Source organism: Amycolatopsis granulosa (assembly GCF_011758745.1).
Classification (GTDB): domain Bacteria; phylum Actinomycetota; class Actinomycetes; order Mycobacteriales; family Pseudonocardiaceae; genus Amycolatopsis_E; species Amycolatopsis_E granulosa.
Genome location: NZ_JAANOV010000001.1, coordinates 1,739,617 through 1,968,069 on the forward strand (window position 1 = coordinate 1,739,617; position 228,453 = coordinate 1,968,069).

Consider the following 228,453-nt stretch of genomic DNA (forward strand, 5'->3'; position numbering starts at 1 on the left):
CGAAGTAGAAGTCCACGCGCGTGCGCTCTGTCATCGATGTTCTCCCTGTGGGAAGTGGGGCGGGCTCTCCATCGGCGCAACACCGCGCGCACGGCGCTTGTTCCCCTGCCCGGGCATGATTGGATAGCGGGATCACCGAGAATGACAACCGCGAGCGTTTCCGAGGTGCCTGTGCCCGCCCCTAATCTGACCCGTGACCAAGCCAAAGAGCGTGCCGAACTGCTCGAGGTCGAGTCCTACGACATCGCCCTCGATCTCACGGACGGTAACGGCGGCCCGGGCGAGAGAAGCTTCGAGTCGAAGACCACGATCCGGTTCGCCGCCACGAGACCGGGCGCGAGCACGTTCGTCGACATCGTGGCCGGTTCCGTCCGCTCGGCCACGCTGAACGGCCAGGCGCTCGACGTCTCCGGCTACGTCGAGGACGACGGGATCACACTGCCCGGCCTCGCCGAAACCAACGAGCTGGTCGTCGAGGCGGACTGCCGCTACATGAACACCGGCGAGGGCCTGCACCGGTTCGTCGACCCGGTCGACGACGCGGTCTACCTGTACACGCAGTTCGAAACGGCCGACGCCAAGCGCATGTTCGCCTGCTTCGACCAGCCCGACCTCAAGGCCACCTACCGGCTGACGGTCACCGCGCCGAGCGACTGGAAGGTGGTGTCCAACGCGCCGGTGGAAAGCACCGAGAAGACCGCCGAGGGCGCCACGCGGACGGTGTTCGCGGTGTCCGAGCGCATCTCCACCTACCTGGTCGCGCTGATCGCCGGACCGTACGCGGAATGGCACGACCAGTACACCGACGAGCACGGCACCATCCCGCTGGGCATCTACTGCCGCGCCTCGCTCGCCGAGCACATGGACGCCGAGCGGCTGTTCACCGAGACCAAGCAGGGTTTCGGTTTCTACCACGAGGCGTTCGCCACGCCCTACCCGTTCCGCAAGTACGACCAGTTGTTCGTGCCGGAGTTCAACGCCGGCGCGATGGAGAACGCGGGCGCGGTGACGTTCCTGGAGGACTACGTCTTCCGCAGCCGCGTCACCCGCTACGCCTACGAGCGGCGCGCCGAGACGCTGCTGCACGAGATGGCGCACATGTGGTTCGGGGACCTGGTCACCATGCGCTGGTGGGACGACCTGTGGCTGAACGAGTCGTTCGCGACGTTCGCGAGCGTGCTGGCGCAGGCCGAGGCCACCGAGTACGAGCACGCCTGGACCAGCTTCGCCAACATCGAGAAGTCCTGGGCCTACCGGCAGGACCAGCTGCCCTCGACGCACCCGATCGCGGCCGACATCGTGGACCTGCAGGCGGTCGAGGTGAACTTCGACGGCATCACCTACGCCAAGGGCGCCAGCGTGCTCAAGCAGCTGGTCGCCTACGTCGGGCTGGAGCACTTCCTGGCCGGGCTGCGGGTGTACTTCGGCAAGCACGCGTGGGGCAACGCGACACTGGCCGACCTGCTCAGCGCGCTGGAGGAGGCCTCCGGCCGCGACCTGTCCGGCTGGAGCGCGCAGTGGCTGGAGACCACCGGCCTGAACTCGCTGCGACCGGTGTTCGAGACCGATGACGAGGGCCGGTTCACCTCCTTCGCCGTGCTGCAGACCGGGGCCAAACCGGGTGCCGGTGAGCTGCGCACACACCGCATCGCGGTCGGCGTGTACGACGACGAGGGCGGCAAGCTGGTCCGCAAGCAGCGGGTGGAGCTGGACGTCGAGGGCGAGCGCACCGAGGTGCCGGAGCTAACCGGGCAGCCGGCAGGCACACTGGTGCTGGTCAACGACGACGACCTGACCTACTGCACGATGCGCCTGGACACCGGTTCGCTCACCACGCTGGTCGACCGGATCGCCGACATCACCGAGCCGCTGCCGCGCACCCTGTGCTGGTCGGCGGCGTGGGAGATGACCCGCGAGGCCGAACTGAAGGCGCGGGACTTCCTGCAGATCGTGCTGCACGGCATCCACGCGGAGACCGAGGTCGGTGTCGTGCAGCGGCTGCTGCTGCAGGCGCAGACCGCCTTGAACTCCTACGCGCAGCCGTCGTGGGCGGCGGCGCAGGGCTGGCCGCGGTACACCAGCACGCTGCTGGAGCTGGCCCGGGGCGCCGAGCCGGGCTCGGACCACCAGCTGGCGTTCGTCAACTCGCTCACCGGTTCGGTCCTCGACGAGGCGACGCTCGACGTGCTGGCCGGCTGGCTCGACGGGTCGAACCCGCTGGAGGGCCTGGTCGTGGACGCGGACCTGCGGTGGCGGTTGCTGAACGCGCTGGTGGCGCACGGCCGGGCAGCCGACGCGGAGATCGACGCGGAGCTGGCGCGTGACGACACGGCGACGGGCCGTCGCCACGCCGAGCACGCCCGCGCCCTGCGGCCCACCGCCGAGGCGAAGGCGGAAGCCTGGCAGCGCGCGGTCTACGACGACGACCTGCCGAACGCGATGAGCAACGCCATCATCGGCGGCTTCTCCCACCCGGGGCAGAAGGACCTGCTCACCGACTACGTGAGCACCTACTTCGCGGCGATCGACGAGGTCTGGTCCCGCCGGTCGAGCGAGCGGGCGCAGCCCACGGTGGTCGGCTTGTTCCCGGCCTGGGCGGTCGAGCACGCGACCGTCGAGGCCGCCGACGAGTGGCTGGCCGGCGAGCATCCCGCAGCCCTCCGGCGGCTCGTGTCCGAGGGCCGGGCCGGCATCGTGCGCGCCCTGGCCGCCCGGGAGTTCGACGAGGCCCAGTAGGAAAAGGGCCAGTAGGAAAAGGCCGGTAGGACAGAGCCCAGCGGGAAGACGGGGCGCCGGCAACCCGGCCGGCGCCCCGGCGCAGAAAAAGGCGCAGAAAAGAGGGGCGGCCGCTCACGCGACCGCCCCTCTTTTCGTGCTTCTAGCGCCGGGAACCAGCCTGGTCGGCCAGCATGCGCAGGCCGGAGACCAGTCCGCCGATGAGGTCGCCCTCCTTGAAGGAGGCGACCATGCTCATCACGGCCAGCTTCGCGCCGCGGTCCGGGAGGCGCCGCACCGCCTCCGAACCGGTCACGATCTCCACGACCCGCTCGCCCGGCGACACCGCGATCAGCACCGCGTCCGCGGAGCTGGGCTTGATCGTCGAGTGCAGCTCCTCGGCGCGGGCGCGGCTCTCGGAGCCGAGTTCGCCGAGGTAGACGCTGAAGTCGATGCCCGTCTCGCGGCTCGCGAGCGTCAGGGCCTCGTCGAGACGGGCCAGCTGGATGGTGGTGAATGGGCTGGATGGAGCAGCGGGCTCGTACATCCGCGCCACGGAGCGGCGGCCGGTCGCGGTAATGGCGACCCCGACCTCCTGCTCCTCGTCCGAACCTCGCTGTCGGGTCAGCTCACCAGCTGCCACGGGCTCCTCCTGCCGCCGTCACGCTCGCGTTCCCGCTCGCGTCCCTGTCCTCCACCGGTTCGCCGGAGTGCGTGTCGTGCACCGTCCCGATACCGTCCGGGTTGCCGCTCCACCACATCGGCGGGTACTCCCAGGCCTGCCCGGGCCGGTAGCGCGGCGTGCCGGTCAGCTTCGACCGCAGGGTGAGCAGGGCGATCACCCCGTAGATCGCGGCCGGGATCAGCGCGAAGATCAGGATCGTCTCTCCGATGTTCACGTCAGCAGGGTAGCCCGGCCGGCCCGGACGCGCCGCAGCCGGTCACGACCGCTCCTCGCCGCCGGGCGGCCGTCCGCCGAGCGTCGTGCCGGCGTTGGCGCGATGGGCTGAACAGCGGTCCAACGAAAGGTTGCAACTCAACGTACAGCCGGCCGTACCCGGCGCTGTCGCCTTGTTCACCACGGCAGTTCCTCGTAGCTTTTTCACCTGTACGGGCCTTGCGCCCCGCTCCCCTTCCCCATGAGTAATCGCACAGGTCCCGGGAGGACTCATCATGAATCTGCTTCGTACCCTCGCTCAGACCAACGACGGGCACGCTCAGTCACTGATCGACACGTCCAGCGCCTGCACCACCCGGGGCACGCGTGTGACCCGCGGCACTCGCGTCACCGCCGGTACGCGCGTCACCCGGGGGACGAGGGTCACGCGCGGCACCCGGGTGACCGCCGGCACCCGCGTCACGCGAGGGACCAGAGTCACCCGTGGCACCCGGGTCACCGCGGGTACCCGGGTGACCCGCGGCACCCGCGTTACCCGGGGTACGCGGGTCACCAGCGGTACTCGCGTCACCGCCGCCTGACGGCCCGGACCACCACCGAGACCCACCAGGTCGGAAAGCCCCGGCTCACCAGGACAGCCGGGGCACCGGGGTCCCGGCTCAGGCCGCCACACCCAGGTAGGGCTGCCACAACGGATCCGCGTCGCCCGAGTGCACCAGCAGCCGCCAGTGCGGGCCGCGCGGCGCGGTCGGCACGACCCGGAGCCGCCAGCCCAGCTCCTCGAGGAGCCGGTCGGCCTTGCGGTGATTGCACTTCGCGCAGCACGCGACGCAGTTCTGCCAGCTGTGCGGGCCGCCCCGGCTTCGGGGCAGCACGTGGTCGATCGTCTCGGCCCGGCCGCCGCAGTAGGCGCACCGGTAGCGGTCCCGGTGCATGAGCCCCGCCCGCGTCAGCGGCACCTGCGCCCGGTAGGGCACCCGCACGAAGGTGGACAACCGGATCACCGACGGCACGGGCAGCGACAACGTCGCCGCGTGCAGCGTCAGCCCGGCCGGATCGCCGTGCACGACCTCCGCCTTCCCGCACATGACCAGCACCACGGCCCGCCGCAGCGGAAGCGCGGTCAGCGGTTCGAACGTGGCGTTGAGCAGCAGCACACGCCGCCTGCCCATGGCGAACGCCCCGGGGGTGCCGGAACCAGCCGGATCCCGCCCTCTACGCTGACCCGAGGGTCGGCTCACGCGGCCACCTCGGGGGGGTGGCCCACTGGGCTGCGGACCGCCGCCGGGCGGCCCCTGACCCTGGTGAGCGCACAGGGCTACCTCCGGCGCCTGCCCGCCCACCGTCTGGTCGGGGGCGCCGAGGGGGATCGGTTGTCGGTCTGGCACTCGACCACCTCCACCGGTGCAGCCATAGTCGACCACAGATCACACCCGATGCGCACCTGTGTTAGAAGACGTGTCCTGTGAAATTCGTTCGACGTCCGCGTGACGACGGGCGAAAACGGCCAGAAAGGGATCCCCGAACCCCGTGACGCCGCTGCTCGACCAAGCACCCGAGTGCATCAACCAGACCGGTACCTGGTGCTATCAAGTGTTCCAGATCACCCACAACGAGTGGCTGGCGGCCTCCGCCAACTGGCTGATCGCCAAGCCACTGACGATCATCCTGATTCTCCTGGTCGCCCTCCTCATCCGGTTCGCGCTGCACAAGCTGATCGACCGGATCACCACGATGCCGCGGAGCAACGGCGGCAAGCTGCCCACGATCCTGCGCCCCCTGCGCGAACGCGCCCCCGACATCCTCGGCCCGGTCGTGGCCGAACGGCGCCGCCAGCGCGCCAAGACGATCGGGTCGGTGCTGAAATCGCTGACCTCGTTCGTCGTGCTCGGTCTCGCGGCCATCTACATCCTCGGCGAGCTGGGCATCAACCTCGGCCCGCTGCTCGCCTCGGCCGGTGTGGTCGGAATCGCACTGGCCTTCGGCGCGCAGAACCTGGTCAAGGACTTCCTCTCCGGCATGTTCATGATGCTGGAGGACCAGTACGGCGTCGGCGACGTCGTGGACATCGGGCCGGCCACCGGCACGGTGGAGTCCGTGGGCCTGCGCATCACCACGATCCGGGACGTCAAGGGCACCGTGTGGTACGTCCGCAACGGCGAGGTCACCCGGGTCGGCAACTCCAGCCAGGGCTACGCGATCGCCCTGGTCGACGTGCCGCTGAGCTACAGCGCCGATGTGGAACGCGCCACAGCCGTGCTGACCGAGGCCGCGCACGCGGCCGCCGCCACCGAGTCCCTGGCGGTCGACCTGCTCGAGGAGCCGGAGGTGCTCGGCGTGGAAAAGGTCACGCCGGAGACCATCGAGCTGCGGCTGACGGTCAAGGTGCGGCCGGGCCGCCAGTGGGCCGTGCAGCGCCAGTTGCGCGCGGCATGCCTCACGGCGCTGGAGGAATCCGGCGTCCTGTCCGCCACGGCCACGGCACAATGAGGGGGTGACCGGTATGAGTGAGCCCCAGTCCTTCTACGACGCCGTCGGTGGCGAACCGACGTTCCGCAAGATCGTCGCCCGGTTCTACGCCGAGGTGGCGCAGGACGAGGTGCTCCGGCCGCTGTACCCGGAGGAGGACCTCGGGCCGGCCGAGGACCGGTTGCGGCTGTTCCTGATGCAGTACTGGGGCGGCCCGCACACCTACTCCGACCAGCGCGGACACCCGCGCCTGCGGATGCGGCACGCGCCGTTCAAGATCGGGCCGATCGAGCGGGACGCGTGGCTGCGCGCGATGCGCGTCGCCGTCGACGAGGCCGGGCTGCCGGAGCCGCTGGAGACCCAGCTGTGGAACTACCTCGAGATGGCCGCGCACAGCATGATGAACTCCTGGGTCTGACCGGGTTCCCGTGCCCGTCCGGGACGGGCACGGGCTCCGGCGTCAGCCCAGCTTCGCCAGCTCGTTCGCCAGCGGCTCCAGCACCTCGGGGGTGTGCGGCGGCGGCAGGTAGACGATCGCCAGGTCCAGGCCCTGCTCGCCGAGCGCGGCGGCCTCGTCCGCGACCTTGGCGTAGTCGCGGTCGGCGCCCAGCCGCACGTGGCTGGACAGCGTGATCTCCTTCGGGTCACGGCCGATGTCCGCGCAGTGGGCGTGCAGCACGTCGCGCTTGCGGGCGAACTCCGCCGCGGTACCGCCGACGAAGTTCCAGTGCTGCGCGAACCGGGCGGCGGTGCGCAGGGTCCGCTTCTCGCCACTGCCGCCGATGCAGATCGGCGGGTGCGGGCGCTGGATGCCCTTCGGCTCGTTGCGCGCCTCGGTGAGCTGGTAGTACTCGCCCTGGAAGGTGGTCGTCTCCTGCGTCAGCAGGCCGACGAGCACCTCGCACGCCTCCTCGAACCGGTCGCTGCGCTGCTTGACGGTGCCCAGCTCCATGCCGTAGGCGCCGGACTCCTCCTCGTTCCAGCCCGCGCCGATGCCGATCTCCAGCCGCCCGCCGGAGACGATGTCGAGCGTGGCGGCCATGTTGGCCAGCAGCGCCGGGTGCCGGTAGTGAATACCGCTCACCAGGGTGCCGAGCCGCAGCCGCCGCGTGGCCTGCGCGAGCGCGGTCAGCGTCACCCACCCCTCCAGGCACGGCCCGGTCGGATCGGAGAAGATCGGGTAGAAGTGGTCGAAGGTCCAGCCGGACTCGAAGGTCTCGATGTCGTCGGCCGCCCGCCACACGGCGAGCATGTCCGGCCACTCGGTGTTCTGCGGTGAGGTCTTGAACGCGAAGCGCATGAACCGACCCTAATGACCTGGAGCAGCTCCAGCGCAAGTCAGAACAGCAGCGGCAGCAACGCGTGCCGCCGCCGCACCACGGCGCCGTAGCGGGCGTCCAGGCGCATCCACGAGTTCGTCGCCGTCACGCGGATGACGTCGTCCGGGATGGCCGAGTCGAAGAACCCCATCCCGGACAGCGCGAACAGGCAGCGCATCTGGACCTTGACCTCGAGATCACCGGCGCTGACCGTCAGCACGGCCTGATCCATCAGCGACGCCGGCGGCGTGCCGTGCGGACCGGCGTTCTCCCTGGCGAGCGCCACCCCGCGTTCGGTGAGGTCGCTGATCACCGTCATGGGCAGCTCGTCGACCAGCTGCCACCCGGCACCGGCCGGCAGTTCCCCGTGCCACAACAGGTCCCGCGGCGGCCCCGGGTCCATCCGCTCGCCGCCGGCGACGGTCAGGGCCGCCAGCAGCTCGTTGCCCGACACCGTTAAATCGCCCGGCTCGACCTCGCCGTGCACGGCCCGCGTCGCCAGGCAGTCGAACGGAGTGGACACCCAGGCCTCGACGATGCCGACGACACCGGTGCCGCGGTTGCGCAACCGCACCGCGGCCTGGCCGTCCAGCCGCACCGCCCGGGCCACGAAGGCCCCGAGCGTCTCGCGGTCGCCCCGGTCGGGGATGTGCAGCTCGGTCACGCGCCCGCCTCCGTCAGCCGGGTCCGCAGGAACGCGCGTTCCTCCGGGGTCAGGCGGCGCGGCCGGCCGGTGGTGACGTCGTAGGGCGCGAGGACGGTCTCGGCGGTGACCGCGACCGGCGACCCGGCATCCGGACCGTCGTGCACCCGGTAGTCCAGGGTCAGCGACGCGAACTTCAGGTCCTTCAGCGAGATCTCCACCCGGATCTCCTGCCCGCCCACCACGATCGGGGCCCGGTAGTGCACGGCCAGCCGGACGACGACCATGCCCTTCGCGAACTCCGCGAGCCCGGCGCGGCCCGCTTCGTCGAACAACAACGGCACGCGTGCTTCTTCGAGCAACGTCACCATGTTCGCGTGGTTGACGTGCCCGAACACGTCCATGTCCGACCAGCGGGGCCGCACCGTCGCTACGTACACCCCGTTATTCCTACCGCACCGTGCTCCGCAGCTGGCGGGCGGCGACGGACAGCGTCGCGAGGTCGAGACGGCCCGACTGGTTGATCTCGTCGAGCGCGACCCGCGCCCGGGCCAGCCGGGACGCGTTCGTCTTCTCCCACTGCGCGATCTTGCTGTCGGTGTCGTCCTCCGGATCGCTGTGCCGCAACGCGTCCAGCGTGATCGCCCGCAACGAGGAGTACACGTCGTCCCGCAGCGACAGCCGCGCCAGCGCGTGCCAGCGGTTGCCCCGCTCCAGCGCACTGATCGACGTGAGCAGCCGGTCGACGTCCAGGTGCGCGGACAGCGCGTAGTACAGCCGCGCCGCGTCCTCGGGGCTGCTCTCCGCGTCCACCCCGGCCTCCCGGACGGCCAGCTCGGCCACCTCGACGACGTCGAGCAGGCCGTAGGCGTCGAGCAGCACGCCCACCCGCAACGCCAGCTCACGCGGCACCCCGGCCTCGGCGTACCGGTCGGCCTGCGCGCGGACCGCGTCGGCCTCGCGGCCACGCAGCAGCGTGTCCGCCTTCGGCGCCAGCGCGGCGACGACCGGCCCGAACCGCGAGATCTCCGCGCCCACGGCCAGCGGTTGCGGGCGGTTGGCGAGGAACCAGCGCGCGGCGCGGTCCAGCAGCCGCCGCGACTCCAGCATCATCTCGTCCTGGACCTCGGTGGGCACCGTGTTGTCCAGGGCGTGGATGTCGTTCCACAGCTCGTTGAGGTTGAACACGCGCGTGACGATCGTGTACGCGCGCACCGCGTCGGTGGCGGTCGCGTTCATCTCCTCGGCCAGCCGGTACGCGTAGGACACGCCCGCGCCGTCGACCACCTCGTTGACCAGCAGCGTGGTGATGATCTGGCGGCGCAGCGGGTGCTCGCCGATGCGGTCGCCGAACCGTTCCCGCAGCGGCTGCGGGAAGTACTCGGGCAGGCGCCGCGCGAACACCTCGGCGTCCGGCAGGTCGCTGGCCAGCAGCTCGTCCTTCAGCTCCAGCTTCACATGCGCCAGCAGCGTCGCCAGCTCCGGCGAGGTGAGGCCCTGACCGGCCTTCTCCAGCGCCTGGAACTGCTGCTTGCTGGGCAGTGCCTCCAGCTTGCGGTCCAGCGCCCCGGCCTTCTCCAGGTTCGCCACCAGCCGGGCGTGCACCGGAAGCATCGGCACCGCGTGCGCCCGGCTGACGCCGAGCACCGCGTTCTGGTGGTAGTTGTCCGCCAGCACCAGACGGCCGACCTCGTCGGTCATCTCGTGCAACAGGGCGTTGCGCTGCTCGCGGTCCAGCGCACCGCTGCTCACCAGGTGGTCGAGCAGGATCTTGATGTTGACCTCGTGGTCGGAGCAGTCCACCCCTGCCGAGTTGTCCAGCGCGTCGGTGTTGATCTTGCCGCCGGTACGGGCGAACTCGATGCGGCCCCGCTGGGTCAGACCCAGGTTGCCGCCCTCGCCGACCACCTTGACCCGCAGCTCGTTGCCGTTCACGCGCACCGCATCGTTGGCCTTGTCGCCGGCGTCGGCGTGGCTTTCCGTTTCGGCCTTGACATAGGTGCCGATGCCGCCGTTCCACAGCAGATCCACCGGCGCGAGCAGGATCGCGCGGATCAGGTCGGCCGGCGCGAGCTGCGTGACGTCGTCGGCCAGGCCGAGTGCCTGACGCACCTGCGGGGACACCGGGATCGTCTTGGCACTGCGGGAGAACACCCCGCCGCCCTCGCTGATGAGGGAACGGTCGTAGTCCTCCCACGACGAGCGCGGCAGCTCGAACAGCCGCTTGCGCTCCCGGAACGACGACGCCGCATCCGGGTTCGGGTCGAGGAAGATGTGCAGGTGGTTGAAGGCGGCCACCAGCCGGATGTGCTCGGACAGCAGCATGCCGTTGCCGAACACGTCACCCGCCATGTCACCGATGCCGACGACCGTGAAGTCCTGGCTCTGGGTGTCCACACCCAGCTCGCGGAAGTGCCGCTTCACGCTCTCCCACGCACCACGCGCGGTGATGCCCATCGCCTTGTGGTCGTAGCCGATCGAACCGCCCGAGGCGAATGCGTCGCCCAGCCAGAAGCCGTAGTTCGCGGACACCTCGTTGGCGATGTCGGAGAACGTCGCGGTGCCCTTGTCCGCGGCGACCACCAGGTAGTTGTCGTCACCGTCGTACCGGACCACATCCTGCGCCGGCACCGTACGGCCCTCGACGAGGTTGTCGGTGAGGTCGAGGAGCCCGGAGATGAACATGCGGTAGCAGGCGATGCCCTCGGCCAGGTGCGCGTCCCGGTCCACCCCCGGGTCGCCGGTGGGCACCGGCGGCCGCTTCACCACGAACCCGCCCTTCGCGCCGACCGGCACGATGACCGCGTTCTTCACCGCCTGCGCCTTGACCAGGCCCAGGATCTCGGTGCGGAAGTCCTCCCGGCGGTCCGACCAGCGCAGCCCACCACGGGCGACCGAACCGAAGCGCAGGTGCACGCCCTCCACGCGCGGCGAGTACACGAAGATCTCGAACCGCGGCCGCGGCTCGGGCAGGTCCGGCACGCGCTGCGGGTCCAGCTTGAGCGCGAGGTACGGGCGGGGACGACCGTCGGCGTCGGTGACCCGGTAGTTGGTGCGCAGCGTCGCGCAGATGACCGACAGCAGGCGCCGCAGGATGCGGTCCTCGTCCAGGCTGGTGACGCCGTCGATCATCGTCGAGATCTCGTCGACGAGCGCGTCGGTCTGCGAGTCCGCGGCCGGGTCGGTGGCCAGGTCGAACCGGTGCTCGAACAGCCGCACCAGCTCGGTGGCGATATCGGTGTGGGCGAGGACGGCGCGCTGGATGTACTCCTGCGAGTACGGCGTGCCGGCCTGGCGCAGGTACCGCGAGTAGGCCCGCAGCACCGCCGCCTGACGCCAGGTCAGCCCGGCGCGCAGCACGAGCGCGTTGAAGTCGTCGACCTCGCAGTCACCCCGCCAGGCGGCGGCGAACGCGTCCTGGAACCGTTCCCGCAGGTCGTGCTCGGCGTCACCGAGGTCGGTCAGGCCGATCCGCAAGCCGAAGTCGTACACCCAGGATCGGGTGCCGTCCCAGCGGCGCAGCTCGTAGGGCCGCTCGTCGACGACCTCCAGGCCCATCCGCTGCAACACGGGCAGCACGGCCGACAGCGTGACGCCCTCACCGAGCAGGTAGAGCTTGAACCGCCGCTCCCCCGGCTCGGCGCCCTCCGGTGTGTAGAACGACATCGCCAGGTCGTCCGGGCCGGACAGGCTCTCCAGCTTGCGCAGGTCCGCCAGCGCCTCGACCGCGGTGAAGTCCTCCTTGTACGCCTCCGGGAAGATGCCGGAGTAGCGCTGGCCCAGCTCGGTGGCCGACTCCTCGCCCAGGGTGGCGGTGGTGCGGCCGGCCTCGCCGGCCCGCTCACGCCGTTCCGCGAGGATCGCCTCGACCATCAGGTCGTCCCAGTTGCGCACCGCGGCGTTGAGACGCTCCTGGATGCGCAGCACGTCCGGCTCGACGCGGCTGGACGGGTCGGTGTGCACGATGAAGTGCACCTGCGCGAGCGCCGTCTCGCCGACCCGCGTCCCGTACTCGAGATGGGTGCCCTCGAGCTCGGCGAGCAGGACCTCCTGCATCGCCAGGCGGGAGCGGGTGGTGTAGCGGTCGCGCGGGAGGAACACCAGGCACGAGTAGAAGCGGCCGAAGGTGTCCCGGCGCAGGAACAGCCGCAGCCGACGGCGGTCGGACAGCGTGATCGCGCCGACCGCGGTCGAGTAGAGCGAGTCGAGGTCGGCGGAGAACAGGTCCGCACGCGGCCAGTTCTGCAGAACCTCCAGCATGCGCTGGCCGGAGTAGGACTCCATCGGGAAGCCGGCGCGGTGGATGACCTCACGCACCTTGCGGGCCACCACGGGCACGTCCAGGACGTCCTCGTGCAGCGCGGAAGTGGTGAACATGCCGAGGAACCGGTGCTCGCCGCTGACGTTGCCGCGGTCGTCGAAGGTCTTCACACCCACGTAGTACGGGTAGACCGGACGGTTCACCGTGGAGGGCGCGCTGGCCTGGGTGAGGACGAGCAGGTGCGGCGCGAGGGCGGTGGCGGCGCTGTCCGGGCCGGCGGTCAGGCTGCGCGCGGCGAGGCTGTCCTGCCGGAGGACGCCGAGGCCGGAGGCGAGGACGGCACGCAGGGCGGGCTCGTCGGTGCCCGGGTCGGGGTCCTCGACCAGTTCGTAGCGGCGGTAGCCGAGGAACATGAAGTGGCCGCGGGCGAGCCACCGCAGCAGGGCGGCACCCTCGCCCACCTCATCGGCGGGCAAGGGCGGCGGCGTGGCGTCGAGCTCGGCGGCGAGGCCCTCCGCGGCCTGGATCATCTTGTCGGTGTCCTCGACGACCTCGCGGACGTCGCCGAGCACGGACGCGAGGTGGGTGTCCAGCTCGCGAGCGCGGTTGAGGTCGGTGATCAGGTCGATCTCGACGTACATCCAGGACTCGAGCATCGCCCCGTCCGGCGGGTCCGCCACGTCGGCCGCCGGGTGGACCTTGATCAGCTCCCCGGTGATGTCCCGCGTGACGGCGACGATGGGGTGCACGAGACGCTGCACCTGGACGCCGTCGCGGGCGAGCTTGGCGGTGATCGAGTCGACCAGGTAGGGCATGTCGTCGGTGACGATCTGCACCACGGTGGCGTCGCGGGTCCAGCCGTCCTCGGCGGTCGTGGGGTTGAGCAGGCGCACCGCGGGCCGTCCCGGCATGCGGTTGCGGGCGAACTCCTGGTGCGAACGCACCGCGCCGACGAGGTCGACCGGGTCGTCGCCCAGGATCTCGTCGGCGGGGATGTGGCGGTAGTAGAGGTGGATGAGGTCTGCGATGTCCGGCGCGTGCCGGGCCGCGGCTTCGATCAGCTCGTCCCGGATCTGCTCCGGGCTGGCGGGTCGCTGGCGGTTGTCGGGGGCTGTTCCGGACGTGGTTCCGGGGCGGACGGACACTCTTGACGAGCTCATCTCAGGCAACTCTCCACCGAGTCTGATCGCGCGCGTGACGCTGAACGAACACCACCATAACCAGCTCGTAAATCGTGCTCACGTCGGACCATCGGATCGTTGAATCGATGCACAATCGGGGCGCGGGTGGCGCGTGCTCGTGCGGTGCCCGTACCGGGTCGGCTGCCGCTCGGCTCCCGCAGCGCGCCGCCGGCTGCTCAGCGCCCAGCGGCTCGCGACCGCGCCACCTGTGGCACTTGGCCCCGCACGACCACTCATGGGCATGCCCACCGGGCCGCGCGCGTCCACGGCGCGGCCGAGATGTGGCCAGAGCCACAACGGGCCGTCCCGACGGTTTCGCGCTCCAGCAGCGCGGCCGACGCGAACACGTCCGGACCCTCGGCTCCCGCTTGGCAGAGCCCACGGCCACGCCGATTCCGCGTCGCGCGCAGCCCACCGGTGCGGTGGTACGCCCCGCGGCAACCGGGCAGAACCAAGCGCGGCGTCCACCAGCCCAGGCGCGTGCCCCGGCCCGGGATCGCGTCGCCGTGCCGGTGTGGCTTCGCGGTCCGCCCGCGGCAGCGCGAGCGGATGGCGGCGTGCGTCAGCGGTCGCCGCGGTGGCGGCCGTTCCCGGGCTCCGCTCCGTTCCGCCCGTGCCCGTTGACGGGCCGCGGCTCGGACACCGATTGGTTGCCGAGTCGCTTCACGAGTGCCGCGGCACTGGCCGTGCCGGCCTGGTGTTCGGCGAGGGCGCGGGCCAGCAGGTCGGCGAGGCCGGCGTCCTCGGGCAGGTCGTCGTCGGGCACCCCGGACAGTTCGCGGCCGAACGGCTCGCCGAGATCGTCGTCCCGGAGCACGGGTGCGCTCGTGAACGGAGTTCCGGACGTGCCGGTGGTCGTGCCTGTCTCCGAATCCCCGGACTCGTCCCAGGGCGCCAGCGACGGTGGCAGTCGCAGGCGTGGCAACCAGTTGTCGATGGCGGGCATGCTCGGCGGGGGCTCGGTCGTGCCGCGGGTCTTCCCCTCGGGCTCGTCCTTGCGCAGCGGAGACACCTCGGCCCGGCTGACCGGCTCGGCGTCCGCGCTCAGCCAGGACTCGACACCCGGGCGGCTGCCCCGCCCGTGCGAGGCACGCGTACCACCGGACTCGGCGTCAGCGGAGTCCCGCGCTGTCTGTCCGCGCCCGAGGAAGTCCAGAATGGATTCGACGCGTCCCGCCGGTTCCCGGTTCGCCTCCGCGGCGGCGAGGTGCCGGCGCGGCTCCGCGCGGTCCTCGGCGGCCGTCGCGGCACGCCCCTCGGAACCCGGATGCGCCTCGGCACCGAGCCGGCTCGACTCGCCACCGACTGCTTGCCGTGGGGCAGAGACGGAGTCGGCCTCATCGTGCCCGGCAGGCCCGGACGACGCCTCCTCGCGCACCGCGAACGCCGCGCGCGGCCCGTCCCGCCGGGTGGTCTCGTCGCTCGCCGAGGCGGTCAGACCACGGCCCGGCGCATCGTGGCCAGTGGACCGGCCGCTTTCGGTGGGCGCCACGGTTTCCTGGCCGTCGTCCTCGGCCCGGCGGCGTCCACCGGATTCCGGCCGCTCCGGATCCCCGGAACCGGCTGCCCGGCGGCGGCCCCCGCCCGCGCCGGCGCCGGCGCTCACACCGAGCCGATCCAGCACACTCCGCGCCGCGACGGACCCGTGCTCCGCATCGTGCCGGGTCTTCCGGGGCACCCGTGTGTCGGACCCGGGATCCGCGTCGGCCGAAGCAGCGGCAACCGATTCCGCGGATCGCTCCCGCTCGTCCGCTCGACGGCGACCGCCCGGCATCGAAGCCACGGCTTCCGCGGCTCGGCCGGCTGCCTCGCTCGCGTCCTCAGCCCGCGCGGCCGGTATCCCGGGCCGGAGGACCTCGGCGGCGACGTCGGACCGGTGACGCCGCGCCTCGCCCGCGCGCGGTGCCCCGGGTACGTCCATCCGCCGGGTCTGCTCGAGCACCGCGCTCTCGGCCGGGCGCGCCGGGCGAACGGCCCCCGTCGATGGCTCCGCGCGCTCGGCAGCGGGTTCGGGTGCGAGGGCCCACCGGGACCGTCCGCCCGTCGCGGCCTCCACCGTCTCCCGTGGCCCGGACGCCGCTGCTTCCTCGGCACCCGGTTCCCGGCCCGCCACAACCTTCGGCTCGGGCACGGAGAGCGGCGCGACCGAGACCGAAGCCGTCGCACTCGCGGACGCCGAACCCAGCACGTGGTCCAGGTCGACCTCGGCGTGCCCGCCGCCACCGAACTCGCCCGCCAGCAGCCCCACCGCTTGACGCCGGGCCCGCGCGTGCACGTGCTCGGCGGCCCGTGACAGCTGGAGGCACTCGATCGCCTCGGCGTAGCGGCCCAGCCGCTCCTCCACGTGCGCCAGCTCCGTCCACAGCCGCGCCGTCAGCGCATACAGCTCGTGCCGCTCGGTGGCGTGCACGGCGTCGCGCAGCATCCGGGCGGCTGCCTCCACACTCCCCGCGGGCAGCAGCACGCGGGTGGCGACCGCCATCCGCAGCCACCCCGCCGGAGCGACGGACGCCGCCCGCGCCGGCTCGTCGAGCAACGGCTGCGCGATCTCCAGCGCGTTCGCCCCGTCACCGCGATCCAGCAGCGCGCACACGAGCTGCAACACCAACCGGATCCGCACCACGCCACCGTCGTGCTGCGCATCCTCGAGCTGATCGAGGAAACCGAGCCCGGTCCGCGCCGCGTCGGCGGCACCGATGACGTCCCCGTGCCGACGGCGGTGCGCCGCCACGGCAACCCGCAGCAGCGAGCGCGCCAGCAGGCGGCCGTCGCCGTCCAGGTCTTCGTCGACGCCACACAACCGGTCGGCCTCCGCCAGCGTCCGGTCCAGTTCGGGTTTGCGCCCGAACTGCGACAGGCACCCGACCAGCTGGCTCAACGCCGCAGCCTTGCGGACACCGCCGAAACCTGGCGCGTCCAGCACCGGTCGCAACGCGGCGAGACCCGTCAACGGCGCGCCGACGCTGCGGGCACAGATCGCGAGATCGGTCCGCAGCTGCGCGGCCAGGGTGGTCTGCCCCGTCTCCTCCGCGGCACGCAGAGCGGCCACGGCCCGGCCCACCGTCGGCGCCCGGAGACCGAGCCGCACCCGGGCGGACACCGCGAGCCCCTCACCCCGGACCCACAGCTCCTCCGTCCCGGCCGTCTCGGCCAGAGCCGCGGCGCGCTCACCGAGCACGAGCGCCAGTTCGGGCGCACGCACCTCGAAGTCGGCGGCCTGGTCGAGCAGGTGCTCGACCGCCGCGATCTCCGTGCTCCGGCCACCGCCCTGGAGGCGCGGCCGGCTGTGGTGGGTGGCTGCCAAGAGGACTCCGCTTCCGTGTCGGCTCGAGCGTGCTAGCACGGGGCTCACCCGCTCAGTCGCGGGTCAGCTTGCGGTGCGTCACCCGGTGCGGCCGGGCCGCGTCCGGGCCCAGGCGCTCCACCTTGTTCTTCTCGTAGCCTTCGAAGTTGCCCTCGAACCAGAACCACTTCGCCGGGTTCTCGTCGGTGCCCTCCCACGCGAGGATGTGCGTCGCGACGCGGTCGAGGAACCACCGGTCGTGCGAGATGACCACGGCACAGCCGGGGAACTGCTCCAGCGCGTTCTCCAGCGAGCCCAGGGTCTCCACGTCCAGGTCGTTCGTCGGCTCGTCCAGCAGGATCAGGTTCCCGCCCTGCTTGAGGGTCAGGGCCAGGTTCAGCCGGTTGCGCTCGCCACCGGAGAGCACACCCGAGGGCTTCTGCTGGTCCGGGCCCTTGAACCCGAATGCGCTGACGTACGCCCGCGACGGCATTTCGGTCTGCCCGACGTTGATGTAGTCGAGCCCGTCGGACACCACCTCCCACACCGTCTTGGCCGGGTCGATCCCCGCACGGTTCTGGTCCACATAGGACAGCTTGACCGTCTCGCCGATCTTGACCTCGCCGTCGTCCGGCTTCTCCAGCCCGACGATCGTCTTGAACAGGGTCGTCTTGCCGACACCGTTCGGCCCGATCACACCGACGATGCCGTTGCGCGGCAGCGTGAAGGACAGGTCGTCGATCAGGACGCGATCCTCGAAGCCCTTCTTCAGGTGCGAGACCTCGACGACCACACTGCCCAGCCGGGGCCCCGGCGGGATCTGGATCTCCTCGAAGTCCAGCTTGCGGGTGCGCTCGGCCTCCGCGGCCATCTCCTCGTAGCGGTCGAGACGGGCCCGCGACTTGGTCTGGCGCGCCTTGGCGTTCGACCGCACCCAGTCCAGCTCGTTCTTCAGCCGCTTGGCGAGCTTGGCGTCCTTCTTGCCCTGGACCTCGAGGCGTTCCCGCTTCTTCTCCAGGTACGTGGAGTAGTTGCCCTCGTAGCCGACGACCCGGCCGCGGTCGAGCTCCATGATCCACTGCGCGACGTTGTCCAGGAAGTACCGGTCGTGGGTGACCGCGAGGACGGCGCCGGGGTAGGTGGCCAGGAACTGCTCCAGCCACAGCACGCTCTCCGCGTCCAGGTGGTTGGTGGGCTCGTCGAGCAGCAGCAGATCCGGCTTGGACAGCAGCAGCTTGCACAGCGCCACCCGGCGGCGCTCACCACCGGACAGGTGCGTCACCGGCTCGTCCGGCGGCGGGCACCGCAACGCGTCCATCGCTTGCTCGAGCTGGGAGTCCAGCTCCCACGCGTCGGCGTGGTCGAGATCCTCCTGGAGCCGGCCCATCTCCTCCATCAGCTCGTCGCTGTAGTCGGTGGCCAGCAGCTCGGCGATCTCGTTGAAGCGGTCGAGCTTCACCTTGATCTCGCCGAGCCCCTCCTCGACATTGCCGCGCACCGTCTTGTCCTCGTTGAGCGGCGGCTCCTGCTGGAGGATCCCGACGGTCGCGCCGGGCTGGAGGAATGCCTCCCCGTTGCTCGGCTGATCGAGTCCCGCCATGATCTTCAGCACGGTGGACTTGCCGGCACCGTTCGGACCCACGACGCCGATCTTGGCGCCCGGGTAGAACGCGGTGCTGACATCGTCGAGGATGACCTTGTCCCCGACGGTCTTGCGCACCTTTTTCATGGTGTAGATGAACTCGGCCATACCCACGATCGTAGAGCCGGGTCAGCCGCGGCCGAACGCCGGTCACCGTCCCGCGACGCAGAGTCAACCCCCCGTCACCGTCAAGCACAGGAGTCGGTCACGGACCCTGGCCTCCGCCCGGCGCGGCGAGAGACGGCCGGGGCGCACGTACCGACCCGTTCTGCAGGGCTTCGACGGTGGCGCCGGAAGGGTCCCACGACGGGATCCCCGACGACACGGCGGGTTCGGGCCGCGGCGGCCGCCGCGGTGAGACATCGCAGTGGGCGAGATTGGGCCCGATCGCGAAAGCCTCGAGTTCGAGTTGAGCACCAGGCCCGCCGGTCTCCGGATCGCCGCCGTGCAGCCGGCCGTGGACCACCACCGGATCGCCGCGGCGCAACGCGCTCGCCACGGAAGACGCCAGGCCCCGCCGGCAGACGACCCGCACCGAGAACCGCCTGCCCGGCACCCATTCCTGTTTGTGCCGGTCGAACCGGCGCTCGTCGCTGCGCGCCCGGAAGATCGCCAGGTCGTGCCCGTCCTGTCCCACCCGCTTGACCGTGACGTCGCTGGTCATCGTGCCCACCAGGGTCACCATCATCTCCCCGATCGCCATCGCCGTGCTCCCTTCCTCGTCGTTCCCGGCCCGTCACCAGGGTGCCCGGGAAACACGCGATCGGAAGGGGGTGCGCGAAATCGGCGGAAATCTGTGGATGATTTCGAGCGGTGTGGACAACTCGCCGGGAAAACCGGCGATGTCGGCGAAACTGTCGCAGCGTCGTGCTAGGGGCGCGGCTTGCCCTGGTCCGCCATCTGCTTGAGCATCGCGTTGTAGGCCGCCAGCTCCTGCTCCCCGCTGGCCTCCTCCCGGCGGTCCTTCCGCTTCGCCTCCCGCGCGTCGGCCCGTGCCCACTGCAGGAGCAGCGCGATCAGCACCAGCAGCGCCGGCACCTCGCCCGACGCCCACGCGATCCCGCCGCCCAGCCGCTGGTCGGCCAGCAGATCGGACACCCACGGCAGGTGCAGCGCCCGGTAGAAGTTGTCGCCGATGACGGTCTGCTTCGACATCAGGATCACGCCGAAGAAGGCGTGGAACGGCATGGCTGCGAACATCATGCCGAGCCGTCCGAGGTGCGGCAGCCGCCGCGGCGCCTGGTCCACCCCGATCACCGGCCAGTAGAAGACGTACCCGGTGAGGAGGAAGTGGGCGTTCATCAACAGGTGCGCCCAGTGGAAATTCAGTGCCGCGCCGAACAGGCCGGAGAAGTACAGAACGTAGAACGAGCCGACGAACAGGACCAGCGCGACGACCGGATGGGTGAGCACGCGCGAAATCGGCGAATGCACTGCGGCGAGCAGCCATTCGCGCGGACCCGGCGGGGCGTCCCGGCCGGCCACGGGCAGCGCCCGCAGCGCGAGGGTCACCGGCCCGCCCAGCACGAACAGCACCGGCGCGACCATCGACAGGAGCATGTGACTGCCCATGTGCACGCTGAACATCGCCGGCGAGTAGCGCCCGATGCCGGACGACGTGGCGATCAGCAACACGAAGCACCCGCCGAGCCACGCCGCCGTCCGGCCCGCGGGCCATGCGATCCCCTTGCGCCGCAGCCGCCGCACACCTGCCAGGTAGGACACCGCCAGCACGATCGCCGCGGTGCCGAAGACCAGGTCGAACCGCCAGTCGAACAGCAGCCGCAGCACGGTGGGCGGGCCGGGCAGGTTGTAGCCGATGAGCAGTTCCGTCGTCGAGGGCTGCACGGCTTCCTGCGGCGGCGGGGTGCGGCCCAGCGCGGTGGCGATGCCGATGGTGACGAACATGATCAGCACCTCGACCGCGGCCAGGCGCAGCAGCTGCCCGCCGCCCTGGCCCTCGACCACCGCGCGCACACCGCGGGAACGTTGTTGCTGGCCGAACACCCCGAGCACGAGCAAGGCTACGATCTTGGCCACGACGAGCAGGCCGTACCCGGTGGTGAACAGGTCGGTCAGCGGCAGCCGGACCAGCGCGTTGATCACGCCGGACACCGCCATCACGATCCAGCACACCAGGGCGAGCCAGGAAAACCGGCGCGCGGCGAGCGCCAGGTGGTCGCCGCGCCGCCAGCCGAGGGCGAGCAGCGCGACCAGGCCGCCGACCCACAGCGACGCGGCCACCAGGTGGTAGAGCAGGCTGTTCGTGGCGAGGTCGTGGGAGCCACCGCTCGCGGAGTGCCCGGTCACCGCGACCGGGACGAGCCCGGCGAGGGACACCCCGAAGAGCACCGCGGTCCATCCCCAGGACAGTGCGAGGCGGCAGCCGAGCACCAGCAGCAGCGCGATGCCCGCGGTCCACAGCCAGGCCTTGGGCTGTTCGATCGCGTCGACGAGGTCGAGCAGGACCTGCGGCGAGAACAGCTCGGTGACCGGCTTGCCCGCCGCGTCCGCCGCGGTGAACAGGACCGAGGCGAGCGCCGCGAAGAACCACACCCACGCCGCGGTCCCCGCGGTGCGCAGGGCGGCGTACCCGTCCCGGTCCAGGACTCCGGACTTCTGCGGCGGCACCAGGAACGTCGCCAGCAGCAGCGAACCCACGCACACCACCGAGGCGGCGTCGGCGAGCACCCGCACCACACCGACGCCGTACTGCGTCACGAGGCCGGGGTCGGGCAGGCCCACGATCTGATAGGTGGCGCCGCCCGACAACGCGAGCAACGCGACGGCCACCACCGCCGCCAGCAACCCGCACACCAGCAGCAGCGGGAGAACACTCGCCCGGCGGGGGGTCGCGGGCTCGGAAACTTCGGAGGGCACGTGTCGAGGGTAGGCCCGCCTCAGACGGGCAGCTCGGCAGCCGCCCGTTCACGGTGACGTGCGCGACTCGCCCCCACCGCGGCCGGGGCGATCAACGCCGCCAGAACCGCGACCAGCACAAACGAAGCGGACAACGAGGTCACCTGAGCGATTCCGCCGATCAGCGGCGGGCCGGCCACGAAGCCGGTGTAGGCGACGGTGGTGACGAACGCGATCTCGCGTTCCCCGCCACTGCCGTCGGCCCGCTCACCGGCCGAACCGGCGAGGCTCAGCGCGACCGGGAACGCCGCGGCGAGTCCCGTGCCGGCCAGGACGAATCCGGCGAAGGCCGGACCCGCGGCCGGCACGACCGCCGAGGTCAGCAACCCCGCTCCGGCCACGACGGCGCCGGCCACGAGGGTGCGGGTGGCGCCGAAGCGGCGCTGCATCCAGGCGCTGCCCAGACGGGTCACCGCCATGGCGAGGGAGAACGCGGTGAAGGCCAGCGCGGCCGCACCCTGCCCCGCGCCGTGCTCGGTCACCAGCAGCAGCGCCGACCAGTCCGAGCTGGCCCCCTCCGCGACGGCGGAACACAGCGGCACCGCGGCCAGCAACCACAGCACCGGGCGGCGGGCCGGGGCCCTGCGGGCCCGGCGCACCGGCCGCTCCGCGCGGGGCGCCGATCGCGGCAGACCGCGGTGGACGAGGACCAGCACGAGCGCGGCCACGGCCGCGGCCAGGAGGAAGTGCCGGTCGGTTGGCCAGTGGCGGGCCGCGGCGAGCCCCGCGGCGGCCGACGCGACCAGGCCGCCGAAGCTGAATCCCGCGTGGAACACCGGCATGATCACCGTGCCGCGGCGCCGCTCCACGCTGACCCCGCCGACGTTCATCGCCACGTCCAGCGCGCCGCTCGCGAAGCCGAGCCCGAACAGGGCGATCGCGAGCGACGCGACCGACCCGACGAGCCCGGTCACCGCCAGCACGGCGCAGCTCAGCAGCGTCGAGACGACCATCACGCGGCGTGCCCCGAACCGCTCCGTCCAGCGCCCCGACAACGGAGCCGCCAGCAGCAGCCCGGCGGTGCCGCCCAGCAGCGCCAGCCCCAGCGTGCCGGGACCGGCCCCGGCCTGGTCCGCGAGCGCGGGCACCCGCGGCGCCCACGATCCGTAGACCGCGCCGTTGAGCGCGAACACCACGAACACCGACGCCCGGTCACTGATCCCGATCACCTCTCCCACAATGACTTAAGCGCTTCAGAACGTCAACCGGGTTTCTGGTCCGTCTACACTCCCGCGCATGACCGGTACCCGTCGGCGGCGCCCGACGCTGGACGACGTCGCCACCGCCGCGGGTGTCTCGCGGGCGACCGTGTCCAACGCGTACAACCGTCCCGACCAACTCTCCGCCGACCTGCGCAACGAGGTGCTGCGGGTCGCGAAACGGCTCGGCTACGCGGGCCCCGACCCGATCGCGCGGAGCCTGGCGACCCAGCGCACCGGGGCGATCGCGTTCATGCTCGACACCGGGTTGTCGGCGGCCTTCTCCGATCCGGCGCTGTCGATCACCCTCGACGCGCTGGCGAGCCGGGTGGACCCGGAAGGGCACGCGCTCCTCCTCCTGCCCGGCGGGCACGACGGCGGGCCTCGGGCCGACCGGGTGCTCGCGGCCCAGGCGGATCTCGCGGTGGCCTACTCCCTGGCGGACAACGCACCGGCGCTGCGAGCGGTCAAGCAACGCGGACTGCCGCTGGTGGTGATCGACCAGCCGATCGTGCCCGGCGCGGCGCGGGTGTCGACCGACGATCGCGGCGGCGCGGCGGTCGCGGCCCGGCACCTGCTGGAACTGGGACACCGGCGGTTCGCGATCCTGTCCGCGCAGTGCCTGTCCGAACCCCGGGGCGGGCCCCTGACGGCCGCCGAGGCCGCGCGGAGCCGGTTCCGGGACAACCGGGAGCGGCTCGCCGGCTACCTGGAGGCACTGGAGGCGGCCGGCATCGCCCCGGACGCGGTGCCGATCTGGGAGGTGTCCGGGGTGTCCCGCGACGCGGCGATGCCCGGCGCGGCCCGTCTGCTCGACGACGAGCCGACCGCGATGCTGTGCATGTCCGACGAACTGGCGCTCGCCGCGCTCGCCGTCGCGCGGCAACGCGGCCTGCGGGTGCCCCGGGACCTGTCCGTCGTCGGGTTCGACGACACCCCGCCGGCCGCGTGGTCGGATCCGCCGCTGACGACCGTGCGGCAGGACCTGGTGCGCAAGGGGCAACTGGCCGGGGAGCTGGCCCTGCGCCTGCTCGCCGGTCATCGGCCGCCGGGGGCGACCACATTGGACGTCGAGCTGGTGGTGCGCGGTTCCACCGGGCCCGCCAAATAGCAGAGAAATCCTCCCTTCGGCAAGAACCGGTTTCCGGACCTGTGGACAAGTGCGTCCCCGGGTCCCCGATCGAGTTAACGGGAACTACTTATCCACAGAAGTAGAAATGCCCGCTGACAAGATCGCCGGGACACGCCACTGTGGAACCCGGAACAGCCAAGTGCGGCCACCACACGCCACTCACAGGGGAGATGACAAATGTTCGGGATAGTTCGCGCGTACCTGCCGAAGGCGCTCGTTCTGGCCGCGATCGGATTGCTGACCACCGGAGGAATCGCCGAAGCGGAAACTGCTCCGGCCGTTCCCAACGGCTGCGAGCAGGGCGAATTCTGCGCGTGGTCCGGCGGGCTCTACGGCGGTACGGTGCAGTTCCTCGACCTCCGCACGGCCAATCCCGGCGAGTGCATCCCGCTCGGCGGGGCCACGCGGTCCTTCGTCAACCGGCTGGACCGCGAAGTGACCGTGTACCAAGGCCAGGACTGCTCCACCGAGGGCGACTTCAGCACGTACCCGGGCCACGGGACGTTCGTTCCGCAGGCGCCGTTCGTGGTGCGCGCCATCCAGATCTGGGACCACTAGCCCGGATTGCCGCAGACGGGACCAGTTGTCCGCTCGCTCCTGGGGACGTGAGTCCGAGCGGCGACCGGTCCGGGATCCGCATCCGCGGTTCCCGTCCGCGGGCGCGGCGCGGGCACACGTCGCGCCCGCGGATCCTCACCCGTGTTGGAGCAGCTCGTTGTCGATTCTCGCCGGCTGGTCGGCGGTGGTCGTCCTGACGTCGCTGCCTGCGAAGGTGCAGGCGTGCAGGGCACTTTCGAGGAACTGGCCGCGGAAGCGTGGGTCGGCACCGACGGGAAAGCGGGTCCCTTCCGGTTGCGAGGGACAGGCGACCACTGCCCCGAAGCCGCAGCACGCAACCTCGGACAACGCCCTCACCGGCGCCTACTCCGTGTCGACTGTCGATCTGGCGGCCCGGACACGGCGTGCTGTGAACCGGTGACGGCGGCTGGGAGATGACCGGCCCCGCGTCAACCGCTGACGTGGTCGCCTCGCTGGTCAGGTGCGCTCGCGGAAGGGGTTGAGCTCCTCGGGTGGGACGGCCGCCGCGGGGCGGGTGAGGATCGCACGGATACGGGCCGGGTCGACCTTCGGCGTTCGGTCCGCGGTGAGCAGGCCGTTGCGTTCCTGCTCGGTGTCGGTCAGCTGGGTGTAGCAGAAGCCGGCGATCGCGGGTGAGGCGAGAACGGTGGTGACGAGCTGCTCCAGGCGGGCGACCAGGTCTTCGTCATCCGTCACGGTGGAGTAGCCGAACCACTTCTCATCCTCGGCGGGAACGAAGGACAGGCCGCCGAACTCGGTCAGCATGACCGGGCGGCCGGGTGCGGCGGCGTCGAGCAGGAGGCGACGACCACCGGGACGTCCGTTGGTCACGGTGTCGTGCACGGCGTCGGGATCACCGTAGCGAGTGGACAGTGAGGTGCCGGCGGGGGCGTAGTCGTGCACGCCGACGATGTCGGCCTCCGGGGTCTCCCAGCCGTCGTTGCCGATCACCGGCCGGCTCGGATCGACGCTCTTGGTGAGGTGGTAGAGGGAACGCGCGAAGTGGGCCTGGGCCCGGTCCACGGCGATGTCCGGGACGCCCCAGCTCTCGTTGACCGGTACCCAGGTGACGATGCAGGGATGGCTGCGGTCCCGGCGCAGGATCTCCAGCCATTCCCGGGTCAGCCGCTCAACGGCTTCCGGAGCGAACTCGTAGGCGTTCGCGGTCTCACCCCAGACCAGCAAACCGAGGCGGTCGCACCAGTAGAGGAACCGGGGGTCCTCGGCCTTCTGGTGCACCCGGACACCGGTGAAGCCGAGCTCCTTGACGAGCTCGACCTCCCGGCGCACCGCGACCGCGTCCGGCGCGGCGAGGTGCGACTGTGGCCAGTAACCCTGTTCCAGAACCATCCGCGGGAAGTACGGGAGGTGATTGAGGAGGAAACGGCCATCGGCAACACCGACATCACGCAGGCCGAGATAGCTCGACACCGTATCGGTGGGCGCTTCGGCGCCGTGCAGTTCGACCGCGGCGTCCACCAGCACGGGATTCTCCGGAGACCACAGCAGCCGGTGCCGGTCCTGTCCGTGCCGCAGCGCGGGTACGGCGACGTCGAACCGGAACCGCCGCCGGTCGACCCGCACGGACTGTTCGGCCAGGATTTCGTCGCCGAGCCGCAACGCCACGCGGATCGTGACGGCCTCCGCGGGTGCCACGGAGAGCTCGCCCTCGCAGACGACGGATGCCCGGCTGATGTCCGGCGTCCAGTGCAGATCACGCACATGCAGATCGGGCACGACTTCCGCCCACACCGGCTGCCAGATTCCGGTGGTGCGGTGGTACCAGATGTCGTGCGGTTCGGGATGCCAGTCCTGCTTGCCCCTGGGCTGAGTGCCTTCGTCCGGCCGGTCCTCCGCCCGCAGGACGACGACCTGCGGACCGTCCGCCCGCAACGCCTGAGTGATGTCGAAGGAGAACGGTGTTTGCCCACCTTGGTGGCCGCCGACGGGATTTCCGTTGATCCACACCGATGCCGCGTAGTCGACCGCGGCGAAGTGCAGGATCAGGCGGTGCCCGTGCGGGATCGGCGGGGCATCGAACTCACGCCGGTACCAGACGACGGCGTGCGGTTCGGTCACGTGCACGCGGGAGAGCTCCGATTCCGGCGGGTACGGCACGGTGATCGTCCGGTCGAACGGTTCCGCCTCGGCGAACCACCGGTCGGCGAGGCCGCGGTCGCCGTCGTCGAACGCGAAGCCCCAGGTGCCGTCCAGTTCGAACCACTCGGGCCGGACGAGTTGCGGTCGCGGGCACAGGCGGTCCGGGTCGGCGACGATCATGGCGAGAACCCTACGACAGGAAGGAGGGTCGAGCATGGCGCCATGAGCTGGTGAACACCGTGCTCCGGTCGGCGGGCCGCCTGCGAAAGGATTCCGCGATCGAATGACGGGCTTCCTCGCCCAGCACGATGATGTCGGGTCTGTCGCCGGGCGGGGGCCGGTGGTGCGGTGGTGAGCGGCGTCCGGGGCGAGAGGCGACGTGCGGAGCAGCGGGGTGATGGTGCTGGCCCGGTGCGGCATCGCGGGACGGGCTGGGGCTGGTGAGGCCGATGGCCGGCAGAGCCACGGGACGTGCGCTGACGGCGTGCCCACCCCGGGTCACGCCTCAGGTCCCCCCGGCGAACGACCCGTCGGCTGCTGGGCGTGCCTCGGCGGGACGTCCGTAGGCGCGGCCGTCGTTGCTGCGCTGGAGCAAACCTTCGTCGACGAGGAAGCGGCGGAGCGCGGCGTGGTCGTCGTGGATGGGCGCGAGCTTCTCGCGAACCTCGCGCTCGGTGTAGATCCGGCCGGGCTCGAACTTCCCGGCGAGTTCCGTGAGCAGGGCTTGACGCAGCTTGCCCGGCCGTGGGATCGCCGTGAGCCGTCCGCGGCGGAACAGCGCATCGACCGGATCGGCCGGGCGCCTCGCCAGCGCATCGCGGAAGGCTCCGGGAACGGCCCGGTAGCGCCCCTCCGCAAGGGTGACCAAGCCGGCTGAGACGAGCCGGTTCGCGAGCTTCGCCGTACGCCGGTCGTCGGCGGGCAGGCCGTCGGGCTCCGTGCAGATCCTGGCGAAGAGCATCAGACGTTCGGGGTCCGCCAGCGCGGAAACCAGCGCTTCCGGTGATGCCATGGCCCCGACCGTACCGCCGGTCGCGCCGCCGGTGAACCCGTTTTCCTGATCACTCCCGGGGCACCGGCAGCCCCGCCGAGGAGGCGCACGCGCTGCCCGCCGGGCAGGGCCCGCCCAACGCGGCCGGACAACGGGCGCACACCTCGGCCGCCGGCCGACCGGGCGGGGTGCCTGCGTCGACCGCACTCGCTCGCCCGGCGACTCGTCACTCCCGCGCTCAGCTGGACCGGTCCGCACTACGGTCACCCGCAGATCTCCGGGCCGGCACTCCAGCGGCGGCAGTGTCCGCGCCGAGCGCCGACCGCCAGGCCCACCGGGCCGGTACGCCGCCGGGCAGGGACATCCGCCGGGCAGGGACATCCGCCGGGCAGGGACATCCGCCGCCACCCGCGACGCGCCCGCCGGCCGTGTGGTGTCAGTCCCGGACGTCGGCGACGACGCAGCTGATGTTGTCCGGTCCGCCGCCCGCGTTGGCGAGCTCCACCAGCCGCCGCACCGCTTCGTCCGGCTCGGGCACCGTGCCCAGGACCTCGCTGAGCTGGGCCGGTGACACGACGTCCGACAGGCCGTCCGAACAGATCAGGTACCGGTCGCCGGCCCGGGCATCCAGCACGAACAGATCCGGCTCCGGCTCCCCGGCGCCCTGCAGGGCCCGCGTCAGCACCGACCGCTGCGGGTGGCTCACCGCCAGTTCCGGGGAGATCCGCCCCTGGTCCACCAGCTCCTGCACCACCGTGTGGTCCCGCGTCACCTGCACCAGCTCGCCCTCGCGCAGCCGGTACGCGCGGGAATCGCCCACGTGCGCCACGGCGAACGAATCCCCGTTCCACGCCAGGACCGTCAGTGTGGTCCCCATGCCCTGCAGCCGGCTGTCCTCCTCGACGAGCGCCCGCAACCGGCGCCCCGCATCGGACACCGCACCCGCCAGCGCCTCGACATCGACCTTCGCCGACTCGGCCGCCGCGCGCTCGTCCAGGGCGGCGATCGCGGCGACCGCGCCCGAACTGGCGACCTCACCGGCGACGTGGCCGCCCATCCCGTCGGCGACCGCGAGCAGACGCGGACTGGTGTAGACCGAGTCCTCGTTCGCTTCGCGTCGCTGCCCGACGTCGGAAGCCACGGCGTAGGAAATCGTCAGCGGCCCAGGTTCCATACGTGAAGTAAAGCAGCGGCCCGCGAAGACCGGCACAGCCTCACCCCGTCCGAGGCGCCATGCGCCACAATCGCGGGGTGTGGTTCGCCGTCCTGGGTCCGGTCGAGGTGCGCTCCGCGGCCGGGAACCCGGTGCCCCTCGGCGGGCCACGGCCGCGCTCCCTCCTCGCACTCCTGCTGCTCGACGCGGGTCGCGTCGTCGGCACCGGCCGGCTCATCGACGGCCTCTACGGCGACGACCCGCCGGGCGACGCGGCCAATGCGCTACAGGCACAGGTGTCCCGGCTGCGCCGCAAGCTCGGCGACGAAGCACGCATCGAGTCGCACCCGGCGGGCTACCGGCTCGCTGTCGACCCGGACCACGTCGACGTCCACCGCTTCACCCAGCTCGCCGTGGCGGGCCGGCAAGCCCTCGCCGCCGGCGACCACACCCGTGCCGCGCGGCTCCTGCATGAGGCCCTCGCCCTGTGGCGCGGCCCGGCGCTGGCCGATGTCCGCGACGCGCCCTTCGCCGGAGCGCAGGCCGTCCGGCTGGACGAGCTGCGCACCGCGGCGATCGAGGACCGTGCGGAAGCCGACCTGGCCCTCGGCGAGTCCCGGGACGTGGTCGACGAGCTGACCGCGCTGTGCGCCGCCCACCCCCTCCGCGAGCGGCCGCGTGTCCTGCTCATCCGCGCGCTCGCGGCCGGCGGGCGCCAGGCCGAGGCACTCACCGTCTTCGCGGACGCTCGCCGCGCGCTCGCCGACGAGCTGGGCGCCGACCCGTCGCCGGAACTCGCCGCCGCCCACCTCGCGGTGCTGCGCGCCGATCCGGCGCCGGAACCACCGAAACTCCCCGCCCAGCTCACCAGCTTCGTCGGCCGGGAACCGGAACTGGCTCGCATCGCCGCTCTGCTGGCGGACAACCGCCTGGTCACGCTCACCGGTCCCGGTGGCGCGGGCAAGACCCGGCTGGCCGTCGAGGCCGGCAGCCACGCCGACGGCGACGTGTGCTTCGTGGACCTGGCGCCCGTCGCGAGCGGCACCGAGGTCGCCCAGGCCGTCCTCACCGCGCTCGGCCTGCGGGAGACCGGGCTGTTCCCCGCCGCGGCCGCGCCGGATCCGGTCGACCGCGCGGAGGTGGCCCTGACCGACCGCCGCGTACTGCTGATCTTCGACAACTGCGAGCACGTCATCACCGGCGCCGCCAAGCTCGTCCACCGGCTGCTCGCGGCCAGCCCCGGGCTGCGGGTGCTCGCCACCAGCCGGGAACCGCTGGGCATCACCGGTGAGGCGTTGTGCCCGGTGCCGCCGCTGGCGTCGCCGCCGCCGGGTACGGCCGCCGACGAGGCTCTCGGCTACGAGTCGGTGCGGCTGTTCGCCGAGCGCGCAGCGGCGGTGCGGCCCGGGTTCCGGCTCGACGACCGGACCGCACCACAGGTGCTGCGGATCTGCGCGGCGCTCGACGGGTTGCCGCTGGCGATCGAGCTGGCCGCGGCCCGCCTGCGGACCCTGCCGCTGGACCAGCTCGAGTCCCGGCTCGGCGACCGGTTCCGCCTGCTGTCGAAGGGCAGCCGCACCGCCGCGCCCCGGCACCAGACGTTGCGCGCGGTGGTCGGCTGGAGCTGGGACCTCCTCGAACCGGACGAACGGGACCTGGCGCGGCGGTTCGCTGTCTTCGCGGGCGGCGCGACCGCGGATGCCGTCGCCGGCGTGTGTGGACTGTCCGAAGCGGACGCCGAGGACCTCCTTGACAGCCTTGTCGACAAGTCTCTCGTGGAGTTCTCCGGGGACCGGTACCGGATGTTGGAGACGATCCGGGCGTTCAGCGCGGAGCGACTGGACCAATCGGGCGAACGCGAAAGACTCGCCCGCGCGCACGCCGAGCACTTCCTCGCGCTCGCCCGCACCGCCGACCCCCACCTGCGCCGCAGCGAGCAGATCGAGTGGCTCGCGCGGCTGACCGCGGAGCGGGCGAACCTGAACGCCGCTCTGCGCTGGGCGGTCGATGCGGACACCGCGCTGGCACTGCGGCTGGTCGGGGCGCTGTCGTCGTACTGGCGGCTGCAGGGTGTGCGGACGGAGATCGCGCCGCTGGCGGTGCGCCTGCTCGCCAACCTCGGCCCCGAACCGCTCACCGAGGTCGGGGAGCTCATGGAGGAATACACGCTCGCCGTGCTCAACGCGGCACCCGCGGAGCCGCCCGGGCTGGACGAGCACCTGCGCCGGGTGGAGTCGATCATGAGCTCGCTGCGCTGGCCGGTGCGGCAGCCGTACCTGCTGGTCTACTGGGCGTTGTTCGCCGGACCACCGGCCCCTGGGCGCCGGCCGACCGAGCTGGAGCTGGCGATGTCGGGCGATGCCGATCCCTGGTTCGGCGCGCTGCGGGACTTCTCCCTCAGCTACCTCCAGCTGTTCAACGGGGACATCGCGGGCGCCGAGCAGACCTTCCACCGGGCGCTGGAGTCGTTCCGCACCGTTGGCGACCGGTGGGGCGCGGCGCAAGTGCTCGACGGGCTTGCCGAGCTCGCGGACCTGCGCGGGGACCGGGACCGGGCGCTGGCGCTGGTGGACGAGGCGATCGGCCTGCTCGGCGAACTCAATGCGACGGAGGAACTGGCCGAGCTGACGCTGCGGCGAGCGGACCGGCTGCTGCGCGACGGCGACCTGAGCGACGCGGAAGCCGGCTACCAGCGCGGCGCGGACCTGGCGCGGCGGGCCGGCGCCTCGACGCTGCTCGCGCTGGCCGAGCGCGGGTTCGGCGATCTGGCGCGCCGTCGTGGGGACTTCGCGCCTGCGCGGGCCCGGTACGAACGCGCGCTGCGCGGGCTGGGCGCGGACTGGCAGAGCGGCGCGGCCAGCGCCCAGACGCTGACCGCGCTCGGCCGGCTCGCCGAGGCCACGGGCGACCTGGACGAGGCCCGGGCGCGGCACCGGCGGGCGCTCGGGATCACCCTGGCACAGCACTTCCGGTCGAACATCGCCGACGCCCTGGAGGGGCTGGCGGGGACCACCTTGCTCGACGGCGATCCGGACACCGCCGCCGAGCAGCTGGGGATGGCGGTCGCGCTGCGTGGCGTGGCCCGGCGGGGCGACCAGGACGTGGCAGCGGTCGCGGCGCGGTGCCGGCACCTGCTCGGCGCGGACGCCTACGCCGCCGCCTACGACCGCGGCGCGGCGATGCCGTACGACGAAGTCCTCGCCCGGCTGGAACCCCTCGCGGATCCACCGAGCCCCGAAGCTCGGTGAGCTCAGAGACCGTAGTCCTTCAGCCGGAGGGTGTTGGCCGCCTTCAGGGTGAGCTTGTCGAAGACCCCGGAGAACAACCGGGTGGTCAGCAGCCGGTGCGACTGGTTCCGCAGCCACAGCCCGCGCGCCGTCCGGGGCGCGAGGAACGGACCGGTGCCCTTGGCCTGCTTGGCGCCCGCCTCGGCGGCCGGGCGCACCTCCGACTCGTACCGCGGGAACGCGACGGTGTGGTCCCCGCCCGCCGCCGCCAGCTCCCCGGCGAGCACGTGCGCGGCCATCATCGCCAGGCCGGTCCCGCCGCCGCCCGGTCCGACGCCCCAGCCCGCGTCGCCCACCAGAGCCACCCGGCCGCTCGTGTAGGCGGGCAGACAGATGTGCGCGAGCTCGTCGAAGTACAGGTCGTCCACGTCGCGGAGGGCGGCCAGCAGCCGCGGCACCTCCCAGCCGACCCCGGCGTAGACCTCGGTGATGAGCCGCTTCAGCTGGGCCTCGTCCTTGCGGTCGTAGTTCAGCCCGTTCGCGGCGAACACGAAACCGACGCTCGCGGGGCCGTCCGGGTCCTGCGCCGCGTACGTCACGCCCCGGCCGGGCACGTTGTAGATCAGCCCGGCGTGGTCGAGGAGCAGGTGGTTCGGCACGCTGCACCCGGCGCAGACGTAACCCATGTCCGTCCGGAACCGCGACTCCGGCCCGAACGTCAGTGCCCGCACCGCCGAATGCAGGCCGTCGGCACCGACGACCAGGTCCACGGTGCGTGGCGCGCCGTGCGCGAAAGTGACCTCGACCGCGGATCCGGTGTCGGTCAGCGCCGTGATCCAGTCGCCGAAGACGTACTCGGTGTCGGCACGGGTCGCCTCGTACAGCACGCGGCTCAGGTCGCCGCGCTGGATCTCGACCTCACCGCTGATCATCGATGCCGGCAGGCTCGCGACGCGGTTCCCGGACGCGTCCAGGATGTGCTGCTCCCCCATCGACGTCCGCCGCGCCCGGACCTCCTCCAGCAACCCCATGCGGCGCAGGACCTCCATCTGCTCACCGCGGAAGTCCACGGCCTGCCCGCCCTCGCGCAGCGCGGGTGCCCGCTCCACCACCGTCGTCGAGTAGCCCAGGCGGTTCAGCCAGAAGGCCACGGACGGCCCGGCGATGCCGGCACCGGAGATCAGCACGGTCTTGCTCATGGTCGCTCTCCTCGTCGTCTCGGATGAGGTGAGCTTCGCCGGGCGCGCTGACCGTCGGCTGACGGTCCGCTGACCGGGTGACCCGCCGCGGTCAGCGGACGCGCGTTACCCTGCTGCCGTGCTGGTGCTGCTGCCTCCTTCGGAGACCAAGGCCGCCGGTGGGGACGGGCCGCCGCTGGATCTCGGCGCGCTGTCGTTTCCCGACCTGAACCCGCTGCGCCGCAAGCTGGCCGACGCGCTGACGGACCTGGCGGGCAACGTTCCGGAAAGCCGGAAGGTCCTCGGTTTGTCAGCGAGGCAGGTGGACGAGGTGGCGCGCAACGCCGCGCTGTGGACCGCGCCCACCCTGCCCGCGCTCGAGCGGTACACCGGGGTGCTCTACGACGCACTCGGGTACGCCTCGCTGCGTTCCGCGGCCCGGGCCAGGGCGGATCGCCGGCTCGCGGTCGCCTCGGCGTTGTTCGGTGTCGCCCGCGGCACCGACCGCATCCCGGCCTACCGGCTCTCCGGCGGCACCACACTGCCCGCGCTGGGCAGCCTGCGCTCGCTGTGGCGCCCGGTGCTCGAACCCGCACTGGCCGAAGTGGACGGTCTGGTCGTGGATCTGCGTTCCGGCGCGTACGCCGCGCTGGCTCGCGTCCCGCACGCGATCACCGTCCGCGTGGTCTCGGCGAGCGGTCAGACCGTCAGTCACTTCAACAAGGCGTACAAGGGAAAGCTCGCCGCCGCGCTGGCGACCGCCGGGCGCGAACCCTCCACAGTGGAGGGGCTGATCGGCACCGCCGAGCGCGCCGGGATCACCCTGGACCGGGTTGGCGAGCAGGAGCTGGAGCTGGTCACCGACCGGTGAACCGGTCCGGCCGGTAGGGCGCCAGGTCCACCGGCACCTCCTCGCCGAGCGCGAGGGCGGCGACGAGCCGTCCGGCGAACGGTCCCACGGTGAGCCCGCCGGGACCGAAGCCGGTGGCGAGCAGCACGTCCGGGCGGTCCTCGAGCGGCCCGAGCAGCGGCAGGCCGTCCGGCGAGGCCGGCCGGAACCCGATCCGCGTTTCCAGCAGGGTCGCCTCCGCCAGCCCGGGCGCGACGGTCAGCGCGTGGTCGAGCACCTCCCGCTGGCCGCCCGCGGTGATCCGGTGGTCGAAGCCGGAACCGGTCTCGCGGGTGGCGCCCGCCACGACCCGCGAACCGGGGAAGGCCAGCAGGTAGTGGCTGGACACCGGCAGCACCACCGGCCAGTGCGCGGTGTCCACCCCGGGCAGCTCGAAGTGGCTGATCTGGCCGCGCTGCGGCGCCACCGGCACCGACGGCAGCAGCTCACCGGTCCACGCGCCCGCCGCGACGACGACCCGGTCGGCGCCCAGCTCCTCACCGGCGACCCGGACACCGCCGGGCGTCAGCTCCGCCGCTCCCGCGACGATCCGCGCGCCCCGCGTCACCGCCGCGCCGAGCAGCGCCTGCCGGAGGCGTCGTCCGTCCACCCGGCCGCCGCCGGAGACGTGCACGGCGGCCAGCTCGGGCGCCAGGGCCGGGAACAGCTCGCGGGCCTGCGCGGGATCGAGCCGGGTGACCTCGCCCGCGGCCGGCTGGCCGGCGGCACGCTCACCGACCCGGCGGTACGCCTCGTCCAGTTCGGCCTCGTCGGCCGAGACCACCATGCCGCCGACGACCTCGAACGAGGTGTCCCCCGCACCGTCCTCGGCGAGCTGGGCCAGCAGTTCGGGGTAGTAGGCCGCCGCGGACGCGGCGAACCGGTACTCGTCGTCGCCCCGGCGGCTGGTCCACGGGCACACGATCCCCGCACCGGCGGACGTCGCCACTCCCTCGCGGGCGGCGTCGACCACGACCACCTCGGCGCCGCGACGAGCGAGCTGGTGTGCGGTACTCGCCCCGGCAATCCCGGACCCGATCACGATGACGCGCATGCCCGTCAGTCTGCCCGAGAAAACCGGTTGCGGCCGCGGTTGCGCCGCGGGCAGGATCATGCGCACGCCGGTGCGCTGGGCCCGGTGGTGAGCGAAGGAGGTGTGTCGTGTCGGTCGTTGTCCCGGGCTGTGCCGTCACCGTCTTCACCGTCTTCACCACCCGTCCCGCCCCACCCGCCTGATCCCGGCGCCGGTGGGGCAACCGCATCCAGGAGACCCACCAGTGCGCCAGCACGATTTCGAAGACTTCACGCCCCGTCGCCGACGTTCGCGGTTCGACGACGAGATCAACCCGGTCCGCCGTGGCCGCCTCACCGAGGGCGAGCGGGAGCGGCTCGCCCGCCTGCGTGAGGACGCCTACGCCGAGCCCGAGATCCCGGGCGGCGCCGACCGCTACTCCACCTGGGACAGCGCCGAGCACGGACCGCGCCCGCACCCGGTGTGGGTGGTCACCGACCTGGCCGCCGTCGACACCGAGCTCGGTGTCCTCAAGACCGGCAAGGAAGCCGACGTGCACCTGCTGCGCCGGGGCCTGCCCGGCGGTGGCCCGGAATGCCTGCTCGCCGCGAAGCGTTACCGCTCCAGCGAGCACCGCCAGTTCCACCGCGACTCCGGCTACCTGGAAGGCCGGCGCATGCGGCGGTCGCGGGAGAACCGGGCCATCGCACAGCGGACGTCGTTCGGCCGCAACCTCATCGCCGAGCAGTGGGCGGCCGCCGAGTTCGCCGCGCTCAGTCGGTTGTGGACCATGGGCGCGCCGGTGCCGTACCCGGTGCAGCGGGACGGCACGGAACTGCTGCTGGAGTTCGTCGGTGACGCCGACGGCACCGCGGCGCCGCGCCTGGCCCAGCTGCGGCCCGAGCCGGACGAACTGCGCGACCTGTGGTTCCAGACACTCGGAGCGCTCGACGCCCTGGCGTCGGAAGGGCTCGCGCACGGCGACCTCTCCGCCTACAACATCCTCGTCCGCGACGGCCGGATCGTGCTGATCGACCTGCCGCAAGTGGTCGATGTGGTGGCGAATCCGGGCGGAGCCGAGTTCCTCACCCGTGACGTCCGCAACATCGCCGCGTGGTTCGCGGCACGAGGACTGCAGGTGGAGACCGATGAGACGGCCGCAGACCTGCGGGAGCGGGCGGGGCTGACGTGAAGGCCGCTCCGGTCTTCAGGTAGTGTGATCACAGTCCGCAATCGGGCGACGTGAATTCGGGTCGCCCCCTTCCTGGGACGCGGACATACCACCGATGGCGCAGCCGCGCCGGGTTCGTCCATGTGAAAGCCCGCCGAACTTGTTCTTCCGCCTGCCTGCGCGCAGGCACACCGGGCCTCCCTTGCGACGTACCACCACGTCCGAGAGGCAGTGCGTGAGCATCACCCTTGAGTCCACTTCCACCGTGCAGTCGTTTGCCGACCTGAACCTGCCCGAGCCACTGCTCGGCGCGTTGCGCAAGGCCGGCATCGACGCACCCTTCCCGATCCAGTCGGCGACCCTGCCGGACGCGCTCGCCGGGCGCGACGTGCTCGGCCGGGCGCAGACCGGGTCCGGGAAGACCCTCGCCTTCGGGCTGGCCCTGCTGGCCCGCCTCGACGGCGGCAAGGCCCGGTCGCGGAAGCCCCGCGGCCTGGTCCTCGTGCCCACCCGCGAGCTGGCCCTCCAGGTCAGCGACGCGCTCACCCCGCTGGCCCGCGCGCTGGGCCTGTGGTGCCGGACCGCCGTCGGCGGGATGGCCTTCCCCCGGCAGGCCGACGCGCTGCACCGCGGCGTGGACCTGCTGATCGCCACACCGGGCCGTCTGTCGGACCACGTCCGGCAGGGCACCGCGGACCTCGGCGAGGTCCAGTTCGTCGCCATCGACGAGGCCGACCAGATGGCCGACATGGGCTTCCTGCCCCAGGTCCGGGAGATCCTGGACCTGACCCCGGCGGACGGGCAGCGGCTGCTGTTCTCCGCGACGCTGGACGGTGACGTCGGGCAGCTGGTCAACCGCTACCTGCACGACCCGGTGGAGCACTCGGTCGCGCCGGCCACGGCCAGCGTCGACACGATGGACCACTACGTGTTCCAGGTCTCCCGCCAGGAGAAGCAGTCCGTCATCACCGAGATCGGTGCCCGCGAAGGCCGCACGATCATGTTCGTGCGCACCAAGCACCACGTCGACCGGTTGACCGACCGGCTGCGTGAGCGCGGGGTGCGGGCCGGTGCGCTGCACGGCGGCAAGTCGCAGGGCCAGCGCAACCGGGTCCTGCAGGACTTCCGCGACGGCCACACCACGGTGCTGGTCGCCACGGACGTCGCCGCTCGCGGCATCCACGTCGACGACGTCAGCCTGGTGCTGCACGTCGACCCGGCGGCCGACCACAAGGACTACCTGCACCGCGCCGGCCGCACCGCGCGTGCCGGGGCGTCCGGCACGGTCGTCACGCTGATCACCCCGGACCAGCGGCGCACCGTGCGCCGGATGACCGACCAGGCCGGCGTCCGCGCCGACCAGCTGGTGGTCCGTCCCGGTGACGCGAAGCTGGCCGACATCACCGGCGCCCGCGAGCCGAGCGGTGTTCCGGTGGTCGAACGTCCGCGTGACACCGCGCCGCGGCGAAGTGGCGCGCGTGGTTTCGGTGGGCCGCAGCGCCCGCGCCGTAGTGGCTATGGCGACCGCGACCGTGGGCACAGCGGCGGATACCGGCAGGGGCGTCCGAGCCGCGGCCCGCGCCGCAGCACGCCGTCCGCCGGCTGACCCGGTGCACTGAGAACCGCCGCGACCCGATCCGGGCCGCGGCGGTTTTCGTTGCGGGTTGTGCCGGGCTGGGGTTCGACCCACCCTCAGGCGGGCTGTTCGGCGAGTGCGGCGGCGTAGGCGGCACGCAGCTCGGCGAACACCGACTCGCGGCCCGCCGGGCGCGGGATCCCCAGGTGCTGCTCGCGCAGTTCGTCCATGAACTCGTCCCACAGCGCCGGGCCGCCGCGCTCCAGCAGCTCGGCCCGGACGGCCAGCTCCCGGGTGACCGGCAGGTGCCGGCGGCCCCACGCGCCGAGGTGGGCCATGATCGGCACGAGCTGGATCGCCGGCTCGGTCAGGCTGTAGATCACCTTCTGCTTGTGCGCCGGGTCCGGGGCACGCGTCACCAGGCCCAGCCGCGTGAGCCGCTGCAACCGAGACGCGAGGATGTTCGACGCGATCCGCTCCTCCGAGTTGTGCAGCAGCTCGCGGAAGTGGCGCCGGTTACCGAACATCATGTCCCGGATGACCACCAGGGACCACTTGTCCCCCAGCACCTCGACCGAGAGGTTGATCGGGCAGCCCGACCGGCGTTCGTCCGTCACATCCCACCCCCTTCCGCTTGCAGTTTACAACCGGTTCTCCGTGCCTTACAGTTCCCAAAACCGGTTGCAACTCGCAATCAGTGCAGGAGGCGATGATGAGCACGGTGTACAGCAATCTGAGCGTGTCGGCGGACGGGTTCCTGGCGGGGCCGCGGCAGAGCCGGGAGAACCCGCTCGGCGAAGGTGGTCTGGCCCTGCACGAGTGGCACCTGGAGCGGGCGGCGGACAACCGGGCCGAGGCCGACACGATCGTGGACGCCGGCGCGTTCGTCATGGGACGCAACATGTTCGGCCCGGTTCGCGGCGAGTGGGACGAGGACTGGCGCGGCTGGTGGGGCGAGGAGCCGCCGTACCACGGGCCGGTGTTCGTGCTGACCCACTTCCCGCGTGAGCCGGTGGTCATGGCGGGCGGCACGACGTTCCACTTCGTCACCGACGGCATCGAGTCCGCGCTGACGCAGGCCCGCGCCGCGGCCGGGGACCGGAACGTCTCGATCGCCGGAGGCGCGTCCACCGTGAACCAGTTCCTGGCCGCGGGGTTGCTCGATGAGCTGCGCCTGCACATCGCCCCGATCGTGCTCGGCGAGGGCGAACGGCTCTTCGCGGGCGTGCGCGGTCTGGACCTGGAGGCCACCTCGTCACGCACCGGGGCGCGCGCCATCCACGTGACCTACCGCATCCGGCGCTAGACCTCGAACAGTTCGAAGGTGCAGGCGAGCGGCACCCCGATCGACTCACCCGCGGCGGCCGCGAACCGCCGCAGGAACGGCTCGGGTTCGGCCATGTCGCCGCCCAGTGCGGCCAGGTACGCCCTGTGCTCGCGCAGCGAAGCGACGGCCAGGTCGAACGTGCCGGTGATGTCCACGGCGTGCGTCGGTGCGGGCGAACCGCTCACCGCGATCCACCGCACGCCGCCCCACGGGTCGAGCCCCAGATCGCGGAACAGCCAGCGGTTGGCCGCGTCCCGGACCGCGTCCAGCGTCGCCGCGCCGACGTGGCGGTGGTCGGCCATGTTGAACCCGCCACCGTCGAACGTGTCGCGGTGGTTGATCGTCACGACCAGCTCCGGACGGTGCCGTCGGATGGCCGCGGCGATGTCGCGCCGCAGCGGGATCCCGTTCTCGATGAGGCCGTCCGGGTGGTCCAGGAACTCGACCTCCTCGACGCCGACGACCCGGGCCGCGGCCAGTTGCTCGCGCGTGCGCAGCGGCCCGGCCTCCTCGGGCGGCATGCTGTCGATCCCGGCCTCGCCGCGCGAGGCGAGCAGGTAGACCACGGACTTCCCCTGACGCGTCCACCGCGCGATCGCCCCGGCGGTGCCGTACTCGAGATCGTCGGGATGGGCGACCACCGCGAGTGCCCGGTTCCAGTTCTCGGGCATCGCGGCCGGTCTCGTCTCGGTCATGGCCCCTCCACTGTCCGGCCCGGGTGCGGTGCGACACTGCGTCACGTGAACGTACCGGCACCCTCCCCAGGGCAGGTTTTCGACTGGCTCGACGTCGCGGCGGAGAAGCGCGCTGCTGCCGGACTGACCCGCCGGCTGCGGCCGCGCGGAGCCACCTCCAGGGAGCTGGATCTCGCCGGGAACGACTACCTGGGCCTGGCCCGCGACAAGCGGGTGGCCGGTGCGGCCGCCGCGGCCGCGCTGCGCTGGGGAGCGGGCGCGACGGGTTCCCGGCTGACCACCGGGTCGACGGAGCTGCACACGGAACTCGAGTACGAGCTGGCCCGGTTCTGCGGCGCGCAGGCCGCGCTGGTGTTCTCCTCCGGGTTCACGGCCAACCTGGGCGCCGTGACCGCGCTGTCCGGCACCGAATCGGCGATCGTCAGCGACAAGCACGTCCACGCCTCGCTGATCGAGGGCTGCCGGCTGTCCCGCACGGATGTCGCCGCGGTCAACCACGGAGATCCGGCTGCGGTCGAGCACGCCCTCGCGACGCGCCGCAAGCCTCGCGCGCTGGTGGTGACCGATTCGGTGTTCTCGGTCGACGGCGATCTCGCCCCGCTGCGCGAGCTGTCCCGGGCGTGCCGCGAGCACGGCGCGGCACTGCTGGTCGACGACGCGCACGGGTTCGGGGTGCTCGGCGACGGCGGCCGGGGCGGGGTGCACGCGGCCGGGCTGGCCGGTGAGCCGGACGTGGTCACCACGATCAGCTTGTCCCACTCCCTCGGCGCGCAGGGCGGCGCCGTCCTCGGGCCGCGCCGGGTGATCCGCCACCTCGCCGAAACGGCCCGCAGCTTCGTCTTCGGCACCGGCCTCGCCCCGGCCGGCGCGGCGGCGGCGCTGGCCGCGCTCGGGGTGCTCAAGTCCGAGCCCGGCCTGCCGGAGAAAGCCCGCACCCACGCGGTGACGCTGGCGAACGGGCTCCGCACGGCCGGGTTGCGGGTGAGCAGCCCGGAGGCCGCGGTCGTGTCGGTGCAGGCGCCCTCGGCCGAGGCGGCCGCCGAGTGGGCGGGCCACTGCGCCGAGCAGGGCGTGCTGGTCGGCTGCTTCCAGCCGCCGTCGGTCCCCGACGGTGTGTCCCGTCTGCGCCTGACCGCCAGGGCCGACCTCGCGGAGTCCGATGTGGACACCGCGGTGAAGGTGATCAGCGAGTCGGCACCAGCCGGCGTCGCATCCTGATGTGCGGAATGCCGTCCTCGTCGAACTCGTCACCCTCGGCGACGTAGCCGAACTTCTCGTAGAAGCCGCGGGCGTAGGTCTGGGCGTCGAGCACGCTGTCGGCGTCGCCGACCGAAATCAGCGCCGCTGTCATGAGCCGGGCGGCGAGCCCCCGACCCCGCGCCCGCTGCGCGGTGACGACCCGGCCGATGCGCTGGACCCCGTCGCCTTCGTCGAGAACGCGGAGGTAGGACTCGACGCCGTCCGGCCCCTCGATCCAGAAGTGCCGGGTCGTCGGGAGCAGATCCCGGCCGTCCAGCTCCGGATACGGGCAGTTCTGCTCCACGACGAACACATCCACCCGGAGCCGGAGGATGTCGTACAGCTGCTGCGTGGTGAGGTCCGTTCCGCGGACACCGCTGTCGGGGTTCACGAACTCCTGACTACCAGAACACGAGCCGCGACGACCCGGCTTCGCTGCGAATCTCGCCGGCGTAGGTCAGCACCCGCGTGTACACGCCCGGCTTGCCCGGCCGCGCGCAGCCGTCGCCCCACGACACCAGCCCGATCAGCGTGTCGCCGACGACCAGCGGGCCGCCCGAGTCGCCCTGGCACGCGTCCACCTGGCCCTGCGGGTAACCGGCGCACACCATCGAGCGGGAGTCGTAGTTGGAGTAGCTGGCCGCGCAGCCGGCGTCGCCGATCACCGGCACCTCGGCCTTGCGCAGGTAGTCCGAACGCGCGCCGCCGTCGGCGGTGCGGCCCCAGCCCAGCACGGTCGCCTGCGTGCCCTCGGCGTAGAGCGAGTCGTCCGCGGGCAGGTTCACGGGCCGGTAGGGCAGGCTCTGGGCCAGTTTCAGGACCGCGACGTCGTCGCCCTTGCCGGGATCGGAGAAGGAGTCCGGCACCCACACCTCACGCACCGGCACGACCTTGCCGTCGTTCGTGCGCTTGTCCTGGCGGCCGGCCACGACCCGCAGGTCCGACCGCTGCACGGCCTTGGCGCAGTGGGCCGCCGTCGCGACCGCCGTCGAGCTGACGAGGACACCGCCGCAGAACTGGTTGCCGCTCTTGTCGGTCAGGTACACCGCGTACGGGTAACTGCCGATGGACGCCTCGCTGCCACCCACGATGTTCGGGCGGGCGCCGCTGCTCGGCATGGCCACCGCGGCCACCGGCAGGAAGGCGGCGGCTGCGATCGCCGCGGTCAGCGCCAGGCGGAACTTGCGGTCGCGTCGACGGTGCTTCGCCATGCGCGCTCCCTTCGAGAAGGCTGGTGGTCCCCCGGTGGCACATCTCGTCGCCGGCCGACTCCGGACCGTGAGATTGCCGCACATACAGTAATGGACAAGCGCCCGGACCCGTGTCACCGGATCGGGTGATACTTCGTCTGGGAAGCTGGACGGGTGCGTGGAATCGTGGCGCTGCTGCTGGCGCTCGGGCTCGTGGCGTGCGGCGCCCCGCCCGGGCCGCCGCCCCCGCCCGTGCCCTCGCCCCAGCTCCCGGCGACCACGACCACCACGCCGCCGCCGGCCCCCGGCACCACCACTTCCACCGCTCCCCCGTCCTGGCAGGTGGGCGCCACGCCGCTGCCCCGGAGGCCGGACGGCTTCGGCGAGATCCGCCCGACCCCGGCCGCGCTGCGCGACCGCCGCCTGCCGACCGAGGACTTCCTCCCGCCGCCCGCCGACGGCCGCTACGCCGCCACGATCCGCCCGGTCCCGCCGGACGTGCTGGCCCGCAGCACCTGGCAGTCCGCGTGCCCGGTTCCCGCGTCCGGGCTGCGGTACCTGACGATGTCCTTCTGGGGCTTCGACGGCCGGGCGCACACCGGTGAGATGCTGGTCAACGCCTCGGTGGCGGAACCCGTGACGCGGGTGTTCGGGCAGCTGTTCCAGGCGCGGTTCGCCATCGAGGAGATGCGGGTCACCTCCCCGGCCGAGCTGGACGCGCCCCCGACCGGGGACGGCAACAACACCAGCGCCTTCGTGTGCCGCCCGGTCCGGGGCCAGACGAACTGGTCCGCGCACGCCTACGGCCTGGCCATCGACCTGGACCCGTTCTGCAACCCCTACACCAAGGGTGATCTGGTGCTGCCGGAACTGTCCTCGGCCTACCTGGACCGGTCGTGGGTACGGCCGGGCATGGTCGAAGCGGGCGACGCGACCGTGCGGGCCTTCGCCGCGATCGGGTGGAGCTGGGGCGGGGCCTGGCGGGAGCCGACGGACCGGATGCACTTCACGGCCACCGGCGGGTAGCAACGGGAACAGATTCCGGGTCCGAACCGGTTGTACCCGATCGGACCGCTTTGGGAGGTTGGACACGTGCCGCATTACGACCTGGTGATCATCGGGACCGGCTCGGGGAACTCGATCCTCGATTCCCGGTTCGCCGGCTGGCGGACGGCGATCGTCGAGAAGGGCGTGTTCGGGGGCACGTGCCTGAACGTCGGGTGCATCCCGACCAAGATGTTCGTGCACACCGCGGACCTGGCCGCGACGCCGGCGGTGTCGAGCCGCTTCGGTGTGGACGAAACGCTGGACAAGGTGCGCTGGACCGACGTCCGCGACCGGATCTTCGGCCGCATCGACCCGATCGCCGCGGGCGGGCGCGAGTACCGGCGCAACCACGAGGACAACGCCAACGTCACCGTGTACGAGGGTCAGGGGCGGTTCACCGGCCGCAAGGAGCTGACCGTGTCGTTCGCGGACGGGCGGCCGGACGAGGTGGTGACCGCGGACCGGTTCGTGCTCGCCGCGGGCGGGCGGGCGGTGGTGCCGGACCTGCCCGGGCTGGAGGACGTCCGCTACCACACCTCCGACACGGTGATGCGGCTCGACACCCTGCCCGCGCGGATGGTCATCCTCGGCAGCGGGTTCGTCGCCGCCGAGTTCGCGCACGTGTTCCGCTCGTTCGGCGTCGAGGTGACGGTGATCGCCCGGTCCGGCGCCTTGCTGCGCAGCGAGGACTCCGACATCAGCAAGCGCTTCACCGAGCTGGCCGCGCAGCGGTACGACGTCCGGCTGGACCGCAAGACGGTGCGGGTCCGCCCCTCCGGCACCGGGGTGGCGCTGGACCTGGAGGGCCCGGACGGCGCGGAAACCGTGACGGCGGACGAACTGCTGATCGCGATCGGGCGCCGGCCGAACACCGACCTGCTGGACGTGGCCGCGACCGGGGTCACCACGACCGAGGACGGGCACGTGGTGGTCGACGACCACCAGCAGACGGTCGTGGAGGGGATCTACGCGCTCGGTGACATCTCCTCGCCCTACGAGCTCAAGCACGTCGCCAACCACGAGGCGCGGGTGGTGCAGCACAACCTGCTGCACCCGGACGAGCCGATGACCGCCGACCACCGGTTCGTGCCGCACGCGGTGTTCACCTCGCCGCAGATCGCGTCGGTCGGCCTGACCGAGCAGCAGGCGCAAGCACGGGGCGTGCGGTACGTGACGTCCACTCAGGACTACGCGGGGATCGCCTACGGGTGGGCGATGGAGGATCTGAGCGGGTTCGCGAAGCTGCTCGCCGACCCGGACACCGGGCAGCTGATCGGCGCGCACATCATCGGCCCGCAGGCGCCGACGGTGATCCAGCCGCTGATCCAGGCGATGAGCTTCGGCCTCGACGCCAGGTCCATGGCACGCGGCCAGTACTGGATCCACCCGGCGATGCCCGAGCTGATCGAGAACGCGCTGCTGAACCTGCCGCTCTAGTCAGGCAGGCGGGGCCGCCGGTGCTCAGACGTAGCGCGGGCGGCCCGCGAAGAAGCCGAACACCATCTGGAGCGCCACGACGGCCAGCAGCATCGCGAACGACACGGTCCACCCGTGCGTCACGTCGTGCAGGAGGCCGAACAGGAACGGTCCCACGGCGGCCAGCAGGTAGCCGATCCCCTGCGCCATCGCGGACAGCTTGGCCGTCTCGGCACCCGTGCGGGCTCGCAGCGCGATCGTGGTCAGCGCCAGCGAGAACACCGCCATGCCGATCCCGAGGAAGATCGACCACACCAGCGGTGCGGCGGCCGGAGCGATCATCAGGCCGGCCACGCCCACGACGCCGAACACCCCGAGCAGCACGATCCACCCGCTCTGGCTGCCCCGCCTGGCGGCCAGCGGCGGCACGACCAGGCTGATCGGCAGGCCGAGGAGCGACACCAGGCCCAGCATCAGCCCGGCGTCCCCGCGGCTGACCCCGGCATCCATCAGCACCTGCGGCAGCCAGCCCATCACGATGTAGGCCAGGCACGACTGCATGCCGAAGAAGATCGTCACGATCCACGCGAGCGGGCTGCGGAACAGCGAACGGGCGTTCGCGGTGTGCTCGCCGGACGCCGGTCCGCCCGGGCGGGTGCGCGCGGCCGCCAGCCACAGCACGAGCGCCGCGGCCGCGAGTGCCGCCCAGCTGCCGAGCCCGGGCCGCCAGCCGCCGAACGCGCTGTCCATCGGCGGGGTCAGCGCCGAGCCGAGTGCCCCGCCGGCCTGCAGCGCACCGGTGTAGAGGCCGGTCATCAGGCCGATCCGGGTGGCGAAGGACTCCTTCACCACGACCGGGATCAGCACGTTCGCCAGCGCGATCCCGGCGGTGCCGATCAGCGTGCCGCCCAGGACGACCAGCGGCCCGTCGAGCACCCGCAGCACCAGGCCGCCCGCCAGCAACGTGAGCGCGAGCGCCACTGCCGCCGCGATACCCAGGCGCCGCGCGACCACGGGCGCGGTCAGCCCGGCGAACGCGAAGCACAGTCCGGGCACCGTCGTCAGCGCACCTGCCCACGTCGAGGAAGCGCCCAGCGTGTCGCGCATCTCGTCGAGCACCGAGCCGACACTGGTCACCGCGGGGCGCAGGTTCAGCGCCGCCAGCAGGACGGCCACCGCCAGCAGGCCGGTGCCGATGAGCACCCGGTGCGCGGCGACGGGCTTGTGCTCCTGCACCGAGGCTTCATCGTGGACCGTCATGGCGCTAGTATGACAAACATAGGATGATCGGGTGAAGGGACTACCCAGTGCCACTCGCCACTACCCGCCGGACCGGCCTGGTAGACCAGGTGATCGGGCAGCTCAGGGATGCCATCGCGCAGGGCGAATGGCCGGTCGGGCAGCGGATCCCCACCGAACCGGCGCTCGCCGAAAGCCTCGGGGTCGGCCGCAACACGGTGCGCGAAGCCGTCCGCGCGCTCGCGCACAGCGGGCTGCTGGAGGTGCGTCAGGGCGACGGCACCTACGTGCGGGCGACGAGTGAGGTGTCCGGCGCGATCCGCCGGTTGTGCGGCTCGGAGCTGCGGGAGGTGCTGGGCGTGCGGCGGGCGCTGGAGGTCGAGGCCGCGCGGCTCGCCGCGACCGTCCGCACCGACGACGAGCTGGCGATCATCGGCGGGCTGCTCGACCAGCGCGACGAGGCCTACCACGCGGAGGACATCGAAACCTACGTGCGCGCCGACACCGAGTTCCACCTCGCGGTGGTGCGCGCCGGCCACAACCAGCTGCTCACCGAGCTGTACCGCGGAATCCTGGAGGCGGTCACGGCGAGCGTCGCGGCCACCACCAGGCCACATCTGCCGGAGACCGAGGCGATCGGCCATCGCGGCCTGCTGGCGGCCATCGCGGCCGGCGACGCCGATCGCGCGATGGCCGAGGCCGCCGGCTTCCTGGACGAGCTGATCAGGGAAGCGTGAGGATCTCCGCGCCGTCCGCGGTCACCACAAGGGTGTGCTCGAACTGGGCGGTCCAGCTCTTGTCCTTCGTCGTGACCGTCCAGTCGTCGTCCCAGATGTCGTAGTCGATCGCGCCGAGGGTGATCATCGGCTCGATCGTGAACGTCATGCCCTCCTCGATGACCGTGCTCACCGACGGGTCCTCGTAGTGCAGCACGGTGGGCGCGGTGTGGAACGCCGGGCCGACGCCGTGGCCGGTGAAGTCGCGCACCACGCCGTAGCCGAACCGCTTCGCGTAGGACTCGATCACGCGTCCGATCACGTTGAGCTGACGGCCCGGGCGCACGGCCTTGATCGCCCGCATCGTCGCCTCGTGGGTGCGCTCGACCAGGAGGCGCACCTCCTCGGACACGTCGCCGGCGCAGAACGTCGCGTTCGTGTCGCCGTGCACGCCACCGATGTAGGCGGTGACGTCGATGTTGCAGATGTCCCCGTCCTCGATCACGGTCGAGTCCGGGATGCCGTGGCAGATGACCTCGTTCAGCGACGTGCAGCAGGACTTCGGGAAGCCGCGGTAGCCCAGGGTCGACGGGTAGGCGTGGTGATCGAGCAGGAACTCGTGCACCACCTTGTCGACGTCGTCGGTGGTGTTGCCCGGCTTGACGGCCTTGCCGCCCTCCTCCAGCGCCTGGGCGGCGATCCTGCTCGCCACGCGCATCGCCTCGATGACCTCGGGCGTGCGCACGCCGTTGCCGGTGTCCCGCTTCGGCGCCGGCTTGTCCACGTACTCGGGACGCGGAATGCTGGCGGGCACGGGGCGGCGCGGCGTCTGGACGCCGGGGGTCAACGGAGCACGCTGGAACATGGCTCCACCCTACGACCAACGCGCCGGAGGCAGCCGTGAGCCCGGTCAGAACAGGACGGTCGCGTACCGGCCGACCTGGCTGAACCCGATCCGCCGGTACGCGGCCAGCGCGGGGCTGTTGAAGCTGTTCACGTAGAGGCTCGCGGTGCGGCCGAGGCCGTTCACGAGGCGGCTCACCACGGCCGCCGTGCCCGCGGCGCCGAGTCCGTGGCCGCGCCGGTCCGGGCGCACCCACACGCCCTGGATCTGGCCGACGCTGCGGGACAACGCGCCGATCTCGGCCTTGAACACCACCTCGCCGTTCTCGAACCGGGCGAACGCGCGCCCGCTCGCGATCAGCTCGGCGACGCGGGCGCGGTAGCTCACCCCGCCGTCGCCGTCGCGCGGGTCGACGCCGACCTCCTCGATGAACATGGCGATCGCCGCCGGCAGGTACCGTTCGAGCTCGTTCGGCCGCACCGGCCGCACCATCGGATCGGGTTCCACCACGGGCTGGGTGTCCATCGCCATCAGCGGCTGGTCCTCGCGGACCTCACGAGCCGGGCCCCACTCCGCCGCCAGCTCGTCCCACAGCCCGAGCACCTGCTCGGCCGGGCCGACCAGCGACGAACACAGGCGCTGCTTGCGCAGCGCGCGGTCGGCGAAGGACCGCAGGGCCGCGGCGTTCCCGCGCAGGGGAATCAGGTTGGGACCGGAGAAGCACAACCCGGGCAGGCGGCCGCCGCGCGTGCCGCGGTAGTCGGCGGCCCACAGCTCACCGCCGAGCCGCCACGGGTCCAGGCCCGCCACCTCGACGCGGGCGCTGACCATGCAGCTGGCCACCGGGTCCGCCGCGAGCACAGCGCGCACGACGGCCTGATCCCGTTCACTGAGCAGCCGTGCACCGGCGAGCCGCAACACATCCACCAGATTGCCAGACGGAGTGGTGGAACGGGAAATCGTGGCGATCACGGTGCGCAGCGGCAGGTGCCGAAGGTCCACAGCTCGCCCTCCGGGTCCCGGGCGGTGAGCGTGTGCGAGCCGTAGCCGGTGTCGTGCGGGGGCGCGACGATCTTCGCGCCCGCGCTCCTCGGTGAGGAACGTCAGCGCCACGCGGGTGTCGTCGTACCGGAACGCGGGCCGGACGGTGGGTGGTTTTCGGTCATGCTCCCGAGTCCGCGTCCACCGTGGCGCCGGCGCCTTGGAGGAACGGGAGCTCCTCGGCGATCCAGGTGCGGGGCGAGCAGCCGGCGAGAGCGCGCCACTCGTTGGACAGGTGGGCCTGGTCGTAGAACCCGCACTCGGCGGCGAGCGTGGCGAGGTCGGCGGGTCCGCGCCGGAGTCTCGCCGCGGCGCGGTCGAAGCGGAGCACGCGGGCCGCCTGTTTGGGCGGCAGGCCCAGCTCGCGGCGGAAGCGTTCGGTGAAGTGGCGGCGGCTCCAGCCGATCTCCGCGGCGAGGTCCTCGACGCGGATCAGGCCGCCGGCCGCGGCCAGGCGGCGCCAGGCCCAGGTGATCCCCGTGGCCGGTCCGGCCGGTCCGCGGTCCGCCCGGGCCCGGCGGAACACGTCGTCGAGAACCCGGAAGCGGTGCTCCCAGTCCGGTGCCGCCGCGAGTCGTTCGGGCAGGTGTGCCGGCCCCAGCCCGGCGAGGTCGACGACCTGGTTGCCGAGCTCGGCGGCCGGAACCCCGAACAGGGCGGGCACGGCGAGCGGATCGATCTCGACCTGCACGCCGGACTGGAACCCCTGCTGCGCGATCAGCGCGGGCGCGGTGTGCAGGCCCCCGAGCGCGGCGCTGACCCGGATGGGCCGCTGCCCGGGCAGGGGCAGTCCGGTGAAGTGCAACGGCTCGGTGAGGCTGACGACGAGCGTGACGTGCCGCGAGGGCAACCCGCGGTGCGTCGGGAGTGTCCCGCCGGCCTGGGTGTAACCGATGTAGCGGGTGATCAGCGGCCGCAACTCGGGATGCGGCCGGCGGACGGCCCACTCCGCGCCGGTCATGGCCTCAGAACCCGGCGGTCTCCACGCGGATTCCGAACGGCTCACCGATCTCGGCGGGCTGCCCGAACGGGACCCGCACGGTGCGGCTGTAGACACCCTGGACCGGCTCGGTGAACAGCGAGACGGCCGGACCGTCCTCGTCGAAGGCGTCGATCAACAGGTACTGCGGGATGCCACCGTGGGCGTAGGCCCACTTCTTTTTCTTCCGGTCGTGGTCGCCGTTGCTGGGTGAGGTGATCTCGACGGCCAGAAGCACGTGCTCGGCCAGGACGGGATCGGAGTCGTCCGGGACGGCATCCCGCGGAACGACGCAGAGGTCCGGCACGTAGATGCTTCCAGTCGCGTGGATACCGACACCCAGCGTCTGGAAGATCCCACACCCCGCAGGGCGAACCCGGCGTAGTGCATCGTCCACCAGATCCGCGATCAGGTTGTGCTTTCCCCCAGGTGGCGGCGTCATCTGAATCCCCTCGGCAGTGAGCTCCGGGCGCCAGCCCTCCGGCACCCGGAGTTCCCGCCAGGTGTCCAGCAGCCGTTCCCAGGCCATCGCCGAACCCGCGAAAGCGGTGCTCATCGACCCACCCCGTTCCTGCCGTCCACGCGCGCGTCCCCCAAGGATAGCGGCCGGAGGGCCCGGACTGTGCCCTCTGCGACGGAGGCTAGCTGACCGTCACGACCGGCTGACCGCTTCCTTCCGCGTCACCCGACTCCTCGGCGATGCGCATCGCCTCTTCGATCAGCGTCTCGACGATCTGGTGCTCCGGCACGGTCTTGATGACCTGGCCCTTGACGAAGATCTGGCCCTTGCCGTTGCCGCTCGCGACGCCCAGGTCGGCCTCGCGCGCCTCACCGGGGCCGTTCACCACGCAGCCCATCACCGCGACGCGCAGCGGGACCTCCATGCCCTCCAGGCCCGCGGTCACCTCGTCGGCCAGCTTGTAGACGTCCACCTGCGCCCGGCCGCACGACGGGCACGACACGATCTCCAGCTTCCGCGGCCGCAGGTTCAGCGACTGCAGGATCTGGATGCCGACCTTGACCTCCTCGACCGGCGGCGCGGACAGCGAGACGCGGATCGTGTCGCCGATGCCCTGCCGCAGCAGCGCGCCGAACGCCACCGCCGACTTGATCGTGCCCTGGAACGCCGGGCCGGCCTCGGTGACACCGAGGTGCAGCGGGTAGTCGCACTGCTCGGCGAGGATCTCGTAGGCCCGGATCATCACCACCGGGTCGTTGTGCTTGACGGAGATCTTGATGTCGTGGAAGTCGTGCTCGGCGAACAGCGACGCCTCCCACAGCGCCGACTCGGCCAGCGCCTCCGGCGTCGCCTTGCCGTACTTCTTCATCAGCCGCGGGTCGAGCGATCCGGCGTTGACCCCGATCCGGATCGGCGTGCCGTGGTCCTTCGCCGCCTGGGCGATCTCCTTGACCTTGTCGTCGAACTTCTTGATGTTGCCCGGGTTGACCCGCACCGCGGCGCAACCGGCCTCGATCGCGGCGAACACGTACTTCGGCTGGAAGTGGATGTCGGCGATCACCGGGATCTGCGACTTCTTCGCGATCGCCGGCAACGCCTCCGCGTCGTCCGCGGACGGGCAGGCCACCCGCACGATGTCGCATCCGGCGGCGGTGAGCTGCGCGATCTGCTGCAGCGTCGCGTTCACGTCCGCGGTGAGCGTCGTGGTCATGGACTGGACCGAGATGGGGTGATCACTGCCGACGCCGACGGAGCCCACCATGAGCTGGCGCGTCTGGCGGCGCTCGGCGAGCACGGGAGGCGGGAGGGCGGGCATACCAAGCTCGACGCTCATCGAATCCTCTGCGGCGGGAGACGGGCTGCGGACGATGTCCAGCTTACTCACAGGCCGCCCCCGGCCCGGCGCCGACCGGCTGGGACGGACGGTTGCGCACCGGGGCCTGACCTGGGCAAACGGGGCGCTACTGCAACCGGATGGGATTGACGATGTCCGCGGTGACGGTGAGCAGGGTTACCGCACCGCCGATCAGCACCAGGACCACGGTGACCGCGGACAGCTTCGAGTAGTCGACGGGACCACCGGCGGCCTTGCCGCGCAGCTTGCGGACCCAGTCACGCACGCGTTCGTACCAGACGATCGCGATGTGCCCGCCGTCCAGCGGCAGCAGCGGCAGCAGGTTGAACACGCCGACGAAGAAGTTCAGGCTCGCCAGCAGCAGCAGGAACAGCGACCACAGCCCGGCCTCGACCGCCTCGCCACCGATGCGGCTCGCCCCGACCACGCTGACCGGCGTGTTCGGGTCGCGCTCACCGCCGAAGATCGCGGACACCACGGCCGGGATGCGCTGGGGGAACTCGATCAGCCGCTGCCAGGTCTGCACGAACATGTCACCGGTGAACGTGGCGGCACCACCGAGGGCAGTGACCGCGTTGTAGTGCAGCGTGCTGGGGAAGGTGACGCCGATCGAGCCGACGGAGACGACCTTCCCCGGCCCGTTCGGGTTGGCCGCGTCCGGAACCGGGCGGTCGACCCGCACCACGTCGACCGTCAGCGGCACGATCTGCCCGTCCCGCTCGACCTCGAAGCGGGCCGGGCCGGACAGCTGCTGGATCAGCGCGGTGACCTCGGCGTAGTTCTTGGTGGGCGTGCCGTTGACGGACACGATCTCGTCGCCCGGCTGGATACCGCCGGTCTTGGCGGGGGCCGCGTCGCCCGGCCGGCACACCGGGTGGGCGAACTCCTGGTCGGTGGTCGCGCTGCGCACGCACTCGGAGACCGTGGCGATCTGCGGCTTGCCCACGACGGCGTTGGGCAGGCCCATCGTCGCGGCCATCAGGTACAGCACGACGAAGCCCAGGATGAAGTGGGTGACCGACCCGGCCGACATCACCACCGTGCGCTTCCACGTCTTGAACCGCCACATCGCGCGCGGCGCCTCGTCGGGCGTCACCTCGTCCAGGGCGGTCATGCCCGCGATGTCGCAGAACCCGCCGAGCGGGATCCACTTCAGGCCGTACTCCGTCTCGCCCCGCCGGAAGGAGAACACCTTCGGGCCGAACCCGACGAAGTAGCGGCGGACCTTCATGCCGAACGCCTTGGCGGTCACCATGTGCCCCGCCTCGTGCAGCGCGACGGACAGGCAGATGCCCAGCGCGAACAGCACGACCCCGAAAATGTAGGCGAGCACTCCGCTACTTCCCTCCGGTCAGGATCTCCGCGGCCCGGGCTCGCGCCCACTCCTCGGCCGCCAGTACCTCCGCGACGTCGCTCGGCGCACGACGCCACTCGTCGGCGGCCTCCACCACCTGGGTAACAGTGTCCACAATCGCCGTGAAGCCGGCGTTCTGCGCCAGGAAGGCGGCCACCACCTGCTCGTTCGCCGCGTTGTACACCGCGGGCAGGCAGCCGCCCACGGTGCCGGCGTGCCGGGCCAGCTCCACCGCCGGGAACGCCTCGTTGTCCAGCGGTTCGAAGGTCCACTGCGCGGCGTGGTCCCATCGGCAGGCCGGGGCGGCGCCGGGCACCCGGTCCGGCCAGTTCAGCGCCAGCGCGATGGGCAGGCGCATGTCCGGTGGACTGGCCTGGGCCAGCGTCGAGCCGTCGGTGAAGGTGATCATCGAGTGCACGACCGACTGCGGGTGCACGACCACGTCGATCCGGTCGCACGGCACGCCGAAGAGCAGGCTGGCCTCGATCAGCTCCAGGCCCTTGTTGACCAGCGTGGCCGAGTTGATGGTGACGAGAGGTCCCATCGACCAGGTGGGGTGCGCCAGCGCGTCCGCCACCGTGACGTCGATCAGGTCGGCGCGCTTGCGGCCGCGGAAGGGGCCGCCCGAGGCGGTGAGCACGAACCGGTCGACCTCCTCGGCGCGGCCGCCGCGCAGCGCCTGCGCCATCGCGGAGTGCTCGGAGTCGACCGGGACCAGCTGGCCGGGCTGGGCCTTCTCGAGCACCAGCGGCCCGCCGGCGATGAGCGACTCCTTGTTCGCCAGGGCCAGGGTCGCACCGGTCTCCAGTGCCTTGAGCGTCGGTTCCAGGCCCTGTGAACCGGGCATGCCGTTGAGGACGACGTCGACCCGCACCGCGCCGATCAGCTCTCCGACGGCGTCGCGGCCGGCGAAGATGCGCGGCAGCTTGAACTCGCCCCGCGAGTAGCCGCGCTTCTGCGCCTCGGCGTACAGCGCGAGCTGCAGGTCCTCGACCACCGTGGGCTTTGTCACTGCCACGGCGTCGACCCGGTGCGCCAGCGCCTGCGCCGCGAGCAGCGCAGGGTCGGACCCGCCCGCGGCGATACCCGCGATGCGGAAGAGGTGCTGGTTGCGGGCGGCAACGTCCAGAGCCTGGGTGCCGATCGAGCCGGTCGAGCCGAGCACGAGCACGGTGCGGGGTGCGTTCATCGGGGCCATTGTCGCGAACGCGTCCGAGCGGGTCATCGGCGCGTGGTGGGTCGGGGTGTGGAATCATCCAGTTGGACGTTCGTGCAGGGCCTGGAGGAGTGATCGTGGCGAGCAAGGCGGTCGAGAAGCGGCAGCAGGCCGCTCCGGCGAAGGTGGACCCGCGGGACGAGCCGTCGGCCGAGTGGGGCTGGCACGGCGGGTTCCCGAAGGGCGGACGCATCGCGGGCTGGCTCTCCGTCGTCGTGCTGCTGGCGATGATCTACAACAACCACGAGAACAACACCGAGAACGTGTGGCTGGTCGGCATCGCGATCGCCATCGTGATCGGACTGCTGCTGGACCTCCGGAAGAGGCGCACGGCCTGGCGCCGCTGAGCCGTCATCGAGATCGCCGAGGCGCCCCGGTCCACCCGGGGCGCTTTTTTCGTGCCCGTTGTGGCGAGCTGTCCACTGCGCCCGGTTGGCCGGTTTATCGCGTCACCCAGATGGGTAGTACCGGACCCACGATGGATCACGCTGGGGAGGTTCGGATGTATCGAGTTCGCCCGTCCAGGCCGATGGCGGTGTTCGGCGCGGTCTTCGGGGTCGCGATGATCATTTTCGTCCTGGTGAGGTTCGACCTGAGCGAGCCCTTCACCTGGTTGTGGGGTGCCGGCGCGCTCGCCATCGTCGTGTTCAACCTGTGGGCCGCCTTCTCCCCCCGGGGCGCCACCTACAAGATCGGCGAGGACCACGACACCCGCGACGAAGCCCGCAGCCGCTAACGCCCGGGCCGTGTCCGCCGTGTCTGCGGTGTCTGCGCTGTCTGGCTCGTCAGCCTTCGGCGGCGAGCTGGCCGCAGGCGGCGGCGATCTCCTGCCCGCGCGTGTCCCGCACGGTACAGGCCACGCCGCCCTCGTTGACGCGTCGCACGAACTCGCGTTCCACCGGCTTCGGCGAAGCGTCCCACTCCGAGCCCGGCGTCGGGTTCAGCGGGATCAGGTTGACGTGCACCAGCCGGCCCAGGTGCCGGCGCAACCGCTTCGCGAGCAGGTCGGCGCGCCACGGCTGGTCGTTGACGTCGCGGATGAGCGCGTACTCGATCGACACGCGACGGCCCGTGGTGTCGGCGTAGTACCGTGCCGCCTCCAGGACCTCGTCGACCGGCCAGCGGTTGTTCACCGGCACCAGGGTGTCGCGCAGCTCGTCGTCCGGGGTGTGCAGCGACACCGCGAGCCGGACCTGCATCTTCTCGTCGGCGAGCCGGCGGATCGCCGGCGCCAGGCCGACCGTCGACACGGTCACCGAGCGTTGTGAGATGCCCAGGCCGTTCGGGGCCGGATCGGTGATGCGGCGGACCGCCGCGATCACCCGCTTGTAGTTCGCGAGCGGCTCGCCCATGCCCATGAACACGATGTTCGACAGCCGTCCCGGGCCGCCGGGCATCAGCCCGTCCCGCATGACCGCGGCGGCCGAGCGGACCTGGTCGACGATCTCGGCCGTGGACAGGTTGCGGGTCAGCCCGGCCTGACCGGTCGCGCAGAACGGGCACGCCATGCCGCAGCCGGCCTGGCTGGAGATGCACAGCGTGGCCCGGTCCGGGTAGCGCATCAGGACGCTTTCGAGCAGCGTGCCGTCGTGCGCGCGCCACAGCATCTTGCGGGTGGCGCCGTCGTCGCAGGCCACTGCGCGCACCTCGGTGAGCAGCGGTGGCATCAGCTCGGACACCAGCCGCTCGCGCGCGGCGGCGGGAATGTCGGTCATCGCGGCCGGGTCGGCGGTCAGCCGGGCGAAGTAGTGGTTCGACAGCTGCTTGGCGCGGAAGGGCTTCTCACCGAGGTCGCTGACGGCCGCCGCGCGTTCGGCGGCGGTCAGGTCGGCGAGGTGGCGAGGCGGCATCCCACGCCGGGGAGCCTCGAAGAGCAGCGGCAATGTCGACACAACCACACATTCTCCCACGCCGACCCACGGCCCGGCCCCGCGCCCCGGCCGGGCACCGCCCTACCGCGGCCGGGCGGCCCGCAACGAGTACAGCAGCGGAACCCGGGGGCGCCCGGCCGGGAGCCGGTAGGCGACACCGTGCCGTTCCAGGACGGCGAACCGCTGCCAGAGCGTGAAGTCGTGCTCGTGCAGGAAGTCCAGGCGCAGGCCGGCGTCGAGCAGCGCCGTGACCACCTCGCCCAGCCCGTGGGCGAACTCCACCGACCGGGCGTGCTGGACACGCGCCTCGCGGTCGGCGTAGGTGCTGTCGTTGTCGTCCCAGACCTGTGGCCCCTCGGCGAAGTAGTCGTAGGTGACCGTGCGGCCTTCGTCCTCGTCGAGGACGTCGGCGAAGGGGTGGAACTCCGCCAGGTAGAGGAACCCGCCCGGGCGCAGCAGTTCGGCGACCGTGCGGGCCCAGCGGCCCACATCGGGCAGCCAGCACAGCGAACCCAGTCCCGTGTAGACGATGTCGTAGGTCTCACCCAGCACGGACACCGCGTCGTACACGTCGGCCGTGACGAACCGGGCCGGCAGTCCGGCCTCCTCGGCGACCGCTTGGGCGGCGTCGATCGCCTTGCCGGAGAAGTCCAGACCGGTCACGCGGGCGCCGCGACGAGCCCAGGACAGGGTGTCCAGCCCGAAGTGGCACTGGAGGTGCACGAGGCTGCGGCCGTCGACCTCGCCGACCTCGGCCGTCTCGAACTCCCGCAGCGTCTGGCCGCCGGCCCGGAAGCCCGCCAGATCGTAGAAGTCGCTGTCCAGGTGGACCGGGACCCGATCGTCCCAGAGCGCCCGGTTGGTCATGAGGTAGTCCGCGTCCGTCACGCCACCCACGGTAACGATCAAGGTGGGAGGTGGCGAACCGGTTTCGTACGCTTGCAGTCCGACAGGTTCCGATATATCGTGAACATGTCGGAACAGTACGGAAGGAGAACCGACATGAGACACCAACCATTCCCCCCGCACCGTGAGCGCCCGGCCTTCGGCCCCTTCGCCCGCGGCGGTTTCGGAGATTTCCCCCCGGGCTGGGGCCCGGGCGGACCGCGCGGCGAGTTCCGGGGACGCGGCGGCCCACATGGCCCGCATCGCGGGCGGCGAGGACGCCGGGGCGACGTGCGCACCGCGATCCTCGCCCTGCTCGCCGAGCAGCCCCGGCACGGCTACGAGATCATCAGTGAGATCGCCGAACGCAGCGGTGGCTTCTGGCGGCCGAGCCCGGGCTCGGTCTACCCGACGCTCCAGCTGCTGGCCGACGAAGGTCTGGTCGTGGCTCGCGAAGAGGGCGGCAAGCGCCTGTTCGAGCTGACCGACGCGGGCCGCACGGCCGCCGAAGGCCAGGACGGGAAGCCGCCGTGGGAACAGATCGCCCACGACGTCGACCCCACCGAGGTCGATCTGCGCAAGGCCGGCGGGATGCTGGCCGCCGCGGCGGTCCAGGTCTCCCAGGCCGGGACCTCCGGTCAGAAGCGGCGTGCGGCGGAGATCCTCAACGAGGCCCGCCGCTCGATCTACGCCGTGCTCGGCGAGATCGACACCGACGACTCGGATGACACCGACGACACCGACGACTCGGACGTCACCGAGTGACCGGGCAGCACGAGGCCGGTGGGCTTGATGCGGACGAGCACGCGATAGCCCACCGGCACCGTGAAACCGGCCGCCGGGGAGTGCCGGCCGCGCGATCCGTTGTCCCGTAGGACTTCCTCGATGGCGCGGTCGGCCACCCCGGGGCTGAACTCGATGCGCAACACCGCCGACAGGCTCTCCGCGTCGGGGAACCACCACCGGGCCGTCACCCGCCGGCACCGGAAACCCTGGGCCGCGAAGAAGTCGTCCACCGCGGCCGGGTCGTAGTCGGGCAGGTCGGCCCGCATCCACCTCCCGTACGGCTCGCTGGAGCCGTCCAGATCCACGATCGCGAGCGCTCCCCCGGGCCGCAGCACGCGGTCCGCCTCCCGCAGACCCGGTTCGCAGCCGGGCCCGAAGAAGTACGCGGTGCGGGCGTGGAGCACGTCGGCACTGGCGTCCGGCACCGGGAGCAGCTGCGCGGAACCCCGCAGCACCCGCACCCCGGACAGCTCCGCGACACGGCGTTCGGCCCGGCGTACCAACGGTTCGTGTGGTTCGACGCCGGTCACCGACCGTGCCGTCGCGGCGAAGTGCGGCAGGTGGAACCCGTCCCCGCAGCCGACGTCGAGCACGTCCTTGCCGGCCCAGTCGCATTCCGCGGCCAGCACCCGCCAGATGTCGCCGCCCACGTCCTGGGCGCGGTTCTCCAGCTCGTAGGTGTCCGGGTAGTACCAGATGTTGGGGCTGGGCAGGACGTCCGCCCGGGACGTGGTCCGCTGCCCACGCCGGGCGATCTTCCACACACCGCAAGGATAATCGAGCGGTTTCCCGGGACGCGGTGCGTCTTCCGCTTAGACTGCTGCCTTCCCCACCGATCGGAGGCGGTATGTCCGTCGGATCCTCGGCCCCGTCGCCACTCCCGTCCGGTGTGCCCTGCTGGGTCGAACTCGCCAGCGTGGACGAGGCGGCGTCGCACCGGTTCTACGAAGGGCTGTTCGGCTGGACGTTCCTGCTGAGCCGCGATCCCGCGACGCGTACCGGCCGCTACCTGATCGGCACGCTCGGCGGCGTGCCCGTCGGCGGCCTGTACCAGGCCGCGCCGGGCCAGGCGAGCGCGTGGATGGTCAACATCTCGGTGCACAACGCGCACACGGCGGCGAACTGGGTGCGGCGCCTCGGCGGGACCGTCACGCTGGAACCGACGGTGCTGCCGCAGCGCGGCTGCATCGTGCACGGGATCGAACCCTCCGGGGCACCGTTCGTGCTGTGGCAGCCACCGCCGGACTGGGTGTTCGCGACCGGCTATCCGAACACCTTCGACGGCGCCGACCTCAACACCCGCGACGGCGCCGCCGCGGACCACTTCTTCTGCCGGCTGTTCCAGTACACGAGCCTGCAGGTGGGCGACAGCCGCGGCATCGACTACGCGGAATGGCGGCTGGAACAGGAACCGGTGCTCTACCGGTACGTGATGGGCCCGGAGTACCCGCCGCAGACGCCACCGCACTGGATGGTGTACTTCGCGGTCGATCCGGCGCGCGGCGCGGACGCCACCGCCGGGCACGCACTGATGCTCGGCGGCACCGTGCTGGTCGAGCCCTACGACACGCCGTGGGGCCGCATGGCGATCCTGGCCGACCCGGCCGGCGCGGTGTTCTCGATCATCGATCACACGCAGGTCGGTGAGGGCTGGGGCCGTGCCGAGGTGGACGACCCGTACGACGACTAGCGCTGTACCTACCAGTAGGTACAATCGGGAGATGTGGAACTCCGGGTCCTCCCCGCTGCACCGGGTGGTGGTGCTGGACCAGCTGCTGCCGGAATCGTTGCCGGTGCGTCGGGTGGAGATCCGGCGGATCACCATCGCACCCGGCTACGCGGCGGGGCTGCACATCCACAACGGCCCGGTGTTCGGCAGCATCGAGACGGGCTCGGCGATCTACCAGATCGAGGGCGGACCGGAGACCATTCTCCGGCCGGGCGACGTGTTCTACGAGCCGGAAGGCGTACGGATCGCCCGGTTCGACGCGCAGGAGGACGGCGTCACGTTCCTCGGGTACTTCCTGCTGCCCGAGGGCGCCGACGCCGAACTCGTCTTCCCCGACCCCCAACCGGGCTAGGGCAGGAACGCCGACAACAGCAGGAACGACACCACCGCGGACGGCAGCAGCGAGTCCAGCCGGTCCATCAGGCCACCGTGCCCGGGCAGCAGCGTGCCCATGTCCTTGATCCCCAGGTCCCGCTTCATCAGCGACTCCACCAGGTCGCCCAGGGTGGCGGTGAGCACGATCGCGACGCCGAACACCACGCCCTGCCACACGTGCCCGTCGAGCAGCAGCGTCAGGGTCAGCGAACCGGCGACGACACCGGCGACCAGCGAACCGGTGAACCCCTCCCACGTCTTCTTCGGGCTGATCGACGGGGCCATCGGGTGCTTGCCCTTGAGCACACCGGCGACGTACCCGCCGGTGTCCGACGCGACGACCCCGATCAGGAACGCCAGCACCCGGCCCACCCCGTCGGCGGGCGGGATGAGCATCGCCGCGAACGCGCCGAACAAGGGCAGGTACGCGGCGGTGAACACGGACGCGCAGATGTCCCGCAGGTAGCCGTCGGCACCGCCGGGCAGCCGCCACAGCAGGCACGCCAGGACGGTGACCGCGAACGCGATCAGCGCCCCCCGGTAGCCGAACGGCCAGGCGAGCCAGATCATCGCCTGGCCACCCACCAGCAGCGGGACCAGCGCGAGGCGGATCTTCGCGGCCCGGCCGAGCGCCTGCGCGAACTCGTACGTGCCGACGGCGATCGCCGCCGCGATGATTCCGATGAACAGGTACCGCACGGTGAGCAGCGACACGAGGATCGCCGCGCCCAGCAGCAGCCCGACGCCGATCGCCGCGGGCAGGTTCCGGCCGGCCCGGGACGTTTTCTTGGCCGGTTCAGCCGGCTCCGGAGAAGCCACGGGGGCCTTCTCGCGTTCTTCGCTCACCTGGGGCATCAGACCTCGAGCAGCTCGGCTTCCTTGTGTTTGACGAGCTCCTCGACCTTCGCCACGTAGTTGTCGGTGAGGTGCTGCAGTTCCTTCTCCGCGCGCGCGACCTCGTCCTCACCCGCCTCGCCGTCCTTGGCGATGCGGTCGAGCTCCTCCTTGGACTTGCGGCGCACCCCGCGGATGGTGACCTTCGCGTCCTCACCCTTGGCCTTGACCATCTTCACCATCTCGCGACGGCGCTCCTCGGTCAGCTGCGGGATGGTGATGCGGATGATCTGACCGTCGTTGCTCGGGTTGACCCCCAGGTCGGACTCGCGGATGGCCTTCTCGATCGCGCCGAGCTGCCCCTGGTCGTAGGGCTTGACGATCACCATGCGGGCCTCGGGGATGTTGACGCCGGCCACCTGGTTCAGCGGCATCATCGAACCGTAGGCCTCGACCATGATGCGGGCGAACATGCCCGCATTGGCCCGGCCGGTCCGCACCGACGACAGATCCTCCTTGGCGAAGGACACCGCTTTTTCCATCTTTTCCTCGGCATCGAGGAGGGTCTCGTCGATCACGGCTACTCCCGTTGTCTGTGCTGTTGTTCCCGGTCCCCGGCTGTCAGGCGCTCGGCCCGGCCATGGGGCTGCTCACCAACGTGCCGATCCTCTCACCACGCACCGCCCTGGCGATGTTCCCCTCGGTGAGAAGGTTGAACACGATGATGGGCATGTTGTTGTCCATGCAGAGGCTGAAAGCGGTGGCGTCGGCGACCTTGAGCCCGCGCTCGAGCACCTCGCGGTGGCTGATCTCGGCGAACATCTTCGCGCTCGGGTCGCTCTTCGGGTCGGCGGTGAAGACGCCGTCCACGGCTTTCGCCATGAGCACCGCGTCGCAGCCGATCTCCAGCGAGCGCTGGGCGGCCGCGGTATCGGTGGAGAAGTAGGGCATCCCGGTGCCGGCGCCGAAGATCACGACACGGCCCTTCTCGAGGTGCCGCTCGGCGCGCCGCGGGATGTAGGGCTCGGCGACCTGGCCCATGGTGATGGCGGTCTGCACGCGCGTGGGCACGCCTTCCTTCTCCAGGAAGTCCTGCAGCGCCAGGGAGTTCATCACGGTGCCGAGCATGGCCATGTAGTCGGCCCGGTCGCGGTCCATGCCGCGCTGGGACAACTCGGCGCCGCGGAAGTAGTTCCCACCACCGATCACCACGGCCATCTGAACGCCGGTGCGGACGACGTCCGCGATCTGCACGGCCACGGAGTGCACGACATCGGGGTCGAGGCCGAGCGCTCCCCCGCCGAACATCTCGCCACCCAGTTTCAGCAGCACCCGCCGGTAACCGCCGTCGGCTCGTTTCGCCTCACCCATGTCCGTCTCCGCCCGATCGGTGCCGCCCTGTGGTGCCTGCCGTCGCGAGTGTGCCCCGTCCCCGTGTTCACGGAGACGGGGCACCTCACGTCACTGCCGTCGCGTTACGGCTGGCCGACCTCGAACCGGGCGAACCGGGTGACGGTCACGCCGGCCGCGTCGAGCAGCGCCTTGACGGTCTTCTTGTTGTCGATCACCGACGGCTGCTCGAGCAGCACGGTGTCCTTGTAGAACGCGTTGACCTTGCCCTCGATGATCTTGGGCAGCGCCTGCTCGGGCTTGCCCTCGGCGCGGGCGGTCTCCTCGGCGATGCGACGCTCGTTGTCGACCAGGTCGGCCGGCACGTCCTCGCGGGTCAGGTACTTCGGCTTGAGGGCCGCGATCTGCAGCGCCGCGCTGCGGGCCGCCTCGGCCGCGCCGTCGCCACCGCCGGTGTACTCCACCAGCACGCCGACCGCCGGGGGCAGGTCGGTGCCACGGCGGTGCAGGTAGGTCGCGACCTGACCGTCGAAGGCCACCACTCGGCGCAGCACGAGCTTCTCGCCGATCTTGGCGGCCAGCTCCTGCACGGCGTCGCCGACCGACTTGCCGCCCTCGAGCTCGGCAGCGGCCAGCTTCTCGACGTCGTCGGTCTGCAACGTCTGCGCGACCTTGACGATCTTGTTGGCGAGCTCCTGGAACTGCTCGTTCTTGGCGACGAAGTCGGTCTCGGAGTTGATCTCGACCAGCACGCCGCCGTCGCCGGCGACGAGACCCTCGGCGGTGGCGCGCTCGGCGCGCTTGCCGACGTCCTTGGCACCCTTGATGCGCAGGAACTCAACGGCCTTGTCGAAGTCGCCGCCGCTCTCCTCGAGCGCCTTCTTGCAGTCCATCATGCCGGAGCCGGTGAGCTCGCGGAGACGCTTGACGTCCGCCGCGGTGTAGTTCGCCATCGTGCGGTGTCCGTTCCTCTCGGAAAGTGTGGGGGCCGCGCCTGCGCGGCGCGGCCGTGCCGGAAAGATTCAGGAGGCGGTGGTCTGCTCGGCCGGGGCCTCGCTGCCCTTGAGCAGGTCCTGCTCCCACTCGGCCAGCGGCTCGTCGGACACGCCCGGCTCGGGCTTGTCCTGGCCCTCGGCGGCCGGGGCGGAACCGTTGCGGCTGGAACGGGCCATCAGGCCCGCGGCGGCGGCCTCCGCGACCACCTTGGTGAGCAGCGCGGCGGAGCGGATCGCGTCGTCGTTGCCCGGGATCGGGTAGTCGACCTCGTCCGGGTCGCAGTTGGTGTCCAGGACCGCGACGACCGGGATGTTCAGCTTGCGCGCCTCGCCGACGGCGATGTGCTCCTTCTTGGTGTCCACGATCCAGACGGCGCTCGGCACCTTCTGCATGTCGCGGATACCGCCGAGGGTGCGCTCCAGCTTCTCCTTCTCGCGGGTCAGCGTCAGGATCTCGCGCTTGGTCAGTCCCTGGAAGCCACCGGTCTGCTCCTGGGCCTCGAGCTCCTTCAGGCGCAGCAGCCGCTTGTGGACCGTCTGGAAGTTGGTCAGCATGCCGCCGAGCCAGCGCTGGTTGACGAAGGGCATGCCCACGCGCTGCGCCTCGCGGGCGATCGCCTCCTGGGCCTGCTTCTTCGTGCCGACGAACATGATCGTGCCGCCGTGCGCGACGGTCTCCTTGATGAACTCGTACGCACGGTCGATGTAGCTCAGCGTCTGCTGCAGGTCGATGATGTAGATGCCGTTGCGCTCGGTGAGGATGTAGCGCTTCATCTTCGGGTTCCAGCGGCGGGTCTGGTGCCCGAAGTGCACGCCGGAATCGAGCAGCTGCTTCATGGTGACGACGGCCATGGCCGGATTCGCACCTCTTCTGTGTAGCGCGCGCCCGTGGGCACGCTGGCCGGTTTTGCGTCGCCGTCGGCCGGGTGGCCGGCGACCCTGGTGCCGTGCCGATACCCGGACCCCGTGGATCACTCCTCGGGGACCGCCGGGCGTCGTGGGTTCCGTGGACGGAACCTGCACGTACACGCGAAGTCGACCTGTCGTGACAGGCCGCGCGAACAGTGTACGCCCTGGCGGCGCGCCGTTCACCAGGGGCAAGGATGCCAACCCCGGTCGGGTGGTCCGGGCGGTCCCGGGTCCGTGGCGGGGCAGATGAGCGGCGGGGGGCGCACTTCCGCCGCACCACGTGTCCGGGCCGCGAGGTGGGCCCCAGTTGTCCACAAGCGGCCGAGTTGTCCACAGATTTCGGTGGTGCCCGTTGCCGGACCCGATCGTGCGCCAGGCTGGGTTGATGATCGTGGTGATTCGCCGACTGCTGGGGGCGCTGCTGGTCAGCGCCGGTGCGCTGACCGGGGTGGCTGCTGCCGTGGGCCCGCCGCCCGGGCCGGTGGCCGCCCCGCCGGACAGCGGGGCGACGTTCGCGACCGACGCGAGTGGGCGGTCGTACCGGGGCGAGGTCGTCGCGGACGGGCGGGTGTCGCCGTCCGCGTACGCCCGCCCGCTGGTGCCGACGGCTGCCGACCGGCGGGTGCCGCCTGCCGAGGTGATGCCCGATCGGCCGGAGCCGCGCTTCGGGTGGCCGCTGGCGCCGCCACCGGCCGTGGTGCGGCCGTTCCAGGCACCCGCCGATCCCTACGGGCCGGGCCACCGCGGTGTGGACCTCGCCGCCGTGCCTGGCCAGCAGGTGCTCGCCGCCGGGCCGGGCGTGGTGGTGTTCGCGGGGATGGTCGCCGGGCGCCCCGTGGTCTCCGTGGACCACGACGGCGGGCTCCGCACGACCTACGAGCCGGTCACGCCCACGGTTCCGGTCGGGACGCAGGTGTGGCAGGGGCAGCCGATCGGTGTCGTCGAAGCGGGACATCCGGGCTGCCCGGTCGAGGCGTGCCTGCACTGGGGCGTGCGCCGCGGCGAGGAGTACCTGAACCCGCTGACCCTGGTCCAGAACAACGCGCGGATCCGCTTGAAGCCATGGGGTGGCTAGACGCCGCCCGCAAGGCCCGGCTCAGACGCCGGCCTGCTCGGTCAGCCGCGCACGCAGCCGGAGGACCGCGCGCGTGTGCAGCTGGCTCACCCGGGACTCCGTAACCCCGAGGACACGGCCGATCTCGGCGAGCGTCAGCCGTTCGAAGTAGTACAGGCTGACCACGATCCGGTCGCGTTCGGTCAGCTGGGCGATGGCCTCGGCGAGCTGGCGCCGGTTGTCCCGGTCGACGAGGACGGCCACCGGGTCGATGGCGTCGTCGTCGGGAAGGGTGTCGACCAGTGAACCGCTCTCCCGGCCGGCCGCCACCAGATCCTCGAGCGCTACGACGCTGGTCAGCTGGAGCTGGCTGTAGAGGTCGCGGAGCTCGTCCAGGGTGATGCCGAGTTCCTCGGCGACCTCGTTGTCGGTCGGGGTGCGGCGCAGCCGTCCACCGAGCCGCTCCAGCGCCCGCTCCACCTCGCGGGCGCGGCTGCGCACCACCCGGGGCACCCAGTCCTGGGACCGGAGGTCGTCCAGGATCGCGCCGCGGATCCGCTGCATCGCGTAGGTCTCGAACCGCAGGCCGCGCTCCGGCTCGAACTTCTCGATGGCATCGATGAGGCCGAAAATGCCGGACTGGATGAGATCGCCGACGTCGACGTGCGTCGGCAACCCCGTCCCGACCCGGCCGGCGACGTACTTCACCAGCGGCGCGTAGTGCAGCACCAGCCGCTCCCGCAGCCGCTGCTCGGGGCATGCGCGGAATTCGCGCCACAACGCCTGGATCGCGGAGTCGCCGTCACCCGGGCCGCGGGCGGGAGGAGCACTCGCCTGCGCACCATCGCCCGTAACCGCCGCCGTGGTCGTCGCCTCACCAGCCGCCGCCGCTGCGCCGCCGTCCGGCGCTCCAGCCGGGCGGGCGCCCCGATCCGCGGCGGGCTCCTTCGACTCGGCGGGGACGTTGTCGTCCGTGCGCGACGTCGGCAGCGTCGGGCGCCCCGCCTGGTCGCAGGCAGGGCGGGCTGAGGTCGCTCGCAACTCGGCCGTCACGCGGAAACCGTTCTCGGCAGCGGGCTCAGGTCGTTCTCCGGGCTCGTACGGGGTGAGCGGCGCCGACGATCCTGCCTGCCGTCCTCCGAGGTCATCGGGATCGGGGGTGGGCTTGGTCATGGATCGCCTTCAACCGCTCGACGGTCACGTGGGTGTAGAGCTGTGTCGTGGCAAGCGTAGCGTGACCGAGCAGCTCCTGAACGCTGCGAAGGTCCGCACCGCCCTCGAGCAGGTGCGTTGCCGCGGTGTGCCGTAGCCCGTGCGGGCCCATGTCCGCCGCCGCGGGCACCGCCTCGAGGGCTTCGTGCACCACCCGCCGGACCGTCCGCGGATCCAGGCGGCCACCACGCACGCCGAGGAACAGCGCGGACGGATTCGGCTTCGCCACCGCACCGGCGACCACCGGACGGCCGTGCTCGAGCCAGGTGCGCAGGGCACGGTCCGCGGGCGCGCCGAAGGGCACCATCCGCTCCTTGCCGCCCTTGCCGAGCACGCGGACCAGCCGGCGCCCGAAGTCCACGTCGTCCACGTCGAGCCCGCACAGCTCCGAGACCCGGACGCCGGTCGCGTACAGCAGTTCGAGGACGGCGTGGTTTCGCAGGGTGACCGGCTCCTGCTCGGCGGCGCCACTTCCGGCGGCGGTGAGGACGCTCTCCGCCTCGTCCGGCCGGAGCACCGACGGCAGGGTCCGGTGCACCCGCGGCGCCACCAGCTTCGCCCCTGGGTCCTGATGCAGCACGCCCTGCCGGCGCGCCCAGGCGGTGAAGGTCCGGGCCGAGGCGGCTCGCCGGGCGAGCGTGGTCCGCCCCGCACCCGTGTTGCGCTGGTCGGCGAGCCATGACCGGAGTGCGCCGATGTCCAGCCCGTGGAGGGCCGGGACGTCCGGTTGCGGCTCCTCCCCGTGCAGGAACGCCAGCAGGGACACCACATCCCCGACGTAGGCACGCACCGTGTGCGGCGACAGCCCCCGCTCGAGCCGGAGGTGCCGCTCGTAGTCGTCGACCAGGCCCGCGGCGGAGCGCGGCAGGGTGTCCCGGAGGGCGTGCACATCCACCTTCCGGCTCCGAGATTCCCTTGCGGACATGGTTGCTCACGCTGCGCGAAGGGGCGCGTCCGGTCAAGCATCGCCACACCGGCGGCCGATGACGATCGCATCACCTCCTCGTCCTGCCCCGCCACCCGCTGTCGCAACGCTCGGCGAGCTCGTCGAGCTCGAGAGCGGGCAGCAGCGCCCGGACCCGGGCGACCGGCACCCCGGATTCCGCGGCGATCTGCTCGGGAGATTTACCCTCGCGTCTGTGCAGCGCCTCGTGGACACGCAGGGCATCGGGGCCGAGACCGTCCGTCGGCCGCTTCGCACGCACCTTCTCCGGCGGGGGCGTCCCGAGCCGTCCCACGGTCTCGATGACGTCCTCGACCGAGGCCACCAGCGTCGCGCCGGCATCACGGATCAGCTCGTGGCACCCGACCGACATCGCGGAGGCGATGGACCCCGGGACCGCCATCACGACCTTGCCGAGCGTCCGGGCCGTGGTCGCGGTGTTGCGGGCCCCGCTGCGCCGGCCGGCCTCGACGACCACGGTGCCCTCGCTCAGCGCCGCGATCAAGCGGTTGCGGACCAGGAAGCGGTGACGGGCCGGTGGCGTGCCCGGCGGGTACTCGCTGACCACCAGGCCGCCGTGCTCCGCGATCTTGTCGAGCAGGACGAGATGGCCGGCCGGATAGCCCGCGTCGAGGCCGCAGCCCAGCAACGCGACCGTGGTGCCGCGCGCGGCCAGCGCTCCGCGGTGCGCGGCGCCGTCCACGCCGTACGCCGCCCCGGAGATGATCGGCACTCCCCGGCCCGCCAGCGAGTAGGCCAGTTCTCCGGCCACGTGGTCGCCGTAGTCGGAGGCCGCACGGGAACCGACTATCGCCACGGCCTGTTCGGTGGCCTCGTCCAGCCGGGTACGGCCGCGCACCCACAACGCGAGTGGCGGGGCGACGCCCGGCACACCGCGCGCTGCGGCGAGTTCGAGGGACAGCAAGGGCCAGCCCGGCCACGCGTCGTCCTCCGGCGTCAGCAGCCGCATACCGAGACGTTCGCCCTCGTCGAGGTCGCGCTGCGCCCGGTCGTGCTTCCGCCGGGCTTCGGTCTCGTCACGCACCCGGCTCGGGCACTCGCCCGTCCGGATCGCTTCGGCCGCTGCGACCGGCCCGTGCTGGGCGACGAACTCGACGACAGCCGGCGCCGGCGGTTCGGCGACCCGCAGGAGATAGGCACGGGCGAGGCGCACGGCGGCGGAGCCGGAGGGGCCGGCGGTGCCGGGTGGTTCGGGGGCCGGAGCCCGCGTGGTGCTCATGCCGCCCTCCGGTCCCGGAACTCCAGGGCGGCGGCCACGTGGTCGGCGTCCGGCTCGCCGGCTTCGGCGAGGTCGGCCAGCGTCCACGCGATGCGCAGGCACCGGTCCGCGCCGCGGGCGGTGAGCGCCCCGCGTTCGAGGCTCCGGTCCAGCAGGGCGGTGGCCCCGGGCGGCAGGGCGAACTCCCGGTGGAGGGCGGGACCCGGCGCCTCCGCGTTGGTCTTCCACCCGTGCGCGCTCCAACGGGCGGCGGCACGGTCTCGAGCCGCCAGGACCCGTTTGCGGACCACCTCCGTCGGCTCCGGTTCGCGGCCCTCGTGGCGGCTCATCGCGGTCAGCGGGCGCAGCCGGACCCGCAGGTCGACGCGGTCGAGCAGCGGCCCGGACAGCCTGCTCAGGTAGCGGCGGCGTTGGGTCGGGGAACACGAGCAGTCGGTCTCCCGGGGCGGGGCGCACGGGCACGGGTTGGTGGCCATGATCAGCTGGAACCGCGCCGGATAGCGGACCGAGCCGCGTGCCCGGGCGATGCGGACCTCGCCCTCCTCCAGGGCGGTGCGCAGTGAGTCCAGGCGTTGCGCCCCGAACTCCGCCGCTTCGTCCAGGAACAGCACCCCGCGATGGGCCTGGCTGACCAGCCCCGGCGTGGCGATCCCGGCACCACCACCGATCAGCGCGGCTTCGGACACCGAGTGGTGCGGGGCGATGAACGGCGGAACCTTGATCAACGGCGTGATCGGCGACAACTGTCCGTACACCGAGTGCACGGCCGTGACCTCCAGCGACTCCTCCGCCGTGAGCATCGGCAGAAGCCCCGGCAGGCGCCTGGCCAGCATCGTCTTCCCCACGCCGGGCGGGCCGGTGAGCAGGAGGTGGTGCCCGCCCGCGGCCGCCACTTCCAGCGCCCAGCGCGCTTCGGGCTGTCCGATGACGTCGGCCAGGTCGGGCACTCCGGGTGGCGCGGCCTCGGCCGGGGGGTCCGGCCGGGCGAGCGCGTTCTCGCCCTCCAGCCAGGCCACGACGTCGCGGAGCCGGGCCGCGCCGTAGACCTCCACTCCGTCCACGAGTGCCGCTTCGAACAGCGAGTGCGACGGGACGATCGCCCGCTTGACGCCCGCCTTGCGCGCGGCGAGCAGGCCGGGCAGGACACCGCGGATCTCCCGGACACGCCCGTCGAGCGCCAGCTCCCCCAGCAGAACGGTGCCGAGCAGGCGGGTGGCCGGGACCTTCCCCGCGGAGGCCAGGACGGCCACCGCGATCGCGAGGTCGTAGCCCGATCCGAGCTTGGGCAGGTTCGCCGGGAACAGGCCGAGGGTGAGCTTGTCCTCGGGCCAGTGCTGGCCGGAGTTGCGGATGGCCGAGCGGACCCGGTCCTTGGCTTCGCGCAGACCCGCGTCGGGCAGGCCGACCAGTTTGATGCCGGGCAGGCCGCCGCCCAGATCGGCCTCGACCTCGACCAGGCGGCCGTCCAGACCGACGAGCGCCACCGACCAGGCGCGTCCGATGGGCATCAGAACGCCCCGGGGATGTGCCGGACGCGGGGCTCGCCGCCCGGCTCGGCGTAGACGGCGATGACGTCGAACCGGACCCGGCACCAGCCGACGCGGTGGATGCTGAGCCACTGCCCGGTCAGGCGCCGGATACGGGCGATCTTGTCCGCCGTGACGGCCTCGGCGGGGTCGCCGAAGCTCTCCCGGGTGCGGGTCTTGACCTCGCAGATGACCAGGGTGCGGCCGTCGGTGGCGACGAGGTCGAGCTCGCCCTGGCGACAGCGCCAGTTCCGGGACAGCACGACGAACCCGAGCTTCTGCAGGTGGCGGACGGCGATGTCCTCGCCCCTGCGGCCGAGTGCGAGATGGCGAGCGGGTCTGGCCGCGGTGGTCATGGCAGGTCCCCCAGGGTCGGTGGTCGTTCACTGCCTCCGACGGTGCCAGGACCAGGGGTTTCGCCGACAGATGCCGTTGCCGGACCTGTGGACAAGTGGGGTGTTGTGGACAACCGCGGTGGGCCGCGGCCGGAGACGGCGGAATTGTCGGACCCGTCTGGTATCCGCGCGCGGCGGGCCCGGAGCTCGCGACAGCGCGCAGAAAGCAGCGGGGACGCCCCCACCTGGAGGACGTCCCCGTGCACGGCCGAACCGGCTCAGCCGGAGAAGGGCCCCTCCTCCGGGAGCCGCAGCTCGGGCTTTTCCAGCTCCTCCACGTTCACGTCCTTGAACGTGATCACGCGAACGTTCTTCACGAACCTGGCCGGACGGTACATGTCCCAGACCCACGCGTCGGACATCCGCACCTCGAAGTAGACGTCTCCCCCGCTGTCCCTGACCTGCACGTCCACCGCGTTGGCCAGGTAGAACCGCCGCTCGGTCTCCACCACGTACGAGAACTGGCTGACGATGTCGCGGTACTCGCGGTACAGCGACAGCTCCATCTCGGTCTCGTACTTCTCGAGATCCTCTGCGCTCATGAAATCCGCGCCCCTCCTCGCGAGTTCAACCGGCCTTCGGCGGCGGAACTCCCATTCTGAACCACGGCGCCCTCCAGAGCACGTACCGGAGCATCGGACTGCCCCAAGGCGGCGGCGGTGAGCATCACCTTCCGCGGCGGACGCATGCCGTGCGCGGCCGCCGCGGCCGCCACATTGGTGTACGACCACCGGTGTACCTCACACGGCCCGTGTTCGACGAGCGCCGCGCCGTGGTCCAGGGTGGTGTACCCCTTGTGCACGTCGAATCCGTACACCGGGTACAGCCCGTGCGTCTCGGCCATGATCCGGTCCCGGGTCACCTTGGCGAGCACCGACGCCGCCGCCACGCAGGCGACCGCCCGGTCCCCCTTGATCACCGGCACGCTCGGAGCCGGCAACCCGGGCACCTTGAACCCGTCCGTCAGCACGTACCCGGGGCACTCCCGCAACCCGGCCACCGCCCGGCGCATGCCCTCGATGTTGGTGACGTGGATACCGAGCTGGTCCACCTCTTCGGGTGAGATGACGACGATGCAGTAGTCCAGGGCGCGGGCCACGATCCGCTCATACACCCGCTCGCGGGCCGGTGCGGTGAGCAGCTTCGAGTCGTTCAGCTCCGCCAGCCGGGCCGCGTCCCCCGGCCGGAGCACGCACGACGCCACGACCAGCGGACCGGCACACGCCCCGCGGCCCGCCTCGTCGACCCCCGCCACCGGGCCGAGACCCCGCCGGTCCAGCGCCGATTGCAGACCCCACGCGGTTTCGCCCCGCACGATCGCCCTCGGCGGACGGAACGAGGCCGAGACCAGCGTGGCCGAAGACCTACCCAACCTGGTTACCGCTTTCGCTCGACCGCCTCGCGCACCTTGGCGCCCAGTCGCCGGCCGCCCCACAGCACAGGCCACGCGGCGACGGCCCCGAGCCCGAGCGGGACGCCTTCCTGCCACGCCGGCGCGCTCATCCCGAGCGCCACCGGCTGCGCGGCCGCCTGCGGGTCGTGGTCACTGACCCCACCCCACCGGCTGGGCGGCAACACGATGACCCGGGCCTTGCCGATGATGTCGTCCACCGGCACGGCCCCGCGGACCCCGCCACCACCCTGGCAGCGCGAGTCACACGAGTTGTTGCGGTTGTCGCCCATCACCCACACATAACCCTGCGGCACCGTCACCGGATCGAAGGACTCCTGGCGCTGGTGGTCCGGATCCTCCCAGTGGATGTACGGCTCGTCCAGTGCCTTGCCGTTGACCACGACCCGGTTCTGCGCGTCGCAGCACTGCACGGTCTGGCCGCCGGTCGCGATGATCCGCTTGACGAAATCCCGCTCGTCCGGGGGCGCCAGGCCGAACACCGATCCGATGTTCTGGAAGAAGCGCACCACCGGGTTGGACGACCGCTCGCTCTCGGTTTCGTTCTCCACCCACGGTTCGGGGCCCTTGAACACCACGACGTCACCCGGTTCCGGGTCGGTGAAGTCGTAGGTGATCTTGTCGACCAGAACCTTGTCGCCGTAACACCCGGTGCACCCGTGCAGCGTGGTTTCCATCGATCCCGAGGGAATCGTGTACACCCGCGCCAGGAATTGCTGGAACACGAATGCGAGCACCAGCGCCACAACCACCAGGATCGGCAGCTCTACCCAGAACGAGCGTTGCTTCTTGGGTTTCCGGCGACGCCTTTTCCGATTTGCACCGGCATCGCCGTGCTCGTCCGGATCGGGGCGTTCGGGCTCGTCCTCAGCGGCGCTGGAGGGCACAGGTTCGACCACTTCGCCAGGCTATCGGAGAGCGTCCGAGCCCTCAGGACGCGGTCGGAGCCTCGCGGCGCTCCTTGATCTTGGCGGCCTTGCCGCGCAGCTCACGCAGGTAGTAGAGCTTGGCGCGCCGCACGTCACCGCGCTTGTGCACCTCGATCTTCGAGATGTTCGGGCTGTGCACCGGGAAAGTGCGCTCCACGCCCACACCGAACGAAACCTTGCGAACGGTGAAGGTCTCGCGAATACCGCCACCCTGGCGGCGGATCACGACGCCCTGGAAAACCTGGACACGCTCACGGTTTCCCTCGATGACGCGAACGTGCACCTTCAGCGTGTCACCCGGGCGGAAGTTCGGGATGTCGGAACGCAACGACTGAGCGTCCAGGGCGTCCAGGGTGTTCATCGGGAGTCCGTCCTCGTCCTTCGTCTGTCTGGCAGTCATCCGAGCACGCGCACGCTCACCAAGGGGCAGGCGACCCGGGGGCTTGTGGCAGGCGCGCACCACCGGTACGGCCAACCTGTCAAGTATGGCAGACGCGTCCCCGGCCGGATCACCCGGCCTGCTGCCGCTGCGACCGGACACGGTCCAGCACGGCGAGATCGCGCTGGTCCAGCGTACCGTCCGGCAACCGGTCGAGGAGATCGGGGCGGCGCAGCAGGGTCCGCTCCAGCGCCTGGTCGCGCCGCCACCGGTCGATCAGCGCGTGGTTCCCCGAGCGCAGCACCTCCGGCACGGCCAGGTCGCGCCACACCTCCGGGCGCGTGTAGCTGGGGCCTTCGAGCAGGCCGTCGGAGAACGAGTCCTGCTCGGCGGACACCGGGTTGCCCAGCACGCCGGGCAGCAGGCGGACGGTGGCCTCGACCATCACCAGCACCGCGGCCTCGCCGCCGACCAGCACGTAGTCACCGATGGACACCTCGTCGACCGGCATCCGGCGCGCGGCGTCCTCGATGACCCGCTGGTCGATGCCCTCGTACCGGCCGCACGCGAACACCAGGTGCTTCTCACGGGCGTAAGCGCGCGCCGTCTCCTGGGTGAACGGCCGGCCCGCCGGCGTGGGCACCACCAGCCGGGTGTCCGGCCCGCAGACCGCGTCCAGCGCGTCGCCCCAGACCTGGGGCTTCATGACCATGCCGGGGCCGCCACCGTAGGGCGCGTCATCGACCGCGCGGTGCACGTCGTGGGTCCAGTCCCGCAGGTCGTGCACCCCGACCTCGACCACGCCGCGCTCGATGGCGCGGCCCAGCAACGCGGCCCGCAACGGGTCCAGGTATTCGGGGAAGATGGTGACGACGTCGATCCGCACGGCGCGAGCGTAACCAGCCGCTCAGCCGGCGTCGTCGAGCAGGCCCTCGGGCGGCTCGATGACGACGCGTCCGCCCGCGACGTCCACCACGGGCACGATGGCCTGCACGAACGGCACGAGAACGGTGCGCCCCTCGCGGTCGAGCGCGAGCAGCTCGCCGTGCGGCGCGTGCACGACTTCGGTGACGGTGCCGACGACCTGGCCGTCGCTCAGCTCGGCACGCAAACCCTCGAGTTCGTGGTCGTAGAACTCGTCCGGGTCGTCCGTGGGGGGCAGATCGGCGGTGTCGGCGAGGAGCAGGGCGCCACGCAGGGCCTCCGCGGCCTCACGCGTGACGACCTGCTCGAAGGTGACCAGCAGCCGCCCGCTGTGCGGGCGGGCGGCTGCGATGGTCAGCGGGCGCGTGGTGCCGTCGCGGAAACGCGCGGTCACCGGAGCGCCCTCGCGGAAACGTTCCTCGGGCGAGTCGGTCCGGATGTCCACGGCGAGTTCGCCGCGCACACCGTGGGCCTTGGCGACCCGCCCGACGACGACCTCCACGGACGGGTCAGCGGTCGGTGTCGACGACGTCCACCCGGACGCCGCGGCCACCGATGCCGCCCATGACGGTGCGCAGCGCGGTCGCGGTCCGCCCGCCACGGCCGATGACCTTGCCGAGGTCGTCCGGGTGGACGTGGACCTCGAGGGTGCGGCCGCGGCGGGTGGTGATCAGATCGACCCGGACGTCGTCCGGGTTGTCCACGATCCCGCGCACCAGGTGTTCGAGGGAGTCCGCGAGGAAGCTCACGCCTCGTCCTTCGCCGCCTCGTCGTCGGCCTTGCGGGCCGGCTTCTTCTTCGGCGTGGTGGCCTCGTTCGCGGGCTCGTCACCGGCGGCCGCGAGGGCCTGGTTGAACAGCTCTTCCTTGGTCGCCTTCGGCGCGGCGACCTTCAGCGTGCCCTCGGCGCCCGGCAGGCCCTTGAACTTCTGCCAGTCACCGGTGATCTCCAGGATGCGCTGCACCGGCTCGGTCGGCAGCGCACCGACACCCAGCCAGTACTGGGCGCGCTCGGAGTCGACCTCGATGAAGCTCGGCTCCGACTTGGGGTGGTACTTGCCGATCGTCTCGATGGCCTTGCCGTCCCGGCGGGTGCGCGCGTCGGCGACGATGATGCGGTAGTACGGCGCACGGATCTTGCCGAGGCGCTGGAGCTTGATCTTGACGGCCACGGTGTGTGGGTACTCCTTGGTTCTCTGCGTGCTCGCGGGTGTCGGGTCACGATCCGTGTGGGGACACCGGACGAGTACCCGAAGCTTTCGGTCGCCACGGCACGGTGAGAGGGCCCGGCCGCAGCAGGCAAGCGACAATTGTGCCAGACGCGGTGGCGGGCCCCGCACCGGGCGTCTAGATGGCCATCACGCCGAGTGCGGTGAGCAGCATCGCCACGGCGGGCAGGAAGTTGTTCATCTGGTGGGCGACGATGCTGCCGAGCAGGCGGCCGGTGAACAACCGGGCCAGCCCGATCGGGATGGCGATCACCAGCAGCAACGTGGTGCGCAGCGGTTCCAGGTGGCTGGCCGCGAAGACCGCCGTGGACAGCAGGAACGCCGCCAGCCGCGCCCACTTCTCCTGCCCCCAGTGCAGCCGCTCGACCGCGCCCCACAGCAGGCCCCGGTAGATGATCTCCTCGCAGATCGGCCCGAGCAGCCACAGGTAGGCGAACATCACGATCGCCGCGCTCACCGACATGGGTTGCTCCTCGACCAGCGCGCTGATCGCCGACCCGGCGTTGGCCTCGCCGACCGCCTGGGTCCAGATGAACGCGCTCACCGTGGTCAGGACCAGCCCGAAGGCGCCGAGCTTGAGCCCGAGCTTCACGTCGGCCCAGTGCCAGGACAACCGCAGGTCGATCGCCGGCCCGTTGCCACGCAGCCGGGTGATCAGGACCGCGGCCAGCGCGGCGAGGACCGTCGGGGCCATCGTCCCGATCAGCACGTCCCGCGCCGGCAGCGGCTCACCCGGCGGGGCCGGGCCGAACAGGACGCTGACGAACGCGGCGGAGGCCAGCAGCACGGCCTCGACCACCAGGAAGGCGCCGAAGCCCCAGCGGTGCGCCGGCGCGGACTCGGCGGCGGGCAGATCGGGCCGCTCGAGCTCGCCCGGATGTGCCGTCACGGCCTGCCTCCCTCTGATCCTCGCCCAGCACCTCCCGAGCCTAGTAGCCATGGCCGGCGCACTCAGGACCCGGTGAACAGCAGCAACGCGGGGGCCAGGTTGTTCGCCGCGTGCGCGACGAAACTCGCCCCCACCCGGCCGGTCCGCCACCGCGCCGCGCCGATCGCCACCCCCTGGACGAGCAGCGCCAGCGTCCGGGTCGGCTCGCCGTGCAGGTAGGCGAAGACGACCGCGGTGAGCACCACGATCACCCACTGCGGGAGGCGGTGGTGCTCGAGCGCCCCCCACAGCGATCCCCGCACCAGCAGCTCCTCGGCCATCGGCGTGGCAACCACCACCACGACGGCGGCCAGGGCCAGCCACACCAGTTCGTCGCTGCCGCCGCTCTCGGCGAGGTCGGTGAGCGGGCTGTCGGAGACCCGGTCGGTCCCGTAGACGCCGAGCAGCACCAGGTTCACCAGGTAACCGGCCAGCAGCGCGAGCACACCGCAGGCCAGGCCCACCTTCACGTCGCGCAGGGTCGGCAGCCACCCGAAGTCGGCGTGCGGCCCGCTGCCCCACCGTTTCGAGGCGACCAGCGGCGCGAGACCGAGCAGCAGGCTGGGCACGAACGCCAGCAGCAGGACCGGCCCGACGTCGAGCAGTTCCAGCGGGTCCACGCTGGCGTGCCCGGACCGCAGCACGGTCATCACCACCGTGACGAGGTGGTACGCACCGAGACCGGCGAAGAACGCGAGAAATCCCCAGTGCGCGCCCAGAACCAGCCGGCTGCGCACTTCCTCCCCGACGTCCTGGCTCAGCCTCGACCCGCTCATGGAGTTCAGGCTAGGTGGCTGGGCGCGATCGTTCGACCCCGGGCCGTGAGCGCTCAGCGAACGAGTGCGCCACGCAGGACGATGTGCCGCGGCGCGCGCAGCGCGGACAGGTCCTCGCGGGGATCGCGGTCCAGGACCAGGAAATCGGCGGGCGCGCCCTGGGCGATGCCCGGGTGGCCCAGCCAGTCCCGTGCCGCCCAGGAGCCCGCCGCCAGCGCCTGCTCCGCGGTCATCCCGGCACGCCGCAGCGCCGCCAGCTCGTCCACCAGGCGGCCGTGCGCGATCATGCCGCCGGCGTCGCTGCCCGCGTACACCGCGACGCCGGCGTCGAGCGCGTTGCCGACCAGCTCGCCGGCCCGGGCGTGCAGCGCGCGCATGTGCGCGGCGTACCGCGGGTACTTGCCGGCCTGGTCGGCGATACCCGGGAAGTTCTCGATGTTGATCAGTGTCGGCACCAGCGCCGTGCCGCGGCGCGCCATCTCGGCCAGCAGCGCGGGGTCCAGGCCGGTGCCGTGCTCCAGGCAGTCGATCCCGGCGCCGATCAGCCCGGGCAGCGCGTCCTCGCCGAACACGTGCGCCGTGACGCGGGCACCGGCCTCGTGGGCGACCTTGATCGCCTCGGTGAGGACGTCGTCCGGCCACAGCGGAGCGAGATCGCCCACCGAGCGGTCGATCCAGTCGCCGACCAGCTTGACCCAGCCGTCGCCGTCGGCCGCCTGCTCGGCGACGGCGGCGGGCAGCTCGTCCGGGTGCGCGAGGTCGAGACCCAGACCCGGGATGTAGCGCTTGGGCAGCGCGAGGTGCCGCCCGGACCGGATGATCCGCGGCAGGTCGTCGCGTGCCTGCAACGGACGGGTGTCAATCGGCTGGCCGCAGTCGCGGATCAGCAGCGTGCCGGCGTCCCGGTCGGCGAGCGCGTTGGCCGCCGCCCCGTCGAGGCCGGTCGGCCCGTCCGGCCCGATCGCCGGGTGGCAATGCGCGTCGACCAGGCCCGGCACCAGGAACCCGTCCTGGACGAGCGTCGCCGCGCCCTCGACGGGCGTGAACGTGATCGTGCCGTCGCTGACCCAGACATCGCGCCGCACGCCGTCCGGCAGCACCACCGCGCGCAGGTGCATCTACTTGTTCTTCGGCAGCTTGAACTTGGCCGGGTCGAAGCCCGGGACGTCGTTCATGCCGCCGCCCAGCTGGGACAGGTCGGGCATGCCACCGCCGGCGGGCGGGAGCATCGGCATGCCGCCGGGGAACCCGCCACGCACCTTCGGCTGCGTCGGGCCCTTGCCCTTCTTCCCCTTCTTGCCCTTCTTGCGCTTGGTGGCGCTGCCGCCGCCGAAGCCGAAGCGGCCGGCCATCTGCTGCATCATCTTGCGGGCTTCGAAGAACCGGTTGACCAGGTCGTTGACCTCGCGCACGGTGACGCCGGAGCCGACCGCGATGCGCTGGCGCCGCGAGCCGTTGATGATCTTCGGATCGGCCCGCTCCGCCGGGGTCATGCCGCGGATGATCGCCTGCAGGCGGTCCAGGTGCTTGTCGTCGACCTGGGCGAGCTGCTCCTTCATCTGCCCCGCGCCGGGCAGCATGCCCAGCAGGTTGCCGATCGGGCCCATCTTGCGGACCGCGAGCATCTGCTCCAGGAAGTCCTCCAGCGTGAGCTGACCGGTGCCCAGCTTCGCCGCGGCCTTCTCGGCCTGCTCCTGGTCGAACGCCTGCTCGGCCTGTTCGATCAGGGTGAGCAGGTCGCCCATGCCGAGGATCCGGCTCGCCATCCGGTCCGGGTGGAAGGTGTCGAAGTCCTCGAGCTTCTCACCGTTGGAGGCGAACAGGATCGGCTGGCCGGTGACCTGGCGCACGGACAACGCCGCACCGCCCCGGGCGTCACCGTCGAGCTTGGTGAGGACCACCCCGGTGAAGCCGACGCCGTCGCGGAACGCCTCGGCCGTGGTGACCGCGTCCTGACCGATCATCGCGTCGACGACGAACAGGACCTCGTCGGGTTCGACCGCGTCCCGGATGTCGGCGGCCTGCTTCATCAGCTCCTCGTCGACACCCAGCCGTCCGGCGGTGTCGACGATGACGATGTCGTGCTGCGCGTGCCTGGCCTCCTCGACGCCGCGGCGGGCCACGTCGACCGGGTCGCCGACGCCGTTGCCGGGCTCGGGCGCGAAAGTCGGCACGCCCGCTCGCTCACCGACCACCTGCAGCTGGGTGACGGCGTTGGGGCGCTGGAGGTCACAGGCGACCAGCAGCGGCGCGTGCCCCTGCTTCTTGAGGAACAGCGCGAGCTTGCCGGCCAGGGTCGTCTTACCGGAACCCTGCAGACCGGCGAGCATGATCACGGTCGGCGGGTTCTTCGCCAGGCTCAGGCGGCGGGTCTCGCCACCGAGGATGCCGATGAGCTCCTCGTTGACGATCTTGATGACCTGCTGCGCCGGGTTGAGGGCCTCGGAGACCTCGGCGCCCTTCGCGCGCTCCTTGACGTGCGCGATGAACTCCCGGACGACGGGCAGCGCGACGTCGGCCTCCAGCAGCGCGATGCGGATCTCGCGCGCGGTGGCGTCGATGTCGGCGTCGGTCAGCTTCCCCTTGCCCCGCAGGTTCTGCAGGACCGAGGTGAGCCGGTCGGAGAGGGTGTCGAACACGGGTGTGCACGCTCCAGCTGGTCGTGGTTGTCCGCCTGCGGCGTCTCTCCAGGGTAGCCGCTGGGTGCGGGTGCCCTGTCAGGCCCGCCGCGCACGGCCACGGCCGGGTGGGCACGCCCGAACGTGGCGCGGGACGCAACCCGTGGCGGGGAACGAAGTGCGGGTGGCCCGCCCCCTCGACGGGCCACCCGCACTCCCCCTGCCCCCTGCCCCCCGGTGGCCCGCCCCCTCGACGGGCCACCGGCAGACGCCGCACCGCCGGTCTCCGGTGCTCGCCCACCCCCAGTACCGGCGAGAACCATCGGGCGGCCGCGGTGCGACGTCCTCAGACTGCCGGTTCCGGGAGCGGCGGGGCAGCGTGAGAACCCCCAAGTGGCGCTAGGTAGATCTACTCAGGGGTCCGGCCGGCCGCGCTCGCCGCGCGGTGGTGTGACCCATCTCCGCCAACGGCATGACGCGGTTCCCGCAAAAAATTCCGCGCCCCGCTCCCCGACCGTTCGCATCCAGCCACGCTAGCGCGAGTAGAACACTGTTCAACAGCGACGAACGGGTGATCACGACGCCGCGGCGAGCACCGCCCGTTCGACCCGCTGCCGCCATCCCGGGTCCAGCCGGCCACTGCGCGGCGAGATCGCGAAGGAGTCCACGACCGCGGCGCCGAGCGTGGCGACCTTGGCCCACTTCACCTCGGCGTCGCAGGACCGCAGGGCCCCGGCGACCCGGTAGAGCAGCCCGATCCGGTCCGTGGCCCGCAGTTCGAGCACGACCGTGCTGGATCCGCCGGTCTCCTCGTCGAACCACAGCACCTTCGGCGCAGCCGCCACGCGGGTGGGCTGGTAGTCACGTTCCTTCGCGGCGATCTTCGCCTCCAGCGGGAGCACGCCGGAAACAGCCCGCGCGAGCTGCTCACGCAGCAACGCCGGGTCGGGCGGCGATCCGAACTTCGGCGACGCGGTGAAGATGCCGGCCCGTCCGCCGTCGTGGCCGCGCAGTACCGCGGTGTGCACTTCCAGCGAGTGCAGCGCGAGGACTCCGGCCGTGGGCGCCAGCAGGTCCGTGTGTGCCGGCGCGGCGACCACGACGGTCGCCACCTTGCCGTCGGAGGTGATGAGCACCTCACCGCGACCGGACGCGACGGCCGCGGCGACCAGCTCGCGCCGCCGGGCGTCCAGCGGCTCCGGCGGCCGGAACCCGTGGCCCTGCACGACCTGACGGCACCGGTGGACCAGGCCGGCGACCAGACCGGCCTTCCAATCGGTCCACATGCCCGGGCCGGTGGCGAGCGAGTCGGCCTGCGTCAGCGCCTGCAGCAGCTCCAGCAGGACCACGTCGTCGCCGACGGTCGCGGCCACCCGCGCGATCGTGCCCGGCTCCTCGATGTCGCGCCGGGTCGCGGTGTGCGCCAGCAGCAGGTGGTGCCGCACCGCACCCGAGACGAGCGCGGCGTCCGGACCGGACAGGCCGATCCGGCGGGCGACCTCGGCGGAGATCGCGGCGCCCAGCTCGGAGTGGTCGGCGTCGCGGCCCTTGCCGATGTCGTGCAGCAACGCGGCCAGCAGCAGCAGGTCCGGCCGGGACACCGTGGTGGTGAGCTTCGCGGCCTCGACCGCGGTCCGCACCAGGTGCCGGTCCACCGTCCACGAGTGCACCGGCTCGCGCGGGGGCAGGTCCCGCACGGCACCCCATTCCGGGAACAACCGGGCCCACAGGCCGGTGCGGTCCAGCGCTTCCACCGCGTCGACCAGGCCCTCCCCCGCACCGAGCAGCTCGGTGAGCGAGTCGCGCGCCTCCGCCGGCCACGGCGTGCGCAGTTCCGGGGCCGACTCGGCGAGAGCGCGGAGGGTGCCGTGCGAGATCGGCGCGCGGGTGCGGGCGGCAGCGGCGGCGACCCGCAGCAGCAGCGCGGGGTCCTTGGCCGGCACCGCATCCCTGGCCAGGGCCACCTCGTTGCCGTGCAGCACGACGCCGTCGGCCAGTGGGGTCCGGCTCGGCCGCCGCCCGAAACGGCCGCGCGGCGGTTCAGCGGTGGCGCGCAACGCCACGTCGACGGCATAGCCGACCGCCCGGCCGGCACCGGACAGCTTGCGCGCGAGCGCGAAACGGTCGCCGAACCCGAGCTCGGCGGCCACCAGCCCGGCGTCCACACCGGACAGCACGTCCCGGTCCCGCCGCAGTTCACGGCGCAACTCGGTGCGCACGTCCAGCAACAGTTCCCGGGCCTGGCGCAGTTCCTCCCCCGGTCGGTCGGTGAGCTGGGCGGCGGCCAGCGCCCCCAGCACACCGAGGTCACGCAGGCCGCCCCGGCCGTACTTGAGGTCGGGTTCGGCGGACTGGGCGATCTCCCCGCTGCGCTGCCAGCGCAGCCGGGTCGACTCCGCCAGTTCCGGCAGACGGGTGCGTGCGGTGCGCCGCCACTGGTCCCGCGCGGCCGCGGCGAGCCGGCCGGTCAGCTCGGCGTCCCCGGCGAGGTGCCGGGCGTCGAGCAGTCCCATCGCGGTGCGCAGGTCCGCGGAAGCGACCTGGAGCGCCTCCCCCGGCGTGCGGACCGAGTGGTCGAGGCCGATGCGCGCGTCCCACAGCGGGTACCACAGCGCGTCCGCGATGGTGGCGATGTCCGGGTGCTGGTCGTGCAGCAACACCAGGTCCAGGTCCGAGAACGGCACGAGCTCGCGCCGGCCGAGGCCGCCCACGGCGACCAGCGCGACACCCGGTCCGGTGCCCACGCCCGCCGCCGCGGCGGCCTTGCCGAGCCGGAACTCGTACAGGTCGACCAGCGCGGCGCGCAGCGCGGGCGCGCCGAGCCTGCCGGGCCGGCCTGCCAGCAACCGGTCCACCGCCTCGGCGAGCTCGCCCCCGGCCATCCGGTTCGCCCCTAGATCGCGTCCGTACCGCGTTCCCCGGTACGGACCCGGATCACGGTCTCCACCGGGGTCACCCAGACCTTGCCGTCACCGATCTTGCCGGTGTGCGCGGCGTTGACGATCGCGTCGATCACCTTCTCCACGTTGCTGTCGTCGGTGAGCACCTCGACCCGCAGCTTGGCGACGAAATCAACGGCGTATTCGGCACCGCGGTAGACCTCGGTGTGCCCCTTCTGGCGGCCGTAGCCCTGGACCTCGCTGACGGTCATGCCGAGCGAACCGAGCTGCTCCAGCGCGGCGCGGATGTCGTCCAGGGTGAACGGCTTGACGATCGCGGTGATCAGCTTCATGCCTTGCTTCCTTCCAGGGCCGCCCTGTCCTTCGACGCGAGCGCAGCGGGGGTCGATCCACTGTGGCCGCCGATGCCGCCACCGGCCAAGTCGTACGCGCTCTCCGCGTGCTGCGCCTCGTCGATGCCGCTGACCTCGTCCTCCTTGCTCACCCGGAAACCGCCGGCCACCTTGATGATCCCGCCGATGATCAGCGTCAGGACGAACGAGTAACCGAGGACCGCGAACGCCGCCGCGGCCTGCTTGCCGAGCTGGCTCCAGCCGCCGCCGTAGAGCAGTCCGTCCGCACCGAGCGAGTTCACGCTGGTCGTGGCGAACAAGCCGATCAGCAAGGTGCCGACGAGACCACCGACGAGGTGCACACCGACCACGTCCAGCGAATCGTCGAACCCGAACCGGTACTTGAGGCCCACCGCCAGTGCGCAGACCGCACCGGCGACGGCACCGATCGCGATGGCGCCGAGCGGGGTCACGAAACCGCAGGCCGGGGTGATCGCGACGAGACCGGCGACCGCGCCGGAGGCAGCACCGAGGGTGGTCGGCTTGCCGAACCGCAGCTGCTCGACCAGCAGCCAGCCGAGCAGGGCGGACGCGGTGGCGACGGTGGTGTTGGTGAACGCGACACCGGCGAGGTCACCGGCGCTCAGCGCGGACCCGGCGTTGAAGCCGTACCAGCCGAACCACAGCAGCCCGGCGCCGAGCAGGACGAACGGCACGTTGTGCGGGCGGCCGGTGTCGCGCGGCCAGCCACGGCGCTTGCCGAGCACGATCGCGAGCGCCAGGCCGGCGGCACCGGCATTGATGTGCACCGCGGTGCCACCGGCGAAGTCGAGCGCCTTGAGCTTGTTGGCGATCCACCCGCCGGCCGCGTCCGGGCCGAGGAAGCCGTCGAACGAGAACACCCAGTGGGCGACCGGGAAGTACACGATCGTCACCCAGACGACGACGAACAGCGCCCAGCCCCAGAACTTCGCACGGTCGGCGATCGCACCGGAGATCAGCGCCGGGGTGATGACGGCGAACATCAGCTGGAACATGACGAACACGAGCATCGGGATCGCGTCGCCGCCCGGCCAGGCTACCGCGGGTGAGGTGTCCGTCGCCGCGGTGGCCAAGCCGACCAGCTTGCCCCACGTACCAGCCAGTCCCACGTGGTCGAAGCTGCCCAGCAGGCCGCCGAACGAGTCGTTGCCGAACGCCATCGTGAACCCGTAGAGGGTCCACAGCACGGCGACGATCGCCAGGCAGATGAAGTTCATCATCAGCATGTTCAGCACGCTCTTCACGCGGACCATGCCGCCGTAGAAGAACGCCAGACCTGGTGTCATGAGCATGACCAGCGCGGCGCTGGCCAGCACCCATGCGGTGTCTCCCGCGTTCAGCACATCGTCCTCCCGTACCCGAGGTGATGACGGCGAGTTTTGGAGCTGCGTGTTTCACCGGGCCGCACCCGGCGTTTCCCGCTCGTGAACTGTGGGGCCGCTCGTGTTACGAGCACGTTTCGCGCCGTCGGGACGCCGGGCAGCCGCCCGTCGCGGATGTGATGAGATGAGGGTATGACGAGGCCAGCACCGCTGCCGGACGCCGTTGTCGCGGCGTTGCGGTGCCCGCTGTGCGGCCGGTCCTGCACGCTCGACGGCCGCACGCTCCGCTGTCCGTCGCGGCACTCGTTCGACCTCGCGAAGCAGGGTTACGTCAACCTCCTGCACGCCGGCATCCCGGCGGGCACGGCGGACACCGCGGACATGGTCGCCGCGCGGGTGGCGTTCCTGGGTGCCGGGCACTACGCCCGGCTGCGCGACCTGATCGCCGGGGTCACCGCGGAGGCGGCTGGTGACGGCCTGGTCGTGGACGCCGGTGCCGGTACCGGGTACTACCTCGCCAGGGTGCTCGACCGGGCGCCTGCGGCGACCGGGCTGGCGCTCGACGTGTCGGCGCTCGCGGTGCGCCGCGCGGCGAAGGCGCACCCACGGCTGGGCGCCGCGGTGTGGAACCTGTGGGAGCCGTGGCCGGTGGCGTCCGGGGCGGCCGCGGTGGTGCTGAACGTGTTCGCGCCGCGCAACGGCCCGGAGTTCCACCGGGTGCTGCGGCCGGACGGGACGCTGCTCGTGGTCTCGCCGGAACCGGGGCACCTGGCCGAACTCGCGTCGCTGGCGCCGGTGCTGGAGGTGGACGCGCGGAAGGAACAACGCCTCGACGCGGCGTTGTCGGCTCACTTCGCACTGGCCTCCCGGGAGGGACTGCGCCAGCGGGTGACGCTGAAACCGCAGGAGATCCGGGACGCGGTGCGGATGGGCCCGACCGGGCACCACCCGGAGCGGCTCGCGGCGCTCGCGGACGTGACCGAACCGGCCGAGGTGACCCTCGCGTTCACGCTGTCGGTGTACCGGAGGACCACATGACGGCCGTGCCCGCGACGGCGATCACCGACCCGGACTGGCTGGCCGGGCAGCTGCGCCGCACCGCGGCGCTCTACGGCGACGGCGGGCCGGTGGTGACCGGCACCGTCTGGTGGTACTCGGTGTCGGCGATGCTGGTGACGCCCGCGCTGGACCCGCTGGTCGCGACCGGCCGGGCGATGGACCCGGCGCTGGACGCGGTGACGCTGGAGGTGGTGCCGGACGGCCGGGTGCTCGACGCCCGCTCGTCGCGGCCGCTCGGGTCCGATGTGGACGAAATCGGCAAGGCACTGGCCGGCACGCTGGACGCCGGGATCGCCGCGGTGGCGGCGGTCAGCGGCGCCGGAACCCGCGCGCTGTGCGCGATCGCGACCGATGCGATCGCGAACGTCCTGGTGTGGGCCGCGAAGACCTCAGGTGATGCCGCACGTGGAGTGGTCCTGGCCGGTCAGGTGGTCGCCGCGGTGGGCGGTCACCTGCCGCGGCCGCGGTTCGTGGACGTCGGCGGCACACCGGTGGTGCGGCGGGCGTCGTGCTGCCTGATCTACCGCACCGGCAGGGCGGCCAAGTGCGTCAGCTGCCCGCGGCAGACCCCCGCGGAACGGGCGCAGCGGTTGCGGATGACGTTCGGTTAACGGGTCAGGAAGCCGTCGAGCAGCTTGTTGACCACGTCCGGCACTTCGAGGGCCGCGAGGTGGGCCGCGTCCTCGAGGAAGACCAGTTCGGCACCGGGGATGGCGGCGGCCATCTCCTCGAGTTCCCGCGGCGGGAAGGTCGCGTCCTCGCGGCCACCGATGACCAGCACCGGGGTGCGGATCGAGGCGAGCAGCGCCCGCTGGTCGGGCCGCCGGGAGACCACGCTGGTGACCGCGAACGTCAGGGACCGCACGTCGTTGCGCCGCGCCAGCTCGATGACGCGGGCCACCACCTCCGGGCGCGTGCGCAGTGAAGTGGGCCCGAGGAACGCCTTGCCGACCGACCGGGTGAGCGGCGGGCGGATGCCGCGCAGGAGCTTCGCCATCGCGAGGAGCGCGGCGAACTCGGCCTTCTGCCGCCGTGGGGCCGCCGACGCGGTGCCGTTCATCAGGGTGCTGGTGAGCACACGATCGGGATGACGCGCGGCGAACGTGGCGCCGACCATCGCGCCCCACGAGTTGCCGAGGAAGTGCGTCCGGCCGAACCCGAGCGCGTCGAGCAGTTCGATGACCACACCGGCGCATTCGTCGAGCGTGAAGGTCCCGCGCAGGGCGCTGCTCGCGCCGTGGCCCGGCGGGTCCACCGCCACCGTGGTGAACCGTCCGGACAGGTGCTCGGCCTGCGCCTGCCACAACGTGTGGTCCATGAGCAGGCTGGGCCACATCACGATCGGGTCCCCGGAACCCCGCAGGTGCACCCGGAGGGTGCCGAGCGAGGTCGGCACGTCGCGATCTTCGTCGATCATGCGGCTACGGTACGCGGCGCCCGCCGGTTCCGCTGGCATCCGGATGCGCTCACCACGCTTGAGCCTGGCAACCGCGGAGAACACCGTGCCCGCCGGAGCCGTCCGGTCGGAGGTCGCCGCTGTCCTGGACGGCCCGCGAGCGGAAATCCGCCCGCCGGACGGGGTTTTTCCGCCGCACATGGTCCGCCGGGGACGGCCGCGCGTGTCAGACTCGGTGGTGTGACGGGAAGTTCGCCGGGCGAAGGTGGGTTGTGCTGGTCATGGCAGACGGTGTGAAGGTGACGTTCGTCGGCGGTCCGACGGTGCTGCTGGAGCTGGGCGGCAAGCGGTTCCTGGTCGATCCGACGTTCAGCCCCGCGGGCGTGCACGAGTCGGCGCCGGGGCGGCCGCTGACCAAGACCGAGGACCCGGCGCTGACCGCGGCGCAGATCGGACCGGTCGACACGGTGCTGCTGTCCCACGACCAGCACGCCGACAACCTCGACCCCGCCGGGCGGCAGTACGTCGCGGATTCCCTGCTCACGCTCACCACCCCCGGCGGTGCGCGGCGGCTGGGCGGGACCGCGCAGGGGCTGGCGCCGTGGCACCAGCTGCACATCGGGCCGGTCACGGTGACCGCCGTGCCCGCTCTGCACGGGCCGAAGGGCAGCGAGGAGGTCACCGGTGAGGTCACCGGGTTCGTGCTGACCGGCCAGGGCCTGCCGACGGTGTACGTGAGCGGCGACAACGCCTCGCTCGACGTGGTGCGTGACATCTCCCGGCGGCTGCGCAAGCTGGACCTCGCGGTGCTGTTCGCGGGCGCGGCCCGGACGTCCCTCTTCGACGGCGCTCCCCTCACCCTGACCAGCGAGGACGCCGCGGAGGCCGCGCACATCCTGCGGGCGCGCGCCATCGTGCCCGTGCACACGCGCGGGTGGGCGCACTTCAGCGAGGGTCCCGACGAGGTGCGCAAGGCGTTCGCGGGCGCCGGGTTGAGCGACCGGCTGCACGTGCTGGAGCCGGGTGAGAGCGTGGTGATCGCCTGACCCGGGGCACGTCCGCCTGCTTCCGGTTTCCGCGGACGGGCGGCTACGGTGCCGACGTGCAACTGGAAGCCGATTTCACCACCGAGCCGTTCCGCGGCGAGGGCGAACCACCCGAGCACGCCGTCCGCGCCCGCGAGGCCGCCGAGGCGGCCGGCCTGGCCGTGGACTTCGGCCCGCTCGGCACCACCGTCCGCGGCGAGGCGGACACCCTGATCGAGGCGCTCCCGGCGATCGCCAGGGCCGCGCTGACCGGCGGCGCGGACCGCCTGACCCTGCAGCTGTCCACCCCGGCCGCCGGACGCGAACCGGCCGGCGGCGCGCCCACCTCGCTGGACCGGCTCATCGTCGAGGTCGAACGGGAGCTCGGGGCGCGCCTGGCCGATCTGGACCGGCCCGGCAAGCAACGCGCCGTGCGCCTGCTGGAAGAACGGGGCGCCTTCGCGCTTCGACGCGCCGCGCCCACGGTGGCCGAGGCGCTCGGCGTCACCCGCTTCACGGTCTACAACTACCTCAACCGCGAGCCCTGATCCGCCGGCAAGCCGGGGGGTTCGTGCCTTTCCGGGTACGACGCGCGCCGCCTGGCGATCGCGGTGATCAGCGGCCTGGAGGGCGCGTTCGTGCTCAGCCGTTCCCTCCGGAGCGTGGGGCCCCTGGCGGTCGCGGGTGGGGCCGTGGTCGCGTTCGCACGAAAATTGTTGAGCGGCCGATCCAGATAGTGTTTACTGATCACATGGCCCGCACGCGTGAGTTCGACACCGACGCCGCGCTCGAACGCGCGATGGAGGTGTTCCGCGAGAAGGGCTACGAAGGAGCGTCCACCCGGGATCTGACCGGCGCCATCGGCATCGGGCCAGGCTCGCTCTACGCGGCGTTCCACAGCAAGGAGGGGCTGTACCTGGCCGCGTTGCGGCGCCACTGCGAGCACCTCGCCCATACGACGCAGCAGGCGCTCACTTCGAAGCGGTCCGCGCGGACGGTGGTGCGAGGGCTGCTGCAGCTGGCGTTCACCGGCAGCGATCCGGCGCACTGGGGGCCGGGCTGCCTCCTCCTGCGCGCCGCGACGGAGCGCGCGGGAGCCAACCCCGAACTCGACCGCATGCTCCGCGACGCGTCCCGGGCGGTGGAGGCCGCCTTCGCCGAGATCCTCGCGGATGGCCGGCGTCGCGGCGAACTCCCGCAGGACCTGGATTCGGCCGCGGCCGCGCACTTCCTCGTCACCACGCTGCAGGGACTCCGCGTGATGGCGCTGCTGGGCTCGGATCGGGCGAGCCTGTCCGCGACCGTGGAGACCGCCCTGCGGTGCCTCGGCTGATTTCTCCCGCCCAGATTATGGATCGATTGCTCAAGAAAGGTTGCCTGATGGTGCGTGGACGCGAAGTCCGGCTGGTCACCCCGCTGGACGGCCTGCCGAAGCCGGCGAACTTCGAGGTCGCCGAGGTGACCGTGCCGGAACCGGGTCCCGGTGAGGTCGTCGTGCGGAACCGGTTCTTCGTGCTCGAACCCGGGGCCCGCCTCGCGATGGAAGCCCTGAGCGCGGGCGTACCCGGGTTCGACGTGGACGGATTGCGGGCGCACACGATCGGCGAGGTGGTCGCCTCGGGCTCACCGGATTTCCGACCCGGGGACACGGTCACCCACGTGCTGGGCTGGCGCGAGTACTCGCTGACCGGGACCGGCGGGCTCACCCGGGTCGATCCGGATGCCCTGCCCTCGCTCACCGCCCACCTCGCGGGCGGGCTCACCAGCTACGTCGGGCTCACCGAGATCGGCCGGATGCGGCCCGGCGACACGGTGTTCGTCTCCAGCGCGGCGGGCACGGTGGGCAGCCTCGCCGGTCAGATGGCCCGGCTGCTCGGCGCCAGGCGCGTCATCGGAAGCGCGGGCAGCGCGGCGAAGGTGCGGTACCTCGTCGACGAACTCGGGTTCGACGCGGCGTTCGACTACCACGACGGTCGGCTCGTCGAGCAGCTCCGCGCCGCCGCGCCGGGCGGTGTCGACGTGTATTTCGACAACGTGGGCGGTCCGCACCTCGAGGCCGCGCTCGAGGTGATGAACCCGCACGGCCGGGTCGTCCTGTGCGGTGCGATGTCCCGGCAGGGCAGCGACGAGGTGCCGCCGGGGCCGTCGAACCTGCTGCAAGCCATCGCGAACCGGCTCACCCTGCGCGGGTTCACCGTCAACGAGCACCTGGACCGTGCCGCCGAGTTCACCCCGTCTTCGGGGAGTGGCTGCGCGCGGGGAAGATCCGCTATCGGGAAACGGTCGTCGACGGCCTCGACCGGGCACCGCGGGCGTTCGCCGATCTCCTGGCCGGTCGGTACACCGGCCGGGTCCTCGTGCGCGTCAGCTGACGATGTGCTCCGGACGCACCGGCACCCGCGGCAGTTCCTTGCCGGTCGCGGCGCGGATGGCCGCCACGATCGCCGGGGTGGACGAGATGGTCGGCGGCTCGCCGACGCCGCGGAGGCCGTAGGGCGCGTTCGGGTCGGCCAGCTCCAGCACGTCGATGTCCATCGGCGGCATGTCGAGCACGGTGGGGATCAGGTAGTCGGTGAACGACGGGTTGCGGATCTTCCCCTCGAGCGTCTGGATCTCCTCCATCACCGCCAGCCCGAGCCCCTGCGCCGAGCCGCCCTGGATCTGGCCCAGCACGGCCTGCGGGTTCAGCGCGCGGCCGACGTCCTGGGCGCAGTCGAGCGCGACGACCTTGACCAGGCCCAGTTCGGTGTCCACGTCCACGACCGCCCGGTGCGCGGCGAACCCGTACTGCACGTGCGCGTTCCCCGCACCGGTCTCCGGGTCGAGCACGTCGGTCGGCCGGTGCCGCCACTCCACGGTCTCGTCGATCACGTCGTCGCCGAGAACCTCCACCAGGTCGGCGACCACACCGTCCCGGGTGGACACCACCTTCCCGCCGACCAGGTCCACCTCCCCGCCCACCCCGAGCCGCCCGGCCAGCGCCGCGCGCACGGCCAGGCACGCCGCCCGCACCGCTCCCCCGGTGACGTAGGTCTGCCGGGACGCCGACGTGGAGCCCGCGTTGCCGATCGAGGTGTCGGCGGGGAGGATCGCCACCTGCTCCACGCCGAGCTCGGTGCGCACGATCTGCTGCAGCACCGTCACCAGGCCCTGGCCGACCTCGCACGCCGCGGTCTGGACCGTCGCCGCCGCCTCGCCACCCACCACGCGCAGCTGCACGCGGGCGGTCGAGTAGTCGTCGAAGCCCTCGGAGAAGCAGATGTTCTTGATGCCGACCGCGTAGCCGACGCCACGCACGACACCCTCGCCGTGCGTGGTGTTCGAGACACCGCCGGGCAGCGTCCGCAGGTCCCGTTCGCCGGACGGCTCCGGTGGCAGTGGTTTCGCGGCCACCCGCCGCACCAGCTCGGCGACCGGTGCGGGTGAGTCCACGATCTGCCCGGTCGGCATCCGGGAGCCCTCGCTCATCGCGTTGCGGACACGGACCTCGACCGGATCCAGCCCGCACGCCGCCGCCAGCTTGTCCATTTGGGACTCGTACGCGAACGCCGCCTGCACGGCCCCGAAACCGCGCATGGCGCCGCACGGCGGGTTGTTCGTGTACGCGCCCCAGCAGTCCACCACGACGTTGTCCGCGTCGTAGGGCCCCACCCCGAGCGTGGCGGCGTTGGCGACGACCGCGCTCGTGGACGAGGCGTACGCGCCGCCGTCGAGGAAGATCCGCGCCCTGACGTAGACCAGCTTCCCGTCGCGGCCGGCGCCGTGCTCGTAGTACAGCTTCGCCGGATGCCGGTGCACGTGGCCGTAGAACGACTCCTCGCGGTTGTAGACCATCTTCACCGGCTTGCCGGTGCGCAGCGCGAGCAGGCACGCGTGGATCTGGATGGACAGGTCCTCGCGGCCGCCGAACGCGCCGCCGACGCCGCCGAGCGTGAGCCGCACCTTGTCCCCGGGCAGCCCGAGCGCGGCCACGATCTGCCGCTGGTCGACGTGCAGCCACTGCGTCGCGACGTAGAGGTCGACACCGCCGTCCTCGGCGGGGACGGCCAGACCGGACTCCGGCCCGAGGAACGCCTGGTCCTGCATGCCCACCTCGTACACGCCCGACACGACCACCTCGGCGGTCGCCGAGGGGTCGCCGCGGCGGATCGGCACGTGCCGCACGACGTTGCCGTTGGGATGGACCTTCGGGCCGTCGCCGCGCACCGCCTGCTCCGCGTCGGTGACCGGGTCCAGCACCTCGTAGTCGACGCGGATGCGCCCGGCCGCCCGCCGGGCGGTCTCCGGGTGGTCGGCGGCCACGAGCGCCACCGGTTCACCCTGGTAGCGCACCACGTCGACGGCCAGCACCGGCTGGTCCGGGTGTTCCAGACCGTACCGGTTCACGCCCGGCACGTCCTCGTGCGTCAGCACCGCCTGCACGCCCGGGACCCTGAGCGCGTCGGTGATGTCGATGCCGCGGATGCGCGCGGAGGGGTGCGGGCTGCGCAGGGTCACGCCCCACACCATGTCCTCGTGCCACAGGTCCGAGGAGTAGGCGAACTCGCCGCGCACCTTGACGACCCCGTCCGGGCGGCGCGGGCTGCTGCCGATCCCCTGCGCCGTCGTCGTCCGCTCCGCCGTCGTCCGCTCCGCCGTGGTCATCGCAGCCTCCTGCTCGCCGCGGCCAGCTCACGGGCGATCGCGGCTTCGTCGCCGGTGCGGAGTTCGCCGTCGGCGACCACCGTCCGGCCACCGACGAGCAGCAGCTTCAGCGGCGGGGTGGCACCGAGCACGAGCCCGGCCACCGGGTCGTCGATTCCGGCGTGGCGCAGGCCGGTCAGGTCCCACACCGCGAGGTCGGCGAGCTTGCCGGGCTCGATCGAGCCGAGTTCGCCGTGCCGGCCCAGGCACCGCGCGCCGCCCATGGTGCCCATCCACAGCGCCTCGCGCACCGACAACGCCGTGGGGCCACCCCGTTGCCGCGCCTGCAGCAACGCCTGGTGCAGCTCCTCGCCGAGCCCGCCGGACTCGTTGGAGGCCGCGCCGTCGGCGCCGAGCCCGACCGGGGCACCGGCGTCGAGCAGGTCGCGCACCGGGGCGATGCCGGTGCCCAGCCGTCCGTTGGACGTCGGGCAGTGCGCCGACCCGGTGCGAGTCGCCCCGAGGCGGCCGACCGCGGCGCGGTCGAGGTGCACGGTGTGCGCGAGCCACACGTCATCGCCGAGCCAGCCGAGCTTGTCGGCGTATTCCGCAGGCGTGCAGCCGTTCTCGGCGACGCACTGCTCCTCCTCGTCGAGGGTTTCGGCGAGGTGCGTGTGCAGCCGCACTCCCGTGCGCCGCGCGAGTTCGGCGGCCTCGCGCATCAGCGTCTCGCTGACGGTGAACGGCGAGCACGGGCCGGCCGCGATCCGGATACGCGCGTCCGGCGCCGGATCGTGGTGGGCCGCGATGGCCGCTTCCGTGCCGAGCAACGCGGCGTCGGTGGTCTCGACCAGGGTGTCCGGTGGCAGGCCGCCGTCGGATTCGCCGCGGTCCATCGAGCCGCGCACCAGGTGCGCCCGCACCCCGATCCGGTCCGTCGCGGCGACGAGCGCCTCGATCTGGTCCAGGGCGTCCCGGGGGAAGACGTAGTGGTGGTCGGCGACGGTGGTGCAGCCGGTCAGCGCGAGGCGCGCCATCCCGGCGGCCGCGGCCGCGTGCGTGACGTCCGCGTCGAGCCGCCTCCAGATCGGGTACAGCTGGACCAGCCACTCGAACAGCGTGGCGTCGGCGGCGAGGCCGCGGGTGGCCCACTGGTACAGGTGGTGGTGGGTGTTGACCAGACCGGGCGTGATCAGGCAGCCGGAGACGTCGATCCGCGGCCCCTCCGCCGCGGCCCGTCCGGGGCCGACGGCGGTGATGGTGGCGCCGTCGAGCACCACGTGCCCATCGCGGTACTCGGTGCCACCGGCGTCGACGGTCGCGATGGCGGCGTTCTCCAGGATCAGCCTCATCGCGCCACCGCCCGCACGGCCTCCAGGATCTTCTCGTACCCCGTGCAGCGGCACAGGTTCCCGGCCAGCGCCTCGCGGATCTCCTCGTCGCCCGGGTTCGGCACCCGGTTCAGCAGGTCGTGCGCGGCGATCACCAGGCCCGGCGTGCAGAAGCCGCACTGCACCGCGCCGGCGTCCACAAAGGACTGCTGCACCGGGTCGAGCCGGTCACCCTCGGCGAGTCCCTCCACGGTGCGGACCTCGCGGCCCTCGGCCTGTCCCGCCGCGACCAGGCACGCGCACACCGGAGTGCCGTCCAGGTAGACCGTGCAGGAGCCGCATTCGCCCTGTTCACAGGCGTTCTTCGAGCCGGGCAGGCCGAGCCGCTCGCGGAGCACGAACAGCAGGCTCTCGCCCTCCCACACGTCGTCGGCCTGCCGCGCCTCGCCGTTGACCGTCACGTTCACGCGCATGTCCGTCGCCCTCCCAGGTAGTCCTGCCAGGCCCAGCCGAGCGTGCGGCGGGCGAGCACGGCCAGCGCGTGCCTGCGGTACTCCGCGGTGCCGCGCACGTCGTCGATCGGTGCGGCCGCTTCGGCGACGAGCTCGCCGAAGCGGCGCCGGACCGCATCCCCGAGCGGAGCCGGCGCGTCCCACGGCAGCTCGCCGGCGAGGAACTCCTCGGCGTCGCTCGCCCGGCGCGGCGTCGGCCCCGCCGAGCCGATCGCGGCACCGGCCCGGCGCCGCCGGGGGTCCAGCGCGACGGCGAACGAGCAGACGGCGATCACCATCGCATTGCGCGTGCCGACCTTGGCGAACTGCTGCGGCCCCGCCGCGACCGGCAGGTGCACGGCGACGATCAGCTCATCGGGCGCCAGCGCGTGCTTCTTCACGCCCACGTAGAACTCGTCGGCCGGGATCATGCGGGTGCCGCGCACGGACGCGACCTCGACCCGCGCGCCGGTGGCCAGCAGCACGGGATGCGTGTCGCCCGCGGGTGAGGCCGCCCCCAGGTTGCCGCCGACCGTGCCGCGGTTGCGGATCTGCGGCGAGCCGACCGTCCGCGCGGCCATCGCCAGCCCGGGCAGCTCATCACCCAGTTCAGTGATGACGCGGGTGTACGGAACTCCGGCGCCCAGCCGGACCGTGTCGTCGTGCGTGGCCCACCCGGCCAGCTCCGCGATCCGGGTCAGGTCGAGCAACGCCGCCGGGCGGCGGTGGTCGAAGTTGAGCTCGACCATGACGTCCGTGCCGCCCGCGAGGGGCACGGCCTCCGGGCGCTCGGCCTTGGCGGCGAGCGCCTCGGCGAGCGTCGCCGGTCGCAGGAAGTCCATGCCCAGCAGTAGACGCCCGGGACACGCGCACCGGCAACGGCGCCTCGGCACGAACCGACAGCGGCGGGACGCCGCCCGGTTGTGCTTTCCTACAAACCTGATGACGACCGTGCGGACACTGCTGGAGATCCCGGAACTGCGGCTGCGGCTGCGCACCGGCGCCGGGCGGCTCGGCTGCGCGGTCAGCCGGATCTACGTGACCGAGCTGCCCGACCCCAGCCGGTACGTCTCGGCGGGCGAGGTCGTCCTGACCGGCTTGCTGTGGTGGCGCGAACCGGGCGATGCGGAACCGTTCGTCGCCGCGCTCGCCCGGGCCGGGGTCGCCGCGCTGGCCGCCTCCGGTGCCGACACCGGCGGCATCCCCCCGGACGTCGTGCAGGCGTGCACGCGGCATCGCATCCCGCTGCTGGAGGTGCCGGCCGACCTGTCGTTCGCGGTGATCACCGAGCGGGTGGTGCTGGAGCTGGCCGCGGCGCGGGGCGGGGAGCCGAGCGCCGCGCGCAAGCGCTTGCTGGCCGCCGCGACCGAGGACATCTCGCTGCCGGCGCTGGTGCGGCAGGGCGCGGTCGAACTGGGCGCGCCGTGCTGGGTCCTGTCGGCCACGGGGCGAGTCGTCGCGGGACCGGCGGATCCCCCCGACGACCTCGCCGGCCTTCCGGACCTCGCTGAGCACGTCGTGCCCGGCCGCGACCTGACGGTCCACGACGGGTACTCGCTGATTCCCATCGGCGGCAGCTTCGCGGTGCCGTGGCTGCTGGTGGTCGGGCACCCGGAACCGGGTGAGCTGGCCGGGGAGCTCGCCGATCTGGTGCGGCTGGCCCGGGCGCGGACGGACCAGGTGCGGCGCACGGCCGCCCGCCCTGCCGAACCGTTGCTGCACGCACTGGCCGGCGGTGGGCCGGTCGCCGACGCCGTCGCCGCCGCCGGCTTGCCGGAGGACAGCGAGATCCGGGTACTGATCGCGCGAGCCCCCGACGACGGCCCGGACCTCGCGGCGGAGGTGCTGGCCGAACTGCTCGCGGAGGCGCGGCCGGTGGTCGGCGTTCTCGGCGGGGACGCCTGCGCCCTGGTCGCGGGCCAGGGCAACTGGATGCGGGTGGCGGCCGAGGGCCTGGCCCGGGCGGACCGGCTGATGTCGTGGTCACGCTTCCGGCTGGGTTCCGGCGGCCCCGCGGGGGTGGACGGTCTGCACGGCGCGACGCAGGAGGCGCGGCACGCGGTCGAGCTGGCGGCCCGCCGCGGCGGGCGGATCGAGCTGGTCGCGGGCGAGGACCTCGCGGTGCACCAGCTGCTGGCCGCCGGTGCGCCGGACGAGCTGCGCCGCTCGGTGCGCGAGCGGGTGCTCGGGCCGCTGCTCGCCTACGACGCGGCGCAGGGCACGGACCTGGTGCACACCGTGCGGGTCTACCTGGAGTGCTCTTCGTCGCCGACGGCGGCGGCGCGGGCGCTGCACGTCCACGTCAACACCCTGCGGTACCGCATCACCCGGGCATCGGAGCTGCTCGGGGTGGACCTCAACGACTTCGTCACGCAGGTGGACGTCTACCTCGCGCTTCAAGTTACCGTCTAAACGCGCTAACTGGTAACGTCCGCGCCATGGAGCGATTCGAGACGCCGGGCGGCACAGTGCGCTGGACGCGGTCCGGTGCGGGCTCGCCCGTGGTATTGATGCACGGCACGCCCTTCTCGTCGTACGTCTGGCGCGATGTCGCGGCGGCACTGGCAGACCGGCACGAAGTGTTCGCGTGGGACATGCTGGGATACGGGCAGTCCGAGAAACGGGCCGGTCAGGACGTGTCGCTGGGCACGCAGGCGAAGATTTTCACGTCGCTGCTGGAGCACTGGGGCCTGGACGAACCGGCGGTGGTGGCGCACGACTTCGGCGGCGTGGTGTCGCTGCGCGCCCACCTGCTGCACGGCGCGCGGTACCGCCGGCTCGCGCTGGTGGACGCGGTGGCGATCGCACCCTGGGGCACGTCGTTCTTCCGGCTGGTGCGCGAGAACGCGGCTGTCTTCGAGCGCCTGCCGGCCCACCTGCACGAAGCGATCGTGCGCACCCAGACGGCGACGGCGTCCCGGCCGGGCCTGCGTGCTGAGGTGCTGGACCGGCTGGCGCAGCCGTGGCTCGGCGACGACGGCCAGGCCGCGTTCTACCGGCAGATGGCGCAGGCGGACCAGCGCTTCACCGACGAGATCGAGCCCCTGCTGGGTTCGCTGAACCTGCCGGTGCTGGTGTGCTGGGGCGAGGCGGACGAGTGGCTGCCCGTCGAGCGGGGCAAGGACCTCGCGTCCCGCATCCCGGGCGCACGGCTACGGCTGTTGCCCGGCGCGGGTCACCTGGTGCAGGAGGACGCGCCGGCCGCACTCACCGCCACCCTGCTGGACTTCCTCGCCACCTGACCGCACGGGAGCGCGGGACTCGCGATCGCCGCGGGTCCCACGCTCCCGGCCGGGGCTACTTGATCCGCTCGTAGGCGGGCAGGGTCAGGAAGTCGACGAACTCGTCGGCGAGCGCGACCTCCTCGAACACCTCGATCGCCGGGGCGAGCAGGTCGGCCGGGATCTGCCCGTCGAGCTCCTTGCGGACGTCGTCGAGCACCGACCTGACCAGCTCGCGGGTGACCTTCTGGCCGTTGTCGAGCTCCGTGCCGTTCTGCACCCACTGCCAGATCTGCGACCGCGAGATCTCCGCGGTGGCGGCGTCCTCCATCAGGTTGTGGATGCCCGCCGCGCCGTTGCCGCCCAGCCACGAGGCGATGTAGCGGACGCCGACGTCGACCGCGCCGCGCAGGCCGGCCTCGGTGGCGCTGCCCTCGGTGCTCGCCACGTCGAGCAGCTGGTCCGCGGTGACCGAGACGTCCTCACGCAGCCTGTCGAGCTGGTTCGGCTTGTCGCCGAGGACCTTGTCGAACTCCTCCTTGCACAGCTCGACCATGCCCGGGTGCGCGACCCACGAGCCGTCGAACCCGTCGTTCGCCTCGCGCGCCTTGTCGGCGTGCACCTTCTTGGAGGCGTTCTCGTTGACCTCGGGGTCCTTGCTCGGGATGAACGCCGCCATGCCGCCGATCGCGAACGCGCCGCGCTTGTGGCAGGTGCGCACCAGCAGCTCGGTGTAGGCACGCATGAACGGCGCCGTCATGGTGACGCTGTTGCGGTCGGGCAGCACGAACTTCTCGCCCGCGTCGCGGAAGTACTTGATGACGCTGAACAGGTAGTCCCAGCGGCCTGCGTTGAGGCCCGAGGCGTGCTCGCGCAGCTCGTAGAGGATCTCCTCCATCTCGAACGCGGCCGGGATGGTCTCGATCAGCACCGTGGCGCGGATGGTGCCGTGCTCGATGCCCAGCTCCTTCTCGGCCCAGGAGAACACGTCGTTCCACAGGCGGGCCTCGAGGTGGCTTTCCATCTTCGGCAGGTAGAAGTACGGGCCCTTGTCACTGGCCAGCAGGGCGCGGACGTTGTGGAAGAAGTACAGGCCGAAGTCGACGAGCGCGCCGACGCCCTTGCGGCCGTCGAAGGTCAGGTTGTGCTCGTCGAGGTGCCAGCCGCGCGGGCGGACCACGATCGTCGCCAGCGGGGCGTCCTTGCGCAGCTCGTAGTGCTTGCCGTTCGAGTCGAGCTCGATCGTGCCGCGGATGGCGTCGGACAGGTTGACCTGCCCGCCGACGACGTTGTGCCAGTGCGGGGTGTTGGCGTCCTCGAAGTCGGCCAGCCACACCTTGGCGCCCGAGTTGAGCGCGTTGATCGTCATCTTGCGCTCGGTCGGACCGGTGATCTCCACGCGCCGGTCGCGCAGGGCGGGCGGCGCCTCGGCGACCTTCCAGTCGCCCTCGCGGATCTCCTTGGTCTCGGGGAGGAAGTCCAGGCGCCCGGTGCGCTTGGCCTCCTCGCGTCGCTTCGCGCGCGCGGCGAGCAGCTCGTCGCGGCGGGCCGCGAAGTTCGTGTGCAGCCCGGCCAGGAAGTCCAGCGCTTCCCGGGTCAGGATCTCGTCGCCTCGCTCGACGGCGCCGCCGAGCACCTGGACGTCAGCCATGCGGAACACTCCCAGAAGGACTTGCGGTTTGGTTTTTACATCCCGGACTATAGTTTCTGCATAGCGGAAGCTCAATGTGAGGAGACGCGGTGGCCGAAGAGAAGGTGGGACGGGACGGCGGGGTCGGCGGGGTCGGCGGGGTCGGCGGGGTCCAGTCGCTGCGCCGCGCGTTCGAACTGCTCGAGCGGCTGGCGGACACCGGCGGTGAGGCCAGCCTGTCCGAGCTCGCGGCCAGCTCGGGTTTGCCGATGCCGACGATCCACCGCCTGATCCGCACGCTCGTGCAGCTCGGCTATGTGCGGCAGAACACCAACCGGAGGTACGCGCTCGGCGCCCGGCTCATCCGCCTGGGTGAGAACGCGAGCATGCAGTTCGGCGCCTGGGCGCGCCCGCTGCTGGCCGAACTGGTCGAAGCGACCGGCGAGACGGCCAACCTGGCGGTCCTGGAGCGCGACGAGGTGGTGTACGTGTCGCAGGTGCCGTCGAAGCACTCGATGCGGATGTTCACCGAGGTCGGGCGGCGCGTGCTGCCGCACGGCACCGGGGTCGGGAAGGCGATCCTGTCGCAGCTGCCCACCGAGGAGGTGCGGGCGCTGCTGAGCCGCACCGGGATGCCCGCCTACACCGACCACACCTTCACCGATCCGGATGCGCTGCTGGCCCACCTGGCGCAGGTGGCGGCGCAGGGTTACGCGGTGGACGAGAGCGAGCAGGAGCTGGGGGTGCGGTGTGTCGCCGTTGCCTTGACCGGCACCCCGGCCCCGGCGGCGGTCTCGGTGTCCGGCCCGTCCGGCCGGTTGACGCTGGACGCGGTCTCGCGGATCGCCCCGCTGGTGCAGGCCACCGCGGCGACGTTGTCGACCTACCTGGAGGAGAGCGCCTGAGTCGGCCCGCCGACCGGGGAACGGCCAACACGGCGCCACCAGCGGCCAACACGCCGGCGCCCGGCGTGTTGGCCGGTCTGGGTGGTGACAAAAAGAGGAGCGCGCCGCCCTCCCCTGCGGCGCGCCCGTTCCTACCCTGACGTGGCTCGGCCTCGCTTGTACAGCGTTACCCGACACCCCCACCCGAACGAGTGACGGCGCTCATCCCAGCAAGGCGTCGACGAAGGCGGCCGGCTCGAAGGGCGCCAGGTCGTCCGGCCCTTCGCCCAGTCCCACGAGCTTGACGGGCACGCCGAGCTCCCGCTGGACCTGGAACACGATGCCGCCCTTGGCGGTCCCGTCGAGCTTGGTCAGCACGATCCCGCTGACGTCCACGACCTCGCGGAACACCCGGGCCTGCATCAGGCCGTTCTGGCCGGTCGTCGCGTCCAGGACGAGGAGCACCTCGTCCACCTTGGCCTGCTTCTCCACCACCCGCTTGACCTTGCCGAGCTCGTCCATCAAGCCGGTCTTGGTGTGCAGCCGCCCCGCCGTGTCGATCAGCACCGCGTCGACACCGGCGGTCACGCCGCGCTTGACCGCGTCGAACGCCACCGACGCCGGGTCGGCACCCTCCTTGCCGCGCACCACCTCGGCCCCGACCCGCTCCGACCAGGTCTGCAACTGGTCGGCGGCCGCGGCGCGGAAGGTGTCCGCCGCGCCGAGCAGGACCTCACTGCCCTGCGCGACCAGCACTCGCGCGAGCTTGCCGGTGGTGGTGGTCTTGCCGGTGCCGTTCACCCCGGCGACCAGGACGACCGCCGGCTGCTTGGCGCCGTCCACGGTGTGCGCCAGCGCGCGCACCGAGCGGTCCCAGTTCGGGTGCAGCGCATCGGTCAGCACCGTCTTGAGCACGGTGCGCGCCTCCGCCGAGGTCCGCACGGCACGCGCGGTCAGCTCGGTGCGCAGCTTCTCCACGATCTCGGTGGTGGTGGCCGCTCCGAGGTCCGCCATCAGCAGCGTGTCCTCGACGTCCTGCCACGAGTCCTCGTCGAGGTCACCGGCGCCGAGCAGGCCGAGCAGGCTCTGCCCGAACATCGACCGCGACTTCGACAAGCGGCCGCGCAGCCGCTCGATCCGCCCGCCGACCGGCTCCGGCTCCTCGACCGCGACGGCCGACGGCTCCGGTTCCCGGGCGGCCGGGACCTGCGGCGCCTCGGTGACCGGCGGCGCAGCCGGGGTCTCGGGTGCGGGCGGCACCGACGGGACTTCGGTGTCCGGCGGTGCGGCTCCGGCCTCCGGCAGGCCCACGTCGACGATGCCGCGGCGGGGCGCGTCACGGGGCACGGACGCGTCGTCGCCGACGCCGGGCTGCCCGTCGACCTCGGTGCGCTCGCCCGCGGGGTGCTCGGGCGGTTCGACCGTCTCCGTCTTCTGCCCACCAGGCGCCAGGGCGATACCGCCACCGGCCTGGTAGCCCCCGCCTCTCGGCGGCTTCGTCTCCCGCTCGGCCTCGGCCTCGGTCAGGCTGATCTTGCGCCGGCGGGCGACGACCAGACCGCTGATGAGGAGGATCGCCAGCAGGACGACGACCACCAGGATGATCCAGAACCAGAGGTTTTCCGCCACGTCGTCATCCTCGCATCCGTTGACCGGCCGGGCAGGGCACCCCTCACGGACTCGGCTGGGACAAGAAATCACCGGATGTCTTGCGTTCCGGTCAAAAGTGGACTAGACCACTCGGTCATGCGCGTCGTCGGGCTGATCTCCGGCACGTCGGTCGACGGGATCGACGTGGCGGTCGCCGAACTGGACGTGACCGGCGACGAGGTCGTGCTCGCCCCGCTCGGGCACAACTCACTTCCCTACCCGGAGGACCTGCGGCGCGAGCTGCTCGCCGCGCTGCCGCCGGCCGCGGCCACGCTGGAGCAGGTGACCCGGCTCGACACCCTTGTCGGGCAGGCGTTCGGCGAGGCCGCCGCCACGATGTCCGCCGGAGCCGACCTGGTCGCCTCGCTCGGCCAGACCGTGTTCCACTGGGTCGAAGGCGGTCGCGCTCGCGGCTCCCTGCAACTGGGCCGGCCGGCCTGGATCGCCGAGCGCACCGGACTGCCGGTGGTCGCCGACCTGCGTGTCCGCGACATCGCCGCGGGCGGGCACGGCGCTCCCCTGGCGAGCACCCTGGACGCGCTGTGGCTGCACGACCTGGCGCCGGCGGTCGCGCTGAACCTCGGCGGCATCGCCAACGTCACGGTCGTGCGAGCGGACGGGGTGCTGGCCTTCGACACCGGCCCGGGCAACGCGCTGCTGGACCTGGCGGCGCACGACGTCACCGGCGGCGCCCAGAGCAGCGACCTCGACGGTGCGATCGCCGCCCGTGGCCGGGTCCACCCCGAGCTGCTGGAGCGCCTGCTCGCCGAGCCCTACTACTCGGCGCCGCCACCGAAGTCGACCGGCAAGGAGCTGTTCCACGCCGGTTACCTGCGCGCCGCGGCCGCCGGCCTCGACGTGGCGGACGAGGACCTGCTCGCCACCCTCACCGAGCTGACCGCCGTCACCGTGGCGCGCGCCTGCGCCGAGGCCACCACGGTGATCGCCTCCGGCGGCGGCGCGGACAACCCGTCGCTGATGCGCGCACTCGCCCGCCACCTGCCCGGCACCCGGCTGGCGACCAGCGACGAGTTCGGCCTGCCGCGCTCGGCGAAGGAGGCGTATCTGACCGCGCTGCTCGGCTGGCTCACCTGGCACGGCATCCCCGCGAACCTGCCGGCCGCGACCGGTGCCCGCGGGCCGCGCCTGCTCGGCAGCATCACCCCCGGCACGCACCCGCTCGCGATGCCCGCTCCCCATCCGGCGACCGTCACCCGTCTGCAGGTAGCGGCTGCCCCGGCCCAACCGATAGGAGTGCCAGATGCACCCAGTTGACCTGGCGATCATCGTGGTCTACCTGGCCGCGATGCCCGCGATCGGCGTGCTCGTGGGGCGCCGCCAGCGCTCGGCCCAGGACTACTTCATCGGCGAACGCAGCCTGCCGTGGTGGGCGGTGTGCTTCTCGATCGTCGCGACCGAGACCTCGACGCTCACGGTGATCAGCACGCCCGGCCTGATCTGGGCGGCGTCCGGCAGCTACAACGGGCTGACCTACCTGCAGCTGCCGTTCGGTTACATCATCGGGCGCACGCTGGTGTCGTTCGTGCTGCTGCCCCGGTACTTCAAGGGCCAGCAGACCACCGCGTACGCCTTCCTCGGGCAGCGGTTCGGCTCCACGATGCAGGGCGTGGCGTCGGTGGCGTTCATCGTGACGCGCCTGCTGGCCGAAGGCGTGCGGCTGTTCGCCGGCGCGATCCCCATCCAGGTCATCCTCAAGCACTTCGGGCTGCACACGTCCTACTGGCAGATCGTGGTCGTCCTGACGGCGCTGACCGTGATCTACGCGCTGGTCGGCGGCATCAAGGCGGTCGTGTGGGTGGACGTGATCCAGCTGTCGGTCTACATCGGCGGCGCGATCATCGCGATGATCGTCCTGGCCGGCAAGCTGCCGTCGGGCTGGACCTCCCGCGCCGCCGACGCCGGGATCTTCCGGCTGTTCGACTTCAACTTCGACATCCTGCACCTGCTGACCAGCCAGTACGCGTTCCTGACCGCCGTCGTCGGTGGCGCGATCTTCACGATGGCCTCGCACGGCACCGACCAGCTGATCGTGCAGCGGTTCCTCGCCTGCCGCAGCATCGCCGACGGGCGCAAGGCGCTGATCGGCAGCGGGATCGCGGTGACCATCCAGTTCGCGCTGTTCCTGCTGGTCGGCGCGATGCTGTGGGCGCACAACGGGTTCCGCACGCTGCCCCAGCTGGGCATCAAGGGCGACGACGTGTTCACCAACTTCATCACCAGCGAACTGCCGGTCGGCGTCGCCGGGCTGCTGATCGCGGCGATCCTGGCGTCCACGATGGGTGCGCTGGCCTCGGCGCTGAACGCGCTGTCCAACTCCACGGTGGCCGACCTCTACCAGCGGTTCACCAAGCGCCCGCCGGAGGATTCGAAGCTGCTGCGGCACGGCCGGATCTGGACGCTGGTGTGGGCGGTGGTGTTCGCGGTGTTCGGGTCGCTGTTCAGCAGCCGGAACAACCCGGTGATCGAGCAGGGCCTGTCGATCACCGGCTACACCTACGGCGCGATGCTCGGCGCGTTCTTCCTCGGCATGTGGGTCAAGCGGGCCCGCCAGCTGGACGCGATCATCGCGTTCGTGGTGACGGTCGCGGTGATGGCGGTCGTGGTGCTCGCGGTGAAGATCCCGCCCGCTCCCGGCGCGAAGCCGGTGGTGCTCGCGTTCCCGTGGTATACCCTGCTCGGCGTACTGATCACGCTCGTCGTGGGCGGCGCGCTGTCCCTGCGGCACCGCACCGCGGAGACCACGGCCCGGAAGGAACCGGAGCCGGTTTAGATGGACGCCAACGTCCTGCTCTCCACCGCGCAGACCTGTACGGAGTTCCTGTCCGGGCACCTCGAACGGGACTGGTCCGTCCCGGTTCCGGAGATGGACCTGACCGTCGCCGGGGTGGTCGCGCACATCAGCGACTCCCTGCACTGGTACGCCTACGACCTGACCGCGGGGCCGGTCGAGCTGTCGACGATGGAGTCCCATGTGCGGGCGGGCTCGCCGCCGGCGGAGCTGCTGGTGACGCTCGGCACGACGGCGAAGGTGCTGGCCGCGGTGGTCGCGACCAGCTCGCCGGAGGCACGCGGTTTCCACCCGTGGGGCATCGCCGACCCGTCCGGTTTCGCCGCGATGGCGGCCGACGAGCTGCTGGTGCACACCTTCGACGCCGCACGCGGTCTCGGCGTGAACTTCGAGCCGCCGGCCCGGCTGGCGGCCGCCGCGTTGTACCGGCTGTTCCCGTGGACGCCGATGGACACCGACCCGTGGCCCACCCTGTTGTGGGCCAACGGGCGGGCCGCGCTGCCGGGCCACCCGAGGCTGCACAAGTGGCGCTGGCACTGCGCGCCGCTGTCCGAATGGGACGGCAGCGCCCCGATCAGCTAGTCCTGCGCCGGGGACGGGGCCGCCTGCGAGAAGACCGTGTAGCGCGACGCCGACCAGGCGGGGGCGCCGGACACCGGTTCCAGCCGCACCTGCACCGAGGTCTGACCCGCCGTGGCCGGGGCCGGGATGTCGAAACTGTCCTCCAGCCACCGCGAGTACGTGTTGCCCAGCGCCTGGTACCACTCCCCGACGAGCCGGTCGTTCACGAACACCCGCGCGTCCTGGAACGCCTGCGCCTGGTCGGACACGCGATGCAACCGCAGGCCGCCGTTCTCCTGGTCCACGCGCGCGGTGAACGTCACCGGCTGGGTGGTCGACGTCGTGGTGCGGGTGACCGGGGTGGTGTCGCCCTTGCCCTCGAAGGTCGAGGTCAGCGAGGCCCGGGTCTCACCCGGGGCGGAGTACCCGTGCGCCGACCGGCTCGCGTCGTCGCCGGTCTCCACCACGTCGGTCCGGCTCAGTGACGGCGTGTCCTGCCCGTACCAGTAGGCCGTCGAGCTGTACTCGGCCGGCGTGGACGAGCGGTCGCCGTGCTCGATGTCGAACTCGATGCCGTTGCCGAACGCGGCCCCGTCGCCGAGCATCAGCCGGTAGGCGTTGACGCACACGTACCGGCAGCCGTCGCCGGCGTCCTCGCGGCTGACCAGCCCGGCCTGCGGCATGGCGTACGGCACGCCCTCCACGTCGCCGTCGCGGCCGTCCAGGAAGTACCACCCGGACTCGTAGAAGTCCTCCGACCCGGTGCCGTACATCGCGGGGCTCGCCGAGCCGTCCGGGTACATCCGCTCGTCGCCCTCGAGGAAGCTCAGCTGGTTCTGCCCCGGTGGGATGTCGCCGCGCATGGTGGTCGTGACCCCGTAGAACACGCCCCGGCCCTGGCTGGTGAGGAAGTTCCAGTCCTGGCCGGGCACGGTGTGCGCGCGGTGCTGGGTGGCGTGGAAGTAGCCGACCGAGCCGTTCCGCAGGCCGGCGGCCACCCCGGCGTCCGGCGCGGTGGTCACCTCGAGGCTGCCGCCGGTGACCGGCACGCCCGAGGTGTTGACCAGCTCCACCACCGCGCTGCGCGCGTACGGCATCGGCCACCACGCCGTGTACGCGCCGTTGTCCGTGGTGTCGATGCTGTGCAGCAGGGTCCGTGACGCGTACTTGCCCAGACCGGAACCGAAGAACTCACCGACCGGAGCGTCGACCGTGGTCCGCCCGTCGAAGGTCAGCCGCAACCGCAGGCCCTCCAGCACCGCATCGGCGGCCGCGACCTGACCGGGATCGGCCGCGTACCGGAAGTGCCGCAGGCCGGCCCACTGCTGTCCGTCCACTGTGTACCCGTGCGCGGCCTCTTCGTCGGGGTGGTTGGGGCCGACGTCGAGCACGTCGGTGCGCACCCACTGGCCGCCCACCAGGCTGTGCACCTCGTAGCGGAACTCGTTGACGTCCTGGCTGGAGGAGACGAACCGGGTCGCGACCGGCAGCTGGGACCGGCCGCGGGTGAGGCCGGCCGGCACCTCGATGGTCTCGTCCAGCCAGCCGCCGCCCACCCGGGCGGGTCCGCTGGAGAACTGCCCGGCGGTCCGGCCACCGATGACGAGGTCGGCCCGTTGCTCGCCGATCCCGGCGTCGATGCGGCGGGTGATGCGCACACCGTCGTTGTCCGGCGCGACGCTCGCGGTGAACGCACTTCCGCCAGGGCCGTACGCACGACCGTCGTCGGACAGCCCGGGCGCGGCGATGACCTGCGGCAACCGGAGGCGGAGCTGGGTGATGCGCTGCGCGCCGGACGGCAGCGGGATCGAGGCGGCGGTGCCCGCCGGGACGTCGAACGAGGTGCCCTGGGTGCGCGCGCCCGGCGCGGCCGGTTTCGGGTCGCGCACCCCGAAGGCGCGCAGCCGCTGGATGACGTCGGTGGCCCGGTCGGCCGGGTCGAACGTGCGCACACCGGCCGCATCGGCGAACTGGCGGTAGGTGACGTGGTAGAAGTGCGGGTTGTGCTCGGTGGTGATCCGCATCGAGCTGGTGTAGGGCATCGGCACCTTGATCACCGAACCGCCCATGGTGTCGGCGGAGTTGCCGACCAGCGGCCACACGAACGGCGCGCCCTGCGCGCCGTTCACGACGTCCTGCAGCGAACGCTGGAGCACCACCCTGCCGTCCAGCTCGATGGTGATCCGGCCGATGTCCGCGACCGAGGTGGCCGCGTAGGTGAACCAGATCGACGAGATCTCACCGGCGCCGCGGGCGTCGGCCAGCAGGCAGTCGCCGTTGGCTTCGTGGCGCAGGCACGAGTACGTGCCGTCGAAGCCGTCGTCGTTGTGGCCGGTGCGGTCGAAACTGGAGAACTGCTTCACCTGCTCGCCGGGCCGCAACCGGGCCAGCCCGTCGAGCGACCGGTAGACGTCCCACCCGACCGGTCCCTTCCCCGGGGCGGCCGGGGCCGGCGCGGCCTGGGCGGGAACTCCCGCGGCGAGCGCGAGCACGAGCCCGGCGACCACCAGCAGAGACCGTTTTTTGCGCATCACGAGGGAACGTCCGGGCACAGTGAAGACCCCCCAGTGTGGACTGGACCACCCGCGCCACGCCGCGCGAGAAATCGATTACCCGAACATAGTGGAGACCGCCACCGGTGTGCCCCGCGGCGCTCGGACACTTTCGAGGGAAGGGGATGACCGGCACCACCGGGCTGCCGATTTGATCAACGACGTGGCCGGACCCCGATCTCCCGCTCGCACACCGCGGAGATGGCGAGCAACCCGCCCTCGTCGAAGCGCCGGCCGGTCAGCATCACCGCGACCGGCAGTCCCCCCGACTGCGCGAGTGGCATCGACAACGCCGGGAGACCGGTGACGTTCGCGGGCGCGGTGTTGGCGAGCACGGCCCAGCCCCGCCGCACGCGCGCCGCGTCGGACGGTGCCGAGACGGAGTGCGGCAACCCGGGCGTGGTCGGCGACAGGAGCGCGTCGACCCCGGTGAGCGCGCGGACGTAACCCTGCTCGAGCCGTGCCCGTGCGTTCTGCGCCCTCGCGTACCACTCGCCGCGGTACGCCTCCTGCAGGTGGGCCCCGGCGAGCAGCACCGCCTTGGCTGCTGTTCCGAGCTGCCCGGCACTGTCCCGCCAGCCCTGCGCGAGCCCCTGCGCCAGCTCCGGCCAGTAACGTCCGCGCCACTGGTAGCCGTTGCCACCCGCGGCCAGCAGCGCCGCCGTGCCTTCCACGGTGGTGCCGAAGCAGAGCGCGCCCGCGTCGGCGAGTTCGGGCAGGTCCACCACGACGACCGTCGCCCCGAGTTTCGTCAGCTCGTCCAGCACGTCCTCGAAGGCAGCCCGCACGTCCGGCTCGGCACCGGCCACGCACTCCCGCACCACGCCGAGCCGCACCCCCGCCAACCCGGGGGGCGCGTCCGCCACGGCGCGCGCGTAACCCGCCGGCGGTGACAGGTCCCGCTGCCGGGGATCCGCTCCGTCGGGCCCGGCGAGCACGTCCAGGACCCGGGCCAGGTCCGCCGTGGTGCGCGCCATCGGTCCGAGGTGGTCGAGGGTGTGGTCGATGCCCAGCGAACCCGTCGCGGGCACCAGCCCGTGGGTGGGTTTCAGGCCGAACACCCCGCACCACGCGGCCGGCACCCGGACCGAACCACCCTGATCGGCGCCGACGGCGACGTCGACGGTGTCGTAGTGGAGCGCGGCCGCGCACCCGGAGGACGAGCCGCCCGCCGTGCGGGTGGGGTCGAACGGGTTGCGCACCGGACCGCCACGCCCGGAATCGCCGCCCGCGGCCAGCCCGAGCTCGTCCATCCGCGTGGTGGCCACGATGCGCCCGCCCGCCGCCCGCAACCGGGCGACGACGGTGCTGTCCGCATCCGGCCGGAACCCGGCGAGCAGCGCCGAACCCGCCGTCATGGGCACGCCGGACACCGCGATGCAGTCCTTCACCGCCACGCGGACCCCGTCCAGCGGACCGGACCCGGTCGGTCCGGCGTCCGTCCACCGGGTGACCGCGTTCAGCGGGTCATCGGCGGTCGTCGGCGAGCGGGTGGGACGACCACTCGCCGGGCTGGGTTCCGGCGCCGGCAGCGCGCCGATGGTGTCCAGGATTTCGGTGACCAGCTCCCGCACCGCGGGCAGTTCGGCCGCGCCGACCGGCAGGCCGAGGCGGTCGGCCTGCCGGAGGGCGTCGGCGCCGGACAACGGCGAGCTCATCGCAGCGCCCGCCCGGCGGCCACCGCCATCGGGTCACCGCCGCGGTGGGGCTCGCGCACCCAGCCCTTGTCCCAGGCCGACATCTGCTGCATGTCGATGTTGATGGCACTGAAGTACCAGCGGCCGTCGATCTTGCGGAACTCGTCGGCGTACCAGCCCGTCATGAGGACGGGTTCGAACTCGCCCGAGCCGTCCGCGCGGGCCATCGTCGCGAATTCGAGCAGATCCCAGCGCCCCGTCGCGGTGTCGCCGGAGGCCGCGACCTCGATCACCGGGTTGACCATGAAGTGCGCGGCCCACGGCATCATCCCGGCTACCCCGGAGAACCACTGGTGGATGGCGTCGTGCCCGTGGTGCTCACCGAAGACGTTGCTGCGCCACGCGACGTCGCCGTCCGGCGCGAAGAGCGCCATCAGCGCGTCCGGGTCGGCGCCGAGGTCGCAGGTCCGGGCGTAGTCGCTCTTGAGCTGCCGGATCGCTTCCAGGTCTTCCAGCCGCTGCAGGCGGGCGAGCAGGTCGGTCATGCGGGTGTCCTTTCGAGTTGGGCGGTGGTGTTCTTGCACAGGGAGCGACAGGAGCGTTCGGCGGCGCAGCAGACCGAGCAGATCGCGCCGCGGTGGAACGGGCAGGAAACGAAGTCGGCGGGCGCGTGCCGTTCGGAACACACGACGCAGCGCACGAGATCGTCACCGGGAACGACCTCCTCCGCGGTGGAGGCGACGGTGTAGTACCGGCCCTTCGTCGCCAGGGCGATCGCCGGCACGAGGACGAACGCCGCGGCTGCCGCCACGAACGGAGCCAATGTCATGCCCAGCGGCCCGAACAGTCCGAACGCCGGGGGAACCGACACGACGAGCGCGCCCGCGATGGCGCCCAGACCAACCGGGTTGAGCGCGGGCAGCCGCGACCGGCGGTACTCGAACTGCGGCGGGGAAAGACGCAGCAGCCGCTTGTTGATCGTCATGTCCGCGACCACGCACGCGATCCACGCCAGCATGAAGACGCCACCGAACGTGAGAACCGCGTTGAGCCTGCTGTAGAGGTCACCGAACATCAGCGCGCCACCGAGGACCACGGTCAGCACGACGAACCAGTGCCGGCCGGGCGTCACCCCGAACACGCGGCAGAAGAACCCGGCGAACTGCAGCGACCCGGAGTAGGCGTTGCTGAGGTTGATCCGCAGCTGGGTGGTGACGACGAACAGCACACCCCACACCCCGAACACGCCGGGCAGGTACTTGCCGGGGTCGGTCTCACCGAACCGCAGCGACAGCCACGCACCGAGCAGCGTCGGGCCGAGGAACGTCACCGCGGCGAAGACCGGGCCAACCACGAACGACCCCAGCCGCCGGCGCCGCGCCGGGATGAACCGGCCGAAGTCCGCCGCGACGGGGATGGTCCCGGCGACACCGAAGGCCGCGGCGAGCAGCTGCAGCACCGGTGGCCCGGCATCCGGACCGGCACCGGCGGCCGGCCGGTAGGACCAGAAGCCGGCCTCGACGGGCGTGTGCGCGGCATGCCAGATGGTCAGGGCCATGAACACCGCGAACACGGGAAGCGTCACCCACATCAGGATGTTCACCAGGCGCAGGCCGTACCAGGTCAGCGGGATGAACACGGCACCCGCACCGGCGTAGACCAGCCACCGCGGCACTGACGGCCACTGCGCCATCACCGCGTTCGCCATGATCGAGCCCTCGAACGCGAAGAACAGCAGCGAGTTCACGGCGAAGATCAGCGACGTCACCGTCGATCCGAGGAAACCGAACCCGGCGCCGCGGGTCAGCAGGTCGGAGCCGAGACCGCTGCGGGAGGCCGCGCTGGTCCACAGGTAGGCCAGCGCGCCGACGATCACGGTCGCGACGAGCAGCCCGACGACGAGGTTGACGGTGCCGTAGGCGTGCACGAGCGTGCCGCCCCAGGAGAAGAAGAACATCGCAGTGGTGATGCCGAACATGACGCCGAACAGGGACGGCACGCTCCACCGCTGGTAGCTCGAGGGCACCGGGCGCAGCGCGTAGTCCTCGCGGTTTTCGGCCCAGTTTTCGGAAACTTCGGTTGTGGTCATCGAGTCCTCCCGGACGGGAGCTGGGCCAGGTCTCCGGCGCGCGAAACGCCGTGACCAGGCTCTTCGGTCACCCGCGGCGACTCGCCGCGCAGGTACTTCCCGGTCGCCCCGAGGTTCGCGGTGGCGACCGAGGCACGGCGCCGCCGGAGGCGACGATGCCGGTGGTGCAGGCCGAGCCCGGCCCCGCGGTAGCGGCGGGCGGCGGCCCCGCAAACTCTGCGACACCGGCCACGTCCGGTGCATCCCGGTGAACTCGCTTTTGGCCTATGTGAAAATCCGCGGGTACGCCGACGGTGAGCGGCAGGGGTTTCCTACGCCTCCTGGCGCAGGCGCTGGCTGATCACCTTCGTGATGCCGTCGCCCTGCATGCTCACGCCGTAGAGCGCGTCCGCGATCTCCATCGTCGGCTTCTGGTGCGTGATGATGATCAGCTGCGAGGACTCGCGCAGCTGCTCCAGCAAGCCGATGAGCCGTCGCATGTTGGTGTCGTCCAGCGCGGCCTCGACCTCGTCCATCACGTAGAACGGCGACGGACGGGCGCGGAAGATCGCGACCAGCATCGCCACCGCCACCAGGGACTTCTCGCCACCGGAGAGCAGCGACAGGCGCTTGACCTTCTTGCCCGGCGGCCGCGCCTCGACGTCGACACCGGTGGCCAGCATGTCGTCCGGCTCGGTCAGCACCATGCGGCCCTCGCCGCCGGGGAACAGCACCGAGAACACCGTCTCGAACTCGCGCGCCACATCGTGGTAGGCGGACGCGAAGACCTCCAGGATCTTGTCGTCCACCTCCTTGATGACCGTCAGGAGGTCCTTGCGCGTCGCCTTCAGGTCCTCCAGCTGGGTGGACAGGAACTTGTACCGTTCCTCCAGCGCGGCGAACTCCTCCAGTGCCAGCGGGTTCACCTTGCCCAGCAGGGACAGGTCCCGCTCGGCCCGCTTCGCGCGCCGCTCCTGGGTGCTCCGGTCGTAGGGGATCGACGGCGGCGCGCTGACCTGCTCGCCGAGCGCCTTGGCCTCCTCGTACTCGGCCATCTCCTGCGCGCTCGGCGGCACCGGCACGTCCGGGCCGTACTCGGCGACCAGGTCGTCCAGGCCGATGCCGAAGTCGTCGGCGATCTTCGTCTCCAGCTGCTCCAGGCGCAGCCGCTGCTCGGCGCGCAGCACCTCGTCCCGGTGCACCGCGTCGGTCAGCTTCTCCAGCTCGTGGGTCAGCTCGCGAACCCGGTTGCGCACCTGGGTGAGCGCCGCCTCGCGCTGCTGCCGCACCACCTGGGCCTCGTCGCGCTCGGCCGCGGCCCGCTGCACGGACAGCTCGATCCGCTCCAGGGCCAGCTCACCGGCGTCGACCACGGCGGCCGCGATCGCCGCACCGCGTGCCCGGGCTGCGCGGGCCTTCTCCGCCCGCTCCCGTGCCGCCCGCTCGGCGTGCGCGGCCCGGCGCAGCGATTCGGCCCGGCCGGCGATGCCGCGCGCCCGCTCTTCCGACGTCCGCAGCGCCAGCCGCGACTCGACCTCCTCCTGCCGCACCGCGGCGAGCCGTTCGGCGGCCTCGTCGCGCGCGCTGGTGTCCGGGTCCTCGTCCACCGGCTGTTCGGCCACCGCCGCCAGCCGCTCCTCCAGCTCGGCCAGGCTGGCCAGCGCCTGCTCGCGGCTGGCCTCGACCTTCGCGCGCTGGTCCCGCAACCGGGTCACCTCGGCCTCGGCCGACCGCGCCGCCTGCTGCAGCCGGTTCAGCCGTTCCGACGACCGGGCCTTCCGGACCTTCGCCTCGGACAGCGCTTCCTTGGCCTGGCCCACCTCGTCGCGGCGGGCCTGCTGCTCGGCGCGGGCGCCCTCCAGCTCCGCGGCGGTCTGTTCCAGGCGCCGTTCCGCGGCCGCCAGCCGTTCCCGCGCCTCGTCGACCGCGGCTTGCACCTCGATGACGCTTTCGCTGCGGCCCGAACCACCGACGGCCCAGTGCGAGCCGAACACGTCACCCTCGGCGGTCACCGCGCTCACCTCGGGGTGCGCCGTGACCAGCCGCCGCGCGGTGTCGAGCGTGTCCACCACGGCGATCCGGTCCAGCGCGCGCGCCACGGCCGGGCGCAGCACCTCCGGCGCGATGACGACGTCGCGCGCCCAGCGCGCGCCGTCCGGCAGCGACGGCCAGGACGCGGTGTCCGCCGGGTACGGGGCGCCGCCGAGCAGCACGCCCGCGCGGCCGGAGTCGTTGTCCTTCAAGAACTTCAGCGCGGCGATAGCCTCCTCGCCGCCCTGGACGGCGACCGCGTCGGCGACCGGTCCGAGCGCCGCGGCGAGCGCCACCTCGTAGCCCGGCTCGACGGACAGCAGCGCCGCGACCGACCCGAGCAGCCCCGGCAGCCGGTCGCCCGCGCCGAGCAGCTCGCCCGCGCCGTCCTTGCGCCGCAGGCCCATCGACAGCGCGTCCACCCGCGCCCTTTCCGACGCGATCTCGCGCTCGGCCTGCCGCTCCGCCTTGACGAGCTCTTCCACCCGGGCCTTCGCGGCCTGGTTGGCCTGCACCACGCGGTCGTGGCGGTCCTGCAGGCCGGCGTCGTCGGACTCCTCGGCCCCGCCCTCGGCGCGGGCCTCCTCCAGCTCCTCGACGGCGATCTCGGCGCGCGCGGCGGCCTCGTCGATGGCCGCGGTCAGCCGGTCGATCTCGTCGGAGGTGGCACTGTTCTTGCTGCGCAACGCCTCGACCTGGCCGGTCAGCTTCGCCAGGCCCTCCCGCCGGTCGGCGATCGCGCGGACCGCGGCCATGTGGGCCTTCTCCGCGGCCTGGACCTCGTGCTCCAGCTCCTCGCGGCGTAGCACGGCCTCGGCGAGGGTCTCCCTGGCCATCATGACGGCCTCGTTGAGCTCCGCCTCGCGTTCGGCGACCTGCTCGGCCTCGGCCAGCAGTTCTTCGGGATCGCGGCCGCCGGTGGAGGACTCGACATCGGCGGACAGGTGCCGCTGCCGCTCGACGGCCAGCCGCACGGTGCCGCGCAACCGCTCCGCCAGCGCGGACAGCTTGAACCAGGTGTCCTGGGCGGCGTTCAGGCGCGGCGCGTCCTCGGCGAGCATGGCCTCGAGCTGGGCCTCCTCGGCGCCGGCGAGCTCCAGCGCCTGCTCGACCTCGGCGCGCCGGGCGCGGGCGGCGTTCTCGTCCGCTTCCTCCCGCGCGATCGCCGCGCGCTGGGTGACCAGGTCGTCGGCCAGCAGGCGCAGCCGCGCGTCCCGCAGCTCGGCCTGCACGGTCTGCGCCTTGCGGGCGATCTCGGCCTGCTTGCCCAGCGGCTTGAGCTGACGGCGCAGTTCGGCGGTCAGATCGTTGAGCCGGTCCAGGTTCGCCTGCATCGCGGTGAGCTTGCGCAGCGCCTTTTCCTTGCGCTTGCGGTGCTTGAGCACACCCGCGGCCTCCTCGATGAAGGCGCGGCGCTCCTCCGGCTTCGACTCGAGGATCTGCGACAGCTGGCCCTGCCCGACGATGACGTGCATCTCGCGGCCGATGCCGGAGTCCGACAGCAGCTCCTGGATGTCCAGCAGCCGGCACGAGCTGCCGTTGATCTCGTACTCGCTGGCGCCGTCGCGGAACATCCGGCGGGTGATCGAGACCTCGCTGTACTCGATCGGCAGGGCACCGTCGGCGTTGTCGATGGTCAGCGTGACCTCGGCGCGGCCCAGCGGGGCGCGGCCGGAGGTGCCGGCGAAGATGACGTCCTCCATCTTGCCGCCGCGCAGGTCCTTCGCACCCTGCGTGCCCATCACCCAGCGCAGCGCGTCGAGCACGTTCGACTTCCCCGACCCGTTCGGGCCGACGACACAGGTGATGCCCGGCTCGAACCGCAGGGTGGTAGCCGAGGCGAAGGACTTGAAGCCCTTCAGCGTCAAGCTCTTGAGATGCACGTGGCGGGACCCTTCAACGCCTGGGTGATCCGCCGAGTCTATCGGTGGCCGGCCCGCGTCCCGGTCTTGACCGCGGGCGTGTTGTCCCCAGCAGTCCCACCTGTCACTCGGGGTTCAGCAATCACTCCTCCACGAAACCGTCCAACCCGCCCGCCGCGGGTGACCAATGTTCGACGACCTGATCCACACGACCGGGTGACGCCTCGGACCGGAGGAGGCCGAGCAGCTGCTCACAGTGGCTTCGAGCACCCTCCGCCACGACCCGGACACGGCCGTCGCCGAGGTTGCGGGCACTGCCGACCAGACCGAGCTCGAGCGCCCGGCACCGGGTCCACCAGCGGAAACCCACTCCCTGCACCCGGCCGGCGACCCACGCCGTGAGCCGGACCGCGTCGTTTTCACCCGTCACGTGCCCTATCCTGCCGCACGCTCCCCGACTGCGGACGGTGACCGTCGTGGCGCCACACGGGGGGTCGGTCCGCACTCCTGGTGCTAATCTCGGGTGCAGGCGCCACCATTCGGGCTCACTCGCCCGGGTGTGCTCAAGCCGCTTTCCCCGCCCAGTCAAGGAGCGACAATGGCCCATGTGGGGTCACGATCGGGTCGCCGGACCGAGATCTCGCAGGTCTCGCCGCCACGCGACTCCGCCGCGCGCAGCCAGCGCAGCGGGTACGTGCTGCTCGCGGTGAGTGGTGTCGTGCTGGCCACCGCGTTCGGCGGACTGGCCACGATCATCGCGCCGGACACGGCACCGAAGCTCGCGGGGCCGGGTGGCGTCAACTCGAGCTCGGGTGCGCAGCTGGTCCCCGGCGTCGCGGCCCCCGGCCAGACACCGGTGACGGTGGACGGTGTGGCGCTGCCCGCGGGCAGCCGCACGGCCGTCGTGAGCACCAACCCGGACGGCACCCAGGTCGTCACATTGCTGCCGCCGGCCGGGTCGGACGAGGCCCCGATCGTGTTGCCGCCGGGCACGCCGCTGCCGCCCGGCACGGTCATCCCGCCGGGGACCACCCTGCCGCCGGGCACCCCGCCGCCCCCGCGCAGCGACGAGCCCGGCGGATCGTCCTCGACCAAGCCGAGCAGCCCGCCGTCGAGCGCGAGCACGCCGCCGTCGTCGACCCCGAGCAGCAGCAGCAGCTCTGCGCCGCCGTCGTCGTCGACGAGCAGCAGCCCGAGCGAGACCCCGTCGAGCAGCGCTCCGCCGGCCTCGTCCAGCGAAGGCGGCAGCAAGCCGTCCGCCGGCTGATGCGCTGACCGCTGCGGGCGGTCAGGCTTCGAAGCGGTAACCCATGCCCGGTTCCGTGATCAGGTGCCGCGGCCGCGACGGTTCGCGCTCGAGTTTGCGCCGCAGCTGCGCCAGGTACACGCGCAGGTAGTGCGATTCGTTCTCGTACCCGGGACCCCACACCTCGCGCAGCAGCTGCTTCTGGGCCACCAGCCGGCCGCGGTTGCGTACCAGCAGCTCCAGCACGCCCCACTCCGTCTTCGTCAGGTGCACCTCGACACCGTCCCGGTGCACCTTCTTCGCCAGCAGGTCGAGCGTGAACGACCCGGTCTCGACCACCGCCTCGCCCTCGGACGCCGGAGCCGCCGACCGTCGCAACGCGGCCCGCAGCCGGGCCAGCAGCTCGTCCATCCCGAACGGTTTCGTCACATAGTCGTCCGCGCCGAGGTCCAGCGCCTTCACCTTGTCCGGCGACTCGCCGCGCGCGGACAGCACGATGATCGGCACCGTGGTCCAGCCACGCAGGCCGCTGATCACGTCGGTGCCGTCGATGTCCGGCAACCCCAGGTCCAGCACCACGACATCCGGCTTCGTCTCGGCCACCGCCCGCAGCGCGGCCGCGCCGTCGTGCGCCGTCACCACCTGGTACCCGCGCGCGGTCAGGTTGATCCGCAGCGCGCGCACGATCTGCGGCTCGTCGTCGACGACCAGGACCGTGCCGGTCTGCTCGGTCACGGAGCCACCTCCTTCAGCGTCACCGGCACCACGTCCGGAGCCTGGCACGCCTTGAGCGCCACGACCACCGTCAGTCCACCACCCGGGGTGTCCTCCGCGCGGATGGCGCCGCCCATCGCCTCGGTGAATCCTTTCGCGACGGACAACCCGAGCCCGACCCCCGGCGTGGCGTCCCGGTCGCCCAACCGCTGGAACGGCGCGAACGCCGCGTCCGCCGCGCCCTTGCCCAGGCCCCGCCCGTGGTCGACGATCCGCAGCTCGACCCACTCCCCGTAGGCCGAGCCGCGCACCGCCACCGGCCCGGCGCCGTGCCGCAACGCGTTGTCCAGCACGTTCGCGATCACCCGCTCCAGCAGACCGGGATCGGCCAGTACCGCGGGCAGCCGCTCGTCCACCTCGACGACCACTGCCGCCGAACCGTCCACATTCGACAGCGCGTGCGCCACCACCTCGTCGTAGCCCACGGGCCGCAGGTGGGTGCGCACCGCACCGGCCGCCAGCCGGGACGAGTCGAGCAGGTTGTTCACCAGCCGCGTCAGCCGGTCGGTGGACTCCTCCGCGGCCTCCAGCAGCTCCTCGGTGTCCTCCGGCGACAGGTCGATGTCGCGCGCCCGCAGGCTTCCGACCGCCGCCTTGATCGACGTCAGCGGAGTGCGCAGGTCGTGCCCGAGCGCGGACAGCAACGCCGTGCGCAATTGCGTCGCCTCGGCCTGCCGCTCCGCCTCGGCCTGCGCCGCGGCCATCCGCTGCTGCCGCAACGCGAGCAGCGCCTGCCCGGCCGCCGCCTCCAGCGCCCGCCGGTCCGCCGCCGGCAACGCCCGCCCCCGCAGCGTCAGGTGCACGTCCGCGGTCACCGGGATGTCCACATCGGCCTCGTCCGGCTTGCCGCACGGGTTGACCCCGGCGTGCTCGACCACCTGCCACCGGCCGTCCCGCTTCTCCAGCAGCACCACGCACTCCATGCCGAAGTTCTCGCGCACCTTCGCGAGCAACCGCCGCAGCGGCTCGGCGTGGGTCAGCACCGTGCGCGCGTACGACGCCAGCAGCGACGCCTCGGTCCGTGCCTGCGCCGCCTGGGTGGCACGCCGTGCGGCCCGGTCCACGACCAGCGCGACCAGCACCCCGACCAGCACCATCGCGACCAGCGTGATCACGTTGCTCTGCCCGTGCACCGTCAGGGTGTAGAGCGGCTCGGTGAAGAAGAAGTTGAGCAACCCGGCCGCCAGCAGCGCCGCGACCAGAGCCGGTCCCAGCCCGCCGACCAGCGCGACCACGACCGCGGCGAGGAAGTAGTCGACCACGTCGGTGGAGAAGTCCAGGTCGCGTCGCAGCGCCATCCCGGTCACCGTGGCCAGGGCCGGTGCGAGGAACGCGAGCACCCAGCCGATCAGCAGCCGCGACGGCGCCAGCGGGCTGCGCCGCCCCAGCCACGAGCGGAGCCGCCCGCCGGCCTCGGCGTGGGTGACCATGTGCACGTCGATCTGCCCGGACCGCTGCACGACCGTGGCGCCGATGCCCTCGTCGAACAGCCGCGCGACCCGCGAGCGCCGGGACGTGCCCAGCACGAGCTGGGTCGCGTTGACGCCGCGGGCGAATTCCAGCAGGGCGGTCGGGACGTCCTCCCCGACGACCGTGTGGAACGTGCCGCCCAGCTGCTCGGCGAGCTTGCGGTACCGGCCGGTCTCGACGTGCCCGACCGGGGACAGCCCGTCGCCGCGCAGGACGTGCAGCACCAGCAGGTCCGCCCCGGCGCGGGTGGCGATGCGGCTGCCGCGCCGGACGAGCGTCTCGCTCTCCGGCCCGCCGGTGATGGCGACGACCACCCGCTCACGGGTCTCCCAGGTGTCGGTGATCCGCTGCTCGGCCCGGTACCGCTGGAGCGCCACGTCGACCTGGTCGGCCACCCACAGCAACGCCAGCTCGCGCAGTGCGGTGAGGTTGCCGGTGCGGAAGTAGTTGCCGAGCGCGGCGTCGATCCGCTCGGCCGGGTAGACGTTGCCGTGCGCGAGCCGCCGCCGCAGTGCCTCGGGCGTGATGTCGATCAGCTCGACCTGCTCGGCCCGGCGCACCACCTCGTCGGGCACGGTCTCCTGCTGCGCGACGCCGGTGATGCGCTCGACCACGTCGCCGAGGCTCTCCAGGTGCTGCACGTTGACCGTGGACAGCACGTCGATGCCGGCCGCCAGCAGCTCCTCGACGTCCTGCCAGCGCTTCTCGTTGCGCGACCCGGGCACGTTGGTGTGCGCGAGCTCGTCGACGACGGCCACCTCGGGGGCGCGGGCGAGCACCGCGTCCACGTCGAGCTCGCCGAAGTCGCGGCCGCGGTGGGTGATCCGCCGCCGCGGCACCGTCTCGATGCCGTCGAGCAGCGCCGCGGTCCTGGCCCGGCCGTGCGTCTCGACCAGGCCGGCGACCACGTCGGTGCCACGTTCCAGGCGGCGCCGCGCCTCGCCCAGCATGGCGTAGGTCTTGCCCACCCCGGGCGCCGCGCCGAGGTAGATGCGCAGCTCCCCCCGGCGCGGCGGCTCCTTCTCGACGTCCACGCGTTCAGTGTGCTCCTGCCCGCTGGACCGCGAGGTTGAGTTCGAGCACGTTCACCCCGGGGATGCCGATGCCGTGACCAGTGGTGTTGTCCTCGACCAGCCGCCGCACCCGCTCCTCGCTCAGCCCGGTGTTGCGTGCGACACGCGGCACCTGCAGCTGCGCGTAGGCGGTGCTGATCGCCGGGTCCAGGCCGGAGCCCGAGGCGGTGACCGCGTCGGCCGGTACCGCGTCCGGCGCGACGCCCTCGCGCTGCGCGACGGCCGCCCTGCGCTGATCGATCGCGGCGACCAGCGCGGGGTCGAACCCACCCTTGTTCGACCCGCCGGACACCGCCGGACCACCGGCCGCGGACGGCCGGGTGTGGAAGTACGGGTCGTGCGCCGGGTCGGCGGGCACCGGATCGATCCCGATCAGCGCGGATCCCGCGACCCGGCCGTCCACCGTCACCAGCGACCCTTCGGCGTGGTCGTGCAGGCCGGGGAGGCGGGACACCGCCCACACGCCGAGGGGATAACCCACCCCCAGCAGGACCGTGAACACCAGCAGGACGCGCAGGCCCGTGCCGGCCTGCTTCACCAGATTCGTGATCATCACTACCCGATTCCAGGGATGACGCGGACCACGAGGTCCACGAGCCAGATGCCGAGGAACGGCGTGACGATCCCGCCGGCCCCGTAGATCAGCAGGTTGCGCCGTAGCAGCGCGGACGCGCTCGACGGCCGGTACCGCACGCCCCGCAACGCGAGCGGGATCAACGCGACGATGACCAGCGCGTTGAAGATCACCGCGGACAGGATCGCCGAGCGCGGCGTGGCCAGGTGCAGGATGTTCAGCGCGGCCAGCTGCGGGAAGATCGCCACGAACATGGCCGGCAGGATCGCGAAGTACTTCGCGAGGTCGTTGGCGATGCTGAAGGTGGTGAGCGCGCCGCGGGTGATCAGCAGCTGCTTGCCGATCTCCACGATCTCGATCAGCTTCGTCGGGTCGGAGTCCAGGTCGACCATGTTGCCGGCCTCCTTGGCGGCCGACGTGCCGGTGTTCATCGCGACGCCGACGTCGGAGGCCGCCAGCGCGGGGGCGTCGTTCGTGCCGTCGCCGGTCATCGCCACCAGGCGGCCGCCCTCCTGCTCCCGGTGGATCAGCGCCATCTTGTCCTCGGGCCTGGCCTCGGCGAGGTAGTCGTCCACACCGGCGTCGGCCGCGATGGCCTTCGCCGTCAACGGGTTGTCCCCGGTGATCATCACCGTCCGGATGCCCATCCGGCGCAGCTCGGCGAAGCGCTCCCGCATGCCGGGCTTGACCACGTCGGACAGCCGGATCACGCCCCGTACCACCGCCCTGCTCCCGGTCAGCTCGGCGACCACCAGCGGGGTGCCCCCCTGCCGGCTGATCTCGCCGACGACGCGCTCGGTCTCGGCCGGGAACTCGCCGCCGTGCCCGGTGATCCAGGCGCGCACGGCGCTCACCGCGCCCTTGCGGACCTGGCGGCCGGGCAGGTCGGCACCGCTCATCCGGGTCTGCGCGGTGAACGGGACGAACTCGCCGCCGTCGGGGACCGGCGTGCCCTCGGTCAGTTCGACGACGCTGCGGCCCTCCGGTGTGCCGTCGGCCAGGCTGGACAGCCGGGCGGCCCCGGCCAGCTGCTCCGGGGTCGTCGAGCCGACCGGGATCAGCTCGGTCGCGCGCCGGTTGCCGAAGGTGATGGTGCCGGTCTTGTCCAGCAGCAGCGTCGACACGTCCCCGGCGGCCTCCACCGCGCGCCCGGACGTGGCGAGCACGTTGCGCTGCACCAGCCGGTCCATGCCGGCGATGCCGATCGCCGACAGCAGCGCCCCGATCGTGGTGGGGATCAGGCACACCAGCAGCGCGGTCAGCACGATCACCGGCTGCTCGCGGCCGGAGTAGGCGGCCATCGGCTGCACCGCGACGACCGCGAGCAGGAAGATGATCGTCAGCGTGGACAGCAGGATCGTCAGGGCGATCTCGTTCGGCGTCTTCTGCCGCGAGGCGCCTTCGACCAGGGCGATCATCCGGTCCACGAACGACTCCCCCGGCTTGCTGGTGATCCGCACGACGATCCGGTCGCTCAGCACGGTGGTGCCGCCGGTGACGGCCGACCGGTCACCGCCGGACTCGCGGATCACCGGCGCGGACTCACCGGTGATGACGGACTCGTCGACCGTGGCGATGCCCTCGACCACGTCGCCGTCACCCGGGACGACCTCCCCGGCCTCGACGACCACCAGATCACCTGGCCGCAGGCCCGCGCCGGGCACGCGTTCCACACCGTCCGGGGTGATGCGCCGCGCGATCGTCTCCTTCTTGGTGCGGCGCAACGACTCCGCCTGCGCCTTGCCCCGGCCCTCGGCGACCGCCTCCGCCAGGTTGGCGAACACGACCGTGAACCACAGCCAGACCGCGATCAGGATGGTGAACACGTTCGGCTCGGCCACCGCGAACACCGTGGTCAGCACCGATCCGGCCCACACCACGAACATGACCGGGTTGCGAACCTGGTGCCGCGGGCCGAGCTTGCGCAGCGCCTCCGGCAGCGCGGTCAGCATCTGCCGCCCGCTGAACACCCCCGCCCCCGCGCGTTCCGGTTCCGCCGGCGTCGCGACGGGTTTCTCTTCGGTGCGGGTCATGCCAGGGCCTCCGCGACGGGACCGAGCGCGAGCGCGGGGACGAACGTCAGCGCCGCGACGAGGACGATGGTGCCGGTGAGCACCGAGCCGAACAGCGGCCCGGTCGTGGGCAGCGTGCCCGCGGTCCGCGGCACCTTCTGCTGGGCCGCGAGCGACCCGGCCAGGCACAGCACCGCGATGATCGGCACGAACCGGCCGACCAGCATCGCCACCGACAGCGAAGACTGGAACCACCCGCTGGTGGCGGTGAGGCCGCCGAACGCGCTGCCGTTGTTGTTGCCGGTCGAGGTGTAGGCGTAGAGCACTTCGGACAGTCCGTGCGGCCCGCTGTTGCCCATCGCCGCCGCGGTGCCCGGCACGAGCAGGGCGGCGCCGGTCCCGAGCAGGACGACCGCCGGCATCGCCAGCATCGCGATCGCCGAAGCGGTGACCTCGCGCCTGCCGAGCTTCTTGCCCAGGTACTCCGGGGTGCGCCCGACCATCAGGCCGGCCAGGAACATCGCGATGATCGCCATCACCAGGATGCTGTACAGGCCGGTGCCGACCCCGCCGGGCGAGAGCTCGCCGAACAGCATGTGCAGCAGCGGCATCCCGCCGCCCAGCCCGCTGAAACTGTCGTGCATCGCGTTGACCGCGCCGGTCGAGGTGCCGGTGGTGCTGGTGGCGAACAACGCGGACGAGCCGATGCCGAACCGCTGTTCCTTGCCCTCCAGGCCCGCCCCGGCCAGCAGGGCGGCGGGACCGTTCGGATGCGCCTCGGCCCACCAGGTCACGGCCAGCACGAACGTCCACAGCAGACCCATCACCGACAGCAGCACGTACCCCTGCCGCGGATTGCCCACCAGCCGGCCGAACGTGCGGGTCAGCGACACCGGGATCACCAGGATCAGGAAGATCTCGACGAGGTCGGTCCAGGTGTTCGGGTTCTCGAACGGGTGCGCCGAGTTGGCGTTGAAGATGCCGCCGCCGTTGGTGCCCAGTTCCTTGACGACCTCCTGGCTCGCCGTCGGCGCCAGCGCGATGGTGTTGCGCGCGCCGTCCGGTCCGGTGACGGTCACGCCGGCGCGCAGGCTCTGCGTGACACCCAGCGCGACCAGCACGACCGCGAAGACGGCCGCGATCGGCAGCAGGATCCGCACGGTGCCGCGGGTCAGGTCGACCCAGAAGTTGCCCAGCCGGTCGGTCTTCGCCCGCGTGATCCCGCGGACCAGAGCCATCGCGACCGACAGGCCGACCGCCGCGGACAGGAAGTTCTGCACGGTCAGCCCGGCCATACCGACGAGGTGTCCCATGGTGGTCTCGGGCACGTAGGACTGCCAGTTCGTGTTGGTGACGAAACTGACCGCGGTGTTGAACGCGGTGCCCGGGCCGACCGGGCCGCGGCCGAGGCTCAGTGGCAGCGACGACTGGAGGCGCTGCAACAGGTACAGGACCACGACGGACACCAGCGAGAACCCCAGCACGCCGAGCGCGTAGGTCGGCCAGCGCTGCTCGGCGGACGGGTCCACCCGGCAGACGCGGTACAGGCCGCGCTCGAACCGCAGGTGCCTGTCGCTGGTGAACACGCGCGCCATGTAGTCGCCCAGCGGACGGTGGACGAGCGCGAGCGCCGCGAGCAGGATGCCGGCCGTGACCAGGCCGGAGGCGAGGTCGGACATCAGAACCTCTCCGGCCGCAGCAGCGCCACGAACAGGTAGCCGATCAGGCCCAGCGCCAGCACCCCGCCGACCACGTTGGCCACGACCCCCGCGCCGTTCACAGCCGCTCCAGTCCGCGCAAGGTCAGCACCAGGATCGCGAACACCGCGATCAGCAGCACCGCGTACAGCAGATCCGCCACTTCACACCCTCCGACAGGGTCACTCGATCGGTGACCGTTCCGGCGACAGCCTGCACTCGGACGGGGTCGTTTCCGGCCCACCTGACGGCCCCTTGACGCTGGTCCGGCACGCCTTTACGGGTCTTTGAGGTGCGTGTTCGAGCGACCACACTCCGTGCAAGGCATCCGGTCAGACCGGACCAATCGCGCAGACAGCTCCCAGCGAGTTGTGTTACGACGGTGTTACACATAGTTGTAGTTGCTCAGTATCTGGAGGGGAGCGCGTATGTGCGGCATCACGGGGTGGGTGTCCTTCGAGACCGACCTCACCCAGCGGCGCGAGGTGCTCGACGCCATGACGGAGACGATGGCCTGCCGTGGTCCGGACGACTCCGGGACGTGGCTCGCCCCGCACGCCGCCCTCGGGCACCGGCGGCTGGCCATCATCGACCTGCCCGGGGGACGCCAGCCGATGTCGGTGGTGACACCGGCCGGCGAGGTCGCCATGGTCTACAGCGGTGAGGCGTACAACTTCGCCGAGCTGCGCCGCCGGCTCGAGAGCAAGGGCCACACCTTCCGCACCGACAGCGACACCGAGGTCGTGCTGCACGGCTACCTCGAGTGGGGCGAGGCCGTCGCCGAGCACCTCAACGGCATGTACGCCTTCGCGATCTGGGACGCACGCAACGACGAGCTCGTCATGATCCGCGACCGGATGGGCATCAAGCCGTTCTACTACTACCCCACCCGCGACGGGGTGCTCTTCGGGTCCGAGCCGAAGGCGATCCTGGCCAACCCCGCGGCGAAGCGGATGGTCGACGCCGACGGGCTGCGTGAGCTGTTCTCGTTCACCAAACAGCCCGGCTGGGCACTGTGGCACGGGATGTCCGAAGTGGAGCCGGGCACGATCGTCCGGGTCGGCCGCGACGGCCTGCGCACCCGCACCTACTGGAAACTCGAGGCGCGCGAGCACACCGACGACCGGGAAACGACCGTCGCGCGGGTGCGTGAGCTGATGACCGACATCGTGCACCGGCAGCTGGTCGCGGACGTACCGCGCTGCGTGCTCCTGTCCGGCGGCCTGGACTCCAGCGCGATCACCGGTCTGGCCGCCGCGCGGTTGCGCGAGGAGGGCGAGCAGTTGCGCACCTTCTCCGTCGACTTCGTGGGGCAGGAGGAGAACTTCACACCCGACGAGATGCGCGACACCCCGGACGCCCCGTTCATCCGGGACGTGGCGAAGCTGGTCGGCTCGGCGCACCAGGACGTCGTCCTCGACCCCGCCGCGCTGACCGATCCGGCGGTGCGGCGCGCGGTCCTCACCGCACGGGACATCCCGTCCGGCCTCGGTGACCTGGACACCTCGCTGTACCTGCTGTTCAAGGCGATCCGCGCGGAGTCGACGGTGGCGCTGTCCGGCGAGTCGGCCGACGAGGTGTTCGGGGGGTACCGGTGGTTCCACGACGGCACCGCCCGCACCGCCGACACCTTCCCGTGGCTGGCGTTCCGCACCGGCGCCCACGACCGCGGCGGTCTGCTGCGCGCGGACGTGCGGTCCGGGCTCGACCTGGAGGGCTACATCGCCGACCAGTACCGCACGGCGCTGGCTCAGGTCGAGCACCTCGACGGGGCGAGCGCGCTGGAGCGGCGGATGCGCGAGGTGTGCCACCTGCACCTGACCCGGATGGTGCGGGCACTGCTGGACCGCAAGGACCGCGCCTCGATGGCGGTGGGACTGGAGGTGCGGGTGCCGTTCTGCGACCACCGGCTCGTCGAGTACGTCTACAACACGCCGTGGTCGCTCAAGACGTTCGACGGCCGCGAGAAGAGCCTGCTGCGGCACGCAACCGCGCACGTGCTGCCGCAGTCCGTTGTGGACCGCGTGAAGAGCCCGTATCCGTCCACACAGGACCCGGGGTACGCCGCGGCGTTGCAGCAGCAGGCGAAGGAGGTGCTGGCCTCGGCGGACGACGCGGTGTTCGAGCTGGTGGACCGGGCGTGGGTGACCGGCGCGGTGGAACGGGACCCGGCGACGATGCCGTCGCTGACGCGCCACGGCCTGGACCGGCTGCTGGACCTGCACCACTGGCTCGACCTCTACCGGCCCGAGCTGCGAATCTGAAAATTCGCTGTGAATTCCGGACATCGGGCACAAGTGGGTGTACGGCAGCGTTGGACAGGTCAGGAGAGGTGAGACAGATGACCCAAGCATTCACGCAGACCGCGTTCACCAACGCGCGCACGAGCCCGCGGCTCCCGACCCTGCCCACCGGCTGGCCGATCGGGTCCTACGAGTCCTACGAAGAGGCCCAGCGGGCGGTCGACCACCTCGCCGACAACGACTTCCCGGTGGCCGACGTCACGATCGTCGGGGTGGAGCCGATGCTGGTCGAGCGCGTCGCCGGCAAGCTCAGCTGGGGCCGGGTCCTCAGCAGCGCGGCGATGTCGGGTGCCTGGTTCGGTATCTTCGTCGGCCTGCTGCTGACGATGTTCACCCCGGGCGCCGGGCTGCTGCCGATCCTGTTCGGGCTCGTCGCGGGTGTCGCGTTCAGCATGGTGTTCGCCGCCATCAGCTACGGCGCGACCCGCGGCCGCCGCGACTTCGTGTCGCAGACCCAGCTGGTGGCGCGCCGCTACGACGTGCTGAGCCAGCCGCGCAACGCCGAGAAGGGCCGCGAGCTGCTGGCGAACCTCGCCGCGCGGGCGCACGTGTTCAACTGACCGGTGAGTTGAGGCGAGCCCCGGGCCGGTTTCCGGCCCGGGGCTCTTCCGTGCCTGCGGCTTACCGGGGTGCGGCACCTGCCGCGAGGGCTTCGGCCAGCCGCGGCACCTGCAGCTGCGCCCACGGGCTGAACACGAACGGGGTGCGGCTCATGCTCTCCACCAGATCGCCCCACTCGGCCCAGTGCCACTCGCACACCTCGTCGGGCGCCGGGAGCGGGTCGGACGCGGCCTCGGCGATCCACACCGGGCAGAACTCGTTCTCCACCACCCCACCGGCGTCGGTCGCGGTGTAGCGGAAGTCCGGCAGCACCGTGCGCAGCCCGCCGACCTCCAGCCCGAGCTCCTGCTGCGCGCGGCGGACGATGGCCTCCGCCATGTCCTCGCCCGGCCCGGGGTGCCCGCAGAACGAGTTGGTCCACACCCCCGGCCACGTCTTCTTGCCGATCGCGCGCCGGGTCATCAGCACCCGGCCGGACCGGTCGAAGACGTAGCAGGAGAACGCCAGGTGCAGCGGCGTGTGCGCGTCGTGCACCGTGCTCTTGGGCGCGGTGCCGACGGGGGCGAAGCGCTCGTCGAGCAACACCACGAGTTCTTCCTGGGGCACGTGTCCTGCCTTCCGTAAGGTCAGTGGGTACGCCGCGGCCGGGGCTGGCAACGCGGGCAAAAGTAGGACGACCGGTTCATGAACGGCTCCCGCCGGATCGCGGTGCCACAGCGGCGGCACGGGCGATCACCCTGGCCGTAGACGTTGAGCGAACGGTCGAAGTAGCCGGACTGGCCGTTGACGTTGACGTACAAGGCGTCGAACGACGTGCCGCCGGCCCGCAGCGCCTCGTTCATCACCTCGGCGGCCGCTTCCAGCACGGCCGCGGCCTGCGCGCGGGTCAGCTTCTCCGTGGGGCGGGCCCAGTGCAGCCGCGCCCGCCACAACGACTCGTCGGCGTAGATGTTGCCCACCCCGGACACCAGCGTCTGATCGAGCAGCGCGCGCTTGATCTCGGTGCGCCGGGAACGCAGCGCCGTGACCGCCGCGGCCGGATCGAACTCCGGGTCCATCGGATCGCGCGCGATGTGCGCGATCGGCGCGGGCAGCAGCGTGCCGTCCGCGGTCACCAGATCCGCCAGCGCGAGCCCCCCGAACGTGCGCTGGTCGACGAACCGCAGCTCCGGGCCGCCGTCGTCGAACCGGATGCGCACCCGCAGGTGCTTCTCGTCGGGCGCACCCTCGGGCTGGACGAGCATCTGGCCGCTCATGCCCAGGTGCGCGAGGATCGCCTCCTTGTCGGAGAGTTCCAGCCACAGGTACTTGCCGCGACGGCGCGCCGCCTCCACGCGAGCCCCGGCGAGGCGGCCGGTGAAGTCCTCCGGCCCCAGCTCGTGACGGCGGATCGCCCGCGGGTGCAGCACCTCGACGCGCGCGATGCCGCGGCCCGCCACGTGGGCCTGCAGCCCGCGGCGCACCACCTCGACTTCGGGAAGCTCAGGCACCTCATCACCCTAACCGCGACCAACGACAGTTCCCGAGAGCCGACCGGGTCGCCTCGTCGCTACACACTGTGACGACCCTCCCGCACCAGCCAACCCGCTACCCCCACGGGCGAACACGCTGCCCGCACCGGCAAACACGACGCCACCACGGGCAAACACGACGCCGGACGGCGTGTTCGCCGCTTGGGGCGGCGTGTTCGCCCCCCGGGCGGGGTGTTGGGCGTTCCGGGACGTGCGTGGCCGGGAACGGCGAAGCCGGGCGGCCGCGCGGGGCGGCGGCCCGGCTTCGCGGGAACGAAAACTACTCCGAGCCCTCGGGCTTGAGCTCCTCGGAGAGCGCGCGCCAGGCCGTCTCGGCGGCCTTCTGCTCGGCCTCTTTCTTCGTGGTGCCGGAGCCGTTGCCGAAATCGCGCCCGGCCACCAGAACCGTGGCGCTGAACTCCTTGCGGTGGTCGGGCCCGGTGTCCTCGACCTTGTACTCCGGCACGCCCAGGCCGGCCGACGCGGTCAGCTCCTGCAGGCTCGTCTTCCAGTCCAGCCCGGCGCCGCGCAGCGGGGCCTCGGCCAGCAGCTCGTCGAAGAGCCGGTGCACGAGCGCGCGGGCCGCGTCGATGCCGTGCGCCAGGTACGCCGCGCCGATGACGGCCTCGAGCCCGTCGGCCAGGATGCTCGCCTTGTCGCGCCCGCCGGTGAGCTCCTCGCCCTTGCCCAGCAGCAGGTGCGCACCGAGCCCGCCCGGGCCGAGCCCGCGCGCGACCCCGGCCAGCGCGTGCATGTTGACCACGCTGGCGCGCAGCTTCGCGAGCTGGCCTTCCGGCAGCTCGGGGTGCGTGCGGTACAGGTGGTCGGTGACGACCAGCCCGAGCACGGCGTCACCGAGGAACTCGAGCCGCTCGTTCGGCGGCAACCCACCGTTCTCGTACGCGTACGAGCGGTGGGTGAGCGCCAGCGTGAGCAGCTCGGCGTCGAGTTCGACGCCGAGCGCTTCGAGCAACGGTTTCGGGTCGGCGGCCGGCCCTCCCGATCTCGACCTGCCCCCCATCCTGGTCAGCGACCTCAGGCGGGCTCGACGACCTGACGACCGTCGTACTGGCCGCAGGTCGGGCAGGCCACGTGCTGCGGCTTCGGCTGCCGGCAGGCCCGGTTCGAGCAGGGCACCAGCTGCACGGGCGTCGCCTTCCACTGCGCACGACGGTGGCGCGTGTTGGAGCGCGACATCTTCCGCTTCGGGACGGCCACGACTGAATCTCCTCATCCACGGTTCGCTCACGCGGGCGCGAGCGTGCTTACTCACTGCTTACGAGCTGCTGCCCGTTCAGGCTTGCCGGCCGGGCCCACCCGCGGACGAGTCACCGAAGCGCTCGACCAGCGCGGCCCACCGAGGGTCTATCGTCTCATGCCCGTGTCCGGGGCCGAGATCGGCCCACTTCCCACCGCATTCGGGGCACAGCCCGGGGCAGTCCTCGCGGCACAGCGGGACCTGCGGCAGGGCGAGCACGACCGCGTCGCGGACCAGCGGCTGGAGGTCGATCCGGTCGTCCACCAGGCGCATGACCTCGTCCTCGTCGGTCGTTTCGTCCGTGGTGGAGTCCGGGTAGGCGAACAGCTCGGTCAGCTCGACCTCGACCTCGTCGTCGATCGGGTCGAGGCAGCGCGAGCAGACCCCGGTGGTCCGCACCGCGGCGGTGCCGGTGACCAGCACGCCCTCCACGACCGACTCGAGCAGCAGGTCCAACTCGACCTCGGCGCCCTGCGGCACCACGATCACGTCGGGCACGCCCAGCTCGACGCTGGTCGGCGCGGTGCGCTGGATGGTGCGGCTCAGGCCGGCGCGCCGGCCCAGCTCACGGGTGTCGACGACCCACGGGTCGCGGGCGTCGGGGGAGACATTCTGCTGAGACATCGGTCCGTTGGGTAGAGGGTGTGCGGAGGGGCGGCAGGCAACCTCACCACTCTACGCCCTCCCCCGGTCAGGGCTGGAAGTCGTACAGGGGCGTGGGCCGCTGGCCGCCGAGGCCGGACGGGGCGCGCAGGTGGTTGCGACCGGAGTCGACCGTGCGCAGGGTGGTGGACAGCAGTTCGGAGAACTCGGCGAGCTTGCCGTCGACGTAGGCGTCGCAGTCGGCGCGCTGGCGGTCGGCCTCGGTGTGGGCCTCGTCCACGATCCGGGCGGACTCGGCGTGCGCGGCCTGCACGACCTCGGTCTGGGACACCAGCCGGGCCTGCTCGTGACGGCCGTCCTCGACGGCTCGCTCATAGGCGTCGCGACCGGCCTGCATCATGCGCTCGGCCTCGGCGCGGGCCCGCTCGGTCAGGTTGTGGTACTCGGCCTGGCCCGCGGCGATCATCCGCTCGGCTTCGGCGCGGGCGTCGGCCATGATCTGCTCGGCGCGCGCCTGCGCGTCGGCCACCATGCGCTCGGCCTCGGCCGCCGCCTCCGAGGTGACGCGGTCGGCCTCGGCGTTGGCGTCGGTCACCGTGGTCTCGGCCTGCGTGCGTGCCTTTTCGAGCAGGTCGTCCCGCTGGTCGAGGACGTCCTGGGCGTCGTCCACCTCGCGGGGCAGCGCGTCCCGCACGTCGTCGAGCAGTTCGAGCACGTCCCCGCGCGGGACCACGCAGCTGGAGGTCATGGGCACACCGCGTGCCTCTTCCACGATCGTGACGAGCTCGTCCAGCGCCTCGAACACCCGGTACACAGCAACTCCCTAGGTGGCCTGTCCCCATCCGGCTTGCCCCAAGTCTGCCCGGTTCTCGGCGCAAAGGGCGGGAGGTGCGATACCGGGCGTGTCCGGGTGGTGCCGCCGCGGTGGCCGGAACGGGACCGACGTCCAGCGGGAGCCGTCGCCCGGTCAGGCGCGGCCGGTCAGGCGCGTCCGGCCAGCTTCGCCGTCAGCTTCGCGAACACGACGTCCGGGACCAGGTTCTTCACGTCCCCGCCGTAGGTGGCGACCTCCTTGACCAGCGAGCTGGACACGAAGCCGTAGGCGGGGTTGTTCGACATCAGCAGTGTCTCGACGCCGGAGAGCTCGCGGTTCATCTGCGCCATCTGCAGCTCGTAGTCGAAGTCACTGACCGAGCGCAGACCCTTCGCGATGGCCACGATCTCGTTGCGCCGGCAGTACTCGACGAGCAGGCCGTGCCAGGAGTCCACGCGCACGTTCGGCAGGTGCGCGGTGATCTCCCGCAGCATCTCCATCCGCTCGTCGATGGAGAACAGGCCCTGCTTGGATTTGTTGATCATGACCGCGACCACGACCTCGTCGAAGAGCTTGGCCGCCCGCTCGATGATGTCGAGGTGGCCGTTGGTCACCGGGTCGTAGGAGCCTGGACACACCGCACGCCGCATGGCGCGGACGCTATCAAGCTCTACCCGCCCTGGCGCGGTGAAGTGACGTACTCCGCCCAGTACAACGCCGTGTCGCCGTAGCGCGAGGTGCGCATCGGGTGGAATCCGGCCGGCCAGTCCGGTTCGCCGTCGCGCAGCGCGCGTTCGACGATCACCAGACCGTCCTCGGCGACCCAGCCATTACCGGCGACCGTGGCCAGCACGGCCCCGATCTTCCCCGCGTCGACCGAGTAGGGCGGATCGGCCAGCACCAGCTGGAAGGGTTCGTCCGCCGGCTGCGCCAGCACGGTCTCCACCGGACCGGAACGCACCGAGCCGCCCAGCCCCAGCGCGATCACGTTGGCCTTGAGCACCTGCGTGGCCCGCCGGTCGGACTCGACGAACACCGCCTCCGCCGCGCCGCGGGACAACGCCTCGAGGCCGAGCGCACCGGAACCGGCGTAGAGGTCCAGCACCCGCGCGCCGGTCAGCTCCCCCGCCGCCTCCAGCGCGTTGAACAACGCCTCCCGCACGCGTTCGGACGTCGGCCGGGTGCCCTGCGCCGGCACCTTGAGCCGCCGTCCGCTCGCCGCCCCGGCCACGATCCTCGTCACACCCCCATCATCGCGCTGTGTTCTGCGCGGTGTTTTGCCCAGGACCCGGTGAACGGCGCGCGCGGCACGCGTAGAGTCAATCTTCCTGTTGCCGGCGAGTGAGCTGTAGGAGCGCTGCGTGTCGGAACCTCGGGTCAGACGGGCCGAGATCGCCATCGAACAACACCACGTGGACCGCGTCTACACCCGGCTCGCCGAACTCCGGGTGCAGGCGGAGGCCATGCGGGCCAAGGGCTACGAGATCGGCCACGGCGCCCAGCGCGAAGCCGTTTTCGAGCAGGCGTCGATGCTGTTCGAGCGGGACATGATGGTCCACCACGCGACCCAGACGCTGCAGACCCTCGACGCCGAGTACGAGGGCCTGGTGTTCGGCCGCCTCGACCACACCACCGGTGAAAAGATCTACGTCGGCCGCCTGGGCATCCGCGACGCCGAGTTCGACAACCTCGTGACCGACTGGCGCGCCCCCGCGGCCGCCGCCTTTTACCAGGCCACCGCCGAGGAACCGATGGATGTGGTGCGCCGCCGGGTCATCCGCTGTTCCGGGCAGACGGTGCTCGACGTGGACGACGACGTGCTGATCCCGGACGCGGTCGGCGACGACATGCAGGTGGTCGGCGAGGGTGCGCTGATGGCCGCGCTGGGCCGGTCGCGCGGCGACCGGATGCGCGACATCGTCGCCACCATCCAGAAGGAGCAGGACGAGGTCATCCGCGCGCCCTGGCGCGGGGTCACCGAGATCACCGGCGGGCCGGGCACCGGCAAGACCGCGGTCGCGCTGCACCGCGCGGCGTACCTGCTGTACCGGCACCGGCGGCAGCTCGGCGGTGCCGGCGTGCTGGTCGTGGGGCCGTCCGGGGTGTTCACGAACTACATCTCGCGGGTGCTGCCGTCGATGGGCGAGACGAACGTGGAGCTGCGTGCGCTCGGCGCCGTGCTCGACGGCATCGAGACCGACCGGCAGGACCCGGCACCGCTGGCCGCGATCAAGGGGTCGCTGCGCATGCGCAAGGTTCTGCTCAAGGCGATGCGGGACACCCCGCCGGACGTGCCGGGCGAGATGCGGATCCTGTACAAGGGCGACGTCCTCAAGCTGGGCCGCAAGGAGCTGGAGAAGGTCCGCCGCAAGGTGCACGGGCACGGCGGGCCGCCGAACCGCTCGCGGGTGCGCGCGGCCGAGGCACTGCTGGCTGCGCTGGCCGACCGTGCCGAGGAGAACGCGCGCACCGACGGCCGCACGGTCGACCGCGACGAGCTGATCCGCGATCTCGGCGAGCGGATCGACTTCCACCGCTTCCTCGTGGTGTGGTGGCCGGTGCTGTACCCGGGCGAGATCCTGCGGTGGCTGGGCGATCCGAAGCGGCTGGCCAAGGCCGCGCGCGGTGTGCTGACCCCGGACGAGGTCGACCTGCTGGCCGCCTCGTTCGCCGACCCCGAGCGTGAGTGGACGGTCGCCGACGTGGCGCTGCTCGACGAGTTGCGCGTGCTGGCCGGGCCGCCGCCCAAGCGGCGCCGCCGGGCGCAGCAGGTCGAGCTGGACGCGGCGCCGCCGGAGCGCGGGTTCCAGGGCAAGCCGCACCGGCCGGAGCACTACGACGAGTACTCGCACATCGTGGTCGACGAGTCGCAGGACCTCTCCCCGATGCAGTGGCGGATGGTCGGCCGGCGCGGCAAGTACGCGAGCTGGACGGTCGTCGGCGACCCGGTGCAGAGCTCGTGGCCGGATCCGGAGGAGGCCGCGCTGGCGCGCACGCAGGTGTTCGGCGCGCGGACCCCGGTCCGCCGCTACACCCTGCGCACCAACTACCGGAACTCGGCGGAGATCTTCGACCTAGCGGCGAAGGTGGTCGCCGGGCACGCCGCGGAGGGCGAGCTGCCGCGCGCGGTCCGGACCACCGGGATCGAGCCCGACGTGCGCGTGGTCGAGCCCGGCGGCGTGGAGAGCGCGGTACCGGCCGCGGCGAAGGAGCTGCTGGACGCGGTCGAGGGCACGGTGGGCGTGATCTGCGCCATGGACCGGGTCGCCGAGGTCGCCGCGTGGGTGCGCGGCCAGGCGGACGAACGGCTCAAGGTCGTCGGCAGCCTCGATGCCAAGGGCCTGGAGTACGACGCGGTCGTGCTGGTGGAGCCGACCGAACTGATCACCGAGTCGCTGACCGGCCGCCGCGTGCTCTACGTCGCGCTGACCCGCGCCACGCAGCAGCTGACCGTGGTCGCCTCCGACGACGACTGGCTGCCCGCGGAAAGATAGGGCGGACTCCCGGTCACCGCGCCCCGTTGCCGCTCGGCTCGGGACACTTCCGCGCGGAGTTCTCGTGCGGCGGGGAAGAGGCGCGGGCCGGCGGGCGTTGGAGGTTGCCGTGAGTTCCCTGGCCGAGGTCGCGCTGTCCGTACTGGACCTGTCCCCCATCCCCAGCGGGGCAGATGCACGCACCGCGCTCCGCAACACCGTCGAGCTGGCCCGGCACACCGAGCGGCTCGGTTACCGCCGGTTCTGGGTCGCCGAGCACCACAACATGCCGGGCATCGCGAGCTCGGCCACGACCGTGCTGATGAGCCACGTCGCCACCGCGACGGAGACCATCCGCGTCGGGTCCGGCGGCATCATGCTGCCCAACCACGCGCCGCTGGTGGTGGCCGAGCAGTTCGGGATGCTGGAGGCGTTCCACCCGGGCCGCATCGACCTCGGCATCGGCCGGGCCCCCGGTACCGACCAGCGCACGGCGATCGCGCTGCGCCGTTCCGCGCAGGCGCTGGGCGCGGACGACTTCCCACAACAGCTGACCGAGCTGATGGGCTACTTCGACGGCGAGGGCGCGGTGCGCGCGGTGCCGAGGTACCAGCCGCCGATCTGGCTGCTCGGGTCCAGCGGGTTCAGCGCCCGCCTGGCCGGGGAGCTGGGGCTGCCGTTCGCGTTCGCGCACCACTTCAGCGCCCGCAACACGATCCCGGCCGTCGAGCTGTACCGCGAGTCGTTCCGGCCCTCGGCGGCGCTGTCCGAGCCGTACGTGATGCTCGGTGCGGCGGTGATCTGCGCCGAGACCGACGAGCGGGCACGGTGGCTGGCCGGCCCGAGCGGACTGCAGTTCCTCAGCCTGCGCCGCGGCAATCCCATCCCGCTGCCCACGCCCGAGGAGGCCGCCGGGTACGCGTACTCGGACCTCGACCGGCTCCTGGTGGACGAACGCCTGGGCACCACGATCCACGGCTCGCCGTCGACGGTCCGCAAGGGCCTGGAGACGCTCGCCGGCGACACCGGCGCGGACGAGATCATGATCACCACGATGGTGCACGGCGCGGCCGACCGCCTGCGCTCCTACGAGCTGGTGGCCGGCCTCGCCCGCGACTAGGACAGCCAGGCGGTACGCACCGGCGGCATCCCGCTGCCACCGCGCGCGGACGGCTTCACCGCCAGGATCTGGTTCACCCCGATGGCCCCGCGTTCGAAGCTCAGCGCGGAGGCGGCCATGTACAGCCGCCACACGCGGGCGCGGCCGGGGCTGCTGAGGCGCACCGCCTCGTCCCAGTTCGCCTCCAGGTTCGCCACCCACGCGCGCAACGTGCGCCCGTAGTGCTCGCGCAGCGCCTCGACGTCCCGCACCTCGAAGCCGGCGTCCTCGAGCGCCCCGGCCATCACGCTGACCGGTTCCAGCTCGCCGTCCGGGAACACGTACCGGTCGATGAACGACGTCCGCTGGTCCCGTGCCGGCGCGGACGGGTGCCGCGAAATGGCGTGGTTGAGCAGCCGCCCCTCCGGGCGCAGCAGCCCGAACAGCGACTTCGCGTACACCGGCAGCATCGACGCGCCCACGTGCTCGGCCATCCCGATGCTGGAGATCGCGTCGAACGGCCCGTCGGACACCTCCCGGTAGTCCTGCACCCGGATCTCCACGAGATCCGACAGGCCCTCCTCCGCGACCCGCTTGCGCGCGAAGTCCGCCTGCGCCTGCGACAGCGTGACACCGACCGCGTGCACGCCGTACTCCTTGGCCGCGTGGAGCACGAACGTGCCCCAGCCACAGCCGACGTCGAGCACCCGCATGCCCTCACGCAGCCCGAGTTTGCGCGCCACCAGGTCGACCTTAGCGATCTGCGCCTGCTCCAGCGTCGTCTCCGGCTCGGCCCACACCGCGCACGAGTAGGTCATCGTCGGCCCGAGCACGAGCGAGTAGAAGTCGTTGCCCACGTCGTAGTGGTGCGAGATCGCCGCCGCGTCCCGCTTGCGGGAGTGCATCCGCCCGCCGAGCCGGATCTCCTCCGGCGGCGGCTTCGGCGGGAAGCCCACCACGCCCAGCTTCAGCGCCGTGCGGGCGAGCTCCCGCCGCACGGGCCAATTCAGGTCGAGGTCGAAACTGCCCTGGTGCTCCAGGTCGTCGAGCCGTTCCAGCCCTTCGACGAACGGGCCCTCGAGATCGATCTCCCCCGCGACGTACGCCCGCGACACGCCCAGCTCGTTGGGCTCCCACAGCAGGCGCCGCAGCGCGCGCCGGTGTTTGACGTGCAGCAGCGGAGCGTCCGGCGGACCGGTCTCCGTGCCGTCCCAGCAACGAATCCGGATCGGGACATTCTGGCCCAGCGCCGTGTGCAAAAGCTTTCCTACGGCGCCGGCGACTCCGCCTGCGCTACCCACGAAGCTCATTCAAGCACGCGTCGCGGGATATAGCTTGTATCAGCGAAGTAGTTCACCAATGCAGTGCACCACAGGAGCCAGGATCGCCAGTTCATCCGGTTTGCCGGAAACGCATTCGGTGATCGCCGCGCCCACGACCTCGAACTCCGCGAGCGCGGACAGCCCCGCGACGAGCTGGCCAATTCGCATCCCGCCGGGTTCCGGATAATCCATGCCGGCGAACCCGGTGGGGTCCAGCACGTCGAGATCGAGGTGCACGTACAGCCGTTCGATTCCGGCGTCCCGCAGCTCGGCGACGAGCCGCGACGGTTCCCCGTCCACCAACCGCACCAGGCCCGCCTCGATCGCGGCTCGCTCGGCGGGGTCGACCGCGCGCGTGCCGACGAGCACCGCGCGGCCCGGCGCGATCGGCGGCGCGGCCGCGAAGGCGGGGTCGCCGTCTCCCAGCAGCGACCGCAGGACCATCCCGTGGAAGGCACCCGACGGCGAGCTGCCCGGCGTGTTGAGATCGGCGTGCGCGTCGAACCACACCACACCGAAGCGGTCACCGCAGCTCGCGCGAGCCGCCGCGACCGGCACCAGATCGGCCGCGCAGTCGCCACCGATGGTGAGCACCGGACCGTCGGCGAGCGCCTCGGTGTGCCGCTCGCGGTTGTCCAGCAACGCCTCGCGGTTCGCGATCCCGTCCACCACCGGCGATCCGCCGGCCGCCAGCGGCACCTCCCGCACCGGCACGCCCAGGACGTCACCCGCCCACGTGGAAAGGGCCCGGCACCCCGCGGGCAGATCACCCGCCCGGGGTGTCCGGGCCCCTTGCCACTGCGGTACCGCCTGGATCAGCACGGCGCCGACCCTAACCGCGGCACACCGGCGGCGCCAAGCGACTCGCGGCCGGGTTACTCCAGCACGATCAACAGGTCGCCGCCCTCAACCTGCTGGACCGAGGTGATCGCCAGACGCGCCACCCTGCCCGATTCGGCCGCGGTGATCGCGGCCTCCATCTTCATCGCCTCGATGGTCGCGACCGTGGCGCCTGCGGCAACCTCGTCGCCCTCGGCGACCTGCAGCGTGACCACCCCGGCGAACGGCGCGGCGACGTGCTTGGGGTTGGCCTTGTCGGCCTTCTCCGCCGCGGGCAGGTTCGCGGCCACCGACCGGTCGCGGACCTGGATCGGGCGCAGCTGGCCGTTCAGCGTGGCCATCACCGTCCGCATGCCCCGCTCGTCGGCCTCACCGACGGCCTCCAGCTCGAACAGCAGCCGCACACCCGGCTCCAGGTCGACCGCGTACTCCTCACCCGGGCGCAGACCGTAGAAGAAGTCCTTGCTGGGCAGCACGCTGGTGTCACCGTAGGCGCGGCGGTGCTCCTCGAACTCCTTGGTGGGCCCGGGGAACAGCAGCCGGTTCAGCGTCGCGCGGCGATCCTTCGCCAGGCCCTCGCGGTCCGCGGCGGACAGCTCGGTCTCCCGCTTCGGCTCGGCGCGGCCCTCCAGCGCCTTGGTGCGGAACGGCTCCGGCCACCCGCCGGGCGGGTCCCCCAGCTCGCCGCGCAGGAACCCGATCACCGAGTCCGGGATGTCGTAGCGGTTCGGCTCGGCCTCGAACTTCTCCGGCTCCACCCCGGCGCCGACGAGGTGCAGCGCGAGGTCGCCGACCACCTTGGACGAGGGCGTGACCTTGACCAGGTGACCGAGGATGCGATCGGCGGCGGCGTACATCGCCTCGATCTCCTCGAAACGGTCGCCCAGGCCGAGCGCCTTCGCCTGCGTGCGCAGGTTCGACAGCTGCCCGCCGGGGATCTCGTGGTCGTACACGCGCCCGGTCGGCGCGGCGAGGCCGGCCTCGAACGGCGCGTAGATCTTGCGCACGATCTCCCAGTACGGCTCCAGGTCGCCGACCGCCCGCAGGCTCAGCCCGGAGGGCCGCGGCGAGTGGTCGGTCGCCGCGACGATCGCCGACAGCGACGGCTGGGACGTCGTGCCCGCCATCGACGCGACCGCGCCGTCCACCGCGTCCGCACCGGCGTTGATCGCCGCCAGGTAGGTGCCCAGCTGACCACCCGCGGTGTCGTGGGTGTGGATGTGCACCGGGAGGTCGAACTCCTTGCGCAACGCGGAGACCAGCTTCTCCGCGGCGGGCGCGCGCAGCAGTCCGGCCATGTCCTTGATCGCCAGGACGTGCGCCCCGGCACCGACGATCTGCTCGGCCAGCTTGAGGTAGTAGTCCAGCGTGTACAGCTTCTCGCCCGGGTCGGACAGGTCCGAGGTGTAGCACAGCGCCACCTCGGCGACGGCCTTGCCGGTCTCGCGGACCGCGTCGATCGCCGGGCGCATCTGCTCGACGTCGTTGAGGGCGTCGAAGATGCGGAAGATGTCGATACCGGTGCTGGTGGCCTCCTCGACGAAGGCGCTGGTCACCTCGGCCGGGTACGGCGTGTAGCCGACGGTGTTCCGCCCGCGCAGCAGCATCTGCAGGCAGATGTTCGGCACGGCCTCGCGCAGCTGCGCCAGCCGCTCCCACGGGTCCTCGGCGAGGAACCGCAGCGCCACGTCGTAGGTCGCGCCGCCCCAGCACTCCAGGGACAGCAGCTGCGGCAGCGTGTGCGCCACGACCGGGGCGACGGCCAGCAGGTCCTTGGTGCGCACCCGGGTCGCGAGCAGCGACTGGTGCGCGTCCCGGAAGGTCGTGTCGGTCACGCCGAGCGTCGGCGATTCGCGCAGCCACCGCGCGAAGCCCTCCGGGCCCAGCTCGGTCAGCTTCTGCTTCGACCCCGCCGCCGGCTCGCCCGCGGGCAGCGACGGCAGCTTCGTGGCCGGGTCGATCAGCCGCGGCCGTTCGCCGTGCGGCTTGTTGACCGTGACGTCGGCGAGGTAGGTCAGCAGCCGGGTGCCGCGGTCGGCCGAGTGCCGCGCGGTCAGCAGGTGCGGGCGCTCCTCGATGAACGAGGTGGTGACGCGGCCGGCGGCGAAGTCCGGGTCGTCGAGCACGGCCTGCAGGAACGGGATGTTCGTGGACACGCCGCGGATGCGGAACTCGGCCAGGGCGCGCCGGGCGCGGCCCACCGCGGTCTTGAAGTCACGGCCGCGGCAGGTGAGCTTCACCAGCATCGAGTCGAAGTGCGCGCTGATCTCGGTGCCGGCGAACGCGGTGCCGCCGTCGAGGCGGATGCCGGACCCGCCGGGCGAGCGGTAGGCGCTGATCATGCCGGTGTCCGGGCGGAACCCGTTGGCCGGGTCCTCGGTGGTGATGCGGCACTGCATCGCGGCGCCGCGCAGGTAGACCTTGTCCTGCGACAGGCCGAGGTCCGCGAGCGTCTCACCGGCGGCGATGCGCAGCTGCGACTGCACCAGATCGACGTCGGTAACCTCCTCGGTCACCGTGTGCTCGACCTGGATGCGCGGGTTCATCTCGATGAAGACGTGGTTGCCGTCCTTGTCGAGCAGGAACTCGACGGTGCCGGCGTTGCGGTAGCCGATCCGGCGGGCGAAGGCGACGGCGTCGTTGCAGATGCGCTCACGCAGCTCGGGGTCGAGGTTCGGTGCCGGCGCCAGCTCGATCACCTTCTGGTGCCGCCGCTGCACCGAGCAGTCCCGCTCGAAGAGGTGGATGACGTTGCCCTCGCCATCGGCGAGGATCTGCACCTCGATGTGCCGCGGGTCGACGACGGCCTTCTCCAGGAACACGGTCGGATCGCCGAAAGCGGATTCCGCTTCGCGCATCGCGGCCTCGATCGACTCGCGCAGGTTCGCGGGGTCGTTGACGCGGCGCATCCCGCGGCCGCCACCGCCGGCGACGGCCTTGACGAACACCGGGAACCCGATCTCCTCGGCGGCCGCGGTCAGCGCGTCGAGGTCGGTCGACGGCTGCGACGAGCCGAGGACCGGCACGCCGGCCTCCCGGGCGGCGGCGACGGCGCGTGCCTTGTTCCCGGTCAGTTCCAGGATTTCCGCGCTCGGCCCGACGAACGTGATGCCGGCTTCCTCGCACGCGCGCGCGAGGTCGGGGTTTTCGGACAGGAAGCCGTAACCGGGGTAGACAGCGTCCGCGCCCGCCTTGCGCGCGGCGCGGACGATTTCGTCGACGTCGAGATAGGCGCGGACCGGGTGTCCCGGCTCGCCGATCTCGTAGGCTTCGTCGGCCTTCAGGCGGTGCAGCGAGTTGCGGTCCTCGTAGGGGAACACCGCCACTGTGCCCGCGCCCAGCTCGTAGCCCGCGCGGAACGCCCGGATGGCGATCTCCCCGCGGTTGGCGACCAGCACCTTGCGAAACATGCCCGGTCCTTCCCTGTTCACGGATCGGTGGTGCTGTGACGTTACCCTGCCGATCCCGCTTTTCGGGAGTTCAGTCCCGGGTGATGGACATCATCCGCGCGCATGCGTATACCGCACACCCGTGCGGGGAAATCAGCCGGCCGCCGCCGGTGCGCCGGACCGGGTGTAGAGCAGCCGGTTCGGGGTGCCCTGCGGGACGCCGGTCAGCACGTCCGGGGTCGCGTTGCGGATCAGGGCGTCGGTGACCTGCTGGGGCGTCGCCTCGGGGTGCTGGGCGCGGTAGAGCGCCGCGGCGCCCGCGACGAGCGCCGCCGACATCGAGGTTCCCGAGAACGGCGACGCCGAGGTGCTGCCGGGCGCGGTGGACGGCACGTCCACACCCGGCGCCAGCAGGTCGACCCCCTGCCCGGAGTTGGACTTCGGGGCGAAGGCGTCCGCCTGGTCCACCGCGCCGACGGTCAGGATCTCCGGGATCCGCGCCGGGGAGGAGAACGACGAGTCCACGCCCGACCAGCCAGCGGCGGCGACCACCGGCATCGTCCCGGCGAGCCGGCGCACCGCGTTGTCCAGGGCGTCGCTGGCCGGGCCACCGAACCCGATGACCGCGACCGCGGGCTGCTGCGCGTTCTGCGACACCCAGTCGACCCCGGAGACGATGTTGTTGAGCCGCCCGTTGCCCGCGTTGTCGAGCACCTTGACCGGCACGATCCGCGCGGCCTTGGCGACGCCGTACCGGGTGCCTGCGACGAGCCCGGCCATCCGGGTGCCGTCGCCGTTGCCGTCGGCCGCGTTGTCCGTGCCGTCCACCAGGTTGCGGCCCGGGCCGACCCGCCCGGACAGGTCCGCCAGCGCCGCGTCGACCCCGGTGTCGATCACGTACACCGTGACGCCCTCGCCGGTGCTGTCGTAGTGGTAGACGTGGTCGGCGGCCTTGTCCCGCTGGTCGATCCGGTCCAGCGCCCAGCTGGGCGGGTCCTGCTGCGCACCCGTGGCCGCGGCGGCCGGTGCCGCCGCGGCGAGGACGAGGAGTACCGAACCGGCGACCGCGCGCAATCCTGAAAACAGCACGCCCCAGCGTTGCGCCGCTGTCGATCATGCACAACTCGGACCGTCGCCCGATCGTGCGTCAGGACTTCTCGAGGTACTCCGCCCGATCGGCGTCGACCAGGTCCGCGACCATCAGCGCCAGGCCGGGATGCCGCTCCAGGGCCGGGTCGGCGCTCACGATCTCCTGTGCCCGTTCCCGCGCCCGCGCGATGACCTCCTCGTCGCGCAGCAGCGACAGCAGCTTGAGCCCGGACCGCTTGCCGGACTGGGCCGCACCCAGGATGTCGCCCTCCCGCCGCAGTTCCAGGTCCAACCGGGACAGTTCGAAACCGTCCGTTGTGGACTCCACCGCCGCCAGCCGCTCCCGCGTCGCGGTGCCGTCCAGCGTTTCGGTGACCAGCAGGCACAACCCCGGCACACTGCCCCGGCCCACCCGGCCACGCAGCTGGTGCAGCTGGCTGACGCCGAACCGGTCGGCGTCCATGATCACCATCATGGTCGCGTTCGGCACGTTCACGCCGACCTCGATCACGGTGGTCGCGACCAGCACGTCCAGGTTCCCCCCGGCGAACGCGCGCATGACCGCGTCCTTCTCGTCGGGCGGCATGCGGCCGTGCAGGATGCCGATGCGCAGCTGCGACAGCGGCCCGTGCGCCAGTTCCGCGGCGACGTCGAGCACCGCCAGCGGCGGCCGCCGGTCACCGCCGTTCGCGTTCGACGCCGGTTCGTCGCCGATCCGCGGGCACACCACGTACGCCTGGTGTCCCTTGCGGACCTCCTCGATCACCCGCTGCCACGCGCGGTCCAGCCACGCCGGCTTCTCCGCCACCGGCACCACGCTGGTCTTGATCGGCGAGCGCCCGGCCGGCATGTGCCGCAGCGCCGAGGTCTCGAGGTCGCCGTACACCGTCATGGCGACCGTCCGCGGGATCGGCGTCGCCGTCATCACCAGCACGTGCGGGCTGCCGCCGTTCGCCGCGCGCGAGCGCAGCGCGTCCCGCTGCTCGACGCCGAAGCGGTGCTGTTCGTCCACCACCACGAGCCCGAGATCGGCGAAGGACACGGTGTCCTGGATGAGCGCGTGCGTGCCGACGACGATCCCGGCCGCACCGCTCGCGGTGTCCAGCAGCGCCTGCTTGCGTTCCTTCGCCGGCATGGACCCGGTCAGCAGCGTCACCTTCGTCGCGTTCTCCGCGGCGCCCAGCTCCCCCGCCTGGCCCAGGTCGCCGAGCATTTCCCGCAGCGACCGGGCGTGCTGCGCGGCGAGCACCTCGGTGGGCGCGAGCATCGCGCACTGCCGTCCGGAGTCGACCACCTGGAGCATCGCCCGCAGCGCCACCACCGTCTTGCCGCTGCCCACCTCGCCCTGCAGCAACCGGTTCATCGGGTGCTCACCGGACAGATCCGCCGCGATGTCCTCGCCCACCGCGCGCTGGCCCTCGGTCAGTTCGAACGGCAGCCGCCGGTCGAACGCGTCGAGCAGACCGCCGGCGGTGCGCCCGCAGGCCGGGGCCGGCCGCGACACCGTGGAGAACCGGCGCTGCGCGAAGATCAGCTGCACCGCCATCGCCTCGTCCCACTTGAGCCGCTTCTCCGCGGCTTCGCGCGCGGCATGGTCCTTCGGGCGGTGGATGTTGTGCAGCGCGTCGAACAGGTCCATCAGGCGGTACCGCTCGCGGAATTCGCGCGGCAGCGGGTCCTCTTCCCGCTCCAGGGTGTCGAGCACCTGCCGCACGCAGCGGGCGATGGACCACGACGGCATCCCGGCGGCCGCCGGGTAGACCGGGATGATCGCGCCGACGAAGTCGTCGAGCGCGGTGTCGTCGTCGCCGTCGACCATCTGGTACTCGGGATTGGCCAGCTGCAACGTGTTGCGGAACGCGGTCACCTTGCCCGCGAACAACCCGGTGCGGCCCAGCCGCAGCTGCCGCTCGTGCTGGTGGGGGCGGCCGAAGAACGCGCAGGACAACCGGCGCTGGCCGTCGGTGATGACCAGCTCCAGGATGTGGCCCGGCTTGTTGCGCATCCGGCGCATGGTGACCTTTTCCACGCGGGCCATCACGGTGGCGTGCTCGCCGATCTCCAGCCCCGCGATGTCGGTCAGCTCGCCGCGCTCGGCGTACCGGCGCGGGTAGTGCCGCAGCAGGTCGGCGACGGTGTGGATGTCCAGCGATCCGGCGAGCGCCTTCGCGGTCCTGGCGCCCAGCAGCGGGGTCAGCTTGTCACGCAGTCCGGTCACGCGCGTTCACTCCACACCGATCAGCAGCACGGCGTCCGCCTGCCCGCCGGGGTAATCCACGAACTCCACCTCCGGTCGCCGCGCGCGCAGCCGCTCCCGCAGCTCGCCGGTCAGGCCCGGGGGCGCCTCGGTGCCGGTCAGCACCGTGACCAGCTCGCCACCGACGGCCAGCATCCGCTCCAGCACACCCATCGCGGCGTCCGCCGGGAAGGCCCCTTCCGGTTCGACGAGCACGACCTCTCCGTCGACGAACCCGATCAGGTCACCCGCGTGGGCCCGCCCCACCCAGGTTATCGACTCCTCCGCGGCCACCACGAGCTCGCCACGCCGGGTCGCCGCGGCCGCCTCCGCCATGGCCACCACGTCGTCGTTCGCCCGGCGCTGCACGTCGTGCACCGCCAGCGCGGCGAGCACCTGGACCGGGGACGCGCACGGGATGACGACGACGTCCCGGTCGCCGATCATCGGGTGCCCCGCGGCGTCATCGGCGGCCCTGGTCAGCCCGGCGCCGCCGGCCAGCACGGTGACGTGCCCGGCCACCCGTTCGGTGATCAGGCCGAGCATCTCCTCGACGCTCGGCGTGGCGTGGTCCGGTACCGCGAGCACCGCGAAACCCTCGTCACGCAGCAGCGCGGCCAGCTCCTCGCCGTGCACCACGGCCACCACCGCGCGGTCCGGGCCGGACGGCGGCTCGATCGGTGTCGGGGTGATGAGCGGTTCGACCCGGATCCCGCTCGGACGGCCGGCCCGCAACCCGGCCTCGATGGCGGCGCCGATGTCCGCGCAGTGCACGTGGACGGCGTGGCCCCCGGCGCCGTCGCCGGCCACGGTGACGCTGTCACCGAGTTCGGACAACGCGCGGCGCAGCACCGGGACCTCCGCATCCGCGACGCCGTCCAGCAGGTACATGACCTCCCACGCGTAGGGGGCCGGGCCGGTGTCCGGTTCGCCGCCGGTGTGCGCCTCGCACGAGTGCGGGACCTCGGTCTCGCCGCTGGTGACCACGCCGGCGAGCGCGTCGAAGACGGCGACCAGCCCGCGCGCACCGGCGTCGACCACCCCGGCCGAGGCGAGGACGGGCAGCTGGTGCGGGGTCTGTTCGAGCGCTTCGGAGGCGGCCTTCGCGGCGACGGCCACGACGTCCGGCAGCTCCCCGGGCTGCGCGGCGACCGCCTGGGCGACGGCCTGGAGGACGCTGAGCATCGTGCCCTGGACCGGCCGGGCGACGGCGTCGGTGGCCGCGCGGTGCGCGCTGGCCAGCGCCTTCGCCAGGGCCGGGCCGTCCAGTTCGGCGGCCGGGCCGGTGCTGCCGGTGCTGCCGGTGCTGCCGGCGCTGTCGGCGAGACCGCGCAGGACCTGCGAGAGGATGACGCCCGAGTTGCCGCGCGCGGCGGCGACGGCCCCACGGGCGAGGACGGACAACGCGTGCGCGGCGCTCGTGCCCGGCTCGGCGGCCAGGCGGGCGTGCGCACCGGACATGGTGTGCAGCAGGTTGGAGCCGGTGTCGGAATCGGCGACCGGGTAGACGTTGATGCCGTTGATCGCCGGGCACAGCACCTCCAGGCTGTGCACGCAGGCCGCCGCCCACGCTGTGATGGCATGCTCGTCCAGAGCCCGCACCGTCGCCCTCCTCCCTGGTCAGGCCAGGGTAGCGACCCGGGCGCGGGGCGGCGCAGCACCGTCGTTTACTATGGTCACCAGTGTCCGGCCCGCGCCGGGCGTGTTTTGTCTTCCCTGATCGTCAAAGGAGTTCGACGTGGCTGCCGTGTGCGACGTCTGTGGCAAGGGACCGGGCTTCGGCAAGTCCGTCTCGCACTCCCACCGGCGTACCAACCGCCGCTGGAACCCGAACATCCAGACCGTGCACGCCAAGATCGGCGTGTCGCAGCGCAAGCGGCTGAACGTCTGCACCTCGTGCCTGAAGGCCGGCAAGGTCGTTCGCGGCTAGTTTCTGCAGACTTCACGAAAACGGCGGGTGCCCTGAGGCATCCGCCGTTTTCGCGTGCCCGGGGTGGCGCTAGAGTACGCCGCCGTGGCTGCGAAACCGTTGCACGAAATCGTTGAGGCCGGCTGGGCGAAAGCGCTGGATCCGGTGGCTGACCGCATCGCCGCGATGGGCGAGTTCCTGCGGGCGGAGATCGCCGCGGGGCGCACGTACCTCCCGGCCGGCGAGCACGTACTGCGGGCGTTCCAGCAGCCGTTCGACGACGTCAAGGTGCTGATCGTCGGACAGGACCCGTACCCGACGCCCGGGCACCCGATCGGGCTGTCCTTCGCGGTGGCGCCGGACGTGCGGCCACTGCCGAAGAGCCTGATCAACATCTACCGGGAGTACTGCGACGACCTGGGCCACCCGGCGCCGTCCAACGGTGACCTGACGCCGTGGGCGGAGCAGGGGGTGCTGCTGCTCAACAGGTCGCTGACGGTGCGGCCGGGCTCGCCCAACTCGCACAAGGGCAAGGGCTGGGAAGAGGTCACCGAGCAGGCGATCCGCGCGCTGGCCGCCCGCGGGAAGCCGATGGTGGCGATCCTGTGGGGCAGCAACGCGCGCAGCCTCAAGCCCCTCCTCGGTGGCGTGCCGTGCCTCGAGTCGGTGCACCCGAGCCCGCTGTCCGCGCGCAACGGCTTCTTCGGCTCCCGCCCGTTCAGCCGCGCGAACGAGCTGCTGCAGCGGCAGGGCGCGGAGCCGGTGGACTGGAAACTCCCCTAATCCAGCCGCCGCAGGGCACCGCGGAACCACTGCGCCCGCTCGACGTAGCCGTCCACCACCTGCTGGATCTTGTCCGCCCCGAAGGACTTGTTCTCCCGCACCTTCGCCGGCACACCGAGCGCGATGTGCCCGCCCGGCACGTGTGAGCCGTACGACAGCACCGCCCCGGCGCCGACCATCGCGCCGTCGTCGAGCACGCTGCCGTTGAGCACCACCGAACCGGACGCGATCAGGCATCCGCTGCCGATCCGCGCGCCCTCGACGTGCACCGCGTGCCCGATCGCCGACGACGGGCCGAGGATCGTCGGGTCCTTGGCCGTGCAGTGCAGCACGGATCCGTCCTGCACGTTGGACCGCGCGCCGATCTCGATGAACCCGTGGTCGCCGCGCAGCACGGCCTGCGGCCACACCGACGCGTCCGGGCCGATCCGCACGTCGCCGATCACCGTCGCGTCCGGATGCACGAACGCGGACGGGTGGATCGACGGGGTCAGCTCACCGAGTGCGTAGATCGCCACGATCGTCCTCCAGGTCCTTGCCCAGGCACACCGAGAGCGGATCGTCCCGGTAGATGCCGAACTTCGGGATGCCGGTGTAGCCGGCGGACCGGTACAGCGCGATGGCCTCCGGCTGCTTGCGGCCGGTTTCCAGCACCAGCCGCCTGCGCCCGGCCACGCGCGCCGTCCGCTCCAGTTCGGCGAGCAGCGCCCGGGCGAAACCCCTGCCGCGCGCGGAATCCACCACGTACATCCGTTTCAGCTCGGCCTCGTCCGCGCCGCGGACCCGCCAGCCACCGCAGGCCACCGGTTCCCCGTCCACGTAACCGACCAGGAACAACCCGTGCGGTGGCGCGAACTCGGCCGGATCAACCGGGGTGGCGTCGGTGTCGCCGTACCGCACCACGTACTCCTGCTGCACGGCGTCGATCAGCTTGGCCGCGTCCGGCTCGTCGTACGCCACCACCCGAAGTTCCACGACGGCCAATCTAGAGAGCTAACGCCAATGCTCCCAGCCGGTTTCGCCGTGGTACTGCTCACCGTCCACGGTCACGCCGGAATCCGGCATGGTCACCGAGCCGATGCGGCGCCACCCGCCCGGCAGGTCGGCGAACGACGGGAACGTCGCCACCAGCGCGTGGTCCTCACCGCCGGTCAGCACCCACGTCATCGGGTCGGCACCCAGCGCGGTGCCCACGTCCACGAGCTTCTGGTCGACCTGCAGGTGCTTGGTGAGCACGTCGATGCCCACACCGGACGCCTCGGCGAGGTGGCCGAGGTCGGCCAGCAGCCCGTCGGAGACGTCGATCATCGCCGTCGCCCCGGCCATCGCGGCCGCGGGGCCGGCCGCGTAGTCGGGTTCGGGCGCGCGCTGCGCGTTGACCACCGCCACCGGCGAGCGGAACCCGCGGCCGAGCGTGGCGAGGCCGGCCGCCGCCCAGCCGAGCCGTCCGGACACCGCGACGATGTCACCGGGCCGCGCGCCGGACCGGGTCACCGGCTCGCGGCCCTCCAGGTCGCCGAGCGCGGTGATGCTGACCACCAGCTGGTCGGCGCGCACCATGTCGCCGCCCACCACACCGGCGCCGGCGCGCTGGGCTTCCGCCCACAGGCCGTCGCTGAGCTCCTGGACGACGTTCGCCGGGGTGTCCGGCGGGCAGGCGAGCCCGACGAGGACGGCGGTGGGCACCGCCCCCATCGCGGCCACGTCGGCGAAGTTCTCCGCGACCGCCTTGCGCCCGATCTGCTCCGGCGAGGACCAGTCCAGCCGGAAGTGCACGCCCTGCACGAGGACGTCCGTGGTGGCGACGACCCGCCCGTCCACCGCGGCCACGACCGCGGCGTCGTCCCCCGGGCCGAGCAGGGTGGAACCGGGCTGCCTCCGGTTCCCGGTCACCGCCCGGATCAAGCCGAACTCACCCATCCCGGCGACGGTTCCGGGGCCGGATGCCTGGTTGCCTGACATGCGTCACCTCGGTCGCTCGATGTCGGATGATTCGTGGTCACTGCGGCAGGCTCTCGCCCGTACCCGCAGGTTAATCGGCCCACCGCGCACGCCGGGCAGGACGCGCCGGACACCTGCCGTGAACCGCGCGGGCCGAAGCCGCGGAGAACGAGGGAAACGGGATACTGCGCCTTTCGACGTTGCGCTGGGCGCAAGAGGCACCCGCGAATGGTGATACGGGCCACATCTACTGCCTGCTAAGGTGTCGAGCGCGCAGCTGAGCGCCATGGGGAGGGAGCGCCACGGCATGGCCGAATGGACGGACATGGGCTTGACGGAGGCATTCGGCGACCGGGAACAGCTCAGGGAAATGGGCGACCAAGCGCGGCACTTGCTGGCCGAAGCCAAGTCCGGCGGCTGGGCCGTGGACGAAGAAACCGGCACCCATCTCCGCAACGCGATCGCGCGAGCCGAGGACCGGTTCTCGCGGATCGCCATCAACATCGACAGGTTGCGCAACAAGCCGAAGTTTGGTGACGACGAGTACGCGCAACGGGCAGCGGCGCATTTCCAAGCCGCTATGGACTCTGACCAGCGGTCACTCATTCCGGTGTACGAAGCCGTGCTGGACAATCTGAGAACGATCCGCGAAGCACTGGATATTGCGATCAGCAAATACGACGCCTCGAATGAGGCGGCCACGCAGTACCTCGGAAAACTCAAGGGTGCGGAACAGTGACCGGTAAGCTGGCCACAGTCGCTGTCACCTGCGTGGCGGCCATCATGGCCGGGTGCACCGCCACGGTGCCTGGCACCGCCTCCCCGGCGGCGAGCAGCACACCCGCTTCAGCGAACAACGGCGATCCGTTTTCCGGCATGGTCGCCTGCCAGGTACTGGATCAACTCAATGCCGGTCAAGGCTACAACCCCGGCGACAACATCAGCCATCGCAACGAGTGCACCGCGACAAAACCCGGCCTCGGCAGCAACGGTATCGCTCTTGATCCCCTCCAAGGTCTGGCCGAATTCAAAGAGGTGAATCCCGAGGCCACCGCCACCACGGTCAACAGCCGACGAGCGTTGGAGGTTTTCCACAAGGTCGGCGGGTGCGCGATTGCGTTCGAGGTTGGCGAACACGCGCGAGTGCTGATCAACGTCGCGATGGCCATGCCCGAGCGCAATGCGGAGGCGTGCCCGCTGGCACACGACTTGGCCTCGCGGGCAGAGCCGCTACTACCGAAGCGCTGAGAGCGCCTGCCATAGGTCAACGGCCGTGCTTCGAGGAACCGTACGAAACGCGGAACGAGGCGGCCATGCAGTATCTCGGCAGATTCAAGGATGCGGAGTAGTGACCAAGAAGCTAGCGGCAGTCGTTCTTGTCTGCGCGGCGATTACCACGGCCGCGTGTACTTCCACCGTGTCTGGCACTCCGTTCCGGGCCACCACCGGAGTTCCTACACCGGGGGACCCAGGCGATCCGTTCGCCGGAATGGTCGCCTGTCAGGTATTGGACCAGCTCAATGCCAGTCAGGGCTTCGGGCCCGGCGACAACATCAGCCATCGCAACGAGTGCACCGCCACGAAACCCGGCCTTGGCAGTAATGGCCTCGCACTTGATCCAGTCCAGGGATTGGCGGCCTTCAAGAGGGTCAACCCGGATTCCGTCGGCACCGACGTGAGCGGCCGGAAGGCGCTGCAGGAACAGAGCCCTCTCGGATGCACCATCGCGTTCGAGGTGAGCGAGCACGCCCGTGTTCTCGCCCAGATGGCCATGTCGATGCCGGAACGCAACGCGGAGGCGTGCCCGCTGGCGCACGACCTGGCCGTGCGTGTCGAGGCGCTGCTGCCCAAGCGCTGAGGGCGCCCGGGACAACATCAGCGGGTTCGACCGGGCCGGGCGCGTGACCGCCGTGCCGGCCTATCCTGTCCGCTGCTCCAGAGGGGTTACCGCCGGGGTCTCCGGTTGGTTGACCTGCATCACGTCGGTCCCTCGATAGTCGGATGACCTAGATTCGTGCTCGGTGCGGTAGGTTCTGACCACGTTCCTACCTTGAGTTCAACGCCGGAGACGAAGGGGCGCGCCGTGGTCCACGCATACATCCTCATCCAGACCGAAGTCGGCAAGGCGGCCGCGGTCGCGGCGGAGATCGCCGGCATCCCCGGTGTCACCAGCTCCGAGGATGTGACCGGCCCCTACGACGTCGTCGTGCGCGCCGAGGCCGACAACGTCGACCAGCTCGGGCAGCTGGTCGTCGCGAAGGTGCAGGGCGTCGAGGGCATCACCCGCACGCTGACCTGTCCCGTGGTGCATCTGTAAGCGATGCCGGAAACCGAGACCGGGGCACCGCCGCGGATCCTGCTCGTGCTCGCGGCCGTGCTGGTCATCGTCCTCGCGGCCGGAGTCGCGGTCGCCGGGCTGGTGATGCGCTCCGGCCGCGACGAGAACGGTCCCCTGGCGCTCGTGCCGGTGGACGCGCCGCAGGCGGGAGCGCCCGAGTGCGCACAGCTGATCCCGGCGCTGCCCGCCCAGCTGGACTCGAAGGGCACCGCGCTGACCCGCCGGACCATCGCGGAACCGGCCCCGCCGGCCACGGTGGCGTGGGGTGCACCGGATGCGATCGTCCTGCGCTGCGGTCTGGGCAAACCGCCGGAGCTGACCCAGACTAGCCAGTTGCGACTGGTCAGCGGCGTGCAGTGGCTGCCGGTCGAGGGCCCCGGGTCGTCGACCTGGTACGTGGTCGACCGCGCGGTGTACATCGCGCTGACCGTGCCGGACTCCGCGGGCACCGGACCGCTGCAAGAAATCTCCGACACCATCGCGGCGACGCTGCCGCCGGTGCCGCTGCGGTTCTAGCGCAGCCCGGTGCCGCGCGCCAGCGCCGTGTCGATCAGGGTGGTCAGCAGCGTGCGGTAGTCCACACCGGTGACCTGCCACATCTTCGGGTAGGCCGAGGTCGCGGTGAAACCGGGCATCGTGTTGACCTCGTTGACCGTCAGTTCACCGCCCGCGCCCACGAAGAAGTCCACCCGGGCCAGACCCTGGCAGTCCAGCGCCTGGAACGCCTTCACCGCCTGCGCGCGCAGCCTTTCGGTGACCGAGTCGTCCAGCTTGGCGGGGATGTCCAGCTCGGCGTCCTCGCCGAGGTACTTCGTCTCGAAGTCGTACCAGGCGGACTCGTCGTCGGAGAGCACACGCACCTCGGCCGGCAGTGACGCCTCGACCCGGCCGTCCGGGAACTCCAGCACGCCGCACTCGACCTCGCGCCCCGGCACCGCTGCCTCGATCAGCACCTTCGGGTCGGTTTCCCGCGCCAGCGCGATCGCGGCGTCCAGGCCGGCCCAGTCGGTCACCTTGCTGATACCGATCGAGGACCCGGCCCGCGACGGCTTGACGAACACCGGCAGGCCCAGCCGTTCCCGGTCCGCGTCGTCCAGAGTGGACTGGTCGCGGCGCAGCTCGACGTACCGGCCGACCGGCAGCCCTTCGGCGGCGAGCAGCTTCTTCGCGTAGCCCTTGTCCATCGCCACCGCGCTGGCCAGCACGCCCGGCCCCACGTACGGGATCCCGGCCAGCTCCAGCAGGCCCTGCAGCGTGCCGTCCTCGCCGAACGCGCCGTGCAGCACGGGGAACACGACGTCGACCCCGCCGAGCGCGTCGGCTCCCGGCTCGGTCACGACCAGCTCGTGCAGCGTCGGGTCCCCCGCCAGGACGAGCGACCGGCCGCCGTCCACCGAGGGCAGCCGGCGGTCCTGGATGGTCAGGGTCTCCGGGTCGGTGGTGCCCAGCACCCAGCGGCCCTCGCGGGTGATGCCGATGGGCACGGCCTCGAACCGGTCGCGGTCCAGGTGCGCCAGCACGCTGCCGGCCGACAGGCACGAGATCGTGTGCTCGGTGCTCCGGCCGCCGAACACCACGGCCACCCGCGTCTTCCTCATGGCCGGTCACCCTACCGGGCTCTTGCCCCGTCCGATCGCCGCAGTAAACCCATGAGCGTGTCCAGCGCACCGCCGAGCGCGGCGCGGGAACACCCGGCGTACCCGATCGCCAGCCCGAAGGCCGTGGGCGGGCCCGCGAAGTGCCGGGCCAGCCCGTCCAGGCGGATCCCCCGCGCCCGCCCGGCCGCCAGGCACTCCCGCTCCAGCCGGGCCGAGGCGAACGGCACAACCAGGTGCGCGCCCGCGTCGTCTCCCAGCACCGGGACGCCGCCCTGTCGCAGCGCCGAGACCAGCATCACCCGCCGCTCGGACAGCTCGCGCCGCAGTTTCCGCAGGTGGCGCCCCAGATCGCCGTGGCGCGCCAGCTCGACCAGCACCCGCTGACCGGCCGGGGAGGGCCGCGTCCCGGTGCGGTCGCGGTGTCCCAGCACCGACGAGGCAACGGCTCCGGGCGCAACCATCCAGCCCGCGCCGAGGGTGGGGGTGAGGATCTTGCTCGTGGTGCCCAGGTGCACCACGACGTCCGGGGCGAGGGCGGCGAGCAGCGGCAGCGGGGCGACGTCGAAGCGCAGCTCGCCGTCGTAATCGTCCTCGATGATGAGCATGTTCTCGGCCCGGGCGCGCTCGACGAGCTCGACCCGGCGGGCCGCGTTGAGCCGCGAGCCCATCGGGTACTGGTGCGCGGGCGAGCAGTAGACCCCGCGCACGCCGGCCGGGATCGCGTCGGTGCGCAGGCCCTCGCCGTCGACCGGGACGCCGACGACCTTCAGTCCCGCGCTCAGGAACGCCTCCACCGCGCGCTGGTAGCCCGGTTCCTCGACCGCGACCGTGTCGCCCGCCCGGAACACCGCCCCGGCCAGCTCGAACACCGCCGCCGTGGTGCCGCCGGTGGCCAGCACCGAGTCGGTGCCGACGGCCAGCCCGCGGTGCCGCAGCAGGTGCTCGGCGATCGCCGCCCGGTACTCCGGCAGACCGGCGCGGTGCGCGCGGATCAGCGGCGGACTGTCCGCGGCCGCCCGCCACGCGCGGCGCCAGGCGGCGCGGTCGATGCCCGCCGCCCACGGCGTGCCCGGGGTGAGGTCGAGCAGCTCGTCCGGCTCCGCGGCCTCACCCGGCACCACCGGGTGGACGGGGCGGTCGCCGGGTGGTGAGGTGGTGACGTAGGTGCCGGATCCGTGCCGGCCGGTGATCCAGCCTTCGGCGTGCAGCTGCTCGTACGCCGCCGAGGTCACCGTGCGGCTGACGCCCAGCCGCGCGGCCAGCGCCCGGGTGGACGGCAGCCGGTCGCCGCCGCGCAGGTGACCGGCCGCAGCGGCGTCGCGCAGGGCGTCCGCGAGCTGCACGGCCAGCGGGGTCGTGGCCTCGCGGTCAAGGGTGACGGGCAGTGCCGCGGGCTGGGACACAGCAGAAGTGGCCTTTCGGTTTGCTTTCCTGGTGGATCTTTTGAAAGTCCACTATACGCGTCAGGCTGACCGGCATGACCCTTCTCTCGCCGACCCCGCGCAGCACCCTGACCCGGAAGAAGGACCGGGCAGCCACCGATCGCGAGCGCCTGTACGAGGTGCTCGACGAGGGACTGATCTGCCACCTCGGGCTCGTGCTCGACGGCTCCCCCGTCGTGCTGCCGACCGGGTACGGCCGCGACGGCGACACGCTGTACTTCCACGGTTCGACCGGCTCCGGGAACGTCCGCGCCGCGGCGACCGGCATCGACGTGTGCGTCACGGTCACGCTCCTCGACGGTCTCGTCTACGCGCGCTCGCTCAACAACCACTCGATGAACTACCGCAGCGCGGTGGTGCACGGCAGGGCGCGCCCGGTGACCGGCGAGGAGAAGGTGCACGGGTTGCGGGCGCTGACCGAACACCTGACCCCGGGTTCGTGGGACCACGCGCGCGCGGTCAACGCGAAGGAACTCGCGTCGGTGGCCGTGCTGGCGCTGGATCTGGAGGAAGCGTCGGTGAAGATCCGCGCGGGCGAGCCGGTCGACGACCCGGAAGACATGGACAGCCACCACATCTGGGCCGGCGTGGTTCCGGTCCGGACCACCTTCGGCGAGCCGATCCCGGCGGACTACCTGCCCGCCGGGGCGCCGGTGCCGCCGCACGTGCGGTCACGCCACCGGTAGCTGTGCACCGGCGCCACCGGCGGGCGCGCACGGAAGTCAGTCGAGGACCGGGCCGCTGATCGGGTCCAGGTGGTAGGGCCGCATGACCCGCCCGCCGGTGCGGTAGACGTGCACGCTGATCGCCGGGTCCGGGCCGTCGTTGCGCACCTGGTGCACGTAGCCGGGCCCGAACACGCGGGACTGCCCGGCCGACAACCGGTGCACCTCGGTGACCCCGCGCCGTGCGACGGTCTCGGACAACCGGCCGGTGACGACGGTGAACGCGCCCGTCGATACGCCGTGGTCGTGCAGGTCGGTCTGCTGGCCGGGTAGCCAGCCCAGCAGCCAGATCTCGTCATCGTCACGCGCCTCGACGAGCGCGGAGAACCGCTTGTCCGGGTCGTAGCGCAGCAGCCGGCGCCAGCGGTCGCGGTCGGCGGCGAATTCGAGCGCGACGCGCACCGGGTGGCGCAGGACGGGCTTCTCGGCCAGGGCAACGGTGTTGTCCGGAACGGCGAACATGAAAAAGGTGTCCTCTGAGGGAAAAGGTGGTTGTCGGACTGGCTGGGCTGGGTCAGCGACAACAACAAGGACACAGCGCGGCGCCACGGCGGAGTTCCCGCCGGGTCATCGGGCCACGCGTCGTCATGGCGCCCACCCAACCAGCGGGCCGGGTGGGCGTCAACCTCGTTCCACCTGCTAGGACCACTCGTGTTTCTGACGGCGGCCGAGCAGCTCGGCGCCGACCCGGCGCGGGTCCGCGCCCTCGTGGCACACGCGGTGCATCGCATCCGTGATCGGCATGTCGACACCGTGCTTGCGGGCCAGTTCCCGGATCGAGGTGCACGACATCACGCCCTCGGCGACCTGACCGCCGGTGGCCCGCTGCGCCTGTTCCAGCGTCTCGCCCCGGCCGAGCCGTTCGCCGAAGGTGCGGTTGCGCGACAACGGCGACGAACAGGTCGCCACCAGATCGCCGACACCGGCGAGCCCGGCGAACGTGAGCGGATCGGCACCCAGCTTCGTGCCCAGCCGCGCCATCTCCGCCAGCCCGCGCGTGATGAGGGTGGCCGTCGTGTTGGCGCCCAGCCCCATGCCGACAGCCATGCCACAGCTCAGCGCGATGACGTTCTTGGCGGCGCCGCCGACCTCGCAGCCCACGACGTCGGTGTTGGTGTAGGGCCGGAAGTAGGAGTTGAAGCTCGCCTGCTGGATCGCCACCGCGCGGTCGTGGTCACTGCACGCGAGCACCGCCGCAGCGGGCTGCCCCTGCGCGATCTCGCGCGCCAGGTTCGGCCCGGACACCACGACGATCTCGTCCCCGGACACCGCGGTGATCTCGGCGATCACCTCGCTCATCCGCTTCAGCGTGCCGAGTTCGACGCCCTTGGCGAGGCTGACCAGGATCGCGCCGCGCGGCAACAGCTCCCGCCAGCCCGACAGGTTCCCGCGCAGGCTCTGGCTCGGCACGGCCAGCACGACCGCCTCCGCGCCGGCCAGCGCCTCCGCCGGATCGGGTGTCGCGGTGAGACTGCCGGGCAGCGTGATGTCCGGCAGGTAGCCGCTGTTGGTGTGCTTGTCGCGGATCTCCCCGGCGACCTCTGCGCGCCGGGCCCACATGGTCACGTCCCGGCCGGCGTCGGCGAGCACCTTCGCGAACGCGGTGCCCCAGGACCCCGCACCGAGCACGGTGATGCGCTGCACCATCGTCAGTCCGCCACCTCGGGCTTGCGCGCCGGGGGCTGTTCGCCCCGGATGTCGGTCAGCAGCCCGGTGACCCGTTCCATGAGCAGTTCCGTCACCTCCCGCAGCAGCGGTCCGGTCTGCGGCTTGCCGCGGTAGGCGGACAGCTCGACCGGCTCGCCGACCTTGTGGGTCACGGTCGTGCGCGGCAGCAACCGCACCTTCTTGTGGTAGAAGTCCAGGATCTGCTGGGTGCCCCAGCGCGCCACCGGGATCACCGGCACGTCGTTGTCCAGCGCCAGCCGCGCCACCCCGGTGTGCGACCGCTTCGGCCAGCCCGCCGGGTCCTTGGTGATGGTGCCCTCGGGGTAGATGACGACGAGCTTGCCCTCGGACAGGGCCTGGTGCGCGGCGCGGAGGCTGTCGCCCGCCTGGGCGGAACCGCGGTAGACGGGGATGCTGCCGGCCCCGACCAGGATCTTGCCGAAGATCGGGGCGCGGGCGAGGCTGTCCTTGGCCAGGAACCGCGGCACGCGCTTCTGGCGGTGGATGAACACGGCGTCGACGGCGGGGTCCATGTGCGAGACGTGGTTCATCACCACCAGCGCGGGCCCCTCCCGCGGGATCCGTTCGGCGCCGAGGTAGACGCGCCTGCCGATCCAGCTCACCGGGTAGAACAGCACGGCGGCGGCTCCGACCCAGAACCCGCCCTTCTCGCGACCGGCCAAAACTCCTCCTGCTGTGGTGTGTGCAGCTGCGAGCTGATCCTAGGTGCATGATTGCGGAAAGATGGGGGTGTGCCCGAACCCGTCGAAATCTCCGGCCTGATCGTGCCCATGAAGCAGCCCACCGTGGGCAAGTCCCGCCTGCGCGGCGCCGTCGACGAGCGCGACCACGCGGCGCTGGTGCTGGCCCTGGCCTGGGACACCCTGGCCGCGGCGACGGCGGCGGGAGTGCGGCGGGTGCTCGTGGTGGCCGCCGACCCGGCCGCGGTGGCCGGGCTGCGCCGTCCCGGCGTGGAGATCGTCGGCGAGGACGGACCCGGCGATCTGAACTCGGCACTGCGGCAGGGCGAGGCGCTGCTGCGCGAGCGGGACCCGGCAGCCGTCGTCGGGGCGGTGCAGGCCGATCTGCCCGCACTTCGCCCCGCGGAGCTGGCCGCCGCGTTCGCCGAAGCGGCCGGGCGCCGCGCGTTCACCGCGGACGCCGAGGGCACCGGCACGACCCTGTTGCTCTCCGCCGCCGGCGGTCCGCTGGATCCGCGCTTCGGTCCCGGCTCGGCCGCGGCGCACGCGGCGTCCGGTGCGGTGGCGCTGGGGCTGGCGGCGCCGAGCCTGCGCCGCGACGTGGACACCCCGGCCGACCTGGCGCGGGCGGGTGAGCTCGGTGTGGGCGAGCGCACCCGGGCGGTGCTGCGTGCCCGGGAGGTGGCGTGAACATCACCCGGCCGCTGGGCGAACTGCTCCGGGTGGTGCTGCGGAGCACGGGTGAACTGCTTGATCTCTCACTCGGTGTGTCGGCGGGCAGGCCCGAAGTGAGGAACAATGCCAGAGTGAGCAGCGACGAGAACACCACCCCGCCAACGACCCCACCGGCGTCCGGCGAGACCGCCGCGCCCACGAGGTTCCGCGCGATCCCCTCCGCACCGCCTGCGGTGACCCCCTCCGCCGACGTCCCGCCCGCCTCCCTGCCCGACGACCGGTACTTCAACCGGGAGCTGTCGTGGCAGGACTTCAACGCCCGGGTGCTCGCCCTGGCCGAGGACGCCTCCCAGCCGCTGCTGGAGCGGGCCAAGTTCCTCGCCATCTTCGCGTCCAATTTGGACGAGTTCTACATGGTCCGGGTGGCGGGCCTCAAGCGCCGCGACGAGACGGGCCTGCCGGTGCGCAGCGCCGACGGGCTGACCCCGCGCGAGCAGCTGGCCTACATCGCCAAGCGCAACCAGGACCTGGTCGAGCGGCACACGGCCGCGTTCGAGGAGCACGTGCGCCCGGAACTGGCCAAGCACGACATCCAGATCGTGTCCTGGGCCGACCTCGAGCCATCGGACCAGGCACGGTTGTCGGACTACTTCACCGAGCAGATCTTCCCGGTGCTCACCCCGCTGGCGGTCGACCCGGCGCACCCCTTCCCCTACATCTCGGGCCTGTCGCTGAACCTGGCGGTCACGGTGCGCGACCCGGAGCTGGGCACCGAACGGTTCGCCCGCGTGAAGGTGCCCAACAACGTGCCGCGCCTGATCCGCGTCGAGCAGCACCGGGAGAGTCGGCTGGCGACCTTCCTGCCGCTGGAGGAACTGATCGCCGCCCACCTCGGCGAGCTGTTCACCGGCATGGAGGTGACCGAGCACCACGTGTTCCGGGTGACCCGCAACGCCGACGTGGACGTCGACGAGGACCGCGACGAGGACCTGCTGCAGGCCCTGGAGCGGGAGCTGGCACAGCGCCGGTTCGGCCCGCCGGTGCGGCTCGAGGTCGCCAGCGACATGAGCGAGCACGTGCTCGACCTGCTGCTGCGCGAGCTGGAGGTGGACCCGCACGACGTGGTCGAGGTGCCCGGTCTGCTGGACCTGACCTGCCTGCAGCAGCTCTCCAGTTTGGACCGCAAGGAACTGAAGGACCGCCCTTTCGTCCCGGCCACGCACCCGGCGTTCGGTGAGCACGAGACGCCGAAGAGCGTCTTCGCCACCCTGCGCGAGGGCGACGTGCTGGTGCACCACCCCTACGACTCGTTCTCCACGAGCGTGCAGCGGTTCATCGAGCAGGCCGCCGGGGACAGCAAGGTGCTGGCCATCAAGCAGACCCTGTACCGCACCTCCGGTGACTCCCCCATCGTGAACGCGCTCATCGACGCCGCCGAGGCCGGCAAGCAGGTGGTGGCGCTGGTGGAGATCAAGGCCCGGTTCGACGAGGAGGCCAACATCACCTGGGCCCGCACGCTGGAGCGGGCCGGGGTGCACGTGGTCTACGGGCTGGTCGGGCTGAAGACCCACTGCAAGGTCGCGATGGTGGTGCGCCAGGAGGGATCCACGATCCGGCGCTACTGCCACCTCGGCACCGGCAACTACAACCCGAAGACGGCCCGGCTCTACGAGGACGTCGGCCTGCTGACCGCCGACCCGGACATCGGTGCGGACATCACCGACCTGTTCAACGTGCTGACCGGGTACTCGCGGCAGGACACCTACCGCAACATCCTCACCTCCCCGGCCGGGATCCGGCGGGGCATCCTGCGGCTCATCGACGAGGAGATCGAGCACAAGCACGCCGGTGCGGAGACCGGTATCCGGATCAAGTGCAACTCGCTCGTCGACGAGCAGATCATCGACGCGCTGTACCGGGCGTCCCGGGAAGGTGTTCCGGTGGAAATCGTCGTGCGGGGCATCTGCGCCCTGAAACCCGGCGTGCCGGGACTGTCCGAAAACATTTCCGTCCGGTCCATTCTCGGCCGGTTCCTGGAGCATTCCCGCATCTTCCACTTCCTCGGCGGCGGCACCTACTGGATCGGCAGCGCCGACATGATGCACCGCAACCTCGACCGCCGGATCGAGGCCATGGTCCAGGTCAAGGACGTGCGGCTGACCAGGCAATTGGACGACATCATGGACTCCGCGCTGGACCCGGTCACCCGCTGCTGGGTGCTGACCGGGAACGGCGAATGGGATCCCTCGCCCGCGGACACCTCGCAGGTCCGCGACCACCAGACCGAGTTGTTGAGGAAGCACGGGGCCAACGGGTGAGTTCTGTTCGTGTCCGCGCCGCGGGTGCGGTGCTGTGGCGGAGGGGTCCGCACGGCGCCGAGGTGGCGGTGGCGCACCGGCCGCGCTACGACGACTGGTCGCTGCCGAAGGGGAAGCTCGACGAGGGCGAGACCGTGCCCGCCGCGGCGGTGCGGGAGATCGCGGAGGAGACCGGGTTCCGCGCGAAGCTGGGGCGGCACCTGATGACGGTGCGGTACTCCGTGGAATCGGGGCCGAAGAGCGTCGACTACTTCAGCGCGGCGGTCGTCTCGGGGGTGTTCGAGCCCAACGAGGAGGTCGACGAGCTGCGCTGGCTGGCACCGGCCGACGCCGCCGCGCTGCTGTCGTACGACAGCGACCGGTCGGTGCTGGCGGAGTTCACGGCGCTGCCCGCCGGTCTGACGACGTTGTTGCTCGTGCGGCACGCCAAAGCGGGCAAGCGGGACGACTGGAGCGGCGACGACGACCTGCGGCCGTTGTCGCCGAGCGGAGTCCGGCAGGCGGGGGCACTGCGGGGGCTGCTGCCGCTGTTCGGTCCGGACCGGGTGCTGGCGGCGCCGCGGTTGCGCTGCGAGCAGACCGTGCGTGGCCTGGCGGACGACCTCGGGCTGCCCGTGGAGCACGAGGACCTGATGACCGAGGAGCGATATTGGGAGGACCGGCAGGCGGGGCTGGCCCGGCTGCTGGCGATCGTGTCGGCGGGCGGCACACCGGTCTTGTGCAGTCAGGGCGGGGTCATCCCGGACCTGGTGGCACACCTCGCCGAGCGCGGTGGCGTCCGCTTGCCCGTCGAGGACGGGGAGAAGGTGCCGAGCAAGAAGGGCTCGGTGTGGGTCCTGTCCTTCCGTGCCGCTCCCGGCAACGGCGGCCCGCAACTCGTCGCGGCCGACTACCTGCCCACGGCACTCCCGGTGCCCGTGACGAGCCACGCCTGAGTCCGTCCGCGACGGTGCCCGATCGGCACGAGGGTTCCGTTCCCCCGGCCGGCACCCCCTCGGATCGGCTCACGTGGTTCGGCGGCGGACGCTTCGCGCCGCTGACGGCATCGCTGTCTCCGGGCCGATACCGCGGGCCTGACGAGCGGGAACGGGCTTGTGCCGTCGCGCCGGCTTTTCCGGATGTAGCCGGGTCCGCCCGGAACGCGGCAGGGCCCCCGCGAGACGGATCGCGGGGGCCCTGCCGAGAAGCAATGCGCTGACGGCCTACTTCTTCTTCCGGGTCGTGGTGGTCTTCTTCGCCGCCGTGGTCTTCGACGCCGTCGCCTTCGGGGCGGCCTTCGTAGCCGTGGTCTTCTTCGCCGCGGCCGACTTCGACGCGGTGCTCTTCGCGGCCGTCGCCTTCGGGGCAGCCGTCTTGGTGGCGGCAGCCGACTTGGTGGCGGCCGCGGCACGGGTGCGCGTGCTGGTGCTGCGGGTCGCGGTGGGACGGGTCGCCGTCGCCTTCGCGGTGGTGGACCGCGAGGAGGTGGCGCGCGAGGCGGTGGTACCGGTGCTGCGGGTCGAAGCCGCGGAGCTACGCGTCGAAGTCGTCGTGCGCTTCGCCGCCGTGGCCTTCGGCAGCTTCTTGGCACCGCTGATGACGTCCTTGAAGGTCGTGCCGGCGCGGAAGGCCGGAACGTTGGTCTTCTTCACCTTGACCGTCTCACCGGTACGCGGGTTGCGGGCGGTGCGGGCCGCGCGGGCGCGCTTCTCGAACACCCCGAAACCGGTGATGTTGACCTTCTCGCCCTTCTGCACGGTGCGAATGATGATGTCCACCAGGTTGTCGACTGCCTGGGAAGCAACCTTCTTGTCGCCCAGACGCTCGGAGAGCGCCTCGATCAGCTGGGCCTTGTTGGCCATTCCAGTCCTCCATGAAGAACTACGTGTCACACGGCCACATCGGCCGACTTCACGCACACGGTATTACCAACTCGCCCAAAATTCCAAACGGCGCGCGGAATTTTTCTGCAGGCGGGGCGTGGTTTCCGCCTCCTGAGCGACCCGGTACGGGCCTTCCGCGCGCCGTTCGGCGTGGTGTGCCCGGCCGATGGCCGGGTGCGAATCCCTTGCTGATCAGGGAATTCGTGTTATCCGGCGGCCGCCGGGGTGGTCACCGGCTTCCAGCTGGGACGCTGCTCCTCGAACCGGTCGATGTCCTCGGCGTGTCGCAGGGTGAGGGCGATGTCGTCGAGCCCCTCCAGCAGCCGCCAGCGGGTGTAGTCGTCGATCGAGAAGGTCGTCTGGAAGTCCTTGGCCCGCACGGTCTTCGACTCGAGGTCGACCGTGACCTCCGCGCCGGGGTCGTTCTCCAGGATCTTCCACAGCTGCTCGACGTCCGACTGCGCGCACTCGGCCGCCACGAGCCCCTGCTTGCCGGAGTTGCCGCGGAAGATGTCGGCGAAGCGGGAGGAGATGACGACCCGGAAGCCGTAGTTCATCAATGCCCAGACAGCGTGTTCGCGCGAGGACCCGGTACCGAAGTCGGGCCCGGCGACCAGGACGCTTCCCGAGGAGAACGGCTCCTGGTTAAGGATGAAGTTCTCGTCGGCCCGCCAGGCGGCGAACAGGCCGTCCTCGAAACCGGTGCGGCTGACCCGCTTGAGGTAGACGGCCGGGATGATCTGGTCAGTGTCCACGTTGGACCTGCGCAGGGGCACTCCGATACCGGTGTGCGTCTTGAACGGCTCCATGGTGGCTGGCTCCTTCAGTTCAGGTCTTCGGGCGAGGACAGCGTGCCGCGGACGGCAGTGGCGGCCGCGACGAGCGGCGAGACGAGGTGGGTGCGGCCCCCCTTGCCCTGCCGGCCCTCGAAGTTGCGGTTGGAGGTGGAGGCGCTGCGCTCACCGGGGGCGAGCTGGTCCGGGTTCATCCCCAGGCACATCGAGCAGCCGGCCTGGCGCCACTCGGCACCGGCGTCGAGGAAGACCTTGTCCAGTCCCTCGGCCTCGGCGGCCTGGCGCACCCGCATCGAGCCGGGCACCACGAGCATCCGCACCCCCTGCGCCACCCTGCGCCCCTGCAGCACCTCCGCGGCGGCCCGCAGGTCCTCGATCCGGCCGTTGGTGCACGAGCCGAGGAAGACGGTGTCGACCTTGATCTCCCGCAGCGGGGTGCCCGGTTCGAGGTCCATATAGGACAGGGCCTTCTCGGCGGCGATGCGCGCCGTCTCGTCGGCGATCGCGGCCGGGTCCGGCACCGACTCCGCCAGCGGCAGGCCCTGGCCGGGGTTGGTGCCCCAGGTCACGAACGGGGTCAGGGTGTCGGCGTCGAGGTCGACCTCGGCGTCGAACCGCGCGCCCTCGTCGGTGCGCAGCGACTTCCAGTACTCGACCGCGGCGTCCCAGTCGGCGCCCTTCGGGGCGTGCGGGCGGCCCTCCAGGTAGGCGAAGGTGGTCTCGTCCGGGGCGATCATGCCGGCACGGGCGCCCGCCTCGATCGACATGTTGCAGATCGTCATCCGGGCCTCCATGGACAGCGCCTCGATGGCGCTGCCCCGGTACTCCAGGACGTAGCCCTGCCCGCCGCCGGTGCCGATCTTGGCGATGAAGGCGAGGATGATGTCCTTCGCCGTGACGCCGGGCCGGAGCTTGCCGGTCACGTTGATCGCCATCGTCTTGAACGGCTTCAGCGGCAGGGTCTGGGTGGCCAGCACGTGCTCCACCTCGGAGGTGCCGATACCGAAGGCCATCGCGCCGAAGGCGCCGTGGGTGGAGGTGTGGCTGTCGCCGCAGACGACCGTCATCCCCGGCTGGGTCAGGCCCAGCTGCGGGCCGATGACGTGCACGATGCCCTGCTCGGCGTCGCCCATCGGGTGCAGGCGGACACCGAACTCCTTGCAGTTCTTCCGAAGCGTCTCGACCTGGGTGCGCGACACCGGGTCGGCGATCGGGAGTTCGATGTCGACGGTCGGGACGTTGTGGTCCTCGGTCGCGATGGTCAGGTCGGGACGCCGGACCTGGCGGCCGGCCATGCGGAGACCGTCGAACGCCTGCGGGCTGGTGACTTCGTGCACGAGGTGCAGGTCGATGTAGAGCAGGTCGGGCTCCGCTCCTTCACCGCGGCGCACCGTGTGCGCCTCCCACACCTTCTCGGCCAGAGTGCGCGGCCGCGTGGTGGTCATCTGTCGCTCCTCCCACGAGGTTGATTGGGAGCAAAGGAACCTGAGCGGCGCCGCCGGGCGGCGTCCGGGTCTCCGGTTCGATTTTCCCAGATTCTGGACTTCCCAAATCCCGGGAAGCTAGTATCGCGTCGTGGGACAGCATAGCTCGACTGACCAGCAGAGCGGTATCGGTGTGCTGGACAAGGCCGTCGCCGTGCTCCAGGCCGTCGCGGAAGATCCGTGCGGGCTGGCGGAACTGTGCAGCCGGACGGGCCTGCCGCGCGCGACCGCGCACCGGCTCGCCGTCGGGCTGGAGGTGCACCGCCTGCTGCGCCGCGGCCCGGACGGACGCTGGCGCCCCGGCTCGGCGCTCGCCGAACTGGCCGGCGGCACGGCGGATCCACTGCTGGACGCGGCGAGCTCGGTCCTGCCGAAGTTGCGGGACCTCACCGGCGAGAGCGTGCAGCTGTACCGGCGCGACGGGGTCCAGCGGGTGTGCGTGGCGAGCGCGGAACCGATGAGCGGTCTGCGCGACACGGTGCCCATCGGCACGCGGCTGCCCATGACGGCCGGTTCCGGCGCGAAGGTCCTCGCCGCGTGGTCGGATCCGCACACGCAACGGACGATCCTGGCGGACGCGGTGTTCGGGGAACGGACCCTGCTGGAGGTCCGGCGCCGCGGCTGGGCGCAGAGCGTGGCCGAGCGCGAGCCGGGCGTGGCGAGCGTTTCCGCGCCGGTACGGGATTCCGCGGGCAACGTCATCGCGGCCGTATCGGTTTCCGGTCCGGTGGAACGGATCGGGCGCAAGCCGGGGGCGCGCTGGGCCGCGGATCTGCTCGCGGCGGCGGAGGCGTTGCAGGAGCGGCTGTAGCGCCGAACTGTTCGCACATCCGTTCGATTCGGTGTAGCGTCCTGGTATGACCGCAGGGCTGCAAGGGTCGCTGTTCGGTCAGGCCGAGGAATGCTCGCTCGGGTCCCTGACCACGACGCGGCGCACGGAACTGGGCGACGGCGCGTGGATCGATCTGCGGCCGGGGTGGCTGACGGGTGCGGACGTCTTGTTCGAGCGCCTGGCGGCGGAGGTGCCCTGGCACGGGGAGCGGCGCCGGATGTACGAGCGGGTGGTCGACGTGCCCCGGCTGCTGTGCTTCTACGGCGAGGAGGACCGGCTGCCGGACCCGGTGCTGGACGCGGCACGGGAGGCGCTGAGCCGGCACTACGCAGAGGAGCTCGGCGAGCCGTTCCGCACCGCCGGGCTGTGCTTCTACCGCGACGGCCGGGACAGCGTGGCCTGGCACGGCGACACGATCGGCCGCGGTTCGCGGGAGGACACGATGGTGGCCATCGTGTCGGTGGGCGCGCCGCGGAGCATGCTGCTGCGCCCGCGCGGCGGCGGGCCGGCCGTGCGGCAGCTGCTCGGCCCCGGCGACCTGATCGTGATGGGGGGCTCGTGCCAGCGGACGTGGGAGCACGCGATCCCGAAGACCAGCAAACCGGTGGGCCCGCGGATCAGCATCCAGTTCCGGCCCCGTGGGGTGCGCTGACCGACGGGGCGCCGGCGAGGTCAGCCGAGGAGGAGGACGACCGGGAACAGGTCCCCGGAAGACAGTTGCTTCTCTCCCGGTGCGGCCCGCGCGTGGCGAACCGGTGCTCCGGCGGGGGCATCCGGTGCCGGATGCCCTCAGCGACGTATCGGGATCCCGCTAGGTCAGTACCGCGCCCAGCGGTCGCCGAGCGTGGCCCATTCGTTTTCCCACCGCGCGGCGCGACGGCGGTCCAGCACCAGGCGCGTGATCCAGTACGCGGCGCTCAGCGCGAGAGCGGCGACGAGCCAGGCGAACAGTCCGGCCAGCACACCGGTCGTGGTCGCGTCCGTCGCGGTGATCGGCGCCGGCGTCGGGTTGCCGGCGTCGTTGATCCACACCGGGATCCGCGTCCCCGCGGTCGCGCCCGGGTCGGCCGGCACGATGCCCGTCTTCGGCTCCCCGCCGTTGTAGGTCCACGCCGCGCGCACCCCGGCCGAGCCGCTCGTCGAAAACGCGCCCTCGGTGGCCGGCACCGGCGCCGGCGCGTCCTCGACGACCGTCGCGGTCACCAGGTGCCGGGAAGCGTGCTGCTGCTCGGACACCGCCAGCTGGCCCCCGTACGTCCGGGAACCGGTGAACACCGCCAGCGGAATCGCGACCAGGAGCCCCAGCACCACGACCAACAGCAACGCGGATTCGACCCGGTCGGACGTTCTGGCCAACGGGTTGCGACCGATGTGCAGGCGCCGCCAGAAACGCCTGAGTGGTCCGGTCACGGTCAGATCCCCCTTCCTCAGCTACCTCGGCAAGCAAAAACGCAATACCCACTGTGCCGCGCCCGTACCCGAATTGGCACTGAAACGAGACCAAGACCGCTGTGAGTCGCCGCTCACAGCGGGACGAGATCGGGATGTATCCATGCTGGCACCGGACAACGGTTCGCGGCATCGACCGAAAGTGCTTTCCACCCACCACCGGTGCCACGCTGCGTGACCGCATCCGCCGGGCGATCGACGCCTCCGGCGATCAAGCGGAAGCCTGTGCACCGGCGGCCCCTGGCCACCCCGCCGCTGCTCCTGTTATCGTCCCGTTGATGTGATGCGCTGATTCACGATCGGCAGAATGCGCGCCCGCGTTACACAATTGCGCGACAATTCTCGTCACATGTTTTTCGTTTCTCCGGGTGATCGAAATCGGGCAGGATCACGCGTAAGCCTCCACCGAACGAGTGATGACGCGCGTGCCGGGGGCAGTCGGGGTCACCGCGCGTCTCGAGAACAACACTGGAGTCACTTTGCGTCAGCCCTTGGGCCGCCTCGCGGCGGCCGTGATCAGCGGTGCGCTGATCACCCTCACCGTGGCCCCGGCCGCGCTCGCCGAAGAGAGCACGACCCCGGTGACGACCACCACCACCACGACCACGGTCACCGTGCCGGAGACCACCACGACGACCAGCTCCGCCGCCACGACCACGACGTCGTCGGCCACCACCACGACGACGACCCAGCCGACGCGGACCAGCAGCCCGGGCACCTCGTCGAGCTCGACGACCCCGGGCACGACGCAGTCGCACGGATCGACCTCGTCCGGCAGCAAGCCCGCGGAGCCGCCCTACGTCGACGACGTCGCCTACGGCATCGACCTCGGCGACGGCACCGGTGTGCTGATCATCGCGTGCACCGCCGGCGAGCCGGGCGACGTGCGGTCCCCGGACTTCGACGTCGTCGACGGCCCCTACCAGGAGGAGCAGGACGGCCGGTACTGGGACTACCTGGTCCGGCTGCACGAGGGCAAGACCTTCGCCGCCGGCGACGTCCATGCGGCCTGGACGTGCGCGGGCGCTCCGCAGGGCGGCGGCGCCTCGGGCGGCGGCGTGGCCTCCGTCCCGGGCTCCGGCGGCGCCGGCGACTGGCAGCAGAGCAACGGCGGCCACGCGCAGGTTTCGTTCGCACCCAAGGACGGGGTCGAGACCGGCTTCGGCGGCACGGCGCGGTTCTGACGCCATGCGCAACCCGTTCGCCGGCCGGGGCGGCCGCGTTCTCGCGGCCGCCCCGGCGGTCCTGCTCGCCCTCGTCCTCACCGGATGCGGTTCCGATCCCGCACCGCCGCAGGCGGCACCGCCCGCGACGTCGGTCCCGGTGACCAAGCCCTACGACAAGCTGCGGCCCACCCAGGTCCGGATCCCGAAGATCGGCGCCGGATCGTCGCTCATCTCGGTCGCGGTCAACAAGGACGGCCAGATCGCGGTGCCCTCGGTGGACAAGCCGATGCAGGCCGCCTGGTACCGCCTCTCCCCCGTGCCCGGGGACGTCGGCCCGGCGATCATCCTCGGCCACGTCGACGGCAACCACCAGCCCGGTGTCTTCGCCAAGCTCAAGGACGTCCGGCCGGGCGACGAGATCTTCGTCGACCGCAGCGACGGACGGCAGCTGAAGTTCGTGGTCGACCACACCACGCAGGTGCCCAAGGACCGGTTCCCGCAGGACGCGGTCTACGGCAACACCGACAAGGCGCAGCTGCGGCTCATCACGTGCGGCGGCGTGTTCGACCACGCCGAGCACAGCTACGTCGACAACATCGTCGTCTACGCGAACCTGGCGTGACCCCGGTGGTGCCGCCGCCCGCGCGGCACCACCGGCTCACCAGACGTCGCCGTCGCGCCAGTCGCACGTCAGCTCGCCGTCGAGGTCGAGCGGCGCGGAGACCGGGAGCACGAAAACGCCGCCCGCCTCCCCGGGTGTCGGCGTGATCCCGGACGGCGTGAGCGCGGACAGCGGCCCGCGCCAGCACGACCAGCCGCGCCCGCGGTAGAACGGGACCGCCTCGTCCGCCGCACTGAGCGCACCCATCTCGTAAGCCTCGCGGATCACCCGCTCCAGTGGCGCCAGCACCGCACCGCCGTGACCGCGCCGCCTGCGGTCCGCCCGCACACCGACCGCCTCCACGTACCCGGCGCGCCACGCGCGCCCCTGGTGCACCAGCCTGCGCTGCACGAGGGACGCGTGGGCCACCAGCTCACCGTCCTCCCACCGCATCGCGTGCACACCACCCAGGGCGTGCTCCCAGTCGTGCTCGGACAGCTCGCCCTCGAAGACATCGGACAGCAGCGCCCGGACCTGGCGGAGGACCGCGGCGCCGAGATCGGCGGTGTGGGCGAGGAGGAGCCCGGACATCTTCCCGACACTAATGCGGACAGTGCCGTCCGTCACCCCGGTCGTCCATCGTGGACGAGCGAACTTCCTTGCGGCACAACGGAAGAAGGTCCGCCAGCCGGATGGCTGGCGGACCTTCTCGATGTACCCCCGATGGGATTCGAACCCACGCTACCGGCGTGAGAGGCCGGCGTCCTAGGCCGCTAGACGACGGGGGCTAGGTCTTTCCGTGTTGCGAGAGGGATCTTACCAGGGCGGTTTTTCCCTCTTGCAGCTGGGGTACCAGGACTCGAACCTAGACTAACAGAGCCAGAATCTGTCGTGCTGCCAATTACACCATACCCCAACGATCGCCCCTCCGATTCGCGACTCGGAGCAGCTCCGCTGGGAAGAAATATAGCCCAGGCCGTCAGCGGTGCGTAACCGGGGGGTGGGCTTCAGCGCTGCGCGGGCACCCCGATCATGGCGAACTCGCTGACCAGCAGCTGCGGGAGCTCGTCGAGGCCGCCGATGACGTGCACGCCGTCCGGCGCCTCCGGCTCACCGCCACTGCGGTCGAGCCAGATGCCCTCCAGCCCGGCGTCACGGGCACCGACGGCGTCGGTGTGCAGCTTGTCACCGACGTGGGCGGCCTCACTCGGGTCGCAGTCGAGCACCGCGCAGACCGAGTGGAACATCACCGGATCCGGCTTGGCGGCGCCGACCTCCCCCGCGATCGCCACGTGGTCGAAGAACCGGGTCAGCCCGAGATCGGCCAGCTTCGCCCGCTGGTGCGCGCCCGAGGCGTTGGTCACCGCGGCGATGAGGACGTCCGCAGCGCGCAGCCACTCCAGGCACGGCAGGACGTCGTCGAACAGCCGCCACGACCGGCGCAGCACCTCCTTGCGGCGGCACTCGAACCGGGTCACGTCCTCCGGATCCACCACGATGCCGATCTCGGCGAGGAAGTACTGGGTGCGCCGGTGGTGCATGGAGGCGTAGTCGATCTCACCCGCGACGACCCGGGCGACGTGCCAGTCGGTGATGCGCTCCCACAGCGGCCACATGTCGTCGCGGCCGAGGAGCAACGACAGCGCCCGCGCGCCGGCGGACGTGAAATCGATCAGCGTGTCGTCGATGTCCAGGCACACCAGCCGCAGCCGGGACGGTCTCCACGGATCCGCCGGATCCCCCAGACCAGGCTCGGGGACACGGACGCGGGTAGGTGTGCCGGGACGCGCGAAATCCACCCAGCGAGGCTAGGCGAGAACTACGCTGAGCGGTTCGGCCGACAAGGTGATTCAGTACGTCGATTCCACGGCCACTGCTTCTACTCTGCGTTGACGGGCAGAGCGTTACGCAGTCGTCCGAGTGAAACTTCCCGCCCGAGCAGCTCCATCGATTCATACAGCGGCGGCGACACGGTGCGACCGGTGATCGCGACGCGAACCGGGGCGAAAGCCTTGCGCGGCTTGAGTCCGAGACCCTCCACCAGCGCGTCCTTGAGCGCCTGCTCGATCGCCGCGGTCTCCCACGACGGCAGTGCCTCCAGCGCCGCGATCGACGCGCGCAGCACCGGCTCGGCGTCCGGCTTGAGGTTCTTGGCCGCCGCGTCCTCCTCGGGCGCGAACTCCTCCTCCGGCACGAACAGGAACCGCACCAGCGGCGCGGCGTCGCCCAGCACCGTCACCCGCTCCTGCACCAGCGGCGCGATGGTGCGCCACGTGGTCATCTGCTCCGCGGACGGCTGCGCGGGCAGCACACCGGCGGCCTGGAGGTAGGGCACCACGCGCTGCACGAAGTCCTCGGCGTCCAGCGCGCGGACGTGCACGCCGTTGATCGCCTCCGCCTTCTTCACGTCGAACCGGGCCGGGTTGGCGCTCACCTTGGCGATCTCGAACGCCTGCACCAGCTCGTCGACGGTGAACGTGTCGCGGTCGTCGGCGATCGACCAGCCGAGCAGCGCCAGGTAGTTCAGCAGACCCTCAGGGATGAAGCCGCGGTCGCGGTAGTTGAACAGATTGGACTGGGGGTCCCGTTTGGACAGTTTGCGGTTGCCCTCGCCCATCACGTACGGCAGGTGACCGAACTGCGGGGTGAACTCGGCGACGCCGATCCGCTCCAGCGCCCGGTACAACGCGATCTGCCGGGGCGTGGACGGAAGCAGGTCCTCCCCGCGCAGCACGTGCGTGATGCGCATCAGGGCGTCGTCGACCGGGTTGGTCAGCGTGTACAGCGGATCACCGTTCGCACGCACCAGGACCGGGTCCGGAATCGATCCGGCCGGGAAGCTGATGTCCCCGCGCACCAGGTCGTGCCAGCCCAGGTCCTCCTCCGGCATGCGCAGGCGCAGTACCGGCGCGCGACCCTCGGCGCGGTACGCCGCGCGCTGCTCGCCGGTGAGGTCGCGGTCGAAGTTGTCGTAGCCCAGTTTCGGGTCCTGACCCGCGGCCTTGCGGCGCTCCTCGACCTCCTCGTTGGTCGAGAACGCCTCGTACAGCTCACCGGCCTCGAGCAGCCGGCGCGCGACGTCGGCGTAGATGTCACGGCGCTCGCTCTGCCGGTACGGCCCGTACTCGCCGCCGGCGTCGGGGCCCTCGTCCCAGTCCAGACCGAGCCAGCGCAGCGCCTCGAGCAGCTGCTGGTACGACTCCTCGCTGTCCCGGGCGGCGTCGGTGTCCTCGATGCGGAACACCAGGCTGCCACCGTGGTGCCGGGCGAAGGCCCAGTTGAACAGCGCCGTGCGGATGAGCCCCACGTGCGGGGTTCCGGTGGGCGACGGGCAGAAGCGGGCGCGGACTGTCTCAGTCATAACCCGTTCAGCCTATCCCGCTTGACCAGCCACCCGGAGAGCGCCATGCTGGTCTTATTCAACGTGTGATGAATTAAGGAGTTGGTCGCGATGAGCGAGCGCACGACCTGTCTCGTCGCCGGTGGCGGTCCGGCCGGAATGGTGCTCGGGCTGCTGCTCGCGCGGGCCGGGATCGAGGTGACGGTGCTGGAGAAGCACGCCGACTTCCTGCGCGACTTCCGCGGCGACACCGTGCACCCGTCGACGCTGCAGCTGCTGGACGAGCTGGGCCTCGGCGAGGAGTTCGGCAAGCTGCCGCAGAGCAGGCTGGACGCCGTGTCGCTGCCCGGGCCGCCGGCGTTGACGATCGCCGATTTCCGCACGCTGAAGGTGGCGCACCCGTACGTGGCGATGGTGCCGCAATGGGACCTGCTGGACCTGCTGGCCGACGCGGGACAGGCCGAGCCGGCGTTCCACCTGCGGATGAACACCGAGGTGGTGTCGCTGATCCGGGAGGCCGGCCGGGTGGCCGGGGTGCGGTACCGGACGGCGGACGGGACGACCGGCGAGATCCGCGCGGAGGTCACCATCGGCTGCGACGGACGCTGGTCGGTGGTGCGGCGGGAAGCCGGACTACGGCCGCGCGAGTTCCCGGTGCCGGTGGACACGTGGTGGTTCCGGCTGCCACGGTACGACCACGACGAGGCTCAGCTGACACCCTCGATGCACCACGGTCATTTCGCGGTGGTCATCCCGCGGGAGAGCTACTTCCAGGTCGCCTACCTGGCGGCGAAGGGGCTGGACGCGCGGTTGCGGGCGGACGGGGTGGCGGCGTTCCGCGACCGGATCCGCACGGTGCTGCCCCAGCTGGCGGACCGGGTCGGCGCGATCACCTCCATGGACGAGGTGAAACACCTGGACGTGCGGCTGAACCTGGTGCCCCGCTGGCACCGCGAGGGCGTGCTGTGCATCGGCGACGCGGCACACGCGATGTCGCCCGTGGGCGGGTTCGGGATCAACCTGGCGGTACAGGACGCCGTGGCCACGGCCCGGTTGCTGGCCGGCCCACTGCGGCGCGGACGGGTGAGCGGGCGGGACCTCGCCCGCGTCCGGCGCCGCCGGGTGGCGCCGACGGTGCTGGTGCAGGCCATCCAGCGCGCCATGCACCGGGTGGTGATCCGCCCGGTGATCGAGGGCCGCCGGAACGGTCCGCCGCGCGCACTGGTGGCGATGATGAACGCGGTCCCGGCCGCGCGGTTGATTCCCGCCTACCTGGCCGGGGTCGGTCTGCTGCCGGAGCACGCACCGGACTGGGCGCGGCGCTGAACCACCGCGGAAGCGACGGGTCAGCTCACCGGGATGTGGTCGCTAGGCGTTCTGGACCGGGTTGGTCAGGGTGCCGATGCCCTCGATCGTGATCGAGACGGCCTGGCCGTCGGTGATCTGGCCGACGCCGGCCGGCGTGCCGGTCAGGATGACGTCCCCGGGCAGCAGCGTCATCACGCCGGACACGAACTCGACCAGCTCCGGGATCTTGTGGACCAGCAGCGAGGTGCGTGAGTCCTGCTTGACCTCACCGTCGACCTCGGTGCGGATCGCCAGGTCGGACGGGTCCACCGCGGTCTCGATCCACGGGCCGAGCGGGCAGAACGTGTCGAATCCCTTCGCGCGGCCCCACTGGCCGTCGCTCTTCTGCAGGTCCCGCGCGCTGACGTCGTTGGCGATCGTGTAGCCCAGGATCACCGCCGGAGCCTGCGCGGCCTTCACGTTGCGCACCGGCTGGCCGATCACCACCGCCAGCTCACCCTCGAAGTCGACGCGCTGGGACGCGGCCGGCAGCTTGATGGCGGCGTTCGGGCCGATGACGCTCGTCGACGGCTTGAGGAACATCATCGGCGACTCGGGCACCTCGTTGCCGAACTCCCCCGCGTGCTCGGCGTAGTTCCGCCCGATCGCGATGACCTTCGAGGGCAGGATCGGGGCGAGGAGCCGCACGTCGGCCAGCGTGAACCGCTTACCCGTGTAGTTCGGCTGTCCGAACGGGTGGTCGGCGATTTCCAGGAGCTCGTCGCCGTCGACGGACACGAAGGCGACCCCACCGGCATGAGCAACTCGAGCTAGACGCACACAACCAGCCTAACCAGCACCGCTCCCCCGCCGCCGGGGTGGTGGCCACCCCGGACCGGCGAGTGCCAGGATCGGCGGATGGATCACCTCGTCGTCGCCGCCGAACCGGACCTCACCACCGACGAGCTGCTGCCGCTGTACGAGTCGGTCGGCTGGTCGGCCTACACCCGCCGCCCCGAACAGCTGCGCACCGCGATCGCGGGCTCGTCCTATGTGGTCACGGCGCGGCGGGCCGGGCGCCTGGCCGGCCTCGCCCGCGCGCTCTCCGACGACGCGACGATCTGCTACCTGCAGGACGTGCTGGTGCACCCGGACGAACAGCGGCGCGGGATCGGCCGGACGCTCGTGCGGGCGGTGCTGGACCGCTACTCCGCGGTGCGGCAGAAGGTGCTGCTCACCGATGACGAACCCGCGCAGCGCGCCTTCTACGAAAGCCTCGGCTACGCCGAGATCCGCGACTTCGGCGAGGGCACGCTGCGCGCGTTCGTCCGGTTCGACTGAGGACCGCGCCCCTCAGACCCGCAGGCTCTTGTGCACCAGCGCGTCGCACATCGCGAGCCAGCTCGCCTCCACGATGCTGCCGTGCACGCCGACCGTCGTCCAGTCCTGGTCGCCGTCGCCGGACTTCAGCAGCACCCGGGTGACCGCGTCGGTGCCCGGGTCGCTGAGCAGGATCCGCACCTTGTAGTCGGCCAGCTCCACGCTGTCCAGCCAGGGCAGCGACGGTGACAGCGCCTTGCGCAGCGCGACGTCCAGCGCGTGCACCGGGCCGTTGCCCTCAGCCGTGGCGATCACCCGCTCACCACCGACGTGCACCTTCACCGTCGCCTCGGAGACGACCTCGCCGTCACCGCGGTGGTCGAGCACGACGCGGTAGGACTCCAGGATGAACGGGGGCTCGACCGGGCCGTCGACCTCGTTGCGCAGCAACAGTTCCAGCGACGCGTCGGCGGCTTCGAACGACCAGCCCTCCGCCTCCATCCGCTTCACCTTCGTCACCACGCTGGTGACCGCGTCCGGCCGGCCGGCAAGGTCCACCCCGAGCTCACGTCCCTTGAGCTCCAGGCTGGCCCTGCCGGCCATCTCGGTGACCAGGACCCGCATGTCGTTGCCGACAGAAGCTGGATCGATGTGGTTGTACAACAACGGATCCACCTTGATCGCGCTCGCGTGCAGCCCCGCCTTGTGGGCGAAGGCCGACGCCCCGACGTAGGCCTGGTGGGTGTCGGGGGCGATGTTCGCGATTTCGGCAAGGGCATGGGAGACGCGGGTCAGCTCGGCCTCGGCTCCGGTCGGGAGCACGGGCATGCCGAGCTTGGCCACGAGGTTCCCCGTCACGGCGAACAGGTCGGCGTTGCCGGCCCGTTCCCCGTAGCCATTGGCGGTGCACTGCACGTGCGTCGCGCCGGCCTGGACCGCCGCGATGCTGTTGGCCACCGCGCAGGACGTGTCGTCCTGGCAGTGGATGCCGAGCCGGAAGCCGGTGCGCGCGGCCACCTCCCGCACGGTGTCGGCGACGCCCAGCGGCAGCTGTCCGCCGTTGGTGTCGCACAGCACGACGACGTCCGCGCCGGCGGTGTACCCGGCGTCGAGGACGCGCAGCGCGGTGTCCGGGTCGAACGCGTACCCATCGAAGAAGTGCTCGGCGTCGAGGAAAACGCGGCGTCCTTCCCCGACGAGGAAGGACACGGTGTCGGCCACCATCGCGCACGCCTCGTCGACGTCGACGCGCAGCGCGCGCTCGATGTGGCGGCGGTCGGCCTTCGCGACCAGCGTCACCACCGGGGCCCGGGAGTCGAGCAACGCCCGCACCTGGCCGTCCCGCGCCGCGGTCGTGCCGGCCTTGCGCGTCGATCCGAACGCGACGAGCACCGCGTGCTTGAGCACCAGCTCGCCGTCCGCGGCACGCGCGAAGAACTCGGTGTCCTTGGGCAGCGCGCCGGGCCAGCCACCCTCGATGAACCCGACACCGAGCTCGTCGAGCAACCCCGCGACCGCCAGCTTGTCCGCCACCGAGTAGGAGATGCCCTCACGCTGGGCACCGTCCCGCAACGTCGTGTCGTACAGGTGGAAGTCGTCACCGAGCGGCAGTCCGGCAGGCTCCGTGCGGGTCACGGTCATCTCCTTGCGGTAGTGGTCGGCTTCTCGGGCAACAAAAAAACCTCCCGCGGATGCGAGAGGTCTGCGCGCCAGGTGTCCGATGCGGACACTACCCGGCGCGCCTGCCGATAATGATCACGGCGGAAGAAGCCATAGCGGCATCATGCCACATTCACGCGGGCAGAGGCAAAAATGCGGTGGAGGCCACCCCCGGAATCCGGGAATGGCCTCCACGTGCCGGGAACGGTCAGGCGGCGGGTCGCGTGTTCGACGAGACCAGGGCCGCCAGCCGGTCGCCGATCGCCTGGGTGGTGCCGGGGTTGGCCTGGTCGCGGGTCGCCAGGTCGAAGGCGACGGACGCCTCGATCCGGCGGGCCGCCTCGCGCTGGCCCAGGTGGTCCAGCAGCAGCGACACCGACAGCACGGCGGCGGTCGGGTCGGCGATGCCCTGCCCGGCGATGTCCGGCGCGCTGCCGTGCACCGGCTCGAACATGCTCGGGTTGCGGCGCGTGATGTCCAGGTTGCCGCTGGCCGCCAGGCCGATGCCGCCGGTGACCGCGGCCGCGAGGTCGGTGATGATGTCGCCGAACAGGTTGTCGGTGACGATCACGTCGAACCGGCCCGGGTCGGTCACCATGTGGATGGTGGCGGCGTCGACGTGCGAGTAGGCGACCGTGACGTCCGGGTGCTCGAGCGACACCTCCTCCACGATCCGCGACCACAGCGACCCGGCGTGCAGCAGCACGTTGGTCTTGTGCACCAGCGTGAGGTGCTTGCGCGGCCGCTCCTCGGCCCGTTTGAACGCGTCGGAGACCACGCGCCGGATGCCGAACGCGGTGTTGACGCTCACCTCGGTGGCGATCTCGTGCTCGGTGTCCTTGCGCAGCAGGCCACCGTTGCCGGCGTACGGGCCCTCGGTGCCCTCGCGCACCACCACCATGTCGATCTCGGCGTTCGGGTCGGCCAGCGGGCCGCGCACCCCCGGGTACAGCTTGGCCGGGCGCAGGTTCACGTGGTGGTCCAGCTCGAACCGCAGGCGCAGCAGCAGGCCCCGCTCCAGGATGCCGCTGGGCACGGTCGGGTCACCGACCGCGCCGAGCAGGATCGCGTCGTGCTGCCGGAGCTCGCCCAGGACCGACTCGGGGAGCAGCTCACCGGTGGCGTGCCAGCGGGCCGCGCCGAGGTCGTAGTTCGTGTACTCCACTGTCGGAGCGACCTCGCCGAGTACCTTCAGGGCCTCGGTGATCACTTCGGGTCCGATCCCATCACCTGGGATCACCGCCAGCCGCATCAGACACCTCCGTCGATCAGGGCCACGGCGCGCGTTCGCGTGCCCGTTTGCCCACATACTCCAGCGACGGCAGGTTACCGGCTGTCGCCAACGGACCGAAGTGGCACCACCCTTATGACGGAATCTCCCGACAAGTGAGACACCCGGACGGCGGATTCACCCCGCCGGCCGGGGCCGCCGTCAGCCCAACGGACCTCCGTCGATCCGGATGACGCTCACCCGGTTGCCGTTGCCGTCGTGGTGTTTCAGCGCCAGCAGCCCGAGCACCGTGTCCTGCTGTGCGGACACCGGGTTGCGGGTGACGACCAGCGACGTGCCCGGCTCCGCCGAATAGCTCAGCGCGGCACCGCCGGTGCCGGACACCGAGTAGCCCGGGGCCAGCGCGTCGAACGTCATCGGCGTCTCGATCGAGTCGATGAGCCGGTTCTCGCTGCTGGGCGCCACGTAGAAGCCGGTGGTGCCGACCGCGTAGCCGATCCGGTGGGAGGCGGCGTTCGGGTCGATGCCCAGCGCGGCGATGCTGACCGGCAACAGCACGACGTTGGTGTCGAACACGTTGGTGTCCACGTCGCCGAGCTGGCCGTTGACCGCCTGGACGTCCACGGTCGGATAGCCCTCGGCGTTGAGGTTCACGGTCTTGACCAGCCACACGTCGGTGCCGCTCGGCTTGGTCACGTAGGACTCGAAGTCGGGCTTGCCGTCACCGGTGGTGTCGATGTCGACGAACGGGATCGTGTTGCTGCCCAGGTTCGCCCAGTTGCCCCAGGTCGAGATCCCGAACGCCAGCAGCGCCTGATCCGGGTGGCCCTCCTGCCGGGCCTGCGCGATGTTCGACGCCACACCGGCGTACTGCAGGTCGCCGCCCTTGGCGGTGTCGTTGATCGTGCAGCCGTCGGTGATCCGCCCGCGGCACTCCGGCAGCCGCGGCGACTGGCCCTGCAGCTCCAGGACGCTGATCAGCGACTCGTACCGCTGGCTGCCGGTGCCCTGGTCGATCCCGCGGCCGCGGAGGGTGAACCGCGTGGTGTCGCCGCGGAAGTTCAGCGCGCGCGGGGTGTCGATCGCGGACACCGGCTTCGGCGCCGAGTACACCGGCACCCGCAGCGCGGGACCGGCGACGCCGGCCGGGGTCAGCACGACCCGTCCGGAGGCGTCGGCGACGAACTGCCGGGCCATCCCGGCCTGCTCGGTCGAGGCCGTCGGGTCGATCACCTTGCGCAGGGCCGCCGGATCGGTGATCCGCAGCGTGACACGGACGCTCGCGGTGCCGTGCGGGCGCAGCTGCACGGACTTGTCCGACAGCTGGTACTGCACGCCGGGCAGGGTGGTGATGCCCTCGTAGGCCACCGAGTAGCGGGCGGGCCGGTCGCCCTTGTTCACCACCTGGATCGTCTTGGTGAGAGTCGTCGGACCGCCGGCCTCGACGGTGCCGAAGGTGACGCTCACCGCCCCCCGGTCGTCCCGCGAGTAGGCCAGCACGTCGTCGGTCAGCGCGGCCTGCGTATCCACCCGGCCGGCACCGGCGCGCTGCGGCGCGTAGGTCTTGCCACCGGCCACGATGTCGTGCCCGGCGGTGTTCATCACCAGTGCCTTGATCTCCTCCACCGACCAGCCGGGGTGGGCCTGCCGCAGCAGCGCGGTGACGCCCGCGGTCAGCGGCGTGGCCATCGACGTGCCGGAGAGGACCGTGCGGCCGGTGCCGCTGCCGCGCAGAGCCGACGAGATCGTGTCACCGGGCGCGGACACATCCGGCTTGACGGCCGGGGCGCGCACCCCGCGCGAGGTGAACGAGCTCGGGGTGTCCACAATAGACGGATCGGACGTCGGCAGGCTCGTCCGGCCCGCACCGGAGAGGCGGACGGTCAGCGTGCCCGCGTCCAGCGCCGGGCGGATCTGGTTCGTCGCCGAGGCGGTGAACTGGAACATCGGGATCGCCGCGTTGCCCGCGATGCCGGCGCCGAAGTGCTCGACGCCCGAGGACAGCAGCACCCCCGCGGCGCCCGCGGCCTGCGCGTTGCCGGCGCGGGCGGCCGAACCGCAGGCGCGGGTGGAGTCGTTGTCGTCCCACTCCAGCCACGCGAGTTTGCCGGCGACCGCGGCCTTGTCGGCGTCGGAGTAGGGCGCGCAGCCGTCCGCGTCGCCCGCGGACAGCTTCACCACCGGCGCGGCCAGATCGAGCGTGTCGTAGCCGGTGAAGTTCTGGCTGTACTGGCCGCCCTTGGGACCGGCGATCCCGGCGGGCGCGGTCACGTCCGCCGCGTCGCGCAGCACCGAGGCGTCCCGGCTGGACGCGACGGTGAGCGCCTCCGGCGTGTTGCCCGGCGAGCCGCCCACGTCGTAGAGGTCACCGCCGTTGCCCTCGGCGATCACCGGCAGCACGTTGTTCGCGGCGAGCTTGCGCACGAACAGCGAGTCCGGGTCGTCCGGCGCACCGAAGTCGCTGCCCAGCGAGAGGTTCACGATGTCGAGGTGGTCGTCGAAGTCACCGTCGCCGTTCGGGTCCAGCGCCCAGTCCAGGGCCTGCGAGGTGGCGCTCGTGGAACCGTGGCAGCCGAACACCTTGATCGCGTACAGCGACGCCTTCGGCGCCATGCCCGGGCCGATCTTCAGCGCGGTCAGGGAGCCGGCGGTGAGCCCGGCGTAGTCGCCGGTGAAGGTGCTGCCGTCGGCGTTCACGCCGTACCCGGCGACCGTGCCGGCCACGTGCGTGCCGTGCTCACCGCAGGCGAGCGGGTTCGGGTCCGGCTTCGGCGTGTCCGCGCCGGGTGTGGCCGCGTCGTAGTCGTCACCCACCAGGTCGGTGCCGCCGACCACCTTGGCGTTGGGGAACAGCGGGTTCGGGGCGGTCCGGTCCACGGCGTCGTAGGCCGCCTTGGTGCCCGGGCCGCCGAAGTCGGCGTGGGTGTAGTCGATGCCGTCATCGATGACGCCGACCCTGACCCCGTCACCGAAGCGGCCGGTCTGCTGCCACGCGGTCAGCGTGCCGGTCAGCTGCGCGGTGCTGGAGTTGCTGCGGGTCTTGGGCACGACCGGGCGGATCGACGCGACGTCGGAACGCGCGGCCAGCTCGCGGATCTTGGCGGCGTCGGCGGTCACCACCACGCCGGACACGGCGTTGGCGGTCGAATACAAGACCTGGGTGCCCGCGTCCAGCGAGCGCAGCTGGCCCAGCACCGAGTTCACCGCCCCGGCGACCCCGGCCCTCGCGTTGTTCGCCGCCTGCTTCGCGCGGTCCTTGCCCGCGCCGCGCTCGGCGTTGAACGCGTCCACCGCGGGCTGCTGGGTGAGCTCGACGAAAGCGGTCGTGCGGCCCTGTGCCGCGGCGAGCCGGGGTGGCAGCTTCCCCGGCAGACCGGCCCCGGCCACCTTGGCCGCGGGTACGCCGGGCGCGAGCGGCTCGTCCTGAGCCGCCGCGCTGCCGGTCGCGAAACCGGTGGCGGCCAGCGCGGCGGCGAAGACGGCCGCGAGCGACCGCCGGGTCCCGATTCTCATGCTTGTTCGCACCCTCACTCCGATCAACGCGAGGGTGCGAACTTAGCCGGTGCGCCGCGGATGCGACTAGAGCGGATCGGAGTAATCAGACTTTGGGAGGTATCCCGCGTCAGGCGAACGTGACGGCACGGATCGTGCGCGCCCCGACCGTCGCCGCGATCGGCTCCAGCAGGTGGGAATCCACCTCGCGGTCGACGCGCAGGATCATCACCGCGTCCGAACCGTCCGTGGTCTGGCTGATCTGCGCCGCCTCGATGTTGACCGACGCCTCGCCCAGCAGGGTGCCCACGCGGCCCATGATGCCCGGGCGGTCCGGGTACTCCAGGAGCAGCATGTGGCCCTCGGCCCGCAGGTCGAAGTGGCGGCCGTTGACCTCGACCAGCTTCTCCACCTGGTTGTTGCCGGTGACCGCACCCGACACCGACAGCACACTGCCGTCCTCGTGCACCGCGCGGACGGTGACCAGGCTGCGCCAGTTCGGGCTCTCCGGCTCGGTGACGATTTCGGTGCGCACGCCGAACTCCTCGGCCAGGCGCGGCGCGTTGACGAACGTGACCTGGTCCTCGACCACCCCGGAGAACACTCCGCGCAGCGCGGCCAGCGACAGCACGCCGACGTCCTCCGAGGACAGCTCGCCGCGGACCTCGACGGTGACCGCCGACGGCGCCTTCTGGCTCAGCGCGGCCAGCACCGTGCCCAGCTTCTGGGTCAGCGGCAGGTACGGGCGGACCTCCTCGCCCACCACGCCACCGCTGGCGACGTTCACCGCGTCCGGCACGAAGTCGCCGCGCAACGCCAGCAGCACCGACCGGGCCACGTCGGTGCCCGCGCGATCCTGCGCTTCCGCGGTCGAGGCACCGAGGTGCGGGGTGACGACGACGTTGGGCAGGCCGAACAGCGGGCTCGCGGTGGTCGGCTCGGTGACGAACACGTCGATGCCGGCACCGCCGACGTGACCGCTGCGGATCGCCTCGGCGAGCGCCTCCTCGTCGACCAGGCCACCACGCGCGGCGTTGACGATGATCACGCCGGGCTTGGTCTTCTTGAGGGCCTCGGCGTCGATGAGGCCCTTGGTCTCCGGGGTCTTGGGCAGGTGGATCGAGATGGCGTCGGCGCGCTGGAGCAGCTCGTCCAGGCTCACCAGCTCGACGCCGAGCTGAGCGGCACGGGCGGCCGAGACGTACGGGTCGTAGGCGACGATCTTGGTGTCGAACGCCGCCAGCCGGGCCGCGAACAGCTGTCCGATCTTGCCGAAGCCCACCACGCCGATGGTCTTGCCGTTGATCTCGACACCGCTGTACGACGAGCGCTTCCACTCGCCGGCCTGGAGGCTCTGGTTCGCGGCCGGGACCCGGCGGGCGACGGCGAGCAGCAGCGCGACGGCGTGCTCGGCGGCGGAGACGATGTTCGACGTCGGCGCGTTCACCACGAGCACACCGCGCGCGGTCGCGGCCGGCACCTCGACGTTGTCCAGCCCGACACCGGCCCTGGCGACGACCTTCAGCCGCGTCGAGGCACCCAGCACCTCGGCATCGACCTTGGTCGCGGAGCGGACCAGCAGCGCGTCGGCGGCCTTCACCGCCTCCAGCAGCGCCGGGCGGTCGGTGCCGTCCACGTGCCGGACCTCCACCTCGTCGCCGAACACGGCCAGCGTGGACGGGGCGAGTTTTTCGGCGATGAGGACGACCGGCTTGCTGGGGTTGGTCACGATCAGGCTCCCGTGGACGCAGCTGGGGTCAAACGACGCCCGCGAGTCTAGTCGCGCAGCTCACCGGGGCCGTCAACGGGAGCACAACCCGGCGAAGACGAGATCGAGCAGCCGGTCCGGGTCGCCGGCGTGCTCGCTGGCCCAGCCGGCCGCGTGCACCATCAGCAGCACCTCGTCCGGCGCCAGGTCCGCGCGCAGCTGACCGGACTCCTGGGCGCGGGCGACGAGCCGGGCGGCGGCCGAGCGCATCCCGCGGCAGGCGCGGTGGAGGTCGGAGGTCTCGTCGTTGAGCGCGTCCGCGGTCGCGGCGGACAGGCCGCGGAACGTGGTGGCGGTGCCGAGCATGCCGCGCGCGAAGGTGCGCAGGGCGGCGAGCGGGTCGTCCTCGCCGAGCAGCGCCTCCGCGGCTTCGGCCTGCGCGTCGAACCTCGCCCCGAGCAGAGCTTCCAGCAGCACCTCGCGGCTCGGGAAGTGCCGGTAGAGCGTGCCGATGCCGACTCCCGCACGCCGCGCGATCTCCTCCAGGGATGCGTCGATGCCGGACTCGCCGAACACGGCACGCGCCTCCGCCAGCAGGCGCTCGTAATTGCGGCGGGCGTCGGCGCGCAGGGGACGGGTGCTGCTCATCACGATCCACTGTAGGCGTGACAAACCGGAGGAGCCCTCCGTACAGTGAACCGGAGGACCCCTCCGAAAGGACCTGTAGATGAAGTCAATAGGTGTGTGGCTCTTCGGTGGCTACCCGACCACCGTCGAGGTCGAGCGGGAGCAGCTCGCCCGGATCGACGCGCTCGGCTACGCGTCGGTGTGGATGGGTGAGACCATCGGCGGGCGGGACGCGTTCGTCCGGTCCGCGGTGTTCCTCGGCGCGACCAGCCGGATCACGGTCGGCACGGGGATCGCCAACGCGTGGGCGCGGCCCGCGCCGACCGCGCAGGCAGCGGCGCGCAGCGTGAGCGAGGCCCACCCCGGGCGCTTCGTGCTCGGCATCGGCATCGGGCACCCCTACCAGGCCGAGAGCACCGGGCAGTCGTACGCGAAACCGCTCACCGCGATGCGGGACTACCTGTCGCGCATGGACGAGGAGGCGGCCACCAACCCGCCCGCGGCGCCGTTCCCCCGGGTGCTGGCCGCGATCGGGCCGAAGATGCTGGAGCTGTCCCGGGACGCCACCGACGGCGCCCACCCGTTCGCCATGCCCGTCGAGCACACCGCCTTCGCGCGGAAGATCCTCGGGCCGGGGAAGCTGCTGATCCCGCACCAGGCGGTGCTGCTGTCCACCGACCCGGCGCGGGCACGGGCGATCGCCCGTGAGATGGCCCGCCAGATCCTGCAGGTCAAGGCGTACGCCAAGGCGTGGCGCGACTTCGGCTACGGCGACGAGGTGACCGACCGCCTGGCGGACGCACTCGTCGCCTGGGGCGACGAGGAGACGATCGCGCGCCGGGTGCGGGAGCAGCTCGACGCTGGTGCGGACCAGGTCCTCCTCTCCCCCACCGGCGTGGATCTGCCCGGTGCGGTGGACCAGCTGGCCCGGCTGACGCCGGCGCTCGCAGCGCTGACGGCGCTGCCGGAGGTGGCGGCATGAGCGTCGGCATCTGGACCTTCGCCTTCGACGGCGCGCCGATCGGCCAGGTTCGCGAGGCCGCCGCCGAGATCGAGGAACTCGGGTTCGACGCGCTGTGGTTCGGCGAATACCCGGGGCGCGAGGCGCTGACCCAGGCAGCGCTGCTGCTGGGCGCCACCTCGCGGATCACCGTCGCCACCGGAGTCGCCCGCTTCGACCGGCGCAGTCCGGCCGGCGTCGCGGGCGGCGCGCGCACCCTGGCGGAGGCCTACCCGGGACGGTTCGTGCTCGCTCTCGGCGGCCACGCCAGGGGCGGGAAGCCGGTGGAGACGGTCCGGAACTACCTGGACGAGATGGACGCGACGGAGTTCACCAGCCCCGAGCCGGTTCCGCGGCCGCGACGCCTGCTCGCCGCCCTGGGCCCGCGGATGCTGCGGCTCGCCGCCGAACGCGCCGACGGCGCCCACCCGTACTTCGTGCCACCCGAGCACACCGCGCTGGCACGGGAAATCCTCGGCCCGGACGCCTACCTCGCGGTCGAGCAGGGTGCTGTGCTCGACGGCTCGCGCGGCCTGGAGATCGCCCGCGCCGAGGTCGGCACGTACCTGGGGGTGGCCGCACACCACCGCGTCAACCTCAAGCGCCTCGGCTTCACCGACGACGACCTCGCCGCCGGCGGCAGCACGCGGCTCGTGGAGGCGGTCATCGCCATCGGCGAGCAGAAGGCCGCCGACCGGATCCAGGCGCACCTCGACGCCGGCGCGGACCACGTGTGCGTGCAGGTGATCACCGGCGAGCCCGGACTGCCGCTCGCGGGCTGGCGGCAGCTGGCCGGACTGGTGCGCTGAGGCCGGCCGCTCAGTCCGCGGTCAGCCCGGCCAGGTCGTGGAACTCGCCGTCGCGGGCGCCGGCGACGAACGCGTCCCATTCGGACGGTGTGAACACCAGGAGCGGACCGTCCGGATCGGTGGCCTTGCGCAGCACGGTGTAGACGAGCCCGTCGGTGTGCCCGACGTGGGCGAACTCCAGTTCGCCGCCGGTGACCTGCCACCGCGCCCCGGTGAGATCCAGTGCAGTGCGCACCCGGGCCTTGTTGGCCGCGTTGGCCGCGTCGTCCTCCACCGGGCCACGGTAACTCCGCACGAACGCAGGGACCTCCCCGGGGCGCGCCCCGGGGAGGTCCCTGTGCGTCCGGCCGGACTCAGGCCGTCTCGGTGATCGGCCGGTCCACCCACGACATCAGGCCGCGCAGCTTCTTCCCGGTCTCCTCGATCGGGTGCTGCTCACCGGCCTCCTGCAGCTTGCGGAAGTTCGGCCGGCCCTGCTCGTCCTCGGACACCCACTCGCGGGCGAAGGTGCCGTCCTGGATCTCGCCCAGGATCTTGCGCATCTCCTCCTTCACCGCGGGGGTGATGACCCGCGGGCCGCGGGTGAGGTCGCCGTACTCGGCGGTGTCGGAGATCGAGTAACGCATCCGGGCGATACCGCCCTCGTACATGAGGTCGACGATGAGCTTGAGCTCGTGCAGCACCTCGAAGTAGGCGATCTCGGGCGCGTACCCGGCCTCGGTCAGCACCTCGAACCCGGTCTGCACCAGCGCGGACGCACCACCGCAGAGGACGGCCTGCTCACCGAACAGGTCGGTTTCGGTCTCCTCCTTGAAGGTGGTCTTGATGACACCGGCGCGGGCGCCACCGATGGCGGCGGCGTAGGCCAGCGCGAGCGCCTGCGCGTTGCCGGAGGGGTCCTGCTCGACCGCGATCAGGCACGGCACGCCCTTGCCGTCGACGAACTGGCGGCGGACCAGGTGGCCCGGACCCTTCGGCGCGACCATCGCCACGTCCACATTGGCCGGAGGCTTGATCAGCTCGTAGCGGATGTTGAAGCCGTGGCCGAAGAACAGCGCGTCGCCGTCCTTGAGGTTGGGCTCGATGTCCTCGGCGTAGATGAAGCGCTGCTTGGTGTCCGGCGCGAGGATCATGATCAGGTCGGCCTCGGCGGACGCCTCCGCCGGGGTGAGCACCCGCAGGCCCTCCTCCTCGGCCTTCGCGCGCGACTTCGACCCCTCCGGAAGACCGATGCGCACATCGACCCCGGAGTCACGCAGGCTCAGCGCGTGCGCGTGGCCCTGGCTGCCGTAGCCGATCACCGCGACCTTGCGACCCTGGATGATGCTGAGATCGGCGTCGTCGTCGTAGAAGATTTCGACTGACATGAGGGGACTGAATTCCTTTCGGGTTCTAAAACTTCACCGGGGCGCGGAGGCGGTGATCGACCGGGGACCCCGGCCCACCGCGACCATGCCGGACTGCACGATCTCACGCACGCCATACGGCTCCAGCATGCGCAACAGGGCACTGAGCTTGTCGCCGGTGCCGGTGGCCTCGATCGTGAGCGCCTCGGGCGAGACGTCGACCACCTTCGCACGGAACAGCTGGACGGTCTCCAGCACCTGGCTGCGCACCGTGGCATCGGCCCGGACCTTGACGAGCAGCAGTTCACGCTGCACCGACACGGCGGGCTCGAGCTCCACGATCTTGATGACGTTGACCAGCTTGTTGAGCTGTTTGGTCACCTGTTCGAGCGGTAGCTCCTCAACGGCGACCACGATCGTCATCCGGGACACCTCGGGATTCTCCGTGGGCCCGACGGCGAGGGACTCGATGTTGAAACCGCGGCGGGAGAACAACCCGGCGACTCTCGCGAGCACCCCGGGGACATTCTCCACCAACACGCTCAGGGTATGCCTGGTCACTGCGAAACCTCGTCGTCGTCGAACAGCGGGCGGATGCCACGCGCGGCCATGATCTCGTCGTTCCCGGTGCCGGCCGCCACCATCGGCCACACCTGGGCGTCCTTGCCGACCACGAAATCGATCACGACAGGGCGGTCGTTGATCTCCATCGCCCGGCGGATGACGTCGTCGACCTCGTCCTGGGTCTCGCACCGCAGCCCGGCGCAGCCCAGAGCCTCGGCGAGCAGGGTGAAGTCCGGGATCCGGTGCTTGTGCGTACCGAGGTCGGTGTTGGAGTACCGCTCGGCGTAGAACAGGTTCTGCCACTGGCGGACCATGCCGAGGTTGCCGTTGTTGATGACGGCGACCTTGATCGGGGCGCCCTCGATGGCGCAGGTGGCCAGCTCCTGGTTGGTCATCTGGAAGCAGCCGTCCCCGTCGATGGCCCACACCTGCTTGTCCGGCACGCCGAACTTGGCGCCCATCGCGGCCGGCACGGCGTAGCCCATGGTGCCCAGCCCGCCCGAGTTGAGCCAGGTCCGCGGGTTCTCGTACTTGATGAACTGCGCGGCCCACATCTGGTGCTGGCCGACACCGGCGGCGTAGACCGCGTCCGGGCCGACGATCTGGCCGATCCGCTCGATGACGTACTGCGGCGACAGCGTGCCGTCCGCGGGCCACTCGTAGCCGGCCGGGAACGTGTCGCGCCAGGAGTCGATCTGCGTCCACCACGGCGCCAGGTCCGGCGCGCCGGCCCGCTCGGTCTCGGCCTGCACCGCGTCGATCAGCTCGGTGATGATCTCCGCGCAGTCACCCACGATCGGCACGTCGGCCTTGCGGTTCTTGGAGATCTCGGCCGGGTCGATGTCGGCGTGCACGACCTTGGCCTCCGGCGCGAACGACTCCAGCTGACCGGTCACCCGGTCGTCGAAGCGGGCGCCCAGCGCGACCAGCAGGTCGGCGCGCTGCATCGCGGCGACCGCGGCGACCGACCCGTGCATGCCGGGCATGCCCAGGTGCTGGCGGTGCGAGTCGGGGAACGCGCCGCGCGCCATCAGCGTGGTCACCACCGGGATGCCGGTGAGCTCCGCCAGCCGCTTCAGCTGCGCCGACGCCTGCGCCTTGATCACACCGCCACCGACGTAGAGCACCGGGCGGCGGGCCTGCGCGATGAGCCGCGCGGCCTCGCGGACCTGCTTGCCGTGCGGGCGCAGCGTGGGCCGGTAGCCGGGCAGGTGCATCTCCGGCGGCCAGGAGAACGAAGTGGTCTCCTGCAGGACGTCCTTGGGGATGTCCACGAGCACCGGGCCGGGGCGGCCGGTCGAGGCCAGGTGGAACGCCTCCGCGATCACGCGCGGGATGTCGACCGGGTCGGTCACCAGGAAGTTGTGCTTGGTGACCGGCATGGTGATGCCGCAGATGTCGGCTTCCTGGAAGGCATCGGTCCCGATCAGCGGACGGCTCTGCTGGCCGGTGATCGCCACGACCGGCACCGAGTCCATGTTCGCGTCGGCCAGCGGGGTGACCAGGTTGGTCGCGCCCGGGCCGGAGGTCGCCATGCAGACCCCGACCTTGCCGGTCGCCTGCGCGTACCCGGTGGCCGCGTGGCCCGCGCCCTGCTCGTGACGGACGAGGACGTGCCGCACCTTGGTCGAGTCCAGAAGCGGGTCGTACGCCGGCAGGATCGTGCCGCCCGGAATCCCGAAGACCACCTCCACGCCCATCGCCTCGAGCGACCGCACCAGCGACTGCGCTCCGGTCACCCGGACCGGGGTGCCGGCGGGGGGAGCGGGCTTGGGGCGGCTGCCCAGCTGGGCGGGCGACGCGGCCGACGGAGTTCCTCCGGCTTTCGGTTCCGATCGCGACGTGGCGCTTGTCATCAGTTCTGCCTCGTGGGTCTCGTGGGGCTTCTCGTCAGTGGTCTGGTGGTCTGGTGGTCTCGGGTGTCGGGGCTGTCTGTGCTGTCGGGGCACTGCCTGGGCAACAAAAAACCCCCGCCGACCGGGAAGGTCGCACGAGGGTCGCGCGTCGACGCAGGTGGGCTCGATCGGTCCCTACGCGTCGACGCGCGGGAGAAGTACGAGGCCAATCTGCGGTGTCACGGCGCTGACGGTAACGGGTGGTCGCGGACGGTGTCAACTCTGCGGGACAGTGATCCCGGATACTGGGCACGATGCCCGGCACGATCCTGGGCACGATCCTGGGCACACCCGGGGGAACGGCCCCGGTCCGCGAAAGGCACCATGGGCCACGTGGCCGAAAACCAGCACCGGGACCGGAAGGCCGTCTTCCGCATCCCGCTGATCGCGTTGCTCGCCGTGGTGTTCCTGGCGGTGTGCATGATCCCCGCCGCGTTCGCCGACGTGCCCGGGCTGTGGGTCATGTACGTCGTGCCGATCGCGCTGGCCGTGTTCATCGTGCGCACCCGCACCGTCGCGTCCTCCCGCGGCCTGAGCGTGCGGACCGTGTTCAGCCACCGCGAGCTGCCCTGGTCCTCGCTCAAGGGACTCGCGATCAGCGACAAGGCGAAGGTGCGGGCCGTGCTGGCCGACGGCAGCGAGGTCCCGCTGCCGTCCGTGCGCACCCGTCACCTGCCGGTGATCTCGCTGGTCAGCGAGGGCCGGATGAAGGACCCGACCGGGCTCACCGACGACTTCGACGCCGACGGCGCCGACGTGGGCGAGGACACCGGTCCGGACTGATCACCGCGGGCGTAACCTGACGGACATGCCTGCTCTGCGCTCCCGAACAACCACCCACGGCCGCAACGCCGCGGGCGCCCGGTCCCTGTGGCGGGCCACCGGGCTGACCGACAGCGACTTCGGCAAGCCGATCGTCGCGATCGCCAACTCCTACACCCAGTTCGTGCCCGGGCACGTACACCTCAAGGACCTCGGCGACATCGTGGCCGGGGCGATCCGCGAGGCCGGCGGGGTGGCGCGCGAGTTCCACACGATCGCGGTGGACGACGGCATCGCCATGGGGCACAGCGGCATGCTCTACTCGCTGCCCTCGCGCGAGATCATCGCCGACTCGGTCGAGTACATGGTCAACGCGCACCAGGCCGACGCACTGGTCTGCATCTCCAACTGCGACAAGATCACGCCGGGCATGCTCAACGCCGCGATGCGGCTGAACATCCCGACCGTGTTCGTCTCCGGCGGCCCGATGGAGGCCGGCAAGGCGGTCGTCGTCGACGGTGTCGCCCACGCGCCGACCGACCTGATCACCAGCATCTCCGCCTCGGCCAACCCCGCCGTCGACGAGGACGGGCTGTCCATCGTGGAGCGGTCCGCGTGCCCGACCTGCGGGTCGTGCTCGGGCATGTTCACCGCGAACTCGATGAACTGCCTCACCGAGGCGCTGGGCCTGTCGCTGCCGGGCAACGGCTCGACACTGGCCACGCACGCCGCCCGGCGCAAGCTGTTCGAGGACGCCGGCCGCACCGTGATGGAGCTGTGCAAGCGCTGGTACGGCGAGGACGACGACAGCGCGCTGCCGCGCTCGATCGCCAACCGCAAGGCGTTCGAGAACGCGATGGCGCTGGACATGGCGATGGGCGGCTCGACCAACACCGTGCTGCACATCCTGGCCGCGGCGCAGGAGGGCGAGGTCGACTTCACGATCTCCGACATCGACGCCATCGGCCGCCGCGTGCCGTGCCTGTCGAAGGTCGCGCCGAACTCCGACTACCACATGGAGGACGTGCACCGCGCCGGCGGCATCCCGGCGATCCTCGGCGAGCTGCACCGGGCCGGGCTGCTCAACGAGGACGTCACTTCCGTGCACTCCCCTTCCCTCGAGCAGTGGCTGTCCACCTGGGACATCCGCGGCGGTTCGGCCTCGGCGGAAGCGATCGAGCTGTTCCACGCCGCGCCCGGCGGGGTCCGCACCACGGAGGCGTTCTCGACGTCGAACCGGTGGACCGAGCTGGACACGGACGCGGCGAACGGCTGCATCCGCGACATCGCGCACGCCTACACCGCCGACGGCGGGCTGGCGGTGCTGCGCGGCAACCTGGCCGAGAACGGCGCGGTGATCAAGTCCGCCGGCATCGACGAGGAGCTGTGGCGGTTCCAGGGACCGGCGCGCGTGGTGGAGAGCCAGGAGGAGGCCGTCTCGGTCATCCTGGGCAAGAAGATCCAGCCGGGTGAGGTGCTCGTGGTGCGCTACGAGGGCCCCGCCGGCGGCCCGGGCATGCAGGAAATGCTGCACCCGACGGCGTTCCTGAAGGGCGCCGGGCTGGGCAAGAAGTGCGCGCTGATCACCGACGGCCGGTTCTCCGGTGGCTCGTCGGGCATCTCGGTCGGGCACATCTCGCCGGAGGCGGCGTCCGGGGGCACGATCGGCCTGGTCGCCGACGGGGATCAGATCCTGATCGACGTGCGCGAGCGCAAGCTGGAGCTGCTGGTGGACGACGACGTGCTGGCGGAGCGCCGGGCGAAGATGGAGGCGTCCGAGCGGCCGTGGCAGCCGGTGGACCGGCAGCGCCCGGTCACGGCGGCGCTGCGCGCCTACGCGCGGATGGCCACCTCGGCCGACACGGGTGCGGTCCGCGACCCGAACCGGTAAACGGTGTGGTGGAGGGCCCCGGCGGTATCCGCCGGGGCCCTCCGTCGTTTCCGGCCCCGGGCGCGCCGGCTGATGCCAGAATGATCCGGATCGGCACGGGAGATGGGGGTGCGGGGTGCTCCGCGACGAAGACCTGACCGACCTGGAGCGCGAGCTCGTCCTGGCCATGGACAAGGACGATCAGGCGCAGCTGTACGCGAAAACCGGTGATCCCGCGGCCGACGACCCGGCGAACGGTGCCGATTGGCCCGCGTCGCGGCAGATCCGGGCCGAACTCCTCGCGGAGTTGCTCACCGGCGCGCGCCCGGTGCAGCGGGGCCGGATGGTCATGCTGATGGGCGTGCGCGTGGTCGGCTCGCTCAACCTCACCTCCGCCACCCTGAGCCGCGTGCTGATCCTGGCGCAGTGCCACGTGGACGAGACGATCGAGCTCATCGACGCGCGCACGTCGCGCATCGCCCTGATCGAATCCCACCTCGGCGGGCTGAACGCACAGCGGGCACGTATCGACGGTTCGCTCAACCTGCGCCGCAGCCGCACCTCCGACGCGGTGATCGACCTGCTCGGCGCGCACATCGACGGTCAGCTGATCCTCAACGGCGCCCAGCTGCGCAACTCACGTGGCCCGGCGCTGCGCGCGAACGGGGTGACCGCGGTGCAGGGCATCTTCCTCGGCACCGATCTGCTCGACGACCGTGAGCCGCAAGCGTTTTCCGCCGAGGGCGTGGTGGACCTGTCGAACGCGTCCAGCGGATGGGGCCTGGACCTGTCCGGCGCGCGCCTGAGCTCGCCGCGGCAGTACGCGCTCCTGGCCGAGCGGGCCTCCCTCACCGGGGAAGCGGTGTTCGAGAACGCCGAAATCGACGGCGCGATCAGCTTGCAGGACGCCCGGATCAGCGGTTCGCTGTTGCTGACCGGCGCCCGGATCACCTGCTTCGGCTGGTCCGCGCTCTACGCGCCGCGGCTGGCGGTCGGCCAGGACGTGCGCGGTAACCCGGTCGTGCGCGGTGGCGTGGAGCTCACGGACGCGCGCATCGACGGCAACCTCGACCTGCGCGGTGCCCGCGTGAAGCAGCGCGGCGGCACGGCGCTCGCGGCGCAGCACCTCATCGTCGGCCGGTCGGTGTTCTGCGCCGACGGCTTTCACGCCACGGGCGTGGTCAACCTGCGGGGCACCAGGGTCGGCGGCTCACTGGACCTCGGCGGGGCGCGGTTCACCAACCCCGGTGGCATCGCGCTGAACGCGAACCGCGTGACAGTGCCGGGCGAGCTGCACGGCGACAAGTCCACCTTCCGGGGCGAGGTCCTGCTGCGCAACGCGCAGGTGGCCACTGTGGACCTCAGCGGAGCGCGCCTGCTCAACCCGGGCGGCTCCGCGCTGTCCGCCGACACCCTCCGGATCGACCGTTGCCTGTTCGGCCTGAACCGGTTCACCGTCCGGGGCAAGATCGTGCTCACCGGCTCGTCGATCCAGGAGATGCAGCTCACCGGCGCGCGGCTGTCGAACCCGGGGGGTGCCGCGGTGGTGGCGCGGGGGCTCACGGTCCACGACGACCTCAAGGCCGACGACCTGATCGCGCGCGGCGCCGTGGAGTTGCCGGACGCCCGGCTGGGTGTGCTGGACCTGACCGGCGCCGAACTCGCCGGGAGCCCCCGGAGCCTGGCGCTCGACCGGGCGCGGATCGGCCGGTTGTCGCTGCGGTTGCGGCGGGCACCGGAGGGCGCCGTCGACCTGGGCAACGCGAGCGCCGAGGTCCTCGACGACGAGCCGCGCACCTGGCCGCGGCACCAGCGGCTCAACGGGTTCACCTACCGCTGGCTGGCCAACGACGACGTGCCGGTCGCCCAGCGCCTGGACTGGCTGGACCGCAACGAGGGCCGGTTCGCGCCGGGCACCTACGACCGGCTCGCCGCCTGCTACCGCGACTCCGGCCGGCTCGAGGACGCCCGCCGCGTCGCGTACGCCAAGCAGCGACGGCGGCGGCGCGAGCTGCACTGGCCGGGCAAGGTGTGGAACACGCTGCTGGAGGTGACGGTGGGTTATGGGTACCGGCCGTGGCTCGCCGGGGTGTGGCTCAGTGCCCTGCTGGCCGTCGGCGCGGTGGTGTTCGGCCTGACCTACCCCGGCGGTTTCGTCGCGAAGGGCGTGGACGTGCCGCGGTTCAACGCCTTCGCCTACGCACTGGACGTGGTCCTGCCGGTGGACCTCGGTCAGCAGACCGGGTGGTTCCCGCAGGGCCTCGCGGTGACCACGAGCTGGGTGCTGCTGGTCGGCGGCTGGATCCTGGCCGCGGCGCTGATCGCGGGCGTCACCAATGCGCTGAAACGGGACTAGCGGGCCAGCACGATCACCACGACGGCCGCGGCGGCGGCGACCAGCAGGAAGAACGCACCGAACGGCACCGGACGGCGGCGCCAGGGTGTGTTCAGGTCCAGTGCGACGCGGCCGGATCCGGTGAACAGCAGCGCGAACGCCACACCCGCGAGCAGCAGCTCGAACTCGAATCCGTTCGGCTCGAAGAACCCGCCGCGCCACTGCGCGTAGACGGCGTTCGCGGTGACGCCGAGCAGCGCGGCGGCGCCGATCTGGGTGAACAGGCCCAGCACCACCAGCAGGGCACCGACGAGCTCGCTGAGACCGGTGATCCACGCCAGCAGCGTCGGCTGGGCGGTGTAGCCCAGCGATTCCAGCATGCGCGCCGTCCCGGCGATGCCCGGGCCCTGGAACAGGCCGAACACCTTCTGCAACCCGTGCGCGCCCATGATCGCGGCGAGCAGCACCCGCAGCACGAGCAGCGCGAAGTCCAGGCCACCGTGGTAGCGGTTGACCGGTGGCGACGGCCGGTCCTCTACGCCGGAGAGCATGCTGGTGCCGCCGTCGTCCGGTGCGGGGTAGTACCCGGACCCGGTGAACGGGTTGCGGGCCGGCGGATCGTCCTGCGGGCTGGTCACCCCGCGCAGGGTAGGACATCGGTTGCGGGGACGCGACCGGTTCCGGGCCCGCCCGCGGCCGTGGCGTGATCAGGCGGCCGGTTCCCGGGCCCCGCCGAGCCGGCCGGCCAGGTCCGCCAGGTCGCCGGTGTGCAGGTCGAACCGGTCCGCGGGGGCGGGCGGATCACCGACCGGGCGGGCGACGTAGGCGGTGCGCAGACCGAGCGCCTGCGCACCGCGCAGGTCCCAGGCGTGGGCGGCGACCATCAGCAGCCGCTCCGGCGGTCGCCCGGACACGGTGACGGCGAGCTGGTAGACCGCCGGGTCCGGTTTGTACGTCCGGGCGTCTTCGGCGGACAGCGCCTGGTGCCAGCGCAGTCCGGCGTGGGCGTTGAGTTCCAGCAGCGCGGTCCGGCTCGCGTTGGAGAGCCCGATCAGCGGGAACCGTTCGGCGAGCCGGGCGAGCCCGGCCACGGTGTCCGGCCACGGCGGGAGCCGGCGAGCCGAACCGGCCAGCGCCGCCACGGCGGCCGGGTCGTCGATCCCGGCGGCGGCCGCGACCAGCTGAGCGGCCTCCCGGTTGAGGACGTCGGTGGTGCGGTAGGGCCGGTCACCGTCGAGGACGCGACGCTGTTCGCGGTCGATGTGCTGCTGCCACATCGAGAGCAGCTGCTCGATCCGGGGCTCGTCCAGCGCCGGGTCGAGCGCACGAATACCGGCGCGGATACCCGCGGATTCGTCGACGAGCGTGCCGAGCACGTCGAAGACGATCGCATCGATGTCCAGCTGGGGCATGGGCGAGGTCTCCGGTAAGGGGTAAAGTCGCTATTAACCGAAAAACGTACGGGAGGCTCGCCGCGGATGCAAGTAGCGCTGGACGAGTACGCCTGGGCGGCGGGAGTCGCGACCGAGCTGGTCAACACCACCGCCGAGGTCTGGCGGGGCGACGACCGCCTGCCCGGCCTGGCCGCACTCGTCGCGTTCGCCGACCGGCACGGCCCGGGGCACGACGACGGCTCCGCAACGCTCGCCGGACTCGCGCGCCGCGGCCGCGAAACCGACCTGCAGGCGGTCCACGCACTACGGACCACCGTGCGCGACCTCATCGATCACCCCGAACGGGACCGCCTCGTCGTCGGCGCCACCGCGCTCACCGCGCCCGCCCAGGGCATCACCCTGGTTCCCGGTCCCGCACACGGCAGCGGCACGCGGTGGGCCGCCTGCCTCCCCGCGGAAGCCACCGTCACCGACGCCCTCTCGGTGATCTGCGGCATCGGCATCCTCGGGGTCGTGCACGTCCTCGGCGCGCAGCGGTTCCGCCAGTGTGGTGCGCCGACCTGCCGGGGAGCCTTCATCGACACCACCCGGCCGGGCCGTCGCCGCTATTGCATGCCCGGCCTGTGCGGCAACCGCACCAACGTGGCCAACCACCGTGCCCGCAGGGCCGCGGCCCGCGGCCCGGAGCAGACCGGCGCCGGCGACGTGTCCGGTCAGGACACTTGACCGCTTGCGCGGGACGCGGAACTCGTTGCCCTCGGGGTCGCGCAGGGTGACCCGGCCGAGCCCGTCGGCGGTGCGGTGGTCCTCGTGCGGTCTAGTATTCCCCGCGCACCAGGTTGTGCGGCAGCTCCCCGCCGGCGTAGCGGGCGATTTCCGCCGCCACCACCGCGTACGAACGGCGCTGGCTGCCCGTCACCGAGCCGGCCACGTGCGGGGTCAGCACCACGTTCGACGCCGTCCACAGTGGATGATCCGCGGGCAGCGGCTCCGGGTCGGTGACGTCGAGCGCGGCGCGCAACCGGCCGGCCCGCAGCTCGGCGAGCAGCGCCGCGGTGTCGACCACGGGTCCGCGAGCCGCGTTGACGAGTATCGCGCCGTCCGGCATGGCGGAGAGGAACTCCGCGCCGGCCATCCCGCGGGTGCGGGAGGTCAGCGGCACCACGAGGACGGCGACGTCGTGCCCGGGCAGCAGCGCGGGCAGCTCGTCCACCGCGTGCACCCCGTCCCGTCCGGTCACGCCGACCATCGTGACCTGCGCGTCGAAGGCCACCAGCCGGCGCTCCAGCTGCCGCCCCAGGTCCCCGGCGCCGACCACGAGCACCCGCTTGTCCTGCAGCGTGCCGGTGGCGTGCGGGTCCCACCGGCGCGCGGCCTGACCGGCGGCGAAGCCCGGCAGCTCACGGTAGATCGACAGCAGCACGGCCACGACCCATTCGGCCGTGCTGCCACCGTGCGCGCCCCGGCAGGTGGACAGCAGGACCCCGTCCGGCACCGTGCCGATCCAGTTCTCCGCGCCCGCCGACAGCAGCTGGATCAGCTTCAGGTTGGGCAGCGCGCCGAGCACGGTGGCGCGCTCCTCGGGCCGGTGCGCACCGGGCACGAGGACCTCCGCCTCGGCGGCCTCGGCCGGCAGCGGCTCCCGCCAGCTGTAGCGGACGGGACGCACCCCGGCGAGCTCACGCAGTGCGTGCACGCCGTCTTCGTCGGGAACCAGAACCGTGACGGGCATGATCGCCACGGTACTTACCCGTCGTTCACCAGGCGGCACCTAGGCTGGGCGGGTGCGCGTCGGGATGGGGAAGGCTCCGCGGCGGCCGTGGTGGCTGCTCGCGGCCTGCGGGCTGCTGCTGAGCGGCTGCGCCCAGTTCGACGACCGGGCCGCGAACCAGACGTTCGAACCGGCGCCCCAGCTCACCGCGCCGGCCGGTCCCCAGCCTCAGGTACCCGAGGCCGACGGCGGCGCCGACCCGTCGCGGCCGAGCACCCCGCAGACGTCGATCCCGCCGCCCCAGGGCTGCACCGACTACGACCAGTCGGTCATCGCGACCTGCCTGGACACCGTGTCCGCCGTCGCGGCCCTGCCGAACACCGGGGCGGCGCCGGGCGCACTGGCCGCCGAGCGGAAGACCGGCCGGATCGTGCAGGTCACGGCGGGCGGCCCGGCCGCCGAGGTGAGGCGCCTGGACGTGCAGGCGACGGGCGACGGCGGTCTCACCGGGCTCGCCCTGTCCCCCACCTACTCCGAGGACCAGCTGGTCTTCGCCTACGTCACGACGGCGACGGACAACCGGGTGGTCCGGTTCACGCGCGGCCAGCAGCCGAAGCCGGTGCTGACGGGCATCCCGAAGGGCGCGACGGGCAACCGCGGCGCGATCATGACCGACGGGAGGGGCGCGCTGCTCGTCGCGACGGGCGACGCCGGCAACCCGGCCGCCGCGGCCGACCCGCGATCGCTGGCCGGGAAGGTGCTGCGCATCGACACGGCCGGCAACGCGGCCGAGGGCAACCCGGCGCCCGGGTCGCGGGTCTATGCCAGTGGGGTGCACTCCCCCGGCGGCCTGTGCAAGGCGACGGACGGTTCCCGCACCTGGATCACCGACCGCGCCGCGGACGTGGACGCGCTGTACGCCGTCACACCCGGCGCGTCGCTGTCCGTACCGACCTGGACGTGGCCGGAGAAGCCGGCGCTGGCGGGCTGCGCGGACAGCGGCACGTCGATCGTCATCGCCACCTCGGTGGGGGCCAACCTGCAGGAACTGCCCATCACGCTGGACGGCTCGGTCGGCGGCAAACCGAAACCGCTGATGGACGGCAAGAACGGCACCGCCTACGGCCGCTACGGCGCCCTGGACCAGATCGACAGCCAGTTCGCCCTGGTGGGAACCGTCAACAAGGACGGCGGCCGGCCGGTGTCCAGTGACGACCGGGTGGTGCTGATCTCACTGCAGGCCACCCCCGGCGGCGGCAGCGGCAAGGACTAGCACCCACCGGCACGCCGACCGCAGGGCGTTCAGATTCCCGCGTGACGCCCGGGGTCCAGGAACCCCACGGACCCCTGACCGCGCAGCACGAGATCCGCGGCCACCCGCCCGATCGCCGGGGCCATCTTGAACCCGTGCCCGGAGAAACCGCCGAGCACCACCACGTTCGGCACCCCCGGCACGGCCCCCACCAGCGGGTGGCCATCGGCGGTGTAGCCGTCCATGTGCACGGAAACCCGGTGCGGATAGGGATGCAGCTCCGGCAGGCAGCCCTGCACCAGTGAGCTGATCGCCGACAGCGCGGACGGCCGCACGTCCCGGTCGAGCGCGTCCGGATCGGCCACCGGATCTTCCGCGACCAGCGCCACCTTCACCGAGCCACCGTCGAAGGTGGGAATGCCGAAGACGTGCCGCTCCCCGCTCTGCCGGATGAAGACCGGGAACCGCTCCGGGCCGTACCGCGCCGGGTCGGTGGTCGCGAACCACGTCATGACGATCCGCCGCACATGCACCGCGCCCGCCAGTGCCGGAACCAGCCGGGCGGTCCACGGCCCACCGGCCACCACCACCTGCCGCACGGTGAAGCGCCGCTCCCCGGCCGTCACCACGACGTGGTCGCCGAACGGCTCGATCGCGGTGACAGCCGTCCCGCTGTGCACGCGGGCGCCCAGCGAAACCGCCCGCGTCACGGCCGCGATCACCGCGAATTCCGGCCGCAGCACGCCGGCCGTGTGGTCGAGCACCGCCATCTCGCCATCGGCCAGCCGGTGCTGCGGGTACCGCCAGCGCATCGCCGCGGCGTCGAGCACCTCCGCGGGCAGCCCGAAGCGTTCGATCGAGGCCAGCACGTTGGCCATCGCCTCGGTACCCTCGGCGCCGATGGTGAGCCCGCCGGTCGCGGTCAGCAGCCGGCCGCCGGATTCGGCCTCGAGCTCCCGCCACAGCCGGTGCGCTTCCCGCAGCAGCGGCACGTACTCCGGCCCCTCCTGGTAGGCGGTGCGGAAGATCCGCGACTCACCACCGGCCGCGGACCGGTCGTGCCCGATGCCGAACTGCTCGAACCCGAGGACGTCCGCCCCGGCCCGGGCGAGCTGCCACACGGTCATCGACCCCAACGTGCCGAGCCCGACCACCGCCACGTCGGCGTCGACAGCCATGACCTCCCCCATTCAGCGGCGCCGCAGCGCGCGAACGTCCAGCACCGCGGCGGCCACGGAAGCGACGCCGCCGAGCATCGCCAGGTACCGGCCGATCCCCGCGTACCACACGATGCCGCCCTGGCTCAGCAGCGCGCGGGTGTCCTCGTCGAACTGCCGGCCCATCGCGAACCACGCGAGCAGCATCAACACCAGCGCCACCGCGGCGCAGATCAGCCACAGGTGCGGCAGCCCGGCCGCCCGCACCTTGCGGAACTGTCCGAACGCGACGACCGCAACCCCGGCGACGAGCAGCAACAGCGGCCCGCACCAGGCCAGGAACCCGCCGGTCCACGCGTCCCGCGCGACGTCCGAGGCAGGCAGGTCCCGCAACGCCTCCTCGACGACCTGGTCCTGCGCCGACAGATTCGTCCACGGCAGGAACAGGGCGAGCGCGGCAAGCACGCCCGCCGCCAGAGCCGTCCACTCGCGCCAGCTGACGCGCGCGAACGAGAACCGCGCCGGCTCCGCGGACACCTTCGCGGGCATCCTCAGGCGCCCACCCGCTCGATGATCAGCTCACGGACGCGCTTGGCGTCGGCCTGACCCTTGGTCGCCTTCATCACGGCACCAACGATGGCGCCCGCGGCCTGGACCTTGCCGCCGCGGATCTTGTCGGCGATGTCCGGCTGCGCGGCCAGCGCCTCGTCGACCGCGGCGAGCAGCGCCGAGTCGTCCGACACGACCTTGAGGCCCCGCTTCTCGACGACCTCGTCCGGCTCGCCCTCGCCGGCCAGCACACCCTTGACCACCTCGCGGGCGAGCTTGTTGGTCAGCTCGCCGGAGTCGACCAGCGCGGCGACGCGGGCGACCTGCGCCGGGGTGATCGGCAGCGCGGCGATCTCGACCTCGCGGGCGTTGGCCTCCTGCGCCAGGAAGTTGACCCACCAGCTGCGCGCGTCGTTCGGCTTCGCACCCGCGGCGACCGTGGCCTCGACCAGCTCGACCGCGCCGGAGTTGAACAGGTCCCGCAGCTCCTCGGCGGAGAGGTTCCACTCGGTCTGGATGCGCTTGCGGCGCGCGGCCGGCATCTCCGGCAGCGTCCCGCGCAGCTCCTCGACCCAGTCACGCGACGGGGCGATCGGGACCAGGTCGGGCTCGGGGAAGTACCGGTAGTCCTCGGCGGTCTCCTTGGTGCGGCCGGGCGAGGTGGTGCCGTCGGCCTCCTGGAAGTGCCGGGTCTCCTGGGTGACCGTGCCACCGGCGGCGAGCACCGCGGCCTGCCGCGTCATCTCGTAGCGCACGGCCCGCTCGACGCTGCGGAAGGAGTTGACGTTCTTCGTCTCGGTGCGGGTGCCGAACTCGCTCGCGCCCTTCGGCATCAGCGACACGTTGGCGTCACAGCGCAGCGAGCCCTGGTCCATCCGCACGTCCGACACGTCCAGCGCACGCAACAGGTCCCGCAGGGCGGTCACGTACGCGCGCGCGACCTCGGGGGCCCGCTCGCCCATGCCGACGATCGGCTTGGTGACGATCTCGATCAGCGGTACACCGGCGCGGTTGTAGTCGAGCAGCGAGTGCTCCGCACCGTGAATCCGTCCGGTCGCTCCGCCGACGTGCAGCGACTTGCCGGTGTCCTCCTCCATGTGCGCGCGCTCGATCTCCACGCGCACGACCTCGCCGTCGTCGAGGGTGACGTCCAGGTAGCCGTTGACCGCGATCGGCTCGTCGTACTGCGAGGTCTGGAAGTTCTTCGGCATGTCCGGGTAGAAGTAGTTCTTCCGGGCGAACCGGCACCACTCGGCGATCTCGCAGTTCAGCGCCAGGCCGATGCGGATCGCGCCCTCGACGCCCTTGCCGTTGAGGACCGGCAGCGCGCCGGGCAGGCCGAGGCAGGTCGGGCACACGTGGGTGTTGGGCTCGCCGCCGAACTCATTCGGGCAGCCGCAGAACATCTTGGTCTTGGTGTTCAGCTCGACGTGCACCTCGAGCCCGAGCACCGGGTCGAACCGCTCGACGACCTCGGCGTAGTCCATGACTTCGGCAACGGCGGTCACGCCGAGACTCCCTTCAGCTCCGGAATCCGGTCGATGATCGGGCCGCGCGCCACCTCGTAGGCGGCGCCGACCCGGTAGAGCCGGTCGTCGGCCAGCGCCGGAGCCATGATCTGCAGCCCGACCGGCAGGCCGTCCTCATCGGACAGTCCGCTGGGCACGCTCATCGCGGCGTTGCCCGCCAGGTTCGCCGGGATCGTGCACAGGTCCGCGAGGTACATCGCCATCGGGTCGTCGACCCGCTCGCCGATCTTGAACGCGGTGGTCGGGGTGGTGGGCGAGACCAGCACGTCGACCTTGGCGAACGCGGCCTCGAAGTCGCGGGCGATCAGGGTCCGCACCTTCTGCGCCGAGCCGTAGTAGGCGTCGTAGTAGCCGGACGACAACGCGTACGTGCCGAGCATGATCCGGCGCTTGACCTCGGCGCCGAAACCGGCTTCCCGCGTGGCCGACATGACCTCTTCGGCGCTGTGCGTGCCGTCGTCGGCGACCCGCAGGCCGTAGCGCATCGCGTCGAAACGGGCCAGGTTCGACGACGCCTCACTCGGCGCGATCAGGTAGTACGCCGGCAGCGCGTAGACGAAGTTCGGGCAGGACACCTCGACGACGTCGGCGCCCAGCGCCGTCAGCTGCTCGACCGCGGCCTCGAAGGAACGCTGCACGCCGGCCTGGTAGCCCTCGCCGCTGAACTCCTTGACCACGCCGACCCGGACGCCGGTGAGGTCACCGCGCAGGCCCTCGCGGGCCGCGGCGACCACCGGCGGCACGGGCGCGTCGATCGAGGTCGAGTCGAGCGGGTCGTGCCCGGCGATGACCTCGTGCAGCAGCGCCGCGTCCAGCACCGTCCGGGCGCACGGCCCGGCCTGGTCGAGCGAGGAGGAGAACGCCACCAGCCCGTACCGGGACACGCCGCCGTAGGTCGGCTTCACGCCGACGGTGCCGGTGACCGCACCCGGCTGGCGGATCGAGCCGCCGGTGTCGGTGCCGATCGCCAGCGGCGCCTCGAAGGCGGCCAGCGACGCGGCCGAGCCGCCGCCGGAACCGCCCGGGATGCGGGCGTGGTCCCACGGGTTGCGCGTGGGGCCGAACGCCGAGTTCTCGGTGGAGGAGCCCATCGCGAACTCGTCCATGTTCGTCTTGCCCAGGATCGGCACGCCCGCCTCGCGCAGCTTGCGCGTGACCGTCGCGTCGTACGGCGGGATCCAGTTCTCCAGGGTCTTCGACCCGCAGGTGGTGGGCACGCCCGCGGTGGCCAGCACGTCCTTGACGGCGAGCGGGACGCCCGCGATCGGTGAGGCGGGGGCCTGGCCCTGCGCCAGCGCGGAGTCCACCGCGCGCGCCGCGGCCAGGGCGCCCTCGGCGTCGACGGTGAGGAACGCGTGCACGGCCTCGTCGACCTCGCCGATGCGGTCCAGGTGCGCCCGCGTGACCTCCTCCGAGGTCACCTCGCGCGCGTGGATCTTCCCGGCCAGCTCGGCCGCGGACAGGCGTGTTAGGTCGGTCACTGTTCCTCCCCCAGGATCCGCGGCACCCGGAAGCGGCCCTCTTCGGCGGCCGGCGCACCGGCCAGGGCCTGCTGCTGGGTCAGCCCGGGCCGGACCACGTCTTCGCGGAAGACGTTCGTGAGCGGCACGGCGTGCGAGGTCGGCGGGACGTCGCCGTCGGCGACCTCGCTGACCTTGGCCACCGCGTCCAGAATCTGGTCGAGCTGACCTGCGAAGACGTTCAGCTCCTCGTCGGTGACGGCGAGCCTGGCGAGCTTGGCCAGGTGCGCGACCTCGTCGCGGGAAATGTTGGGCACGCGGGTGACTCCCGGGGTGTGCGGATCGGTGTTTCGGTGAGACACAAGTCTATGGCGGCGGGGCTTGCGACCTCGACCGGGTTGTGAACGGAGCGCGCGCAATCCGGTCTCGGTAGGCAGACGATGGCTCCCCGTGGCGGCCTTCGTCTGTCACAATCAGCGGCCGGTTGCGCTCCCCGGCGAGGCGGGAGCGCCGGACCCGAGAGGGGTTCACGTGTCCTTCCTGATCCGGGTGCAGCTCCCGGACACGCCAGGAACCCTCGGAGCGGTCGCGACGGCTCTCGGCACGATCGGGGCGGACATCCTCTCGGTGGACGTGGTCGAGCGCGGCGGAGGGGTGGCGATCGACGACATGGTCGTCGAGCTGCCGTCGGGCCGGCTGCCGGACGCGGTGATCACCGCCGCGGAGAGCGTGGAGGGCGTCGAGGTCGACGCGGTGCGCCCCTACGCCGGGGTGCTGGACACCCACCGCGAGCTGGAACTGGTCGAGCAGATCGCCGACCGGCCGGCGTCCGGGTTGGCGGTGCTGGTCGAAGGCGTGCCGCGGATCATCCGCGCGGGATGGGCGATCGTGGTGTCGGTCAGCGCGGGCGGTGTGCAGCGGCTGGCCTCGTCCAGCGCGGCGCCCGAGGTGGCGATCACCCACCTGCCGTGGCTGCCGCTGGAGCGGGCCACGATCCTCGACGCCGAGGACACCTGGGTCCCGGAAACGTGGCAGGAGCTGGGCACCGAGCTCGCCGCGACCCCGCTGGGCAAGCCGGACAAGGCGCTGCTGGTCGGGCGCCCCGGTGGCCCCATGTTCCGCGCCGCCGAGGTCGCGCGGCTGGCCCACCTGGCCGGGATCGTCGCCGTCGTGCTGGACGGCTGATCACCGCAGTTTCGACGGCCACCAGATGCGGCGGCCGACGTCCAGGGTCAGCGCGGGCACCAGCAGCGACCGCACGACCAGCGTGTCGAGCAGGACGCCGAAGGCGACGATGAACGCGATCTGCGCCAGGAACAGGATCGGGATCACCGCCAGGCTGGCGAAGGTCGCCGCGAGCACCACCCCGGCGGAGGTGATGACGCCGCCGGTGAGCGTGAGCCCCCGCAGCGTGCCGTCGCGGGTGCCCGCCCGGACGGCCTCCTCCCGCACCCGCGTCATCAGGAAGATGTTGTAGTCGATCCCGAGCGCCACCAGGAACACGAACCCGAACAGCGGCACCGCCGGATCGGCACCCGGGAAACCCAGCAGGTGGTTGAACACCAGCGCGGACACGCCCATGGTGGCGCCGAAGGACAGCACGACCGTCGCGATCAGCAACAACGGCGCCAGCAGCGCCCGCAGCAGGAGCGCGAGCACCACGAAGATCACCACCAGCACGATCGGGATGATCACCGCGCGGTCCCGTTCGGAGGTCCGCTGCGTGTCGAGCTGGGTGGCGGTGGTGCCGCCCACGACCGCGTCCGCTCCGGGCACGGCGTGCACCGCCGCGCGCACGCGGCCGACCGTGTCCACGGCGGGCTGGGAATCGGCCGCGTCGGTCAGGGTCGCGAGGATCTGCACCCGCCCGCCGACCTGCTTCGGGGCCACGGCGACCTGCGCGACCCCGTCCACCCGGGCCGCCTGGGCCACCGCCGGTGCGGCGCTCGCGTTGGCGATGATCACGGTCGGGGAACCGGAACCGCCCGGGAAGTGCCGGACCAGGACCTCCTGCCCGGCGACCGAGTCGACCGGCGTGAGGAACAGGTCGGTCTGCGCGACCCCGCCGGCCTTGAGCTGCGGCACGAACGCGGCACCAGCGAGCAGCAGCACCGTGGTGCCGATCCAGATCGCCCGCGGCCTGGCCGCGACGGCCGTGGCGATGCGGCCCCAGATCCCGCCGGACTCCGGGTGCGGTGAACCGAACTTCGGCCGGATCGGCCAGAACGCGGCGCGGCCGAGCAGGGCCAGCGCGGCGGGCAGGAACGTGACCGAGGCGAGGAACGCGCAGGCGATGCCGATCGCGGCGACCGGGCCGAGGCCGCGGTTGGACTGCAGGTCGGAGAACAGCAGGCAGAGCACACCGAGCACGACGGTGCCCGCCGACGCCGCGATCGGGGGCATGGTCGCGCGCCAGGCCCGGCGGATCGCCTCGAAGCGGCTTTCGGTGTCGCGCAGCTGTTCCCGGAACCGCGAGACTTGCAGCAGCGCGTAGTCGGTGGCGGCGCCGAAGACGAGGATGAACAGGATGCCCTGGCTCTGGCCGTTGAGGGTCAGCACGTCGTGGTCGGCGAGGACGTAGACGGCCAGGCTGGCCAGGCCGAGCGCGAACACCGCGGAGAGCAGCACGACCAGTGGCAGCAACGGGCTGCGGTAGACGACCACCAGGATGAGTGCCACGACCAGGCCGGCGACCAGCAGCAGGAGGCCGTCGATGCCGCCGAAGGCGGTGACCAGGTCGGCGATCTGCGCGGCCGGGCCGGCGACGAGGACGGTCAGTCCCGCCGGGGGCTGCGCCACTTCGGCGCGGATCCGTTCGACGATCCCGCCGGGCTTGCCGCCGATCCGGACGGGAACGGTCAGTTCGAGAGCCTGGCCGTCGGGCTGGGACAGCTGCGGTCCGGTCGCGCCGGTGACGCCGGGAACGGCTTGCAGACGCTGGGCGGCCGCGGAGAGGAAGGCGGTGTCCGCGGGCGTGATGCCGGCGGTCCGCTCGGCGACGACGATCGCCGGGAGGGTCTGGTCGGCGGAGAAGGTCCGCTGTTCGGCGAGGGCACGGGTGGACTCGGCCGAGGCGGGCAGGAAGGCGGAGTTGTCGTTGGTCGAGACGTCGCTCAGCTTGCCGGCGTAGGGCCCGCCGAACCCGCCGACCGCGAGCCAGGCGATCACGAGCAGAGCGGGGACGAGCCAGCGTGCGATCCTCATCGGCTACTACAGCCCTGGGGTCGGGGGAATCGTTCAGCAGGCTGAACGTTACCGGGAGGCGCGGTTGCCCGCAGAGCACGATCCGGCGAACCGGAGCCCCGGCCGACGCGACGCGGCCTTCCGGCCCATCGAGCTCATCGGACCACTCGGCGAACGGTCATGACAACTGTCATAACTCCGCGCTAGGGTACTTCCCATGAAGGTCGGCTTCCTGGGGCTGGGCGTGATGGGCACGCCGATGGCACTCAACCTGGTCCGGGCGGGAACGCCGCTCGTGGTGTGGAACCGGACGCCGGCGAAGTCCGAGGTGCTGGCGGCCGCGGGCGCGGAGGTCGCGGACAGCGCGGCCGAGGTGTGCGGGCGGGTGGACGTCGTGTTCCTCATGCTCGCCGACGGCGCCGCGGTGGACGCGGTGCTGGGCCGCGGCGGGAGCGGGTTCGCGGCGAACGTAGCCGGGCGGATCGTGGTGCACATGGGCACCACGTCGCCCGGGTATTCGCGCGCGCTGGCGGCGGATGTCGCCGCGGCCGGGGGCCGGTACGTCGAGGCGCCGGTGTCCGGGTCGCGCAAACCGGCCGAAGCGGGGCAGCTCGTGGCGATGCTGGCGGGCGAGCCATCGGCGGTGGCCGCGGTGCGGCCCCTGCTGCGGCCGATGTGCCACCAGGTGGTGGAGTGCGGACCGGCGCCGGGCGCGCTGCTGATGAAACTCGCGGTGAACCTGTACCTGATCACCATGGTGACCGGCCTGGCCGAAGCGGTGCACTTCGCCGAGCGGCAGGGCCTGGACCTGGCACGGTTCGTGGAGGTGCTGGACGCCGGCCCGATGGCCAGCAGCGTGTCCCGGATGAAGGCCGCGAAACTCCTGGCGGGCGATTTCGCGGTGCAGGCGTCGATCGCGGATGTTCTGAAGAACAACCAGCTGATCGCCGAGGCGGCCCGGTCGGCGCGACTGGCGTCACCGCTGCTGGACGTCTGCCACGCCCTCTACGGCGAAACGCTGGAGCTGGGCCACGGCGCCGAAGACATGGCCGCGGTGGTGCGGGCCATCGAACAGCGCACCAACACCGCTGACCGCTGAAGGAGACCGGCGATTTCCCCCTCCGCCGCGACTCCACCACCCGCGCTCCGGGAGGCCCGCGCGGCACTTCCATCATCGCGAACCGCCCGGCTCCGGCCCGCGATCGGTGGCGCGTCAGCGATCAGCAGACCAGCCGGAAAGCCCGCAACCACAGGCCCGGCCGCGGTTCCCAGTCGCGCTGCGGGATGCGCGTGAACCCCAGGCGGGTGTAGAGCCGGTGCGCGGTGCGCATCGCGTCCAGACTGCACAGCACAACCGCCTCGGCGCCGGTCGTGCGCGCCCGGTCCAGCACCGCCCGCACGAGCGCCTCGCCGACGCCCCGGCCGCGGGCCGCGGGCGCGGTGGCCAGCATGCGAAACTCCAGCTCGCCCTCCCGGGCGATCTCCGAGTAGCGCGAACCCGGCTGCACGATCGTCACCGAACCGAGCAGGCCGTTCGCGTCCGCGGCAACCAGCAGCTCCGCGTGCTCGGCGCGGCGGGCGGCATCGGCCAGCTCGCGGGCGTAGTCGTCGTCCTGGCCGATCAGGCCGTCGGCCACGTACGCCGCCGCGGTCAGCGCGCCCACGGCCGGGTACTCCGCCGGCCACGCCGGTCTGACGGTGAACTCACTCACCGGCTTCCTCCCCCGCCGGAAGCGCCACCTCGGCCGCGGCCTCGGGGCCGCGATCCAGCAGGACCTGGAACCCGTTCTCGTCCAGGACGGGGACCTTGAGCTGGACCGCCTTGTCGTACTTGGACCCCGGCGCGTCACCGACCACGACGAACGCCGTCTTCTTCGACACCGAACCGGCGGCCTTGCCGCCGCGCGACATGATCGCCTCCTTGGCCTCGTCCCGCGAGTACGTCGACAACGAGCCGGTCACCACGATCGACAGGCCCTCCAGCGTGCGCGGCACCGACTCGTCGCGTTCCTCCGCCATGCGCACCCCGGCGCGGCGCCACTTCTCCACCACCTCGCGGTGCCAGTCCACGGCGAACCACTCGCGCAGGGCGTTCGCGATGGTCGGGCCCACCCCGTCCACATCGGCCATCGCGGCCTCATCGGCCTGCTCGATCGCCTCCAGCGAACCGAACTCCCGCGCCAGCGCCTGCGCCGCCGTCGGCCCCACGTGCCGGATCGACAGCGCGACCAGCACGCGCCACAGTGGATGGTCCTTCGCACTGTCCAGGTTGGCCAGCAGCTTGCGCCCGTTGGCCGACAGCTCGCCCGCCTTGGTGCGGAACAGCTCGACCCGTTTCAGCTTCTCCTCGTCCAGGTCGAAGATGTCGCCCTCGTCGACGACCACACCGGACTCCAGCAGGGCAGTCGCCGCCTCGTAGCCGAGCATCTCGATGTCGAACGCGCCGCGTCCGGCCAGGTGGAACAGCCGCTCCCGCAGCTGCGCCGGACAGGACCGGGCGTTGGGGCAGCGGATGTCGACGTCGCCCTCCTTCTGGTGGGCGAGCTTCGTGCCGCACTCCGGGCAGAACGTCGGCATCACGAACTGGCGCTCGTCCCCGGTGCGCACGTCCACCACCGGTCCGAGCACCTCGGGAATCACGTCGCCCGCCTTGCGGATCACCACCCGGTCGCCGATCAGCACGCCCTTGCGCTCCACCTCCTGCGCGTTGTGCAGCGTCGCCATCGCGACGGTCGACCCGGCGACCTTCACCGGCTCCATCACCGCGAACGGTGTGACCCGGCCCGTCCGCCCCACGTTGACCTGGATGTCGAGCAGCCGCGTGGTGGCCTCCTCCGGCGGGTACTTGTAGGCGATCGCCCACCGCGGCGCGCGGGACGTGCTGCCCAGCCGCCGTTGCAGCGACACCTGGTCGACCTTCACCACGATGCCGTCGATCTCGTGCTCGGCGTCGTGCCGGTGCTCACCCCAGTACCGGATGTGCTCCAGCAGCTCCGCGGCCTCGTCGACCACCTTCGTGTGACCGGACACCGGCAGCCCCCAGGCGGCCAGCGCCTCGTACGCCTGCGACTGGCGCACCGGCTCGAAGCCCTCGCGCTTGCCGAGCCCGTGGCAGATCAGCCGCAGCTTGCGGCTTCGGGTGACCTTCGGGTCCTTCTGCCGCAGCGAACCGGCCGCGGTGTTGCGCGGGTTGGCGAACGGCGGCTTGCCCGCCTCCACCAGCCGCGCGTTCAGCTCGGCGAAGTCCTCGACCCGGAAGAACACCTCGCCGCGCACCTCGACCAGGTCGGGCACCGGGTACTCGGCGGTGCCGGTCAGCGTCTCCGGCACCTGCTCCAGCGTGCGGACGTTGAGCGTGACGTCCTCACCCGTGCGCCCGTCGCCGCGGGTGAGCCCCCGCACCAGCCGCCCCTTCTCGTAGAGCAGGTTGATGGCCAGCCCGTCGATCTTCAGCTCGCACAGGTACTGCGTGGACCCGCCGACCTCGCGCTCCACCCGCTCGACCCACGCCAGCAGCTCGTCCTCGGCGAAGACGTTGTCCAGGCTCATCATCCGCTCGAGGTGGTCGGCCGCGACGAAGTCGGTGGAGAACGTGCCGCCGACGTTCTGCGTGGGCGAGTCCGGTGTGGCCAGCCCCGGGTACTCCGCCTCCAGCCGCTCGAGCTCCTTGAGCAGCTCGTCGAACTCGCCGTCGGTGATGACCGGCGAGTCCAGCACGTAGTACCGGAACTGGTGCCCGCGCACCTCGTCGGCGAGCGCGCCGTGGCGCTCGCGGACCTCGGCGGGAACCTCGGTGACGTCCTGTGCGGCGGGAGTCTCACTCACAGTCGGTCAGCTTAGTCAGGACCCCCGACACTTTCCGGGTGTTCGCGGTCCAGGCCGCAGACCAGGTCACGCAGTTGCCGGAGGGTGAGGGCACCCGCCGGTTCGCTCTCGGCCGTCTCCACGCGGCGCAACCGCCGCGCGGCCAGCCGTTCACCGAGCGTCGCGTCCAGCGGCAGGAACGTCATGGCCTCGCGGGCGGCTGCGTCGAGTTCACCCAGCAGCGGGTGGTGGACCGCGACGTCGACCACCCCTTCGGCCTCGTCGACCTGCGCCGCGACGCGGACATCGGCCAGCGCGAACGAGCACGAGCCCAGGTTCACGGTCACCCCGGACGGGTCGGGCACCGGCGGCACCGAGTCGTGGAACTCCCAGATCGCGTCGTCCGGCGGGGCCGCCGCCCGCCACGCGTCGGTGAACGGCCGCAGCGCCGGGTCCTCCTGCCCGCTCACCACGAGGGCGTAGATCGCGCGTTGCCCGCGTTCCAGTGACACGTGCAGGTCCGGGTGCAGCTCCGCGACCGCGCCGGCCAGAACCGCCTCGGCCCGCTGCGGTGCGCGGTCGCCGAGCGCGGCGCTGATCTCCGGCAGCATCTCCGACCAGCGGCGCCAGAACCGCTCGGCCGCGGCTGCCGGATCGTCCGGGACCGCCTGCTCTGGCCACGCCGTGCGCGGATCGGGCAGGGCGTCCTCCCGGTTGGAGCGTCGGAACCACCGCATGACCGGACTCCTACCAGCCCTCCGGTGGCTCCACGAACGCCTTGCCCAGATCCGTGGTCAGCTTCAACGCGCGGCGCACCCAGGCGGTCGTGGCACCGGCGAATCCGCAGGTGGGTGTCGGCACCACGCGGTCGGCCAGGGTCGACCGGCCGAACCCGAGCCGGTCCGCGAGCGCCAGAGCGGGCTGCGCGAGCTCGCGCAGAGCCGGCCGGCGCTCCGGTTCCAGCGCCGGCACCAGCCCCAGGAAGAGCACGGTGCCGCTGTCCCACGCCTCCCCCAGCTCGTCCAGCAGCGTCGACGGCGCCCCGGCCAGCAGGGTCGCGTCGATCGCGAGTGCGCCCGCGCCCGCCGCGTGCAGCAGGCCGACCGGCGGCCGCGCGGCGCAGCAGTGCACGACGACCGGCTGGCCGGTGAGCCCGCCCGCGCGCTCGACGACGCGGCTCAGCAGTTCACGTGCCTCCGGCTCGGGCACGGCAGGCACCGTGCCGTAACCCGAGGGGGTGGGCAGGCTCCCGGCGAGCACGGCGGGGAGCATCGGCTCGTCGAACTGGACGACCACTTCGGCCCCGGTGCGGGCCGTGAGCTCCGCGACGTGCGCGGCCAGGCCCTCCAGCGCCGATTCGGTGAACTCGCGCACGGCGCCGCGGTCGGTGAGCACGCGGTGGCCGCGGGGCAGCTCGATCCCGGCGGCCAGCGTCCACGGACCGGCCACCTGCGTCTTGATCACCGGGGCACCGCCCGCCTCGGTGACGGCGTCGAGGTCCCAGCGCAGCAGGTCCACCGCGCGCCGGTGGTCGTGCCCTGGCCGCGCGGCGACCCGGTACCCGCTCGGCACGACCTCGATCGCGAGGTCGACCAGCATCGCGGCGGTCCGTCCGATCAGGTCCGCGCCGGCCCCGCGGGCCGGCAGCTCCGGCAGGTGCGGGAAGGCGGGCAGTTCGCCGAAGACGACCGCTGCCGCCTCGGCCGGGTCGGTACCGGGCATCGATCCCACCGCGGTGGCCGCACCGGGGGGCCAGACGTGTTCGCTCACGCCCATGATTCTCCAAGGCCGCGCGCCCGCGCGCGCCGCAGCCCCACGGGTGCGGCGGGAAATGGCACCGGCCCGATTAGCCGGAAAGGCGCCGGCGCCACGAATCCGGTTAAGCAGGACATTTCCGTGCAATTCACCGGCCGCCTCCCGTTCGGGAATTTCCCTGGCTAACCTTGGTGTGCATGACGAGCGGTTCGCGGCACGCGGGCGGTGGCACGCTGTTCACCGAACCCTACCTGCTGGTCGGCCGGCCCGCGGAGGCTGACGGAGGGTTCGCGGTACGGGACCGGTACGGGCGGCCGCTGGGCACCGTCGTGGCCGCCGGAGCGGGCCCGCTGCGCAAACTGCTGCGGGCCCTGACGAATTCCGCCCGGTTCCGCCCGCGCTGTTTCGAAGTGCGCGACTCGGGCGGAAGTGTCGTGCTCAAAGTGCGCTCGCACGACTCGCGATTCCTGGTGACGCGCGCGGACGGCACCCCGATCGGTGACATCACCCGGCGCGGGCGGGACTGGTTCGCCCTGTCCGCGCAGGGCCGCAGCATCGGCACGCTGGAGGACCCCGGCGGCCCCGGCTTCGCCATCACCGGCGCGGACGGCACCGAAGTGGCGCGGACGTCGAAGGGCGGGCAGCCCGGGGAGCTCGACGAATCCGCTCCAGGCGCCGGTGAGCACGTCGTGGAGGTGCTGGCACAGCTCACCGACCCGCTGGCGAGCCTGGTGATCGCCGCCGCGCTGACCCTGGACCCGGTGTTGCGCCACGGGTGACGCGGGTCTCAACGCCACGAGGTGGACATCCCGCCCGGGAAGTTCCAAAGTGAAATATCCCGGGTTGGAAAGGACGATGAGGTCTCGTGGAACCGATCCCCGAAGGCAGCGCCGAGTGGAGCGAGCCTGGTCTGTACGCCGTGGCGCCGGGCGTGCACCGGATTCCGTTGCCGCTGCCGAACGACGGGTTGCGGGCCGTCAACGTCTACGCCCTGACCGAGGGTTCCGACCTGGTGCTCATCGACTCCGGCTGGGCACTGGCCGAAGCGCGCGAGCAACTCGCGGCCGCGCTCAAGGGGCTGGGCGCCGAGCTCGGCGACGTGAGCCAGTTCCTGGTCACCCACGTGCACCGTGACCATTACACGCAGGCCGTGGCGCTGCGGCGGGAGTTCGGCGGGCGCGTCGCGCTGGGCGAGCTGGAGGAACCGTCGTTGCGCCTGAGCGCCGACCCGGACGTCCTGCCGCTGATCGGCCAGATCCGCGCGCTGCGGGCGAGCGGCGCGGGCCCGGTGGCCGACGAGCTGGTCCGGGTGTTCGAGATCCACGGCAGCAACACCGAGGCCGGCACCTGGGAGCTGCCCGACGAGTGGCTCACGCCGGGGCGGCGCACGGTACTGCCCGGCCGCGCCCTCGACGTCGTGCCCACCCCCGGGCACACGGCCGGGCACGTGGTGTTCGACGACGGCGCCGCCGGGCTGATGTTCACCGGGGACCACGTGCTGCCGCACATCACGCCGTCGATCGGGTTCCAGCCCGTGCCGGCGGAGCTGCCGCTGCGGGACTTCCTCGATTCGCTGCGGCTCGTGCGCGGCATGCCGGACCGCCGGATGCTGCCGGCGCACGGCCCGGTGACCGACAGCGTGCACGCGCGCGTGGACGAGCTGCTGGACCACCACGCCCAGCGGCTGGACGTGATCGCGAAGACCATTGTGGACGGTGCGGGTACGGCCTACGAGTCGTCGTCGCGGATGGGCTGGACGCGCCGGCAGCGCAAACTGGGCGAGCTGGACGTCTTCAACCAGATGCTCGCGGTGCTGGAGACGGCGGCGCACCTCGACCTGCTGGTGCACCAGGGCAAGCTCCGGCTCGCGGTCGAGGATGGGGTGCGCCACTACGCGGTAGCGTAGGGTGGGGGGTACGGGCAGGCCCGTTCGCGGTTCACGCCGGTCGCCGCCCGTCTGCCGAGGAGTCGCATGACCCAGCACCACCCCGCGCCGCGCGCGCAGGTCGCCCTGTTCAGCCACCCCGACACGCCGGAACCCGCGTCCGCGCCCGGCCGGACGGCCGACGCGCGGGAGGTCCGGTTCCAGCCTCCCGCGCAGCGGACCGCGCCGCCTAGGCGAACCGGTCGCGCAGCTCACGCTTGAGGATCTTGCCCGACGCGTTGCGCGGCAGGTCCGGGACGAACCGGACCGCCTTCGGCACCTTGAAGGCGGACAGCCTGCCGCGCACGTGGGCGATCAGCTCGTCCGGTTCGACGTCCCGTTTGGACACGACGACCGCGGTGATCGCCTCGATCCACTTCTCGTCCGGGACGCCGATCACCGCGGCCTCGGCCACCGCCGGGTGGGTGTAGAGCGCGTCCTCCACCTCCCGGGACGCGACGAGCACCCCGCCGGTGTTGATCACGTCCTTGATGCGGTCGACGACGTAGATGTAGCCCTCCTCGTCGATCCGCACCAGGTCGCCGGAGTGGAACCAGCCGTCCCGGAACGCCTCGGCGGTCTCCTCCGGCTTGTCCCAGTAGCCCTCGCACAGCTGCGGGCTGCGGTAGACGCACTCCCCGGACCCGCCGGGCGCCACGTCGTTGCCGTCGGCGTCCACCACGCGCAGCTCGACGAACAACGCGGGGCGGCCGGCCGAATCGGGGCGCTCCGCGTGGTCCTCCGGCCGCAGGATCGTCGCCAGCGGGCCGATTTCGGATTGCCCGAAGCAGTTGTAGAACCCGAGCTCCGGCATGGCCTGACGGAGGCGGTCGAGCACCGGGCCGGGCATGATCGAGGCGCCGTAGTAGGCCTTGCGCAACGCGCTGAGGTCCCGCGCGCCGAAGTCCGGGTGGTTGGCCAGCGCGACCCACAGCGTGGGCGCGGCGAAGAAGGCGCCGTGCCGGTCCTCCGCCAGGCGGCGCAGGATGTCGGCCGGGTCCGGGGTCTCGAGGAGGGTGTTCGTCGCGCCGACGGCGAGCCACGGCACGAGGAACACGTGCATCTGCGCGGAGTGGTACAGCGGCATGACGTGCAGCGGCGCGTCGCCGGCGGTGAGGTCGAGGCCGGCGATGCACGACAGGTACTCGTGGACCAGGGCGCGGTGCGTCATCATCGCGCCCTTCGGCCGCGAGGTCGTGCCCGAGGTGTAGAGCAGCTGGACCAGGTCGCCGTCGCCGACTTCGGCGTCCAGCTCGGGCACCTCGCCGGACAGCGAGACGAGCGAGCCGTCGGCGTCGCGCAGCGGCACGACCCGGTCGACGGACGGCAGGTTGCCGGCCAGCGCGGGATCGGCGAGCGCGACCCGGCTGCCGGATTGCTCGACCAGGTAGGCCAGTTCGTCGCCGGTGAGGTTGTAGTTGACCGGGACGTGCACCAGCCCGGCGCGGGCGCAGGCGAGGAAGCCGATCAGGTAGGCGTCGGAGTTTCTGCCGTAGGCGGCGACCCGGTCGCCCTTGACGAGCCCGAGGCCGAGCAGGTGCGCCGCGGCGCGGGTCACGGCCGCGTCGAGTTCGGCGTAGGTCCACTGCCGGTCGGCGAACCGCAGGGCGACGCGGGCGGGCCAGCGGGCCGCGCTGCGGCGGAGGATGTCCGCGACGGTGCTGGAACGGAGCGTGGTCAAGGGGAACTCCTCCTTCGGCGCCGGTGCCGTGGTCGACTGTCGTCAGTGAGATCCACATTAGACGTGCCCGGCGTCCCGATGTCGAGGCGATCGTCGCGATGCCCGGCTTCGGAACCAGGCGCCTGGGCTGCGAGACGATGCTCCGACGGGACGACCGCGCGCCGCGTGGCCGTTCCGAGGGCCGGCGCCACCGGACGGCTCAGGGCGCGGGCTCCCAGTTCCGCACCAGGTCCAGCAGTCCCGGGAACCGCGCCTGGAGGTCCGCCACGCGGACTTCGCTGCGCCGCTCCAGCCCGTACTGCCGCTGGGTCGTCACCCCGGCCTCACGCAGCAGTTTGAAGTGGTGGGTCAGAGTCGACTTCGGCCGGTCGATCCCGAACCAGCCGCAGGAGCGGGGCACGTCCGGCGATTCCAGCAACAGCTTCTGCACCATCGCCAGGCGCAGGGGGTCGCTGAGCGCGGACAGGATCTTCTCCAGCCGGATGTCCTCGCGGGCCGGCTGTGGCAGCACCTCTGTGGCAGACGTCATGATCCCTCCTCAGTACGAAGAATATCGTACTTGCCCTTAGTTCGACTATCTTCGAACCAGTACGAAGAGCTTCGAACCTAAGGAGCACGATGCCCTCGAACCGCACCGTCTGGCTCGCCGCGTGGCCGGTCCTCGCCGTCTTCGTCCTGTCCAACACCCCCACTCCGCTGTATGTGCTCTGGCAACGGGAACTCGGGTTCTCCGCCGGTGTCCTGACCGTCGTCTTCGCCTGCTACATCGCGGGTCTGCTCGGGGCGCTCCTGGTCGCCGGCGTGGTCTCCGACCGCATCGGCCGCAAACCGGTGCTGCTGCCCGCGCTCGGCCTCGGCATCGTGGCCTGCGTGTTGTTCGCCACCGCCGGGTCGGTACTCGTCCTGGCGATCGCGCGGTTCCTCGCCGGGCTCGCGGTCGGGGCCGCGGTGTCGGCCGGCATGGCCGCCGTCAACGACGTCGCGCCCCGGCGGACCAGGACCGCCGCGCTGGCCTCCTCCACCGCGATGGTCCTCGGCGCCGGGCTCGGCCCGCTGCTGGCCGGTGTGGTGTCGGAAACGCTGCCCGGCCCGACCGTCACCATCTTCGTGGCCGAGATCGTCCTGCTCGTCTCGGCGGTGATCGTGGTCGCGCGGCTGCCGCTCCCCCGGCCGCGCGGCAGCGAGCGCACCTGGATCCGCATCCCGCAGGTGCATCCGGACGGGCGAGGTGCGGTGCTGCGGGGCATCGCCGTGTTCGCCCCGGGCATCACGGCCACCTCGTTCGTGCTGTCCCTGGGCCCGTCCGTCCTGACCGGCCTTGTGGGCAGCACCAACCGGATCGTCGCCGGGGCGCTCGCGTTCGTCATGTTCCTGGGCGCCACCGGCATCCAGTTCGCCGTGCGCGGTCTGCCGGTGCGCGCGATCCTGCTCGCCGGTGCCACCTCCACCACCGCGAGCATGGCGGCCCTGATCGTCTCGCTGCAGACCTCGTCCCTCGTGCTGCTGACGGCCGCGGCGGTGCTCGCCGGCACCGGCCAGGGCATGGGCCAGTTCGGCGGACTCACCTTGATCAACGCGGCCGTGCCGGCGAACCGCCTGGCGGAGGCGACCGCCGCGCAGAACGTCGGCGGCTACCTGCCCGCCGCGATCCTCCCGCTGGCCGCGGGATTCCTCAGCGACGCCACCGGTCTCGCCGCCGGGACCACCGCGTTCGGGATCGTCGTGATCGCCGCCGCGGTGGCGGGCGGCCTCGTCGCAGGGCGACGGGACCGCCCGCGCCCTCAGCCCGCTGCCTCCACCGGGCTGCCGAACTGCGCGGAGTACAGCCGGTAGTAGGCCCCGCCCGCGGCCAGCAGTTCCTCGTGCGTGCCCTGTTCCACGATCCGCCCCGACTCCATGACCAGGATGAGGTCGGCGTCGCGGATCGTGGACAGGCGGTGCGCGATGACGAAACTCGTCCGGTCCGTCCGCAGCGCCGCCATCGCCTGCTGCAGCAGCGCCTCGGTGCGGGTGTCGACCGAGCTGGTGGCCTCGTCGAGGATCAGCAGCGACGGGTCGGCCAGGAACGCGCGGGCGATCGTGACCAGTTGTTTCTCGCCCGCACTGAGGTTGGTGCCCTCGTCGTCGATGACCGTGTCGTAGCCGCCGGGCAGGCTGCGCACGAACCGGTCGACGAAGGTGGCCCTGGCGGCCGCCTCGATCTCCTCGCCGGTCGCGCCCGGGTTGCCGTAGGCGATGTTGTCCCGGATCGTGCCGTGGAACAGCCAGGTGTCCTGCAGCACCATGCCGGTCTGGCCGCGCAGCTCGTCCCGGGACATCTCGGTGATGTCCACGCCGTCCAGCGTGATCCGGCCCGCGTCCAGCTCGTAGAACCGCATGACGAGGTTCACCAGCGTGGTCTTGCCGGCCCCGGTCGGGCCGACGATCGCCACCGTCTGCCCCGGCTCGGCCACCAGCGACAGGTCCTCGATCAGCGGCCGTTCGCGGTCGTAGGAGAAGTCCACGTGCTCGAACTCGACCCGGCCGCGGCGCCGCTCCGGTAGTTTGGGCGAGCCGGTGTCGGGCTCCTGTTCCGGCGCGTCGAGCAGCTCGAACACGCGCTCCGCGGAGGCGACGCCGGACTGCAACAGGTTCGCCATCGACGCGGCCTGCGTCAGCGGCTGGGTGAACTGGCGCGAGTACTGCAGGAACGCCTGCACGTCGCCGAGGGTCATCGTGCCGGTCGCCACGCGCAGCCCGCCGACCACCGCCAGCACGACGTAGCTGAGGTTCGACAGGAACATCATCGCCGGCATGATGATCCCGGAGACGAACTGCGCGCCCATCCCGGCCTGGTAGAGGTTTCCGTTGCGGCGCCCGAACTCGGCCTCGACCTCGCGGCGGCGGCCGAACACGGTCACCAGCTCGTGGCCGGTGAACGCCTCCTCGATGTGCGCGTTGAGGGAGCCGGTGTGCTTCCACTGCGCCACGAACAGCTTCTGCGAGCGCTTCCCGATCGCCCGCGTCAGCAGGATCGACACCGGTACCACCAGCAACGCGATCACCGCGAGCAGCGGCGAGACGACGAACATCATCACCAGCACGCCGATCAGCATCAGCAGCGAGGTGAGCAGCTGGCTCAGGGTCTGTTGCAGCGTCTGGGAGATGTTGTCGATGTCATTGGTGACCCGGGACAGCAGCTCACCGCGCGGCTGCCCGTCGAAGTACCGCAACGGCAGCCGGTGCAGCTTCGCCTCGACGTCCTCGCGCAGCCGGAACACCACCCGCTGCACGGCGCCGTTGAGCAGGTACCCCTGCAACCACCCGAACACCGACGCGGCGACGTACAGCGCCAGCACCCAGGACAGCACGGTGCCCAGCGCGCCGAAGTCGATGCCCTGCCCGGGCACCAGGTTCATGCGGGCGAGCATGTCGGCGAGGTTGTCGTTGCCCGCCGCCCGCGCCGCGGCGACCGCCTCCTCGGTGGTCGTGCCCGCGGGCAGGCGGCTGGAGATGAAGCCGCCGAAGATGATGTCGGTGGCGCGGCCGAGGATCTTCGGTCCCACCACGGACAACGCGACGCTGATCACGCCGAGGGCGACGACGGACGAGATCGTCAGGCGTTCGGGACGCAACCGTCCCAGCAACCTCCGCGCACCGTCGGCGAAGCTCTTCGGCTTCTGGCCGGGCGCACCGGCCGCCGCTCCGGGAAAACCTGGTCTGGTCACGCCGCTTCCTCCGCGGTGAGCTGGGACTCCACGATCTCGAGGTAGGTGGGGCACTCGCGCAGCAGCTCGTCGTGCGTGCCGAGGCCGACGATTTCGCCGTTCTCCAGCACGATGATCTGGTCGGCGTTGACGATGGTCGACACCCGTTGCGCCACCACGACCACCGCGGCGTTCGCGGTGTGCGGTGCGAGCGCGGCCCGCAACCGCGCGTCGGTTGCCAGGTCGAGGGCCGAGAACGAGTCGTCGAACAGGTAGACCTCCGGTTTGCGCACCAGCGCCCGCGCGATCGCGAGCCGCTGCCGCTGTCCACCGGAGACGTTCGTGCCGCCCTGGGCGATCGGGGCGTCCAGCCCGCCGGGCATCTCCGTCACGAACTCCCGGGCCTGCGCGATCTCCAGCGCCTCCCACAGTTCCCCGTCGGTGGCGTCCGGGTTGCCGTACCGCAGGTTGCTCGCCACCGTGCCGGTGAACAGGTACGGCCGCTGCGGCACCAGCCCGATGCGGCCCCACAGCAGGTCGGGGTCGAGTTCGCGGACGTCCACGCCGTCGACGAGCACCCGTCCGGCGGTCGCGTCCACGAGCCGGGGCACCAGGGACAGCAGCGTGGTCTTGCCGGCACCGGTGCTGCCGATGATCGCGGTGGTCCGGCCGGCCTCAGCGCGGAAGCTGATGTCCCGCAGCACCGGCGCGTCCGCGCCCGGGTAGCGGAACTCCACCCCCTGGAACTCGACCGCACCGTGCTCGGGCACCTCGCGGACCGGCCGCAGCGGCGGGCGCACCGACGGTTCGGTGTCCAGCACCTCGGCGATCCGCTCGGCGCACACGGCCGCGCGCGGGATCATCGTCGCGATCATGGTCGCCATCGTGACCGACATCAGGATCTGGATCAGGTAGGTCAGGAACGCCGTCAGCGCGCCGATCTGCATCGCCCCGCTCGCCACGCGGTGCGCGCCGAACCACAGCACCGCGACGCTGGACGCGTTGAGCACCAGCATGACCGTGGGGAAGATGAGCGCCTGCAGGCGGCCCACGCGCAGCGCGGTGACCGTCAGCGCGTCGTTGGCGCCGGCGAAGCGCCGCGCCTCGTCGCGTTCGCGGACGAACGCCCGCACCACCCTGATCCCGGACAGCTGCTCCCGCAGCACCTGGTTGACCCGGTCGATGCGGGTCTGCATGAGCCGGAACTGCGGCACCATGCGCGACACGATCAGCAGGATCGCGGCGAGCAGCACCGGTATCGCGACCAGCAGCAGCCAGGACAGCCCGACGTCCTGCTGGAGCGCGAGCACGATGCCGCCGATGCACATGATCGGCGCCATGATCAGGATGGTGCAGCCCATCACCACGATCATCTGCACCTGCTGCACGTCGTTGGTGGTGCGGGTGATCAGCGACGGCGCGCCGAACTGCGCCACCTCGCGTGCGGAGAAGCCGCCCACGCGGTGGAAGACCGCGGCGCGCACGTCCCGCCCGAACCCGGCCGCGCTGCGGGCGCCGAAGTACACCGCGCCGATGGAGCAGGCGATCTGCAGCAGCGTCACGGCGAGCATCCAGCCACCGGTGGAGAAGATGTAGCCGGTGTCCCCGGTGGCCACCCCCTTGTCGATGATGTCGGCGTTGAGGCTCGGCAGGTACAGCGACGCGATGGTGCCGACGAGCTGGAGCACCACCACGCCCGCCAGCGCGCGCCAGTACGGACGCAGGAAGGTCCGCAACACGCGGTTGAGCACGATTCCCCCTTGAGAAACGGTCGGTATCTCCTGTGTAGACTACCTCCATAAGAAACGCAACGTGTTTTGGAGGGCGGGTGCCGGAGCCGAAGTCGAGGCGTCACGGGGCGGAACTGGAGTCGGCGATCCTGGACGCGACCTGGGCCGAACTCGTCGAAACCGGCTACGCGAAGCTCACCATCGAGGGCGTGGCAGCCCGCGCCGGCACCAGCAAACCGGTCATCTACCGGCGGTGGCCCGGCCGGGCCGAACTCGTCCTCGCCGCCTGGCAGCGGCGCGTGCCGAAAGAGGGTGACCTGCCCGACACCGGCGAACTCCGGTCCGACCTGCTCGCCCTGATGCACCGGCTGGTCCACCGGTTCGACGACACCCCGCGCGACGTCCTCGCCGGACTGATGGCCGAGACCTTCCGCGATCCGGAGGTGTTCGGCCTGCTGCTCAAGCAGGTCGCCGCCGCGCGGCAGCGGCCCACGTTCGAGATCCTGGTCCGCCGGGCGGTCGAGCGCGGCGAGATCCCGCCGGTGGAGCTCACGCCCCGGGTCGCGAACGTTCCCCTCGACCTGCTCCGCGGGATAGCGATCTTCCACCACCACGACGTCGACGAGCGGGTGATCACCGAGATCATCGACGAGGTCTTCCTGCCGTTGCTGCGCGGATTGGCGCGCCGATAGTCCGGCGGGAGGAATGTCCGGCCCGCCACCGGGGTATGCGGACACAGACGGCGACGAAAACGACAAGTGGCGGAGGCGGTGTCGGGGTCATGAACACCGCTGGGGAGGTCTCGATCCGGCAACGGCGGGCCGGTGGCTGCACCATCGCCGGTCTCACCGGACGGCTCGACGGCCGCAGCTACGGTGAACTGCGGGACGCCCTCATCCAGCTGACCCTGGACCAGCCGCGGGCGCTGATCGCCGAGATCGACGGTCTGGAAATCACCAGCGAGCCCGCGCTGACCGTGTTCTCGGCGGTCCGCACCCGCACGAACTCCTGGCCCGGCGTGCCGGTGCTGCTCGTCGCCCGCGATCGTGCGCGGCGCGCCATGGTCACCGCGAGCGCGGTCCACCGGTTCGTCCCGCTGCACTCGTGTGTCGAATCCGCGGTCGGCGCGGTCGCGGAACCACCGGTCCGCCGACGTCGGGGCGCCGGGTTCCCCCCGGTCGCCGCCAGCTCACCCGCCGCTCGCCGGTTCACGCAGGAGACCTGCCGCGAGTGGAACATCGGGCACCGGCAGGAGGACGCGCTGGGCATCGCCACCGAACTGGTCGAGAACGCGGTCACCCACGCCGGCAGCCCGCTGGAACTCCGGCTGGAGCTCCGCGACGGGCACCTGACCATCGCCGTCCGCGACGAGGACCCGCGGCCCGCGGTCCTGCGCCAGCAGCCGGGCGGCCGGCTTTCCGGTTACGGCCTGCAGGTGATCGCCGCGCTCTCCGACACCTGGGGCTGCGCACCGGCGCCGGGCGGGAAGATCGTCTGGGCGGTGCTCCGGGTCGGCCCGCGCCACCTCGCGCCGTTCCTGGTGCCGTAGCCGGATCAGGCGCCGAGCGCGTCGCCCAGCTCCTCGAACCGGGAGACGACCGCCGTCACGCCGGTGAGGTCGAGCACCCGGCACACCTGGGTGCCCCGCGGCGCGACCAGGCACAACTGACATCCCCGCGCGCACACGTCGAGCACCACCTGCACCCCGGCCGCGCTGAGGAACCCGACCCGGCTCAGGTCGAGCACGACCGGGCCGGGCTGCCCGGCGAGCGTCTCGGCCAGCCGGGGCGCCGTGCACAGGTCGATCTCGCCGGCCGCGCGCACCACCGACACCTCCGGACGGTGCTCGACGGCGAGCTCCAGCAGCCGCTCGGTGATCGGCGTGCACGGCTCGTCGGACACCAGGTTCGCCCCCTCGGCACGTGGTCGTGTCACCGGCCGGAACCGGACCACGATGCTAGCGCCATCCGCTCCCGCGTGCAGCCACGCGTTCACCGGAACGAGGGTCAGCGAGCGGTCGCCACGATCTTCGCGCTGCCCAGGACGAGATCACCCGCGGCGTCCGGCCGGTACAGCACCGCGACCTGCCCGGGTGCGACCCCGGTGAGCGGCTCGCGCAGCTGGATGCTCACCTGGTCGCCGTCGAGGTCGGCGACGGCCTCGGCGAGACCACCGTGCGCGCGCACCTGGACCACGCACTCGGTGGGACCGGCCAGCGGACGGGCCGGCCAGACCGGGCGATCGGCGCGGATCTCGCGGACGGTGAGCGCGTCGGCCGAGCCGACCTTGACGGTGCCGGATACCGGCTCCAGCGCCAGCACGTACCGCGGCTTGCCGTCCAGCACCGACCGGTCGATGCCCAGCCCCTTGCGCTGGCCGACGGTGAAGCCGTGCACGCCGGTGTGGCGGCCGAGCACGGCTCCGGTCTCGGCGTCCACCAGGTCACCCGGCCGCTGCCCCAGGCGCTTCGCCAGGAACTTCCTGGTGTCGCCGTCGGGGATGAAGCAGATGTCGTGGCTGTCCGGCTTGCGCGCCACGGCGAGGCCACGGCGTTCGGCCTCCGCCCGGATGTCCGGTTTGCGGGTGTCGCCGACCGGGAACATCGAGTGCCGCAGCTGCTGGGGGGTCAGCGAGGCCAGCACGTAGGACTGGTCCTTGTCCTCGTCCACCGCCCGGCGCAGCTCCGGTGCGCCGTCCACAATGGACAGGCGGGCGTAGTGGCCGGTGGCGACCGCGTCGAAGCCCAGCGCCATCGCCTTGTCCAGCAGCGCCTCGAACTTGATCTTCTCGTTGCAGGTGACGCACGGGTTGGGCGTGCGGCCGGCGGCGTACTCGCCGACGAAGGTCTCGATGACCTCCTCGGTGAACCGCTCGGCGAAGTCCCACACGTAGAACGGGATGCCGAGGATGTCCGCGGCGCGGCGCGCGTCGTGCGAGTCCTCGATCGTGCAGCACCCGCGCGAACCGGTGCGCAACGTGCCGGGCTTGGCCGACAGCGCCAGGTGCACGCCGACCACGTCGTGACCGGCCTCCACGGCGCGGGCCGCCGCCACGGCCGAGTCCACTCCCCCGCTCATCGCGGCCAGTACCCGCATCACACCTCCTGCTTGTTCTTGCGCAGCCCGGACAGGCCGGCCTGCCGCGCCCGCGCCACCACCGCGCCGATCTCCCGCGCCACCGCTGCCACGTCGTCGGGCGTGGACGTGTGGCCGAGCGAGAACCGCAGCGAGCCGCGGGCCGAAGCGGCGTCGGCACCCATCGCCAGCAGCACGTGACTGGGCTCCGCGACCCCGGCGGTGCACGCCGACCCGGTGGAGCACTCGATGCCCTTGGCGTCCAGCAGCATCAGCAGGCTGTCGCCCGCGCAGCCGGGGAACGTGAAGTGCGCGATACCGGGCAACCGGCCGTCACCGGTGGGCATGCCGTTGAGCACGGCATCGGGCACCTCGCGCCGGACCGCTTCGATCAACGCGTCCCGCAGGCCGCCGACCCGTTCGGCGTAGCGCGGCTGCTCACGCACCGCCTCCTCGACGGCCGTGGCGAACGCGCGGATGGCCGGGACGTCCAGGGTCCCGGAGCGGACGTCGCGCTCCTGACCGCCGCCGTGCAACAGCGGCACACACGCGACTTCACGTGACAGCACGAGCGCGCCGACGCCGTACGGACCACCGAGCTTGTGCCCGGTGAGGGTCAGCGCGGCCACGCCGCTGCCGGCGAAGTGCACGGGCACGGCGCCCACGGCCTGCACGGCGTCGGTGTGCAGCGGGATGTCGTGCTCGGCGCAGATCCCGGCGAGCTCGGTCATCGGGTTGACCGTGCCGACCTCGTTGTTCGCCCACATCACGGTGACCAGCGCCACGTCATCCGGATCGGCCTCGATGGCCTTGCGCAGCGTCTCCGGCAGCACGCGGCCGTGCTCGTCCACGTCGAGCCAGGTCACCTCGGCCCCGGCGTGGTCGGCCAGCCACTGCACCGCGTCGAGCACGGCGTGGTGCTCCACCGAGCCGGCCAGCACCCGGCAGCGGTTCGGGTCGGCGCCCTGGCGTGCCCAGAAGATGCCCTTGACCGCGAGGTTGTCGCTTTCCGTGCCGCCCGCGGTGAAGATGACCTCGGACGGGCGGGCGCCGAGCGCCTCGCCGATGACCTCCCGCGCCTCCTCGACGGCGCGCCGGGCGCGGCGGCCGGAGGAATGCAGCGAGGAGGCGTTGCCCACGGTGGACAGCGCCTCGCTCATCGCCGTGATGGCGGACGGCGACATCGGTGTGGTCGCCGCGTGGTCGAGATAGGTCATCGCCCCACCAGGGTAGACCGTGACGTGTCACCCGCGCCGGGGCCACCGCCGGGTGACCACGACGCCGAGCAGCGCGAGCCCGGCGAGCGTGAGCGCCAGCACACCGAGCGCCGGTGCGGGGTGGCCGGCCGAGGCGAGCAGACCGAGCAGCACACCGCCGAAACCGACGGTCAGCGCCGAGGTGACCCAGTCGCCCAGCTGCATCGCCGAGGTGTTGAACCCGCGCTCGTGCTCCGGCGAGAACCGCATCAACAGCACCGTGATCGACGGGTAGGCGATGCCCATGCCGGCCCCGGTGATCAGGCAGGCGACGAACGCGAGCCAGCCCGGGAACCACGGCTGCACGACGAACCCGAACAGCGCGACACCCGCCGCCACCATGCCGAACCCGGTACGCAGCAGCGTCTCGCGCGACCAGTCGGGGTGACGGCCCTGCACAGCCGAGGCCGCCGACCAGCTCAGCGCGCTCGCGGTCAGCGGGAGCCCGGCCAGCGCCGGGCTGTAGCCGTGCACCCTGGCCATCGCCAGCGGCAGGTACGCCTCCATCCCGGCGAACGCCCCGCCGAGCAGGGCGCGGGAGGCGACCACCGTGGGCAGGCCGGGACGCGCGGTGACCGTGCCCGGCGGGACGAGACGGCGCACCGCGAGGGCGAGCACGACCAGGCCGGCGGCGCCGTAGCCCAGCGCGCCCGGGCTGGGGTGCTGGGCGGCCCAGGTCAGCGCCGCCACCCCGGCTGCGGCACCGAGGGCCACGACGAAGCCCGCCCGGCGCTGTTCCGGCGCGGCGACGTGGGTGAGCCGGCGGGCGACCGGGACCAGCATGGCGAGCCCGAGCACGGCGAGCGGGGCGAGACCGAGGAACACCCAGCGCCAGCCGAGGTGCTCGGTGACCAGCCCGGCGACGGTCGGGCCGACGACGGCCGGGAGCACCCACGCCGCCGCGTTCGCCGCGTAGATCACCGGCCGTTCGCGATCGGTGTAGACGAGCGCGATGAGCAACGCGACGGCGACGAGGACGGTGCCCGAGCCGAGGCCCTGCAGGACCCGCCCGGCGAGCAGGAGGGTCATGCTCGGCGCGGTGCCGGCGACGACGAGGCCCGCGAGGAACAACGCGGGCCCGGCGAGCATCGGGACCGCGGGCCCGCGCCGGTCGCAGAACCGGCCGGACAGCACGGTCGACACCACACTGGCCACCAGGAACGCGGTGAACGGCCAGGCGTAGAGCCGCTGCCCGTCCAGCTCGGCCACCATGGTGGGCATCGCGGTCGCGACACCCATGTTCTCGAAGGCGATCAGGGTGACGACCAGGAGGCTTGCCACGGTGGTCGTCCGGTGCTCGGCCGTCCACAGCACTCCCGGCCGCCGGCTTTCGACGATCATCGGCTCAGACAAACACCTCAAGTGCGGTCGAGGTCAAGGACGAACGGTGAGCCGGCCAGGGGCCACGCGGGTTCAGGTGCGCGCGTAGCGCGGTGCGGGCAGCCGCCGTGTCTGGGCCGGGACGGTGACGTTGCCCAGCGCCGCCTGCACGGCCGCCTCCGCCAGCGCGGCCAGTTCCCGCCGGTCGCCCGCCCGCCCGGGCGCGATCTCCCCGCACACGGTCACCTCCAGCACCAGCCCGCGCAGCGCGGCGACCCGCTTCAGCGAGCCGATCAGCGACTCCGGCCCGATGAACGCCGGCTGCGTCGTCTCGCGGCCGTCGGCGAGGCGGTAGCGCAGCGCGAGCGGGCGCACCGGGACACCGGCGTCGAGTGCGGCCTGGAAGGCCGCCGGGCGGAACCGGCCGGACGCCCGGCCGCACCAGGTGGTGCCTTCCGGTGTGACGTTCACCAGCGAGCCGCCGCGCAACGCCGACGCCAGCTCGGTGACGGTCGCCGGCAACGTGGACAGCCGTTCCCGGTCCAGGAAGATGCTGCCGCCGCGGGCGACGAGTGTGCCGAGCACCGGCCAGCCCGCGATCTCCCGCTTCGCCAGCGCGCGCATGGGCCGCACGGCGCCGATCGCGACGATGTCCAGCCACGAGATGTGGTTGTTCACCACGAGGGCCCCGCGCCCGCTGCCGTCGAGCGGCTCGCCGCGGACGACCAGCCGCACGCCGAACGCCCGCAGCACGCCGCGGAACACCAGGCGCGCCAACGGTTCGCGCGACCGCGGCACGAACAGCACCGGCAGCGCCGCGAACGCCAGCAGCACCACGGTGATCGCGGCGGCGAAGCGCAGCGCCCGCCGCGGCCGGCCGACCACCGGGGCGCCCGGGGTCAGGCACCCGGCACCGCACGGCGAAACCGGCATCCAGGGGTGGCTCATGCCTGGTTCCCGAGGAAGAACTTGAGGTAGCGCTCGTCGAGCTGCTGCAGGTCGAGCAGCGTGAAGAAGTCGGCCACGCCGAAGTCCGGGTCGTGGGCGGCCGGCCCGCACACCTTCGCGCCGAGGCGGGTGTAGCCCTTGATCAGCGGCGGCAGCACCGACCGGGACGGCCGCGGGATGTCCGCGTCCCGCCACGGGTTCAGCGGCGTCACGCGCTGCGAGCCGGGTGCGTAGTGCTTGGCGCGCAGGACATCCCACACCCCGGCGGCGTAGGAACCACCGTCGGTGAGCGGCACCGACGCGCAGCCGCCGAGGTAGCGGTGCCCGGACAACAGCATGTAGCGCCCGATCCCGGCCCACACCAGGCTCACCACCGCGCCCGTGCGGTGGTCGGGGTGCACGCACGACCGGCCGGTCTCGACCAGGGAACCGCGGATGCCGGCGAGGCCGGACAGGTCGAACTCGGTCTCGGCGTAGAGGCGCCCGGCCTGCCGCGCGCGGTCCGGCGGGAGCATCCGGTAGGTGCCCACGATGTCGCCGGTGTTGTCGTCGCGGACCACCAGGTGGTCGCAGAACTCGTCGAACTCGTCGGCGTCCAGGCCCGGCGCGGAATGCAGCCGGGCCCCCATCTCCTCGGCGAAGACCCGGTAGCGGAGCCGCTGGGCGGCGACGACCTCGTCATTGTCGTAGGCGACGAGGAGGGAGTAGCGGGCAGCGCCCTCGGGCGACTGGCCGTCCTGGCTGTCGGTGCTGACGAGCAACTGGGACCGCGTCATACCTGTAGGTGTACCGGCGGGAAGGAAACCGCCAGGAGGGTCATCGCGTGTCCACCTCGTGCACGTTCGGTGAACCACCGGTTCTCAGGGTTCTCTCAGCAATCGCACGTGATCTTGCTCAAGTCATGAGATCCACCCGATCGGGGTACGTCGGCTCGGGACGTGATGCCGACCGGAAGTGAGAGGGATGTCCGGCGACTGGTTGCGGAGCGTGGTGGCGCTCGGAGTGGCGGCGGTGGTGTTCGGCCTGTTCCTGGCCGTCGAGTACGTGCTGCGGCGGGTCCTGCGCCGGCTCGGTCGGCGCGCGGTCGTGCTCGGCGAGCTCGCCGTGCACATCCACCGGCCGCTGCGCTGGTTCGGCGCGATGGTCGTCCTGCGCATCACCGTGCTCGTCGCCCTGCCCACCGGCTCGTGGCGCGACGTCACCTCGCACGTGCTGACGCTGGCCGTGATCGGGACCGGGGCATGGCTGCTCGCCGGGGTGCTGACCGCGATCGAGCAGACGATGCTCAACCGCTGGCGCGTCGACGTCGCCGACAACCGGCACGCGCGCCGCATGCAGACGCAGATCCGGCTGGTGCGGCGCGTGATCGTGGCCGCGATCGCGGTGCTCGCGCTGGGCGCGATGCTGATGACCTTCCCCGGGCTGCGCACGGCGGGCACCAGCCTGCTCGCCTCCGCCGGGGTCATCGGCGCGATCGCGGCGCTGGCCGCGCAATCCTTGCTGGGCAACGTGTTCGCCGGGCTGCAGATCGCGTTCAGCGACGCGATCCAGCTGGACGACGTGGTGATCGTGGAGAAGGAGTGGGGCCGCGTCGAGGACATCACGCTGACCTACCTGGTGGTGCACCTGTGGGACGACCGGCGCCTGGTGATCCCGACCGCCCAGTTCATGTCGCAGCCGTTCGAGAACTGGACCCGGCGCGACGCCGCCCTGCTCGGCACGGTGGAGCTGGACGTGGACTGGACCATGCCGGTCGACCAGATGCGTGAGGAGCTGCGGCGGATCGTG

Annotated in this window: 208 protein-coding genes, 2 tRNA genes and 1 pseudogene (2 of these 211 cut by a window edge); 68 read left to right on the forward strand and 143 right to left on the reverse strand. The window is 71.9% G+C overall.

The window, feature by feature from the left end; genetic code table 11:
• On the reverse strand, nt 1-34 hold the beginning of the coding sequence (locus FHX45_RS08385; protein ID WP_167098322.1) for a mycothiol-dependent nitroreductase Rv2466c family protein. Its footprint begins 575 nt before the window's first position; 34 of the gene's 609 nt are visible here — the first part of the coding sequence; its start codon is at nt 32-34; its stop codon lies beyond the left edge, outside the window.
• Nucleotides 35-171: 137 nt separating this feature from the next.
• Here FHX45_RS08385 and pepN point away from each other — a divergent pair, with 137 nt between their 5' ends.
• Nucleotides 172-2,736, forward strand: coding sequence for an aminopeptidase N (gene pepN, locus FHX45_RS08390; RefSeq protein ID WP_167098325.1), 2,565 nt, complete (start codon nt 172-174; stop codon nt 2,734-2,736).
• Between the two features lie 142 nt (nt 2,737-2,878).
• On the opposite strand, the gene FHX45_RS08395 is transcribed toward pepN, so the two are convergent.
• From FHX45_RS08395 to FHX45_RS08410, 4 genes are all read right to left on the reverse strand, one after another.
• A complete protein-coding gene (locus tag FHX45_RS08395; RefSeq protein ID WP_167098328.1) occupies nt 2,879-3,358 on the reverse strand; it encodes a DUF5130 family protein in 480 nt (159 codons plus the stop codon).
• A complete protein-coding gene (gene ctaJ, locus FHX45_RS08400) occupies nt 3,345-3,614 on the reverse strand; it encodes an aa3-type cytochrome oxidase subunit CtaJ (RefSeq protein WP_167098331.1) in 270 nt (89 codons plus the stop codon). Before ctaJ ends, FHX45_RS08395 begins: the two co-directional genes overlap by 14 nt.
• Nucleotides 3,615-3,932: 318 nt before the next feature.
• Nucleotides 3,933-4,094: a hypothetical protein gene (locus FHX45_RS27760; RefSeq protein ID WP_208405850.1), complete on the reverse strand. Its 162-nt coding sequence runs from the start codon at nt 4,092-4,094 to the stop codon at nt 3,933-3,935.
• A gap of 178 nt (nt 4,095-4,272) precedes the next feature.
• A complete protein-coding gene (locus FHX45_RS08410) occupies nt 4,273-4,770 on the reverse strand; it encodes an HNH endonuclease (RefSeq protein WP_167108617.1) in 498 nt (165 codons plus the stop codon).
• A 373-nt stretch (nt 4,771-5,143) separates the two neighbouring features.
• Here FHX45_RS08410 and FHX45_RS08415 point away from each other — a divergent pair, with 373 nt between their 5' ends.
• Both FHX45_RS08415 and FHX45_RS08420 read left to right on the forward strand, forming a co-directional pair.
• On the forward strand, nt 5,144-6,103 hold the full coding sequence (locus FHX45_RS08415) for a mechanosensitive ion channel domain-containing protein (RefSeq protein ID WP_167098337.1): 960 nt from the start codon (nt 5,144-5,146) through the stop codon (nt 6,101-6,103).
• Between the two features lie 13 nt (nt 6,104-6,116).
• Complete coding sequence (locus tag FHX45_RS08420) at nt 6,117-6,500, forward strand: globin (RefSeq protein ID WP_167098339.1); 384 nt, start codon at nt 6,117-6,119, stop codon at nt 6,498-6,500.
• A 42-nt stretch (nt 6,501-6,542) separates the two neighbouring features.
• Here the strand turns inward: FHX45_RS08420 and FHX45_RS08425 are convergent, their stop codons facing one another.
• From FHX45_RS08425 to FHX45_RS08465, 9 genes are all read right to left on the reverse strand, one after another.
• Complete coding sequence (locus FHX45_RS08425; RefSeq protein WP_167098343.1) at nt 6,543-7,382, reverse strand: LLM class F420-dependent oxidoreductase; 840 nt, start codon at nt 7,380-7,382, stop codon at nt 6,543-6,545.
• A gap of 38 nt (nt 7,383-7,420) precedes the next feature.
• On the reverse strand, nt 7,421-8,065 hold the full coding sequence (locus tag FHX45_RS08430) for a DUF8010 domain-containing protein (RefSeq protein ID WP_167098346.1): 645 nt from the start codon (nt 8,063-8,065) through the stop codon (nt 7,421-7,423).
• Nucleotides 8,062-8,484: a thioesterase family protein gene (locus FHX45_RS08435; RefSeq protein WP_167098349.1), complete on the reverse strand. Its 423-nt coding sequence runs from the start codon at nt 8,482-8,484 to the stop codon at nt 8,062-8,064. Before FHX45_RS08435 ends, FHX45_RS08430 begins: the two co-directional genes overlap by 4 nt.
• Before the next feature lie 10 nt (nt 8,485-8,494).
• Nucleotides 8,495-13,465: an NAD-glutamate dehydrogenase gene (locus tag FHX45_RS08440; protein WP_167098352.1), complete on the reverse strand. Its 4,971-nt coding sequence runs from the start codon at nt 13,463-13,465 to the stop codon at nt 8,495-8,497.
• Between the two features lie 583 nt (nt 13,466-14,048).
• On the reverse strand, nt 14,049-16,790 hold the full coding sequence (locus tag FHX45_RS08445; RefSeq protein ID WP_167098355.1) for a hypothetical protein: 2,742 nt from the start codon (nt 16,788-16,790) through the stop codon (nt 14,049-14,051).
• Nucleotides 16,791-16,842: 52 nt separating this feature from the next.
• Nucleotides 16,843-18,519: an energy-dependent translational throttle protein EttA gene (ettA, locus tag FHX45_RS08450; protein ID WP_167098358.1), complete on the reverse strand. Its 1,677-nt coding sequence runs from the start codon at nt 18,517-18,519 to the stop codon at nt 16,843-16,845.
• Nucleotides 18,520-18,616: 97 nt separating this feature from the next.
• Nucleotides 18,617-19,114, reverse strand: a complete 498-nt coding sequence (locus tag FHX45_RS08455; RefSeq protein WP_167098361.1) for a single-stranded DNA-binding protein — start codon at nt 19,112-19,114, stop codon at nt 18,617-18,619.
• 167 nt (nt 19,115-19,281) lie between these two features.
• The gene (locus FHX45_RS08460) at nt 19,282-21,291 is read right to left on the reverse strand and encodes a cytochrome c oxidase assembly protein (RefSeq protein ID WP_167098364.1); all 2,010 of its coding nucleotides are present in this window, start codon (nt 21,289-21,291) and stop codon (nt 19,282-19,284) included.
• Between the two features lie 20 nt (nt 21,292-21,311).
• Nucleotides 21,312-22,490 carry an MFS transporter gene (locus FHX45_RS08465; RefSeq protein ID WP_167108620.1) on the reverse strand — a complete coding sequence of 393 codons (1,179 nt, stop codon included), beginning with the start codon at nt 22,488-22,490 and terminating at the stop codon, nt 21,312-21,314.
• Between the two features lie 76 nt (nt 22,491-22,566).
• On the opposite strand from FHX45_RS08465, the gene FHX45_RS08470 reads away from it, so the two are divergent.
• Nucleotides 22,567-23,640 (forward strand): LacI family DNA-binding transcriptional regulator, encoded by a 1,074-nt coding sequence (locus FHX45_RS08470; RefSeq protein ID WP_167098367.1) that lies wholly within the window; start codon nt 22,567-22,569, stop codon nt 23,638-23,640.
• A gap of 198 nt (nt 23,641-23,838) precedes the next feature.
• Nucleotides 23,839-24,219 (forward strand): peptidase inhibitor family I36 protein, encoded by a 381-nt coding sequence (locus tag FHX45_RS08475; protein WP_167098370.1) that lies wholly within the window; start codon nt 23,839-23,841, stop codon nt 24,217-24,219.
• A gap of 477 nt (nt 24,220-24,696) precedes the next feature.
• On the opposite strand, the gene FHX45_RS08480 is transcribed toward FHX45_RS08475, so the two are convergent.
• From FHX45_RS08480 to FHX45_RS08490, 3 genes are all read right to left on the reverse strand, one after another.
• Complete coding sequence (locus tag FHX45_RS08480) at nt 24,697-26,520, reverse strand: sugar-binding domain-containing protein (protein ID WP_167098373.1); 1,824 nt, start codon at nt 26,518-26,520, stop codon at nt 24,697-24,699.
• Between the two features lie 325 nt (nt 26,521-26,845).
• A complete protein-coding gene (locus FHX45_RS08485; protein WP_167098376.1) occupies nt 26,846-27,352 on the reverse strand; it encodes a DUF2087 domain-containing protein in 507 nt (168 codons plus the stop codon).
• Nucleotides 27,353-27,767: 415 nt separating this feature from the next.
• A complete protein-coding gene (locus FHX45_RS08490; protein ID WP_167098379.1) occupies nt 27,768-28,505 on the reverse strand; it encodes a PP2C family protein-serine/threonine phosphatase in 738 nt (245 codons plus the stop codon).
• A 77-nt stretch (nt 28,506-28,582) separates the two neighbouring features.
• On the opposite strand from FHX45_RS08490, the gene FHX45_RS08495 reads away from it, so the two are divergent.
• Nucleotides 28,583-31,732: an AfsR/SARP family transcriptional regulator gene (locus FHX45_RS08495; protein ID WP_341771394.1), complete on the forward strand. Its 3,150-nt coding sequence runs from the start codon at nt 28,583-28,585 to the stop codon at nt 31,730-31,732.
• A gap of 2 nt (nt 31,733-31,734) precedes the next feature.
• Here the strand turns inward: FHX45_RS08495 and FHX45_RS08500 are convergent, their stop codons facing one another.
• The gene (locus tag FHX45_RS08500; protein ID WP_208405851.1) at nt 31,735-32,910 is read right to left on the reverse strand and encodes an FAD-dependent monooxygenase; all 1,176 of its coding nucleotides are present in this window, start codon (nt 32,908-32,910) and stop codon (nt 31,735-31,737) included.
• A 118-nt stretch (nt 32,911-33,028) separates the two neighbouring features.
• Between FHX45_RS08500 and yaaA the strand changes: the two genes are divergently transcribed.
• Nucleotides 33,029-33,760: a peroxide stress protein YaaA gene (gene yaaA / locus FHX45_RS08505; protein WP_167098386.1), complete on the forward strand. Its 732-nt coding sequence runs from the start codon at nt 33,029-33,031 to the stop codon at nt 33,758-33,760.
• Here the strand turns inward: yaaA and FHX45_RS08510 are convergent.
• A complete protein-coding gene (locus tag FHX45_RS08510; protein ID WP_167098389.1) occupies nt 33,747-34,832 on the reverse strand; it encodes an NAD(P)/FAD-dependent oxidoreductase in 1,086 nt (361 codons plus the stop codon). The genes yaaA and FHX45_RS08510 overlap by 14 nt on opposite strands.
• Nucleotides 34,833-35,055: 223 nt before the next feature.
• Here FHX45_RS08510 and FHX45_RS08515 point away from each other — a divergent pair, with 223 nt between their 5' ends.
• Together FHX45_RS08515 and FHX45_RS08520 are read left to right on the forward strand one after the other, a co-directional pair.
• Nucleotides 35,056-35,982 (forward strand): RIO1 family regulatory kinase/ATPase domain-containing protein, encoded by a 927-nt coding sequence (locus FHX45_RS08515; protein ID WP_167098392.1) that lies wholly within the window; start codon nt 35,056-35,058, stop codon nt 35,980-35,982.
• A 214-nt stretch (nt 35,983-36,196) separates the two neighbouring features.
• A complete protein-coding gene (locus FHX45_RS08520; protein WP_167098395.1) occupies nt 36,197-37,567 on the forward strand; it encodes a DEAD/DEAH box helicase in 1,371 nt (456 codons plus the stop codon).
• 86 nt (nt 37,568-37,653) lie between these two features.
• Here FHX45_RS08520 and FHX45_RS08525 read toward each other — a convergent pair whose 3' ends face one another.
• A complete protein-coding gene (locus tag FHX45_RS08525) occupies nt 37,654-38,154 on the reverse strand; it encodes a winged helix-turn-helix transcriptional regulator (RefSeq protein WP_167098398.1) in 501 nt (166 codons plus the stop codon).
• Nucleotides 38,155-38,249: 95 nt separating this feature from the next.
• On the opposite strand from FHX45_RS08525, the gene FHX45_RS08530 reads away from it, so the two are divergent.
• Complete coding sequence (locus FHX45_RS08530; RefSeq protein ID WP_167098401.1) at nt 38,250-38,843, forward strand: dihydrofolate reductase family protein; 594 nt, start codon at nt 38,250-38,252, stop codon at nt 38,841-38,843.
• On the opposite strand, the gene FHX45_RS08535 is transcribed toward FHX45_RS08530, so the two are convergent.
• On the reverse strand, nt 38,840-39,559 hold the full coding sequence (locus FHX45_RS08535; protein ID WP_167098404.1) for a PIG-L deacetylase family protein: 720 nt from the start codon (nt 39,557-39,559) through the stop codon (nt 38,840-38,842). The two genes, FHX45_RS08530 and FHX45_RS08535, sit on opposite strands and share 4 nt — an antisense overlap.
• 45 nt (nt 39,560-39,604) lie before the next feature.
• On the opposite strand from FHX45_RS08535, the gene FHX45_RS08540 reads away from it, so the two are divergent.
• The gene (locus tag FHX45_RS08540) at nt 39,605-40,777 is read left to right on the forward strand and encodes an 8-amino-7-oxononanoate synthase (protein ID WP_341771395.1); all 1,173 of its coding nucleotides are present in this window, start codon (nt 39,605-39,607) and stop codon (nt 40,775-40,777) included.
• Here FHX45_RS08540 and FHX45_RS08545 read toward each other — a convergent pair.
• Nucleotides 40,743-41,189: a GNAT family N-acetyltransferase gene (locus FHX45_RS08545; protein ID WP_167098409.1), complete on the reverse strand. Its 447-nt coding sequence runs from the start codon at nt 41,187-41,189 to the stop codon at nt 40,743-40,745. The two genes, FHX45_RS08540 and FHX45_RS08545, sit on opposite strands and share 35 nt — an antisense overlap.
• Nucleotides 41,190-41,199: 10 nt before the next feature.
• Entirely contained in the window at nt 41,200-42,009 is an 810-nt protein-coding gene (locus FHX45_RS08550) for a S1 family peptidase (protein ID WP_167098414.1), read from the reverse strand.
• 165 nt (nt 42,010-42,174) lie between these two features.
• On the opposite strand from FHX45_RS08550, the gene FHX45_RS08555 reads away from it, so the two are divergent.
• Entirely contained in the window at nt 42,175-43,014 is an 840-nt protein-coding gene (locus tag FHX45_RS08555; protein ID WP_341771646.1) for a M15 family metallopeptidase, read from the forward strand.
• A 66-nt stretch (nt 43,015-43,080) separates the two neighbouring features.
• Nucleotides 43,081-44,472, forward strand: a complete 1,392-nt coding sequence (locus tag FHX45_RS08560) for a mycothione reductase (protein ID WP_167098417.1) — start codon at nt 43,081-43,083, stop codon at nt 44,470-44,472.
• Between the two features lie 24 nt (nt 44,473-44,496).
• Here the strand turns inward: FHX45_RS08560 and FHX45_RS08565 are convergent, their stop codons facing one another.
• Complete coding sequence (locus tag FHX45_RS08565; protein WP_167098420.1) at nt 44,497-45,711, reverse strand: CynX/NimT family MFS transporter; 1,215 nt, start codon at nt 45,709-45,711, stop codon at nt 44,497-44,499.
• Between the two features lie 47 nt (nt 45,712-45,758).
• On the opposite strand from FHX45_RS08565, the gene FHX45_RS08570 reads away from it, so the two are divergent.
• The gene (locus FHX45_RS08570; protein ID WP_167098423.1) at nt 45,759-46,427 is read left to right on the forward strand and encodes an FCD domain-containing protein; all 669 of its coding nucleotides are present in this window, start codon (nt 45,759-45,761) and stop codon (nt 46,425-46,427) included.
• Here the strand turns inward: FHX45_RS08570 and map are convergent.
• The 7 genes from map to dxr all read right to left on the reverse strand — a co-directional run bounded on the left by map (nt 46,414) and on the right by dxr (nt 53,627).
• Nucleotides 46,414-47,271, reverse strand: a complete 858-nt coding sequence (gene map / locus FHX45_RS08575; RefSeq protein WP_167098426.1) for a type I methionyl aminopeptidase — start codon at nt 47,269-47,271, stop codon at nt 46,414-46,416. The genes FHX45_RS08570 and map overlap by 14 nt on opposite strands.
• Nucleotides 47,272-47,316: 45 nt before the next feature.
• On the reverse strand, nt 47,317-48,171 hold the full coding sequence (locus tag FHX45_RS08580; protein WP_167098428.1) for a GNAT family N-acetyltransferase: 855 nt from the start codon (nt 48,169-48,171) through the stop codon (nt 47,317-47,319).
• A gap of 241 nt (nt 48,172-48,412) precedes the next feature.
• Complete coding sequence (locus tag FHX45_RS08585) at nt 48,413-49,252, reverse strand: helix-turn-helix domain-containing protein (protein WP_167098431.1); 840 nt, start codon at nt 49,250-49,252, stop codon at nt 48,413-48,415.
• 4 nt (nt 49,253-49,256) lie between these two features.
• Complete coding sequence (locus FHX45_RS08590) at nt 49,257-49,826, reverse strand: Uma2 family endonuclease (RefSeq protein WP_167098434.1); 570 nt, start codon at nt 49,824-49,826, stop codon at nt 49,257-49,259.
• A gap of 85 nt (nt 49,827-49,911) precedes the next feature.
• Nucleotides 49,912-51,063: a flavodoxin-dependent (E)-4-hydroxy-3-methylbut-2-enyl-diphosphate synthase gene (gene ispG, locus FHX45_RS08595; RefSeq protein ID WP_167098437.1), complete on the reverse strand. Its 1,152-nt coding sequence runs from the start codon at nt 51,061-51,063 to the stop codon at nt 49,912-49,914.
• A gap of 127 nt (nt 51,064-51,190) precedes the next feature.
• Entirely contained in the window at nt 51,191-52,417 is a 1,227-nt protein-coding gene (locus FHX45_RS08600) for a site-2 protease family protein (RefSeq protein ID WP_167098440.1), read from the reverse strand.
• A gap of 4 nt (nt 52,418-52,421) precedes the next feature.
• Nucleotides 52,422-53,627, reverse strand: a complete 1,206-nt coding sequence (gene dxr / locus FHX45_RS08605) for a 1-deoxy-D-xylulose-5-phosphate reductoisomerase (RefSeq protein ID WP_243868961.1) — start codon at nt 53,625-53,627, stop codon at nt 52,422-52,424.
• A gap of 104 nt (nt 53,628-53,731) precedes the next feature.
• Between dxr and FHX45_RS08610 the strand changes: the two genes are divergently transcribed.
• Together FHX45_RS08610 and FHX45_RS08615 are read left to right on the forward strand one after the other, a co-directional pair.
• Entirely contained in the window at nt 53,732-54,001 is a 270-nt protein-coding gene (locus tag FHX45_RS08610; RefSeq protein WP_167098447.1) for a DUF2631 domain-containing protein, read from the forward strand.
• A gap of 155 nt (nt 54,002-54,156) precedes the next feature.
• Nucleotides 54,157-54,390: a hypothetical protein gene (locus tag FHX45_RS08615; protein WP_167098450.1), complete on the forward strand. Its 234-nt coding sequence runs from the start codon at nt 54,157-54,159 to the stop codon at nt 54,388-54,390.
• 49 nt (nt 54,391-54,439) lie between these two features.
• On the opposite strand, the gene rlmN is transcribed toward FHX45_RS08615, so the two are convergent.
• Nucleotides 54,440-55,546 (reverse strand): dual-specificity RNA methyltransferase RlmN, encoded by a 1,107-nt coding sequence (rlmN, locus tag FHX45_RS08620; RefSeq protein ID WP_167098453.1) that lies wholly within the window; start codon nt 55,544-55,546, stop codon nt 54,440-54,442.
• Between the two features lie 60 nt (nt 55,547-55,606).
• Entirely contained in the window at nt 55,607-56,413 is an 807-nt protein-coding gene (locus FHX45_RS08625; RefSeq protein WP_341771397.1) for a class I SAM-dependent methyltransferase, read from the reverse strand.
• A gap of 288 nt (nt 56,414-56,701) precedes the next feature.
• Between FHX45_RS08625 and FHX45_RS08630 the strand changes: the two genes are divergently transcribed.
• The gene (locus tag FHX45_RS08630) at nt 56,702-57,175 is read left to right on the forward strand and encodes a helix-turn-helix transcriptional regulator (protein WP_167098455.1); all 474 of its coding nucleotides are present in this window, start codon (nt 56,702-56,704) and stop codon (nt 57,173-57,175) included.
• Here FHX45_RS08630 and FHX45_RS08635 read toward each other — a convergent pair.
• Nucleotides 57,097-57,960 carry a methyltransferase domain-containing protein gene (locus FHX45_RS08635; RefSeq protein WP_167098458.1) on the reverse strand — a complete coding sequence of 288 codons (864 nt, stop codon included), beginning with the start codon at nt 57,958-57,960 and terminating at the stop codon, nt 57,097-57,099. The two genes, FHX45_RS08630 and FHX45_RS08635, sit on opposite strands and share 79 nt — an antisense overlap.
• A gap of 83 nt (nt 57,961-58,043) precedes the next feature.
• Between FHX45_RS08635 and FHX45_RS08640 the strand changes: the two genes are divergently transcribed.
• Nucleotides 58,044-58,886: a VOC family protein gene (locus FHX45_RS08640; RefSeq protein ID WP_167098461.1), complete on the forward strand. Its 843-nt coding sequence runs from the start codon at nt 58,044-58,046 to the stop codon at nt 58,884-58,886.
• Between the two features lie 31 nt (nt 58,887-58,917).
• A complete protein-coding gene (locus FHX45_RS08645; protein ID WP_208405855.1) occupies nt 58,918-59,277 on the forward strand; it encodes a cupin domain-containing protein in 360 nt (119 codons plus the stop codon).
• Here the strand turns inward: FHX45_RS08645 and FHX45_RS08650 are convergent.
• From FHX45_RS08650 to rpsB, 5 genes are all read right to left on the reverse strand, one after another.
• Nucleotides 59,274-60,155, reverse strand: coding sequence for a phosphatidate cytidylyltransferase (locus FHX45_RS08650; RefSeq protein WP_167098464.1), 882 nt, complete (start codon nt 60,153-60,155; stop codon nt 59,274-59,276). The genes FHX45_RS08645 and FHX45_RS08650 overlap by 4 nt on opposite strands.
• A complete protein-coding gene (gene frr, locus FHX45_RS08655; protein WP_167098467.1) occupies nt 60,155-60,712 on the reverse strand; it encodes a ribosome recycling factor in 558 nt (185 codons plus the stop codon). The genes FHX45_RS08650 and frr overlap by 1 nt, the downstream gene beginning before the upstream one ends.
• 43 nt (nt 60,713-60,755) lie before the next feature.
• A complete protein-coding gene (pyrH, locus tag FHX45_RS08660; protein ID WP_167098470.1) occupies nt 60,756-61,505 on the reverse strand; it encodes a UMP kinase in 750 nt (249 codons plus the stop codon).
• A 104-nt stretch (nt 61,506-61,609) separates the two neighbouring features.
• Nucleotides 61,610-62,437 carry a translation elongation factor Ts gene (gene tsf / locus FHX45_RS08665; protein ID WP_167098472.1) on the reverse strand — a complete coding sequence of 276 codons (828 nt, stop codon included), beginning with the start codon at nt 62,435-62,437 and terminating at the stop codon, nt 61,610-61,612.
• A 69-nt stretch (nt 62,438-62,506) separates the two neighbouring features.
• Nucleotides 62,507-63,331, reverse strand: coding sequence for a 30S ribosomal protein S2 (rpsB, locus tag FHX45_RS08670; protein WP_167098475.1), 825 nt, complete (start codon nt 63,329-63,331; stop codon nt 62,507-62,509).
• A gap of 442 nt (nt 63,332-63,773) precedes the next feature.
• Between rpsB and FHX45_RS28725 the strand changes: the two genes are divergently transcribed.
• Nucleotides 63,774-64,463: a M23 family metallopeptidase gene (locus FHX45_RS28725; protein ID WP_424923796.1), complete on the forward strand. Its 690-nt coding sequence runs from the start codon at nt 63,774-63,776 to the stop codon at nt 64,461-64,463.
• A 21-nt stretch (nt 64,464-64,484) separates the two neighbouring features.
• On the opposite strand, the gene FHX45_RS08680 is transcribed toward FHX45_RS28725, so the two are convergent.
• From FHX45_RS08680 to FHX45_RS08775, 20 genes are all read right to left on the reverse strand, one after another.
• Complete coding sequence (locus tag FHX45_RS08680; protein WP_341771398.1) at nt 64,485-65,495, reverse strand: FliA/WhiG family RNA polymerase sigma factor; 1,011 nt, start codon at nt 65,493-65,495, stop codon at nt 64,485-64,487.
• Nucleotides 65,496-65,586: 91 nt separating this feature from the next.
• Complete coding sequence (locus FHX45_RS08685) at nt 65,587-66,579, reverse strand: tyrosine recombinase XerC (protein WP_167098478.1); 993 nt, start codon at nt 66,577-66,579, stop codon at nt 65,587-65,589.
• A gap of 70 nt (nt 66,580-66,649) precedes the next feature.
• Nucleotides 66,650-67,837: a DNA-processing protein DprA gene (gene dprA, locus FHX45_RS08690; protein ID WP_167098480.1), complete on the reverse strand. Its 1,188-nt coding sequence runs from the start codon at nt 67,835-67,837 to the stop codon at nt 66,650-66,652.
• Nucleotides 67,834-69,345: a YifB family Mg chelatase-like AAA ATPase gene (locus FHX45_RS08695; RefSeq protein WP_167098483.1), complete on the reverse strand. Its 1,512-nt coding sequence runs from the start codon at nt 69,343-69,345 to the stop codon at nt 67,834-67,836. Before FHX45_RS08695 ends, dprA begins: the two co-directional genes overlap by 4 nt.
• Entirely contained in the window at nt 69,345-69,719 is a 375-nt protein-coding gene (locus FHX45_RS08700; RefSeq protein ID WP_167098486.1) for a YraN family protein, read from the reverse strand. The genes FHX45_RS08695 and FHX45_RS08700 overlap by 1 nt, the downstream gene beginning before the upstream one ends.
• A gap of 257 nt (nt 69,720-69,976) precedes the next feature.
• The gene (locus FHX45_RS08705; protein WP_167098488.1) at nt 69,977-70,300 is read right to left on the reverse strand and encodes a DUF2469 domain-containing protein; all 324 of its coding nucleotides are present in this window, start codon (nt 70,298-70,300) and stop codon (nt 69,977-69,979) included.
• Nucleotides 70,297-71,076: a ribonuclease HII gene (locus tag FHX45_RS08710; protein ID WP_341771647.1), complete on the reverse strand. Its 780-nt coding sequence runs from the start codon at nt 71,074-71,076 to the stop codon at nt 70,297-70,299. Before FHX45_RS08710 ends, FHX45_RS08705 begins: the two co-directional genes overlap by 4 nt.
• Before the next feature lie 59 nt (nt 71,077-71,135).
• Complete coding sequence (lepB, locus tag FHX45_RS08715) at nt 71,136-72,068, reverse strand: signal peptidase I (RefSeq protein WP_167098494.1); 933 nt, start codon at nt 72,066-72,068, stop codon at nt 71,136-71,138.
• 31 nt (nt 72,069-72,099) lie between these two features.
• A complete protein-coding gene (rplS, locus tag FHX45_RS08720) occupies nt 72,100-72,459 on the reverse strand; it encodes a 50S ribosomal protein L19 (protein WP_167108638.1) in 360 nt (119 codons plus the stop codon).
• A 148-nt stretch (nt 72,460-72,607) separates the two neighbouring features.
• A complete protein-coding gene (gene trmD, locus FHX45_RS08725; protein WP_167098496.1) occupies nt 72,608-73,363 on the reverse strand; it encodes a tRNA (guanosine(37)-N1)-methyltransferase TrmD in 756 nt (251 codons plus the stop codon).
• Nucleotides 73,364-73,384: 21 nt separating this feature from the next.
• Nucleotides 73,385-73,903 (reverse strand): ribosome maturation factor RimM, encoded by a 519-nt coding sequence (gene rimM / locus FHX45_RS08730; protein ID WP_167098499.1) that lies wholly within the window; start codon nt 73,901-73,903, stop codon nt 73,385-73,387.
• Between the two features lie 7 nt (nt 73,904-73,910).
• The gene (locus FHX45_RS08735) at nt 73,911-74,150 is read right to left on the reverse strand and encodes an RNA-binding protein (protein WP_017987579.1); all 240 of its coding nucleotides are present in this window, start codon (nt 74,148-74,150) and stop codon (nt 73,911-73,913) included.
• Nucleotides 74,147-74,572 (reverse strand): 30S ribosomal protein S16, encoded by a 426-nt coding sequence (gene rpsP, locus FHX45_RS08740; protein ID WP_167098502.1) that lies wholly within the window; start codon nt 74,570-74,572, stop codon nt 74,147-74,149. The genes FHX45_RS08735 and rpsP overlap by 4 nt, the downstream gene beginning before the upstream one ends.
• A gap of 175 nt (nt 74,573-74,747) precedes the next feature.
• Nucleotides 74,748-75,518, reverse strand: coding sequence for a CPBP family glutamic-type intramembrane protease (locus FHX45_RS08745; protein WP_167098505.1), 771 nt, complete (start codon nt 75,516-75,518; stop codon nt 74,748-74,750).
• Between the two features lie 62 nt (nt 75,519-75,580).
• On the reverse strand, nt 75,581-76,333 hold the full coding sequence (locus FHX45_RS08750; protein WP_167098508.1) for a CPBP family intramembrane glutamic endopeptidase: 753 nt from the start codon (nt 76,331-76,333) through the stop codon (nt 75,581-75,583).
• Nucleotides 76,334-76,386: 53 nt separating this feature from the next.
• Nucleotides 76,387-77,451 carry an amidohydrolase family protein gene (locus FHX45_RS08755; RefSeq protein ID WP_167098511.1) on the reverse strand — a complete coding sequence of 355 codons (1,065 nt, stop codon included), beginning with the start codon at nt 77,449-77,451 and terminating at the stop codon, nt 76,387-76,389.
• Complete coding sequence (ffh, locus tag FHX45_RS08760; protein ID WP_167098513.1) at nt 77,452-78,972, reverse strand: signal recognition particle protein; 1,521 nt, start codon at nt 78,970-78,972, stop codon at nt 77,452-77,454.
• Nucleotides 78,973-79,526: 554 nt separating this feature from the next.
• Nucleotides 79,527-81,833, reverse strand: a complete 2,307-nt coding sequence (locus tag FHX45_RS08765; RefSeq protein WP_167098516.1) for a [protein-PII] uridylyltransferase — start codon at nt 81,831-81,833, stop codon at nt 79,527-79,529.
• Between the two features lie 11 nt (nt 81,834-81,844).
• Nucleotides 81,845-82,183 carry a P-II family nitrogen regulator gene (locus FHX45_RS08770; protein ID WP_167098519.1) on the reverse strand — a complete coding sequence of 113 codons (339 nt, stop codon included), beginning with the start codon at nt 82,181-82,183 and terminating at the stop codon, nt 81,845-81,847.
• Complete coding sequence (locus tag FHX45_RS08775; RefSeq protein WP_167098522.1) at nt 82,180-83,568, reverse strand: ammonium transporter; 1,389 nt, start codon at nt 83,566-83,568, stop codon at nt 82,180-82,182. Before FHX45_RS08775 ends, FHX45_RS08770 begins: the two co-directional genes overlap by 4 nt.
• Nucleotides 83,569-83,739: 171 nt before the next feature.
• Here FHX45_RS08775 and FHX45_RS08780 point away from each other — a divergent pair, with 171 nt between their 5' ends.
• The gene (locus FHX45_RS08780) at nt 83,740-84,585 is read left to right on the forward strand and encodes a putative RNA methyltransferase (protein ID WP_167098525.1); all 846 of its coding nucleotides are present in this window, start codon (nt 83,740-83,742) and stop codon (nt 84,583-84,585) included.
• Nucleotides 84,582-85,217 (forward strand): (2Fe-2S)-binding protein, encoded by a 636-nt coding sequence (locus tag FHX45_RS08785; protein ID WP_167098528.1) that lies wholly within the window; start codon nt 84,582-84,584, stop codon nt 85,215-85,217. Before FHX45_RS08780 ends, FHX45_RS08785 begins: the two co-directional genes overlap by 4 nt.
• On the opposite strand, the gene FHX45_RS08790 is transcribed toward FHX45_RS08785, so the two are convergent.
• Nucleotides 85,214-86,023 (reverse strand): alpha/beta fold hydrolase, encoded by an 810-nt coding sequence (locus tag FHX45_RS08790; protein WP_167098531.1) that lies wholly within the window; start codon nt 86,021-86,023, stop codon nt 85,214-85,216. The genes FHX45_RS08785 and FHX45_RS08790 overlap by 4 nt on opposite strands.
• A 251-nt stretch (nt 86,024-86,274) precedes the next feature.
• Here FHX45_RS08790 and FHX45_RS08795 point away from each other — a divergent pair, with 251 nt between their 5' ends.
• The 4 genes and pseudogenes from FHX45_RS08795 to FHX45_RS08810 form a co-directional block, all read left to right on the forward strand.
• Nucleotides 86,275-87,048 carry an MBL fold metallo-hydrolase gene (locus FHX45_RS08795; protein WP_341771399.1) on the forward strand — a complete coding sequence of 258 codons (774 nt, stop codon included), beginning with the start codon at nt 86,275-86,277 and terminating at the stop codon, nt 87,046-87,048.
• 56 nt (nt 87,049-87,104) lie between these two features.
• Nucleotides 87,105-87,575 (forward strand): helix-turn-helix domain-containing protein, encoded by a 471-nt coding sequence (locus FHX45_RS08800; RefSeq protein WP_167098536.1) that lies wholly within the window; start codon nt 87,105-87,107, stop codon nt 87,573-87,575.
• Between the two features lie 203 nt (nt 87,576-87,778).
• Nucleotides 87,779-88,360, forward strand: coding sequence for a TetR/AcrR family transcriptional regulator (locus FHX45_RS08805; protein WP_167098539.1), 582 nt, complete (start codon nt 87,779-87,781; stop codon nt 88,358-88,360).
• 47 nt (nt 88,361-88,407) lie between these two features.
• Nucleotides 88,408-89,172, forward strand: a pseudogene (locus tag FHX45_RS08810) (zinc-binding dehydrogenase); the annotation flags it as partial.
• A gap of 219 nt (nt 89,173-89,391) precedes the next feature.
• Here the strand turns inward: FHX45_RS08810 and pucD are convergent.
• The 4 genes from pucD to FHX45_RS08830 are packed head-to-tail and all read right to left on the reverse strand — an operon-like array spanning nt 89,392 to nt 94,314.
• Nucleotides 89,392-91,671: a xanthine dehydrogenase subunit D gene (pucD, locus tag FHX45_RS08815; RefSeq protein WP_167098541.1), complete on the reverse strand. Its 2,280-nt coding sequence runs from the start codon at nt 91,669-91,671 to the stop codon at nt 89,392-89,394.
• A complete protein-coding gene (locus FHX45_RS08820) occupies nt 91,668-93,002 on the reverse strand; it encodes an 8-oxoguanine deaminase (protein WP_167098544.1) in 1,335 nt (444 codons plus the stop codon). Before FHX45_RS08820 ends, pucD begins: the two co-directional genes overlap by 4 nt.
• On the reverse strand, nt 92,999-93,454 hold the full coding sequence (locus FHX45_RS08825) for a (2Fe-2S)-binding protein (RefSeq protein WP_167098547.1): 456 nt from the start codon (nt 93,452-93,454) through the stop codon (nt 92,999-93,001). The genes FHX45_RS08820 and FHX45_RS08825 overlap by 4 nt, the downstream gene beginning before the upstream one ends.
• A complete protein-coding gene (locus FHX45_RS08830; protein ID WP_167098550.1) occupies nt 93,445-94,314 on the reverse strand; it encodes an FAD binding domain-containing protein in 870 nt (289 codons plus the stop codon). The genes FHX45_RS08825 and FHX45_RS08830 overlap by 10 nt, the downstream gene beginning before the upstream one ends.
• A gap of 100 nt (nt 94,315-94,414) precedes the next feature.
• Here FHX45_RS08830 and FHX45_RS08835 point away from each other — a divergent pair, with 100 nt between their 5' ends.
• Nucleotides 94,415-95,884: a PucR family transcriptional regulator gene (locus FHX45_RS08835; RefSeq protein ID WP_167098553.1), complete on the forward strand. Its 1,470-nt coding sequence runs from the start codon at nt 94,415-94,417 to the stop codon at nt 95,882-95,884.
• Nucleotides 95,885-95,910: 26 nt separating this feature from the next.
• Complete coding sequence (locus FHX45_RS08840; protein WP_167098556.1) at nt 95,911-96,714, forward strand: alpha/beta fold hydrolase; 804 nt, start codon at nt 95,911-95,913, stop codon at nt 96,712-96,714.
• A 55-nt stretch (nt 96,715-96,769) separates the two neighbouring features.
• Here the strand turns inward: FHX45_RS08840 and aceB are convergent, their stop codons facing one another.
• Complete coding sequence (aceB, locus tag FHX45_RS08845) at nt 96,770-98,344, reverse strand: malate synthase A (RefSeq protein ID WP_167098559.1); 1,575 nt, start codon at nt 98,342-98,344, stop codon at nt 96,770-96,772.
• 89 nt (nt 98,345-98,433) lie between these two features.
• Here aceB and FHX45_RS08850 point away from each other — a divergent pair, with 89 nt between their 5' ends.
• Entirely contained in the window at nt 98,434-99,228 is a 795-nt protein-coding gene (locus tag FHX45_RS08850; protein WP_341771400.1) for an IclR family transcriptional regulator, read from the forward strand.
• Between the two features lie 201 nt (nt 99,229-99,429).
• Here the strand turns inward: FHX45_RS08850 and ftsY are convergent, their stop codons facing one another.
• The gene (ftsY, locus tag FHX45_RS08855; RefSeq protein WP_167098562.1) at nt 99,430-100,836 is read right to left on the reverse strand and encodes a signal recognition particle-docking protein FtsY; all 1,407 of its coding nucleotides are present in this window, start codon (nt 100,834-100,836) and stop codon (nt 99,430-99,432) included.
• Between the two features lie 117 nt (nt 100,837-100,953).
• Here ftsY and FHX45_RS08860 point away from each other — a divergent pair, with 117 nt between their 5' ends.
• The 3 genes from FHX45_RS08860 to FHX45_RS08870 are packed head-to-tail and all read left to right on the forward strand — an operon-like array spanning nt 100,954 to nt 104,248.
• Nucleotides 100,954-102,132: an anhydro-N-acetylmuramic acid kinase gene (locus FHX45_RS08860; protein WP_167098565.1), complete on the forward strand. Its 1,179-nt coding sequence runs from the start codon at nt 100,954-100,956 to the stop codon at nt 102,130-102,132.
• Nucleotides 102,119-103,648 (forward strand): sodium:solute symporter, encoded by a 1,530-nt coding sequence (locus tag FHX45_RS08865; RefSeq protein ID WP_167098568.1) that lies wholly within the window; start codon nt 102,119-102,121, stop codon nt 103,646-103,648. The genes FHX45_RS08860 and FHX45_RS08865 overlap by 14 nt, the downstream gene beginning before the upstream one ends.
• Nucleotides 103,649-104,248 carry a maleylpyruvate isomerase N-terminal domain-containing protein gene (locus FHX45_RS08870; RefSeq protein ID WP_167098571.1) on the forward strand — a complete coding sequence of 200 codons (600 nt, stop codon included), beginning with the start codon at nt 103,649-103,651 and terminating at the stop codon, nt 104,246-104,248. It begins immediately after the preceding gene.
• Here the strand turns inward: FHX45_RS08870 and FHX45_RS08875 are convergent.
• The 13 genes from FHX45_RS08875 to kdpF form a co-directional block, all read right to left on the reverse strand.
• Nucleotides 104,245-106,758, reverse strand: a complete 2,514-nt coding sequence (locus FHX45_RS08875) for a glycoside hydrolase family 172 protein (protein ID WP_243868964.1) — start codon at nt 106,756-106,758, stop codon at nt 104,245-104,247. The two genes, FHX45_RS08870 and FHX45_RS08875, sit on opposite strands and share 4 nt — an antisense overlap.
• Nucleotides 106,759-106,934: 176 nt before the next feature.
• Nucleotides 106,935-108,437 (reverse strand): amidase family protein, encoded by a 1,503-nt coding sequence (locus FHX45_RS08880; RefSeq protein ID WP_167098574.1) that lies wholly within the window; start codon nt 108,435-108,437, stop codon nt 106,935-106,937.
• Complete coding sequence (locus tag FHX45_RS08885; RefSeq protein ID WP_167098576.1) at nt 108,434-108,961, reverse strand: nuclear transport factor 2 family protein; 528 nt, start codon at nt 108,959-108,961, stop codon at nt 108,434-108,436. Before FHX45_RS08885 ends, FHX45_RS08880 begins: the two co-directional genes overlap by 4 nt.
• On the reverse strand, nt 108,958-110,505 hold the full coding sequence (locus FHX45_RS08890; protein WP_167098579.1) for a purine-cytosine permease family protein: 1,548 nt from the start codon (nt 110,503-110,505) through the stop codon (nt 108,958-108,960). Before FHX45_RS08890 ends, FHX45_RS08885 begins: the two co-directional genes overlap by 4 nt.
• A 311-nt stretch (nt 110,506-110,816) precedes the next feature.
• Nucleotides 110,817-114,398: a chromosome segregation protein SMC gene (gene smc / locus FHX45_RS08895; protein WP_167098582.1), complete on the reverse strand. Its 3,582-nt coding sequence runs from the start codon at nt 114,396-114,398 to the stop codon at nt 110,817-110,819.
• A gap of 121 nt (nt 114,399-114,519) precedes the next feature.
• On the reverse strand, nt 114,520-114,807 hold the full coding sequence (locus FHX45_RS08900) for an acylphosphatase (RefSeq protein WP_424923797.1): 288 nt from the start codon (nt 114,805-114,807) through the stop codon (nt 114,520-114,522).
• Between the two features lie 155 nt (nt 114,808-114,962).
• Entirely contained in the window at nt 114,963-115,628 is a 666-nt protein-coding gene (locus FHX45_RS08905; RefSeq protein ID WP_167098587.1) for a hypothetical protein, read from the reverse strand.
• 37 nt (nt 115,629-115,665) lie between these two features.
• A complete protein-coding gene (locus tag FHX45_RS08910) occupies nt 115,666-116,358 on the reverse strand; it encodes a response regulator (protein ID WP_167098590.1) in 693 nt (230 codons plus the stop codon).
• Complete coding sequence (locus FHX45_RS08915; protein ID WP_167098593.1) at nt 116,355-118,901, reverse strand: DUF4118 domain-containing protein; 2,547 nt, start codon at nt 118,899-118,901, stop codon at nt 116,355-116,357. Before FHX45_RS08915 ends, FHX45_RS08910 begins: the two co-directional genes overlap by 4 nt.
• 4 nt (nt 118,902-118,905) lie before the next feature.
• Nucleotides 118,906-119,493 carry a potassium-transporting ATPase subunit C gene (locus tag FHX45_RS08920; RefSeq protein WP_167108647.1) on the reverse strand — a complete coding sequence of 196 codons (588 nt, stop codon included), beginning with the start codon at nt 119,491-119,493 and terminating at the stop codon, nt 118,906-118,908.
• A gap of 2 nt (nt 119,494-119,495) precedes the next feature.
• Nucleotides 119,496-121,547: a potassium-transporting ATPase subunit KdpB gene (gene kdpB / locus FHX45_RS08925; protein ID WP_167098596.1), complete on the reverse strand. Its 2,052-nt coding sequence runs from the start codon at nt 121,545-121,547 to the stop codon at nt 119,496-119,498.
• Nucleotides 121,544-123,205 carry a potassium-transporting ATPase subunit KdpA gene (gene kdpA, locus FHX45_RS08930; protein ID WP_167098599.1) on the reverse strand — a complete coding sequence of 554 codons (1,662 nt, stop codon included), beginning with the start codon at nt 123,203-123,205 and terminating at the stop codon, nt 121,544-121,546. The genes kdpB and kdpA overlap by 4 nt, the downstream gene beginning before the upstream one ends.
• Nucleotides 123,205-123,306: a K(+)-transporting ATPase subunit F gene (kdpF, locus tag FHX45_RS27990; RefSeq protein ID WP_167098601.1), complete on the reverse strand. Its 102-nt coding sequence runs from the start codon at nt 123,304-123,306 to the stop codon at nt 123,205-123,207. The genes kdpA and kdpF overlap by 1 nt, the downstream gene beginning before the upstream one ends.
• 345 nt (nt 123,307-123,651) lie before the next feature.
• Here kdpF and asnB point away from each other — a divergent pair, with 345 nt between their 5' ends.
• Together asnB and FHX45_RS08945 are read left to right on the forward strand one after the other, a co-directional pair.
• The gene (gene asnB, locus FHX45_RS08940) at nt 123,652-125,487 is read left to right on the forward strand and encodes an asparagine synthase (glutamine-hydrolyzing) (protein WP_167098603.1); all 1,836 of its coding nucleotides are present in this window, start codon (nt 123,652-123,654) and stop codon (nt 125,485-125,487) included.
• 77 nt (nt 125,488-125,564) lie between these two features.
• The gene (locus FHX45_RS08945; protein ID WP_167098606.1) at nt 125,565-126,086 is read left to right on the forward strand and encodes a YflT domain-containing protein; all 522 of its coding nucleotides are present in this window, start codon (nt 125,565-125,567) and stop codon (nt 126,084-126,086) included.
• Nucleotides 126,087-126,147: 61 nt separating this feature from the next.
• Here FHX45_RS08945 and idi read toward each other — a convergent pair whose 3' ends face one another.
• The 8 genes from idi to rsmD all read right to left on the reverse strand — a co-directional run bounded on the left by idi (nt 126,148) and on the right by rsmD (nt 131,516).
• A complete protein-coding gene (gene idi / locus FHX45_RS08950) occupies nt 126,148-126,693 on the reverse strand; it encodes an isopentenyl-diphosphate Delta-isomerase (protein WP_167098607.1) in 546 nt (181 codons plus the stop codon).
• 20 nt (nt 126,694-126,713) lie between these two features.
• Nucleotides 126,714-127,577, reverse strand: coding sequence for a bifunctional DNA-formamidopyrimidine glycosylase/DNA-(apurinic or apyrimidinic site) lyase (gene mutM, locus FHX45_RS08955; RefSeq protein WP_167098611.1), 864 nt, complete (start codon nt 127,575-127,577; stop codon nt 126,714-126,716).
• 301 nt (nt 127,578-127,878) lie between these two features.
• Nucleotides 127,879-128,619: a ribonuclease III gene (gene rnc, locus FHX45_RS08960; protein ID WP_167098613.1), complete on the reverse strand. Its 741-nt coding sequence runs from the start codon at nt 128,617-128,619 to the stop codon at nt 127,879-127,881.
• Nucleotides 128,620-128,633: 14 nt separating this feature from the next.
• Entirely contained in the window at nt 128,634-128,816 is a 183-nt protein-coding gene (rpmF, locus tag FHX45_RS08965; RefSeq protein ID WP_167098616.1) for a 50S ribosomal protein L32, read from the reverse strand.
• Nucleotides 128,817-128,892: 76 nt separating this feature from the next.
• The gene (locus FHX45_RS08970; protein WP_167098619.1) at nt 128,893-129,480 is read right to left on the reverse strand and encodes a YceD family protein; all 588 of its coding nucleotides are present in this window, start codon (nt 129,478-129,480) and stop codon (nt 128,893-128,895) included.
• Between the two features lie 67 nt (nt 129,481-129,547).
• Nucleotides 129,548-130,273: a DivIVA domain-containing protein gene (locus FHX45_RS08975; RefSeq protein ID WP_167098621.1), complete on the reverse strand. Its 726-nt coding sequence runs from the start codon at nt 130,271-130,273 to the stop codon at nt 129,548-129,550.
• Between the two features lie 167 nt (nt 130,274-130,440).
• Nucleotides 130,441-130,923, reverse strand: a complete 483-nt coding sequence (gene coaD, locus FHX45_RS08980; protein ID WP_167098624.1) for a pantetheine-phosphate adenylyltransferase — start codon at nt 130,921-130,923, stop codon at nt 130,441-130,443.
• A 20-nt stretch (nt 130,924-130,943) separates the two neighbouring features.
• Nucleotides 130,944-131,516 carry a 16S rRNA (guanine(966)-N(2))-methyltransferase RsmD gene (gene rsmD / locus FHX45_RS08985; protein ID WP_341771402.1) on the reverse strand — a complete coding sequence of 191 codons (573 nt, stop codon included), beginning with the start codon at nt 131,514-131,516 and terminating at the stop codon, nt 130,944-130,946.
• A gap of 118 nt (nt 131,517-131,634) precedes the next feature.
• On the opposite strand from rsmD, the gene FHX45_RS08990 reads away from it, so the two are divergent.
• Both FHX45_RS08990 and FHX45_RS08995 read left to right on the forward strand, forming a co-directional pair.
• A complete protein-coding gene (locus FHX45_RS08990) occupies nt 131,635-133,767 on the forward strand; it encodes an AAA family ATPase (protein WP_167098627.1) in 2,133 nt (710 codons plus the stop codon).
• 109 nt (nt 133,768-133,876) lie between these two features.
• Nucleotides 133,877-134,866 carry an MsnO8 family LLM class oxidoreductase gene (locus tag FHX45_RS08995; RefSeq protein ID WP_167098630.1) on the forward strand — a complete coding sequence of 330 codons (990 nt, stop codon included), beginning with the start codon at nt 133,877-133,879 and terminating at the stop codon, nt 134,864-134,866.
• Here FHX45_RS08995 and FHX45_RS09000 read toward each other — a convergent pair.
• The 6 genes from FHX45_RS09000 to FHX45_RS09025 form a co-directional block, all read right to left on the reverse strand.
• Complete coding sequence (locus FHX45_RS09000; protein WP_424923798.1) at nt 134,863-136,146, reverse strand: class I SAM-dependent methyltransferase; 1,284 nt, start codon at nt 136,144-136,146, stop codon at nt 134,863-134,865. The genes FHX45_RS08995 and FHX45_RS09000 overlap by 4 nt on opposite strands.
• Before the next feature lie 39 nt (nt 136,147-136,185).
• Nucleotides 136,186-136,989, reverse strand: coding sequence for an arginase family protein (locus tag FHX45_RS09005; RefSeq protein ID WP_167098636.1), 804 nt, complete (start codon nt 136,987-136,989; stop codon nt 136,186-136,188).
• Between the two features lie 53 nt (nt 136,990-137,042).
• Nucleotides 137,043-140,417 (reverse strand): pyruvate carboxylase, encoded by a 3,375-nt coding sequence (locus tag FHX45_RS09010; protein ID WP_167098639.1) that lies wholly within the window; start codon nt 140,415-140,417, stop codon nt 137,043-137,045.
• Between the two features lie 132 nt (nt 140,418-140,549).
• Nucleotides 140,550-141,485, reverse strand: coding sequence for a S8 family serine peptidase (locus tag FHX45_RS09015; RefSeq protein WP_167098642.1), 936 nt, complete (start codon nt 141,483-141,485; stop codon nt 140,550-140,552).
• Nucleotides 141,486-141,543: 58 nt separating this feature from the next.
• Nucleotides 141,544-143,703 carry an ATP-dependent DNA helicase RecG gene (gene recG, locus FHX45_RS09020; RefSeq protein ID WP_167098645.1) on the reverse strand — a complete coding sequence of 720 codons (2,160 nt, stop codon included), beginning with the start codon at nt 143,701-143,703 and terminating at the stop codon, nt 141,544-141,546.
• A gap of 6 nt (nt 143,704-143,709) precedes the next feature.
• The gene (locus FHX45_RS09025; protein WP_167098648.1) at nt 143,710-145,323 is read right to left on the reverse strand and encodes a DAK2 domain-containing protein; all 1,614 of its coding nucleotides are present in this window, start codon (nt 145,321-145,323) and stop codon (nt 143,710-143,712) included.
• Nucleotides 145,324-145,459: 136 nt separating this feature from the next.
• On the opposite strand from FHX45_RS09025, the gene rpmB reads away from it, so the two are divergent.
• Nucleotides 145,460-145,651 carry a 50S ribosomal protein L28 gene (gene rpmB, locus FHX45_RS09030; protein WP_017987500.1) on the forward strand — a complete coding sequence of 64 codons (192 nt, stop codon included), beginning with the start codon at nt 145,460-145,462 and terminating at the stop codon, nt 145,649-145,651.
• Between the two features lie 84 nt (nt 145,652-145,735).
• Nucleotides 145,736-146,413 (forward strand): uracil-DNA glycosylase, encoded by a 678-nt coding sequence (locus tag FHX45_RS09035; RefSeq protein WP_167098651.1) that lies wholly within the window; start codon nt 145,736-145,738, stop codon nt 146,411-146,413.
• Here FHX45_RS09035 and FHX45_RS09040 read toward each other — a convergent pair.
• From FHX45_RS09040 to FHX45_RS09050, 3 genes are read right to left on the reverse strand one after another with little or no spacing between them, the layout of a single operon-like run.
• On the reverse strand, nt 146,410-146,931 hold the full coding sequence (locus FHX45_RS09040) for a gamma carbonic anhydrase family protein (protein WP_167098654.1): 522 nt from the start codon (nt 146,929-146,931) through the stop codon (nt 146,410-146,412). The genes FHX45_RS09035 and FHX45_RS09040 overlap by 4 nt on opposite strands.
• The gene (locus FHX45_RS09045; protein ID WP_167098657.1) at nt 146,909-147,388 is read right to left on the reverse strand and encodes a GNAT family N-acetyltransferase; all 480 of its coding nucleotides are present in this window, start codon (nt 147,386-147,388) and stop codon (nt 146,909-146,911) included. The genes FHX45_RS09040 and FHX45_RS09045 overlap by 23 nt, the downstream gene beginning before the upstream one ends.
• 18 nt (nt 147,389-147,406) lie before the next feature.
• The gene (locus FHX45_RS09050) at nt 147,407-148,375 is read right to left on the reverse strand and encodes a thiamine-phosphate kinase (RefSeq protein WP_167098660.1); all 969 of its coding nucleotides are present in this window, start codon (nt 148,373-148,375) and stop codon (nt 147,407-147,409) included.
• Between the two features lie 241 nt (nt 148,376-148,616).
• Here FHX45_RS09050 and FHX45_RS09055 point away from each other — a divergent pair, with 241 nt between their 5' ends.
• The 5 genes from FHX45_RS09055 to FHX45_RS09075 all read left to right on the forward strand — a co-directional run bounded on the left by FHX45_RS09055 (nt 148,617) and on the right by FHX45_RS09075 (nt 151,208).
• Nucleotides 148,617-149,093, forward strand: coding sequence for a hypothetical protein (locus tag FHX45_RS09055; protein ID WP_341771404.1), 477 nt, complete (start codon nt 148,617-148,619; stop codon nt 149,091-149,093).
• Nucleotides 149,090-149,602: a DUF3558 domain-containing protein gene (locus FHX45_RS09060; RefSeq protein WP_341771405.1), complete on the forward strand. Its 513-nt coding sequence runs from the start codon at nt 149,090-149,092 to the stop codon at nt 149,600-149,602. Before FHX45_RS09055 ends, FHX45_RS09060 begins: the two co-directional genes overlap by 4 nt.
• 100 nt (nt 149,603-149,702) lie before the next feature.
• Nucleotides 149,703-150,212: a DUF3558 domain-containing protein gene (locus FHX45_RS27995; protein ID WP_243868967.1), complete on the forward strand. Its 510-nt coding sequence runs from the start codon at nt 149,703-149,705 to the stop codon at nt 150,210-150,212.
• A gap of 225 nt (nt 150,213-150,437) precedes the next feature.
• A complete protein-coding gene (locus tag FHX45_RS09070) occupies nt 150,438-150,671 on the forward strand; it encodes an Lrp/AsnC ligand binding domain-containing protein (protein WP_167108656.1) in 234 nt (77 codons plus the stop codon).
• A gap of 3 nt (nt 150,672-150,674) precedes the next feature.
• Nucleotides 150,675-151,208: a DUF3515 domain-containing protein gene (locus FHX45_RS09075; protein ID WP_167098663.1), complete on the forward strand. Its 534-nt coding sequence runs from the start codon at nt 150,675-150,677 to the stop codon at nt 151,206-151,208.
• Here the strand turns inward: FHX45_RS09075 and FHX45_RS09080 are convergent.
• Both FHX45_RS09080 and pdxR read right to left on the reverse strand, forming a co-directional pair.
• Nucleotides 151,205-152,290, reverse strand: a complete 1,086-nt coding sequence (locus tag FHX45_RS09080) for a D-alanine--D-alanine ligase family protein (RefSeq protein WP_167098666.1) — start codon at nt 152,288-152,290, stop codon at nt 151,205-151,207. The genes FHX45_RS09075 and FHX45_RS09080 overlap by 4 nt on opposite strands.
• An 11-nt stretch (nt 152,291-152,301) precedes the next feature.
• The gene (gene pdxR / locus FHX45_RS09085; RefSeq protein ID WP_167098669.1) at nt 152,302-153,693 is read right to left on the reverse strand and encodes a MocR-like pyridoxine biosynthesis transcription factor PdxR; all 1,392 of its coding nucleotides are present in this window, start codon (nt 153,691-153,693) and stop codon (nt 152,302-152,304) included.
• A 74-nt stretch (nt 153,694-153,767) separates the two neighbouring features.
• Between pdxR and FHX45_RS09090 the strand changes: the two genes are divergently transcribed.
• Complete coding sequence (locus FHX45_RS09090; RefSeq protein ID WP_167098672.1) at nt 153,768-154,418, forward strand: pyridoxamine 5'-phosphate oxidase family protein; 651 nt, start codon at nt 153,768-153,770, stop codon at nt 154,416-154,418.
• A gap of 36 nt (nt 154,419-154,454) precedes the next feature.
• On the opposite strand, the gene FHX45_RS09095 is transcribed toward FHX45_RS09090, so the two are convergent.
• The 3 genes from FHX45_RS09095 to FHX45_RS09105 form a co-directional block, all read right to left on the reverse strand.
• A complete protein-coding gene (locus tag FHX45_RS09095) occupies nt 154,455-154,919 on the reverse strand; it encodes a cysteine dioxygenase (RefSeq protein ID WP_167098675.1) in 465 nt (154 codons plus the stop codon).
• Between the two features lie 177 nt (nt 154,920-155,096).
• A complete protein-coding gene (locus FHX45_RS09100; protein WP_167098679.1) occupies nt 155,097-156,104 on the reverse strand; it encodes an NAD(P)H-dependent glycerol-3-phosphate dehydrogenase in 1,008 nt (335 codons plus the stop codon).
• Between the two features lie 2 nt (nt 156,105-156,106).
• The gene (locus FHX45_RS09105; protein ID WP_167098682.1) at nt 156,107-156,808 is read right to left on the reverse strand and encodes a lysophospholipid acyltransferase family protein; all 702 of its coding nucleotides are present in this window, start codon (nt 156,806-156,808) and stop codon (nt 156,107-156,109) included.
• Between the two features lie 69 nt (nt 156,809-156,877).
• Between FHX45_RS09105 and cofC the strand changes: the two genes are divergently transcribed.
• The 3 genes from cofC to FHX45_RS09120 all read left to right on the forward strand — a co-directional run bounded on the left by cofC (nt 156,878) and on the right by FHX45_RS09120 (nt 160,754).
• Entirely contained in the window at nt 156,878-157,516 is a 639-nt protein-coding gene (cofC, locus tag FHX45_RS09110; RefSeq protein ID WP_341771406.1) for a 2-phospho-L-lactate guanylyltransferase, read from the forward strand.
• 116 nt (nt 157,517-157,632) lie between these two features.
• Nucleotides 157,633-159,819, forward strand: a complete 2,187-nt coding sequence (locus tag FHX45_RS09115; protein WP_167098684.1) for an RNA degradosome polyphosphate kinase — start codon at nt 157,633-157,635, stop codon at nt 159,817-159,819.
• Nucleotides 159,816-160,754, forward strand: coding sequence for an NUDIX hydrolase (locus FHX45_RS09120; protein ID WP_341771407.1), 939 nt, complete (start codon nt 159,816-159,818; stop codon nt 160,752-160,754). Before FHX45_RS09115 ends, FHX45_RS09120 begins: the two co-directional genes overlap by 4 nt.
• Before the next feature lie 267 nt (nt 160,755-161,021).
• Here FHX45_RS09120 and FHX45_RS09125 read toward each other — a convergent pair whose 3' ends face one another.
• The 3 genes from FHX45_RS09125 to leuC form a co-directional block, all read right to left on the reverse strand.
• Nucleotides 161,022-161,660 (reverse strand): HU family DNA-binding protein, encoded by a 639-nt coding sequence (locus tag FHX45_RS09125; RefSeq protein WP_167098690.1) that lies wholly within the window; start codon nt 161,658-161,660, stop codon nt 161,022-161,024.
• A 227-nt stretch (nt 161,661-161,887) separates the two neighbouring features.
• A complete protein-coding gene (gene leuD, locus FHX45_RS09130) occupies nt 161,888-162,490 on the reverse strand; it encodes a 3-isopropylmalate dehydratase small subunit (RefSeq protein WP_167098693.1) in 603 nt (200 codons plus the stop codon).
• 14 nt (nt 162,491-162,504) lie between these two features.
• Complete coding sequence (leuC, locus tag FHX45_RS09135) at nt 162,505-163,920, reverse strand: 3-isopropylmalate dehydratase large subunit (RefSeq protein ID WP_167098696.1); 1,416 nt, start codon at nt 163,918-163,920, stop codon at nt 162,505-162,507.
• A 130-nt stretch (nt 163,921-164,050) separates the two neighbouring features.
• Between leuC and FHX45_RS09140 the strand changes: the two genes are divergently transcribed.
• Complete coding sequence (locus FHX45_RS09140; protein WP_167098699.1) at nt 164,051-164,770, forward strand: IclR family transcriptional regulator domain-containing protein; 720 nt, start codon at nt 164,051-164,053, stop codon at nt 164,768-164,770.
• Nucleotides 164,771-164,816: 46 nt separating this feature from the next.
• Complete coding sequence (locus FHX45_RS09145) at nt 164,817-165,443, forward strand: alpha-ketoglutarate-dependent dioxygenase AlkB (protein ID WP_167098702.1); 627 nt, start codon at nt 164,817-164,819, stop codon at nt 165,441-165,443.
• 164 nt (nt 165,444-165,607) lie between these two features.
• Here the strand turns inward: FHX45_RS09145 and FHX45_RS09150 are convergent, their stop codons facing one another.
• A complete protein-coding gene (locus tag FHX45_RS09150; RefSeq protein ID WP_167098705.1) occupies nt 165,608-166,201 on the reverse strand; it encodes an Rv1733c family protein in 594 nt (197 codons plus the stop codon).
• Nucleotides 166,202-166,719: 518 nt separating this feature from the next.
• Between FHX45_RS09150 and FHX45_RS09155 the strand changes: the two genes are divergently transcribed.
• Together FHX45_RS09155 and FHX45_RS09160 are read left to right on the forward strand one after the other, a co-directional pair.
• Nucleotides 166,720-167,424, forward strand: coding sequence for a hypothetical protein (locus FHX45_RS09155; RefSeq protein ID WP_167098708.1), 705 nt, complete (start codon nt 166,720-166,722; stop codon nt 167,422-167,424).
• A 4-nt stretch (nt 167,425-167,428) separates the two neighbouring features.
• Nucleotides 167,429-168,028 carry a class F sortase gene (locus tag FHX45_RS09160; RefSeq protein WP_167098711.1) on the forward strand — a complete coding sequence of 200 codons (600 nt, stop codon included), beginning with the start codon at nt 167,429-167,431 and terminating at the stop codon, nt 168,026-168,028.
• 36 nt (nt 168,029-168,064) lie between these two features.
• Here the strand turns inward: FHX45_RS09160 and FHX45_RS09165 are convergent, their stop codons facing one another.
• From FHX45_RS09165 to gltX, 5 genes are all read right to left on the reverse strand, one after another.
• On the reverse strand, nt 168,065-168,598 hold the full coding sequence (locus FHX45_RS09165; RefSeq protein ID WP_167098714.1) for a GNAT family N-acetyltransferase: 534 nt from the start codon (nt 168,596-168,598) through the stop codon (nt 168,065-168,067).
• A 124-nt stretch (nt 168,599-168,722) separates the two neighbouring features.
• Nucleotides 168,723-168,795, reverse strand: a tRNA-Glu gene (locus FHX45_RS09170).
• A gap of 56 nt (nt 168,796-168,851) precedes the next feature.
• Nucleotides 168,852-168,923: transfer RNA gene (locus FHX45_RS09175), tRNA-Gln, on the reverse strand.
• A 91-nt stretch (nt 168,924-169,014) separates the two neighbouring features.
• Nucleotides 169,015-169,707 (reverse strand): HAD-IA family hydrolase, encoded by a 693-nt coding sequence (locus FHX45_RS09180; RefSeq protein ID WP_167108660.1) that lies wholly within the window; start codon nt 169,705-169,707, stop codon nt 169,015-169,017.
• A gap of 179 nt (nt 169,708-169,886) precedes the next feature.
• On the reverse strand, nt 169,887-171,368 hold the full coding sequence (gltX, locus tag FHX45_RS09185; RefSeq protein ID WP_167098716.1) for a glutamate--tRNA ligase: 1,482 nt from the start codon (nt 171,366-171,368) through the stop codon (nt 169,887-169,889).
• 90 nt (nt 171,369-171,458) lie between these two features.
• On the opposite strand from gltX, the gene FHX45_RS09190 reads away from it, so the two are divergent.
• Nucleotides 171,459-172,673, forward strand: a complete 1,215-nt coding sequence (locus FHX45_RS09190; RefSeq protein WP_167098719.1) for an FAD-dependent oxidoreductase — start codon at nt 171,459-171,461, stop codon at nt 172,671-172,673.
• Nucleotides 172,674-172,715: 42 nt separating this feature from the next.
• On the opposite strand, the gene FHX45_RS09195 is transcribed toward FHX45_RS09190, so the two are convergent.
• A complete protein-coding gene (locus tag FHX45_RS09195; protein ID WP_167098721.1) occupies nt 172,716-173,474 on the reverse strand; it encodes a fumarylacetoacetate hydrolase family protein in 759 nt (252 codons plus the stop codon).
• Between the two features lie 78 nt (nt 173,475-173,552).
• On the opposite strand from FHX45_RS09195, the gene FHX45_RS09200 reads away from it, so the two are divergent.
• Nucleotides 173,553-173,975: a GNAT family N-acetyltransferase gene (locus FHX45_RS09200; protein ID WP_167098724.1), complete on the forward strand. Its 423-nt coding sequence runs from the start codon at nt 173,553-173,555 to the stop codon at nt 173,973-173,975.
• A gap of 12 nt (nt 173,976-173,987) precedes the next feature.
• On the opposite strand, the gene cimA is transcribed toward FHX45_RS09200, so the two are convergent.
• From cimA to FHX45_RS09225, 5 genes are all read right to left on the reverse strand, one after another.
• The gene (gene cimA / locus FHX45_RS09205; RefSeq protein WP_167098727.1) at nt 173,988-175,589 is read right to left on the reverse strand and encodes a citramalate synthase; all 1,602 of its coding nucleotides are present in this window, start codon (nt 175,587-175,589) and stop codon (nt 173,988-173,990) included.
• Nucleotides 175,590-175,821: 232 nt separating this feature from the next.
• Nucleotides 175,822-176,865 carry a 3-isopropylmalate dehydrogenase gene (locus FHX45_RS09210; protein WP_167098732.1) on the reverse strand — a complete coding sequence of 348 codons (1,044 nt, stop codon included), beginning with the start codon at nt 176,863-176,865 and terminating at the stop codon, nt 175,822-175,824.
• 180 nt (nt 176,866-177,045) lie between these two features.
• A complete protein-coding gene (locus FHX45_RS09215) occupies nt 177,046-180,357 on the reverse strand; it encodes a S8 family serine peptidase (RefSeq protein WP_167098735.1) in 3,312 nt (1,103 codons plus the stop codon).
• 109 nt (nt 180,358-180,466) lie between these two features.
• Entirely contained in the window at nt 180,467-182,065 is a 1,599-nt protein-coding gene (serA, locus tag FHX45_RS09220; RefSeq protein ID WP_167098738.1) for a phosphoglycerate dehydrogenase, read from the reverse strand.
• 72 nt (nt 182,066-182,137) lie between these two features.
• Nucleotides 182,138-182,692: a TetR/AcrR family transcriptional regulator gene (locus FHX45_RS09225; protein WP_167098741.1), complete on the reverse strand. Its 555-nt coding sequence runs from the start codon at nt 182,690-182,692 to the stop codon at nt 182,138-182,140.
• 79 nt (nt 182,693-182,771) lie between these two features.
• On the opposite strand from FHX45_RS09225, the gene FHX45_RS09230 reads away from it, so the two are divergent.
• Nucleotides 182,772-183,653: a TIGR03620 family F420-dependent LLM class oxidoreductase gene (locus tag FHX45_RS09230; protein WP_167098744.1), complete on the forward strand. Its 882-nt coding sequence runs from the start codon at nt 182,772-182,774 to the stop codon at nt 183,651-183,653.
• On the forward strand, nt 183,650-184,480 hold the full coding sequence (locus FHX45_RS09235) for a TIGR03620 family F420-dependent LLM class oxidoreductase (RefSeq protein WP_167098747.1): 831 nt from the start codon (nt 183,650-183,652) through the stop codon (nt 184,478-184,480). Before FHX45_RS09230 ends, FHX45_RS09235 begins: the two co-directional genes overlap by 4 nt.
• Nucleotides 184,481-184,490: 10 nt before the next feature.
• Here FHX45_RS09235 and FHX45_RS09240 read toward each other — a convergent pair whose 3' ends face one another.
• The 4 genes from FHX45_RS09240 to FHX45_RS09255 all read right to left on the reverse strand — a co-directional run bounded on the left by FHX45_RS09240 (nt 184,491) and on the right by FHX45_RS09255 (nt 188,246).
• Nucleotides 184,491-184,754 carry a DUF397 domain-containing protein gene (locus FHX45_RS09240; protein WP_167098750.1) on the reverse strand — a complete coding sequence of 88 codons (264 nt, stop codon included), beginning with the start codon at nt 184,752-184,754 and terminating at the stop codon, nt 184,491-184,493.
• A 79-nt stretch (nt 184,755-184,833) separates the two neighbouring features.
• Nucleotides 184,834-185,847, reverse strand: coding sequence for a ketol-acid reductoisomerase (ilvC, locus tag FHX45_RS09245; RefSeq protein WP_167098753.1), 1,014 nt, complete (start codon nt 185,845-185,847; stop codon nt 184,834-184,836).
• A gap of 33 nt (nt 185,848-185,880) precedes the next feature.
• Nucleotides 185,881-186,387, reverse strand: a complete 507-nt coding sequence (gene ilvN / locus FHX45_RS09250) for an acetolactate synthase small subunit (protein WP_167098756.1) — start codon at nt 186,385-186,387, stop codon at nt 185,881-185,883.
• Nucleotides 186,384-188,246 carry an acetolactate synthase large subunit gene (locus tag FHX45_RS09255; protein ID WP_167098759.1) on the reverse strand — a complete coding sequence of 621 codons (1,863 nt, stop codon included), beginning with the start codon at nt 188,244-188,246 and terminating at the stop codon, nt 186,384-186,386. The genes ilvN and FHX45_RS09255 overlap by 4 nt, the downstream gene beginning before the upstream one ends.
• A gap of 363 nt (nt 188,247-188,609) precedes the next feature.
• Here FHX45_RS09255 and FHX45_RS09260 point away from each other — a divergent pair, with 363 nt between their 5' ends.
• From FHX45_RS09260 to FHX45_RS09270, 3 genes are all read left to right on the forward strand, one after another.
• The gene (locus FHX45_RS09260; protein WP_208405861.1) at nt 188,610-189,068 is read left to right on the forward strand and encodes a PH domain-containing protein; all 459 of its coding nucleotides are present in this window, start codon (nt 188,610-188,612) and stop codon (nt 189,066-189,068) included.
• A gap of 25 nt (nt 189,069-189,093) precedes the next feature.
• Nucleotides 189,094-190,938, forward strand: a complete 1,845-nt coding sequence (gene ilvD / locus FHX45_RS09265; protein WP_167098764.1) for a dihydroxy-acid dehydratase — start codon at nt 189,094-189,096, stop codon at nt 190,936-190,938.
• 115 nt (nt 190,939-191,053) lie between these two features.
• On the forward strand, nt 191,054-193,273 hold the full coding sequence (locus FHX45_RS09270; protein ID WP_167098767.1) for a hypothetical protein: 2,220 nt from the start codon (nt 191,054-191,056) through the stop codon (nt 193,271-193,273).
• Here the strand turns inward: FHX45_RS09270 and FHX45_RS09275 are convergent.
• Entirely contained in the window at nt 193,270-193,890 is a 621-nt protein-coding gene (locus tag FHX45_RS09275; protein ID WP_167098770.1) for a DoxX family membrane protein, read from the reverse strand. The genes FHX45_RS09270 and FHX45_RS09275 overlap by 4 nt on opposite strands.
• 69 nt (nt 193,891-193,959) lie before the next feature.
• Nucleotides 193,960-194,664: a haloacid dehalogenase type II gene (locus tag FHX45_RS09280; RefSeq protein WP_167098773.1), complete on the reverse strand. Its 705-nt coding sequence runs from the start codon at nt 194,662-194,664 to the stop codon at nt 193,960-193,962.
• A gap of 66 nt (nt 194,665-194,730) precedes the next feature.
• Here FHX45_RS09280 and FHX45_RS09285 point away from each other — a divergent pair, with 66 nt between their 5' ends.
• Nucleotides 194,731-195,372: a CGNR zinc finger domain-containing protein gene (locus FHX45_RS09285; RefSeq protein ID WP_167098776.1), complete on the forward strand. Its 642-nt coding sequence runs from the start codon at nt 194,731-194,733 to the stop codon at nt 195,370-195,372.
• 91 nt (nt 195,373-195,463) lie between these two features.
• On the opposite strand, the gene FHX45_RS09290 is transcribed toward FHX45_RS09285, so the two are convergent.
• Nucleotides 195,464-196,378: a 2-hydroxyacid dehydrogenase gene (locus tag FHX45_RS09290; protein WP_167098779.1), complete on the reverse strand. Its 915-nt coding sequence runs from the start codon at nt 196,376-196,378 to the stop codon at nt 195,464-195,466.
• Between the two features lie 52 nt (nt 196,379-196,430).
• Here FHX45_RS09290 and FHX45_RS09295 point away from each other — a divergent pair, with 52 nt between their 5' ends.
• Entirely contained in the window at nt 196,431-197,630 is a 1,200-nt protein-coding gene (locus tag FHX45_RS09295; RefSeq protein WP_341771408.1) for a PQQ-dependent sugar dehydrogenase, read from the forward strand.
• Nucleotides 197,631-197,659: 29 nt separating this feature from the next.
• On the opposite strand, the gene solA is transcribed toward FHX45_RS09295, so the two are convergent.
• Genes solA through gatC form a run of 5 tightly spaced genes read right to left on the reverse strand, consistent with a single transcriptional unit; the run spans nt 197,660 to nt 202,621 of the window.
• Nucleotides 197,660-198,787 carry an N-methyl-L-tryptophan oxidase gene (gene solA / locus FHX45_RS09300; protein ID WP_167098782.1) on the reverse strand — a complete coding sequence of 376 codons (1,128 nt, stop codon included), beginning with the start codon at nt 198,785-198,787 and terminating at the stop codon, nt 197,660-197,662.
• A gap of 12 nt (nt 198,788-198,799) precedes the next feature.
• Nucleotides 198,800-199,315 carry a hypothetical protein gene (locus FHX45_RS09305; RefSeq protein WP_167098785.1) on the reverse strand — a complete coding sequence of 172 codons (516 nt, stop codon included), beginning with the start codon at nt 199,313-199,315 and terminating at the stop codon, nt 198,800-198,802.
• A gap of 2 nt (nt 199,316-199,317) precedes the next feature.
• Complete coding sequence (gene gatB, locus FHX45_RS09310) at nt 199,318-200,823, reverse strand: Asp-tRNA(Asn)/Glu-tRNA(Gln) amidotransferase subunit GatB (RefSeq protein WP_167098788.1); 1,506 nt, start codon at nt 200,821-200,823, stop codon at nt 199,318-199,320.
• Nucleotides 200,820-202,325: an Asp-tRNA(Asn)/Glu-tRNA(Gln) amidotransferase subunit GatA gene (gene gatA / locus FHX45_RS09315; RefSeq protein WP_167098791.1), complete on the reverse strand. Its 1,506-nt coding sequence runs from the start codon at nt 202,323-202,325 to the stop codon at nt 200,820-200,822. Before gatA ends, gatB begins: the two co-directional genes overlap by 4 nt.
• Nucleotides 202,322-202,621: an Asp-tRNA(Asn)/Glu-tRNA(Gln) amidotransferase subunit GatC gene (gatC, locus tag FHX45_RS09320; protein ID WP_167098794.1), complete on the reverse strand. Its 300-nt coding sequence runs from the start codon at nt 202,619-202,621 to the stop codon at nt 202,322-202,324. The genes gatA and gatC overlap by 4 nt, the downstream gene beginning before the upstream one ends.
• A 214-nt stretch (nt 202,622-202,835) precedes the next feature.
• Between gatC and FHX45_RS09325 the strand changes: the two genes are divergently transcribed.
• Nucleotides 202,836-203,489: an ACT domain-containing protein gene (locus FHX45_RS09325; protein ID WP_167098797.1), complete on the forward strand. Its 654-nt coding sequence runs from the start codon at nt 202,836-202,838 to the stop codon at nt 203,487-203,489.
• On the opposite strand, the gene FHX45_RS09330 is transcribed toward FHX45_RS09325, so the two are convergent.
• Nucleotides 203,490-205,508 (reverse strand): MMPL family transporter, encoded by a 2,019-nt coding sequence (locus tag FHX45_RS09330; RefSeq protein WP_167098800.1) that lies wholly within the window; start codon nt 205,506-205,508, stop codon nt 203,490-203,492.
• A 196-nt stretch (nt 205,509-205,704) separates the two neighbouring features.
• Here FHX45_RS09330 and FHX45_RS09335 point away from each other — a divergent pair, with 196 nt between their 5' ends.
• Entirely contained in the window at nt 205,705-206,586 is an 882-nt protein-coding gene (locus tag FHX45_RS09335; RefSeq protein WP_167098803.1) for an NAD(P)-dependent oxidoreductase, read from the forward strand.
• Nucleotides 206,587-206,707: 121 nt separating this feature from the next.
• Here the strand turns inward: FHX45_RS09335 and FHX45_RS09340 are convergent, their stop codons facing one another.
• Genes FHX45_RS09340 through FHX45_RS09355 form a run of 4 tightly spaced genes read right to left on the reverse strand, consistent with a single transcriptional unit; the run spans nt 206,708 to nt 211,061 of the window.
• Nucleotides 206,708-207,199: a GNAT family N-acetyltransferase gene (locus FHX45_RS09340; protein ID WP_167098806.1), complete on the reverse strand. Its 492-nt coding sequence runs from the start codon at nt 207,197-207,199 to the stop codon at nt 206,708-206,710.
• Nucleotides 207,192-209,312 (reverse strand): NAD-dependent DNA ligase LigA, encoded by a 2,121-nt coding sequence (ligA, locus tag FHX45_RS09345; RefSeq protein WP_167098809.1) that lies wholly within the window; start codon nt 209,310-209,312, stop codon nt 207,192-207,194. Before ligA ends, FHX45_RS09340 begins: the two co-directional genes overlap by 8 nt.
• 11 nt (nt 209,313-209,323) lie before the next feature.
• Entirely contained in the window at nt 209,324-210,028 is a 705-nt protein-coding gene (locus FHX45_RS09350; protein ID WP_167098812.1) for a hypothetical protein, read from the reverse strand.
• A 10-nt stretch (nt 210,029-210,038) separates the two neighbouring features.
• A complete protein-coding gene (locus FHX45_RS09355) occupies nt 210,039-211,061 on the reverse strand; it encodes a uroporphyrinogen decarboxylase/cobalamine-independent methonine synthase family protein (protein ID WP_167098814.1) in 1,023 nt (340 codons plus the stop codon).
• Nucleotides 211,062-211,243: 182 nt separating this feature from the next.
• Here FHX45_RS09355 and FHX45_RS09360 point away from each other — a divergent pair, with 182 nt between their 5' ends.
• Together FHX45_RS09360 and FHX45_RS09365 are read left to right on the forward strand one after the other, a co-directional pair.
• On the forward strand, nt 211,244-211,825 hold the full coding sequence (locus FHX45_RS09360; protein WP_167098816.1) for a hypothetical protein: 582 nt from the start codon (nt 211,244-211,246) through the stop codon (nt 211,823-211,825).
• Nucleotides 211,826-211,911: 86 nt separating this feature from the next.
• On the forward strand, nt 211,912-212,952 hold the full coding sequence (locus FHX45_RS09365; protein ID WP_167098818.1) for an MBL fold metallo-hydrolase: 1,041 nt from the start codon (nt 211,912-211,914) through the stop codon (nt 212,950-212,952).
• Between the two features lie 208 nt (nt 212,953-213,160).
• On the opposite strand, the gene FHX45_RS09370 is transcribed toward FHX45_RS09365, so the two are convergent.
• Both FHX45_RS09370 and FHX45_RS09375 read right to left on the reverse strand, forming a co-directional pair.
• On the reverse strand, nt 213,161-214,651 hold the full coding sequence (locus tag FHX45_RS09370) for an acyl-CoA synthetase (protein ID WP_167098820.1): 1,491 nt from the start codon (nt 214,649-214,651) through the stop codon (nt 213,161-213,163).
• 199 nt (nt 214,652-214,850) lie between these two features.
• The gene (locus FHX45_RS09375; RefSeq protein ID WP_167098822.1) at nt 214,851-215,180 is read right to left on the reverse strand and encodes an ArsR/SmtB family transcription factor; all 330 of its coding nucleotides are present in this window, start codon (nt 215,178-215,180) and stop codon (nt 214,851-214,853) included.
• Nucleotides 215,181-215,269: 89 nt separating this feature from the next.
• Between FHX45_RS09375 and FHX45_RS09380 the strand changes: the two genes are divergently transcribed.
• Nucleotides 215,270-216,484 (forward strand): MFS transporter, encoded by a 1,215-nt coding sequence (locus FHX45_RS09380; RefSeq protein WP_167098824.1) that lies wholly within the window; start codon nt 215,270-215,272, stop codon nt 216,482-216,484.
• On the opposite strand, the gene FHX45_RS09385 is transcribed toward FHX45_RS09380, so the two are convergent.
• Together FHX45_RS09385 and FHX45_RS09390 are read right to left on the reverse strand one after the other, a co-directional pair.
• Entirely contained in the window at nt 216,433-218,358 is a 1,926-nt protein-coding gene (locus FHX45_RS09385) for an ABC transporter transmembrane domain-containing protein (protein WP_167098826.1), read from the reverse strand. The genes FHX45_RS09380 and FHX45_RS09385 overlap by 52 nt on opposite strands.
• Nucleotides 218,355-220,088: an ABC transporter transmembrane domain-containing protein gene (locus tag FHX45_RS09390; protein ID WP_167098828.1), complete on the reverse strand. Its 1,734-nt coding sequence runs from the start codon at nt 220,086-220,088 to the stop codon at nt 218,355-218,357. The genes FHX45_RS09385 and FHX45_RS09390 overlap by 4 nt, the downstream gene beginning before the upstream one ends.
• Before the next feature lie 77 nt (nt 220,089-220,165).
• Between FHX45_RS09390 and FHX45_RS09395 the strand changes: the two genes are divergently transcribed.
• Nucleotides 220,166-220,759 carry a TetR/AcrR family transcriptional regulator C-terminal ligand-binding domain-containing protein gene (locus FHX45_RS09395; protein WP_167098830.1) on the forward strand — a complete coding sequence of 198 codons (594 nt, stop codon included), beginning with the start codon at nt 220,166-220,168 and terminating at the stop codon, nt 220,757-220,759.
• A gap of 89 nt (nt 220,760-220,848) precedes the next feature.
• Nucleotides 220,849-221,616 (forward strand): ATP-binding protein, encoded by a 768-nt coding sequence (locus tag FHX45_RS09400; RefSeq protein ID WP_167098832.1) that lies wholly within the window; start codon nt 220,849-220,851, stop codon nt 221,614-221,616.
• Between the two features lie 5 nt (nt 221,617-221,621).
• On the opposite strand, the gene FHX45_RS09405 is transcribed toward FHX45_RS09400, so the two are convergent.
• The 6 genes from FHX45_RS09405 to FHX45_RS09430 all read right to left on the reverse strand — a co-directional run bounded on the left by FHX45_RS09405 (nt 221,622) and on the right by FHX45_RS09430 (nt 227,441).
• Nucleotides 221,622-222,002 carry an STAS domain-containing protein gene (locus FHX45_RS09405; RefSeq protein ID WP_341771409.1) on the reverse strand — a complete coding sequence of 127 codons (381 nt, stop codon included), beginning with the start codon at nt 222,000-222,002 and terminating at the stop codon, nt 221,622-221,624.
• A gap of 71 nt (nt 222,003-222,073) precedes the next feature.
• Complete coding sequence (gene mnmA / locus FHX45_RS09410; RefSeq protein ID WP_167098834.1) at nt 222,074-223,162, reverse strand: tRNA 2-thiouridine(34) synthase MnmA; 1,089 nt, start codon at nt 223,160-223,162, stop codon at nt 222,074-222,076.
• Nucleotides 223,162-224,358, reverse strand: coding sequence for a cysteine desulfurase family protein (locus FHX45_RS09415; RefSeq protein ID WP_167098836.1), 1,197 nt, complete (start codon nt 224,356-224,358; stop codon nt 223,162-223,164). Before FHX45_RS09415 ends, mnmA begins: the two co-directional genes overlap by 1 nt.
• A 27-nt stretch (nt 224,359-224,385) precedes the next feature.
• Nucleotides 224,386-225,738: an MFS transporter gene (locus FHX45_RS09420; protein ID WP_167098838.1), complete on the reverse strand. Its 1,353-nt coding sequence runs from the start codon at nt 225,736-225,738 to the stop codon at nt 224,386-224,388.
• A 72-nt stretch (nt 225,739-225,810) separates the two neighbouring features.
• On the reverse strand, nt 225,811-226,665 hold the full coding sequence (locus FHX45_RS09425) for a lysophospholipid acyltransferase family protein (RefSeq protein ID WP_167098841.1): 855 nt from the start codon (nt 226,663-226,665) through the stop codon (nt 225,811-225,813).
• Entirely contained in the window at nt 226,662-227,441 is a 780-nt protein-coding gene (locus FHX45_RS09430) for a GNAT family N-acetyltransferase (RefSeq protein WP_167098842.1), read from the reverse strand. Before FHX45_RS09430 ends, FHX45_RS09425 begins: the two co-directional genes overlap by 4 nt.
• Nucleotides 227,442-227,628: 187 nt before the next feature.
• Here FHX45_RS09430 and FHX45_RS09435 point away from each other — a divergent pair, with 187 nt between their 5' ends.
• Nucleotides 227,629-228,453 carry the 5' portion of a mechanosensitive ion channel family protein gene (locus tag FHX45_RS09435; RefSeq protein ID WP_167098844.1) on the forward strand. It continues 324 nt past the right edge of the window, so the window shows 825 of its 1,149 coding nt (coding positions 1-825); it begins with the start codon at nt 227,629-227,631; its stop codon lies off the right edge, out of view.

What these genes read in the sequence shown, in the direction of transcription:
- FHX45_RS08485 (WP_167098376.1), bottom strand. Translation starts at nt 27,352, where the DNA reads ATGGCATCACCGGAAGCGCTGGTTTCCGCGCTGGCGGACCCCGAACGT.
- FHX45_RS08820 (WP_167098544.1), bottom strand. Translation starts at nt 93,002, where the DNA reads ATGAGGCTGATCCTGGAGAACGCCGCCATCGCGACCGTCGACGCCGGT.
- FHX45_RS09415 (WP_167098836.1), bottom strand. Translation starts at nt 224,358, where the DNA reads ATGACCTATCTCGACCACGCGGCGACCACACCGATGTCGCCGTCCGCC.
- leuD (WP_167098693.1), bottom strand. Translation starts at nt 162,490, where the DNA reads ATGGAGCCGTTCAAGACGCACACCGGTATCGGAGTGCCCCTGCGCAGG.
- tsf (WP_167098472.1), bottom strand. Translation starts at nt 62,437, where the DNA reads ATGGCGAACTACACCGCGGCGGACGTCAAGCGTCTCCGCGAGCTCACC.
- FHX45_RS09050 (WP_167098660.1), bottom strand. Translation starts at nt 148,375, where the DNA reads ATGTCAGGCAACCAGGCATCCGGCCCCGGAACCGTCGCCGGGATGGGT.
- FHX45_RS09235 (WP_167098747.1), top strand. Translation starts at nt 183,650, where the DNA reads ATGAGCGTCGGCATCTGGACCTTCGCCTTCGACGGCGCGCCGATCGGC.
- FHX45_RS08475 (WP_167098370.1), top strand. Translation starts at nt 23,839, where the DNA reads ATGTTCGGGATAGTTCGCGCGTACCTGCCGAAGGCGCTCGTTCTGGCC.
- pyrH (WP_167098470.1), bottom strand. Translation starts at nt 61,505, where the DNA reads ATGGGTGAGGCGAAACGAGCCGACGGCGGTTACCGGCGGGTGCTGCTG.
- FHX45_RS08780 (WP_167098525.1), top strand. Translation starts at nt 83,740, where the DNA reads ATGACGAGGCCAGCACCGCTGCCGGACGCCGTTGTCGCGGCGTTGCGG.
- ispG (WP_167098437.1), bottom strand. Translation starts at nt 51,063, where the DNA reads ATGAGCGTCGAGCTTGGTATGCCCGCCCTCCCGCCTCCCGTGCTCGCC.
- FHX45_RS09285 (WP_167098776.1), top strand. Translation starts at nt 194,731, where the DNA reads ATGCAAGTAGCGCTGGACGAGTACGCCTGGGCGGCGGGAGTCGCGACC.
- FHX45_RS08830 (WP_167098550.1), bottom strand. Translation starts at nt 94,314, where the DNA reads ATGGACTTCCTGCGACCGGCGACGCTCGCCGAGGCGCTCGCCGCCAAG.
- FHX45_RS09125 (WP_167098690.1), bottom strand. Translation starts at nt 161,660, where the DNA reads ATGGCCAACAAGGCCCAGCTGATCGAGGCGCTCTCCGAGCGTCTGGGC.
- FHX45_RS09160 (WP_167098711.1), top strand. Translation starts at nt 167,429, where the DNA reads ATGCGCAACCCGTTCGCCGGCCGGGGCGGCCGCGTTCTCGCGGCCGCC.
- FHX45_RS09305 (WP_167098785.1), bottom strand. Translation starts at nt 199,315, where the DNA reads ATGCCCGCGAAGGTGTCCGCGGAGCCGGCGCGGTTCTCGTTCGCGCGC.
- FHX45_RS09375 (WP_167098822.1), bottom strand. Translation starts at nt 215,180, where the DNA reads ATGACGTCTGCCACAGAGGTGCTGCCACAGCCGGCCCGCGAGGACATC.
- FHX45_RS09420 (WP_167098838.1), bottom strand. Translation starts at nt 225,738, where the DNA reads ATGATCGTCGAAAGCCGGCGGCCGGGAGTGCTGTGGACGGCCGAGCAC.
- FHX45_RS08425 (WP_167098343.1), bottom strand. Translation starts at nt 7,382, where the DNA reads ATGCGCTTCGCGTTCAAGACCTCACCGCAGAACACCGAGTGGCCGGAC.
- asnB (WP_167098603.1), top strand. Translation starts at nt 123,652, where the DNA reads ATGTGCGGCATCACGGGGTGGGTGTCCTTCGAGACCGACCTCACCCAG.
- FHX45_RS08480 (WP_167098373.1), bottom strand. Translation starts at nt 26,520, where the DNA reads ATGATCGTCGCCGACCCGGACCGCCTGTGCCCGCGACCGCAACTCGTC.
- FHX45_RS08835 (WP_167098553.1), top strand. Translation starts at nt 94,415, where the DNA reads ATGACGACCGTGCGGACACTGCTGGAGATCCCGGAACTGCGGCTGCGG.
- FHX45_RS08860 (WP_167098565.1), top strand. Translation starts at nt 100,954, where the DNA reads ATGCGCGTCGTCGGGCTGATCTCCGGCACGTCGGTCGACGGGATCGAC.
- FHX45_RS08470 (WP_167098367.1), top strand. Translation starts at nt 22,567, where the DNA reads ATGACCGGTACCCGTCGGCGGCGCCCGACGCTGGACGACGTCGCCACC.
- FHX45_RS09215 (WP_167098735.1), bottom strand. Translation starts at nt 180,357, where the DNA reads ATGAGAATCGGGACCCGGCGGTCGCTCGCGGCCGTCTTCGCCGCCGCG.
- FHX45_RS08885 (WP_167098576.1), bottom strand. Translation starts at nt 108,961, where the DNA reads ATGACCGACCTGCTCGCCCGCCTGCAGCGGCTGGAAGACCTGGAAGCG.
- FHX45_RS08765 (WP_167098516.1), bottom strand. Translation starts at nt 81,833, where the DNA reads ATGGCCGGGGGCGAGCTCGCCGAGGCGGTGGACCGGTTGCTGGCAGGC.
- coaD (WP_167098624.1), bottom strand. Translation starts at nt 130,923, where the DNA reads ATGCGGCGTGCGGTGTGTCCAGGCTCCTACGACCCGGTGACCAACGGC.
- FHX45_RS09260 (WP_208405861.1), top strand. Translation starts at nt 188,610, where the DNA reads ATGGGCCACGTGGCCGAAAACCAGCACCGGGACCGGAAGGCCGTCTTC.
- kdpA (WP_167098599.1), bottom strand. Translation starts at nt 123,205, where the DNA reads ATGTCCGACCTCGCCTCCGGCCTGGTCACGGCCGGCATCCTGCTCGCG.
- FHX45_RS09290 (WP_167098779.1), bottom strand. Translation starts at nt 196,378, where the DNA reads ATGCCCGTCACGGTTCTGGTTCCCGACGAAGACGGCGTGCACGCACTG.
- FHX45_RS08490 (WP_167098379.1), bottom strand. Translation starts at nt 28,505, where the DNA reads ATGGAACCTGGGCCGCTGACGATTTCCTACGCCGTGGCTTCCGACGTC.
- FHX45_RS08685 (WP_167098478.1), bottom strand. Translation starts at nt 66,579, where the DNA reads ATGTCCGCAAGGGAATCTCGGAGCCGGAAGGTGGATGTGCACGCCCTC.
- FHX45_RS08440 (WP_167098352.1), bottom strand. Translation starts at nt 13,465, where the DNA reads ATGAGCTCGTCAAGAGTGTCCGTCCGCCCCGGAACCACGTCCGGAACA.
- FHX45_RS08585 (WP_167098431.1), bottom strand. Translation starts at nt 49,252, where the DNA reads ATGACCGGCGCGGAGTGGGCCGTCCGCCGGCCGCATCCCGAGTTGCGG.
- FHX45_RS08890 (WP_167098579.1), bottom strand. Translation starts at nt 110,505, where the DNA reads ATGACCACAACCGAAGTTTCCGAAAACTGGGCCGAAAACCGCGAGGAC.
- FHX45_RS08770 (WP_167098519.1), bottom strand. Translation starts at nt 82,183, where the DNA reads ATGAAGCTGATCACCGCGATCGTCAAGCCGTTCACCCTGGACGACATC.
- FHX45_RS09145 (WP_167098702.1), top strand. Translation starts at nt 164,817, where the DNA reads ATGACCGCAGGGCTGCAAGGGTCGCTGTTCGGTCAGGCCGAGGAATGC.
- FHX45_RS09100 (WP_167098679.1), bottom strand. Translation starts at nt 156,104, where the DNA reads ATGGTGCAGCGCATCACCGTGCTCGGTGCGGGGTCCTGGGGCACCGCG.
- FHX45_RS09335 (WP_167098803.1), top strand. Translation starts at nt 205,705, where the DNA reads ATGAAGGTCGGCTTCCTGGGGCTGGGCGTGATGGGCACGCCGATGGCA.
- FHX45_RS09280 (WP_167098773.1), bottom strand. Translation starts at nt 194,664, where the DNA reads ATGCCCCAGCTGGACATCGATGCGATCGTCTTCGACGTGCTCGGCACG.
- solA (WP_167098782.1), bottom strand. Translation starts at nt 198,787, where the DNA reads ATGGCTGTCGACGCCGACGTGGCGGTGGTCGGGCTCGGCACGTTGGGG.
- FHX45_RS08880 (WP_167098574.1), bottom strand. Translation starts at nt 108,437, where the DNA reads ATGAGCTCGCCGTTGTCCGGCGCCGACGCCCTCCGGCAGGCCGACCGC.
- FHX45_RS28725 (WP_424923796.1), top strand. Translation starts at nt 63,774, where the DNA reads ATGATCGTGGTGATTCGCCGACTGCTGGGGGCGCTGCTGGTCAGCGCC.
- FHX45_RS09165 (WP_167098714.1), bottom strand. Translation starts at nt 168,598, where the DNA reads ATGTCCGGGCTCCTCCTCGCCCACACCGCCGATCTCGGCGCCGCGGTC.
- rnc (WP_167098613.1), bottom strand. Translation starts at nt 128,619, where the DNA reads ATGGGGGGCAGGTCGAGATCGGGAGGGCCGGCCGCCGACCCGAAACCG.
- FHX45_RS08790 (WP_167098531.1), bottom strand. Translation starts at nt 86,023, where the DNA reads ATGATCGACGAAGATCGCGACGTGCCGACCTCGCTCGGCACCCTCCGG.
- FHX45_RS09255 (WP_167098759.1), bottom strand. Translation starts at nt 188,246, where the DNA reads ATGACAAGCGCCACGTCGCGATCGGAACCGAAAGCCGGAGGAACTCCG.
- leuC (WP_167098696.1), bottom strand. Translation starts at nt 163,920, where the DNA reads ATGACCACCACGCGGCCGCGCACTCTGGCCGAGAAGGTGTGGGAGGCG.
- FHX45_RS08970 (WP_167098619.1), bottom strand. Translation starts at nt 129,480, where the DNA reads ATGTCTCAGCAGAATGTCTCCCCCGACGCCCGCGACCCGTGGGTCGTC.
- FHX45_RS09090 (WP_167098672.1), top strand. Translation starts at nt 153,768, where the DNA reads ATGACCCTTCTCTCGCCGACCCCGCGCAGCACCCTGACCCGGAAGAAG.
- FHX45_RS08455 (WP_167098361.1), bottom strand. Translation starts at nt 19,114, where the DNA reads ATGGCGATCGGGGAGATGATGGTGACCCTGGTGGGCACGATGACCAGC.
- FHX45_RS09430 (WP_167098842.1), bottom strand. Translation starts at nt 227,441, where the DNA reads ATGACGCGGTCCCAGTTGCTCGTCAGCACCGACAGCCAGGACGGCCAG.
- FHX45_RS09095 (WP_167098675.1), bottom strand. Translation starts at nt 154,919, where the DNA reads ATGTTCGCCGTTCCGGACAACACCGTTGCCCTGGCCGAGAAGCCCGTC.
- FHX45_RS09425 (WP_167098841.1), bottom strand. Translation starts at nt 226,665, where the DNA reads ATGAGCCACCCCTGGATGCCGGTTTCGCCGTGCGGTGCCGGGTGCCTG.
- FHX45_RS08875 (WP_243868964.1), bottom strand. Translation starts at nt 106,758, where the DNA reads ATGCGCAAAAAACGGTCTCTGCTGGTGGTCGCCGGGCTCGTGCTCGCG.
- FHX45_RS08615 (WP_167098450.1), top strand. Translation starts at nt 54,157, where the DNA reads ATGTATCGAGTTCGCCCGTCCAGGCCGATGGCGGTGTTCGGCGCGGTC.
- FHX45_RS08510 (WP_167098389.1), bottom strand. Translation starts at nt 34,832, where the DNA reads ATGCGCGTCATCGTGATCGGGTCCGGGATTGCCGGGGCGAGTACCGCA.
- FHX45_RS08550 (WP_167098414.1), bottom strand. Translation starts at nt 42,009, where the DNA reads ATGGCGAAGCACCGTCGACGCGACCGCAAGTTCCGCCTGGCGCTGACC.
- FHX45_RS09010 (WP_167098639.1), bottom strand. Translation starts at nt 140,417, where the DNA reads ATGTTTCGCAAGGTGCTGGTCGCCAACCGCGGGGAGATCGCCATCCGG.
- FHX45_RS08700 (WP_167098486.1), bottom strand. Translation starts at nt 69,719, where the DNA reads ATGACCACCGCGGCCAGACCCGCTCGCCATCTCGCACTCGGCCGCAGG.
- FHX45_RS09330 (WP_167098800.1), bottom strand. Translation starts at nt 205,508, where the DNA reads ATGAGGATCGCACGCTGGCTCGTCCCCGCTCTGCTCGTGATCGCCTGG.
- FHX45_RS08500 (WP_208405851.1), bottom strand. Translation starts at nt 32,910, where the DNA reads ATGAGCAAGACCGTGCTGATCTCCGGTGCCGGCATCGCCGGGCCGTCC.
- FHX45_RS08650 (WP_167098464.1), bottom strand. Translation starts at nt 60,155, where the DNA reads ATGCCCCAGGTGAGCGAAGAACGCGAGAAGGCCCCCGTGGCTTCTCCG.
- FHX45_RS08705 (WP_167098488.1), bottom strand. Translation starts at nt 70,300, where the DNA reads ATGAGCGCAGAGGATCTCGAGAAGTACGAGACCGAGATGGAGCTGTCG.
- FHX45_RS08865 (WP_167098568.1), top strand. Translation starts at nt 102,119, where the DNA reads ATGCACCCAGTTGACCTGGCGATCATCGTGGTCTACCTGGCCGCGATG.
- FHX45_RS08785 (WP_167098528.1), top strand. Translation starts at nt 84,582, where the DNA reads ATGACGGCCGTGCCCGCGACGGCGATCACCGACCCGGACTGGCTGGCC.
- FHX45_RS08870 (WP_167098571.1), top strand. Translation starts at nt 103,649, where the DNA reads ATGGACGCCAACGTCCTGCTCTCCACCGCGCAGACCTGTACGGAGTTC.
- FHX45_RS09360 (WP_167098816.1), top strand. Translation starts at nt 211,244, where the DNA reads ATGACGAGCGGTTCGCGGCACGCGGGCGGTGGCACGCTGTTCACCGAA.
- FHX45_RS09400 (WP_167098832.1), top strand. Translation starts at nt 220,849, where the DNA reads ATGAACACCGCTGGGGAGGTCTCGATCCGGCAACGGCGGGCCGGTGGC.
- FHX45_RS08535 (WP_167098404.1), bottom strand. Translation starts at nt 39,559, where the DNA reads ATGACCGAGACGAGACCGGCCGCGATGCCCGAGAACTGGAACCGGGCA.
- rpsB (WP_167098475.1), bottom strand. Translation starts at nt 63,331, where the DNA reads ATGGCCGTCGTCACCATGAAGCAGCTGCTCGATTCCGGCGTGCACTTC.
- FHX45_RS08920 (WP_167108647.1), bottom strand. Translation starts at nt 119,493, where the DNA reads ATGATCACGAATCTGGTGAAGCAGGCCGGCACGGGCCTGCGCGTCCTG.
- gltX (WP_167098716.1), bottom strand. Translation starts at nt 171,368, where the DNA reads ATGACTGAGACAGTCCGCGCCCGCTTCTGCCCGTCGCCCACCGGAACC.
- FHX45_RS08645 (WP_208405855.1), top strand. Translation starts at nt 58,918, where the DNA reads ATGTGGAACTCCGGGTCCTCCCCGCTGCACCGGGTGGTGGTGCTGGAC.
- FHX45_RS08755 (WP_167098511.1), bottom strand. Translation starts at nt 77,451, where the DNA reads ATGCACCTGCGCGCGGTGGTGCTGCCGGACGGCGTGCGGCGCGATGTC.
- FHX45_RS08840 (WP_167098556.1), top strand. Translation starts at nt 95,911, where the DNA reads ATGGAGCGATTCGAGACGCCGGGCGGCACAGTGCGCTGGACGCGGTCC.
- FHX45_RS08590 (WP_167098434.1), bottom strand. Translation starts at nt 49,826, where the DNA reads ATGAGCACCGCTTTCGCGGGTTCGGCGATGGCCTGGGAACGGCTGCTG.
- FHX45_RS09210 (WP_167098732.1), bottom strand. Translation starts at nt 176,865, where the DNA reads ATGCGGCTGGCGGTGATCCCAGGTGATGGGATCGGACCCGAAGTGATC.
- FHX45_RS09190 (WP_167098719.1), top strand. Translation starts at nt 171,459, where the DNA reads ATGAGCGAGCGCACGACCTGTCTCGTCGCCGGTGGCGGTCCGGCCGGA.
- FHX45_RS09380 (WP_167098824.1), top strand. Translation starts at nt 215,270, where the DNA reads ATGCCCTCGAACCGCACCGTCTGGCTCGCCGCGTGGCCGGTCCTCGCC.
- dxr (WP_243868961.1), bottom strand. Translation starts at nt 53,627, where the DNA reads ATGAACGCACCCCGCACCGTGCTCGTGCTCGGCTCGACCGGCTCGATC.
- mnmA (WP_167098834.1), bottom strand. Translation starts at nt 223,162, where the DNA reads ATGCGGGTACTGGCCGCGATGAGCGGGGGAGTGGACTCGGCCGTGGCG.
- aceB (WP_167098559.1), bottom strand. Translation starts at nt 98,344, where the DNA reads ATGGCTGACGTCCAGGTGCTCGGCGGCGCCGTCGAGCGAGGCGACGAG.
- FHX45_RS09080 (WP_167098666.1), bottom strand. Translation starts at nt 152,290, where the DNA reads ATGAGGAAGACGCGGGTGGCCGTGGTGTTCGGCGGCCGGAGCACCGAG.
- ilvC (WP_167098753.1), bottom strand. Translation starts at nt 185,847, where the DNA reads ATGTCAGTCGAAATCTTCTACGACGACGACGCCGATCTCAGCATCATC.
- FHX45_RS08750 (WP_167098508.1), bottom strand. Translation starts at nt 76,333, where the DNA reads ATGAGCGGGTCGAGGCTGAGCCAGGACGTCGGGGAGGAAGTGCGCAGC.
- pucD (WP_167098541.1), bottom strand. Translation starts at nt 91,671, where the DNA reads ATGACCACGGCGGAGCGGACGACGGCGGAGCGGACGACGACGGCGCAG.
- rplS (WP_167108638.1), bottom strand. Translation starts at nt 72,459, where the DNA reads ATGAACACCCTGGACGCCCTGGACGCTCAGTCGTTGCGTTCCGACATC.
- dprA (WP_167098480.1), bottom strand. Translation starts at nt 67,837, where the DNA reads ATGAGCACCACGCGGGCTCCGGCCCCCGAACCACCCGGCACCGCCGGC.
- FHX45_RS09075 (WP_167098663.1), top strand. Translation starts at nt 150,675, where the DNA reads ATGCCGGAAACCGAGACCGGGGCACCGCCGCGGATCCTGCTCGTGCTC.
- FHX45_RS08805 (WP_167098539.1), top strand. Translation starts at nt 87,779, where the DNA reads ATGGCCCGCACGCGTGAGTTCGACACCGACGCCGCGCTCGAACGCGCG.
- FHX45_RS08420 (WP_167098339.1), top strand. Translation starts at nt 6,117, where the DNA reads ATGAGTGAGCCCCAGTCCTTCTACGACGCCGTCGGTGGCGAACCGACG.
- FHX45_RS08825 (WP_167098547.1), bottom strand. Translation starts at nt 93,454, where the DNA reads ATGCGCGTGAACGTGACGGTCAACGGCGAGGCGCGGCAGGCCGACGAC.
- FHX45_RS08640 (WP_167098461.1), top strand. Translation starts at nt 58,044, where the DNA reads ATGTCCGTCGGATCCTCGGCCCCGTCGCCACTCCCGTCCGGTGTGCCC.
- ettA (WP_167098358.1), bottom strand. Translation starts at nt 18,519, where the DNA reads ATGGCCGAGTTCATCTACACCATGAAAAAGGTGCGCAAGACCGTCGGG.
- FHX45_RS08530 (WP_167098401.1), top strand. Translation starts at nt 38,250, where the DNA reads ATGAGCACGGTGTACAGCAATCTGAGCGTGTCGGCGGACGGGTTCCTG.
- FHX45_RS09225 (WP_167098741.1), bottom strand. Translation starts at nt 182,692, where the DNA reads ATGAGCAGCACCCGTCCCCTGCGCGCCGACGCCCGCCGCAATTACGAG.
- FHX45_RS09230 (WP_167098744.1), top strand. Translation starts at nt 182,772, where the DNA reads ATGAAGTCAATAGGTGTGTGGCTCTTCGGTGGCTACCCGACCACCGTC.
- FHX45_RS09200 (WP_167098724.1), top strand. Translation starts at nt 173,553, where the DNA reads ATGGATCACCTCGTCGTCGCCGCCGAACCGGACCTCACCACCGACGAG.
- ilvD (WP_167098764.1), top strand. Translation starts at nt 189,094, where the DNA reads ATGCCTGCTCTGCGCTCCCGAACAACCACCCACGGCCGCAACGCCGCG.
- FHX45_RS08695 (WP_167098483.1), bottom strand. Translation starts at nt 69,345, where the DNA reads ATGCCCATCGGACGCGCCTGGTCGGTGGCGCTCGTCGGTCTGGACGGC.
- FHX45_RS08565 (WP_167098420.1), bottom strand. Translation starts at nt 45,711, where the DNA reads ATGACGGTCCACGATGAAGCCTCGGTGCAGGAGCACAAGCCCGTCGCC.
- map (WP_167098426.1), bottom strand. Translation starts at nt 47,271, where the DNA reads ATGTTCCAGCGTGCTCCGTTGACCCCCGGCGTCCAGACGCCGCGCCGC.
- FHX45_RS09350 (WP_167098812.1), bottom strand. Translation starts at nt 210,028, where the DNA reads ATGCGGTGGTTCCGACGCTCCAACCGGGAGGACGCCCTGCCCGATCCG.
- kdpB (WP_167098596.1), bottom strand. Translation starts at nt 121,547, where the DNA reads ATGACCCGCACCGAAGAGAAACCCGTCGCGACGCCGGCGGAACCGGAA.
- FHX45_RS08945 (WP_167098606.1), top strand. Translation starts at nt 125,565, where the DNA reads ATGACCCAAGCATTCACGCAGACCGCGTTCACCAACGCGCGCACGAGC.